Genomic DNA, 230,686 nt, shown 5'->3' with positions numbered 1-230,686 from the left:
CCGGTGTCCGGGTTGTAGAGCACCGTCGCCTGCTGGATGTCCAGGCCGTCCTCGATGCGGTCGATCTGCCAGTTCACCTCGTAGTGCACCGCATCCACCAGGTAGCGGAAGCTGTTGAGGTTCTTGATCTCGCGGCGGGTGCCAAAGGGCTCGCCGGGCTTGCGCACCGAGACGTTGACGTCGCAGCGGAAGGAGCCTTCCTGCATGTTGCCGTCGCAGATGCCCAGCCACATCACCAGCGCATGCAGCGTCTTGGCATATTCCGCGGCTTCTGCGGCCGAGCGGATCTCCGGCTCGGAGACGATCTCCAGCAGCGGCGTGCCGGCGCGGTTCAAGTCGATGCCCGACTGGCCGTGATAGTCCTCATGCAGGCTCTTGCCGGCGTCTTCTTCCAGATGCGCACGGGTGAGGTTGATCACCTTGCGCTCACCGTCCACCATGAATTCGATCTTGCCGCCCTGGACGACCGGGATCTCATACTGGCTGATCTGGTAGCCCTTGGGCAGGTCAGGATAGAAGTAGTTCTTGCGGGCAAAGATGGACAGCGGCGCCACCTTGGCACCGACCGCCAGGCCGAAGCGGATCGCCCGCTCGACCGCGCCGCGGTTGAGCACCGGCAACGTGCCGGGCAGGGCCAGGTCCACCGCGCTGGCCTGCGTGTTGGGCGCAGCACCGAAGGCGGTGGAGGAGCCGCTGAAGATCTTGGAGGCGGTCGAGAGTTGCACGTGGTTTTCCAGGCCGATCACGACCTCGTAACCCCGCACCAGTTTGCTGTTCTTGCTCATAGCGTTCACACCCCCGCCGGCGCCTGGCGATGCCAGTCAGTGGCCTGCTGCAGCGCATGAGCGGCATGCAGCAGCGTTCCTTCCTTGAAATAGTTGCCCAGCAGCTGCAGACCCACCGGCAGACCGCCTTCGCCGGTGCCCACCGGCACGCTCATGCCGGGCAGGCCGGCGAGCGAGCCGGGCAGGGTGAAGATGTCGGCCAGGTAGGCCTTGACCGGATCGTCCGAGCCTTCGCCGCGCTTCCAGGCCACCGTCGGGGCCACCGGGCCGGCGATCAGGTCGCAGTGCTGGAAGGCCTGCTGGAAGTCGTCCGCAATCATGCGGCGCAGCTTCTGGGCCTGCAGGTAATAGGCGTCGTAGTAGCCGTGGGACAGCACATAGCTGCCGATCATGATCCGGCGCTTGACCTCGGCGCCGAAGCCCTGGGCGCGGGTCTTTTTGTACATGTCCAGCAGGTCGTTGTACTGCTCGGCACGGTGGCCGAACTTCACCCCGTCAAAGCGCGACAGGTTGGAGCTGGCCTCGGCTGGGGCAATGATGTAGTAGACCGGGATGGCCAGTTCGGTGCGCGGCAGGCTGACGTCCACCAGCGCGGCGCCGAGCTTTTCCAGCTCCGCCAGACCGGCGCGAACTGCCTGATTCACATCGGCGCTGAGGGCGGCCGGGAAGAACTCGCGCGGCAAACCGATGCGCAGGCCCTTGAGCGGCTGCGCCGCCGTCGCGCCTTCGCGGGCCTGATGCAGCTGGGCGCTGAAGTCCTGGGCCGGCTGCTGGACGCTGGTGGCATCGCGCTCGTCAAAGCCGCTCATGGCCGACAGCAGCAGGGCGCAGTCTTCGGCCGAGCGGGCCATGACGCCGGCCTGGTCCAGGCTGGAGGCGAAGGCGATCATGCCGTAGCGCGAGCACACGCCGTAGGTCGGCTTGATGCCGGTGATGCCGGTGAAGCTGGCCGGCTGGCGGATGGAGCCGCCGGTGTCGGTGCCGGTGGCGGCAGGCACCAGACGCGCCGCCACGGCCGTGGCCGAGCCGCCGGAGGAGCCGCCCGGCACCCGCTGGGTGTCCCAGGGATTCAGCGACGGGCCGTAAGCGCTGTTTTCGTTGGCCGAACCCATGGCGAATTCGTCGCAGTTGAGCTTGCCCAGCGAAACGGTGCCGGCGGCGTTGAGCCGGTCGACCACCGTCGCGTCAAAGGGGCTCATGTAGCCCTTGAGCATGAGCGAGCCGGCGGTGGTCGGCATGTCCTGCGTGACGAAGATGTCCTTGTGCGCCAGCGGCACGCCGATCAGCGCCCCTCCGGGCTGCTCGCCCTCGCCCCGCGCCAGGCGGGCATCCGCCGCGCGAGCCCGTGCCTCGGCGGCGGCCGGGTCCACATGAAGAAATGCGCCCAGATCGTTGGCGGAGGCAACACACGCAAGCAGATGTTGCGTGACTTCCAGGCTGCTGACCTGCTTTTGACGGAGTGCGCGGCTCAGTTCGGCCACGCCCAGGAGATGAAGCGGCGTCGTCATTCGATGACCTTGGGAACCAGGAACAGGCCGTCTTCCACGGCGGGAGCGCTGCGCTGGTTCAGCGTGCGCTGGTCGGTTTCAGTGACGCGGTCTTCCCGCAGCCGCAGGGCGACTTCCTGCACCGCCGACAGGGGGGTGTACAGAGGGGCGACACCGCTGGTGTCCACCGCGCGCATCTGCTCCACGATGGAGAAGAAACCGTTGAGCTGCGGGAGCAGGGCGGCCTGCTCGTCGCCGGAGAGTTCCAGCCGGGCCAGATGGGCGATCCGGCTGACGTCGTCTTGGGTCAGGGCCATGGGATGGGGAAGGCTGCGAGGGAAGGGAGTCCGGTCGGGCCGCCGAAACATTCACCAAACAATCGCCAATCGCTTGTTTGAGGCTTGCCGGCAGGCCAAAACCGGGGGTCGATCAGTTATTATCCCCGCTTATCTCCATAAGTCGGGGCTGCCAAGGCAGCCTCGCTGCTTATGGCAAGGAATACCCGTTCGCGTGGCCCGACTGGGCCACGTGGTGATCGACGAACCGCCCCGAATCGTCCTCCCCCGACATTGCAGCCGCACGGACCGAACACAGACGAAACCGCCTGATGTCCCCCAATGGCCTTTGAAGGCCGCCGATGCATCCGATGAGGTCCCCTTCGGAGCAACGGGCAGCGGGTGCAGGCAGATGAGCCAGAACGGTCCGGCAAGTGCCATCCAATATGTTCGCCTCACTGCGCCGCTACATCTCCACCGACCTCGCCATCGACCTGGGAACTGCCAATACGCTGATTTACGTCCGCGGCAAAGGCGTTGTGCTCGACGAACCTTCCGTCGTTGCCATCCGCCATGAAGGCGGTCCCAACGGCAAGAAAACCATCCAGGCCGTCGGCCACGAAGCCAAGGCCATGCTGGGCAAGGTGCCTGGCAACATCGAGGCCATCCGCCCGATGAAAGACGGCGTGATCGCCGACTTCGTCGTCACCGAGCAGATGATCAAGCAGTTCATCAAGATGGTGCACGACACCAAGCTGCTGCGTCCCTCGCCCCGGATCATCATCTGCGTCCCCTGCGGTTCCACCCAGGTGGAAAAGCGCGCCATCCGCGACGCCGCCCTGGGCGCTGGCGCCTCCGAGGTCTACCTGATCGAAGAACCGATGGCCGCAGCCATCGGCGCGGGCCTGCCTGTGTCCGAAGCCTCCGGCTCGATGGTCATCGACATCGGCGGCGGCACGACCGAAGTCGGCGTGATCTCGCTGGGCGGCATGGTCTACAAGGGCAGCGTGCGCGTGGGCGGCGACAAGTTCGATGAAGCCATCATCAACTACATCCGCCGCAACTACGGCATGCTGATCGGCGAGCCGACCGCTGAATCGATCAAGAAGAACATCGGTTCCGCCTTCCCCGGCTCCGAAGTGAAGGAAATGGAAGTCAAGGGCCGCAACCTGAGCGAAGGCGTGCCCCGCAGCTTCACCATCTCCTCCAACGAAATCCTGGAAGCCCTGACCGATCCGCTGAACCAGATCGTCTCGGCGGTGAAGAATGCCCTGGAACAGACCCCGCCCGAACTGGGGGCCGACATCGCCGAACGCGGCATGATGCTGACCGGCGGCGGCGCCCTGCTGCGCGACCTGGACCGTCTGCTCGCCGAAGAAACCGGCCTGCCGGTGCTGGTGGCGGAGGACCCGCTGACCTGCGTGGTGCGCGGCTGCGGCATGGCGCTGGAGCGCATGGAGCGCCTGGGCTCGATCTTCACCTCGGAGTGACGTCGATGGGCGGACTTCCGGCGGGCGCCACGCAGGTGGGGCCTGACGGTTGCCGCCTGTGCCCTTTTTGTTTCCTGACTCTCCCGCGTTGAGATGGTCATGCCACTCGGCACTCTGGATCGCAATCCACCGCCTCTGTTCCGTGAAGGGCCGTCCGCGCTGACGAAGCTGGCCTTTTGCGCGGCACTGGCGGTGTTTCTCATGGTGGCGGACGCCCGCTTCAACGTCACCGCTCCCGCGCGGGCCGGTCTGGCGCTGGCGCTGCATCCGATGCAGCGGGTGCTGCTGGTGCCGGTGGATGCCTGGGAGCAGGCGGGCGACTATTCCCGCGGTATGGAGCGTGCCACCGAGGCCGAGAACCAGGCGCGTCGGCAACTCGCCGAACAGGCGGTGATCCTCAGCCGCGCCAATCAGCTGCAGTCGGAGAACCAGCGTCTGCGCTCGCTGCTGGGCCTGCGCGAGGCCCTGCCGGTGACCGGCCTGGCCGCCGAGGTGCTGTATGAAGCGCCGGATCCGTTCTCGCGTCGCATCGTCATCGACCGGGGCGGCCACCGCGGGGTGCGCCTGGGCGCGCCGGTGGTCAACGACGCCGGGGTGCTGGGGCAGGTGACGCGGGTCTATCCGCTGTCCGCCGAAGTGACCCTGCTCACCGACCGGGAAGCCACCATTCCCGTGCTCAATGCCCGCACCCAGCAACGCGGCGTCGCTTATGGCGGCGAGCGCGGGGTGATGGAACTGCGCTTCATGGCCGCCAATGCGGACATCAAGGCCGGCGACGATCTGGTGACCTCGGGCCTGGACGGGGTCTACCCGCCGGGGCTGCCGGTGGCCAAGGTCAGCGAGGTCGAGCGACGGGGCGACACCAGCTTCGCCCGGGTGGGCCTGGCACCGGTGGCGCAGCCGGACAGTGCCCGCCATGTGCTGGTACTGGAGCCCTTGGTCGGACAGGAAGAAGCCCGCGCCGAAGCGGAAGCGGAAGCCGCGAGTGCCGCTGCTGCCGCCGAGAGCGGCGGCAAGGGCAAGGGCAAATCGCCCCGCGCCAGCCGGGCCGCGGCGCCGGCGTCGGAGGCTGCTCCGGCTGCGTCGTCCCCGGCGGCTACATCGGCTACAGCGGGCACAGCGGCCACCACACCGACGGCCACGCAGGCGGCTCCTTCTCCCGCGGCGACCCGCAGCAGCGCCGCCCCCCAACACGGCACGCGCGCAGCGTCAGCGGCCCACAAAGGAGCATCGCGATGATCATGCCGCGTGGCACCAGTCAGCTCCTGCTGCCGGCCAACCCCCTGTTCATTGCCTTCAGCCTGATCGTGGCCCTGCTGGTGGACATGGTACCGGTGGGGCGTCAGCCCTGGATGCCGGATGTGCTGGCCCTGACGCTGGTCTTCTGGAACGTGCACCAGCCGCGCCGCATCGGTGTGGGCTGGGCCTTCTTCTTCGGCCTGATGGTGGACGTGCATCACGGCGCCCTGCTGGGGCAGCATGCCCTGGCCTACAGCCTGCTGGCTTTCGGTGCGGTGGCGCTGCACCGCCGCATGCTGTGGTTCTCCCTCTGGGCGCAGGCGCTGCATGTGCTGCCGCTGTTCCTGCTGGCGCAGTTGATCGCCCTGGCGGTGCGGCTGATGGTGGGCGGCATGTGGCCGGGCTGGAGCCTGTTCCTGGCGCCGGTGCTGGAATCGGCGCTGTGGCCGGTGGCCACCGTGCTGCTGCTGGCGCCTCAGCGCCGGGCGCCCGATCCGGACGCCCACCGCCCGTTGTGAACGCAGGGACCGGCCCGTCATGACGGTTCTGAAGAACCTCCACCAGGAGCTGTCGCGCTTCCGGCTGCGGCTGGTGGCGGCCGCGCTGTTCGTGCTGTTCTGCTTCGGCCTGCTGGTGTCACGCCTGCTGTTCCTGCAGGTGGTGCAGCACGACACCTTGCTGGAGCGGGCCGAATCCAACCGCATCTCCGTCGTGCCGATCGTGCCCAACCGAGGACTGATCGTCGACCGCAATGGCGTGGTGCTGGCCAGCAACTACTCGGCCTACACGCTGGAGATCACGCCGTCCAAGGTGCCGGATCTGGAAGACACGATCGATCAGCTGTCCTCGGTGATCGACATCCAGCCGCGCGACCGTCGCCGCTTCAAGCGGCTGATGGAGGAAAGCAAGAACTTCGAATCGCTGCCGATCCGCACCAAGCTGACCGATACCGAGGTGGCCCGCTTCGCCGCCCAGCGTTTCCGCTTCCCCGGCGTGGACATCAAGGCGCGACTCTTCCGCAGCTATCCGATGGGCGAGGTGGGCAGCCACATGCTCGGCTACATCGGCCGCATCAACCAGGCCGAAAAGAAAGCCATGGACGACTGGCCGGAAGAGGACGTCAGCAACTACCGGGGCACTGAATACATCGGCAAGCTGGGCCTGGAGCAGGCCTATGAACGGGAACTGCACGGGCAGACCGGCTTCGAGGAAATGGAAACCAGCGCCGGCGGCCGCGCCATCCGGCGCCTGCGCAACCGGCCCCCGACGCCGGGCAATACGCTGCATCTGTCGATCGACATCAAGCTGCAGGCGCTGGTGGAGAAGCTGTATGGCGACCGCCGCGGCGCGCTGGTGGCCATCGATCCGCGCAATGGCGAGGTGCTGGCCTTTGTCTCCAAGCCGTCGTTTGATCCCAACCTCTTTGTGGATGGCATCGACGCCGACAGCTGGCGTGACCTGAACGAGAACATCGACAAGCCGCTGCTGAACCGGGCCCTGCGCGGCACCTATCCGCCGGGCTCCACCTTCAAGCCCTACATGGCGATGGCGGCGCTCAACACCGGCAAGCGCTCGCCCAGCCTGGTGATCCAGGACAACCTGACCTACAGCTTTGGCGGCCGCACCTTCGGCAGCGCGGAAGGGGACCGCGCCGGACCGAAAGACATGCGGCTGGCCATCGTCACCTCGTCCAACGTCTATTTCTATTCGCTGGCGAATGAAATGGGCGTGGACATGATCCACGACCAGCTCGAACCCTTCGGTTTTGGCCGCAAGACCGAGATCGACCTGCTCGGCGAGGTCACTGGTGACCTGCCGTCCACCGAGTGGAAAAAGAAGAAGTTCCGCCGTCCGGAGCAGCAGAAGTGGTTTGCCGGCGAGACGATTTCGCTGGGCATCGGCCAGGGCTACAACAACTTCACCATGCTGCAGCTCGCCACGGCGATGTCGACCCTCTCCACCGGCGGCCAGCGGTATCGGCCCCGTCTGGTGCGGGAGATCGAGGACGTGGTGCGGCATACCGACCAGCGCACCGCCAGTGATGCACTGGAGCCGCTGGCCCTGCGCCGCAATGATGTGGAGGTGATCCGCAATGCGATGCATGACGTGACGCTGGAGGGCACCTCGCGGGCGGTGTTTGCCGGCGCCCCTTATGCGAGCGGCGGCAAGACCGGGACGGCGCAGGCCATCGGCTTGCGCGCCGGGCAGACCTACAGCAGCATCAAGGCGGATGAGCGCAAGCGCGACCATTCGCTCTACATTGCCTTTGCGCCGTACGATCAGCCGCGGATTGCACTGGCGCTGATCGTCGAAAACGCCGGCTTCGGCTCGACCTCGGCGGCGCCGATTGCGCGTCGCGTGTTCGACTATGTGCTGGAAGGCATCTATCCCAGCGAGGAAGACATCGCCAAGACGCAGCTCGGCCAGACGACCGCACCGATCGGCACGCCGCGCCGGGCGGTGGATGTGCCGTTGCCGGGGCAGATGACGGCGCCTGGCGCCGCGGCGCCGGCAGCTTCGGCGGCCTCTGCCGCCTCAGCCCCTGCCACCCACGCACCGGCCTCCGGGCCCACGGCCGGCGCTTCGGCGCTCCCGGCAGCCGCATCAGGGGTGATCGCCCCCACAGTGCCCGCCGCCGCCCGGAGCTCCGGCGCCGGCACATCCACAGTCGCCACATCCACAGCCGCCACCACGGTCGTGCCGCCGTCGGCGTCCGCGAGCGCCCGCCCGGCCCCGGCGCCTTCGCAACCGGCGGCCCGTTCCCTCCCACCCGCCGCCCCACCGCCCGATTCGCGTGCGGCGGTGCGACCCAGCCCGGGAGCCTCCCGATGAGTGCTGTCTTCAGCAAGCCCAGCTGGCTGCAACGCCTCAAGCCCTGGTTCGCCGGATTCGACGTGCCGCTGCTGCTGGCGCTGTTCTGGATCATGGGCCTGGGCCTGATGTGCATGTATTCCGCCGGCTTCGACCACGGCACCCGGTTTGTGGACCACCTGCGCAACGGCGCGCTGGCCCTGGTGGTGCTGTTCGTGGTGTCCCAGGTGCCCCCGCAGCGGCTGATGCAGGTGGCGGTACCGCTCTACACCGTCGGTGTGGTGCTGCTCGTGGCGGTGGCGCTGTTCGGCATCACCAAAAAGGGCTCCACCCGCTGGATCCGGCTGGGCGTGGAATTCCAGCCCTCTGAGATCCTGAAGATCGCCATGCCGCTGATGCTGGCCTGGTGGTTCCAGAAGCGGGAAGGGCAGTTGCGGCTGCCGGACTTCGTTGCCGCCTTCGTGCTGCTGACGGTGCCGGTGGGGCTGATCGCCAAGCAGCCGGACCTGGGCACCTCGTTGCTGGTGCTGGCCGCCGGGCTCTATGTGATCTTCTTTGCCGGCCTGTCCTGGAAGCTGATCGTGCCGGCCCTGCTGCTGGGGGCGGCGGGCATCACGACGCTGGTGATGAGTGAAGACCACATCTGCCAGCCGGAGGTGAAGTGGGTGGTCCTGAAGGAATACCAGAAGGACCGCGTCTGCACCCTGCTGGACCCGACCAAGGATCCGCTGGGCAAGGGCTTTCACATCATCCAGGGTGAGATTGCGATCGGCTCTGGCGGCGTGACCGGCAAGGGGTTCATGAAGGGCACGCAGACCCACCTGGAGTTCATCCCCGAGCGCACCACCGACTTCATCTTCGCGGCGTACGGCGAGGAGTTCGGCCTGGTGGGCGCGCTGGGACTGCTGCTGGGATTCACGGCGCTGATCCTGCGTGGGCTCGTCATCGCGCATGAGGCGCCGACACTGTTCTCGCGCTTGCTGGCCGGCGCCATCACCCTGAGCTTTTTCACCTACGTGTTCGTCAACATGGGCATGGTGACCGGCATCCTGCCGGTGGTGGGCGTGCCGCTGCCGTTCATCTCCTACGGGGGGACGGCCATGGTGACGCTGGGTCTGGCGCTGGGCATGCTGATGTCGATTGCGCGCAGCCGGGGCGCCACGCAGCGCTGACGCCCTCGCGCGTCAGGCCCGCCGGGGATGCGCCGGGAAGCGGATGGTGAACCGCGCGCCCGGCCCCTGGCCTTCAGCCTCCGCCTGCCGGCGAGGCCGGGTGTCATCGACGCTGATGTCCGCCTCGTGCTGCTGCACGATCTCCCGCACGATGGCCAGGCCCAGGCCGGAGCCGTCCACGTCGGTCCCCAGCGCGCGATAGAAGGGCTGGAACACCTTCTCCCGTTCCGACTCGAGAATGCCCGGGCCCGAGTCCTCCACCTGCAGCACACACACCTGGCCGAACGGATCCTCCACCACCCGGACGGTGATGGTGCCGCCCGCCGGGGTGTAGAGCAGGGCGTTGTCCACCAGGTTGCGGATCAGCTCCCGGATCAGCAGCGGGTGCCCCTGCAGCCGCAGGCCGGCACGGTCCGGCTCCGGGCCTTCGTAGCCGAGATCCAGCCGCTTCTCCATCGCCCGGGGGACGAAGTCCCGCACCGTCTCCATCGCCAGCACCGGCAGGTTGACTTCACTTCGGCGCGAGGCGTGTTCCTGGTCCTCTGCCCGCGCCATGGCCAGCAGCTGGTTCACCATGTGGGCCGCACGCTGGCTGGACAGGGCAATCTGCTGCAGCGAGCGTCTGAGCTCGGCCGGAGAGCTGCGCCCTTCGTCGATCTCCCGCTGCGCCAGCTCCGCCTGGGTGCGCAGGCCGGCGAGCGGCGTCTTGAGCTGGTGCGCGGCATCCGCGAGGAAATGCTTCTGGGCGCGGATGGACTGGTCCAGCCGTTCCAGCAGGTCGTTGATGGCCTGCACCAGCGGGGCCACTTCGTCCGGAATGCGGTGTTCGTCGATGGGGCTGAGGTCGGAGCTGTCCCGCGAGCGGATGCGGCGCTGCAATTCGTTCAGCGGCGCAATGCCACGTGCCAGCGCCAGCCACACCAGCAGCACCGCTAGCGGCAGGATGACGAACTGCGGCAGGATCACGCCCTTGATGATCTCGTTGGTCAGCCGCGAGCGTTTGCCCAGCGTTTCGGCCACCTGCACCAGCATCATCCGGTCGCTGCCGGCCATGCCCTCCGGCACCACCCACAGGAAGGCGACCCGCACCGATTCATTGCTGACTTCGTCGTCGCGGAAGTGCAGTTCCCAGGGGACGACCGGCGGCTCCTTGTCGGGCACGGCGAGATGGCGATCGCCGCTGAGCAGTTCCCCGCGCAGGCCGAGCACCTGGTAGTAGATGGTGTCGGACTCATCGGCCCGCAGCAGCGCAGCCGCTTCAGGTGCCAGCGCATAACGGGAGCGGCCCTTGGGCAGATCGCCCGGGGAGGGCTCGGTGGCGACCTGCAGGCCCAGGGTGCGGGCCATCTCGCCGAGTTCGCGGTCGTAAGGCTTGTTGGCAATGCCCTGCGCCACCAGCCAGGTGAGCGCCACGCTGATCGGCCAGATCACCAGCAGCGGGGCGAGCATCCAGTCGAGGATCTCGCCGAAGAGGGAGCGGTGGCCGCTGGCGGCGCTCAAGGGTGCGCCTCCGCGAGGACCGGCTCAAGGCGTCCGCGACGGACGGCCGCCCCATGAGCGACGGGTGGGGCGGCATTGGCTGGGCCGATCCTCCGATGGGGGCAGGCGTCGGAAGCGGCGCCGAAGGGATCAGCCGGGGATCTTTTCAAGGCAGTAGCCCAGCCCCCGGACCGTGGCGATGCGAATAGGCCCTTGCTCAATCTTTTTGCGCAGGCGGTGGATGTAGACCTCGATGGCGTTGTTGCTGACTTCCTCGCCCCATTCACACAGGCGCTCGACCAGCTGATCCTTGCTCACCAGGCGGCCGGCGCGCTGCAGCAGCACTTCCAGCAGCGACAACTCGCGCGCCGACAGCTCCACCATCTGGTCGTTGATGTAGGCCACGCGGCCGGTGGCATCAAAACTCAGCGGGCCATGCTTGATGACGCTGGACGCCGTGCCTAGACCGCGGCGGGTCAGCGCCCGCACCCGTGCTTCCAGCTCCTGCAGGGAAAAGGGCTTGGCCATGTAGTCGTCCGCGCCCAGGTCCAGGCCTTTGACCCGTTCCTCGATGCTGTCGGCCGCGGTGAGGATCAGCACCGGCACCGAGGAGCCCCGGGCGCGCAGCCGCCGCAGCACCTCCAGCCCGTGCATGCGCGGCAGGCCCAGGTCCAGGATCAGCAGGTCAAACTCATGGGACGCCAGGGCGGCGTCCGCCTCGGTGCCGCTGCCCACCTGGTCCGCCGCGCAGCCGGAGGCCCGCAGCGACCGCAGCAGGCCGTCGGCCAGCACCTGGTCGTCCTCGGCAATCAGGATGCGCATCGGTGTCTCCCGTCATTCTTGAATGCTCTGATTCTAGGGAGCGAGCCTATCGCTGGCTGTAGGCGTTTGCGCGGCCGTCGTGGCTGTTCTGGCCGTGGTGGCGCTGGTGGCCGTTGGGGCAGTCGCGGTGGGTGGGGGCCGACACGACCACCATCGCCCTTGCCGGGGTGACCGTCACAGCTTCTGGAGGGAATCTGTCGGGGTGGCTCACGTCATGAGCGAGTGACGACCTAGGATGGCTTCATTGCAACCGCTGCGGCGTGGCCACAGAACCACTGTACAGATATACAGATTGGGCCATAATCCGGCGCAGCCACTTGGAGATGCTTCACATGGACGCCCCCGTCAAAAACGCCAACCCCGAAAAAGCCAAGGCCCTGCAGGCCGCACTTGCCCAGATCGAAAAGCAGTTCGGCAAGGGCTCGATCATGCGCCTGGGTGAAGGCGAGAAGATTGAAGACATCCAGGTGGTCTCCACCGGCTCCCTGGGCCTGGACATCGCACTGGGCGTGGGTGGTCTGCCGCGCGGCCGTGTGATTGAGATCTACGGTCCGGAATCGTCAGGCAAGACCACGCTGACGCTGCAGGTCATCGCCCAGATGCAGAAGCTGCAAGGCGTGTGCGCCTTCATCGACGCGGAACACGCGCTGGATGTGCAATACGCGCAGAAGCTGGGCGTGAACCTGCAGGAACTGCTGATCAGCCAGCCGGACACCGGTGAACAGGCCCTCGAGATCGTCGACGCCCTGGTGCGCTCCGGCTCGGTCGACCTGATCATCATCGACTCGGTCGCCGCCCTGACGCCCAAGGCCGAACTCGAAGGCGAAATGGGCGATGCCCTGCCCGGCCTGCAGGCCCGCCTGATGAGCCAGGCCCTGCGCAAGCTGACCGCCACCATCAAGAAGACGAACTGCACCGTCATCTTCATCAACCAGATCCGCATGAAGATCGGTGTGATGTTCGGTTCGCCGGAAACCACCACCGGCGGTAATGCGCTGAAGTTCTACGCCTCGGTGCGTCTGGACATCCGCCGCATCGGCTCCATCAAGAAGGGCGAAGAAGTCATCGGTTCCGAAACCAAGGTCAAGGTGGTGAAGAACAAGGTGGCGCCTCCGTTCAAGACGGCGGAATTCGACATCCTGTACGGTGAAGGCATCAGCCGCGAAGGCGAAATCATCGACATGGGCGTGACCGCGAAGATCGTGGACAAGGCCGGTGCCTGGTACGCCTACAGCGGCGAGAAGATCGGCCAGGGCAAGGACAACGCACGGGAATTCCTGCGTGAGAACGCCGACCTGGCCGTCGAGATCGAAAACAAGATCCGCGATTCACTGGGCATCCCGCTGCTGGGCGCTACGCCAGAATCGGCGGAATAAGGCGGGGTCATGGCGCGTCAGCCGCTCTCGCTGAGAGCGCGGGCGGTCACCCTGCTGGCCCAGCGCGATCACAGCGAACTGGAGCTGCGGCGAAAGCTGGGCCGCATTGCGCGGCAGGCGGCTGCTGATGCCACCGGCTTCGCTGCCGATGGGGCGGCTGAGAGCCATGCCGATGCCGTTGGCGCTGAGGCCGATGAGTCGAGAACGCCCGACCTTGGCCAGCAGGTCGAGGAAGTCCTCGTCTGGCTCCGCCAGCAGGGCTACCTCGATGAATCGCGCTTCGTGGAGTCCCGCCTGCACGTCAGGTCCGCCCGGTGGGGCCAGCGACGGATCGAGCAGGAGCTGGCCCAGCACGGCCTCAGCCTGGACGCCGACCAGCGGTCCTCCCTGGCTGAAACCGAGCTCAGCCGCGCCTGCGAGCTGTTGCGACGCAAGTTCAGCGCCGTCGTGGCATGGGACGCCGCGCAGGAAGCCCGCCAGATGCGCTTTCTGCTGGGACGTGGCTTTCAATCTGATGTGGCCCGGCGGGCCATTCGCGCGTTGAAGTCAGCGGACGAATCGGCCTGAGGGCCTCCGCGTTCGGGCCCCTCTGACGGACCACCGCCGTGCAGGCGCCCGCTTCATCGCTTCCGGCCTCCACAGACCGCCCGGCCGCACCACCCTGTGGCAAAAACACCGCCATCCGCCCATCCCGGGGCCTGCGGAGGCTGGTTGCATGCCCCTAATTCAAGCATCGCGGGGCGCGTGTCATTCCCGTGAAAGCCTTGATGCTATGCAGCATGCTACATTGGCGGCTTCGCAAGCTGCCCGCTCGCCATTGGCCGCGGGCCTGTTTTTGCGTGTTTGCATCGGGTCTATGTCTTTCATCGCCTCCTCCGCACGCCACTGGCTGGGTCGTCGCATTGCCGACGGTTCTGTCCATGGGTCCGCCGCGCTCCAGCGGCCAGTGCCCATGGCCATGACCATCGCCGTGACCCTGCAAACCCCACATCCGAGCCAGTGCCACGCTGCCGCGGCCTCGGCTTTCTCTTCCTGATCATTCATCAAGCGAGACCTCCCTATGAAGATTCACGAGTACCAGGGCAAGGAAATCCTGCGCCAGTTTGGCGTGCCGGTGCCGCGCGGTATTCCCGCGTTCACGGTGCAAGAAGCGGTGGAAGCCGCGCAAAAGCTGGGCGGCCCGGTGTGGGTGGTCAAGGCGCAGATCCACGCGGGTGGCCGTGGCAAGGGCGGCGGCGTGAAGCTGGGCAAGACCCTGGACGACGTGAAGGCGCTGTCCGAGCAGATCCTGGGCATGCAGCTGGTCACGCACCAGACCGGCCCGGAAGGCCAGAAGGTCCGCCGCCTGTACATCGAAGAAGGCGCGGACATCAAGAATGAGCTGTACGTGTCCCTGGTGACCGATCGCGGCACCCAGAAGGTGGCCTTCATCGCTTCCAGCGAAGGCGGCATGGACATCGAAGAGGTGGCCCATTCCACCCCCGAGAAGATCATCACCGAGTACATCGACCCGCTGACCGGCATCACCGCCGACCAGTCCCGCAAGATCGCCGCGGCCATCGGCCTGACCGGCGCTTCCGTGGACCAGGCTGTGGACCTGTTCGCCAAGCTGTACAAGTGCTACATGGACACCGACGCGTCGCTGGTGGAAATCAACCCGCTGAACTGCGACTCCAAGGGCAACCTGATCGCCCTGGACGCGAAGTTCAACTTCGACGCCAACGCCCTGTTCCGTCATCCGGAAATCGTCGCCTATCGCGACCTGGACGAAGAAGATCCGGCTGAAGTCGAAGCCTCGAAGTTCGACCTGGCCTACATCTCGCTGGACGGCAACATCGGCTGCCTGGTGAACGGTGCCGGTCTGGCCATGGCCACCATGGACACCATCAAGCTGTTCGGCGGTGAGCCGGCCAACTTCCTGGACGTGGGCGGCGGCGCCACCGCCGAGAAGGTCACCGAAGCCTTCAAGATCATGCTGAAGAACCCCGACGTGAAGGGCATTCTCGTCAACATCTTCGGCGGCATCATGAAGTGCGACACCATCGCCGAAGGCGTCATCACCGCCTGCAAGGCCGTCAACCTGTCTGTGCCGCTGGTCGTGCGCATGAAGGGCACCAACGAAGAGCTGGGCAAGAAGATGCTGGCCGAGTCGGGCCTGCCGATCATCTCCGCAGACACCATGGCCGAAGCCGCGACGAAGATCGTCGCCGCCGTCAAGTAAGCCGAAGACCCAGCCAAGGAATACGACATGAGCATCTACATCAACAAGGACACCAAGGTCATCACCCAGGGCATCACGGGCAAGACCGGTCAGTTCCACACCCTCGGCTGCCAGGCTTATGCCAATGGCAAGAACGCCTTCGTGGCGGGCGTGAACCCGAAGAAGGCCGGCGAGAAGTTCTCCGAGATCCCCATCTACGGGACCGTCAAGGAAGCGGCCGCCCAGACCGGCGCCACCGTGTCCGTGATCTACGTGCCGCCCGCTGGCGCCGCTGCTGCCATCTGGGAAGCGGTGGAAGCCGACCTGGACCTGGCCATCTGCATCACCGAAGGCATCCCCGTGCGGGACATGCTGGAAGTGCGCAACAAGATGCGCGCCAAGGAAGCCGCCGGCGGCAAGAAGACGCTGCTGCTGGGCCCCAACTGCCCCGGCCTGATCACCCCGGAAGAGATCAAGATCGGCATCATGCCCGGTCACATCCACCGCAAGGGCCGCATCGGCGTCGTGTCGCGTTCGGGCACGCTGACCTATGAAGCGGTCGCTCAGCTGACCGACCTGGGCCTGGGCCAGTCCTCGGCTGTCGGTATCGGTGGCGACCCGATCAACGGCCTGAAGCACATCGACGTGATGCAGGCCTTCAACGACGATCCGGACACGGACGCCGTGATCATGATCGGCGAAATCGGGGGTCCGGACGAAGCCGAAGCCGCCCGCTGGTGCAAGGCCAACATGAAGAAGCCGGTGGTCGGCTTCATCGCTGGCGTCACCGCCCCTCCCGGAAAGCGCATGGGCCACGCCGGCGCGCTGATCTCCGGTGGCGCTGACACCGCCGATGCCAAGCTCGCCATCATGGAAGAGTGCGGCTTCAAGGTGACGCGCAATCCGTCGGAAATGGGCAAGCTGCTCAAGAGCCTGCTGTAAGCGACAGGAAAAACCTGTCAAAGCCTCTGATGCGTAATTCCACGCATCAGAAGCCCGGGGGGCCGGCGCCGACAATGCGCCAGCTTCCACCGACGATCCAGGAGGGGCCGCAAGGCCCCTCTTGTCGTTTGGGTCCCCCCAACCGTTCTACACTGGGTGCGCGCCTGACGCGACATCCAGCAGGTCTTCGCATATGGACATGCTTCTCCACGCCCCGTTCTGGCTGGCGGTTCTCCAGATCATCGCGATCGACATCCTGCTCGGCGGCGACAACGCCGTCGTGATTGCGCTGGCCTGCCGCAAGCTGCCGCCCAAGCTCCGTACCCAGGGCATCCTCTGGGGCACCGCGGGCGCCATCATTCTGCGGGTCGTCCTGATCTTCTTTGCGCTGCAACTGCTGGCGCTGCCCTTCCTGAAGCTGGTCGGCGGCCTGCTGCTGTTCTGGATCGGCATCAAGTTGATGCTGCCGGAAGAAGACGATGACCACGCCAACATCCAGGCCAGCGACAAGCTCTGGGCGGCGGTGAAGACGGTGATCGTGGCGGACTTCGTCATGTCGCTGGACAACGTGATCGCCATCGCCGGCGCCGCTGAAGGCGCGGGCCATGGCCACCAGCTGATTCTGGTGATCTTCGGCCTGCTGGTCTCGATTCCGATCATCGTCTGGGGCAGCCAGCTGGTCATCAAGCTCATGGACCGGTATCCCACCGTCATCACCCTGGGCGCGATGCTGCTGGGCTGGATTGCGGGTACCATGCTGGTGACCGACCCGGCCCTGAGTGGCTGGGTTCCCAACCAGCCGGGCAGCAAGCCGGGCACGACGGTGGTGGTGCCCTGGCTGCAGTACGGCGCCGGGGTGATCGGGGCGCTGCTGGTGCTGGGCACCGGCAAGCTGCTGGCCAGCCGCCGGCCGAAGCAGGCCTGAATCCCGTCCGACTCAACCCTGACCCGAGCACCACCCTCCCATGACCGCTGCTGGGTTCTTCAAGCGACTGCTGGGACGATCTCTTCCGCCGCCGGTGGTGGAAGATCTGCCCAGTGCGCTGCAGACCACGCAGCCCATGCCGCGGTGGGCCGGCTCCCGTCTGGATAATTACGAGCTCGGCCACGAAATCGGCCGCGGCGCCATGGCCAAGGTCCATCAGGCGGTGGACCGGCGCAGTGGGGGCCCGGTCGCGATCAAACGGCTCTCGCTGCAGCGTGAGTTCGCGCCGGAGGATCTGCTGGACGTGCGGGAGCGCTTCATTCGTGAAGCCAGCGCCGCCCAGCATCTGGAGCATCCCGACATCCTGCGGGTGCTCGATGCCGGCGAAAGCGGCGGAGACACCTGGATCGCCATGGAGCTGGTGGTCGGGCATGACCTCAGCCACTACACCCGGGACGGCCACCGCCTGCCGCTGCGCGAAGTGCTGCTGCTGGGCGCCCGCCTGGCCCGGGCGCTGCATTACGCCCACAGCCACGGCGTGGTGCACCGCGACATCAAACCCGCCAATGTCATGCTGGACCGGGCCACCGGCAGCGTGAAGATCATGGATTTCGGCATCGCCCGCATGGCGGACGGCAGCCGCACCCGTACCGGGCTCGTCCTGGGCACCCCCTCCTACATGTCCCCGGAACAACTGGCGGGGTTGAAGGTGGATGGCCGCAGCGACCTGTATTCTTTAGGCGTCATGTTGTTTCAGCTTTTGACAGGGCATCTGCCCCATCAATCGGAGTCCATGGCGTCCCTGATGCACCAGATTGCCAACCAACCCCCACCCGACGTCCGGCTGTACCGCGCGGATCTGCCGGAATCGCTGGCGATGGTGGTGGCGTTGTCGCTCGAAAAACGGCCTGAATTGCGATATGCATCCGGTGAGCAACTCGCCCAGGATCTGGAAGCGGTGCTCGCCGATCTGCCGGTCGAGCTGGCCAACAGCAAGGGCGAGGTCGCCGCAACCCCCTCAAGTGGGAGCGACAAGCGCACCGATGAGGGCGATCCTGCGACAACCCCCCCGACAGCGGGGCTGGCTTTCGAGGAAACTTTACGCCTGCAGGGTAGCGCGGCGGTGCACAATCATCCTCCCCCAGACGATCCCACCCGCAACACATGACCCTGGAGTTCTTCAGCGCGACCGACACCGGTCGAGTGCGCGACAACAATGAAGACTCGATCGCCCTGGATCCCGGCGTCGGCCTGGCCGTGCTGGCAGACGGCATGGGCGGTTACAACGCCGGGGAGGTGGCCAGCCAGATGCTGACCTCCTTCATCAAGGCGGAATTGGGTCGCTGGCTGGCGGAAGCGGGTCAGCAGGCCTCGGATGCCGATGTCCGCCGTGCGATGGACATCTGCGTGGACAACGCCAACCGGGCGATCTTCAACGCCGCCAACACCAACCCGCGTTATGCCGGCATGGGCACGACGCTGGTCGTGGCGGTGTTCCGGGAACAGAGCGTGCTGCTGGGCCATGTGGGCGATTCCCGCGCGTATCGCCTGCGGGACGGCCAGCTGGTCCAGATCACGAGAGACCATTCGTTACTGCAAGAGCAGATCGATGCTGGTCTGCTTACGCCTGAAGAAGCGGTGTTTTCCAGCAACAAGAATCTGGTGACACGGGCTGTGGGGGTGGAAGACACCGTCATGCTGGAAATCCACCAGCATGAACTGCAACCCGGCGACGAGATCCTGCTGTGCAGCGACGGGCTGTCTGATATGGTGGATGACGCCTCGGTGGCGCAGATTCTGCAAAGTCACCCGGACCTCCCTGAAGCTGCACAGGCGCTGGTGGATGCCGCCAATGACATGGGCGGCAAGGATAATATTGCGATCGTTCTGGTTCGCGCGGAAAGTCGTACCAAGCCGTGGGCATGGTGGCCCTTCAGTCGTAACCACGGGCGTCGCTGAGCGCGCCATCACAACTAAAGACAGGACACGAGGTCAAAGATGGGCAAGCTGGTGGTTTCGCTCGATGGTGTGGTGATCAAAGAGGTGCAGGTCACCAAGGACAAGACCACACTGGGTCGGCGCCCCTACAACGACATCGTGATCGACAACCTCGCCGTCAGCGGCGAGCACGCCGTCATGCAGATGGTGGGTTCGGACGTCTTCATCGAAGACCTGAACTCCACCAACGGCACTTACATCAATGGCAAGGCCGTGAAGAAGCAGCTGCTCTCGCACGGGGATGTCATTGAAGTCGGCAAGTACAAGATCAAGTATCTGGTCGAAGACAGCGGCGACTACGAAAAGACCATGATCCTGCGCCCGGGCCAGACTGCGCCCAGCAGTGGGTTCGGTCTGCCGTCGTCCTTCGGCGGTCTGGGCGGCGGTGCGCCTGCGGCCACAGCCGCTCCGGCGGCCATCAAGGTGCTCAACGGCCCGGCGGCCGGCCGGGAAGTGGCCCTGTCCAAGGTGGTCACCACTGTCGGCAAGCCTGGGGTACAGGTCGCCTCCATCACCAAGCGCCCCAGTGGCTACGTCTTTGCGCATGTGGAAGGCGCCTCCCGCCCGGTGGTCAACGGCGCGCCGCTGGCCGCCGAATCGGTGCCGCTCAAGAACGGTGACGTGATTGAGCTGGCGGGCACCCAGATGCAGTTCATGCAGGGCTGATGCCGGAATCAGGGTGCGCTGGCGCACGCTGAGCCACCCCTTCCCCGTGTAAGGCGATTGCCTACACGCGTGGAGGTTTTCACGCCAACGCCCTGGGCAGTCGTAACCTGAGGCAAAAACTCGGGGAATGCCCAATTCAGCGCTTAGCAAGCGGCATGGGTGGCCCTACAGTGGGCTCATGAAGATTCGCGTGCTCGGGTGCGCCGGGGCCATGGCGGCCGGCCACAAAACCACTTCTTTCCTGCTGGACGACGATGTGCTCATCGACGCCGGCAGCGGCGTGGGCGAGCTGTCCGCGGACGCCATGGCGCGGGTCAATCACATCTTTCTGACCCATTCCCATCTGGATCACGTGTTGTCCGTGGGCCTGCTGGCCGATACGGTGCAGCGTCAACGCGCCCAGCTGGGGCGGCCGGCGGTGCAGGTGCATGCGCTGCCGGAGACACTCAAGGCTCTGAAGGATCACATCTTCAATGGTGTCATCTGGCCCGACTTCACCCGTCTGCCCTCGGTCGAGCGGCCGGCGCTGAGCTTTCATCCGTTCGCGGTGGGAGACCGGCTGGATCTCGGCGCGGGACGGGACATCGAGGTCCTGAGCGCCGCACATACGGTGCCTGCGGTGGGATTCGCGGTGAATCCGGGTTCCGGCGCGCACTGGGTGTTCACCGGGGATACCGGTCCCAACCCCAAGCTGTGGGAGCGTCTGGCGCAGCTGAAGATGTCCGATCTGGTCATTGAGTGCGCCTTTGCGGATGACGAATGTGAGCTGGCTGGGATCAGTCAGCATCATTGCCCCTGCACGTTGGGGGAGGAGCTGAAGAAGCTCCAGACGCCGATGCGGGTGCACATCACCCATATCAAACCGGGCGAACGGGCCGCCGTAATGGCTGCCGTGGATGCGCTGGAACACAGCCACCGGGTGACGGCGCTGGAGCATTTCCAGGAATTCAGCCTGGCCTGAGGGCAGTCGGCCGGACCGGTTTTGGTCGGGGCTGAACGTGACATTTTTCGTCCCCGAGCGCATGAAAGCGACCATCTGCGCCGATCGGTCCTGACGTAAGTTGTCACTCTCATGACAGCCTCTGGCAAGCCCCAGAGGGGCGCTCCTTGGAAGCCGCCACGCGAGCGCAGTGGCATGACCTCTGCAGTCATGAGGGCGATCTTTTTCAGCCCTCATCCGAACTGCCCCTCATGAAACGCTCTCAGCACGGCTTCACGCTCATCGAACTGGTGATCGTGGTGGCCATCATTGGCATCCTCGCAGCCCTGGCCCTGCCCACCTATCTGGACTACATCAAGAAGACCCGGCTGAGCGAGGTGCTGCTGGCATTGACGCCGCCGAAGGCGCTCATCACGGAACATGTGACAACCACCGCGAGCTTCCCGACAGCGGCTCAATTGAACTGGTCGGGTGCCTCGAGCGCCTATGTGGACAGTGTGACGTACACCAAAGTCAGCGACACCGAAGTGAGCATCGCGGCGCGGGTGCGTCCGGGTTCGATCGCTGCCGACATCGACGGCTTGCAGCTGGTGCTCACGGGCAAACCGGGCGCGGGTGGTTTGTCGGCCGGCGCCGTGGAATGGACCTGTGCGGGCACGATTCCTCAGCAGTATCTGGTGGCGGCCTGCCGCTCGGGCGCCTGAAGTGTCTCGGCGTAACGGCTCGTTTCGGCGCGACTGACAAATTTTGGCTGGTCTGGGTAGACGGACGAACTTTGCGAGCCAGGGAGACAGAAATCGTCACCCGGTTCCCGGCCTGACCCGCTGAATGTGCTTTTTTCCACGGTTTTCAAGGTCGATGGGCCCTGGCACAGCCCCTGCATTCATAAGCAGTGTCTCGACCGAACCTCTCTCCCTTTCACTCAGGAGTTTTTCTATGAAGCGCACTATCCAAAAGGGTTTCACCCTGATCGAACTGATGATCGTTGTGGCGATCATCGGTATTCTGGCTGCCGTGGCTCTGCCGGCTTACTCGGACTACATGAAGAAGTCCAAGGTCAGCGAACTGATCCTCGCTCTGTCGGCCTACAAGCAGCCGCTGCAAGAGTTCAGCACCACGATGAACACGCTGCCCACCACGGCTGAACTGCCGGTCAGCGGCACCAGCAAGTACATGTCCAAGATCGAATACGTCCCGAGCGGCAACACCGCCACTCTGAAGGCAACTGCTACCGGCATCGGCAGCGGTGTGGACGGCAACACGCTGAGCCTGGTCGGTGTCCTGAACACCACGACGATGGCCCTGGCCTGGACCTGCGGTGCCAGCGGCGACATCGAAAACAAGTATCTGTCGGCTTCTTGCAAGCACAGCTGATCGACTGATCGCTGTTACAGCCCAAGAGGGGAGCATCTGCTCCCCTTTTTCTATTGTTGAATCGATCATTCGAATTCACACGGATCGTCCATGACCTTACGCAGACTGCTGCCGGGCCTCCCGCTGTTGCTGTGGGGCATTCCGCTGCTACATCCGGTGCTGCAGACGGCCCACTCGGCCCACGACATTGCGCGGGTCTGCGAGGTCATCCTCCTGGCTGCAGCGGCCATCGCACTGATGGTCCAGACTTATGCGAGGCCGGGCCACGTGTCCCTTCGAGATGGGGTTCGTTGGAGCGCCTTGGTGCTGCTGTTGGCAACGTCCACGCTGCTTTCAGTCCATCCATTCGTCGCGCTGCATGAACTCGTACTCTGGGCTGGACTGCTCGGCTTGGTCCTGCTCATGCGCCTGGGGCTCCAGTCCCCGGATGACATCAACGCACTTTTGCGGCTCACGGTCGTGGGCGTTTTTTCGCATGCCCTGCTGATGCTGCTGCTTCTCGCGGCAGCCCTGGCCAGCGGAGACAACGTCTACCCCTGGGAGACCATCGTCGGCTTTGATAACCCGCGTTTCCTCAACCACGCACAAACCGTCGTACTGCCTCTGGTGGCGGTCGTCGCCACCCGGGATATCCGCGCGTTGTGGCGGCGCTGGGCCGTTGCGACGCTCGTCATGAGCGGCATGGTGCTGTTCATCACGCTGGGACGGGCCACACTGCTGGCCCTGTTTGTGGGTCTGCTGGTGGCGCTGTGGTGGTTTCGCGGCCGCGCGGCCGGGTACGTCTGGCGGTCCACGAGTTTCACCTTGCTGGGCATGGGCCTGATGTGGCTGGTCTACTTGGTCTGGCTGCGGCCTGCAGGCCATTCCATCGATGTGCAGGGGCTGACCAGCAGTCACTTCCGCGACTACCTGGCGGGACTGGCCGTCAAACTGTGGTGGGGTGCTCCGTGGGTCGGCGTCGGCCCGATGCATTTCTCGCACTGGTACAACGGTGAAGCCGCGCACCCCCACAACATCTACACGCAGGTGCTGGCGGAGTATGGGGCCATCGGCGCGGTGCTTATTCTGGTGCCGGCTTTTCAATGGATGGGCCGCACGCTGGGCACGCTGCGAGCTGCGCCTGCAAGCCATGCACCTGTTGCGGTGGGATTGACGGTGGCGCTGGTCGGCGTTGCAGTGGACGGAGCCTTCTCCGGAAACTTCGTCATGCCGGTGTCCCAGTTGTGGATTGCCGTGTTGATCGGGCTTTCTATGGCCGCGCCCAGAGTCTTCGGCACCAACGATGCCGCCCCCGGACCCTCGGAACCTCCCTCGCCGTCTTCTTCGACATCGCCCTGGACCCGCCCTCGCGTTCTTCCGGCGCCCGGGATGTTGGCGCTGAAGCTTGTCCTTGCAATGAGCGTTTCGGCCATGGCGGTGGAAATGCTGCTCACTTGCGCCGTCACCTCGTCGCCACAGTTCGACACGCCCGGACCCGTCAACACTCGCCCGGACGTGGACAATAACAATCCCCGCTTTTGGATTCACGGCTGGTTTTGATCATATGAATTGGCGTGTCAGATTTCGTGCGTTCGGCGTGCACTTGGCGGCATCGGTCATCGTGGCCGCTCTGGCAGCAGCCGTTGTGCTGATCCTGTGGTATCCCTGGCCCTATCGCATCGTGTCGGGCGGACAGGACCTGCTGTTCATCCTGATGGCGGTGGATGTCGTGATCGGCCCCCTGCTCACCCTTGCGGTCTTCAATCTCACCAAGCCTCGCAAGGAGTTGCGGCGGGACCTGCTGATCATTGTGGTGCTGCAGGTGCTGGCGCTGGGGTATGGCCTACGGACAGTCTATCTGGCGCGACCTGCCGTGCTGGCGCTGGAAGTGGATCGCTTCCGCGTGACCACGGCCAACGACGTGCTGGTGTCGGAATTCCCCCAGGCGCTGCCCCAGTACCGCGCCCTGTCGATGACCGGCCCGGAACTGGTCAGCACCGCCAGGCCAACAGACGCGCAGCGCGAGGAAGCCATCATGCTGAGCTTCAGCGGAGCGGATCTAGGCGCGCGTCCCAGCTACTGGCGCCCGTGGGACGCGGCCGCCCGGGCGCAGACCATCAAGACTGGCAAGCCGCTCGATGAGTGGCTCAAGCGCAACCCCGAGCAGGCCACTGTCGTCCGCGAGGCCGCAGCCCGTACCGGACGTCCTGTGGAACAACTGCTGTTCCTGCCGATGCTGGCGCGCCGGACGGACTGGTCCGTTTTGGTGGACCGATCGACGGGTGATCCGGTCGGCTTTGCGCCGATCGACCATTGATCGAAGCCCACGAACATCCAGCGTATGGTTCATCCACGCGCTGAATGCCTTCTGCCCCCGCCCCCATCGCCCACCCATGACTCCTTCTTCTTCCCAGCAGCGTGCCGGCCGATGGTTGATCGCCATCGGCCTTCTGGTCGGCGCCGCGGTGGCTCCGCTCTGTGCTTACAGTGAGCTCCCGTTGCTGTCGCTGTATAACCAGTTGCTTGCATACAGCGGTTTTGGTCTGTGCCTGCTGGGCCTGGCGCTCAAGGGACAAACCGTCGGCCATCTGAGCAAAGACGGCGTCAGTCTGGCGCTGGTCCTGGTGCTGGTGACGGCGCTGATCAGCCCTGTCACCACCGATCTGCCGGTGCCGATCACATTGACGTTGGCCGTGGCAGTCGCTTCGGCACTTCTGCTGGTGCAGGTGGGCGCGAATCTGACGCCACAGGGGCGCCAGGTCGTGTTTGCCTCGCTGTGTGGCGCTCTGGTGGTCGCGGGAATTGCCAGCTTCGTGGTCGTGTGGATTCAGATCTTCCTGCCCTCGTTGGCCGACAACCTGCTTGTGGCCCAGCCGGATCCTGATGGGCGGGCCATCGGCAACATGCGTCAACCCAACAATCTGGCCAGCCTGTTTCTGTGGAGCAGCATCGCGGTCGTCTGGCTGAAGGACAGCGGGACATTGGCCCGATGGCTGCGAGGGACAGGTGCGGCCCGGGTGGCTGTTCTGCTGTTGCCCTCAGCCTTCGCCGTCGGCATTCTGTTCTCCGCTTCGCGCACCGGAATGGTGGGGATGGCGCTGCTCGTCCTTTGGGCCTTGTGGGATGCCTTCGGCCGCGGACGCGGTGCCAACCGCCTGACCCGCGACAGCCGTTTTGGGCTAGGACTGATGCCTCTGGCGTTCGCGGTGGCATGGCCGATGATCGGCTGGTGGATGAAGACCCATGGTCAGATTTTCTTGACCCAGCAAAAGATGGGCGACCAAGCCACCCACTCATTGGAGCGGGTACGGATTCTTCATGACGCCTGGGTGCTGATCACGCAGCATCCCTGGTGGGGCACCGGCTGGGGCAACTTCAACTTTGTCTGGACGGTGACGCCGTTTCCCGAAGGACATCCGCTGCTGGTCGACCACACCCACAACCTGTTTCTGCAGCTGTTTGCGGAGATGGGGCTGCCGCTGGGGCTGCTGACCAGTCTGCTGCTGCTGTGGGGCGCCGCGCAGATCTTGAAGGCTGTAGCCCGGGACGTGTCCCCGACCAGCCTCTGTGGCCTCATGCTGCTGATCACCATTGGCGCGCACTGCATGTCGGAATACCCGTTCTGGTATGCCTACTTCCTGCTGCCTTCGGCGCTGGTGGTCGGCTGCTGTCTGGCCACAGGCCGTGGTTTTGCGGACATCGGAGTGCCAGATGCCGTCACGGGCCAGGGCGCTGATGGCGCGACTGACACTGCCGCGGGAAGGGGCGCCGAGGCCACTCCCGCAAGAGCCAACAGCAAACTGGCGCTCGCCGGATTCGCGATGGTGTGTGGTGCAGTGCTGGCCGCCAAGGAATACGGCGACATCCTTCGCATCTACCAACCCAGCAGCAGTTCCGCTGAACTGATTGATCGGCTGGGACAGGGACAGCGATCCCTGTTCTTCAGCCTGCACGCCGACGGCGCAGCGGCTCAGGTGCTCCCGCCCGGACCGTTGTCGCTGCAGCTTGTGCAGCGTGCGTCGCGACGCTTCATCGATACCCAGGTGCTGATCAACTGGTCCAACGCGCTCCATGCGACGGGGCAGACCGACAAGGCACGCTATCTCGCCAACATCATCCGACCGTCGCAGCAGCCTGCGGCAAAGGAGTTTTTCAAGGACTGCGGCGAGGGCGCGGCAAGTGCGACGCAGCCCTATCAATGTGGTGCGCCGACGCAGTCGTATTCCTGGGATCAGCTTCGATAAACAAGCGCTGCCCACGCCCGCTTCGCGGGGAAACGCCGAGTCAGCCGCCAGGCGGTGTTGCACCTCCCGTATCTCCCCGTGATGGCCATTCAGTCCCGAGCGGCCCCTCCTCGATGCGAGCCGCCTCGGGCGCAGACCTCTGACTGAGGCGCGGTGTGCGCGCTCGCCGTCGTTCATGCGCATGGACTGTCTGGGCTGCTCGCCTGGAGCGTTTAGAGTTCCGCCTTGTCCGCCGCCTTGGATTTCACATGACGATCGACGCGCCCCAGCCTGCTACAGCTCCCGTACCTGCCGACTCCGGCACGCCCACGTCCCATGCGACAGTTGCGAGCAGCTCCTGGCTGATGTCGGTCGGCCTGCTCATCGGCGTCACCCTCGCCCCCCTGTTCGCCTTCAATCAGACGCCGTCCGCGACGCTCTACAACCAGTTGCTGGCCTTTTTCGGCTTTGGCGTGACGCTCATCGGCCTGGCCCTGGGTGGCGTACTCAATCGTGGCTGGCGTCTGGAGCCCGTCACCGGCGCGCTGGGGGTGATGCTGGCGGCGGCGCTCACCGCCCCGCTGCTCAACGGATTACCCTGGTCGATCGCCCTCTCGGGCGCGGCGATGCTCTTCGGCGCGCTGGTCCTCATCCAGGGCGCTCAAGCGGTGCGGGCTGTTCATCACAATCGTCTGGTCACCCTGTTCTGCCTGGCGCTGGTCGGTGCCGGCCTGCTCAGCGCCGTCGTCAGCTTTGTGCAGTTCTTCGTTCCCAGTTGGGCCGATGGGACTTTCATCGCGCGCACGGGTCTGGCCGGCCGCGCCGTGGGCAACATGCGCCAGCCCAACCATCTGGCCAGCCTGCTGCTGTGGAGCTGTGTGGCGGCCGTCTGGCTGGGGCAAGGCGGGTGGCTGGAGCGGCAGCTCGGCAGCGCCCGCCGCGCGACCGTGGCGCTGTGCGGACTGCTCTTCCTGTTGGTCCTGTGTGTGCTGTTCAGCGCCTCCCGCACTGGTTTCATCGGCGTGGGGCTGCTCGCGGTGTGGGGGCTGGGCAGCTGGCTGATGAGCGCTTGGCGACGTTCCGAGGGCGGCTTGCGCGCCGGCCCGCGCCTGGCGTTGTCGCTGACGCCGGTGATGTTCGGTTTGAGCTGGCTGCTCGTGCGGTTCTGGACCCATGCAAGTGGCCACGCCTTCGGCGCCGAAACCCGGCTGAGCGATGAAGGCGCGGGCTCGCCCTCGCGCCTGGCCATCCTGCGCAACACCTGGTCGCTGCTGCAGCAGAACCCGTGGACCGGCACCGGCTGGGGCGATTTCAATTTTGCCTGGACGATGACCCCGTTCCCGGACCGGCCGGTCGCGTTCTTCGACCACTGCCACAACATGGTGCTGCAGTTGCTGGTGGAGCTGGGCTGGCCGGCGGGCCTGCTGGTCGTCGGATTGCTGTTCGTCGGCTTTCTGCTGGCCTGGAGGCGCAGCCTGCAGGATGTCAGCGGCGCCAGCTTCTGCGCCTTCATGGTGGTGCTGATGATTGGCTTGCACAGCATGTCGGAGTACCCGCTCTGGTACGCCTACTTCCTGTTGCCCGCTGCCTTCGCTTACGGCCTGAGCCTGCGGCGGATGCCGGAGGCGTTGGCTGCGGATGCGGATGCGCCAGCCGGCGCGCCTCTCCATGGCGATGGCATCAAGGCGTCCTCGGGGGACGGCAACTCCCCGGGAGTCAGTGCCTCCGGCGGATTCGCCACGGCGCGCGGCGTGACGCGCTGGGATCTGGCCGCCCTGGGCGCCGCTGCCGCGCTGCTGGTGCCAGTGACCGTCTGGGACTATCTGCGCATCGTGCACATCTATGCACCGCCGGCGGACGCCGCGTCACTGGAGGACCGCATGGCCATCGGGCAGCGCTCGCCGCTGTTTGACCTGCAGGCGGATTACGCCATCGCCACGGTGGTGCCACCCAGCGCCGAGGCGCTGGTGGCGGCCCAGAGGACCGGTCATCACCTGATCGACACGCGGCTGATGGTGGCGTGGTCCCGGTCGCTCGCGTCGGTTGGCGAGGTGGACAAGGCTCGTTATCTTGCACAGCGCCTGAAGGAGTTCCGCAATCCGGTCGGGGACGAGTTCTTCGAGGAGTGCAAGGTGGCGGAGGAGACCGGGCTGCAGCCCCGTCCCTACCAGTGCGACCTGCCTTCGCGGGATTACGGTTTCCGCGAGATGCGCTGAGCGCTGAGCGCCGAGGGCTGCCGCTGCGCCCCTCCGCGCTCACACCTTCGCGATCCAATCCCCGGACTTTCCGCCGTGCTTCTCCAGCACGCGGATCTGCTCCATCACCATGCCGCGGTCGGCCGCCTTGCACATGTCGTAGATCGTGAGCAGGCCGACCTGGACTGCGGTCAGCGCTTCCATCTCGACGCCCGTGCGGCCCAGCGTTTCGACCTGCGCGGTGCAGACCACCGCAAAGGCCGCTTCGTCGATCTCAAATTCAATCGCCACCCGCGTGATCGGCAGCGGATGGCACAGCGGGATCAGGTCAGACGTTCGCTTGGCGGCCTGAATCGCCGCGATGCGGGCAACTCCCAAGACATCGCCCTTTTTTGCCTCGCCTTTGACAATCAAGGCCAAGGTCTCTGGCAGCATACGGATACGGCCTGCGGCCCGCGCCACTCGGTGGGTGACTTCTTTGCCGCCGACATCCACCATGTGGGCTTGGCCTTCGGCGTCAAAATGGGTGAGAGGTGAGCTCATGGCAGTGCGGGCCCACGAGGGCAACAATTGGGAAACCAGAATGGCGCCATGATAGATCGTGGTCTTGGAGATGCCTTGAAGCGAATGAATGCTATCGGTCCCACCCCCCGCCACCGTGCAGGGCGTGCCCCCGCACGGCCCTGGCGGCGCGGCCTTGCGGCGCTGCTCAGCGCCACGCTGCTGACGCAATCCGTCTGGGCGCAGGTCAATCTGCCCGCCTTGGGCGACTCGGTATCGGCCGAGGTCAGCATCAGCGCTGAAAAGAAGCTGGGCGACCAGATCATGCGCAGCATCCGGCCCGATCCGGACTATCTGGACGATCCGCTGCTGCTCGAATATGTGCAGGGCACCTTCAGCCCGCTGGTCCAGGCCGCGCGCAAGCTGGGCAATATCAGTGACGACACCACCGATCGGTTCGCCTGGGAAGTGTTCCTGGTGCGTGACAAGTCGGTCAACGCCTTTGCCCTGCCGGGCGGCTACATCGGCGTGCACCTGGGCCTGATCGCCATGACTGGCGCGCGGGACGAGCTCGCGTCGGTGCTGGGCCACGAACTCTCCCACGTCACGCAGCGCCACATCGCCCGCAGCTACATCGGCGAATCACGCAATTCGATGCTGGCGACGGCCGGCATGATCCTGGGCATCCTCGCCGCCGCCCGCAGCCGCAACACCGACGGCGTGCAGGCTGCGGTGATGGGCAGCCAGGCCGCCGCGGCGCAGGCCTCGCTGAACTTTTCGCGGGACATGGAACGCGAAGCGGACCGTGTGGGCTTTCAGGTCATGACGCAGGCGGGCTACGCGCCCGCCGGCATGGCCAGCATGTTCGAGCGAATGGAGCAGTCCTATCACCTGATGGATTCGGGCGCTTATCCCTACCTGCGCAGCCACCCCTTGACCAGTGAACGGATCGGCGAGGCACGGGCACGTCTGGGCACGGCTGGAGAAACCCGGGTGGTGGGCACCACGGAACATGCGCTGATGGCGGCGCGCTCCAAGGTGCTGATGGATCAGCGGGCAGAGGCATGGCGCTACCTGCAGGGCTTGGATGCGGGCTCGCGTCAAGGCACCCAGATGGACCAGCTGGCCGCCCGTTATGCCAGCGCACTGGCGTCCATCAAGCTGCGGGAGTTCTCGCGCGCGGAGACGACCTTGAAAACGGCCGACGCGATTGCCGGCATGCTCGGCGCCGATCCCGGTGCCAAGCGGATGATGGTCTACCTGCATGCAGAGTTCGAGCTGGCGCGTGGGAAGCCGGACGCCGGTTTTGCGGCTCTCGACGCCCTGAAGGACGAACGGTCCCGCCCGATGGTGATGATGAAGGCCGAGCTGGCAAAGGCCGACGGGCGTCCTGAGGTCAAGCGGGCGGCGGCGGATTCCTTGCAGACCTACCTGAGCCTCAACAACAACGACGCGCTGGGCTGGCAGGAGATTGCGCCGCTGTGGCAGCAACTGGACCAGCCCTTGCGCTCGGTGCGGGCACAAGGGGAAGCGCGTGCGGCGATGGGCGACATCGTCGGTGCCATCGATCGTCTTCGCTCCGCCTCCCGGCTGTCCCGCGGCCGCGATTCAGACCAGATTGAAGCATCCGTCATCGATGCGCGCCTGCGCAGCCTGTTGTATGAGCGTCGGCAGATGCTGGCGGAGATGTATCCACGTGGCGTGCCGCCAGGGGCGGAGCCTTGAGGTCGCGGCGCCAGGGAGCCGCGAATGGGTGACCGCCTGACGGAGTGACTGACTGACGCAGTGACGGCGTGAGCACGTGGCCGACGGCAACCTGCTGCGTCCACCTCCCCAGATCACGACCGGGGTCGCGCCAAATCCGTCGAACTGACGTCGGTCCCCAGGGCCTGCCAGCGTCAACGCTGCAGGCCCTGATTTCATTCGCTGTCCGGGAAGAGCCGCTCCATCAGCACATCGATCGCCATGCCGCACAGGCTGTAGATCAGCGAGCCGATCAGCGCCGCCGGGAAGCCGGTGACGGTGAAACCGTCCAGCACCGACGCCGTCGCCCAGAACAGCAGCGCATTGATGACGAAGAGGAACAGCCCCAGCGTCAGCAGTGTGACGGGCAGCGTCAGCAGCACCAGCACCGGCCGTAGCAAGGTGTTGAACAGGCCCAGCACCAGCGCCGCGATCAGCGCCGAGGTGAAGCTCTTCACCTGCACGCCAGGATAAAGATGTGCCACCAGCAGCAAGGCGCCGGCCAGCAGCAACCAACGGATCAAGGTCTTCATGTCGCCAGCATACCGGGAGCCGAGCGTAGAAAAAACCGAATTGAAATCTGACGACCCATCCGCATAATCCGAACTTCCGAAAGGGGAGTAGCCACGCGGTTCTGCCGCGGCAGCGATTCGTCAATACGTTGTCCGCGGACAGCCGGACGCTGCACCTGGAGGGGAACCCTCTGTCCCACCCCAGCCTTGCAAGACCTTTCGGGCGTTGGCGCCGTTCTCCCGACGTGGGGGACAGGCACTGGTATCACTCGGGACGACCCCTCATGATGGGCGTCCTGCTTGCAAGGGGACTGTATGAGCACAATCGTGCCAGACTGGCTGTGGGTGGTGTTCGTCGGCATCGTGGTGCTGGCGCTCATCGTGGACTTCGTCGTGCTGCGCAAGCAGGGCGCTCATGACGTCACGGTCAAGGAGGCGGTGAACTGGTCCATCGTCTGGGTGGCGATGAGCGTCGCCTTCATGGGCCTGCTGTGGTGGGCCGTCCGCGACGGCACCGGCAGCACCGAGGTGGCCAATACCAAGGCCCTGGAGTTCATCACCGGGTATCTCATCGAGAAATCCCTGGCGGTGGACAACATCTTTGTCTTCCTGATGATCTTCACCTACTTCGCGGTGCCCAGCGCCTTCCAGAAGCGGGTGCTGATGATCGGCATCATCGGCGCCATCGTGCTGCGCACGGCGATGATCCTGGTGGGTGGCTGGCTGATCGCGCAGTTCCACTGGGTGCTCTACCTCTTCGGTGCCTTCCTGCTGATCACCGGCATCAAGATGTGGTGGGCGGCGGGTCAGGAGCCGGATCTGGAAAGCAATCCGGCACTGAAGCTGCTGCGCAGAATCATGCCGGTGAGCAAGAGCTTCGACGGTGAAAAGTTCTTCACCGTCGAGAACGGCAAGCGGATCGCGACGCCGATGCTGCTGGTGATTGCCCTGGTCGGCCTGACGGACGTGATCTTTGCGGTGGACTCGATCCCGGCCATCTTTGCGATCACTTCCGATCCGTTCATCGTGCTGAGCTCCAACATCTTTGCGATCCTGGGCCTGCGTGCGATGTATTTCCTGCTGGCGGCGATGGCATCGAAGTTCCATCTGCTGAGCTATGGTCTGGCGGTGGTGCTGGTGTTTATCGGGACGAAGATGCTGCTGATCGATCTGGTCAAGATCCCGGTGCTGATCTCACTGGGCACCGTGATCGGCATCCTCGCGGTGACGATGATCATGAGTGTGCGCACCGCGCCCAAGTTGAAGTCGGGCGAGCAGTCCGGTTCGCTGAGCTGATCGGGCAGGGCGTCGGCACAAGGTTCGCAAGGGCCTGTGCCGCGCGGCTGAAGGCCGCCGCGGGCCGTCCAGCGGTGTCTCGCGGCGTCCGACAGAGCGCTTTTGTGGGCCGGCCCCCAGTCCTAACCCGCACTCCCGCGCGCTCGAAGCGCACCCCACAACGGGCACCTTCGCAGGTGCCCGTTTCCGTTTTGCAGCGTGTTTCCGCCGGATTTCGTCGTGTGCCCACCACGAACGCGCGCCAGCCAGCCAAGAAAGCCTTTGACATACCCAAATGCGAATAATTAGCATCTGCGGCTTCGGTTCCAGAAACGGAACGGACTTGCCGCCAGCCAGTCGTGGACAGGGAGGGGCTTTCGCATCAGGTGCGCAGTAGAGCGCCGGTGCCAGGCCAGCCACACGCAGCCAGCAGAGCCCATCGACACATTCGACAAGACTTCGGAGCTCTTCCTTCATGGCTACGTACATCAAGAGCCGCAAGCATGCGGTGGCACCGCTGGCAGCACTGGCCGCGTCCTTCGCAATGCCCCTGGTGGCCCAGGCCGATCCGGCCCCCGCCCCCGCCGCGGCCGACACGACCCCCTCCAGCAGCAGCAGCACCTTCCTGCCCACCGTCCGGGTGGATGGCACGGCGGCGTCGGACTACAAGGTCGAGAAGAGCGCATCGTCCAAGCTGACCCAGCCGCTGCTGGAAACGCCCAAGACCATCCAGGTGATTCGCAAGGAAGTGCTGCGTGAGCAGGGCGCCGTGTCGCTGATGGATGCGCTGCAGAACACCCCGGGCATCACGATGCAGCTGGGCGAAAACGGCAACACCTCGGCTGGCGACACCTTCCAGATGCGCGGCTTCTCCGCCAGCACTTCCACCTTCGTCGATGGCATCCGAGACCTGGGCGCCGTGACCCGCGACGTCTTCAACCTCGAGCAGATCGAAGTGGTGAAGGGCCCCTCCGGCGCCGACACCGGTCGCGCTGCCAGCGCCGGCTACATCAACCTGATCACCAAGCTGCCGCAGGCGGACTCCTTCATCGAAGGCTCGGCCACCATCGGCACCGCCGACCGCAAGCGCGCCTCGGTGGATGTGAACCAGAAGCTGTCGGAAGGCATGGCGGTTCGCCTGAACGGTGTGTGGGACGACTCCGGCGTGCCGGGTCGCGACATCGTGAAGAAGAAGACCTACGCGCTGGCCCCGTCGCTGGCCTTCGGCCTGGGCACGCCGACCCGCTTCTTCATCTACTCGCAGCACATCCGCCAGAACAACGTGCCGGACGGCGGCATCCCGTCGATCGGCTGGCCGGGCTACACGCTGGCCTCGACGGTGACCGGCGACGCCCGCACCGCCCTGCTGTCCGCCAGGAAGGTGGACACCAGCAACTTCTACGGCAGCGTCAACGACTATGAAGACGTCAAGGCCGACATGGTCACCACCAAGCTGGAGATGGACCTGGGCGGCGGCACCACCGTGCGCAACGTCTCCCGCTACGGCCGCACCTACATGGACCGGATGGTGACCGGCATCATCAACATCACGGCGGTGACGCCGGCCGATCCGACCACCTGGACCATCAGCCGCTCGCGTCAGCACATCAACCAGACGAACGAGATCCTGACCAACCAGACCAGCCTGACCACCAGCTTCGCGACGGCCGGCCTCAAGCATGACCTCGTCACCGGTGTCGAGCTGACTTACGAAAGCCAGGACAACAAGGCGTTCACCTCCACGGCGGCACCGGCGGCCAACCTCTACAACCCCAATCCATATGTGGACCTGGGCGGCTCGGTGCGCAACCCCGCCAGCGACACCTCCGGCAGCACGACCACGCAGGCGATCTATGCCCTGGACACGCTGGCCCTGACCGATGCGCTGAAGCTCACGCTCGGCCTGCGCACCGACCACTACACCAGCAAGTACTCGACCGCCACGGCGGCCTACAGCGCCGGCAAGTGGGTGACCAGCTGGAACACGGCGCTGCTCTACAAGCTGGCGGACAACGGCACCGTCTATGCGGCCGCTGCGAACTCCATCCTGCCCCCGGGCGGCAGCAACTTCACCCTGGCGGCCACCGGCCAGAACGCCACCGCCTCCGACCCGCAGGAAGCCAAGAACTATGAACTTGGCACCAAGTGGGACCTGCTGAACAAGCGCCTGAACCTGACCGCCGCGCTCTATCGCAGCGAGAACGACGGCCAGGTCAGCGTCGACCCGGTCACCAACGTGGCGACCCAGGGCGGCAAGACCCGCGTCGAGGGCATCGAGCTGGCGGCTGTTGGTCAGCTGACCAACTTCTGGCAACTGACCGCCGGTGTGCAGACGATGAACACCAAGCAGATCAACCAGCGCAGCGTCAACACCACCACGGGTGTGCAGACGGTGACGGACGGCGTCCGCTGGTCGCCGAAGTGGTCGGCGACGCTGTGGACTTCGTATCAGTGGGGTGACTTCACCTTCGGCGCCGGCGTCAGCCACACCGCCGTGCAAAAGCGCGTGATCACCGTGGCGGCCGCGGCCAGCACCGGGTTGCCGGAGCTGCCGGCCTATACCGTGGCCAACGCCATGGCGGCCTACCGCGTCAACAAGAACGTCAACCTGCAGCTGAACGTCACCAACCTCTTCGACAGGCAATACATGTCTTCGCTGAACAATGGTGGCGGCCGCCTGACCCTGGGGGCTCCGCGCACCGCAATGCTGACCGCCAACGTCGGCTTCTGACGACGCGCCGCCCCAAGCCCGCACACCGCTGCCTCGGCCGCATGGTGTAGGGTTGCAGGCCCGTTCCGTTCCGCCGATGGGACGGGCGGGCCTGCGGGCCATTCAAGACCGAGATCGACATGCTTCTTCATATTCCCGAAGTGCTCAGCAAACAGGACGTCCGCGAGATGCGCCGCCTGCTGGACGAAGCCGACTGGACCGATGGCCGCGCCACCGTGGGCGAGCAGGGCGCGCGGGTCAAGCAGAACCGGCAGCTGCCGGTGGATCATCCGGTGGCTCGGCAGATCGGCGAGCACATCCAGCAGGTGCTGGCGCGGCATCCGCTGTTTCTGTCGGCCGCCTTGCCGCTGCGCACGCTGGCCCCGCTGTTCAACCGCTACGAGGGCGGCGAGCACTACGGCTTCCACGTGGATGGCGCGATCATGCGGCAGCAGGGCACTGCGCAGCCGCTGCGCAGCGACGTCTCCACCACGCTGTTCCTGTGCGAGCCGGAGGAATACGATGGCGGTGAGCTCGAAGTGGTGGACACCTACGGCACGCATGAGGTGAAACTGCCGGCCGGCGACATGATCGTCTACGCCAGCACCAGCCTGCACCGGGTGATGCCGGTGACCCGCGGCGCGCGGGTCTGCTCCTTCTTCTGGACGCAGAGCATGATCCGCCAGGACTGGCAGCGCCACATGATGTTCGAGCTGGACCAGACCATCCAGCGCCTGCGGGCCACGCTGGGCGACAACGCCGAGACCACCACGCTCACGGCCCACTATCACAACCTGCTGCGCCTCTGGGCCGAGACCTGATGTCGCGCGAGTTGTCTTCTTCCTCCGCGGCCCCGGCGGCCTCCACTCCGGAGGCACAGCAGGGCTCTGCGCCTGCCGCGACCGCCACAGGCGCTTCCACGGCTTCATCGGCGGCCTCCCCGACTACAGGGACATCTGCCACGAACGCATCCGCACGCACAGCAGGCTCCCGCTCCGCCTGGCTGAAGACGCTGCACCAGTGGCACTGGATCAGCTCGGCGCTGTGCCTCATCGGCATGCTGCTGTTTGCGGCGACCGGCATCACGCTCAACCATGCGTCGAGCATCGAGTCGACGCCGACCGTGGTGAATCGCCAGGCGCAACTGCCGCCCGAGTTGCTGGCCACAATGGACCCGGAGTCAGCGACACCGACGCCAGCCCGGACCTCCCCCCAGGGCGGCGCCGCCAGCGGCAGTCTCTCAGCTGCCGCGACGGAAGGCGCAACAGCCACCACAGCGGTCCCCGCCGCCTCACGGTCCCGCGCCGCTCAGGATCACAAATCTGCTTTGCCAGCCCCACTGCGCGAGTGGCTCACCACGACCCTCGGCCGCAAGATCGACGACCGCGACGCCGAATGGTCCCGCGACGAGATCTACCTCTCGATGCCCCGCCCGGGCGGCGACGCCTGGGTGCGCATCGACCGCACGACCGGCGAGGTGGAATTCGAGGACACCGACCGCGGCTGGATCTCCTATCTCAATGACCTGCACAAAGGCCGCCATGCCGGCGCGGCCTGGAGCTGGTTCCTGGACCTCTTCGCTGTCGCCTGCCTGCTGTTCTCGATCACTGGCCTGCTGATCCTGAAGTTCCATGCGGTCAGCCGTGCGACGACCTGGCCGATCGTCGGCCTGGGCTTCCTCATCCCGGCGCTGCTGGCCTTGCTGTTCATGCACTGAGCCACCGCACATTCACCGCACACACACAGCAGCAACACCGATCGTCGACAACTCCAGTCCGCCCAGCCATCGCCAGGCTCCTGCAAGTTCCTCTTGTGAATCAAGCACCACGAACGATGACCATGAACCCCACCACCCGTCACTCTCTCGTCGCGCTGGGCGCCCTCGGCACCCTGGCCACCGGCTCGTCGGCCTGGGCCGCCACCGCCCAGCTCAAGCTCGAACTGCCGCGTCTGAACGTCGCTGAATACCACCGCCCGTATGTGGCGGTGTGGCTGGAAAAGGCCGGCGAATCCGGTCCGGCCGTGGCGCAGCTCGCCGTCTGGTACGACATCAAGAAGTCCAACAACGGCGGCACCAAATGGCTGCGCGACATGCGCCAATGGTGGCGCCAGGGCGGCCGCAACCTGACGGTGCCGGCCGACGGCATCAGCGGCGCCACCCGCGCGCCCGGTGAGCAGGTCATCAGCATGGACAACCATCCGAGCCTGGCCAACCTGCCGGCCGGCAACTACGAGATCGTGGTGGAGTCCAGCCGCGAGGCCGGCGGCCGAGAAGTGCAGCGCCTGCCGCTGACCTGGCCAATCAAGTCGGCACAGAAGGCCACGGCGCAGGGCGAGCATGAACTCGGCGCCCTTGAATTCACCGCGAAGCCCTGAGACGGAGGAGTCCTTCCATGAACGCCATCACCCGATTCGCCGCAGGCCGCCGCGCTGCTCGCCTGTCCCCGCTCGCCCTGGCCGCCGCCTTGCTGCTGCCGCTGTCCGCCAGCGCCCACATGACCTGGCTGCTGCCCAACACCGCCAATGTCACCGGCCGGGACGGTGTGGTGTCGGTGGACGCTGCCGTGTCCGAAGACCTGTTCAATTTCGAACGCGCGCTGAAGCTGGACACCCTGCGCATCACCGGCCCGAACGGCCAGTCGCTGGAAGCGGACAACCGCAGCACCGCCCGCCACCGTGAAAGCTTTGACGTGAAGCTGCCGCAGGACGGCACCTATCGCATCAGCAACGTCAGCCAGGCGCTGATGGGCACCTACAAGCAGGGCAGCGAGACCAAGCGCTTCCGTAGCACCCCGGCGACCCTTGCCAAGGACGTGCCGGCCGATGCCGAAATCACCTCGCTGACGATGATGACCAATCGCCAGCAGACCTTCGTCAGCAAGGAAGAGCCGGGCAAGGTGCAGTTCGCGCCGGAAGGCCAGGGCCTGGAACTGCTGCCGCTGGGTCCGGTGACCGACCTCAGCCACGGCGACAAGACCCGCTTCCGCCTGATGCTGGACGGCAAGCCGGCCGCGGACGTGGCGGTCAAGGTGCTGCGCGACGGCAACCGCTACCGCTACAAGCTGGGCGAGGTGTCGCTGAAGACGGATGCGCAGGGCGAGTTCACCGTGTCGTGGACCGAGCCGGGCCGCTATTGGGTCGGCGCCAGCACCGGTGCGCAGGGGGGGCCGGGCGCTCCGGGTGCTCCGGGTGCTGCAGGCGCTGCGGGGGCTGACCGCGGCACCCGCGAAGCCCCGCTGCAACGGGCTGCCGTCAGCGCGACCTTCGAAGTTCTTCCCAAGTAAGGCCCCGGCGTGAGCGCGGAGGTCCCGTCCCGGCCGTTGGAGCCGCTGCCCGCCTGGTCCCAGGAACATCCCCTGGTGCCGCGGGTCGCTGTGCCCCACGACATCACGGGCGAACCTCCCGCGCTCGGACAGCCGGTGCACCGCTTGTCCGGCATGACGATGGGGACCACCTGGTCAGTCGCGTTGGTGGGGCCGCCGGGGTTGCGGCTGGCTGCCATCGAGGCGGCTGTCCTGCGGGTCTGCAATGACGTCATTGCCGAGATGAGCCAATGGACGCCCGAGTCGATTCTCAGCCGGTTCAACCGTGCGGCGTCCGGCTCGGACCATGCGGTGCCCGAAGGCTTTGCCCGGGTGCTGTCGGCCGCGCTGGACATCGCCGCGCTCAGTGACGGTGCTTACGACCCGACCGCCGGCGAACTCGTCGGCCTGTGGGGATTCGGCCCCAGCGGACTGCCGGCGAGTTCCGACGTCCACATGGATACCGCCGACTCCTTCGACGCCGCCGCCGACACCGACGCCGACCCCGTTGCCGTGCGCACCAGCACCAGCACCAGCACCTGGCTTCGCCACGACGACCCTGAATTCCGCCTGCCCACGCCTGAGCAATGCACACAGGCCCACTGCGGCTGGCAGTCGCTGCGCTGGGACGCGCAACGCCGCGTACTCACCCAGCCGGGTCGCGCCACGCTGGACCTTTCCGCCATTGCCAAAGGCGATGCGGTGGATCGCCTCAGCGATCTGCTCACCGGCCTGGGCCTGCCCCATCATCTGGTGGAAGTCGGCGGGGAGCTGCGCGGCGCCGGTCTCAAGCCAGACGGCCAACCCTGGTGGGTGGATCTCGAACCGCCGCAGCCCGACTCTGCGCTGCCGCCGATGCGGGTGGCGCTGCATGGCCTGTCCGTCGCCACCTCCGGCGATTACCGCAAGACCTACCAGGACGCCCAGGGCCAGCGCATCTCCCACACCGTCGATCCGCGCCAGCGGCGGCCGGTGTCCCATGGCCTGGCGTCGGTCACCGTGCTGCATCCCAGCGCCATGTGGGCGGACGGATGGTCCACCGCCCTGATGGTGCTGGGCACTGACGACGGCATGCGTCTCGCCGAGCAGCAGCAGCTTGCCGCCCGCCTGGTGGTGCGGCGGCCGTCGGGTGGTTTCGATGAGCACCTCTCTTCCGCGCTGCAAGCGCTTCTGATCTGATGGTTCTGATGTGATGGCGTCCCGCCTGGCGCTTGCGCTGCTCCTGGTCCTGCTCTATCTGATCCTGTGCGCGGCCGTCGCATGGCGGCATCGCCGACTGCAGCGCGCGGCTGCGGCGGAGGCGGCTGCGCTGCTGCCGACGGCCGACGCCGGCCCGCCGGTGCTGGTCCTGCACGCCAGCCAGACCGGTCAGGCGGAATCACTGGCCTGGCGCACCGGCAAGTTCCTCCACCTCGCCGGCATGCCGGTGCGGGTCTGCGCGCTGGGGCAGGTGAGTGAGCAGGACCTCCGGGCGTCGCGCCATGCGCTGATCATCGCCAGCACCTACGGCGAAGGCGACCCACCCGACAGCGCGGCCCCGTTTGTCCGCGACGTGATGTCGCAGACGCCGGGCCTGGACCTGCGGCATCTGCAGGTGGGCGTGATGGCGCTGGGGGATCAGACCTACGCCCACTTCTGCGGCTTCGGCCGCGCGGTGCACGCGTGGTTGCTGCAGTGCGGCGCGCAGCCCCTGTTCGACCGCATCGACGTGGACCGGGAAGATCCGGCCGGCTTTGCGCAATGGCAGCAGCGGCTGAGTCATGTGGCGGGCACCGCGGATCTGCCGGAGACCACTGACTGGTCCGGTCCCGCCTTCGAGCCGTGGCAACTGGTCGAGCGGCGCCATCTCAATCCCGGCAGTCTCGGTGGCCCTGTGTTCCACCTCGCCTTGATGCCGCCTGCGGGACAACCCTTGCCGTCGTGGGAAGCGGGGGATCTGGTGCAGGTGCTGCCGGCTTCCGTGATGGCGGAGGACTCCACCGGTGGCGCAGACGTGGCCATCGCGGCCGCCACCAGCGTCGCCGATGCCGATGCCAACGCCAACGCCAACGCCAACGCCAACGACGTCGCCGGCCGCACCCGCCCTCGGGAATACACCATCGCTTCCCTGCCGCAGTGCGGGCGCGTCGAACTACTCGTGCGGCAAACGCGTCGCGAGGATGGCCGACTGGGTCAGGCCTCCGGATTGCTGACCGAGCAATTGCCGCTCAATGGCGAGATCGCTTTGCGGGTGCGTGCCCATCCGAGTTTCCGGATCGGGGATAACCATCAGCGGCCGCTGATCCTGATCGGCAACGGCACCGGACTGGCCGGACTGCGCGCGCACTTGCAGGCACGCGCGGCTGCCGCATCGCCGCCCGCATGGCTGGTGTTCGGAGAACGCCAGTCCGCGCATGACGCCCACTATCGGGACGAGATCGCCGCATGGCAACGCAGCGGTCTGCTGCGCCACACCGACCTTGCGTTTTCACGCGATCAGGCCGAGCGATTGCATGTCCAGCATCTGCTTGCGCAGCAGTCCGAGCGTCTGCGCCAATGGGTGGCGGACGACGCCGCCATCTATGTCTGCGGCAGTCTGCAAGGCATGGCTGGCGCTGTCGATGCGGTGCTGCGCGAGGCCCTCGGCGACGCGCGCGTCGATCAGCTGCTGCAGCAGGGACGCTATCGGCGCGACGTCTATTGAGCTGTCGGCGGCCGCCTCATTCGCCGAGACACCCCATCAAATGATGCGAGGCCGCGACAAACAGGGGGTCCGGCGTTGACTTGAGGGCCGATTTCTCTCCAGTAAAGCCTTCTCAATGAGATAGGGCCGCAGTACCATTGCCCGCGCAGGGTGCTAACGAGTACCGAAGGCGTCAGACCTTCACCAGGGCCCGGCACATCAACAACCCTTGATGGAGAGAATCGAAATGGCAACTGCGAAGAAGGCCGCGCCCGCCAAGAAGGCAGCACCGGCCAAGAAGGCGGCTCCTGCAAAGAAGGCTGCCGCTGCTCCTGCGAAGAAGGCTGCACCTGCCGCTCCTGCAAAGAAGGCAGCAGCAGCCCCCGCCAAGAAGGCGGCTCCTGCCAAGAAGGCCGCACCTGCAAAGAAGGCAGCCGCTCCTGCAAAGAAGCGCACGCCCAATGCGGCCTTCATGAAGGCGCTGACCCCCAGCCCCGCGCTGGGCGCGATCGTCGGCGACAAGCCGCTGCCGCGCACGGACGTGATCAAGAAGGTCTGGGAATACATCAAGAAGAACAAGCTGCAGGACGAAGCGCAAAAGCGCGTCATCAATGCCGATGCCAAGCTGAAGGAAGTCTTCGGCAAGGCCAAGGCCGACATGTTCGAGATGACCAAGCTGATCAACAGCCATCTCAAGGACTGAGGTCCGGCTGGGGGAGGGCCAACAGGTTCCCCCCCGCTTCTGGATGAAGCCCGCATCAAGCGGGCTTTTTTATTGGCGAGCCGATCAACGGTCGCACGCATCCGGCATCGGGCGCGTCAGAGTTTCTCGAGGGCCAGCCGCAATTGACGCACGTCAATGGGCTTGAGCCAGTAGTCCTGGAAACCGGCCGCGCGGGCGCGCTGACGCTGGTCATCCATCACATCGGCCGAGAGCGCCACGCAGCGCAGCTGGGCCAGGCGCGGATCGGCCTTCACCAGATCCATCAACTGCAGGCCGTTCATGTCCGGCAGATTCATGTCCATCAGCACCAGGGTGGGCATCACCTGCGGCAGCATCTCCATCGCCTGGGCGCCGGTTTCTGCGATGTGCAGGACCCAGCCGGGCATCAGGCGGAAGACTTCCTCCATCAACACGATGTTGATGCGGTCGTCCTCGACATACAGGACGTGGCGGGGGGCGGAGGCGTCGGACATGGCGGTGGGGAACATCTGCCACCACGATACCAGCGAAAACCGGCGGCCGTCCGTGTTGCCCCTCACGCAGACTGCGGCACTCGCGCGGCACGTCTCATTGTTTGCTCTGCCGACGCGTCGTGCGAATGTTGTGCCGACCGATGCAAAACCCCCGGTTTGAACACCCCCGGCTGAGGGGTTCGAGGCCAGCAGGTCGAGTGCGCGTCCCTACACTCGGACCACGTGCCGATACAAGTAGATACGGCGCGACACAGCAAGGTCTGACCCTGTGCAGGCCGGCTGAACACACAAGAATCGATGTCGTTGGTTGCTTCCGTCGCCTTGGCCGCGTCCAGCCTGACGCTGCCGCAGTGCTCCTGGGACCGTCCCGGTGTGAACCCGTTCATGGGGGATCTCGTGGCGGCCGTGGATCGCTATCAGGACATTCCGGCTGCCACTCGTGCCAAGCTCAAGGCGCGGATGCAGGCACGCCGGTACGACGAGATCGTCGACATCCGCCGGGACGCCATCCTGGGGTCCTACGACTACGGTCCGCAGATTCGCGACATGCATTTCGGCACCGGCCAGGTGTGCCGGTCGGTTTCCCGTGCGAAGTGGAAGGACACGGCGCTCGAGCGCGGTCTGGTCTATTGCGAGGACGGTCAGTGCCTGCTGGTGCCGACGGTCTGCCGCAACGTCAGCCGCATCACGCGGGGCGCGCTGAAGGCCGCCGGTGCACCGGGTCGGTCGACCGAAGAAGACACCACGCCATTGCTGTTTGACCCACCGGCCGCCGGTGCGCCGCAGGTCGAGGGCGGCGGCGCCGGCAATGGGGATGCGGGCAGCTTCACACAAGCCGCCGGACTTCCCGCCCTGACGCCGACCGCCATGCCGCTGGGCGGTGGCAGCGCGAACGTGCCGCCGCCAGGCTTGGGGCTGGTGCTGTTGCCACCCGGCAGTGCCGCGTCAGGGGTGCCGACGCCCGTGCCGTCGCCGGGTCCCTCTCCCTTCCCCGCGCCCACGCCGTCGCCGGTGCCCGAGCCGCAGAGCTGGATGCTCTTGGCGGCGGGTCTGCTGAGCTTGCTCGGCTTGCGGGACGTGAGGCGTCGGCGGCCGCAGCCGCAGCAGTCGCCGCGGTAGCAGCAGGCCGACCGCACCGGCCGAATCAACCGCGGGCCAGCAACGGTTTCAGATACCGACCGGTATGGCTGGTCTCGCAGGCCGCCACATCCTCCGGCGTGCCGGCCACCAGCAGCTCGCCGCCTCCGGATCCGCCTTCCGGGCCCATGTCGATCAGCCAGTCCGCCGTTTTGATGACGTCCAGGTTGTGTTCGATGATGACGATGGTGTTGCCCGCATCCCGCAACTGGTGAAGCACCTTGAGCAGCAGCGCGATGTCCGCAAAGTGCAGGCCGGTGGTCGGTTCGTCCAGGATGTAGAGGGTGCGCCCGGTGTCGCGCTTGGACAGTTCCAGTGCCAGCTTCACCCGCTGCGCTTCACCGCCGGAGAGGGTGGTGGCGCTCTGGCCGAGCTTCACATAGCCCAGGCCCACATCCATCAGCGTCTGCAGCTTGCGCGCCAGCGTCGGGACCGCGCTGAAGAAGCCCAGCGCATCTTCCACCGTCAGGCCCAGCACTTCGGAGATGCTCTTGCCCTTGTAGAGGACCTCCAGCGTCTCGCGGTTGTAGCGCTTGCCGCCGCAGGTGTCGCAGGGCACGTAGACGTCCGGCAGGAAGTGCATCTCCACCTTCAGCACGCCGTCGCCCTGGCAGGACTCGCATCGGCCGCCCGCGACGTTGAAGCTGAAGCGGCCGGCGCCGTATCCCCGTTCGCGGGCGGTCGGCATCTCGGCGAACAACTCGCGGATCGGCGTGAAGAGGCCGGTGTAGGTGGCGGGATTGGAGCGCGGTGTGCGTCCGATCGGCGACTGGTCGACGTTGATGACCTTGTCAAAGGCCTCCATGCCGTCAATCTCGTCATGCGGCGCCGGTTCCTGATGGCTCTGATAGAGCTTGCGGGACACGGCGGCGTAAAGCGTGTCGTTCACCAGCGTGCTCTTGCCGGAGCCGGACACGCCCGTCACGCAGGTCAGCAGCCCCACCGGAATCTCCACCGAGACCCCCTTGAGGTTGTTGCCGGTGGCATTGACGATCTTGAGGGTGCGGGCCTCCGGCATGTCGGCCAGGCTGTGGCGCTTGCGGGGAACCTCGATGCGATCCAGGCCGCTCAGATACCGCCCGGTCGAAGACCCGGGCGTGGCCGCCACCTCCTCCGGCGTGCCCTGCGCCATGATGCGGCCGCCATGCACGCCGGCGCCCGGCCCCAGGTCCAGCACATGGTCGGCCGCGCGGATGGCGTCCTCATCGTGCTCCACCACCAGCACGCTGTTGCCGAGGTCCCGCAGGCGGCGCAGGGTGGCGATCAGACGGTCGTTGTCCCGCTGGTGCAGACCGATGCTGGGTTCATCCAGCACGTACATCACGCCGGTCAGCCCCGAGCCGATCTGCGAGGCGAGCCGGATGCGCTGCGCCTCACCGCCGGACAAGGTGTCCGCGCTCCGGTCCAGGCTGAGATAGTTCAGGCCGACGTCGTTGAGGAATCGCAACCGGGAGGCGATCTCGCGGATCACCTTGTCCGCGATTTCCGCCTTGGCGCCCTTGAGCCGCAACTGCTCAAAGTAGACCAGCGCCTCGCGCAGCGTGGCGTGCTCCACTTCATAGATGGGCTTGCCCCGCACGCCCTCCGGCGCATCGGCGGGCTGCAGCAGCACATTCCGGGCCTCGCGACGCAGGCGCGAGCCTTCGCAATGCGGGCAGGGCTTGGCGCTCTGATAACGTGCCAGCTCTTCCCGCACCGTGGCCGAATCGGTTTCCTTGAAACGCCGTTGCAGGGTGGGCAGGATGCCTTCGAACGGATGGGACCGCTTCACGCTTCGCTTGCGTCCATTGGCGCCTTCGGCCTGATAGACAAAGCTGATCTCGTCCTCGCCGGAGCCTTGCAGCAGGACCTGCTGCGCCAGCGCGGGCAATTCTTCAAACGGCTTTTCGATGTCGAAATCGTAGTGCTTGGCCACCGACTCCAGCATGGAGAAGGTGTAGGCATTGCGACGGTCCCAGCCCTTGACCGCGCCGCTGGCCATGCTCAGTGACGGGAAGGCCACGACCCGCTCCGGATCAAACACCACCACCTGACCCAGACCCTCACACGACGGGCAGGCCCCCACCGGCGAGTTGAAGGAGAACAGGCGCGGCTCCAGCTCCGGCAATGAATAGCTGCAGATGGGGCAGGCGAACTTGCTGGAATAGATGTGCTCGGCTTCGGTGTCCATGTTGAGCACCAGGGCGCGTCCGTCGGCCAGGCGCAGGGCGGCCTCGAAGCTTTCGGCCAGGCGCTGGCGCAGGCTGTCGGCGCTGTCGTGACGCAGCTTGATGCGATCGACCACCACGTCGATGTCGTGCTTCTCCGCCTTCTTCAGCGCCGGCAGGTCCGGCACCTCGACGGTGCGGCCATCCACCCGGAAGCGCACATAGCCCTGCGCCTGCAGGTCCTGGAACAGTTCAAGGAACTCGCCCTTGCGGTCCCGCACCACCGGGGCCAGCACCATCAGGCGGGATTCGTCCGCCATGGCGAGCACGGCATCCACCATCTGCCCGACGCTCTGCGCCTCCAGCGGCAGATGATGATCCGGGCAGAACGGCGTGCCGGCGCGGGCGTACAGCAGACGCAGGTAGTCGTGGATTTCCGTCACCGTGCCCACGGTGGAGCGCGGGTTGTGGCTGGTGGCCTTCTGCTCGATGGAGATGGCGGGGGACAGGCCCTCGATGACATCCACCTCCGGCTTGTCCATCAGCTGCAGGAACTGACGGGCATAGGCAGACAGGCTTTCCACATACCGGCGCTGCCCTTCCGCATAGAGCGTGTCAAAGGCCAGGCTCGACTTGCCCGATCCGGACAGCCCCGTGATCACCACCAACTGGTTGCGGGGCAGGTCAACGTCGATGTTCTTGAGGTTGTGGGTGCGCGCGCCGCGCACGCGGATCATCGGCACCTCGGAAGGAGCCGGACCGGCCGGCTGCGCGGCGCCGGCCAGGGCCGGCGTGTTGGCCACCGGCCCAGGCAGCGTCGGCCCCCGTTGCTCGAGGGCATCGGCCACATCGGACGTTACGGTGTTGGACGGCGAAACATTGGTGGACATGGGCCTGGACACAGCAAGAGGCGAACTCGCCATGATAGGGCCAGGACCCACTCCGCGGGTGTGACGGGTCACGGCGGCACCTGAAAGCCCCCTGTCGCCGCGGACGGGGTGTCCGCGGACACACCCTCCCCAATCTTCATGAGGCTCCCCCGAATGGTGAACCGAGTTCCCCACTCTGGGGGAGGGCGGGAAGGGGTGCAGCCGACTACGCTGCATCCGTGCGTTCCAGCAGCAGTTCATCGCTGGACGTCCGCAGTTCATCGCGTCGGCGTGGCGGTCACCCTGCCACTCGCGCACAGTTCATCTTGCGCCGTTGCCCCTGGTCGAGTCAGGGAGTCTGCGGCGACCGGAGCGCGTTCTGCAAAGCGCGCCGGACACCGTCAGCATCCATACCGATTTCAGCAGACACAGGGAGAGCCTCATGAGCGACGTCACCAAAACCTTCTTCACCGCACTGGCCGCCGTGGTCAGTGCCGCGGTCATTGCGGTCTGCCTGGCGGACCGCGCCGATGTGGTGCGCCGGTCCGCGCCGGCCCACTGGGCCAGCAGCCAGTCGGTGCCCGGCCCTCAGGCCGAGCAGGCCAGCAAACCTCGCGGCTGAGGGACCTGCCGGCCCTCCCGGTCTGCTGTCTGCACCGCTCGAACCCGCCCTGGTGGCGGGTTTTTTTTCGTCTCGCCGCCTCCCCGGGACGCCCTCTGATGTGTATTGAAGTGCGCCGGGATCGCACGCCATCACGCTCCGACGTTCGTCGTGGCCGGATGCAGTTCACACCACTTTGCCGCGCATTCATCGCGAGCGCCTGGAAAGTCCGCAGGCCGTTGCCGACACTGTGATCACTGACGCAGCAAACCCCAAGGAGAACATCATGAGCAGCACCAGTTTCAAGGCATTCGCTTTCGGTCTCGGCGCCACGGTCGCCCTCACACTGAGCATCACCCACCATCAAGCCCAGCAGGACCGTCTGGCATCCGCCATCCAGCTGGAGACGGTCTACATCACCGGCAAGCGTGCCGATGGCCTGGAAGTGAAGCAGTTGCCCACCGTCTACATCACCGGCAGCCGGTCCAAGCGTGCGAGCGGTGCCGTTGTGGCTGCCGCACAGGTGGCCTGCACCACGCAGCTCTGCTGATCTCAGCGGTACGCTGCTTCAGACGGCGCTTGCGCGCTGGCACCAACGCCTGGCTTCGGCCAGGCGTTTTGCTTTTGGGGCGCCCGGCGTGAGGTTCCGTGCAGGACCTGTCCGCCGATCCGGACACTGTGCGCCTTCGTTTGGGGCCGCACCGACCGAATCGGGCCCTGACGCCACAATCGGCAGATGCCAAGTTCGTTCCTGCCCTCTCTGATGCCCGGCCCGGTGCGCAGGCCCCGCCCTTCGATGCTTCACGCGCTGCTGTCTCCGCTGCTGCACTTGTTGCAGCCCCTGCAGTCGCAACCGCTGCCGCATCTGCTACGCCGCGTGCTGCGCCAGCTGATGCTCTCGCTGCTGCTCGGCGCTGCGGCGCTGGCCGCGGCCCAGCAAGCGCCGGACAGCGCGCCGCCCGACCCCGCCCAGTTGCTGGACGCCGCCCGCAAGGACATGGACACCGTCCGCCGTCTGCAGGACGACACCCTGGACGACGCTGCCACCCTGCAACTGCGCAAGCGCGCCTTGTCGGCCCAGACCCAGGCGCAGGAAGCGGCTGCGGCGCTGGAGCCGGAGCTGCAGGATGTGCAGGCCCGGCTTGCGCAGCTCGGCAAGCCCGCGGATGGCGTCAAGGAATCGAGTGACGTCGCCAAGCAGCGGGCCGATCTGATGGCTTCGGTGTCGCGGCTGGATTCCCAGATCAAGCTCGCGCGGCTGATGGCGGTGGAGGCGGAGCAGGCGGCCGCCACGGCCTTGGAGAACCGTCGTTCCCAGCTGGGCGCGCGGCTGGGAGAAAAGGTCGATGCCCTGGTGGGCGTGCACTTCTGGCGCAAGTTCGCGCGGGACACCGCAGCGGACATGCGCCGCCTGCAGGACTTCGGCGACGAGCTGCGGCTGCGGATGACCGGGGTCACCCCCGGCCAATGGCTGACCCTGGCCGCGACGGTGGCGGTGCTGATGTCGCTGCAGTTCGGCGTGCAGCGCGGGGTGGCGCATCTCACCGCGCACCGGGTGGCGCCGGGGCGGCTGCGACGGTCGCTGTATGCCGGCGGCGTTCTTCTGACGCGTACGCTGATGCCCGGCCTGATCGGTCATGCAGCGGTCCTGGTGCTGAGCCTGGGCGAGAACTCCACCGCTCGTCTGGACCAATGGCTGGCGCACGCCGAAGCGATTGTCTGGTTCGGTGCCTTTGTGTATGGCCTGGCGTCCGCGCTGCTGATGCCGCGCAAGCCCTCCTGGCGGCTGCCGCCGATTCCGGACACGACCGCCTCGCGGCTGGCCTGGTTCCCGGCGACGTTCTCGCTCACCATCGTCGCGGCCTGGATCCTGGCGCGGCTGGCCAGTGCGCTGCAGGCCAGCGATGCGATGCTGTGGACGATCAGTGCAGCTTCCTCGCTGGTTTTCATCCTGTTGCTGGGCGCGGCCTTGCGGCAGGCGCAGCGCAAGGGTGAGGTGCCCGGCGCGCCGCCGGCGGATAGCGAAGGCGGGGGCACTGGCGCCGGCGAGGCGGTCACGCCCGGGACCCCCGCCAGCGGCAAGTCGGACAGCCATGCGCCCTCCGAGCCACCGCCCAGCCTGCCGCTGTGGTTGTCGCTGCTGCGTTCCGCCTTGTGGATGGTGCTGGCGGCCTCTCTGCTGGCGGTGCTGATCGGTTACGTAGGCCTGGGCAGCTTTGTGGTGAACCAGCTGGTCTGGGGGCTGATCGTTCTCAGCGCGGCCTATCTGCTGTCCACGATGGTGGAGGACATCGGGCAATGGCTGCTCAAGCGCAGCCAGCAGGCCGCAGCGGCGCAGGAGGATCACCCAGGCGGATCGGGCAGCTCCGGCGCCGCCAGCAGTGCTGGAGGTCCCGGTCATTCCAGTGGCGGCGGCACGGCCGCTCATCACGCCGCTGCAGCGACCCCCGCCGCCCGCGCCCGGGCTCAGGCCGCCGTGCTGCTGACCGGTGCCGCCCGCGTCATGGTGGCGATGTTCGCCGTTGTGCTGCTGCTCGCTCCTTTTGGGGAAGGCCCACTGGAACTCTTTGCCCGTGCGGGTCGCATCCAGGAAGGGCTGTCGATCGGCGAACTGAGCCTCCGGCCGATGGCCCTGCTGCAGGGCCTGGCGGTGCTGGTGCTCGGCCTCATCGCCGTGCGGCTGCTCAAGCAGTGGCTGGCCACCCACTACATGCCCACCACCCGGATGGATGCGGGCATGCGCATGTCCGCCACCACCCTGTTTGGTTACGTTGGCGTGGTGGCCGTCATCGCAGCGGCAATGTCCGCCGTGGGGGTGGGTCTGGAACGGGTGGCGTGGGTGGCCAGCGCGCTGTCTGTGGGCATCGGCTTCGGCCTGCAGGCGGTGGTGCAGAACTTTGTCTCCGGACTGATTCTGCTGGCCGAGCGGCCGGTGAAGGTCGGGGACTGGGTGGCGCTGTCCGGGGTGGAGGGGGACATCCGCCGCATCAACGTGCGGGCGACCGAAATCCAGATGGGGGATCGCTCCACCGTCATCGTCCCCAATTCGGAGTTCATCACCAAGATCGTTCGCAACGTGACGTATGGGGAGTCCCTGGGCATGGTGCAGTTCAAGCTGCCGATGCCGCTGGCCACCGACATCACTCGGTCACGGGCGATCATTCTGGAGGCCTTCCGCGCCCATCCATCGGTCCTGGGATCTCCGGCGCCCAATGTCCAGCTGGATGGGATCAACGCCGAAGGCACCAATCTGATTTTGAACGCCAGCGGATTTGTGAATTCGCCGCGTGCAGCGTACGGCGTCAAGAGCGATCTGCTCTTTGACGTGCTGGACCGCTTGCGCCGCGCCGGGTTGCTGGCGGGCCAGAAGCCGGTGCCGCTGGAGGAGGGCGACGGCAAAGGGGAGGAAGCAGGCAAAGGCGACGGTGTAGGTCAAGGTCAAGGCGGAGGTAAGCCCCCTCAGGCGCCCGGCGCGTAAGCCCCTTTATCTGCGCTCTTTGCAGTTCACGCCGTCTCCTTGCCACTTCGTCGCGCGCGCCTGGAGAGATTCAGGCGCGTTGATGACACTGCATTCACTGACCCACTGATGCAGCCCCCAGGAGATCGACATGAACACCTTCCGCACCGCTTCCCGCCAGACCGTCGCCACCAGCGTGAAGGCCCTGGCCTTCGGTATCGTCGCCACCGCCGCCCTGGCCGTGGGACTGGCCCAGGCCCAATCTCAGTCCCACGCTCAGCGCGACAACGCCGCCCGCCCGATCAAGCTCGAGACCGTCTACATCACCGGCACCCGCGTGGTGGCCCAGGCGGAAGTGCGCACCCTGCCCACCGTCTACATCACCGGCCGCCGCGCCACCACGCTGGACGGCACCCAGGTGGCCGCTGCCACCCCGGTCAACGCCACCCAGCCGCTGTGATCCTTGCGGCGGCTGTGTCAGTCTGAAAGACCCACGCCCGGACGGACCGGGCGTTGCAAGAAGGACGTGATCGCTGCTCAGCGCGCGTCCAGCACCCGAAGCAGATCCTCTCCATACGCTTCCAGCTTTTTCGCACCGACCCCACTGATGCCGGACAGCTCATCCAGCGTTCGCGGATGTTGCCGTGCCATCTCGGCCAGGGTCACGTTCTGGAAGATCACATAGGCCGGCAGCCCATGCTCCCGCGCCACCTCGGCCCGCCAGGCCTTGAGGGATTCGAAGCGCTGTTGCGCATCGGGCGCCAGATCCGGATCCGCCAGCGCCGTGCGGCGGCTGCCGGTGCCGCTGCGGCTGGTCTTGCCCTTGCGCGCTGGCGCCGTCGGCTGCCGGAGCAGCAATTCCACCTCGCCCTTGAGCACCCCTCGCGCGGATTCGTTCAGTGACAGGGTGCTGAACTCGCCCTCCGTCACCACATGCCCCAGCGCGATCAGCTGACGCAGCACTGCACGCCACTGCTGCTCGCTGAGATGCGCGCCGATGGCCCAGGTGGACAGATGCTGGTGACCATACTGCCGCACCTTCTCCGTGTCCTTGCCCCGCAGCACGTCGATCAGATGCCCGGCACCGAAGCGCTGCCCGCCGTTCTGCCGGAAGCGGTAGATGCAGGAGAGGGCCATGCGGGCCGCCTCGGTGGCATCCCAGGTGGCTGGCGGATTCAGGCAGTTGTCGCAGTTGCCGCAGGGCTCGCTGTCTTCCCCGAAGTACGCCAGCAGCCGCTGCCGCCGGCAGTCCGTCGCTTCGGCCAAGGCCAGCAGCGCATCCAGCTTGCCGCGCTGCACCTGCTTGAACTCCTCGGTGGAGGGGCTCTCGTCGATCATGCGGCGCTGGTTCACCACATCGGCCAGCCCGTAGGCCATCCAGGCTTCGGCAGCTTCCCCGTCGCGACCCGCGCGACCGGTCTCCTGGTAGTAGCCTTCGATGTTCTTGGGCAGGTCCAGGTGGGCGACAAAGCGCACGTCCGGCTTGTCGATGCCCATGCCGAAGGCGACGGTGGCCACCATCACGATGCCGTCCTCCCGCAGGAAGCGGTCCTGGTGGCGCATGCGCACGTCGCTGTCCATGCCGGCGTGATAGGCCAGGGCGGATATACCCTCCGCACGCAGCCACTCAGCGGTTTCTTCCACCTTCTTGCGGCTCTGGCAATACACCACGCCCGCTTCGCCGTCATGGTCGTCCTGGATGAAGCGCAGCAGCTGCTCCCGCGGCTTGTCCTTCTCGACGATCAGATAGCGGATGTTGGGCCGGTCGAAGCTGTCAATGAAAACCCGTGCCTCATGCAGCTGCAGCCGGTCGATGATGTCCGCACGGGTGATGTCGTCCGCGGTGGCCGTCAGGGCGATGCGGGGAACGTCCGGGAAGCGCTCGTGCAGCAGACTCAGCGACAGGTATTCGCTGCGGAAATCATGGCCCCACTGGCTCACGCAGTGGGCCTCGTCAATCGCAAACAGGCTCAGCAGGCCCCGCTCGTGCAGGGAAGTCAGCTGCGCCAGGAACCGGGGCGTGTTCAGGCGCTCAGGCGCGGCGTAGAGCAGGGACAGGCGTCCGGCCAGCATCTCCCGCTCGATGGCTTGCGCTTCTTCCAGCGACTGGGTGGAGTTCAGGAAGGCGGCGTGCACACCGGCTTCTTCCAGCGCGCCGACCTGATCGTGCATCAGGGCGATGAGCGGGCTCACCACCACCGTCACCCCATGGCCCGCCCGTTGCCGGGCAATGGCGGGCACCTGATAACAGAGGCTCTTGCCCCCGCCGGTGGGCATCAGCACCAGGGCATCCCCACCGTCGGTGACGTGCTCGACGATCGCGGCCTGCTGGCCGCGGAACGCGCTGTATCCGAACACCTCTTGCAGGATGTGGATGGGGACGGGATGATGCTTCGGCGGACTCATGGAGCCCGCGATTGTCCAGGAGAAAGCAGGACCGGGTCTGCGCAAGGGCGCGGAATCCGTCCAAAGGACGCCCGCCCCCCTCCACGGAGGGCCCACGGAGACCGTAGTTCATGATTGCTCCCCCGATTCCTCCTGATGAAGATGCCCGCCGCGCCACGCTGCGGGTCCTGCAAATTCTGGACACCGAGCCGGATGAGCGCTTTGACCGCATCACCCGCATGGCCCGGCGGATCTTCCAGTTACCCATCGCACTGGTCAGCCTGGTGGATGCGGACCGGCAATGGTTCAAGTCGGCACAGGGGCTGGACGTGCGGGAAACAACGCGGGATGTGTCGTTCTGCGGCCATGCCATCCTGTCCGACGACATCCTTCTGGTGCCCGACGCCCATCGGGACCCCCGGTTTGCGGACAACCCCCTGGTCACCGGCCCGCCGCAGGTGCGGTTCTACGCCGGTTGCCCGGTCCGTTCGCCATCCGGCCACCGTCTGGGCACCCTGTGCCTGCTCGACCACCAGCCGCGGGGCTTTGATGAGGACGACAAGGCGACGCTGCGGGACCTGGCCTTCCTGGTGGAGCAGCAGTTCGCGGCCCTTTACGCGGCCATGGTGGACGAACTGACCGGATTGGCGAACCGGCGTGGCTTTGAGTCCCAGGCCGGCCATGTGGTGGCGCTGTGCCAGCGCAATGCCTGGCCGGCGACGCTGCTGTTCTTTGATCTGGACGGCTTCAAAGGCGTCAACGACCGGTATGGCCATGCGGAGGGCGACTGGGCGCTGAAGAGTTTCGCCGGACTGCTGCGCTACTGCCTGCGGGCGTCGGACGTGGTGGCCCGTATCGGCGGGGACGAGTTCGTGGCGCTGCTCAGTGGCACGGCGACGGAAGAAAAAGACCGGGCGATGGAGCGGCTCAGAGCCCAGCTCAATGCCCTGAACCTGCGGGCGCAGCGGGGATACGCGCTGGATTTCAGTGTGGGCAGTGCCTCCATGTCCGCCGACGCACCGCTGGAGCTGGAGACGCTCCTGACCCAGGCGGACGCAGCGATGTATGCCCAGAAACAGCAGCGGTCGGCAGCGGCGCTGACCCCGGAAGCGGGGCGTTGAGAGACCGGAACGAGTCAGGAAGGCCGGAATTTCCGCCCACATGAAGGACCGGGGGTAGGCGGCATAATTGGGCCCAGCGCCGCCGCGCGGCCCCTGGAGCAGGTCCGGGGGTGCTCGGCGGCCTCAATTTTTTAACCATACGCAAGCGGACGGCAACCATGGCCTCGGTCAACAAAGTCATCATCCTCGGCAATCTCGGCCGTGACCCTGAACTGCGCTACACCCCCAGCGGCAGCGCGGTGTGCAATGTGAGCATCGCCACAACCCGCAACTGGAAGAGCCGTGAAGGCGGCGAGCGCCAGGAAGAAACCGAATGGCACCGGGTGGTGTTTTACGACCGGCTGGCGGAGATCGCCGGTGAGTATCTGAAGAAGGGCCGTCCGGTCTATGTGGAAGGTCGCCTGAAGACCCGCAAGTGGCAGGACAAGGAAGGCAAGGACAACTACACGACCGAAATCATTGCCGAAACCATGCAGCTGCTGGGCGGCCGTGATGGCGGCGACGAGATGGGCAGCGGCGGTGGCGGTGGCTACAACCGTGAGCGCAGCGCCGGTGGCGGCGGTCGCGAGGGCGGTGGTCGTGAAGGTGGCGGCAGCGGCCGTGACGCAGGCGATTTCGACAGCCCGCGCGCACCGGCTCCGCGCAGCGCGCCGCGCCCGGCGCCGGCTCCGGCGGCCAAGCCGGCGACGGGGTTTGACGACATGGATGACGATATTCCGTTCTAACCAGACACCGACCCTTCGGATGTCCACATCAGGCTCGCAGCCCCATGGCTGCGGGCCTTTTTTGTTTGCCGATGCATGGCGGCGCATGCTGGAATTGCAAAAATGAATAGCATGGAATGGAACGACCTGCGGCTGATGCTGGCGATTCATCGGGCGGGCACCTTGACCGGGGCCGCGCGCCTGACCGGTCTCAGCCAACCCACGTTGAGCCGCCGCCTCAGGTCCATCGAGGCATCCCTGGGCCAGAAGGTGTTCCAGCGGACTGCGAATGGATTCGCGCTCACCGACGAAGGCGTGCAGCTGATGCCACACGCCTTTCGCATCGAGGAAGAGTTCATGGCGATGGAGCGTCAGCGCTTCGGCGCAGGTCTGGAGCTAAAGGGTCAAATCCGGGTCGCGTCGTCGGACTGGTTCGGTGCTCGCGTGCTGTCCCGATGGATCGCGAACTTCACGCGACTCCATCCCGGGGTGGAGGTCGAGTTGCTCACGGATGCGCGGCCCGTCAGCCTGACGCAGCGTGAAGCGGATATCGCCTTCAGAATCACGCCCTTCAATGAAGCGGGGATCGTTCAACGGCTGTTCAGCGAGATGCAGTACCGCCTGTACTGTGCCGACCATCTGCCGGACGACTACCCGCCACCCGATGCAGCCGTCGACCTGATCACCTTGAACGGCGCGTTGGAGCACTCCCCGGATGTCCTCTGGCTGAAGGGTCGTTTTCCCAGCGGGCGAGTGACTTTCACCAGCAACAGCCGTGAGGCCCAGGCCTCGTTCTGCGGACAAGGTGGCGGGCTCGCCGTGCTACCCAAAGTTCTGGCTGCTGGCATGACCGGTCTGCGCGAAGTGCCGCTGGCAGAAGCGCCGCCGAGCCGAAAGTTGTGGCTGGGCTATCACGAAGACCTCCGGCAGGCTCCGCGCATCAAGGCATTCCTGGAACTGGTGTGGGACAAGGTGAAGGAGTTGCGCTAGCGATCCACCCACAGGCCCGAACGAAGTGGGCGCGCGTGGGTATTCATTTCTGCAATCCGATCATGCGGGCCTGTGCATCGACAGATGGGGGGGCGGTTTGCACACTGGGAGCACACCCATTCACGGAGTTCTCCCATGACTGCTGCCTCCTATCCCCTCCCCGCAACGATGCAGGTCGCGATCGCCCCGAGCGCGGGTGCCGACCTGATGATCGTTCAGCGCCCGCTTCCCGAGCTTCAACCCGGCCAGGTGCTGATCCGGGTCATGGCTGCGGGCATCAACCCGCTGGATGGCAAGATCCGGGCGGCTCAAGCCGAGCATGCCAGGCAGCCGCTTCCGGCCACCATCGGCCTGGACATGGCCGGCGTTGTCGTCGCCCTGGCCCCCGACGTCACCGCCTTCGATGTGGGCGATGAAGTCTTTGGCATGGTCGGTGGCGTGGGCGGTCATCCCGGCACACTGAGTGAGTACGTCGCCGCCGATGCACGCCTGCTGGCCGTCAAGCCTCAGGAACTCACCTGGCAGGAAGCTGCGGTTCTGCCCCTGGTATTCATCACCGCCTGGGAAGGCCTGGTGGACCGGGCGAAGGTCAAGGCCGGGGACAAGGTGCTGGTCCACGGCGGTGCCGGTGGCGTCGGACACGTAGCCATTCAGATCGCAAAGTCCTTCGGTGCAGAGGTCTGGGCAACCGGTACGGCTTCCCAGCGCGATCTGATCGAAACGCTGGGGGCGACGCCCATTGATTACGAGACGGAGACGGTTGAGCAGTATGTGGCTCGAGCGACCCACGCGGAAGGCTTCGATGTTGTGTATGACACGGTCGGCGGCAAGACCATCGACGCCTCGTTTGCAGCCGTGCGCACCTATACCGGCCATGTCGTCACGTCACTCGGCTGGGGCACGCATTCCCTGGCACCGCTCTCTTTCCGGGGCGCCACTTACTCCGGCGTCTTCACACTGCTTCCGCTGCTGACCGGCCAAGGCATGACCCATCACGGGGAGATCATGCAGGAGGCTGCCAAGCTGGCCAGAAGCGGCTTGCTGCGCCCCGTCCTGTCTTCCCGGCACTTTGACCTGGCGCAGGCCAACGAAGCTTTCGCGCAGATGGCTGCCCCCAAGAATCTCGGCAAGCTCGCGATCACGATGAATGCGTCGTCCCCGCGTGATGGAAGCCATGACCATCAGCTTTGAGATCACCCACGGCCGGGCATTGGGCACCCCATCGCCAGATACACCGCCAAGGCAGCCTGAGCATCATCCGCGGCGTAGTGCAGCTGCTCCGGCGTCAGTGACCGATGCTTCCAGTTCGATGTGGTCGTCTTCTTCGATTTCCTCAGCCGCTCACCCAGGACGATGGCAACGGCCGCCTTTGCGCCGACCATCTGCCTGTAGCCCAGCGACCGGAAGGCCAGCGCCACATCCACCACGTTCTGCATCTCGACGCCGAACTTTGTGAAGAGCGGGCGGCGATCGGACTGAAGGCCGAATCCCACCTTGATCAGGTGGGGAGACTCCAGGCAATCGAGCAGCAGCGGAGACAGGCCGCCGGGTCCCACCTGGAAGATGAACGCATGCGTCATCGTGGCCAACTGGATGACGTGCGGGCCATCAGACGTCTGATCGGCTTGAAACACCGGCTTGGTCTCCGTATCAAATCCGACGATGCCCGCTTCAGCGATCCTGTCGAGCGCGAATGCCTCGTCAGCTTCGCTTTGCACGACCAGGATCCGGTCCAGCGGCAGTTGCGGGTAGGGCGGAAGTGCCGCAATCACGTCCCGGGTGGGAGGCTCCAACCCGCGTTTCGCTGGCGGCGGCTGCTGCCTGATCGAGGGAGTCGGTAGGGGCGCGTTCATAGGCGGTTCAAGGGGTGCATGGGCTCATCGTCGCGCCATCGTACAAGCGCTCACGCATGTTCCCCCGGTGTCCTCTGCCACGGCCGATGCGAGCCTCTTCGCCTGGACAATCCGACACGTGAAACCTGCACCGCGCAGGTTTTGCAGAGGCCCCTAGACGCCTTCTTCGGCGTTCTCTGCCACCGCAGGCTCATCTGCCTGGGCGTTGCAACTGTCGTAGTAAACCATTCCGATCTTGACCAGTGCGTGCATGAGGCTGATCCCAGCTCCCGTGATCATGAATATCGAGGCCCACTGGGACTCTGTATCGAGCCCGTCTTCTGCGGTCTTCTCGACTGCCACGTACAGCGACATCACGCAGCCAACGGCTTTGACGACCGAGGCGAATATCGAGAGCGATGACTTGAGGTAGGCCCGCCAATGGCGCTTGAAGTTTTGAACGCGGCCCTGTCCTTGGCGCGCCTTTTTGACGATGACGTCAATCTGCGCCAGGACATTGTTGACTTCAGCGATGGCCCAGGCTGCAGTGGAATAAACCCCTGATAGGGTTCCTTCATTAAAGGCGCCGGCCAGATTGAGGATGCCAGCGAGGACACCGGCCGCCCCACTTTGTATGCCTTCAGCGCCGCCAAAAACCATGCTCAGGGCTTCGCGACTCGCAGCGTCCGACCGCGCCGCACGCGCGTATTTGACTCCGTCGTATAACAGTTTCAAACCGTTTGCCAGAACACCAAAACTCCCGATTGCGACGAATGCAGAGGCCGCAGGTACCGGATTTCCATTGTTGTCAGGACTGAAGAAGTTTCCTAGGCTTCCAACGGAGTTCGACAAATCTCCGGCAAGCCTCCCACGCAGAAACTTGTTCTTGATTCGTTGACGGAAACTTTGGCGCCGTTGGCCGCGTCGTCCTTGAGGCGCAGCCAACGCAGGGTTCACCAAGTCGCGCTGTGCCGGCACGTTCACAATGACATCCTCCTCCGCGGGGCCGTCCATCGCGATGGGAGCATCGAGAGCTTCCTGAGGCAACGGCTGCTGTGACGGCTGCTGTAATGGCTGCTGCAATGGCTGCGCCGATGACGATTGCGGCACGACATCTTGTGGGAGGCCGCGATGCGGCAGCGGGCCGGAGTCGGGAATCACCGCACCAGGTGCATCCAGGGGCGGCGGGTCCGCCCGTCCCAGGTCCTGCATCTCAGCATCATCCCGCGCGTCTTCAAGACGTCGCACATGAGGGAGCAGCAGTTCCTCAATCTCTTCAAACCCGTGTTGCTGAGCGGCTGCCAGTAGCGTCAGCATCTCTCCCAGATTGCGGATGTCACGCAAGTCGACGTTGCGCAGTTTCAGCTGAATCAGGCGCTCAGACTTCAGGGTCTGCAGCTGATGTTCGATCCGTTCAGCGAGGTCTTCCCATCCATTCCGGCTTGCTTGAGAGCGCAGTTCCAGAATTTCGTCTAAATGAAGGTCCAGGTCGTCCTGGAGTTCATCCTCGAAGTGATGGATAGCCTCGCGCTCGGTCTTGAACGTTTGGATGAATTGAGCCACGCCCTCCCTGCCAGGACTGCCAAAGATCGCCGCGATCTGTTGACGCTGGGCAAACATGCGTGGCGAGTTTTCGATCGACGCCCATGTCGTCGATCGCAGGCGCAGCGGCTCCGACGGACCGGGTTGGCCATGATCCCGCGATGAAGCCTCCGTGGTCTGCTCAGGCCGATTCGTGCGAGCCTGCATGCTCATATTGCCCTCCGTCGCTGTCTTGCTCCAGCGGCTCGACGAAGTCTGAAAGGCAACCCGGCTTCCTCATATCGGCAGAATGCCGAGTTTGGCCCGCCGGAAGGCGGAACTCATGCTGCTGCCGTCGGCGTCGCGTGCGAAGCTGCGAGATCGGGGGGAATGAACGGCTGATCGCCCACCAGGCTCCGTGCCAATGACGGCGTCTCCTCTCAGCGCGAGGCCCGCACTACCCGGCCGATCGTCATGCCCTGCACGAGGATCGAGAAGATGACCACCGCATAGGTCAGCGACAACACGGTGTCGCGACTCTCGCCGGGAGGCAACGAGAGGGCCAGCGCCACCGAGATGCCGCCCCGCAGGCCGCCCCAGGTCAATACCTTCCAGGCGCCTGGCGGCAACCCGTAGCGCCGACCCGTCACCGCCACAGGCAGGCCGACGCTCAGCAACCGTGCGAGCAGAGTGACGGCGATGGCCACTGCAGCGGCAGCGGCCAACGGACCCGACAAAGAGATCAGAAGGAACTCCATGCCGATCAGGACGAACAGCACGGCGTTGAGGATCTCGTCGAGCAATTCCCAGAACATGTCGACATAGCGCCGTGTGGTGTCACTCATCGCAAGGCGCCGGCCCTGATTGCCGATGATCAACCCGGTCACCACCATGGCCAGCGGCCCCGAGACATGCAGGTGGCTCGCCAGGGCGTAGCCGCCCGTGACCGCGGCGATCGTCAGCAGCACCTCCACATGATAGTCATCGACGCTTTTCAGAAGCCGGTAGGTGCCATAGCCCAGGACCAGCCCGAAGAGAATGCCGCCCCCGGCCTCACGGCCCAGCAGGGCCAGCGCCGAAGCGGTGGTCGGCACGGTGCTGCTGGCGAGCATGCCAAGCAGCAATGCGAACAGCACGACGCCGACACCATCGTTGAAGAGGGATTCGCCCGCGATCACCAGTTCCAGGTTCTTCGGTGCGTGGGCGGACTTCAGAATCCCCATGACCGCAATCGGATCCGTCGGCGAGATAAGGGCACCGAACAGCAGACAGTACAACAGCGGCAACGAGACGCCGACCCACGGCAACACCCACCAGAGGCCGAAGCCGACCATCAGCGTCGAAATCAGCGTGCCGCCGAGTGCCAGCAGACCGACCGGCCAGCGCAGGGCCCGCAGCTCGCTCAGGTCCACATGCAGCGCCCCCGCAAAGAGGAGCAGGGACAACATGCCCTGCATCAGCACATCGGAAAAGTCGATGGAGCGCACCAGCGTTTCTTCATACAGACGCAGGGCATGCGAGACCTGCGTCACGTCCAGAATCACGATCAGGATCGACAACACCAGGGAAATCGCCATCACGCCGATCGTCGTGGGCAGCCTCACGAAGCGGTGATTCACATAAGCCAGAAGTGCGGTAAGAACGAGGCAGACGGCGGCGATGTTCAGCATTGGGAAACGGATCTGGCCATTGGTTGTGACGCGTTATCGCGCGGGCGTGAGCCGTGGACAAAAGGGTCGTCGAGTCTATCAGTGCGCTTTTCGGCGGCCGGCAGGCGGAACTGCGGCACGGCCGGACACGCCTGGGCATGCGGGCGATCCCTCACAGCCGCCCCGCTAAACTTTGCTAGAGTCCGCCGTCCCGATACTGCGGCCTTGTGCCCAGCCTCCTGGGCTGGCAGGGGTCCTGAATTGAATTGAAGAAGTCTCGCCGTTTGCTCCTGGCGTCTGTGGTGTCCCTGGCCGTGTTTGTCGGCGCCACCGTCGTGCTGTTCCTGCTCCGTCCGCATCTGGCCACCATCGGCCAGGTGGTCTCCACCAAGGCCTTCGGCCTGACCGCGCTGCTGGCGCTGTATCTCGCCTTCGCCGTCGGTCGCCACGCCTTCTTCAGGCCCACGCGCCGGATGCCGCATTCCCGCTGAGGGCGCGGACACACCGCGCGCTGACAAAGCCCCCAATCGCACCGGCTGGCGCTGGCTGAGAAGGGCTGCCTTGGCGCCAGGCGTTCCGTTCGTCGCACTCGCTGCAATGACCGCCACCGGCGTGCCCTGAACCCGTCGCACGGTGCGTCCCACCCGGCCGTCCGTGAACTGCTTCACACCGTGCCCTCGGTGTTACGTCCGCTTTCCCCTGCCGGAAAACGCCCGCAGGACACTGCCGGCATGAAAGCCGCCATCCTGGCTGCGTCGCTGAGCGCAGCCGTCCTTCTGACGCCGCCAGCCGCCGCCGCACCCTGCGATGTTGCGCTGGTCACCGACCAGGTGCTCAAGCGCCTGAACGAGATCCGCGCCCAGGGTCGCACCTGCGGCCATCAGGCGATGTCTCCGGCCGTACCGCTGCGTTGGCAACCCGCGCTGCTGGACGCCGCGAGCCGTTACGCCGCCGAACTCTCCGGCCGCCGTCAGCTCACCCACACCAGCCTCTCCGGCGCCACGCTGCCGCAGCGTCTGGAAGCGGTGAGATATTCCCTGCGCCTGGCCGGTGAAAACCTCGCTTCCGGGCCCGATTCGCTGGACGAGGTTCTCCAGCTCTGGCTCGACAGCCCCGGCCATTGCCAGAACCTGATGGGCGCCGATTTCACCGAAGTGGGCCTGGCCTGCGACATGCGCGACAGCGCCAATGCCCAGCCTTACTGGGTGATGGAGCTTGGACGTCCGCAACTGATGCGACCCATGCAGGCCAATGCAACCGTGCGCGGCGTGCCAGAAGGCCTGCTGCCGACCGACGGTCCGGCCGTCCGCTGAACCGGCCATCGGCCATCAGCCACGGTGCACCGGGTCGGCAGCCCGCCGACGTGCGCTGAGCCGATCGCGCGCCGCAGCGCGCCGATCCGGCTGCACCTACCCGCTTAGATCCAACCCAGGTCAATCGCCCGCAAGACCGCCTGCGTCCGATCCCGCACGCCCATCTTGGCGAAGACCGACGAGCAGTGGTTCTTGATGACGCCTTCGCTGTTGCCGAGCAGCGCGGCAATCTCGGTATTGCTGCGACCGCTGGCCACCAGCCGAAGCACCTGAAGCTCCTTGGGGCTCAGCGGCTCCGGCTCCGGTGTGGCATTGAAGGCGCGCTCCACCGGCGCCCGTTCCATCCGCTCGGTGAGCAGCGGACGCAGCGCCGTGCCACCGTCCACCACATCCCGCAGCGCCTGCACCAGCGTGTCCGGGCTGATGGCCTTGAGCAGGAAGCCCCGGGCCCCCGCGCGCACCGCTTCATCGAAGGCCTGCGCATCATCGAAGGTCGTCAGCAGCACCACCGGGATCTTGAGCGCCCGCGCTGCCAGCGCCCGGATCAGCCCGATGCCGTCCAGGCGCGGCATGCGCATGTCTGACAGGATCACATCCGGCTGCTCCCGCGCCAGCAGCTCCAGCGCCTCCGCGCCGTCGGACGCTTCTCCGACGAGGCGGATGTCCTCATGCAGCGCCAGCAGGCCCTTGAGGCCTTCGCGTACCAGCTGCTGGTCTTCTACCAGCAGCAGCTTGATCACTTCGCTCATCTCCGCATCTCCTCAAGGTCCCCGGGGACCGCAGTGCTGGCGCTCATGGATTATGCAAACCGCGGGCATTCCAGCTCGATCAGGAACCCGGGGTGATGGCGCAGCACCCGCATGGCGCCGCCCAACTCGACCATGCGTTCCTGCATGCCCTTCAATCCGTTGCCCTCACGCAGCTTGCGTGTGCCCCGCCCATTGTCGTCAACCTGCACACGCACCTGCATGGCGTCGCCTTCGCCGATCTCGATCAGGGTGACCCGCACCTGTGTCGCACCGGCGTGGCGCACCGCATTGGTCACCGATTCCTGAACGCAGCGCAGCAGCGCGTGGGCACAGCGCGGGGAGAGGTCCTGCGCCACCGGGTCCAGGCACAGCTCGATCTGCGTGCTGGCGATCCCTTCGGCCAGCGTTCGCAGCGCCGCTTCCAGGTTGATCCGCTGGCTCTCGCGCTCCCGCGACACCGCCGCCCGCACTTCCGCCAGCAGGCCGGCAGCGCCCAGACGGGCCTTCTCCACGGCCTGGGCGGCGCCGGTTTCATCGTGGCGCTTGAGCAGCGCATCACTCAGCTGCAGATGGAGATTGAGCGCGGTGAGGTGGTGCCCCATCACGTCATGCAATTCGCGGGCCATGCTCAGGCGCTCGGCATAGCGCAACTGCTCCACCTGCAGGCGCTCGCCGCTGTCCTTCTCCGCCAGCATCGCCTGGAACCAGCGGCGGCGCTCCGCTTCGGTCGCGGCGAGCCGGCCCAGTCCGAAGGCCATGCCGTGCAGGGCCACCATCGAAATCGCCAGCCCCAGGCTGTTCAGCCACCAGGGCAGGCCGGCGGTCAGCTGTTCGTTCCGCTGGGCTTCGCTCGGAAAGGCCCAGTACAGCACCACGTTGATCAGCACCTGCGCCAGCGCAAAACCGAAGGCGCGCCGCACGTTCAGGATCAGCGCGCCCAGTACCGTCACCAGGAAGGGCAGCCCTGGGGTGACCAGCAAGGCCAGTGCGTCCAGCAGCACCACATGCCGCATGGCATGGCGCGGCGGGTGGTCCAGGTGCCGTTGCCGTGCAATGCGCCAGAAGTGCCAGGCGAAGGCCATCACCAGCCCGAGGCAGGTCAGCACGAAGGGGGCGTCGTGGGTGTCGCCGCCCATGCGGCGGTACAGGCTCGCCAGCACGCCGTCATAGGGCTCTGTCGGATGGCCCATCAAGCCCCAGACGGCCGAGGCCAGCTCCAGCAGGCACACCGCCAGGGCGGCGATGCGCAGCACAAAGGCGGGCTGGGCGATGCGGGCGAGCAGTCGGTCCAAGGGAATCCCAGTCAGTCCAAAGGCGGCGTGCTGACGATGACGCCCCCGCCCAGGCAGACCTCGCCGTCATACAGCACGGCGCTCTGGCCCGGCGTGACGGCCCACTGGGCCTGCGGGAAGTCCAGGCGGATTTCACCGTCCCCGGGCGTGAGGGCGCAGGCAGCATCGGCCTGCCGGTAGCGGGTCTTGGCGCCGTACCCGCCAAAGCCTGGTGGCGTGCCGGTCCAGCTCAGATCATTGGCGATCAGGCGGTGGCTCTGCAGCATCGGATGGTCATGGCCCTGCACCACCACCAGCGTGTTGGTCTCCAGGTCCTTGCGGGCGACGAACCATGGTTCATGGTCCCCGCCACCGCGCGGCGCGCCTTTTTCCTTGATGCCGCCGATGCCCAGGCCCTGGCGCTGGCCCAGGGTGTAGAACGACAGGCCGACGTGTTCGCCCAGCTTGCGGCCGCGGTCGTCCTTGATCGGACCCGGCTTGTGCGAGAGGTAGCGGTTGAGGAACTCGCGGAAGGGCCGCTCGCCGATGAAGCAGATGCCGGTGGAGTCCTTCTTCTTGGCGTTGGGCAGGCCTATCTCTTCCGCCAGGCGGCGCACCTCGGTCTTGGGCAGCTCGCCCACCGGGAACACCGTCTTCTGCAGCTGCGCCTGATTCAGGCGGTGCAGGAAGTAGCTCTGGTCCTTCAGCGGATCCAGCCCCTTGAGCAGCTGCACCTCGCCGCCCCGCTCACGCACCCGGGCATAGTGGCCGGTGGCGATCTTCTCGGCGCCCAGACGCATGGCATGGTCCAGGAAGGCCTTGAACTTGATCTCGGCATTGCACAACACGTCCGGATTCGGCGTGCGGCCGGCCTGGTACTCGCGCAGGAATTCGGCAAAGACCCGGTCCTTGTATTCCGCAGCGAAGTTGACGTGTTCAATCTCGATGCCGATCACATCGGCGACCGCCGCCGCGTCCACGAAGTCGATGTTGGACGAGCAGTATTCGCTGTCGTCGTCATCTTCCCAGTTCTTCATGAAGATGCCGACGACCTCGTGCCCCGCCTGCTTCAGCAGCCAGGCGGACACGGCGGAATCAACGCCGCCGGACAGTCCGACGACGATGCGTTGCTTCTTGGAATTCATGCCCGCGATTGTCCGACATGCGGGCCCCCGCGGCTCGGCTGGGGCCTTGAGGGTCGTGCGGCGTGTGTTTTCTCACAACGGGGCGGCCGCCCGGGTCGGCTCATCCTCCTGGCATCCCCCCGAATACCCCCGCCTGTAGGCAATCCCCCGACACCGCTTTGCGCCGCCGCGCACATGCGGCGCAGGCATCGCTGACTGCCGCTGTACGGCGTTGCACCGCACACTGTCTGCCAGGGAGTCGAATCATGAACGTTGTTATCGTCGAGAGTTCCGCCACCATTCGAAGCCAGCTGATTCAACAGCTGGGGCCCGATAAACGGGTGCATGTCGTGGGCGAGGCCGCAGATGAAGCCGCCGCCATCCAGGTGATTGCCCAGACCCAGCCCGATGCGGTGCTGATGGACCTGGCCCTGCAGCCCGGCAGCGGCCTGCGGGTGCTGCGCGCCATCCGGCAGCTCGGTTGCGGCGCGCGGGTGATCGTGCTGAGCAACAGCTATTACGAGGAAATGCGGCGCGCCTGCCTGGAATACCGCATCTCCGGCTTCTTCGACAAAAGCACCCAGGTCACGGAAGCGCTGGCGCTGCTGCGCAGCGGGTTGCCGCCGATCTTTGCCGACGAGCCGCAGCGGGTTGCGGCCGTGGCGCAACTGGAAGCCCGCTCGCTCGCGTTCCCGGCCTTTGATGAACTGGCCGATCTGGCCTGCGACATCAGCGGTAGCGGCATGGCTGCGATCAGCCTGATCAATGCGGACACCCAGCGCTTCATCGGCACCTCCGGACTGGCCTTGGGCACCATGCCGCGGTCCCGCGGCTTCTGCGCGCAGGTGCTGCATCAGGGCCCGGTGGTGGAGGTGCCCGACACCTGGCATGACGCCCGGTTCGCCGACCATCCGCTGGTGCAGGGCGCGCCGTACATCCGCTTTTACGCTGCAGTGCCGCTGGCCCTGGCGGGCGGTGAGCTGGTGGGCACACTGTGCGTGCTGGACCGCCTGCCTCGTCGGCTGCGGGAGCGTCAGCGCGAGGCGCTGGTGACGCTCTCCCGCTGCGCCATCAATGAGCTGGAAGCCAGCCGCCGCCATTCCGAACGTCTGGATCAGGCGGTGAGTGCGGCCATGACGCTGTAATCCCGGGTGCGGCCATCCGCCGCTCCTGCGTGCGCCTCTCTCTCGCTGTTCTGCTGTTCTTCAGGTCCGCCGGTCCGGGGAGGCCGCTGTTTCGCTGTCTGCTCAGCGGTGCTCGGGCGGGTGGTACAGCGAGGGATGGGTGTGCAGCGCCTCCATCGGCAGGCGCCGTCCGGCCGCATGGTCCTCGATGCATTGCAACACCAGCGGGCTGCGATGCCGCTCGCGGCAGGCGCGGATCTCGTCCAGCGTCATCCACAGGGTGCGCTGCACCGGTTCATCGAAGGCCTGCCCAGGGATCTGCTCCCCGACCTCGCCCACAAAGGCGATCCGCACATAGGTCACGTCCTGCCCGCGGCTGGGCCGCAGGAAGCGCGACATGTACACGCCCAGCCAGGCGGTGGGCGTGAAGGGACGCGCGGTTTCCTCCAGCACCTCCCGCGCCACGCCTTCGACAAAGGATTCGCCCTGTTCGAGATGGCCGGCAGGGTTGTTGAGCAGCAGGCCCTCGGAGGTCAGTTCCTCCACCAGCAGATAACGGCCTTCGCGTTCGATCACGGCAGCCACGGTGACGCTGGGCTTGAAGCGTTCGGTCATGGATCTCCTCACCGGCCCCGGGTGGGCGGCTGGCCGGCGGTCAGGGCTGACCGCGACGCGCTCCCCGGGATGGGTTGTTTGTGTGGGCCGTCATTGTGCGTCTTCTTCATGACGGCTCCGGGATCTGGCCTCGCCGGATCCGGGGACGTACCGGGCGACCCGCGGGGTCCGGACCTCACGGATCCGGCCGGCCCAATGACAAACGGCCCCGAAGGGCCGTTGAAAAATACTTGAAAAACGTGGAGAGCAGCGAGGCGCCGGATCAGCGGTGATCGCGATCGGGACCGCGTCGATCGTCGCGGCGGTCATCGCGGCGGTCGTCACGTCGATCATCACGCCAGTCATCCCGGCGGTCATCGCGCCGGTCGTCATACCGGTCCTTGTCATGTCCGCGGCCATGGCCCTTGCCGGGGTGGTCGTCCTTCCAGCCCGGGCCGCCAGGGCCGCCGTGGGGATGGTCCCGGCGGTACTGCGGCGCATACACGTTGGTGTACCAGTTGTCTTGCACGAAATAGACCGGACGGCCGCAGGCCCCGTACTGGCCGCAATACCGGCGCCAGTTCTTCTGATGGCCCGGGGGCACGCGCAGATAGACCGGCGGCGGCGGCGACACCACCCGTTCAATGATCATCGGCTCGGCATAGACGACCTGAGGGCGGGTGTTGCCGATGTCGATCTGACCGTAGAAACCGGGCTGGCCGATGGTCACCGAGACGCCGACGTCCGCGGCGTTCGACACGGCAGGAGCCGCCAGAGCCGTCACAGCCACGGCGGAGGCAAACAGAATGTTCTTGAGCATGGTGGCTCCTTTCTACCTTCTTCCAACGTCCTGGCGCGCTTTCGGTGGACCGGCGCTTGCAACTCGCAACAGGTTTGCGGCTTTGTTGTGAACAGATTGCCCAAGGCGGCCACTTTCTTCCTAGTGAAATCCCTGGCCCCGAGGGGCGTATTTCGCACGAACGCGCCGGTAAGCTTGGCCCATCGAGCCCGAAGTCTGGGCCCTGTCCCCGGATGCAGAGTGGAGGAGTCCAGATGCTGATCGGTGTGCCGCGCGAGACTGCGGCGGGTGAAACACGGGTGGCGGCCACGCCGGAAACGGTGAAGAAGCTGGTCGCGCAGGGTCATCGGGTGGTGGTGGAGACCTCGGCCGGCCAACGGGCGAGTGCCACTGACGAGGCCTACGGCACCGCCGGCGCCGAGGTCGGTTCCGCCGCACAGGCGCTGGGGGCCGAGCTGGTCCTCAAGGTGCGAGCGCCGGATGCGCAGGAGCTGGCGTCCTTCCAGCGCGGGGCGTCGCTGGTGGGCATGCTCAACCCGTTCGACCGGGACGGCCTGCAGCGCCTGGCCGATGCCGGGCTGACCGCCTTCGCGCTGGAAGCGGCGCCGCGCACCACCCGGGCGCAGAGCATGGACGTGCTGTCCAGCCAGGCCAACATCGCCGGCTACAAGGCGGTGATGCTGGCGGCCTCCCACTACCAGCGGCTGTTCCCGATGCTGATGACGGCTGCCGGCACCATCAAGGCGGCGCGGGTGGTGGTGCTAGGCGTCGGCGTGGCCGGCCTGCAGGCCATCGCCACCGCCAAGCGGCTGGGGGCGGTGATCGAGGCCTCGGACGTGCGACCAGCGGTGAAGGAGCAGGTCGAATCCCTCGGCGCCAAGTTCATCGACGTGCCGTATGAGACGCCAGAGGAGCGCGAAGCCGCCGAAGGTGTCGGCGGTTATGCCCGGCCGATGCCCGCCAGCTGGTTGACCCGCCAGCAGCAGGAAGTGGCCAAGCGGGTCGCGCAGGCTGATGTGGTGATCACCACCGCGCTGATCCCCGGACGGGCGGCGCCGGTGCTGGTCACCGAAGACATGGTGCGCTCGATGAAAGCAGGATCGGTCATCGTGGATCTGGCGGCCCCCGCCGGCGGCAACTGCCCGCTGACCGAGCCCGGCCAGACGGTGGTGAAACACGGCGTGACGCTGGTGGGCGAGACCAACCTGCCGGCGCTGGTCGCGGCGGATGCGTCGTCCCTGTATGCGCGCAACGTGCTGGACTTTCTCAAGCTGGTGCTGCCGGGCGCCGGCGGCGTGGTGCTGCCGCCGGACGACGACATCGTCACCGCCTGCCTGGTGGCGCATGAAGGCCGGCTGCTGCGGGCCTGATCGACTCATTCCGGAGGATCCGATGGACGCTGTCTCTCCCACCCTGATCAATCTCACCATCTTCGTGCTGGCCATCTACGTCGGCTACCACGTGGTGTGGACGGTGACCCCCGCGCTGCACACGCCGTTGATGGCGGTAACCAATGCGATCTCGGCCATTGTCATCGTCGGCGCGATGCTCGCTGCAGCGCTCACCGACACGATGCTGGGCCAGGTCATGGGCACGGCGGCGGTCGCGCTCGCAGCGGTCAATGTGTTTGGCGGCTTCCTGGTCACGCGCCGCATGCTGGAGATGTTCAGGAAGAAGGACCGGAAGTAGGCCGCCAAGCAGGCCGCCGTTCAGCCCTTGCCTGTCGGCATTCCCCCTTCGTTTCCTTCGATCCCCGCGATCCGGAGCCCGCGCATGTCCATGAACCTCGTCACGCTGCTGTATCTCCTTGCCAGCGTCTGCTTCATCCAGGCCCTCAAGGGCCTGTCGCATCCCACCACCTCCATCCGCGGCAATCTCTTCGGCATGGCCGGCATGACGATTGCGGTGTTCACCACGGCGGCCCTGATCCTGAAGCTGGCCGGTGGCCATGCGGGCGGATTCGGACTGGTGCTGGCCGGCCTCGTGGTGGGCGGCGGCATCGGCGCGGTGATGGCGCAGCGGGTGGAGATGACCAAGATGCCGGAGCTGGTCGCCTTCATGCACAGCATGATCGGCCTGGCCGCTGTCTGCATCGCCGTGGCGGCGGTGGCCGAGCCGCATGCGCTGGGCATCGCGCAGCCGGGGGAACCGCTGCCCGGGGGCAATCGCATCGAACTGGCGCTGGGCTGCTTCATCGGCGCGGTCACCTTCTCCGGCTCGGTCATTGCCTTCGGCAAGCTCAGCGGCAAGTACCGCTTCCGGCTGTTCCAGGGCGCCCCGGTGGTCTTCGCCGGGCAGCATTTACTGAACCTGGCGCTAGGCGTCGCCGCGATCGCCTGCATCGCCGGCTTCTGGCATTCACAAGGCTGGACCAGCTTCCTGCTGGTGGCCGCGCTCGGATTCGCGCTGGGCGTGCTGCTGATCATCCCGATCGGCGGCGCGGACATGCCGGTGGTGGTGTCGATGCTCAACAGCTACTCCGGCTGGGCGGCGGCGGGCATCGGCTTCTCGCTCAACAACAGCATGCTGATCATCGCCGGCTCGCTGGTGGGCAGCTCGGGCGCCATCCTGAGCTACATCATGTGCAAGGCGATGAACCGCTCCTTCTTCAACGTGATCCTGGGCGGCTTCGGCGCCGAGCCCGGGGCCGCCGCCACCGCCGCGGTGCAGCGCAATGTGCGCAGCGGCAGTGCGGACGATGCAGCCTTCATCCTGGGCAATGCGGAAAGCGTCATCATCGTGCCGGGTTATGGCCTGGCGGTGGCGCGGGCGCAGCATGCGGTCAAGGAACTGGCGCAGAAGCTGACCGCCAAGGGCGTGCAGGTGCGCTACGCCATCCATCCGGTGGCGGGCCGCATGCCCGGCCATATGAACGTGCTGCTGGCCGAGGCGGAAGTGCCCTACGACCAGGTGCATGAGATGGAAGACATCAATCCGGAATTCGGCCAGACCGATGTGGCGATCATCCTGGGCGCCAACGACGTGGTGAATCCCGCCGCCCTGCAGAAGGGATCGGCCATCTACGGCATGCCCATTCTGGAAGCCTACAAGGCGCGGACCGTCATCGTGAACAAGCGGTCGATGGCCGCCGGTTATGCGGGCCTGGACAACGAGCTGTTCTACATGGACAAGACGATGATGGTGTTCGGCGACGCCAAGAAGGTCGTCGAGGACATGGTCAAGGCGGTGGAGTGACGCGGCATGGCGGCCGTGCGCGCGCGCCGGCTGGTGCTGCTGCTGACGCTGCCGGTGGCACTGCTGTGGGTGGTGCATCTGCTGTCTCAGCAGTACGGCACCGCATTGCCCCCGCAGGTGCTGCGGCTCGCGGATGCGCGGCTGCTGCCCGGCAGTGCGGTGGACCCGCGTGCGGTGCCCGGCGCGGTCTCCGGGCCGATTGATGCCGAGGCCGGCAGCCATCACCTGCCGGTGCAGATCCACGAATCCGAAGCGCCCGGACCGCTGTGGTTCGCCATCGACTTCCAGATGCCCAGGGCTGCGGAGCAGCCGCACTGGCTGGTGATCCAGCATCGTCCGGCGGCCAGCATCTATCTGGACGGGCAGTTGCTCGCCCATTCCAGCATGGGCCGCGGCTTCACTGCGGAGGACGAGGACGACTTCGCCCAGCGCGGCCTCTTGTTGGCCGGACGTCGGATGCAGGTGAGCATTCCACCGGCGCTGCTGGGTGCCGGGGATCATCGCCTGAGTGTGCGGCTGGTCCGCCCCGGATTCGAGGGCGCCGGTCTGTCGGCCGCGCTGCTGGGCCCTGCGCCGCAGATGCGCGCCTTGCAGGAAGGTCGCCGCTTCTGGCAGGTGCTGCGGGTCACCACGGCGCTGGGCGGCGTGGCCATCGGCCTCTTCATGGTGCTGGTGTGGCTGGCGCTGCGCCAGGAATGGCTGTACGGGGTGACAGGGCTGTTCTGCATCTGTCTGGCGCTGCTGTTGTCGCCCTACCTGCTCAACGGTGCGCTGCTGCCGGCCCCATGGTGGCGGGTGGTGCTGGACGTGGCGGATGTGCTGTCCAAGGGGCTGCTGCTGTTTCTGGTGGCGCGGCTCAATGGCTATCAGTGGCGGTGGGTGTTGCAGGTCGTGGTCGCCTATCTGGGGCTTGCCGTGGTGATCGACAGCACCGCCGCGGTCCTGGGCTGGAGCTGGACCAACTTCGCCACCTTCTGGCCCTGGTGGGCGCTGGGCAGTCGATGCCTCATCCTGCTGCTGGCCGTCGTCATCGCAGCCAAAGCGGCGCTGGAGAGCCGGGCTGCCGCGCCGCTGGTGGGGGCGCTCGCGGTGACGCTGTCCACCTGGGTCTGGCTGTACGTCAGCTACTTTGCCCTGGTGGCGTCCCAGCAGCTCAGTGTGGTGGACATCAATGTGGTGGGCCACGCCGTATTGATCGCCATGGCCGGGGTGGCGCTGCAGCGGCGCTTCGTCGGCTCGCTGCGCGATCAGGCTCTGGCGCGCGTCGTGCTGGAGCGGGCGCTCGAGGCGCGCACCCGCGAGCTGCAGGCCCGCTGGCAGGAGCTGCAGGACAGTGAACGCCAGCGCACGGCCGCCGAAGAGCGGGAGCGGCTGCTGCAGGAGATGCACGACGGCCTGGGCTCGCAACTGGTCACTGCGCGTCTGAGCGCGGAGCGGGGCGTGCCGTCCGAAACCCTGGTGGAAGTGCTCGACGACTGCATCCGGGAAATGCGCCTGACGGTCGACGCCCTGGCAGTCACTGATGGCGACCTGACGCTGCTGCTGGCCAATCTGCGTCATCGCATGGGGCCCCGTCTGGCGGCGGGCGGCCTGACGCTGGACTGGCAACTGGCCGATGTGCCGCTGGTGCCGGTGCTGCGTGGCACCGGCGGCCGCGAGTTGATCCGCATCGTGCAGGAGGGACTCAGCAACGTCATTCATCATGCCCATGCCACCCGGGTGCGATTTGCCACCCGCGTGGATGACGACGGCGGCGGGGTGACCCTGTTGATCACCGACAACGGCCTGGGACTGTCCGAACAGCGCCGCGAAGGGCATGGACTGCGCGGCATGCGGCGGCGGGCCGAGCGGATCTCCGCGCGCATCGAATGGCGCGCGCCGTCGGACAGCACCGAAGGGCCCGGCACCGAGCTGGCCGTCTGGCTGCCTCTGCGATGACGCGGGCCGGGTCCCGCCCACGCCACCAATGGCCTGCACCAGATGCAGGCGCCGCGCCATGGATTAGTGAACCCACCCTAGGGGGCCGATGACCGCGCTGCACCGCGTATGGTCCGCCTGCAATGACGCCCTTCGGCGCGTCCCTGTGCGCTTTATCGAATCCCCTGATGGGGGGCGCACGGGGATCGGCGAGAATCCGCGCCGTACCCTGGAGACATAACAATGGAGAAAACCTGGCTGAAGCACTATCCGGCTGGCATGCCCGCCGAGATCAATGCGGATGTCTATCCTTCGCTGGTCGAGCTGATGGAAACGGCGTTCAAGCAGTTTCCGGAGCGGCCGGCCTACAAGATGCTGGGCCGCTCGGTCAGCTTTGCGCAGATCGATGAGGCGTCGCGTGCCCTGGCGGCTTATCTCCAGGGCCTGGGTCTGGAAAAGGGCGACCGCGTCGCCATCATGATGCCCAACGTGCCGCAGTATCCGGTGGCCGTGGCCGCCGTGCTGCGCGCCGGCTTTGTGGTGGTGAACGTCAATCCGCTCTACACCCCGCGTGAACTGGAGCATCAGCTCAAGGACGCCGGCGCCAAGGCCATCGTCATCATCGAGAACTTTGCCGCCACGCTGCAGCAGGTGATGGCCCATGTGCCCACCAAGCATGTGGTGCTGGCCTCGATGGGCGACATGCTCGGCTTCGTCAAGGGCGCCGTCGTCAACTACGTGGTCCGCAAGGTCAAGAAGCTGGTGCCGGCCTTCGAGCTGCCCACCGCCGTGCGTTTCAACGATGCCCTGTCCAAGGGGCGTGCTCAGACCTACACGCGTCCGGTCATCGGCCCCAGCGACATCGCCGTGCTGCAATACACCGGCGGCACCACCGGCGTCTCCAAGGGCGCCGTGCTGCTGCATCGCAACCTGGTGGCCAACACGCTGCAGTGCGAGGCCTGGTATCAGCCGGCGCTGCGCAAGATCCCCAAGGACGAGCAGCTGGTCAGCATCTGCGCGCTCCCGCTCTATCACATCTTCGGTTTCACAACCAACCTGATGCTGTCGATGCGGGTGGGCGGCTGCAATGTGCTGATCCCCAATCCGCGTGACCTTCCTGGCGTGTTCAAGGAACTGAGCCAGCACCGCTTCCACAGCCTGCCGGCGGTGAACACCCTGTTCATGGCCATGGCCAACCATCCGTCCTTCGGCACGGTGGACTGGAGCGGTCTGGTGATTTCGGTGGGGGGCGGCATGGCCGTTCAGCAGGCTACCGCCAAGCTGTGGCTGGAAAAGACCGGCTGCCCGATCGTGGAAGGCTACGGCCTGTCCGAGACCTCGCCAGTGGCCTGCTGCAACCCGACCGACAGCACCGCCTACACCGGCTCCATCGGCCTGCCGCTGCCCGGTACCGAAGTGACGCTGCTGGACGACGACGGTCGCGAAGTGCCTGCAGGCACCTCCGGCGAGATCGCCATCCGCGGCCCGCAGGTGATGGCCGGCTACTGGCAGCGTCCCGACGAAACCGCCAAGGTCATGACCGCCGATGGTTATTTCCGCACCGGCGACATCGGCACGGTGGACGAGCGGGGCTACTTCCGCATCGTGGACCGCAAGAAGGACATGATCCTGGTGAGCGGCTTCAACGTCTATCCCAACGAGGTCGAAGACGTGCTGACCCTGATGCCGGGCGTGCTGGAATGCGCCGCGGTCGGCGTGCCGGACGAGAAGGCCGGTGAAGCGGTCAAGGTGGTGATCGTCCGCAAGAATCCGGCGCTGACCGAAGCGGATGTGAAGGCCTACTGCGAGGCCAACCTCACCGGCTACAAGCGGCCGCGCATCATCGAGTTCCGCACGGAACTGCCCAAGACCCCGGTGGGCAAGGTGTTGCGGCGTGAACTGCGCGACAAAAAGTAGCAGTTTCCCTGCCTCCGCAAGGACCGCAACCGCCTAAGCTTCGCGGTCCTGAGGAGGCATGGCCGTGTTGGAAGAACGCTACGAGAAGTCTGAGGCCGGACGGGCAGAGATCAAGACAAGAGCCCTGGTCCAGGGCCGGATCGCACGCAATCTGCTGCTGGTGATCGACCCGTCCAAAACGGGCGGGCAATGGCTGGGCATGGTGCAGGGCGCCACGCCGGCCGATCTGGAACTGCTGCTGCAACACCGGCTGGTGTCGCCGGCTGCGGTGCGGGCGCCAGTGGGCGGGCCCGGGGCGGGGGCATCTGCCGGCTCGGCCGGCGCCACCGCCATCGGTACGCCCATGGGCGTCGCCGGGGATCCGGGCGGCGCCTCCACCGGCCGCGGCGCAGGCGCATTGTCGGCTTCCGGCGCCGCATCGCCCCGGGCCGCATCGTCTGGCAGCGCGCCGTCGACCGGCCCCGCTTCGGTCACCGCCACCGGTGGCCAAGGGGCTGCCTCCCGCCCGATGCCTGGCAGCTCGACGCGGCCCATGGGCGCGCCGGTGTCATCGCTGGACTTCCAGCAGCTCTACACCGCGCTCACCGTTTTTGCGAAGCAGCAGGGGCTGCTCAAGGGCTACCGCATGGCACTGGAAGTGGAGCAATGCGCTGACTTCGAGCAACTGCAGACGCTGGCGCTGGATGTCGTGGATCGTGTGCGGGCGACCAAGGGAGATGCAGCAGCGCATGAGCTGCGTGCGACACTGGGCTTCAATTAAACCCTTCCCAGGAGGTCGTCCATGTCTGAACCCCAAGCGCAACCGTACCGCGTCGCGGTGCTGATCGGCAGCCTGCGCAAAGGCTCCTATAACCGCCAGCTGGCGCTGGCGCTGCAAAAGATCGCACCGGCGTCCCTGCAGCTGGAGATTGTCGAGATCGGCCATCTGAGCTTCTACAACGACGACGAGGCGGATGCGCCGCCGGCCGGCTACGCCGAATTCCGCGCCACGATCAAGGCGGCGGATGCGGTGCTGTTCCTCAGCCCCGAATACAACCGCTCGATTCCCGCGGTGCTGAAGAATGCGCTGGATGTGGGGTCGCGGCCGTATGGGCACAACGCCTTCAACGGCAAGCCCGGCGCCGTCATTACCCTGTCACCGGGAGCGCTGGGCGGCTTTGGCGCCCACCACCATCTGCGTCAGGTGCTGGTCGGCATGAATGTGGCGACCCTGCCCACTCCTGAAATGTATGTGGGCGGTGCCAACACCCTGTTCACTGAAGACCACGGCTTCACCAAGCCGGACACCGAGAAGTTCATGCAGGGCTTCCTGGCCACCTTCTCCGACTGGATCGGCCGTCAGAAGGGGTGAGCTTGGCTGCGCGTCTGTTTGTGGAGCAGCCGCTGGCGGCTGCGTCGGAGGACCTGGATCAGGATTTCGCGCTGCCGCCCGGTGCGGCACGCCATGTCCAGGTGCTGCGGCTTCAGCCGGGCGGTCAGGTGCTGCTGTTTGACGGTAGCGGCGACGAGTGGACCGCGGAGGTCACCGCCATGGGGCGCAGTGAGGTGCGGGTGGTGCTGCGCGAGCGCCACAGCGTCGATCGCGAATTGCATCCATCGGTGACGTTGGCGGTCGTGATGCCGGCCAATGACCGGATGGACGGCATTGTGGAGAAGGCCTGCGAACTGGGCGCCACGGCGATCCAGCCCCTGATGAGCGAGCGTTCGGTGCTTCGCCTGACGGGCGACCGGGCACTGAAGAAGCAGCAGCACTGGCAGGGCGTTGCGGTGGCCGCGGCGGAGCAATGCGGCCGCACGCGGCCGCTGCAGGTGGCGCCGGTGATGACGCTGTCGGCGTGGCTGGCGGGCCTGGCGGCGCGCGGGAATGACGGCGCGGAGCGGCGCTGGTTGCTGAGTCCTGTGGCGGCGCAGCCGCTGTCGGCCCGAAGCCGCGAAGGTCAGGGGCCGATCGTGGTGCTGAGCGGCCCGGAGGGGGGACTCAGCGCCGACGAGGAGCAGTCCGCGCGCGCCCAGGGCTTCCAGGCGGTGCAGCTGGGCCCGCGCATCCTGCGTGCCGACACCGCACCGCTGGCGGTGCTGGGCTGGGTGGCGCTGGGAGGCCTGGAAGGATCTGCAGCGTCATAGCGGCCGGTCCAGGAACGCCGTCACCACGTCTCGGGCGGTGTGCAACACACGGAGCACGTCCACGCGATCATCGTCCGTGATTCGATAGAGGATGCGGTAGCGGCCGTGCACCCGTCTGCGAATGGCCAGATGCTCGAATCCTTGCAGAAGCGGAAAGGCATGCGCCAGGGTGCTCAGGCCCATGACCTTGTCATTCAGCTCCTCAATGAGGCGAGCCGCAGCGGACGCGTTCAGCTCCGCCACGTAGGTGGCAATGCCCTGGATGTCTGCGACCGCCTCCCGGTGGAGGCGGACCTTCATGCAGAGTTGGGGCGATCTGGATCGGGAAACTGCTTTCGCAGGGCCTCAAACGCCTCTTCTGCGGAGACCATGTGCGCATCGTCTGCGGTCGCCAGGCGACGTCGGAGATCTGCATCGAAGCTGGCCAAGGCCTGCTCACGCTGCTGAAGCAGCGCTACAGCCGCCCGCAAGACTTCGCTTTCGGATCCATAACGACCCGCTTTGATCAGTTCCACCACGTACGCCTCCAGAGATTCGCCCAGTTCCGCGCGGATCATGGCAGTCCTCCCATTCAGCCTCTGTGGGCGGCATCTTGCGACATGCCGCCCGCATCAGCTGCTTCAGCCGTATTTAGCGCGAGCCGTCTGACTCTACAGAAGGTTTCCGCGCCGAGCCTGCGATCAGATCAAACTTGAACAGGCGGCACTCGATCGGGCCGTTCCACATCGGCACCCGGCGCGATTCCTTCAGGCGCATCTTGCTGGGCAGCTTCATTTCCGGGCAGAGCAGCCATGCCGTCCAGCCGGCCGGATGCTGGGTATAGGCCCGCTTCCAGTGGGCCGACAGGCGGGGGAAGAAGTCATCCCCCGCATCCCGCTCTTCGGACAACCCGCCCTCGAAGTTCGACCGGTTGCCCGCCTTGCCGCGCACCTCAATCCGTTCCCCATAGGGCGGATTCAACATCAGCGTGCCGGGCAGATCGTCGGGCAGCTTCGGGGCCGGACGCTCCAGCGCATCCCCGCCGTTGAACTGGATGTAGGCCTCCACGCCCGCGCGCTGCGCATTGCGGCGTGCGAAATCCACCATCCGGAAGGCCACGTCGCTGGCGAACAGCGGCACCGCAGGGGCATGCTCCGCCGCACGGGCTTCATCCTTCATCGCCCGCCAGGCCGGCATCAGCGCCTGGAAGGGCTTGAGCTTCTCGAAAGCGAACCGGCGCTGGATGCCGGGCGCGATGCCGCAGGCAATCGTCGCCGCTTCCACCACGATGGTGCCAGAGCCGCAGCAGGGGTCGTGCAGCGCGCCACCGGCCTCCGGCGTACCCTTCCAGCCGGCCGCTGCCAGCATCGCGGCCGCCAGCGTTTCCTTCAGCGGCGCATCGCCCTTGTCTTCCCGCCAGCCGCGCTTGAACAGCGGCTCACCCGAGCTGTCCACATACAGCGTCGCATGCTGCTCGGTCAGGTGGAGTTGCAGCGGCAGGTCGGGCCAGCGGGTGTCCACGCTGGGCCGCTCGCCGGTCACTTCGCGCATCACGTCGCAGACGGCATCCTTCACCCGCAGCGTCGCAAAGTTCAGGCTGTGCAGCGGCGAATGCTGCGCGGTGGTGTCCACCCGCAGCGTCTGCCGCGGCGTGATCCATTCGCTCCAGTCGATGGTGTTGGCCAGCGAATAGATGTCGTCTTCCTGGTAGTACTCCCCGATGGCGACTTCCACCAGCACCCGCTGCGCCAGCCGGCTGTGCAGGTTCAGGCGCATCACCGCCTCCAGCGTGCCCAGCAGGCCGACGCCGCCGCGGAAGGCCTTGGGGCCCTCCAGGCATTCGTCTGCCGACAGGATCTCGCGGACTTCCGCCTCCAGCCAGGATTCAACGCCGGCAGGGCAGGGCAGGAACAGATGGAAGGAGGGCGTGGACATGAGGGCTCTGGACGGATCGGTGTCTGACGCGACGGGGCGCCGTGGAATGGGGACATTGTCCCACTGAGGGCGAACGCGCCGTCAGCGCGCCTTGCGCAGGTTGGCAGGCGCCAGCTTCAGCGCTTCCCGGTATTTGGCGACGGTCCGCCGAGCCACCGTGATGCCCTGCTCGCCCAGCATGGTGGAGAGCTGGCTGTCGGACAGCGGATTGCTGGCGTCCTCCGCCGCAATGAACTGCTTGATCAGCGCCCGCACCGCGGTGGACGACGCATTGCCGCCTGCCTCGGTGGAGAGGCTGGAGCCAAAGAAATACTTCAGCTCAAAGGTGCCCCACGGCGTGGACATGTACTTGGCGGTGGTCACCCGGGAGATGGTGGATTCGTGCAGGCCGAGTTCATCGGCGATCTCCCGCAACACCAGCGGTTTCATCGCCAGCTCACCATGGGTGAAGAAGCCGCGCTGGCGCTCCACGATGGCTTCGCTGACCCGCAGGATGGTGTCGAAGCGCTGCTGGATGTTCTTGATGAACCAGCGCGCTTCCTGCAGCTGGCCCCCCAGCGGCGAATTGCTGACGCCGCCGCGGGTGGCGCGCAGGGCCTGGGCATACAGCTCATTGATGCGCAGCTTGGGCAGTACATCCGGATTGATCATCACCCGGAAGCCCCGGCCGGCCTTCTGCACGATCACGTCCGGCACCACGGGCCGGTTGTCGCTGCGGGCGAAGCGCCGTCCCGGCTTGGGTTCCAGCGTGGCGATCATCGCCTGTGCGCCCCGAAGCAGCTCGTCATCGGCGCCGGTCAGGGACATCAGGCGGCGCCAGTCGCGTTTGGCCAGCAGATCCAGATGGCGCCGGCAGATCACCACCGCCAGCGCCTGTTCCGGCGAGCGCGGATGGGTGCGCAGCTGCAGTTCCAGGCATTCGCCCAGGTCCCGTGCGCCGACCCCCGCCGGCTCCATCGACTGCAGCCACTTGAGGGCGCACTTGAAGGTGTCGAGCAGGAGTTCGCGCTGCTCCGGATCCGCCCCATCGCCTTCATCGCCGAGCAGAGCGGCGACCAGCTCTTCCAGCGGATCTTCCAGATAGCCGTCGTCGTTGAGCGATTCAATCAGCGCCAGCAAGGCTGCACGGTCCACCTCGCCCAGATGCATGCCCGCCATTTGTGCGCGCAGCACGTCCTGGAGCGACGCATCGGGGGCTTCGGTCTCGGGCCGCTCGTCGTCCTCGCCACCACTGCTGGCGCTGCTGGAAGGCTGCTCGCGGATGCCGTCGAAGTCGTCGTGCTCGGTGCCGTTTTCCCAGTCTTCCCGCTCGGTGGTGCCGAAATCCTCGGCACGGATTTCTTCGCCACTGGCGCTATCCGCGCTGCCGTCGCTGTCGGCACTGCGATCCGCAGTGTCGCTGCCGCGATCATCGCGATCCGGCACCCGCTCGTCCGCCACGCGTTCAGCCGGACTGGCGCCGGGCGGACTGGCCGCATCGTGTTCTTCGTCGGGCTCCAGCAGCGGATTGCTGGCCAGCATCTGCTCGACTTCCTGATGAAGTTCGAGTGTGGAGAGTTGCAGCAGACGGATGGACTGCTGCAGCTGAGGCGTCAGCGCAAGATGCTGGGACAGGCGTACCTGTAGCGTCGGCCTCATCGTCGCTCCCGTGCTTACATCCGGAAGTGCTCGCCGAGATAGACCCGGCGGACGTCCTGATGTTCGACGATGTGTTGAGGCGTGCCTTCGGCCAGCACTGCGCCTTCACTGATGATGTAGGCGCGGTCGCAGATGCCCAGGGTTTCACGGACGTTGTGGTCGGTGATCAGGACGCCGATGCCGCGCTGCTTGAGGAAGCGGATGATGCGCTGGATCTCCAGCACGGCGATCGGGTCCACGCCGGCGAAGGGCTCGTCCAGCAGGATGAAACGGGGCTGGGTGGCCAGGGCGCGGGCGATCTCCACGCGGCGCCGCTCGCCGCCGGACAGGGCCGGGGCGGGGGTGTCCCGCAGCTTCTCGATGGAGAGTTCCTGCAGCAGCTTGTCCAGCTCGGCATTGATGCGGGCGGTCGGCCAGGCTTTGCCCTGGTCGTCCCGCTGCAGTTCCAGCACGGCGCGGATGTTCTCTTCCACATTCAGCTTGCGGAAGATGGAGGCTTCCTGCGGCAGGTAGCTCAGACCCAGGCGCGAGCGCTGGTGAATGGGCAGGCGCTGCACCGGCTGGCCGTCGATCTGGATCTCGCCGGCGTCGGCGCGGACCAGGCCCACGATCATGTAGAAGCTGGTGGTCTTGCCGGCGCCGTTGGGGCCCAGCAGGCCGATCACTTCCCCGCTGTGCAGGTCCAGATGGACATCCTTGACCACCTTGCGCACGCCATAGGTCTTCTGCAGCCCCCAGGCCTGCAGGCGGCTCCGGGGGGGGGAGGCTTGAGCGTCACTCATGGGGTCTGGCGCGGCGTCAGGTTGAGGCTGGGGCGCAGACCCAGCGGGGCGCTGGCGGCGGAGGCGGGCTCGGCGGGCACGTTCTTGGGCATCAGCACCACACGGCCGCGCCCACTGGGATGCGGCGAATTGGCGCCGGTTTCCACCAGCAGGCGTTCGGTGCGGTTGTCGTAGTTGAGGGTGGCGCCGGCCATGGTCTGCATCAGCTGGTCGCCGCGCATCACCTTGGCTTCGGCATTGCCGATCAGCCGGATGGTTTCGCTGCGGGTGTCGTATTCGATCTGGTCAGCGCGGCCTTCGATGCGTTCACCGGGGGTGTCGCGGTCCTGGCGGAACTGCACCTGACGGCTGGGCACGCCGTTGGCGTAGGCCAGGTAATAGCCGTCCTTGGTTTCCTGCACATCCATGCGTTCGGCGCGCAGCATCAGGGAGCCTTTGGTCAGGATCACGTTGCCGTTGAATTCGGCGCGCTGCTTGACCTTGTCCACCTCGCCTTCCTTGTCGAACACCAGGTTCAGGGGCTTCTGGCGGTCGTCCTTGGCGGCCTGCACCCAGGGCGCGGCCAACGCCAGGGCGAGTGCTCCGGACAACAGCAGGGGACGGCGAAGGGGCATGGTGGGATCCTGGCGGCACAAAACTTGCAGACCATTCTAGCCCCGCAAAAAACAAAAGGCCTGCAGTCCGCCAACTCCCGAAGGGGCCGCGGCCGGCAGGCCTTCACGGTGGGGGGAGGGTCAGCCCTTCCGTGCCTGTTCAATGAGGAAGTTGGCGACGGCGATGGCGCGCTGGCCGAGTTCTTCCTCGCTGACGCGCAGGCCAAATCCCGCCATGGCCGGCGAGGTGAGGAAGCGTCCACCCACCGCAACGGTCGGCACGCCGTCGATGTTGTAGCTGTCCTGCAACTTCGCGGCCTGCTGGCACTTGGTCTGCACGGTGAACGAGTTGTACAGCTCCTGGAACTTCGCCGAATCCACACCCAGCGGTGCCAGGAAGGTCGCCATCGCCTTCGGATCGGTCAGCGACTGACCGCCCCGGTGGATGGCGTTGAAGATGGCCGGACGCACCTGCGCTTCCTTGCCCATCGCTTCCAGCGTAAAGAACAGGCGCTGGTGGATCTTCACGTTCTCGCGGAAGGCCACATGCACCTTGCGGTAGACCACGTCGGCCGGCAGCTGCTTGGCCCAGGCTTCGATGGTCGGCTCGAACACATAGCAGTGCGGGCAGCCGTACCAGAAGAACTCGATGACCTCGATCTTGCCGGGCGCCGCGCCAGGCACCTTGGTGTTCAGGCGCTGATATTGACGGCCCTCGATCGGACCGCCCTGGGCCAGGGCCGGCTGGACCAGCAGGCCGCCAGCGGTGCCCGCTGCCAGGGCCGAGGCGGCCGACAGCTGGGTGAATTCGCGACGCTTCATGTGTGTGCTTCCTTTGCGGATCACCGGTTCCTCCCGGTGCCGCGATGCTAGGGATACAGACTTAGGCAAGGATTAACGCTGGACCGCCACCAGATTGGCTTCGATCCCGGCGCCTTCCAGCTTCTTTTGCTGGCTTTCGGCTTCGTCCCGGCTGTCAAACGGGCCCATGCGGACCCGATAGACGGTACGCCCCGATTGCTCGCGTTCCATCACCTTGGCCGAAAAACCCTGGATGGCCAGCTTGGCGCGCTGCTGCTCGGCGTCTTCCATCCGGGTGAAGGCGCCCGCCTGGACGAAGTAACCATTGGCGGATCCGGAAGCCTTGTCTGCCGGCTTGTCGGCGGGTTTGTCGGCCGCTTTGTCGCCCGCCGGCCTCGGATCGGCCTTGGCGACCGGACGGCCTTCCACAGCCGGCGGCACGATGGCGCCATTGCTGCCGACGGTGGGAGGCGTCTGCGTTTGGGCCTGGGCCGGGGCTTGGGTGGCCGGTGTCGTCGGTGTGGCCGGCACCACCGCCGGTGCCGGTCCTGGTGTCACCACGCCAGACGCCGCCTTGGCACCCGCACGGCCGGCCAGCGGCGCGTTGGGATCCCAGTTGCGGTTGCGCTCAGCTTCCTGCGCGTCCTGTTCCGCGGTGCGCTGCGGCAGCTTGTTGATGAACGGCACCGGCGCCTTGGTCACATACAACGCCACGCCCAGCGCGATGCCCAGCCCCAGCAACAGGCCCACGATCAGGCCCATGGCGAAGCCGCCGCGCTGTTTCTCCTTGCTCATGCATGCTCCTGGTTATCTCGAGCCATCGCTTCCGGTGCGGACACGCCCAGCACCGTCAGCGCGTTGCGCACGACCTGACGGGTGGCCGTCAGCAGGGCCATGCGCGAACGGGTCAGTGCGGCGTTGTCCTCCACCAGGAAACGTTCGGCGCCATAGTAGCTGTGGAAGGCACCCGCCAGATCACGCAGATAGAACGCCACGTCATGCGGCGCCAGGTCCTGGGCGGCGCTGGTCAGCATGCGGGGATAGTCCGCCAGCTTCTGCATCAGCGCATATTCGGTGGGCGCCGTCAGCAGGCTGAGGTCGGCGTCCTTCAGCGCGGCCATGTCGCCGCCCTGCTCGGCCCAGTGGCGCAGCACCGAGCAGATCCGCGCATGGGCGTACTGGACGTAGAACACCGGGTTCTCGTCATTGGCCTTGAGTGCCAGATCGACGTCGAAGACAAACTCGGTATCGGCCTTGCGGCTGATCAGGAAGAAGCGCACCGCATCGCGGCTGGTCCAGTCGATCAGGTCGCGCAGGGTGACATAAGAGCCGGCCCGCTTGGAGATCTTCACCTCCTCGCCGCCCTTCATCACCGTGACCATTTTGTGCAGCACGTAGTCCGGGAAACCCTGCGGGATGCCGACGCCGGTCGCCTGCAGGCCGCCGCGCACCCGGGCGATGGTGCCGTGGTGGTCGGTGCCCTGGATGTTGATGCACTTGCTGAAGCCGCGCTTGAACTTGTTGACGTGATAGGCCACGTCCGGCACGAAGTAGGTGTAGGTGCCGTCGGACTTGCGCATGACGCGGTCCTTGTCGTCCCCGTATTCAGTGGAGCGCAGCCACAGCGCGCCACCGTCTTCATAGGTCTTGCCGTTGGCGATCATGCGAGAGACGGCATCTTCCACCTGGCCGCCGCTGTAGAGGCTGCTTTCGAGGAAGTAGTTGTCAAAGCGCAGACCAAACGCCTGCAGATCCAGGTCTTGCTCGTGACGCAGATAGGCCACGGCGAATTGACGGATGCTGTCCAGGTCGTTGATGTCACCGGAGGCGGTGAATTCACGGTCGTCGGCCTTGACGGTGGCCTTGCTCAGGAACGCTTCGGCGATGTCCTGGATGTAGTCGCCGTTGTAGGCGGCCTCCGGCCAGCCGGCATCTCCCGGCTTGAGCCCCTTCAGGCGGGCCTGGGTGGACTGCGCCAGGGTGGCGATCTGCACGCCGGCGTCGTTGTAGTAGAACTCGCGGCTGACCGTCCAGCCCTGGGTGCTGAACAGCTGGCAGAGCGAATCGCCCAGTGCCGCCTGGCGGGCATGCCCCACATGCAGCGGGCCAGTGGGATTGGCGGAGACGAATTCCACCAGCACCGAATCCGGATGCGACGGCTGTTCACCGAAATGCTCGGCAGCGGTCAGCACTTCGCCGATGACGGCCTGGCGGGCCGCCGGCGTCAGGCGCAGGTTGATGAAGCCCGGACCGGCGATCTCCAGCGCCTCGACCCAGCGCTGCACGGCCGGCTGCGCCTGCAGCTGGGCGATCAGCGTCTGCGCCAGTTCGCGCGGATTTTTTCGCAAGGCCTTGGACAACTGCATGGCCGCCGTACAGGCGAAGTCGCCATGGCTGGCCTGCTTGGGCGTTTCAAAGGCGGCCACCGGTGCGGCGGCCATGGCGCCGCTGGCGACGGCGTCCTGGCTCAAGGCCTGGAGCACGGTCCCCAGGGCGTCGAGCAATTCCTGCTTGGCTTGGATCATGTGTCGCATTTTAGGGGGCACGCCCTGTAATAGACCGTCAACCCACTTGCCGCTCCTCCACCCGTGCGGCAGGATGCCTGCAACGATGAGCGCCCCTGCAGACATTTCCACCAGCCAGAGCCGTCCGGCGGAAGGCTTGGCCGAGAGCCTGGCCGCCCCGGGCACCGACCTGCCGGAGCAGATCGGCAAATACCGGGTGCTGCGCCGGCTGGGCGAGGGCGCGACCAGCGACGTCTTCCTGGCGGTGGACGACTTCCGCAACCAGGAGGTCGCCATCAAGCGCATGCGCAGCTGGATGGGGCAGGGCGCCGAGGAAGACACCCTGAGCCGCCGTTTTTTTGCCTCCGAAGCGGCGCTCGCCGGCCGGCTGCAGCATCCGAATGTGGTGCAGATCCTGGATGCGGTACAGGATGGCGACGCGCCTTACCTCGTCATGGAATATGTCCACGGCGTGACCCTCAAGCACTTTTGCCGCACCGATCGGTTGCTGCCGCTGGACCAGATCGTCGAACTGGGCTTCAAGTGCGCGATGGCCCTGTCCTACGTCTTCCGGCAGGGGGTGGTGCACCGGGACATCAAACCCGCCAATCTGCTGGCGGTGCTGGACAGCACCGGTCAGGTGACTGATGTGAAGGTCAGCGACTTTGGCAGCGCCCTCAACCTGCATGCCGACATGACGCAGGTGCACCGGGTGGGCTCGCTGGCCTACATGCCGCCGGAGCAGATCGAAGGCGGCGACGTCGGCTGCCAGGCCGACATCTATTCACTGGGCGCCGTGCTCTATCACATGATCTGCGGCCGCCCGCCCTTTGATGCGCCCAATCAGATGGCGCTGATGCATCAGATCTACCACCAGACGCCGCAGCCGATGCAGGGCCAGCGTGGCGGCGTGACCGAGGCGCTGGACGCCGTGATTCTCAAGGCCCTGGCCAAGCATCCCCATGAGCGGCATGCCGACTGGGAGGCCTTCGGGCAGGCGCTGTCCGAGCTGGTGGCGCGGCAGCTGGTGCCGTTGGCCCGCCTCAATGAGGTCAAGGACTCGGAGCGTTTCAACCTGCTGCGCGGCCTCGAATTCTTCGCCAACTTCGGCGATGTGGAGCTGTGGGAAGTGGTGCGCCGGGCGCGCTGGCGCCGTTATCCGCTGGACTATCTGCTCTTCAAGCGCGGTCAGGAAGGCAACACCTTCCACATCATTGCCCAGGGCGAGGTGGAGGTCTGGCGGGACGGGGCACTGGTGGCGACGCTGGGCACCGGCACCTCGGTCGGCGAGATGGCCTATCTGGCGCCGAATCCGGAATTGCGGCGTCACAGCACGGACATCCGGGTGACCGACATGTGCACCACGGTGTCCTTCACGCCGGAGTCCCTGGGACAGCTCAGCCCGGAGTGTCAGCACCGGTTTGACCGGGCTTTCATCCAGGTGCTGGTGCGTCGCCTGCATCTGGCGCATGAGGCACTGGCCCATCCGCGCCGCATCATGTGAGGCAGTGGCGGACATGACGCAGGTCAACCGCACTTGAGCCCGCCCCGTTGCTGTGTTTCACTGCCCTGAGGTCCTTCCCCCAACCCCCGTAGGAGAGCATGAGATGAAAACACTGATGACGCTGAGCGCCGGCCTGTTGTTGTCCCTGACCTTTCTGGCCCCGGCCCACGCGCAGGACGAGAAGAAGAAGGAACTGACGCCCCAGCAGCAACGCATGAGCAGCTGCAACAAGGACGCCAAGGCGCAAGGCAAGACCGGCGACGATCGCAAGGCCTTCATGAAGGCCTGCCTGGCCGGCAAGGCGGAGCCGGAGAAGAAGCTGACGCCTCAGCAGGAGAAGATGGCGGCCTGCAACAAGGACGCCGCTGATCAGAAGAAGACCGGTGATGCGCGCAAGGCCTTCATGAAGGAATGCCTCGCGGCGCACTGATCCTCACGGATCCTGCCCATTCACCCGCGGTCCATTCACCCGCGGGTCCACACCCCGCGGGCCAGCATCACCGCGGCGATTGGAATCAACAGCAGCAGGTGTCCCTGCAGCATGACCAGTCGTCGCGTGGCCTTGATCTCGTCCTCATCCGGCAGGCTGCCGGTGGCCTGCAGCGTTCTGGCCCAGCGGCGGTAGGTCAGGGTCGGCTTGATCGACAGCAGCCCGATCACCACAAACAGCCCCAGCTTGAAGTGCAGCAGGGGCTGATGCCAGTACCAGCCACCGCCCTTCATGCCCCACCAGGTGCGGAACAGCCCGGTGGCCAGCACGACCACCGCGGTGATGCCGTAGATCATGTCCACTCGGGTGAGACGCGTCACCACGGCGGCGTTCATCCATTCCGACCGGCACAGGGCGGCCTGGCTGCTCAGGAACACGACCAGACTGAGGATGGCCAGAATGTGCAGGCCGGCCAGCAGGGCTTCGAGTGTCATGCCTTCTCCATAGAGGATGTTGTTGTGGACGCACCACCCGCACCGTCGCTGCCGCTGCAAAGGTTCGAAGCGTCCAGACCTTCCGACCCTTCCGAACCTTCCGAACCTTGCCAATAGCGGGGCTGGGCGTAATGCTCCTTCAGGAAGTCTATCCACAGCCGCACCCGCAAGGGCAGGTGCTTGCGCTGGGAGACGACCGCGAAGATGCCGTTGGGCGGGGCGGCAAAGTCGTCCAGCACGCTGACCAGCGCTCCGCTGCGGATGTCATCCACCACCTCCCAGGTGCTGCGCCAGGCCAGGCCCAGGCCCCGGCGGCACCAGTCGTGCAGCACCTGACCGTCGCTGCAATCCAGCCGTCCGGTGGGACGCAGATGCTGCAGCTGCCCGTCCACCCGGAAGGCCCATCCTCGGGTCTGGCTGGCGTCGGAGCTCAGTGTCAGGCATTGGTGGCGGGCCAGCTCGGACGGGTGGCGCGGAATGCCGGCCCGCCGCAGGTAGGCCGGTGTGGCCACGCACAGGCGGCGGTTGTCGGCCAGGCGCATGCTGATCAGGCTGGAGTCGCTCAGGTCCCCCACCCGCACTGCGCAGTCGAAGCCTTCATTGACGATGTCCACCACCCGGTCGCTGAGGTTGAGCGACACGCTCACGTCCGGATGCCGCGCCAGGAAGTCCGGCACCAGCGGCGCCACATGGCGGCGGCCGAAGCCGGCCGGGGCGGTGACCCGCAGATGGCCGCTGGCCTTGACGCCGCCCGCGGTGACGCTGGCTTCGGCGTTGTCGAACTCGGTGAGCAGGCGCTGGCAGTCTTCCAGGAAGGCGCTGCCTTCATGCGTCAGGCTCAGGCGGCGGGTGGTGCGCAGCAGCAGCTTCACCCCGAGCCGGGATTCCAGCGCGTCCAGCCGCCGACCCATCACCGCCGGGGCCACCCCTTCCGCCTGCGCGGCGGCGGTGAGGCTGCCCTTGGTGGCCACCAGCACGAAGGACTCCATCTGTTTGAGACGATCCATGAGGGCTGATTGTGGTCTTTGCGCCGTTTGCTGTGGTGAATCCAGCGCTTGGGCGTTGTTATTTGTGCAAAAAAGTCAGGGATCTCCTGCGGCCGTCGTTATCAATGGCGGGCGGGTCCTGTCCTACAGTCCATGACATTCGCCGCAGCGCTGCTCGCTTGAGGGTCGGCCGCTGTGGGCGCGTTGGAATCGCTGCTTTCTGTATTGCCTTCATTGCCCAGCCGGGGAGACACCATGACCGCTCGTGTTCAGCACCACCGCCTTCAGATCGACGCCGAACTGGCTCGGTTCATCGACAGCGAAGCCCTGGCGGGCACCGGCCTCACGCCGGACGCCTTCTGGTCGGGGTTTGATGCGCTGGTGCATGACCTGGCCCCGAAGAATGCGGCGCTGCTCAAGCAGCGGGACCGGCTTCAGGCGGAGCTGGATGCGTGGCATCAGGCCCACCCCGGTCCGATTCAGGACATGGCGGCCTACAAGGACTTCCTCACCCGGATCGGTTACCTGGTCCCGGTGCCTGAACACGGTCAAGCCACGACCGCCAACGTCGATGCTGAACTGGCCGTGCAGGCCGGGCCTCAGCTGGTGGTGCCCATTCTGAATGCGCGGTATGCGCTGAACGCCGCCAATGCCCGCTGGGGTTCGCTGTATGACGCGCTCTACGGCACCGACGCCATTCCGGAAACGGACGGCGCCACCCGCGCCGGCGCCTACAACCCGGTGCGCGGCCACAAGGTCATCGCGTTTGCCCGCGGGGTGCTGGACCAGGCCGCTCCGCTGAAGGGGGCGTCGCATGTCGACGCCACGGGCTATCGCATCGAGCAGGGCGCGCTGGTCGTGACGTTGCAAAGCGGCGGTACCGCCGGTTTGACGGATCCGTCCGCACTGGTGGGCTTCCTCGGCGAGCCGGCGTCGCCCACGGCCGTGCTGCTGCGCCACAACGGGCTGCACATCGAGATCCAGATCGACCGCAGCTCCCCCATCGGGAAGACCGACCTGGCCGGTGTGTCCGACCTGCTGATGGAAGCCGCGCTGTCCACCATCCTGGACCTGGAAGACTCCATCGCCGCGGTGGATGCCGAAGACAAGCTGCTGGCCTACCGCAACTGGCTGGGCATTCTGCGGGGCACCCTGACGGAAGAAGTCAGCAAGGGCGGAAAGACGATCACCCGCCGGCTGAATCCGGACCGTCGCTACCGGTCGCCCCAGGGGGGCGAGGTGGTGCTGCCCGGGCGCTCCCTGCTGTTCGTGCGCAACGTCGGCCACCTGATGACCAACCCGGCCATCCTGATGGACGGCGGCGCCGAGATCCCGGAAGGCATCATGGATGCCGTCATCACCACCCTGATTGCGGTCCACGACCTGAAGCAGCTGTCCGGCTCCGGGCTGCGCAACTCGCGGCAGGGCAGTATCTATATCGTCAAGCCGAAGATGCATGGCCCCGCCGAGGTCGCCTTCGCCAACGAACTGTTTGGCCGCGTCGAGCAACTGCTGGGCCTGCCTGATGCCACGGTGAAGCTGGGCATCATGGATGAGGAGCGGCGCACGAGCGTGAACCTGGCGGCGTGTATTGCCGCCGCGCCGAGCCGGGTCGCTTTCATCAACACCGGTTTCCTCGACCGCACCGGCGACGAGATGCACACCGCCATGCGGGCCGGTCCGATGCTGCGCAAGGGCGACATGAAGGGCGCCCCCTGGATCCAGGCCTATGAGCGCAACAACGTGCTGGTGGGATTGCGAGCCGGCCTGCGCGGGCGCGCCCAGATCGGCAAGGGCATGTGGGCCATGCCGGACCTGATGGCGGCCATGCTGGAACAGAAGATTGCCCATCCCAAGGCCGGCGCCAACACCGCCTGGGTGCCCAGCCCCACCGCCGCCACCCTGCATGCGCTGCACTATCACCAGGTGAGCGTCGCCCAGGTGCAGACCGATCTGGAAGCCGCCGCCAGCCGCGAAGACTTCAATGCCCTGCTCGAACGCATCCTGACTGTGCCGGTCGCGGCGGCACCGAACTGGAGCGACGCCGAGAAGCAGCAGGAGCTCGACAACAACGTCCAGGGCATCCTCGGTTATGTGGTCCGCTGGATCGATCAGGGCGTGGGCTGCTCCAAGGTGCCCGACATCAATGGGGTCGGTCTCATGGAAGACCGTGCAACCTTGCGCATTTCCAGCCAGCACATTGCCAACTGGTTGCTGCACGGCGTCGTCACTGAACAACAGGTGCGGGACACCTTTGCACGGATGTCATCTGTAGTCGATCAACAAAATGCCGGCGACCCGCATTACCGCCCCATGGCGGTGAATCCCGATCGAAGCGTTGCTTTTCAGGCGGCACTGGACCTCGTTTTTCTCGGGAAGGAACAACCCTCGGGCTATACCGAGCCGCTGCTGCATGCATGGCGACAGCGGGCAAAAGCCGGACAATAAGCACCAGATCGGTGCGGATCGACCGTGATAAAAGTCATGAACCTTCGCGCAGGGGAAAGCTAACAGCGTTCAAAGCCCGATGACTTGCCTGCGCAATAAGGGTGAACCTGGGGTGAGCAACCCCGGTGCATGCCCGTAAAGTTTTGTTCACATTCGGTGGGTGCCGTTACTGGACGGTCAAGCCGGGCGTGCATTACAACTTTCGGGATTTTTGAACATGGCGAACAAGCCGCATATCCGCGCCATCAGCGCGGCCGCAGCGATTCTGGCGGTCTCGATGGCCGCCCACGCTCAAGAGCAGACCCAGCAACTCGAGCGCATCGAGATCACCGGCTCCAGCATCAAGCGCTTCGCAAACGAAGGCTCGCTGCCGGTGCAGATCATTTCCCAGGAGGAAATGAAGGCGACCGGCGCCACCAACGTGGCCGACCTGGTGCAGCGCATCCCGGCGATGCAGGGCTTCACCATCGGTGACATCTCCATCGGTTCGAACTCCGGCGGCATCGTCACCGCCTCGCTGCACGGCATCGGCGAAAGCTACACCCTGGTGCTGGTCAACGGTCGCCGTATCGCGCCGACCGGCTCCGGCTCGCGCATCAACCTGAACTCCATCCCGATGGCCGCCATTGAGCGCATCGAGGTGCTGACCGACGGTGCCTCCGCGCTGTATGGTTCCGACGCCATTGCCGGCGTGGTGAACTTCGTGCTCAAGCGCAATCAGAAGGGCGGCTCGGTCAACGTCAACTACAGCAACCCGATTGGCAATGGCGCCACCGCCATGAACGCCAGCCTGACCTACGGTCTGGGCAGCATGGAAGAAAACGGCTTCAGCGTCGTCGCTTCCTATCGCCGTGACGACCAGAAGCGCATGCGCTCGGGCGACCGCGCGTTCTCCAGCACGGCCTATCTGCCGTTCTCGGTCAACGGCAAGAACTACGTTTACGACCGCACCAGCAACTCGGCGGACCCGGCCAACGCCACGGTCACGTTCAAGCGTCTGGCGGGTGAGACCACCACTCTGGGTGCTTACTCGTTCAACCCGTACCTGCAGGCCAACGGCAAGTGCGCACCGAACAACTTCTACAGCCTGGCCAACACCATCCCTGCCGGTTCGCCCAGCAAGTCTGGCACCGCCAACTGCGCGTACGACTACGTCAGCAGCATCGACGTGTACCCGGAGTCCACCCGTGACTCGTTCTTCGTGTCCGGTGAAGCCAAGCTGAATGACAACTTCAAGGTCTTCTCCGACGTGCTGTTCACGCGGACCGACCTGACCGCACGGATTGCCGCCAACCCGATCCCCATCACCATCGCCACGAACTCGGCGCTCTACGGCAAGTATGTCGACCCGTACCTGACGGCCGCCCAGCGCAGCCACGTGGACACGGTCACCGCCAACTACCGCGCCAACGACTTCGGCACGCGTGATTCGCAGACCATCACCGACGGCAAGCACATCTCGGTGGGCACCGAAGGCTCGATCGGTGACTGGGACGTCAACGGTGCACTGACCTGGTCGCAGAACTCGCTGAACGAAAAATACGTCGGCGGCTACTTCAAGACCAATGAGTTCACCAGCCTGATCAACAGCGGCCAGGTCGACCCGTTCGTGCCGTCGGGCAACCAGCCGGCGGCGGTGCAGCAGCTGATCGACGACAGCGTCTACAACGGTTCCATCCGCAAGGCTTCCACCACCCTCAAGGGCGTGAACGTGGGCGCCTCGGGCACGGTGTTCAACCTGCCGGCCGGTGAAGTGAAGCTGGGTACGGGCGCGGACTTCCGCAACTACCACTACAAGCAGACGCCGTCGGCGGATGCGGTCAACGGCGTCATCTACAACTACGCCCCCAGCCCCGCCTACGATCTGGAGCGCAACAACTACGGTGTGTTCGCCGAAATGGTGATCCCGGTCATCAAGGACCTGGAAGCCAACGCCGCCGTCCGTTACGACACCATCACCAAGATCAAGGACGCCCTGAACGCCCGCGATTTCGGTCGGGATGAGTCGGCCACCACCTACAAGCTGTCGGCTCGCTACAAGGTGAACAAGCAGTTGCTGGTGCGCGGCTCGCTCGGTACCGGCTTCAAGGCGCCGGACATGCTGGACATTGCCCAGCCGCTGGTGACCAACGGCGTGACCGCCGCTGGCTACGACTGCCCGTTCCCAGGTGACGGCAGCGGCGCAGCGCCCTGCAAGCCGGGCAAGAGCCAGTACACCCAGCTGGCCGGTGGCAACGAGAACCTGAAGCCCGAGAAGTCTCATCAGCAGACCCTGGGCATCCGTTTCGATCCCACCCGCAACTTCGGTGCGAGCATCGACTACTGGAAGGTCAAGCTGACCGACGCCGTGAGCGCCGTGTCTGCCGATCAGGCGTTCTCCGATCCCGCCAAGTACGCCTCGCTGTTCACCACCTATCAGCTGCCGGCCGAGAACAACAAGTACTACGCCTTCATGGCGCTGTCGACCAACATCGGCCAGTCCATCTACAAGGGTCTGGACTGGCAAGTGGAAGGCCGCCTGCCGGTGGAAGGTCTGGGCAAGCTCACGACGACGATCAATGGCACCTACATGATCAAGTCGGAGTACACCATGCCCGGCACCAGCGACGTCTTCACCAGCAGCCTGGGCAAGTACGGCGTGGACGCTTCGGTCGTGTTCCGCAACATCATGAAGGCCACCTTCTCGCTGGAATCCGGCAAGGTCACCAACATGCTGCGCGTGAACTACCGCTCGGGCTACAAGGACATCTCGCAGACCGTGCGTGACCTGAGCACCGGCAAGAACACGACGGTCCAGCTGGACGTTCCGGAATACATCACCTTCGACTACCAGGGTGTGTATCGCTGGAGCAAGGCGCTGGAACTGCGTCTGGGCGTGAACAACCTGACCAACGAAGCGCCTCCGCTGACGCTGCGTAGCTCGTCGGGCCACCAGGTGGGTTACGACCCGCGTTATGCCAGCCCGCTGGGTCGCACGGTCTACGTGAACGGCAATTACAGCTTCTGATGCGCTGATGTGCTGATGTGGCACCGCAGCCTCGGCTGCGGTCCGCGTTGCCACCAAGGCATCCCACGGATGCCCACAAGCGGCCCCGGTATTCCGGGGCCGCTTTTCTTTTGTCGGTGCTGCTTCGCCGGGAGGCTGCGGCATCGGGCCCTTCGTCCTGTGTCTCTGGGAGCCATTCCGGCGGGACAACCCTGATCGCCAATCGACCATGTGTTACCGCTTCGCAACAACGTCACAGTTTGGTTGCGCTACCGCGTGGTCAAAAGGCAACGGGCACCCGCTCTTGGCGCGGTGCGGGGCCGCTCACCCAGGGGGCGAGCGGAGGCCCTTCCCGGGGACGCCTCCGCAGCGTCGCCTCGCCGCGGCCCTCTCTAAGGATGGCGCTGTCCGACTCTGACAGCGGCGGCTCAACGGGTGTTCGTCGCCCATTTGAAACGGCCACCGAACGCAAACGCTTGCCCTGTCAGTTTCGACACTTGTGTACGTACTTTCTTGTCAAGTGGTGTTGCCGCGAGGCAAAGGAGTTGTAGGTCGTCGCCAAACTCGTGCGGTCTACGGCCCATCTTTACAGGATGAATATGAAAACTTCACCCAAGCTTGCGCTCACGCTGACCGCGTTGGCGGCAAGTCTGTACGGTTCGCAAGTGTTTGCCCAGACGCAGGGCGACACTCAAACTTCCACGTCGGGCACCACCCAGCTCCAACGTGTCGAGGTCACCGGCTCCAACATCAAGCGCATCGATGCCGAAACCGTGTCGCCGGTGACGGTCATTTCCCGCGACCAGATCGAGCGAAGCGGCCAGGCCACCGTGGCCGAAGTGCTGCGCAACCTGCCGTCCAACTCCGGCAGCTTCGGCGAAAGCTTCAGCAACAGCTTCGCACCAGGCGCCGCCGGCATCTCGCTGCGTGGCCTGGGCCAGAAGACCACGCTGGTGCTGCTGAACGGCCGCCGCGTGGCCGGCTACGGCTTTGCCCAGAACCTGCAGGACACCTTCGTGGACCTGAACTCCATCCCCAGCAGCGCGGTGGAGCGGGTCGACATCCTGATGGACGGTGCCTCCGCGATCTATGGCTCGGACGCCATCGCCGGGGTGGTCAACATCATCCTGCGCAAGGACTTCAAGGGCCTGGACCTGACCGCTTCCGGCGGCTGGTTTGAAGGCAAAAACGATTATCGCGTGACCGGCGCCGCCGGTTTCGGCGATCTCGCCGCCGACGGCTACAACGTCTTCGTCACCCTGGACTACTACAAGCGCGACCTGGTGCTGCAGTCGGATTCGGAGTTCACCAAGTCGCGTGACTTCCGCAAATATGCCGGCGGCCGCAACTTCATCTCGCAGACGTCCGGCGGCACCTGGCGCCAGCTGTCGCCCACCGGCGCGCTGACCCAGAACTATCGCGCCATCTCTGACTGCAACGGCACCGTCATGACCGGACCGGAGGCCCTGGCCGCCGGTCTGATCAACACCGCAACCAACAGCGCCGCCGTCGTGGCTGCTCAGTCGGCCGCGACCAACACCTTCTGCACGAAGGATCAGAATTCGCAGCTGACCGCCCTGCCGGGTACCGAACGCTACGGCATGATCTCGCGCGGCACGAAGCAGCTGTCTGGCGACGCCATCGCCTACGCTGAAGTCGGCCTGAGCCGTGTGGACACCAACCAGACCTTCACCAACCCGTTCTTCGCGGGCACGACGGGTCTGGCGCCGGGTGCCAACAACACGGTGACGCCCTACACCTACAACATCACCTTCGCGCCGGGCGTGGCGGGCAACCCCTTCGCCTCCAACGCCCGTTATGTTGGTGCACTGAACGACGTGGGTACCCGCGACACCAGCATCCGCTCCGATGCGGCCCGTCTGCTGGTGGGCGCCAGCTACACCGTCGGCAAGTGGGACTTCGACAGCGCCATGGGCTATTCGAAGACCAAGAGCTCTTCGAACAGCTACAACCTGATGCCGCTGGCTGGCACGGCTGCGACCTTCAACGTGCCCACCACGCCGCAACCGCCGGTGCCGGTGTCCACCTCCACGCAATACAACCTGGACCGTTGGACCACCAACAGCCAGGCCGTGCGTGACGGTCTGCGCATCACCAACCCGCGCAAGTCCACCTCGGACATGAGCTTCATCGACACCAAGGCCAACACGACCTTCGGTCAGCTGCCTGGCGGTGAAATCGGTCTGGCCCTTGGCGCTGAGTACCGCCGTGAAAAGCTGAAGGACGAGCCCACCGCGCTGGCCACTGGCGGCGGCATCCTGGGTCAGGGCGTGACGGCCACCAACGGCAGCCGCAACAACGTATCGGTCTTCTCCGAACTGTCGTTGCCATTGCTGAAGTCGGTGGAAGCCCAGGCCGCTCTGCGGTATGACCACTACAGCGACTACGGCAGCTCCACCACCCCGAAGCTGGGCCTGAAGTACAAGCCGGTTGAAGGCGTGCTGCTGCGCGGCAACTGGGGCAAGGGCTTCCGTGCGCCGACCCTGCCGGAAATCTCCCCGTCCGTGGCGACCTTCTTCACCAGCGTGGAAGACCCGGAAGACGGCGCCGTCCGCAACGTGTCCGGTCTGTTTGCCGGCAACCCGAACCTGAAGGCCGAGAAGTCGACCAGCCGCACCTTTGGTGTCGTGTTCGAGCCCACCAAGAATTTCAACTTGGGCATCGACATGTACTACATCAACTGGCGCAACGTGGTGGCTTCGCGTTCGTTCCAGGACCTGATCGACGAATCGTGCCCGAACGGTGGCCCGAACTGCGCGTCGTCCTCGACCATCATTCGTGACCCCGAAACCAATTTCGTGACCACGATTCTGTCGAACTATCAGAACCTGTCGCAGCGCACCACCAACGGCTGGGACGTGGACGGCACCTGGCGCATCCCCACCAGCTACGGCAAGTTCACCCTGCGCGGCAACGTGAACTACATCGACTCGTTCAAGGAAGATGGCGAGGAGTTCGTGGGCAGCAACGGTGGCAGCAACACCATCCCGCGCATCCGCGGCAATGCGTCGGTGGACTATGACAATGGTCCTCTGTCGCTGACCGCCACGGTGAACTACACGCACCACATCCGCCAACTGGCGGCGGCCGCCAGCTACTTCAATGTGCAGAATCCGGCGTTCCAGAATGGCGTGCTGCCGGAGTTCGTCCGCTCGCACACCACCCTGGACCTGTTCGGTCGCTACAACGTGACCAAGCAGCTGCAAGCCAGCGTCGGCGTGCTGAACGTGTTCGACCGCCTGCCGCCGTATGACCCGGGCTTCAGCAGCACCTCGCTGTATGACTTCAGCCTGTATGACGTGCGTGGCCGCCAGTGGCGCCTGACGCTGCGTTACACGATGGACTGATCGGCGCTTTCTGAGCGCAACGGTCTTCGGACCGGACCCAGGCCCGCGAGTGCGCTCGCGGGCCTTTTTATTTAGGTTTTCGATTTCGAGACCGTGGCGCAATAAAGTGGATGCTGTGTTGCGCCTCCGCGCAACAGGGGCGGTATTTTGTCGGTTTTGATAATCAGCGTCCGGGGTGCCGGAAATATCCGGCGCCACGGTGAATTGAATGAGTCGCCTGCAGTCGATTCTGTGACCGATCCAAGTCCTTGATATTGAAGGCCAAAGCCGCGGTTGTCTGGTATTTATCCAAAGCTTGTGGGCTTTGAAAAATAATTACCGTGAGAATTGATCGGGTAATTCAAAGGTAAAGGATGAAAGTGTCGCGTGGCGGCGACCATTCATCTCAGAGAAAACCCCGGCTTCTGACGTTTTTCGCCCGTCCCTGGTGACATTCCAGCCGCCGAGCCCACCTTTACAGCCGCGCAAAAATAAATCTCTGCAAACTCCGCTCACGCCCCGCCCGATCCGCGGGGCCTTTTTATTTGCGGCGCGCCCGGTACCCCGGGAGGCCGCCTTTCATCAGGAGCGTGTGAGATGCACAAACGGAATGCGGTGAGCCTGGCAGTGGCCACCATCGTGGCGATGTCGAGCCTCCCGGCGATGGCCCAGGACGCTGAACAGACCCTGGAGCGGGTGGTGGTGACCGGCTCGGCCATCAAACGGCTGGATGCCGAAACTTCGGTGCCGGTGACCACCTTCAAGATGACCGAGCTGCGGCAGCAGGGTCTGTCCACGGTGGAACAAATCCTCAGCACCCTGACGGCCAGCCAGTCCAGCCTGGGCACCAGCCAGTCGGTGGGCTCGTCCACCGGGGGCGCCTCCTTCGCCGACCTGCGCGGCATTGGCGCCAACAAGACGCTGGTGCTGCTGAATGGCCGCCGCATTGCCAACAATGCGTTCGACGGCTCGGCCCCCGACCTGAACATGATCCCGATGGCCGCCATCGAGCGCATCGAGGTGCTGCGTGACGGTGCCTCGTCGCTGTATGGCACCGACGCCATCGGCGGGGTGATCAACTTCATCACGAAGAAGGACTTCACCGGAGGCACGGTGAATGTCGGATTCGACGCGCCGCAGAAGTCGGGCGGCAAGTCGGGCAACCTGAATGTCGGTTATGGCTACGGTGACCTGGACAAGGACAATTTCAACGTCTTCGGTTTCGTGGATTACCAGAAGCAGGATTCCATCGGTGGCAGCCAGCGCAGCTATAACACCCGGTATGCCGGCGGCCTGTCCACCAACACCGATCCGGCCAACTACTACCAGGGCAGCGGCCTGACCGTCTACAACCCGGCCGCCCCGGACTGCACCAACGGCACCAACCTGATCAAGGCCGGTACCTACTGCCGCATGACGACTTCTTCGTATGTGGACTATGTGCCCAAGAGCGAGCGCGCCTCCGGCATGCTCAAGGGCACGATCAAGCTGAACAACGACCATCAGCTGGGCCTGGAATACTTCGTCACCCGCAGCGTGGTGCAGACCCAGATTGCGCCGGTGCCCTACGCCAGCCTGAGCATGAGCTCGGACAGCCCGTACTGGCCCGACAACGCCGCGCTCGACAAGAGCCAGCCGATAACCGTCAAATGGCGTGACACCGTCAGCGGCCCGCGGCAAGACAAGAACATCAACCTCCAGCAGCGCTTCCTGGCCTCGCTGGATGGCGCCATCGCCGGCTGGGATTACTCGGCCGGCCTGAGCTACAACCAGAACCGCGTCACCGAGAAGCTCACCCACGGCTATGCCGACGGCAGCAAGATCGCCGCGGGCGTGGCGGACGGCATCATCAATCCGTTCGGGGACCAGAGCGCCGATGCGGTCACCTATATCCAGAATGCGGGCGTTGCCGGCACGCTGATGCAAGGCAAGGGCGAGACCTACAACTTCGATGCCCACGCCAGCCGCGAACTCGGTGACTGGCTGGGCGCCGGCCGTCAGGTGGCCCTGGCCGTGGGCACCGAACTTCGCCATGAGAAGTTCTCCCAAGTCGCCAACACCGACTTCGCCACGCTGGTGCAGGATTCCACCGGCGTGGATCCCAACACGAACAGCGTCGGCAGCCGCAGTGTTTATGCCGTCTACAGCGAGCTGAACCTGCCCATCACCCGGCAGCTCGACATCACCGGCGCCGTCCGCTATGACAAGTACAGCGACTTCGGCAGCACCACCAATCCCAAGCTGAGCTTCCGCCTGCAGCCGACCAAAGAGATTCTGGTGCGCGGGTCGGTCTCCACCGGCTTCCGGGCGCCCTCGCTGTATGAACTGCATGCGGCCAACACCTACACCAACTCCAGCACCGTCAGTGACCCGCTGCTCTGCCCGGGCGGCACGGCCGGCACCCTCAACTGCCAGACGCAGTTCATGGTCCGCAACGGCGGCAATCCGGACCTGCAGCCGGAGAAGAGCAAGAGCCTGACCTTCGGCCTGCAGTTCTCGCCGACGACGGACCTGGCCTTCGGCATCGACTTCTGGTGGATTGGCATCAAGAACCAGATCGGGGTGGTGGGCGATGCCTCGCTCTATGACGAGAGCAACTATGCGCTGTTCAGCCAGTACTTCCACCGCAATGCGGCCGGGGAACTGTCGACCAGCGGCACCGACTGCCCGGGGACCAACTGCGGCTATGTGGACGTGCGCCAGCAGAATCTGGGTGGCACCAACACGGCCGGCTTTGACCTGAACGGCAACTACCGGCTGCGCACCGCCGTCGGCAACTTCACCTTTGGGCTGAACTCCACCTATGTGAGCAAGTACAAGTTCCAGGAGTACCAGGATGGTCCGTGGGTGAATGGCGTGGGCGTGTATGCCGGCTCCGGCCCCGTCTTCCGTTGGCAGCACACGCTCACTACGGTGTGGAGCTACAACACCACCTACTCGGTGGGCCTGACGGGGCACTACAAGTCTTCGTACAAGGATGACCCGTCCACCACCGCGGGCGAGACCCACACGGTTGCGTCCTACACGACCTTCGACCTGTTCGGGAACTGGAAGGCCAACCGGCAGCTGTCGCTCACGGCCGGTGTGCGCAATCTGATGGATCGGGATCCCCCGCTGTCCTATCAGCAGGCGGTGTTCCAGGCGGGCTACGACCCGCGTTACACCGACCCGACCGGTCGCACCTTCTACGTGCGTGGCAGCTACGATTTCTGACGCGAACGTCTTTCCGATTTAGCCGCCAGGGGCCTCAGTTGAGGCCCTTTTTTATTTTGGGCAAACCGCTGAGATATCACCGGAATCATTATTGCTGTTGCAATTCCGGATGTTTTCCATCACGCAAAGAGCGGCGATTTAACGCAATGGAAACCAGATATATCGTGGCTGCGAACATTTCAGCGTACGGCAGCGCCTGAGTGTCGCCCCATTCAAACATCGATAATCCCTACGGACGCCTCTTGTAATTCCTTCGTAAAGGCTCACAAATGTGGTGCTAGAGCGACCTTGAGGTACGTTTTTGGTCAGGGAAAACCCGTCATTTCAGGGGAATTGCGTCGAAACTGAATTAATCCGGGCGGCTTGCGAACGCGGTATGACCGTGATTCGAAAATCTCTGCAAACTTCCTGCACGCCCCGCTGTCAGCGTGGCCGTTATTCCCGGTCTGGAAGCGTCACAAACGCAACCCGACGACCGATTTCTCTGTAGGAGCGTGTAGACATGCACAAACTGAATGCGGTGAGCCTGGCCGTGGCCACCATCGTTGCCGCCGCCACCGTGCCGGCGTTTGCCCAGGAAGCGGACCAGACCCTGGAACGGGTCGTGGTCACCGGATCGGCCATCAAGCGCATCGATGCCGAGACCGCGGTCCCGGTCACCGTCGTGAAGATGGACGACCTGAAGAAGTCGGGCATCACCTCCGTCGAGCAGGTGATGGCCAACCTGACGGCGGTCCAGTCGTCCACCAACACCACCCAGTCGGTGGGCAGCAGCAGCGGCGGCGCCTCCTTCGCCGACATGCGCGGCATCGGCGCTGACAAGACGCTGGTCCTGCTCAACGGGCAGCGCATTGCCAACAATGCGGTGGATGGCTCGGCGCCCGACCTGAACATGATTCCGTTCGCCGCCATTGAGCGCATCGAAGTCCTGCGGGACGGTGCCTCGGCGCTGTACGGCACCGACGCCATCGGCGGCGTGATCAACTTCATCACCAAGAACAGCTACCAGGGCGGCACCATCACCGTCGGTTATGACGACCCGCAACATGCCGGCGGCAAGCAGCGTTCGGTGAACGCCGGCTTCGGTTATGGCGACCTGCAGAAGCAGGGCTGGAACGTCTTCGGCTTTGCTAGCTATCGCAAGCAGGACGCCATCACCGGCACCCAGCGCAACTTCAATCAGCGCATCCCGGGCGGCCTGTCCTACAGCACCGCGCCGGCCAACTACACGCAGGACAACGCCACCTTCTACAACCCGACCGGCTCGGCCTGCAGCGGCACGCAGATGATCCTGTCGGGAGACGCCTGCAAGCTGAACACCAGCTCGTTCGTCGATTTCTCGCCCAAGTCGGAGACGGCGTCGGGCATGCTCAAGGGCAGCCTGCTGGTCAATGACAACCTGACCCTGGGTGCCGAGCTGTTCGTCACCCAGAACAAGGTGACGACCTTTGTGGCGCCGGTGCCTTACGGCGGTTATCTGATCAACCCCGGCACCAAGTACTTCCCGACGAACAGCGCGCTGAATCCGAACTTCAGCGGTGACGAAGTGGGCGCCCCCGCTTTCAATCCCACCTCGCAGTTTGCCAATCCGGTGAATGTGCTGCCGGGTTACGCCTACGTCTACTGGCGCGATTTCGAGAACGGCTCGCGCGGCCAGGAGAACAAGAACACCCAGGGTCGCCTGCTGCTGACCGCGGACGGCAACGCCATGGGCTGGGACTATTCGGTGGCCTACTCGTACAACCGCAACAAGGTGGACCAGTCCCTGGTCAGCGGTTATGCCGACGGCGACATCATCGGCGAAGGCCTGCTCGAGGGGGTGATCAACCCGTTCGGTGCCCAGGACGACGCCGGCAATGCGCTGCTCAAGGCGGCTGCCCTGAACGGTCTGCTGGAGTCGGCCACCGGGACGGTGCACAACCTCAATGCCCATGCCAGCCGTGAACTCGGCGACTGGCTGCAGACCGGCCGCAATGCCGCACTGGCTTTGGGTGTGGAATTCCGCCATGAGAAATTCCATTCGGCCGCCAACACCGACTTCGCCGCGAAGGTCTCAGCCAGCACCGGCGTGGATCCGAACTCGCTGTCGGAAGGTTCGCGCAATGTCACCGCGCTGTACGGCGAGCTGAATGTGCCGGTGCTCAAGTCGCTGGATGTGACCGGCTCGGTCCGCTACGACAAATACAGCGACTTCGGCAGCAGCACCAACCCCAAGGTGTCGTTCCGCTTCCAGCCGATGAAGGAGCTGCTGTTCCGCGGCTCGGCCTCGACCGGTTTCCGGGCGCCTACCCTGTATGAGCTCTATGGCAACCCGGCCTACACCAACACCGCCGGCAACTATGCCAACCCGGTGCTGTGCCCGGACGGCAAGACCGGCAGCCAGTGTGATGCCCAGTTCCAGGTGCTCAATTCCGGCAACAAGGCGCTCAAGCCCGAGAAGTCGCAGACCGCCACGCTGGGTGCGGTGTTCCAGCCGGTGGCCAATGCCAGCATCGGTCTGGACTTCTGGTGGGTGCATCTGAAGGATTCGATTGGCTCGATTCCCCAGTTTGCGCTGTTCAACAACTACAGCAGCTATCCGGAGCTTCAGCAGTACTTCCACTTTGCCCCGGGCAATGTACTGTCCCTCTCCAGCAACTGCCCCGGAACCAGCTGCGGTTATGTGGACCAGACGCTGCAGAACCTTGGCAAGGTGCGCACCAACGGCGTGGACATCAGCGGCCAGTACCGCATCCAGGCGGGCGGCTCGACGGTGGACCTGGGCCTGAACAGCACCTATGTCGCCAAGTATGAGTTCCAGGACTTCAAGAACGGCTACTGGGTCCAGGCGGTGGGCACCTATGGTGAATCCGGTCCGGTGTTCCGCTGGCAGCACAACCTGAGCGCCAACTGGCGTTATGGCGACTTCGGCGCGGGCGGTGTGGTGCACTTCAAGTCGCACTACAAGGATTTCGATCCGACCACCAATGCCAAGGTTGCGAGCTACACCACGGTGGACGTTTTTGGCTCCTGGCAAGCCATGAAGGCCCTCTCGCTGACGCTCGGGGTGCGCAACCTGTTTGACCGCGATCCGCCCTATACCAACCAGGAAGACCTCTTCCAGGGCGGTGGCTGGGACTCGCGCTACACCGATCCCACGGGCCGCGCCTTCTACGCCCGGGCGACTTACTCGTTCTGATCGGCGGCCGTGTCATGACCCGCGGGAGGGGGGACCCTCCCGCTTTTCACCAAGCCTGCATTCGTGAACAACGAACGAATGGGCGCATGGCGATGTAATGTCCGACAAACTTGTCCCGGTAAAGGCTGTGTAAATCTACCGGTCTGTCGCATTGCTGCGACCCTCGTTTCATTCAACGGTCGGTATTTACCCCAACTTTCATGTCAATTTGAGGTCGGACAGTGTCCACCTGCGCGACATCCGCCCCCCGCTCCGAAACTGTTCTCAAAACCCTGCAAACTTCAGACACACCCCGGCGTTCCCGGGGTTTGCTTTTTGGTCCGTGCGCCCGCCCTGTCGAGCCGCCGGCATTGCAATTTTTGGAGTTTGTTAGATGTACAAGCTGAGTGCGGTGAGCCTGGCAGTGGCCACCATTGTTGCGGCTTCGGCCTTCCCGGCCCTGGCCCAGGACGCAGAACAAACCACGCTGGAGCGCGTGGTGGTGACGGGTACCGCCATCAAGCGTCTGGACGCTGAGAGCTCGGTCCCGGTGACCACGTTCAAGATGAACGAAATCCGTGAGGCGGGCCTCACGACCGTTGAACAGATCCTGAGCACCCTGACGGCCAGCCAGGCGTCGCTCGGCACCAGCCAGTCGGTGGGTTCGTCCACCGGTGGCGCGTCCTTCGCGGACATGCGCGGCGTCGGCGCCAACAAGACCCTGGTGCTGCTGAACGGCCGCCGCATTGCCAACAATGCGTTTGACGGCTCGGCACCTGACCTGAACATGATTCCGCTGGCGGCCATCGAGCGCATCGAAGTGCTGCGTGACGGCGCTTCGTCGCTGTACGGCACCGACGCCATCGGCGGCGTGATCAACTTCATCACGAAGAAGGATTACACCGGTGGTTCGCTGAACATCGGCTACGAGTCGCCCCAGCACAAGGGTGGCAAGACCGGCAACTTCAACGTCGGTTACGGCTACGGTGATCTGGACCAGCAAGGCTTCAACGTCTTCGGTTTCATCGACTACCAGCAGCAGGACAACATCGCCGGTGACCAGCGCCCCTACAACACGCGCTATGCCGGAGGCCTGTCCACCAACACCGACCCGGCCAACTACTACCAGGGTGCAGGCGACACCGTGTTCAACCCGGCCGCGCCGGACTGCACCAACGGCACCCACCTGATCAAGGCCGGCACCTTCTGCCGCATGACCACGTCTTCCTACGTGGACTACGTGCCCAAGAGCGAGCGTTCCTCCGGCATGCTCAAGGGCACGCTGAAGCTCAACGCCGACCATCAACTGGGCGCTGAATACTTCATCACCCGCAGCGTGGTGGAAACCCGTCTGGCCCCGACGCCGTATGGCTCGCTGTCGATGCAGCCGGGCAACGTCTTCTTCCCGACCAATTCCGCGCTGGACCCGACCCTGCCGCTGACCGTGAAGTGGCGTGACACCGTGAGTGGCCCCCGTCAGGACAAGAACACCAACCAGCAGCAGCGCTACCTGCTGACGCTGGACGGCGTCGTGGCCGGCTGGGACTACTCGACGGGCTTGAGCTACAACCAGAACCGCGTCTCCGAAAAGCTGACTGGCGGTTACGCCGACGGCTCGAAGATCGCTGCTGGCGTGACCAACGGCATCATCAACCCGTTCGGCGACCAGTCTGAAGCGGCCATCCAGTACGTGCGCGATGCCGCTGCACTGGGCACGCTGATGTCGGGCAAGGGTGAAACCTACAACTTCGACGCGCACGCCAGCCGTGAGCTGGGCGACTGGTTCGGCGCTGGCCGCGGCGCCGGCATCGCCGTCGGCACCGAGTTCCGCAAGGAAAAGTTCAGCCAGGTCGCCAACGAAGAGTACGCCACCCTGGTGTTCGACTCCACCGGTGTGGACCCCGCCACCAAGTCGATCGGCACCCGCAAGGTCTACGCCGTCTACACCGAGCTGAATGTGCCCCTGCACAAGACGCTGGATGTGACCGCTGCCGTCCGCTACGACAACTACAACGACTTCGGCAACACGACCAACCCCAAGGTCAGCTTCCGCTTCCAGCCGAGCAAGGAAGTCCTGGTTCGCGGTTCGCTGTCGACCGGTTTCCGTGCCCCGTCGCTGTATGAGCTGCATGCCGCCAACACCTTCACCAACACCGGCACCGTCAGTGACCCGGTGCTGTGCCCGACCGGTGAAGGCACCAGCATCAACTGCCAGACGCAGTTCACCGCCCAGAACGGCGGCAATGCCGAGCTGAAGCCCGAGAAGAGCAAGAGCGCCACGCTGGGCTTCCAGTTCGCCCCGACGACGGACCTGTCCTTCGGCGTGGACTTCTGGTGGATCCGTGTGAAGAACCTGATCGGCACGATCGGTGAGGCGTCCCTGTACGACCCGGCCAACTACGCGCAGTTCAGCCAGTACTTCCATCGCAACAACGACGGGCTGCTGTCCCAGGCCACCAACCAGTGCCCGGGCGTCAACTGCGGTTACGTGGACGTGCGTCAGCGCAACCTGGGTGGCAACAACACCAACGGTTTCGACCTGACCGGCAGCTACCGCCTGCGCACCGCCGCTGGCAACTTCACCTTCGGTCTGAACAGCACCTATGTGACCAAGTTCGAGTACCAGGAGTTCCAGGACGGCCCGTGGATCCAGAACGTGGGCAAGTACAGCGGCGCCGGCCCGGTGTTCCGTTGGCAGCACAACGTCAACGCCGTGTGGAGCTACGCCAACAAGTACTCCGCCGGCCTGACCGGTCACTACAAGTCGTCCTATCGTGACGACCCGAACGGCAGCGACACCAACGTGGTGGCTTCCTACACCACCTGGGACCTGTACGGCACCTACAAGCCGGTCAAGACCCTGTCGCTGACGGCTGGCGTGCGCAACCTGTTCGACCGCGATCCTCCGCTGTCGTTCCAGCAGGCCGTGTTCCAGGCGGGTTATGACCCCCGCTTCACCGACCCGACCGGCCGCACCTTCTACGTGCGCGGCTCTTACGAGTTCTAAGCCCTCACCGGCCCATCGCTCAGCAGGGACCCCTTCGGGGGTCCTTTTTTTTCGTCCGTGTCGGCGAGAATCAGGGCATGACCGACGCCCGTTCCGAACTCCCTCTCCGCACCCAGGTGCTCATCATCGGTGCCGGCCCGGCCGGCGCCGCCGCTGCCCGCTGGCTGGCCCGCGCCGGCCTGGACGTGGTCATGGCCGACCAGCATCCGCTGGGCCGCGACAAGATCTGTGGCGACGGCCTGATCCCTGATGCCCACAAGGCGCTCGAGCGCCTGGGCCTGCTGGAGCGGGTGATGGCCAAGGCCCAGCGCTCCGGCCATGTGCGCTGCGTCGGACCCAGGGGCGGCAGCATCGACGTGCCCGGCCATCTGGCGGTGCTGCCGCGCAAGCAGCTCGATGAAGTGCTGAACCTGGCCGCCCAGGAAGCCGGCGCCCGGTTCCTGTCCCCCGCCCGGTTTGAAGCACCGCTGGAGGATCCCCAGGGGCGGGTGCGCGGCGCCCGGTTCCTGATCAACGGGCTGACGCACGAGATCGAAGCCGACTGGGTGCTGCTGGCCACCGGTGCGGTGCCCAAGGCGCTGACCGCTGCCGGCATGTGTGAACGTCACACCCCGAGTGGCGTGGCGCTGCGCGGTTATGTGCATGCGCCCTCGCTGGTGGGAGAGATCAAGGCGCTGGAGGTGGTCTGGTGCAAGCCGGTACAGCCGGGTTATGGCTGGATCTTCCCGGCGCCGGACGGCCACTTCAACATCGGCGTCGGGGTGACCGACAGCCACCGGGACCTCGCCGGCAAGGGCCAGAAGAAGGATGTGAACCTTCGCGCCATCTTCGATGCCTTCATCGGCTATCACCCGATGGCCAAACGCCTGATGGCCGAAGGCCAGCTGGTGGGCGACCTCAAGGGCGCGCCGCTGCGCTGCACCCTGAAGGGCGCGCGCTGGACCCGCCCCGGCCTGCTGGTGGTGGGAGAGGCCGCGGGCTCCACCTATTCCTTCACCGGCGAAGGCATCGGCAAGGCGATGGAAACCGGCCTGCTGGCCGCCGAGGCCATCCTGGCTCATCAGCAGGACGATGCCGCAGTGCGCGCCAGCTATGAAGAGGGCCTGCGGTCCCTGCAGCCCAAGTACGACCTCTACGAGCGGGGCAACCGGGTCAATGCCTTCCCCTGGCTGGCCGACCTGCTGATCTGGCGCGCCCGCAAGAGCCCGCGCCTGCTCAACCGCATGAGCGGCGTGCTCAACGAAACCAGCAACCCCGGCAACCTGGTCAGCTTCAAGGGACTCACCCGTCTGTTCCTGGAATAAGCGATCATGCCCATGCCCCGTCCTGATCCAGTCCGGACAGGACCGGGCCCCTGATTTTTCGGAGTTCCGCGATGTGCCAGCTGATGGGCATGAACGCCCGCCGCCCCACCGATGTGATGTTCAGCTTTGCGGGACTGGCCACCCGTGCCGACGAGCACAAGGACGGCTTCGGCATTGCGTTCTTCGAAGGTCGCGGCCTGCGCCACTTCGTGGACCATCACAGCGCGCGTGTCTCGCCGCTGGCCGAGCTGGTGAAGCACTATCCCATCCAGAGCGATGTGGTCATTGCCCACATCCGCAAGGCGACGCAGGGGGTCGTGTCGTTGGAGAACACCCATCCCTTCATGCGGGAGCTGTGGGGCCGCTACTGGGTGTTCGCCCACAACGGCGACCTCAAGTCCTTTCAGCCGCGGCTGCATGCCGCTTTTCGCCCGGTGGGCCAGACCGACAGTGAACGTGCCTTCTGCTGGCTGATGCAGGAGCTGGCCAAGGCGCATGCCGACATGCCGGCCATCGACGAGCTCAACCACACGCTGCGCGAGCTGCTGCCGCAGCTGAACCGGCACGGCACCTTCAACATGCTGCTGTCCAACGGCCAGGCACTGTGGGCCCATGGCTCGACGAAGCTGCACTACCTGCTGCGCCGGCCGCCCTTCGGCCCGGTGACGCTGCAGGATGAAGACCTGAGCATCGACCTGGCGGCCAAGACCACCGACGCCGACCGCATCGCCATCGTGGCCACCGAACCGCTGACGCGGGACGAGCCCTGGTGCGCCATCGAGCCCGGGCAGCTGAAGGTCTTCCAGGGCGGCGAGGCGTTGTGCTGAGGCGGCGCGGCGGGCCATCCAGCGGCGCGCTTCCGCCACTCGTCCCGTCCAGTCGCCATTCGCCGCAGGCCCCACACCGTGGGGCGGCAAGTGCCTAGACTGGGCACCGGTTCGACAACGTTCCAGCATCCGCTGCCGCTCGCCCATCATGCCGACACCGCCCCCTCCGACGGAAAGTCCCCGCATCGACTGGACCCAATGGGTGTTCCCCGGTCCGCGCCGCACCTTCACCGAGGCGGAGCTGGCCCGCGCCGGCCTGCAGCGCTGGTCCCTGGGCATCGACTGCTATGTCTACAGCAACGTCTTTGTCCTGGTGCTGCTGTTCTACAAGTTCCTGCCGCCGATGATTGCTACCGGCGTGCTGGTCACCACCATGATCGCCTCCGCCGGCGCGCTGGCGGTTGCGCGCTGGTTGTGGCGACAGCCCAGCCGCACCCGCTTCAATTTGGCCTCGCTGGGCACCGGCGCGCTGGCGGCACTGGTGCCGATCCTGATGGTGCATGCCGGCCACCGCGCCCTGATGCGGGACACCATGCCGCTGCTCGCAGGGGGCCTCGCCCTGACGCTCTCATCCTGGTGGTTCCTGACCATCTACCGATCCCAGCAGCTGGAGCATCGCCTGCGCGAGCTGGACGAGCAGCAGCAGCGGGTGGCGCTGGCGCAGCGTCTGGCGGCGGCGCAGATCCAGCCGCATTTCCTCTTCAACACGCTGGCCTCGCTGCAGCACTGGGTGGACACGCAGGACGCCCGCGGCGGCCCCCTGCTGCGTTCGCTCACCCGCTACCTGCGGGCCACGCTGCCGATGTTCGAGCACGACCGGCTGCCGGTGGCGCAGGAACTGCAGATCGTGCGGAGCTATCTGGACATCATGCAGGCCCGGCTGGGGCCGCGACTCACCTGGTCGGTCGAGACGGCGGGTGTGCCGGAGGCGGTGCTCGGTGAAGTGGCCCTGCCACCCGGCACCTTGCTCACGCTGGCCGAAAACGCCATCACCCACGGCATCGAGCCGAGCCTGCGCGGCGGGCATGTCGGCGTGGCCCTGCATCTGAGTGAGGACGGTCGGTGGCTGCGGCTGGAAGTGCAGGATACCGGGCCGGGTCTGCAGGCCGGCGCCTGCGACGGCATCGGCCTGAGCAACACCCGCGAGCGGCTGGCCGCGCAGTCGGACGGAGCAGCGCAGATGGGGCTGGAGTCGGCCTCGCCGGGTTGCCTGGCCTGGATCGAATGGCCGCTGTCAGCGGCGCCCTCAAGCCCGATCAGCCCAGATCGTGCCATCACCCCGGACCACCGCACCGGCAGGACCATCAGCACCGGCGCCACCAGCGGCACCAGCGGCAACCCCCTTGACGATCCTACCGACCCAGTGCGAAATCCGGCCGCAGCCCAGGAGCATGTGCAGCCATGAGTCTCTCTGTTCATCCCCCTTGCACCATTCTGATTGCGGATGACGAAGAAGGCCCGCGCGAGCAACTGCGGGCTGCGCTGGCCCGACTGGCGCCAGAGCTGACGGTGGTGGCCCAAAGCGCCAACGGCGTGGATGCCTGGGACGACTGTCTGGCCCTGGAACCGCAGCTGTGTTTTCTGGACATCCGCATGCCGGGCCTTTCCGGGCTGGAAGTGGCGCAGCGGCTGGCACAGCTGGCCGAGCCGCCGCAGGTGGTGTTTGTGACGGCGTATGGCGACCATGCCCTGTCCGCCTTTGAAGCCGGCGCGGTGGACTATCTGCTCAAGCCGGTGGAAGACGCGCGCCTGGAGCAGTGCCTGCAGCGTCTGCGTGCCCGAGCCGCAGGCGCCGCGGGCCCGGCTGGCATGGCAGGCACGGCGGGTACATCAAGCGCAGCGAGTGAGGACGCCTCCACCACGGCTCCCGGTTCCCTCGGCCTTAGCACGCACGACCCGCGTCCCGCCGCCCCCCCGGGGGGCCTGAATGCGGCCACGCTTGAGCTGCTGCGCCAATTGCTGCCGCCGCAGCGTCCGCCCATGCGCCCCATTCAGGCCAGCCAGGGCCGCGAGGTGCAATTGATTGCGCCGGAAGACGTGCTCTTCTTCCAGAGCGACAGCCGCTACACCCGCGTGGTGCATCGCGACGGCGAAGCCTGGATCCGCACCGCGCTGAAGGAACTGCTGGCCGATCTCGACCCGCATCTCTTCTGGCAGGTGCACCGCTCGGTGGTGGTCAACAGCCGCTTTGTGACCAGCGCCATCCGGCTGGACGAGAACACGATGCAGCTGAGCCTCAAAGGCAGTGCGGAGAAGCTGCCGGTCTCGCGCCAGTTCCAGGGCCTGTTCAAGGGACAGTGACCAAGAGGGCAGCAGGCAAGGGACAGTGGCAAGGGACACTGCGGGCGCCTTCCGCACGCCACGTCTGCGAAGCCGTCCGCACGAGGCGTGCTGCAGCGCTTCCCTAGTGTTTAGACCGAGGTCACCGGGCAGGGCAGGTCGGCACAATCCCCGAGTCGTTTTGACGCATCAGGGATGTCCATGACCGCATTGCCCACGCCCCGCTTCGACGAGTTTCCCCGGCACGAAGCGCTGACGGAGCTGCTGATGGCCTACGTGCAGGCCCGCCCCAATCTCGTGTCGGTGAGGTCCATCGGTCGCAGCCATGAGGGGCGGGACATCTGGGCCGTCATCGTCACCAACACCGCCACCGGTGCGGACGTCGACAAACCCGCCTTTTGGCTCGACGGCAACATCCATGCCTCCGAGCTGACGGCCTGCACCTCCTGCCTCTACTACCTGCACCATCTGGTCAGCCACTACGGGCAGGATGCCCAGGTCACCCACCTGCTGGACACCCGCACCGTCTACCTGGTGCCACGCCTGAACCCCGATGGCGCGGAGCTGGCCCTGGCGGACCGTCCGCGCCACATCCGGTCCTCCACCCGGCCGTATCCCTACGACGAGCCGCCGGTGGAAGGCCTGAACATCGAAGACGTGAATGGCGACGGCCGCATTCTCACCATGCGGATCAAGGATCCTCACGGCGGCTACAAGACCCATCCGGAGGACCCGCGCCTGATGGTGCCGCGCGAGCCCGGCGAATTTGGCGGCGAGTACTACCGCCTGATGCCCGAAGGCACGCTCATCAACCACGATGGCCTGACCATCAAGGTCAACAGCGACCTCGAGGGCCTGGACCTGAACCGCAATTTCCCTGCAGGCTGGCGGCAGGAGTTCGAGCAGTCGGGGGCCGGCCCGTATCCGGTCAGTGAGCCTGAAGTGCGGGCGATGGTGGACTTCCTGGTCGGCCATCCCAACATCGGCGCGGCCATCAGCTTTCACACCTTCAGTGGGGTGATCCTGCGCCCCTGCGGGACCCGCTCGGACGACGACATGCCGCCCGAAGACCTCTGGGCCTACCAGCGCTTTTCCGCGCTCGGCGAGAAGCACACTGGTTATCCGGTGGTGAGCATCTGGCACGACTTCAAGTACCACCCCAAGGAAGTGGTCACCGGCACCCAGGACTGGGTCTATGAGCATCTGGGTGCGCTGTTCTGGGTGGTGGAGCTGTGGTCGCCCAACAAGGAGGCGGGCATCTCCGGCTACAAGTGGATCGACTGGTTCCGCGAGCATCCGGTGGAGGACGACCTCAAGCTGCTCAAGTGGAGCGACGACGCCTGCAATGGCCAGGCCCATGTGGACTGGACACCCTTCCTGCATCCACAGCTGGGCGAGGTGGAGATTGGCGGCTGGGACAAGATGAATTACTGGCGCAATCCGCCGCCGCATCTGCGCGAGCGGGAGGCGGCGAAGTTCCCGCCATGGATGACGCAGATCGCGCTGAGCCTGCCCCGGCTGGAGCTGCTGCGCACCGAAGTGCGGGCCCTGGGGCCGGACACCTGGCGGGTGCGGCTGGCGGTGGCCAACAGCGGCTGGCTGCCGGCCTATGTGACCAAGCAGGCCCTGGCCCGCAAGCAGGTGCGCGGCGTGATGTTCGAGATCTTCCTGCCGCAGGATCCCGAGGTGAGCCTGGTCAGCGGCAAGCCGCGCATGGAAGGGCCGCATCTGGAGGGCCATGGGCCCAAGCAGACGCAGCAGGCCTTCCTGCCGGAGCGGGACATCACCGGCGACCGGGCGGTGGGGGAGTGGGTGGTGCGCGCGCCGAAGGGTACCCGCCTGCAGCTGGTGGCCAGCGCGGACCGCGCCGGCACGGTGAGGACGGAAGTGACGCTGGACTGAGCGCATCGGTGCGCGCGCCGCTCAGGCGCGAGCGCGCGCGGGGGCTCAGGTCTGGATGCCAAAAGCGCCGGGCTGGCCTCAGACTCAGTGCCGCGGCTCGGTCTTGTCCTGCTCGGCGGCGGTCAGTACCGCCTCGCGCCACAGACGCGCAGGGATGAAGGTCCGCAACTGCTCCATCGCGCGGTCGATGAGTTGCGGATGCAGCTCATGGCCGACATGCGGCAGCACATCTGCCGTGATGTCCGCGCCCAGCGACACCAGTTCCTGGGCTGCGCTCAGCAGCGGCGGATAGGGCAGCTCGGTGTCGTCCTTGCCATGCAGCAGATGGATGCAGACATCCTGCGGTGCATGCTGCGGCCAATAGGCATAACTGCCCGCAAACGCCAGCACGCGGCCGGCCAGGGCTTCTTCCTGCTGCAGCGCCTCCAGTGCCAGCATCGCGCCCTGCGAGAAGCCGCCCAGCGCGACCCGGTCCCAGGTCAGGTCCAGCTTTTCCGCCCATTGGCGCACCAGCGCGACCAGGGAGGGCACCGCGGCCGACAGCGCCAGCGCACGCAGCGTGTCGTCGCCCCGGTCGGAGAACCACTGGAAGCCAGCGCCGCCGCCGGGAATGCCTTCGAAGGGCTGGAAGCCGTTGGGCATCACCAGTGCAGCACGGGGGTACTGGCGATGCAGCGCTTCGGCCAGCGGGCGCATCTGTTCACCGTCCGCGCCAGCGCCATGCAGCAGCACAAACAGCAGTTCCGGAGGACCATCCTCGGGGAGCAGGACATGGGCAGTCTGAGTCATCACGCGATTGTCGCGCGATCAAGCGCGGGGTGCGGACCGCGTGCGGTGAGCCCCCACCTGCAACGTGGCCCTCGGGGCCGCCTCACCCTGCCGGCCCGTCAATGGCCAGCAGCGCGCGGCGGACCTCGTCCGCGCTGGTGGGACGCACCAGCCGCGCCACCTCCTGGCCGCCCTTCATGAAGATCAGCGTCGGCCACAGCTTCACCTTGAAGGACCGGCCCAGGGCCTGGCCTTTGCCGTCTTCCACCTTGATGTGGCGCACATCCGGATGGCCGCCGTCGAAGGCGGTCTCCAGCAGGCGCTGCGCACTGAGGCAGTGCGGGCACCACGGGGCACCAAACTCCACCAGGACCGGGCCTTGCTGGGAGAGGGTGTCCACGGCCTCACGTAGCGGTTCGGTCAATGCGTAATGAGCGTTCATTGGCATGGCAGTTCCTTCGCGGTTATCGGGCCGTTCCTCGGCGCTATCCGGGCGGCATGTGGGCGGCATGCGAGCTGTACCCGGGCAGCTCCCCGGCAGAGGGGAACCGACGGAGACTACAGCGTCGAAGGCGCGCCCACGGTGCGCAGCCCCAGTTCGAACACCACCCCATCCGGCAGATTCCGCGCCTGCAAGGTCCCATCCATTTTGGACAGATAGGTCTTGGCGACGAACAGCCCCTGGCCGCGCCGCTCGCCACCGGGCTGCGGCTCGGCATCCGACACGCCGTACTCAAAAATCTTGTCGAGCCAGCTGGCGTCGATCTGCGGACCCTGATTGCGGATGCTCAGCACCACGGTGGCATCTTCCCCGGCCGTCAGACTGAGGGCAATGGGGGTGCCGTCCACCCGGTATCGCTGGGCATTGCGCAGGATGTGGGTGACGGCATCTTCCAGCGCATACGCCTCCGCACGCACCCACAGCGGGCCCGGCAGCTGCGATTGGAACTGCACCTGCTCGATGCCGGCGTAATGGGCATTGGCCGCCACCTCGGCGCAGAAGGCGACCAGGTCCAGCGCCTCGGGATGCAGGTCGGCGCTGGCCAGCGCCTCGCTCGGGGATGCAGTGCCATACAGCACCTTCACCGCCTGCTGCATGCGCTGCACATACCGATGGCTCGGATCATCGCTGGCCCCATGCAGCAGCATCAGCGACTGCAGCGGCGACATGATCTCGTGTCCCACCGCATGCCACATGTCGCGCTCCCGTTCGGCGCGCAACTGCTCGCGGCGAAGGCCGTCCTTCACTCGCTGCAGCAGGTCCGACAGGCTGCCCGCCAGAATGCCCAGTTCATCACTGCCGCGCAGATCGGTCACATCCAGCTCGCCGATGCGCTGTTCGGCGCGGGCATCCTGCATGTTGTAGCTGACGGCCGCAGCGCGGCGCGTCAGCACCGCAATCCGGCGGATCAGGCCCAGTTCCACCAGCAGCCAGGCCAGCGCAATGGCGGCCAGCATCGCAGCGGCCAGCCACGCCAATGGACGGGCCTCCAGCGCCAGTTGACGGTCCAGGCTGCGCAGGTCACCGCGCAGGATCAGCTGATAACGGCCGCTGGGGGTCGTGACCTCGTCGCGGGCCTGCAGCCAGCGGCCGGCCTCCGCGTCCATGCCGTCCACCGGCAGGCGGCGGATGAGATGGATGAGCCACGGGACGGCCTGCTCGGGCAGGTCGGGACCGCGGCGCTCGGCGATGGTCAGCGGCAGCTTGAGACGGTTGGTGGGCAGGCGGTCGATGCGCAGGGTCTCGCCGGGCTGCAGACCCGCGCCGAGGCGGTCCAGCGACAGGGCCAGGGACGCGCCGGGGCGGGCGCTGTCGAAGAGAACGGGCGCGGGCAGGGCTTCATCCGTCGAAGGGCCCAGCAGTTCCACCCGCACACGGGTCCGGGCCAGATCGGCGGGCGGCCAGACCGGCGGGCTGCGCTCGAACAATGATTCCCGCCAGGCATCGACCGGCAGACGGAGGGCGTAGAAGGCGCGGCGGGTGCAGTCCGCGCTGGCGGCACTCGGGGCGCTGATCGGGATGATCGCACCGGACGCGCCCGTGACGGCCGTGCCGACCACCCGACTGGCCGCGCCGATGACGGGCCGGTGGCCAGCATCACTGCCAGCACCACTGATGGCGGCGCTGGTGCCGGTGCGCAGCGCATCGGCCATCGCGACCGGCCCCGGCTCGCTCTCCACACAAGCGCCCTCCCGCCACAGCCACCCGCGGAACTCCCGCACCGGGCGCGCCTGCCGCTCCAGCACCGGACCGGTTTCCACAAACCCGGCCAGCCGTCCGCGCTGGCTGCCATTGCTGCTGGCGGCCATCGTCTCGAATGGCGCGATCCATGTCTGCCCCCCACCGGGCACCGTCAAGGTCACCCGGGCCCGGTGCACCTGCCGGATGTCCAGCGCGCCCCGCTCACGGCCGACCAGTGGCGGCAGATCCAGCCCGCCCACCACATACACGAAGCTGCCGGCAAAGGCATTCGAGCCCACGGCCACGCACAGGCTGGCGCCATCGGGCCAGCGCAGGCCGCAGCCGGCCATCTCGACCGCCCGCTGGGCCTTGTTCTGGTCGTCGTAATCGATGGCGGAATAAGGCAGCATCACCGGCGTCTGCCCGGCGGCATCCCCGGCCGTCATCGACGGATTCAGCAGCGCCAGCTGCCCGCTGGGATGCCGCAGCTGCAGCACGATCTCGGACAGCGATTGCCGGAAGCCCTGCGCATACCGCTGATAGCTGCGCTGCTTCTGGTCCTTCAGCACGGTGAGCACCAGCAGCACCGTGGCCACCGCCAGCAGCAGGAATGCCAGGTGCACCACCAGGCGTCGGCGAAAGGCGGCCAGGCCCAGTCGTGGCACGGCCAGTGCCGGCAATTCCACCGGGCCGAGTCTCATCGCGGGCTTGACCAGCGGAAGCCGCGCATCGGCACGTTCTCGATGGCATCGAAGCCGGGGTCCACCTCCCGCAGCGCTTCCCGCAGGGTGGAGACATGCTTGCGCACGTTGTCGCGGGTGCGGCCGCTTTTCACCACGTCATACAGCTCTTCATACGACACCACCTGCGGCGCCCGCTGATGGAGCGTCGCCAGGATGCGTTGAGCCGTTAGCGGCAGGTTGATGCGCTGGCCGCGCCACAGCGGGCTGCGCTGCCACAGCGGGTCCAGCTGCAAGGCGTCCGGAGCGGTGTCGACCGGGGCGGCCCCGGTGCGGGCGCGGGCGGCGCGCAGGATGTCGAGGAAGGTGTCCGTGAACTCGGCTTCGTCGAAGCTGGTCTTCTGCAGATAGTCCCAGGCGTCCAGCGCCTTCATGATGCCGCGGTAGATGGCCGCCGGCATGGCCGACACCACCAGCACCGGCGTGCCGGCATTGAGCTTGTTCAGTGCATTGATCAGCGCCACGCCGGCATGGCGTTCGCGGCCGAGTTCGATGTCCAGCACCACCATGTCGTAGGCCTCGCGGGCGAGGGCGGCTTCGGCGCTGTCGCGGTCGAACCATTGATCGACCTGCAGCTCGGGACGGGCGGCCCGGATCCAGCCGGCCAGTTGCTCGCTGGTGGGGCGGTCGTCCTCGATCACCGCCACCCGGTTCTTGGGTTGTGCCATGGCGCGGATTATCGGCAGGCGCGGCGGCCCCCGGCGTGAAGGTTTCTTCCGGGGTGTGAACACATGTGCCGGCGGCTGCATTGAGCCTTCCGCGCCGTCTGCGGACCATGGAGGACATCAACACAGCCCCACGATCGGGGCCCCCGGAGGACCTCACCATGACCCAGCCTGACCTGCCCGAATCGACGAACCAGCCGTCTTCGACCGGGTCCCCCAACCGTCTGAAGCGCTTCGGCGCGTCGATGGCGGGCGTGTTCCGCAAGGCCGCCAGCGGTGGCTTCGCCCGGGCCGGTCGCCAGGCCGGCGGCGGCGTGCCGTCCGGTGACGGTCTGCGCCGCGCTGGCCAGGGCCTTCGGCGCTGCGCCCCCTGGCTGCTGGGGGTCACCGCCGTGACCGCCGCCATCGGTGTGCTGATGGCCCATCCGCCCGCCCATGAAGTGCCGCGCGGCACGGTGAGCGTGCGTCAGAACCTGTTGACCGGCAGCGTGGTGGAAGCGCGCACCGGCACGCTGCTGGTGGTGCCGGGCCTGCATACGGTGCGGGACCTGCCGCTGCGCGACCGCAGCTTCCATCCCACCCGCTTCGCCCGCGCCGACGGTGAGGCGCCGCTGCAATCGCTGGAAGGCCTCTCCCTGGGCCTGGACCTGACGGTCCGCTGGACGCTGGACACCTCGCGTCTGGCCGCGCTGGCAGCCACCCTGCCCGATGACATCGAAGGTGACGTCATTGCGCCGGCCCTGCAGGGCATCGTCTATCGCCAGATCGCCACCCACACCGTGCGGGAGATTTTCTCCACCCAGCGCGGCCCCATCCAGCAGGCGCTGGAGGCGGAACTGCGCAGCAAGCTGGCCGCGGACGGCATCGTGCTGCGCAGCGTCGAGATCGGCAATGTGGACCTGCCGCAGGAATACCGGACGGGTCTGGAGACGCTGCTGTCGGAAGGCCTGGCCAGCGAAAAGATGCGCTACACGCTGGAGCTGCAGGAGAAGAAGGTGCGCCAGACCGAGCTGGAAGCGGCGGCCGACAAGGTGCGCCGCGAAACCGCCGCCGAGGCGGCCGCCCGCGAACAGGTGATCGCCGCACGCGGTCAGGAGGAAGCGATGAAGCATGTGCTGCCCTTCAAGCAGCGTCAGGTGGAGCAGCGCCAGCTGGAGGCGGAAGCGGACCGGGTGTCCCGCATCCGCATGGCCGAAGGAGCTGCACAGGCCCGCACCATCGAGGCGGACGGTGAAGCCAAGGCCCGCGAAAAGCTGGCGGATGCCGAGGCCTATCGCCAGACCCGCATCGGCAAGGTGGCGGTGGACCAGATGGCGGCCGAAGGTGCGCTGCTGAGCCGTCATCCGCTGCTGATCCAGAAGGCGATGGCGGACAAGCTGTCGGACAAGGTGCAGGTGATCATCGCGCCGCCGCCGTCCGATGGCGGCTTCATCGGCAAGACGCTGCTGGGCAGCCGCGAGGGTGGCGCCGCTGCTGCTGACGGTGCGCCGACCGCGGCCGCCCGTCCCCAACAGGAGCAGGAGTAAGCCATGCGTCCGATGCTGTGGACGGCGGGTGTGGCCGTGATGGGAGCCCTGGTGCTGACCGTGTCGGCGCCGGCCCTGGCCGCCACCGCCCTGGTGGTGCAGGACAACGTGGCACTGCGCGCCGCCGCCAAGGACTCCGCACCGGTGCAGGCGCAGCTGGCGCGCGGCGAAGCGCTGGAAATCCGGGGCGAGCGCCTGGATCACTTCCAGGTCTACGACTACCGCCGGGAGCGTGGCGGTTTCGTGCGCAAGAGCCAGTTGCTGCCGCTGGACGGGCCCACGGGCGAGCCGGCCTCACTGCTGGCTGCGCTGCGCCTGGTGCGGCAGCAGCCAGGGGAGGAGTCACTCGGGCTCGGGCTGGCCGCCGCTTATGTGCAGGCGGCGACGGCGCAGCAGATGAACGGTGAGACCGGTGCCGAAGTGCTGGATGCGATGGGCACGCTGTCGGAGCGTCTGGCGGATCGGGCCTCGCGCAATACGCCGCGGCCGGATGGATCGCCGTCACCGGCGGATGTGCAGGTGGCGGCGCAGCTGGATGTCGCAGCCCGTTATGGCATCCGCTTTCGCACGATCGAGCGCGAGTCGGGCGTGGTGCAGCTCTGTTATGACGGGGAGGCCTTCCGGCGTGTGATGGCCATGCCGGCCGCTTCGCCCGAGCAGCAAGCGCGGGCTGCGCTCTCGCTGACCCGTGCCGATTGCATGGCACCGGCCACGACGCCCGCGCAGCGGGAACCGAAGGAGCAGTGGCGAGCCGAGGTGCTGGACAAAGTGACGCTGCAGGGGCTGCCCGGTCATTGGAAGAATCGGGTGCTGATGCGCCAGGTGGCGGTGTGGAGCAGTCTGGCAGATGCGCGGGCACGTCGGGCGCAGATGGCGACGTCGCCGGCCCTCGCCGTGCCCCTGGTCTCCGCATCGGCATCGGCAGAATCCGCGAAGACCGGTGCGCAGGAAGTGCTGCGGCAGGCACCATCCGAGGCCTCGACCCCGCCGGCTCAGATTGCCCAACAGGCCCAACAGGCCCAACAGGCCCAGCAGGCCGCCGCGAAGGCTTTGTCCGCCTTCGCCCTGATCAATCCTCCGGATCTGGCTGACGATGACCAGGCGGCCTTCAACGAAGCCGTGATGCGGGGCAACGCCACCCGCTGGCTGGCCCTGCCGCCGGCCGCCAGCGAGCAGACGCTGGCCGGTCTGCGCCTGACGGTTCAAGCCGGCCAGCCGGGCGAGACCTGCCTCACGCTCAGCGCGGTGAATGGGCGCGATGCCTTGCTGCGGCACTGCGGCTGGGGCCTGGTGTCTGCGGCCTCGGCGCGGGTCAATCGAGAAGGCACGGCCGTGGCCCTGGCTTCCGTGCCCACCGATGGCTGGCGCGAACTGTGGCTGCTGCGCAAGACACCGCAGGGCTGGCGCCTCACCGTGCTGCCGCCGAGCGCCGCGCAACCCGGTATCGGATATGCGGAACTCGCCGGCTTCGCACCGGGCGGCAAGGAGATGCTGGTGGCGCGGGAGTCCCGCGCGGAAGGGCGGTATCGCCGCAGCTATGAGGTGGTGGACCTGGAGACGTTGGAGACGCGGCGGCAGGCCGGGGAGCCGGGCTTGTTGGGGGCCTTCCAGCGCTGGCAGTCGCCGGACTGGAAAGCGGCCAGTCTCAGCCAGCGCTGACTGCCCTCGCGGAGCGTGAGAGCACCGCCTGGCGGAACCGGTCCGGGCGACCCGTCCGGGCGGTTGCTCAGGGCGACCGCCCCGTCAGACTCACCAGCACCTCGCGCAGCCGCTGGGCATCGATCGGCTTGGTGAGGAACTCGTTCATGCCGGCTGCCAGCGCTTCGTCCCGCTCCTGGGTCAGCGCGGCCGCCGTCAGGGCGATGATCGGCAGCTCCCTCGCATTGAAGTGCTGTCGCAGCTCCCGGGTCGCCTCATGGCCGCTCATCACCGGCATCTGCACATCCATCAGCACCGCATCAAACGGACGGCCCATGCTGGCCGCCGCATGCACCGCTTCGACCGCCTGGCGTCCGTCGTTCGCCTGGGCCACTTCCGCGCCCCACTGCTCCAGCATCGCCACGGCGATCAGCATGTTCACCGGGTTGTCTTCCACCATCAGCACCCGGGCGCCCTGCAGCGCCGGGGCCTGCATCGGCTCGCGCGGTTGCTGGCTCATCGGCGCCGGGGCCGCTGGCAACGGCAGTTCCGCCCAGAACGTGGCACCCTGGCCGGGCTGGCTGATGACGCCCACGCTGCCGCCCATCAGCTCGGCCAGCTCGCGGCAGATGGACAGTCCCAGCCCCGTGCCTCCATAGCGCCGGGTGGTCGACTCATCGGCCTGGGTGAAGGGCTGGAACAGCCGCTGCTGCATCGCTTCGTCGATACCCGGTCCGGTGTCGCTCACTTCGATGCGCAGGCGCTGTCCGTCGAGGCTGCGCACGCGCACGCTGACGCTGCCATGGTCGGTGAACTTCAGCGCATTGCTCAGGTAATTGCCCAGGATCTGCCGCGTCCGAACCGGGTCCCCAAACACCCAGGCCGGCACCGCGTCGTCCACCGCCACGCTGAAGGACAGGCCCCGCGCCTGCGCCAGCGTGAGATAGCCCATGCGCAGCGTGGCGAGCATGTCGCGCAGCGCAAAGGGCACCGTCTCCAGCGTCAGCCGGCCGGCTTCAATCTTGGAAAGATCCAGAATGTCGGACATCAGCCCGGAGAGGCCTTCGGCGCTGTCCAGCATCTGGTTGAGGTAGTGGCTGCGGGTGTCCGGATCCAGATCGGATTGCTGCAGCAACCGGGCCAGGCCCACCAGACCATTGAGCGGCGTGCGGATTTCGTGGCTGATGTTGGCCAGGAAGGCACTCTTGGCCCGGCTGGCGGCCTGCGCCTCATCCTTGGCCTGGGCCAGCGCCGCTTCCACGCGGCGCCGCTCCGTCACGTCTTCCATGATCCAGATGGTGCCGCCGCGGCTGGGGTGGTTGGGGTCCACCGCGCGGGCCAGGATCCGGCAGAGGAAGCGGCTGCCATCGCGCCGCCGCATCAGCCGCTCCACCTCCACCGGGTCCCCGGCCGCCAGACGCGGACCGAATTCCCGCACGAAGCTGCCGCCATCTTCCGCACTGGGCCAGACCACGCTGTCGGGCTGGCCGACCAGGGACGGGGTGGACCAGCCAAACATCTCCTCGGCCAGCCGATTGGCCTGGACAAAGCGCTGGTCCCGCGTGAGCGTGATGCCGATGGAGGCGTTCTCCAGAATCGCGGCATGGACCAGCCGGGTGCGCTCCGATTCGGTCACATCCCGCGAGGTCACCACGTAGTAGGTCACGCCGTCCATCACGAAGGGCGCGGCCGACATCAGCATCGGCACCACCTGTCCGCTGCGGGTGACGAAGCTGGCCGGCACGTCATTCATGCGCCCATGCAGCTTCAGCATCTCCACCAGCCGCACCCGGTCCTGCGGGTTCTGCCAGATGCCGATCTCTTCGGTGCTGCGGCCCAGCACCTCGTCGCTGGTGTAGCCGGTCAAGCGCTCGAAGGTCTTGTTGACCATCACATAGCGGCCGGTCGCGGCCTCGGTGAGCGTCACCACGTCCGGGCTGGTCGCGAACAGGTGGGACAGCAGCGCCTCCGAGCGGCGCAGCGCTTCCTGCGCTCGCGAAGCCTCGGTCTGGTCGATGAAGAAGGAGAGGGTGGCCGGACCGGTGGCCGCTTCCACCCGCACGCTCGTGGCCTGCACCAGTCGCCGGCGGCGCGAGAGGGTGCGCAGGCGGAATTCCATCATCGGCAACATCGCGCCGACCGGCATCGATTCGATCTTGGTGGCCCGCTCGCGGCCTACCTCCTCATCCCCGGGCTCGTAGTGAGAGAACAGGTCCTGGCCGATCATGCTGGAGCGCTGGGTGTAGCCGAACATCGCCATGGCGGCGGGGTTGGCATCCATCACCCGGCCCCAGCGGTGCAGTACCAGCGGCGAGGGCGAGCGGCGGAACAGCTCGCGGTAGCGGGTCTCGGTGGCGAGCATGGCCTGCTCGGTCTGCACCTCGTCGGTGACGTCGCGGCCCACGCCCCAGTAACCGCGGAAGTTGCCCTTGGCATCGAAGCGGGGTTCGCCGCTGACGGACACATGGCGGAGCGTGCCGTCTTCCGCGGTGCGGCGCATCATCAGCGCACGGAAGGGGCGGTGGGATTCCAGATCGGCGCGGTGGGCGTCCATGTCCTCATCGGAGAGGCCGAGGTTCTCGACCTCCCAGGGCGCACGTCCCAGGCGGCTGCCCAGGGACAGGCCGGACGCGCCGGGCTGATGTTCCGCCAGATGAGTGAAACGGTACTGACGGTCCATCTCCCAGTACCAGTCGGCGGCCATCGTCAGCAGATGGCGGAAACGGGCATGGCGATCGCCGACTTCCTGCAGCGTGCGGCGGATGAGCTTCGAGGTGCCCAGGCCCACCACCAGACCGGTCAGCAGCAGGATGCCCTGGGTCAGCAGACGGCTTTCAAGGCTCGCGGCCGGCGGGTGGGCCAGCAACCATCCGCCAAGTTCCGCCGAGGCCAGCCCCCCCAGGATGGCCACGGCCAGGCCGAAGATGGTCAGTCCGGCGCCCAGGCCGATCGTGCCGGTGGCCAGCGCCACCATCAGCCCCATGATGCCCAGCGACTGCGCGCCGACGCCCTGATGCCGCGACACCGCCACCGACAGCGCCAAGGTCAGCGCCAGCGCCAGCATCAGCAGCATGGCGCCCTGCACCCGCAGCGTCGGCAGGCGCCAGAGCAGGGCCAGACCGGTCACGGTGGTGGTGAGGGCCACCAGCGGAGGCACCAGGCCCGACCAGGGCTCCACGGGCTGGATGCTGAAGGCCAGCAGCAGGCCCGCCAGGGCGGACAGCACCACACACGCGGCAATGAACAGCCGCGCCGCGCGCCATTGCAGCGCGGTCGGCAGGCGGTCGCCATGCGGCAGCTCCTGTCCGACCAGACTGCTCAGATCGTCCTGAGAATCCTTGCTCACCCTTGTCGCCCAACGTTGTTGATCCGGACCTGTGACGTCCGGTTACGAAGTCTCGGCGACGCGCGGTGAAACTGGATGAGGGCCGAACCCCGAAAACCACGGTCCGGCGCGCGCGCTGTGGGTTTGTGCCAATTAATTGGCGGCGCGCAGTCACCCCGCCCGCGTCTGGACGCGCCGGGAACGGCCCGAGGGGTCAGCCGGCGGCGGGGGGCGAGGCGGGACGCAGTGAGGCGCGTGTCGCCTGCGCGACGCGGCGGGCCACGGCGGCGAAGTCTTCGCCGGCCGAGGCATACAGCACCGCCCGCGACGAGTTCACGATCACCGTGCCGCCACCTTGCGACACCCGCCAGCCCGCGGCCACGGTGGCCTGCGCATCGCCGCCCTGGGCGCCGACGCCCGGCACCAGCAGTGGCAGGTCCGGCGCCAGCGCGCGCACCCGCTCGATCTCCTGCGGATAGGTGGCGCCCACCACCAGGCCGAGCTGGCCGTTGAGGTTCCAGTCGCCCTGGGCCAGGCGGGCCAGGTGTTCGAACAGACGCGGCTGACCGGGCTGGTCGGCCAGACGCTGCATCTGCCAGTCGTCACCGCCCGGATTGGAAGTGCGGCACAGCAGGAAGGCGCCCTTGTCCGGATAACGCAGGTAGGGCTCGACGCTGTCGCGGCCCATGAAGGGCGAGAGCGTCACCGCATCGGCCTGGTAGCGCTCGAAGGCTTCCCGGGCGTATTGCTCGGCGGTGGCGCCGATGTCACCGCGCTTGGCGTCCAGGATGACGGGCACCTGCGGCGCGGTGCGCTTCATGTGGGCCATCAGCTGTTCCAGCTGGTCCTCGGCGCGATGCGCGGCGAAGTAGGCAATCTGCGGCTTGAAGGCGCTCACCAGGTCTTTGGTGGCGTCCACGATGGCGGCGCAGAAGTCGTAGATGCGGCCCGCGTCGCCCTTCCAGTGGGTGGGAAACTTGGCCGGATCGGGATCCAGGCCGACGCACAGCAGCGAATCGTTCAGGCGCTCGGCCGCGCGCAGTTGGTCCAGGAATTTCATGGGCGATATTGTGCCTGCGAGGCGCCGGAAATTTCAGGGATGATGGGCCCCATCACCGACGTGGGGGAGATGGCATGGAGGTCTTGAGGACAGCCCGGCTGCGGCTGCGCTGGTTTGCGACATCGGATGCACCGCAGATTCTCGAGTTGCTGAACGATCCGGGCTGGATCGCCAACATCTACGACTCGGAAGTGCGCACCGAGGCGCAGGCGGTGGAATGGCTGAAGCTGCGGCTGATGGCCCGCTACTGGCACCTGGGGTATGGCTTCTGGGCGGTGGAGCGGCTGAAAGATGGACAGTTTCTCGGCCTGTGCGGGGTGATCAAGCGCGACGGGCTGGACCATCCGGACATCGGTTACGGCCTCCTGACCCGCCACTGGGGTCAGGGCTACGCCCGGGAGGCGGCGGCCGCCACCTTCGAGTACTGCCGCACCGTGCTGGGCATGCGACAGGTGATGGGCACCACGGGTCCGGAGAATCTCGCTTCGGCCAAGGTGCTGCTAGCCATCGGCCTGCAGGACCAGGGGGTGCATCAGACCCAGGCGCATGAAGGGCTCTCCCGGGTGTTTGAATGGACTGATCCCCGGCCGGCAGATGACATGGCGGATCTGGCCGCCCTGCGCCTGCGCTGGCGTGATGCGCTGACCCGACCGGACCGGGCGTGCACCTTCAGCGCCTGCGTGACGCCGGAGGTGTCGGCGCGCTGGGCGACCGGACGCGAGGACTTCTCCGAATCGGCCTACCGGGCGCTGGTGCGCCAGTACGCCGGGCAGGCCGAGGATCCGGACCTGCAGGCCGTGCCCACCCCGCTGGGCTGGCGCTTTCATCTGCCGTAAGCGCCTTGCGCGAGGGGGGCCTGGTGCGCGTGGTGCGCGTGGGGTGCGTGGGGTGCGTAGGGTAAGTGGGGTAAGTGGGATGCGTGGCGCACGTGGTGCAGGTGGCGCAAGCGGAATGCCCGTCGCACGCACGAAATGGCCAGCTCGCCTATGCTTGCGGCCATGGATGCCGTAGCCCGTATATTGCTGATTGAAGATGATGAACGACTGGCCCAGCTGGTGGCCGATGCCCTCCGGAAGTCCGCCTATGCGGTGACCGTCAGCGGCGACGGTCTGGCCGGCGAAGCACTGGCCCGCCAGGAGCCGTTCGACCTGATCCTGCTCGATGGTCACCTACCCGGCAAGGACGGCTTCGATGTGCTGCGTGACCTGCGCCGGGACTTCACCGGTCGCATCGTCATGCTCACCGCCCGCGATGACGACATCGACCAGGTGCTGGGCCTGGAAGGTGGCGCCGACGACTACATCACCAAACCAGTGGCGCCTCGCGTGCTGCTGGCGCGCATCAAGGCGCTGCTGCGGCGCGATGCCGCGCCAGCCGTCCCGCCCCTGGGCGAGGCGATGCATTTCGGGCCGCTGACGCTGTTGCCGCAATCCCGCGAACTGCGTCTGAATGGGGAGCCGGTGCCGCTCACCACCGCCGAATATGAACTGCTGACCTTCCTGGCGCAGCGCGCCGGTCAGGTGGTGAGCCGCGACGACATCATGCAGAGCCTGCGAGGCCTCGAATTCGACGGGCTGGATCGCGCCATCGATGCGCGCATCTCGCGCCTGCGCAAGAAGATCGGGGACGACGCCCATTCCCCCACACGCATCAAGACGGTCCGCGGGCAGGGTTATCTGTTCGCCATGGACTGATGGCCGGCCTGACGCTGCGCGCTTCGCTGCTGCGCATCGCCCTGGGTCTGGGGCTGGCGGTGCTGGCCCTGGCGCTGCTGGTGGAAGGGCTGGTGCTGATCGGCGCTTCCGAAGTCACCGACAACTATGTGCGCAGCTTCATGCGCGGCACGGTCGATCTGCTGGTGAAAGACCTGGGGCCGCTGGACCCGTCCGCCCGCCGCGAACGGGTGCGGGAACTGGACGCGCAGTTCGACTATCCGGTGCGGCTGATTCCGGCGGTGGACAGCAGGCTCTCCGCTGAGCAGCGACGCAAGCTGGCGCGCGGGGAGGTGATCGTCACCGGCTTCAACCGCCGCATCTACGCTGCGATTCCCGGCGAGCCGGATCAACTGCTGCTGCTCGGTCCGCTGGACTCGCGCCGCGCTGGTGAGCTGCCCAAGGAACTGGCGTCGCAGCTCGCCGTGGCGGTGGTGCTTGCACTGGCCGTGGCGGTGCTGGCGTGGTGGCAGTTGCGTCCGTTGTGGCGGGACCTGCGTGGCCTGCAGCGCGCGGCCGAGCGGCTGGGCGCCGGCCGGCTGGACACCGAGCTGCCGGTGCTGCAAAGCCGGCTGTTCGCGCCGGTGGTGGTGGCGAGCCGCGCCATGCTGGAGCGCCTGGCGACGGCACTGGCGACGCAGCGGGAAATGACCGGCGCCGTGTCGCACGAACTGCGCACGCCGCTGGCGCGGCTGCGCTTTGCGATCGATGCGCTGGTGGACGAAGAAGACCGTGACGCGCGTGAGCAGGCGGTGCAGGCTTGTGAGCGGGACATCGATGAACTCGACGCGCTGATCGACGCCAGCCTCACCGCTGCCCGCATGGACATGGGCGCGATGCAGCCGGAGCTGATTCGCGGCGATCTGGGTGCGTTGCTGACGCAGGAGGCCCGGTCCCTGGAGCCGCTGCTGGACGGCAAGCTGCTGGAGATGGACGTGCGGCTGCCCGAGCAGGTCTCCTTCGATCCGAAGCTGGTGCCTTATGCGCTGCGCAACGGGCTGCGCAATGCGGCGCGTCATGCGCGTACACGCATCCACCTGTCGGCGTGGTCGGAAGCGGGGCAGTTGTGGATGGCGATCGATGACGACGGAGAGGGCGTCGCGCCGGCGCTGCGTGAGGCGGCGTTCGAGCCCTTCAAGCGGCTGGAGAAGAATCCCCGCACAGGCACCCGCGGCTTCGGCCTGGGGCTGTCGATCGTGCGTCATGTGGCGCAGGCGCATGGCGGGCAGGCACGGCTCGGCGAGGCGCCGCGCCTCGGTGGCGCGCGGCTGCTGCTGCACTGGCCGGTGGACGGGCCCTGACGTCCCGCAGCCGCTTCCTTCGTGCTTCCAGCGCCTTCGCCTGCTTGGATGAGCCTGGTGGGCCGCTGGCCATCGCCGGGGCCAGGGCTTGCGTGAAGCTATGCAAAGCCCGTTGCCGTGCGCTGTCAACAACCGTCACAAACCGCCTCAACAGGCGCCACAGACAGGGAGAACCCGGATTCTCAGAATAAGGCCCATGTCGAACGCGAACCCCACCGGATCTCCCGGAGGCGCACACCGACAGGAAACCCAAGCGCTGCGACGCATCACGCGTCAGGCGCTCAGCTCTGAAGGAGAGTCCTCATGAACCGCAAGAACAACAACACCGTCGTGTCCCAAGGCAAGAAGGCTGGCCTGCTGGCGGCTGCCGCCGTGGCGCTGACCCTGGGTTCGGGCCTGGCGATGGCAGCTGACACCCCGTATTACATCGGTGGAGACGTCGGCAAGGCGAGCCAGCGTGTCGACGGCAACGCCCAGAAGCGTTCCAGCGACAGCTACAGCATCTTCGGTGGCTACAAGCTGAATGAAAACTTCGCTGTCGAAGCGGCCTACACCGACCTCGGCAAGGTGGACTTCGGCGGCGTGAGCGCCAAGAACAAGGTCTACTCGCTGGACGGCATTGCCCGCGCCCCGCTGGGCAACAACTTCGGCATCTACGGCAAGGTGGGTGTGGCTTACGCGCAGCGTGACTACTCGGCCGGCCTGGGCGACGAAGACAAGACCGGTCTGAAGCTGGGTGTGGGCGTGGACTACGCGCTGACCAAGAACGTGTCGCTGCGTGCGGAAGCCACCCGCTACAACAACATGCCGGACGCCAATGGCTTCAACAAGAAGGTGGACCGCCTGGGCGTGGGCGTGGCCTACCAGTTCTGATCGGGCCTGACCTGATCTGAACCCTGAGCCGATTCGCGGGACCTGCGGATCGGTTGAAGCCAGAACCGTGTTCTGATGCCTTGACCCGGCATCAGCCCGTCCGGATCGCTCCTGAGCGACGTTCCTCTCCCTCCCCCAAATCCGGACGGTGCTGGGCGGTGCCTTGTCCGAGGCACCGCCCTTTTTTCATGGGGATCCTCCACCCGCAGAATGAAAAAAGCTGCCTCCAGGGCAGCTTTCTTTTTGCCGGCGCGGCGCCGGGCATTGCACACGTGGGATCACGGGCAGCGGGGGCCACCCGCGATCGCGCCGACCTCAAATCCGACGTGCCAGATCTTCCGCCTTGCCGGTGTAGGTGGCCGGGCTCATGGCCAGCAGGCGCTGCTTCTCCGCGTCCGGCAGCTCCAGACCCTGCACGAATTCGCGGATGGCTTCGGCGGTGATCGCCTTGCCGCGCGTCAGCTCCTTCAGCCGCTCATACGGATTGGGCAGCGCATAGCGGCGCATCACCGTCTGGATCGGCTCGGCCAGCACTTCCCAGGCCGCATCCAGATCCGATTCCAGCGCGGACGGGTTCAGCTCCAGCTTGTCCAGACCCTTGCTCAGCGAGTCGTAACCCAGCAATGCATACCCCAGTGCCACACCCATGTTGCGCAGCACCGTGGAGTCGGTCAGGTCCCGCTGCCAGCGGCTGATCGGCAGCTTCTGGCTCAGGTGGGTCAGCACCGCATTGGCCAGTCCGAAGTTGCCTTCCGCATTTTCAAAGTCGATCGGATTGACCTTGTGCGGCATGGTGGACGAGCCGATCTCACCGGCCTTGGTCCGCTGCTTGAAATAGCCCAGCGACACATAGCCCCACACGTCCCGCGACCAGTCGATCAGGATGGTGTTGGCGCGGGTCACCGCATCGAACAGCTCGGCCATGTAGTCGTGCGGTTCGATCTGAATGGTGTAGGGGTTGAAGGTCAGGCCCAGCTGCTGCTCGATGACGCGCTGGCTGAACGTCTCCCAGTCGGTCTCGGGATAGGCCGACAGGTGGGCGTTGTAGTTGCCGACGGCGCCATTCATCTTGGCCAGCAGCTTGACGTCCGCGATGACGGTGCGCGCCCGGCGCAGCCGGGCCACCACGTTGGCGATTTCCTTGCCCACCGTGGTCGGGCTGGCCGTCTGGCCGTGGGTGCGGCTGAGCATCGGCGCCGCCGCCATGGCCTGGGCCATCTCGGTCAGCTTGGTGATGACCTTGTCCAGCGCCGGCAGGATCACCTGCTCGCGGGCCGCCTTCAGCATCAGGCCGTGGCTGGTGTTGTTGATGTCTTCGCTGGTGCAGGCGAAGTGGACGAATTCACCTGCGGCCTGCAGTTCGTCCTTGCCGGCGAACTGCTGCTTGATCCAGTACTCCACCGCCTTCACGTCGTGATTGGTCGTCTTTTCGATGTCCTTGATGGCCTGGGCATCGGTCTCGCTGAACTGGCTCACCAGGCCGCGCAGGAAGGTGCGGGAGGCGTCGGACAGCGGCTTGAATTCGGCCAGGCCCGCATCGCTCAGGGCGATGAACCACTCGATCTCCACCTGGACGCGACGGTGCATCAGACCGAACTCGGACAGCAGCGGACGGAGCGTCCCCATGCGCGAGGCATAGCGGCCGTCCAGGGGCGACAGGGCGGTAAGGGCGGAGAGATTCATGGCAATGCGGCTCAAGGCCTTCGCTGGGGCAAACCCGCAGATTCTACAGAGCCGACCTGTGGCATCCGCACGCCGTGGGCCGGCGTCGCGCCGCCGCCCGCCTGCGCAGCCGTGACAATAGCCCCGCCAGCAGTCCGGCCAATAGCCCGGCAGTCCAGACGTTCTTGCATGAGGGATGGGATGAGGTTGAGGATCAGCTTGAATCAGGCACCCGGTGTGACGCCGGCCAGCGGCGCCATGAGGTCCGCGCACGAACGAACCGCCGCCACCGGCCCCGCGGCCGCCCTGCGCGCCGCGGCTCTGGTCGTGCTGGGCCTGGGCACGGCGGCGCTGATGACGGCCTGCCAGAAGCCGTCGGACACCGCTGCTTCCAGCCCGACGCCCGCGGTGGCCGCCTCCGCCAGCCCGACGGCCAGCGCCACGCTGATCACCCAGTCGGACCAGCTGCTGGCCCGGTATCGCCAGATGATCGTGTTGATGGACGGCGAGGCCGCCCTGAAGGCGTCCGAGCGCGACGCCGTGCGCAGCGTCGGCCTGCTGCTGTTCCACGACATGCAGGACAGCCTGCAGACGCTGGTGGCCACCGCCACGGCGCAGGGACAGGATCCTGCCGGTCTCGCAGCCCTGAGCCAGTTGCTCGACCGCATCGAAACCGAGCCGGGCTGGTTCGACGCCGACCGGCTGGCGTTCAAGGAATTCCTGACGCAGCTCGAACAGAACTTCTCGACCTCGCAGAGCATCTCGGGCCTGAAGCTGGCCAAGCGCGCCCATGAGGACCTGGCGGTGCTGGCGGAAGTGGAGCAGGCGTATGAGCAGGAACTGCGGGACACCTTTGGCCGATTCGCCCAGCGCGGCATCACGCTCAAGCGCGAGAAGTGGACCGACTATGTGGCCAAGCTCAAGACGATCTACACCCGCGAAGGCATCCTGAAGGACTACGCGACCATCCTGCCGGACCTGGCCGCGCGGCCGTCGGACAGCAACAATGCCGGCACGGCCGCGGCAGGCGCCGCGACCGAAGCAGCGGCCGAGAGCGCGCAAGCCGCGGCGTCCGGTGCCGGTCATGGCGCCACCGCCCCCGGCACGCAGACGGCGACCGCAGCCGTCACGCGTGGTCCGAGCAAGGAAGAGCGGGAGCTCTTCGGCCGTGCGCTGCCGCCCAAGACGGTGCTGCTGACCTTCGATGACGGCCCGCATCCCCGCTACACCGACGAGATCCTGGAGATCCTCAAGCGCTACCAGGCCCCGGCCGTGTTCTTCGAACTGGGCCGCAACCTCGGCAGCGTCGACGCGAAGGGCCAGATCAAGCCCGGCCCCGGTGTGCAGGTGGCCAAGCGGGTGCTCGCGGCGGGCCATCCCATTGCCAATCACAGCTTCACCCACGGGGTGATGTCGAAGTTCCAGCTCGATCAGGTCAAGCAGGAAGCCAGCCAGACCGAAGCACTGCTCGACGCCGCTGGCCGTGCCGGCCAGCCGCTGTTTCGATTTCCCTATGGCGCCCGCACCGACAACGCGCTGGGGGTGATCGAAGGCCTGAAGCTGCGGTCGATGATGTGGAACGTCGACTCGCTGGACTGGTCCGACCCGATTCCCAAATCGATTGCGGCCCGGGTGATGAACGAGCTGTCGAAGCAGCAGCGCGGCATCGTGCTGTTCCACGACATCCATGCGCGAACGGTGGAAGCCCTGCCGCTGGTGCTGGACCAGTTGAAGGCCGAGGGCTACCGTTTCGCCACCTGGAAGGATGGGAAGATCGAGCCCGTCGCGGCCACGGCCTCCACCGAAGCGCCCGCGCAAGACCTGACCGGTGCGAATCTCTACCGCGACAGCTACGCGCTGGTGATTGGCATCGACCAGTACCAGCGCTGGCCGCGCCTGCAGCACGCCGTGCGGGACGCGCAAGCCCTGCGTGACACGCTGCAATCGCAATTCGGCTTTCGCGCGGAGAACATCACCACGCTGACCGATGGGGACGCGACCCGCGCCAACATCCTGCGCGCACTCAACGGCCTGGCCCGGGACAAGTCCGGGCAGCCGCGCGTCAAGCGGGACGACCGGGTGTTTGTGTTCTTCGCCGGTCACGGCAGCACGCGCCGGCTGCCCAGTGGCCGGGATGTCGGCTACATCATCCCGGTGGATGCGGGCACCGACGATCTGCAGACCGATGCCATCGCCATGCCGCAGCTGCAGGAGCTGAGCGAGGCCCTGCCCGCCAAGCATGCCTTCTTCATCATCGATGCCTGCTACTCGGGCCTGGGCCTGACCCGTGGCGGCGCGCCGGTGAGCAACAACTTCATCCGCGACAACGCCCGCCGACTCGGCCGTCAGATGATGACGGCCGGCGGTGCGGACCAGCAGGTGGCGGACGACGGTCCAGGCGGTCATTCGGTCTTCACCTGGACCCTGCTGCAGGCGCTGTCCGGCAAGGCCGACCTGAACGGCGACGGACTGATCACCGCCACCGAACTGGCCGCCTACGTGGCGCCGGCTGTGTCCGCGATTGCCCATCAGACGCCTGCGTTCGGCAGCCTGCCGGGATCGGAAGGCGGCGAGTTCATCTTCGAGCTGGCCTCCGCGCCGGAGCAGGCACTGAGCACCACCAGCACCCAGCTGGATGCACAGGCGAGCGCCCTGGCCAAACGTGCGGACGACGCCCGCAATGCCCAGTTGCAGCCGCTGGCCGCCGCGAGTGCGGTGCCGGGCAGCACCACCGGTACGCCGTCCGGCGCCGGTCCCGCCGCCAGTGCAGCGGCGGTGCAGGTGACGGTCAAGGGCCTGGACGGCAAGGACACCGCCATTGCCACCAGTGCCACGGCCGCTCCGGTGAGTGCGCGTGTGGCCGCACAGCGGGCCAACGACCGCGGTCTGCAGCTCTACAAGGAGCGCCGGTACGACGAAGCGGAAGCCGCCTTCACCGAGGCGCTGAAGCTGCAACCCAAGTTCGCGCTGGCCGCCAACAACCTGGGTTTCATCTACTTCAAGCGCAACAAGCCGGTAGAGGCGGCGCGCTGGTATCGCCGCGCCATCGAGATGGACGGCAGCCGCTCGCTGGCCCATCTGAACCTGGGTGATGCGTTGTTGCTGGCCGGTGAGGACAAGGAGGCGCAGGCGGCCTACGCCAGCTTCATCGAGTTGTCGCCGAGCCACCCGCGCGTGCCGGAACTCAAGGCCTGGCTGGCCCAGCCGGATGCGGCGCACCGGCCGCAACCGCCGCGGTGATGTGCGCTGCCCCGCCGCCCTGTGCAGAAGGCACGGCGGTGGGGCGGGGCGCCAGGGTTGTCCCGGATGTGAGGGACGTGGGCTTGCTGCTTAATCCGCTCTTTCCTGTTTCAACCGCTGGTTATCACGTCCGTTTCATGGCCTCCCTGGCTTCCGATGGCGTCGCACCGCGCCTGACACGTGTGCATCAGATCGAGCCCCTCGCGTGGGCACCCTTGCTGGCCGCTGCCGAGGCGGAAGGCTGGCGCATGCTGAGCCGCTTGATGGATGAGTGGCGCAGCGGTGCCAACCGCTACGACCAGCCCGGCGAGTCGCTGTGGGCCTGGCTGGATGCCCGTGGTTTCGTCATTGCCGTCGGCGGCATGAATGTGGAGCCGGCACCGGGCCGTCCGGGGACCGGGCGGATGCGGCGCTTCTTTGTGCATCCCGGCTGGCGCGGGCACGGTCTGGCGCGGCGGCTGGTGGGGGCGGTGCTGGCGAGTGCCCAGGGCCACTTCAGCCGTCTGCATGTCAATTGCGAAAGCAGCCAGTCGGCGGCTTTCTGGTCCCGCTGCGGCTTCACCGAAGTGACCGCCGATGCCGCTTCGGCGTCTGCGAAGGACGGCGTGGCAATGACCCGTCCCGCGCGCTACACCCATGTGCGGCTGTTGCCGCAGATGCAGGCCGCAGTCGGGGCGCCGTCGCCCTGGGCGAGCGCTTGAACCTGGGCTTGAACCTGGGCTTGAGCCTGGGCTGGACCCTGGTCAGGGACTCAGCCTCAGCCTCAGCCCCGGCCTGATCCCGGATGCCTGATCCGGAGGCTCAGCCCCAGTGGCGCGCCAACACCGCGGCCACTTCCGGCAGCGCCTCGATGCGCTTGAGTACCGCCAGGAACTCCGGCCGGTGCTGCTCCAGATAGGCCCGCGAGCCTGACCAGCGGGACACGATCACCGCCATCGCATCCAGTGCGCCCGGCGCCTCGCCGCTCAGCCAGGGGCGGCCGGGGAACTGATCCGCGAACATCGCCCAGTGCAGGTGCAAGCGCTGGGTCGCCCCCTGCTTCACCGCCTCACGCTCGGCCTCGGCTTCACTGGTGGTGAACCGCTCGGGGTAGTCGATGATGGTGATCTGGCTGTAGCAGTTGGCGGCGATGAACACGAGACCGCGCAGGATCTGATCCCGCTGATCGTCGCTGCTGCCAAGCAGCCCGGCCTGCGGACAACGCAGGCCCAGATGCATCAGGATGGCCGCGCTCTCGGTCAGCACCGCGCCGCTAGGTGTGCGCAGCGTCGGAATCTGCATCAGGGGGTTGAGCTTTTTCAGTTCATCCCGCGCCGACTGGTCTTCCCAGGAGGACGCATGCACGACCCGGTAGGGCTGGCGGCACCAGTCCAGGGCGATTTCCGCAATGGCCGAGCCAGAGCGCCGGGTGCCGTAGAGCACGTAGCTGGAGTCGGTGGTGTTCATGGCCCGAGTGTAGGCAGCCCGGTCCGGCGGCGCAGCAGTGTGCGTCCCCCCGGTAAAGGCGACAAGCCACCTGAATGGGTGCATGAGGGTCGTTGTTTCGCGGCCTCAGTCCAGACAAGCGAATCGCTAGAATCAGACCCAGCATCCCGAGGTTGTTGGTCCGGATACGAATGAAACTCATCGGTTCACTCACCAGTCCCTATGTCCGCAAAGTCCGCATCGTCATGGCGGAAAAGAAGCTCGACTATCAGTTGGAGCTGGAGGACGTCTGGGGCAGCGACAGCATCCTCAAGGTCAATCCATTAGGCAAGGTGCCGTGCCTGGTCATGGAAGGCCAGGACTCGATCACCGGCGCCGTGTTCGATTCGCGGGTGATCGTCGAATATGTCGACACCCTGTCGCCGGTGGGCCGGCTCATTCCTGAGCGCGGCCGTGAGCGCTGCGAAGTGCGCACCTGGGAAGCGCTGGCCGATGGCCTGCTGGATGCCTGCGTCGCCGCACGGCTGGAAGAGACCTGGAGCGGCCGCACCGATGCGGAGCGCAGCCCCGCCTGGGTGCAGCGGCAAATGGCCAAGGTGCATGCCTCGCTGCAGGCCATGGGTCACGGGCTGGGCGAGAAGAACTGGTGCTCCGGCAACCACTTCACCCTGGCGGACATCTCGCTGGGCTGTGCCCTCGGCTATCTGGACTTCCGTTTTCCCGCCATCGACTGGCGTGCGAACCATCCCAATCTGGCGCGTCACTTCGAGAAGCTGATGGCCCGCAGCAGCTTCCAGGACACGGTCCCGCCGTCGTCGACCTGACGCGTCTGCATCCTCCCCCACCGCGTGCCCATGACCTGTGGCACGGACTGTTCCCCTGAGGCATTCTGGGGCCACAATCAGCCGGTTGCGCCTTGCGTAAGGCGTGTCATCTCGAGGGAGGATTGAATGGGACTGAAAGCTGTGTTCTCGCCGATCGGGCGCGTCTTCAAGGGCGCCTGGTGGCTGCTGGACGGCACGCGCCGGGTGGTGCTGAATCTGCTGTTCCTGATTCTGCTGATCGCCTTGCTGTGGGCGATCTTCTCCAAGGGCAAGACCCTGCAATCGCAGACCACCCTGGTGCTGGACATCCAGGGCGACGTGGTGGAGCAGTTCTCCGGTTCGGCCCGGGACCAGGCCATGGCCCAGATCCAGGGCGAAAGCCGCGCCCAGACCCGTCTGCGCGACCTGCTGGCCGTGCTGGATGCCGCCGCCAAGGACGACAAGATCGTTCAGGTCTTCATGGACCTGAACCACATGGGCAGTGCCTCGCCCGCCACGCTGCATGAACTGCAGGCCGCGCTGACCCGCTTCAAGGAAAGCAAGAAGCCGGTGGTGGCCTTTGCCAACAGCTATGACCAGCGCAGCTACTACCTCGCCGCGCAGGCCAACGAGGTGTATGTGCACCCGATGGGCACGGTCATGATCGAAGGCTACGGGCGTTATCGCAACTACTACAAGGATGCGCTGGACCGCGTCGGCATTTCGGCCAACGTGATGCGTGTGGGCACCTACAAGAACTTCGCCGAACCCTATTTCGCGAATGCGCCGTCGCAGGCGTCGATGGAGGCCGAAAGTTATCTGTATGACGAGCTGTGGGCCCGTTATCAGATGGATGTCGAACAGGCGCGCAAGCTGGAAAAGGGCGCGATTGCCAAGGCCATCGAAGAACTGCCGCAGCGTCTGGCCGCGGTGAATGGTGACACCGCCAAGCTGGTGCTGCAGGAAAAGCTGGTGGACGGCCTCAAAACCCGTGACCAGGTGGACCAGTTGCTGGAGCAGCGCGGCGCCAAGGACGACAAGCAGCTGCGCGCCATTCCCATGGGTGCTTATGCGGCCCAGCTGTCGCCGAAGCTGCCCAAGCCGGAAGGCCAGATCGGCATCATCGTGGCGGAAGGTGAGATCGTGGATGGCCAGGCGGCACCGGGTCGTATCGGCGGCGACTCGACCTCGGCCCTGATCCGTCAGGCCCGTCAGGACGACAAGATCAAGGCGGTGGTGCTGCGCGTGAACTCGCCGGGCGGCAGCGCGTTTGCCTCGGAACTGGTGCGCCGGGAACTGGAGCTGACCCGCGCGGTCGGCAAGCCGGTGGTGGTGTCCATGGGCGGTGTGGCGGCCTCAGGCGGCTACTGGATCTCGATGTCGTCGGACGAAGTGATTGCGGACCCGTCCACCATCACCGGCTCCATCGGCGTGGTGGGCATGCTGCCGACCGGCGAAAAGCTGATGGACAAGCTGTCGATTCACACCGGCGGCTACACCACGACCTGGCTGGCTGGCGCTTACGATCCGCGTCGTCCGCTGGATCCACGGTTGGCGGCGGTGGTGCAGTCGTCCATCGAACACACCTATGCCGAATTCACCGGCCGTGCTGCGACAGCCCGCAAGAAGAGCGCCGCGCAGATCGACGCCGTGGGCCAGGGTCGCGTGTGGACCGGTTCGCAGGCGCTGGAACGCGGTCTGGTGGACAAGATGGGCCTGATGAAGGATGCCGTGGCCAGTGCCGCCAAGCGGGCCAACCTGGGCGACGATCCGTCGGTGAAGTATGTGGAAGCGGAGCGCAGCACGCTGGAGCGCCTGATCTCCGGCGTGACCGAGACGGCGGCACCGACCGTGCGCGCCGAGATGCTGCGGGCGCTGGGCGGTGTGCCGCAATTGCCGGCACCGCTGAAGGAAGCGCAGACCGACATCACCTGGCTGGCGGAACAGGCGCAGCCGGACACGAAGGCGGGGGGCACCCGCGCGCCGGTGAAGTCGATCGTGCATTGCCTGTGCCTGGCGCCGTGATGAGGCGGGCTGACCGCCGAGTCGGCCTGTCCATCACCGACGTTCTGCCGACGTCTCAGTGACGTCTCTGCGACGTCTCATAGATACCCGCGACGACCTTGAGGTTCTCGCGGGTTTTTTCTGGGCAAGCCTTTCAGTGCAGACCCCTCACCTGGGGAATGACGACACAGCCGGGAAGTCGCCTTCGGACTCCCAAAGGCCTGGTTCCGATCGCGAGGTCACCCGCCAGGCCTTGCCCACCACCTCGTAGCGTGAGTAGGTCGTACGGAAGTCGCCGCCCGAGGGTTGGCTGCGCACCACCAGCAGGGCGTCCGCGGAGGGCCCCTCCACACGCTGCCAAGCCGCCTTCAGGGTCTGGGCCAACTGAATGGGCAATGGCTTGCCCTTGCCCTTGTCCTTGCCCTCGGCCTCGGCGTTCGCCTTGACCGGGTGGGCCATCGCCACCTGCAGCCGGTTGGACACCACCTCCACCGCCGTGGTCACAGGGCCGTTGTAGCTGCCCGCTTCTTGCGTGAAATCGGCCGAGACCAGAAAGGTCGGATGCGGCGCGCCACGCAGCGGGCGGGGATCCAGTTGTGCCAGCGGGGCCGACAGCGGCAACTGAGACAGCACGTGGCCGTCGCATCCCACCAGTTGAAGGGATGCGGGAGGTTCGGTGTGAGGCTCGCCGCTCTGCCAGTCACGCGCCACCACCTGGGCGGTCAGGCCGGGGGCCAGCGCAATCCTCAGCCGCTGGCATCCCAGGCTCGCTTCCTGGGCGGCCTGTGGCGCCGCGGCGGCCAGGGCGCCCTGGGTGTTCGATGCCGCCGGAGCGGCCGAACCCGCCTGAGCCGCCAGCGACCCCATCAGCAGGGCGGTCAACAAGGACAAGCGCATCCACTTCTTCACGGAACCCTCTTCACTTCAATGCCGGGAATCAGGCCTTCATTGGCCTCGACCGCCTTCATCAGGACGTCGATCTGGGATTTGACATCCTTGTCGATGTCCACACCGGCCCTGGTCAATTCCGCCAGATAGTTCTTGGTGTCGTTTTCGTTGGGCGGCGTCAGCTTGTTGATCGCGTCCTTCACCGCCATGTCGCCATATCGGTTCAGGTAGAGGGCGCGCTGGGCGGCGTGGCCGTCTGCCAGGGTGGCAAACACGGCGAACTTGCCGATCGCTCCCGTCACGCTGCTGATCTTGGTGCTGGCGTCGCGCAGGTTGCCAGGGTTGTTGGCCCGCCAGGCCAGCGAACCGCCCACCTTCACGATATCGGCATAGGCCACATAGCGTTTCCAGCGGTCCGGCGTCTTGTCCGCCGCCTTGTTGACCGCGCTGATGGTGCCCGCGGAAAGGGGCCCGCCGGCGGCGATCAGGCCGCTGATCTTCAGCGCCTCGGCCGGTTTGGCGTCCACCCCCAGGGGACCGGGCCGGTTCCAGGCGTCGTTACCACTGTTCAGACCGGTCGGGCCGGCGGACTTGAAGGCGCCCGCACCGCCGCCGCCAGCGGGTGCGTTGGGATGGATGTCGTTGTTGGCCATGACGGGGGGGCAAGCAGTTTCTCCGATGGTCGCAGAAGCCCATCCGCCCTTAGCATCACCAAAGTCACCTGGACGAAAGCCCCCACGTCCGCCGCGGCTTCGCTTAGAGTCTCGCGTCATCGGTGGAGGCCTGATCCTGGCGGGATGCCTGCCCATCGACCCCCGTTCACCACCGATCCACGACTCCTTCCGCGTCCGACCTTGCGACCCACACCAGCCTCCCGCCGCGCCCACGCCGTTGAACTCCTGAAGGAGCGTCTGGTGCGGGACTCCTTCCCGCGGCTGCAGATGATGCTGCTGGTCGCCCTGACGGGCGGATTCGGGCTGCTGGCCTCCTTCACGCTGCTGCACCTGGGCGTCTCGTCGATGGCGCTGCGGTATCCGCTCGCCCTGGCCTGCGCCTATGCCTTCTTCCTGTTTCTGATCTGGCTCTGGCTGCGGACCAACGCCCAGGACTACCTCGACGCCCCGGACCTCACCGACCTGCTGCCGGACGCCACCCCCAGCCTGGCGCAGATGCGCAGCGGCGGGGGCGGTGACTTCGGCGGGGGCGGCGCATCCGCCCGCTTTGACGCGCCGCTGGACCCGCCCGCCGTCAGCAGCGGCGACGGCGGATCCTCTTTGGGTCTCGCCAAGGACGCCGCCGACGCAGTGACCGATGCCGATGAATTCACCATCCCGCTGGTGGTGATCGCCCTGGCGGTCGGCATTGCGGTGGCGTCGCTGTATGTCGTCTACATCGCCCCCGTGCTGTTTTCGGAGGTGCTGCTCGATGGTGCGCTGTCCTATGTGCTGCTGCGCCGCCTGCGCAAGCAGGACCGCCAGCACTGGATTACCAGCGCCTTCCGTCGCACCGTGTGGCCCTTCATCGGTACGGCGCTGTTCCTGATGGTGGTGGGCGCCGCCATGTCGGCCTATGCGCCGGGGGCGCGGTCGCTCGGTCAGGTCATGCACTATTCGGCCACCCACCGCTGAGCGGGCCGCCCCGACCAGCCCTCCCCGATTCCCGGGACACCCGCTATACTTTTGAACGGCGCCGATTTGTCCGGCTTGCGGGCGCCTAAAAAGTTCAGCTAAAGGGGGACAACCGACCAGCGCTCCCAGCGCCCTCAACCCGGTGTTCCGCTTCAAGCAGCGGCGCCGGGTTTTTTGTTGGATGAGGTGTTTTTATGGGTTCCGTCGGTGACGTCACACCGCAGCGACTCCTGTTCGATCAGCCCCTGCCGCTGCGCAGTGGCGCCAGCATCGCTGACTACGAGCTGATGGTCGAAACCTACGGCACGCTGAATCACGACCGCTCCAATGCGGTGCTGGTCTGCCACGCACTCAATGCCAGCCATCACGTCGCGGGCACGCATGCCGGCGTGGAGAAGAGCGAAGGCTGGTGGGACAACCTGGTCGGCCCCGGCAAACCGCTGGACACCGACAAGTTCTTTGTCATCGGCATCAACAACCTCGGGTCCTGCTTCGGCTCGACCGGGCCGATGCATCTGAATCCGGCGACCGGGCGGGTCTATGGCGCGGATTTCCCGGTGGTCACGGTGCATGACTGGGTGGATGCCCAGGCCCGCGTGCTGGACCGCTTCGGCATCGGCCAACTGGCGGCGGTGCTGGGTGGGTCGCTGGGCGGCATGCAGGCGCTGGACTGGTCGCTGAGATATCCCGAGCGCATGCGCCACTGCATCGCGGTGGCCACCGCGCCGAGCCTGTCGGCGCAGAACATCGCCTTCAATGAAGTCGCCCGCCGGGCCATCATCACCGACCCGGAGTTCCACGACGGATTCTTCTACGAACACGGCGTGGTGCCGCGGCGCGGGCTACGGGTGGCCCGCATGATCGGCCACATCACCTACCTCAGCGACGATGTGATGGAGCAGAAATTCGGCCGTCAGATGCGCGCCGCCGAGCTGGGCTACTCCACCCATGACATCGAATTCCAGATCGAGAGCTACCTGCGTTATCAGGGCGACAAGTTCAGCGAATACTTCGATGCCAACACCTATCTGCTGATCACCCGCGCGCTGGACTATTTCGATCCGGCCCGGGCCCACGGCGGAGACCTCAGCCGCACCTTCGCCAGCGCGCTGTGCAAGTACCTGGTGGTCAGTTTCACCACCGACTGGCGGTTCTCGCCGGCCCGCTCGCGTGAGATCGTCAAGGCGCTGCTGGACAACCGCCGCGACGTCTCCTACGCCGAGATCGATGCGCCCCACGGCCATGACGCGTTCCTGCTGGATGACCCGCGCTACCACGCCGTGCTCAAGGCCTACTTCGACCGCATCGCCAACGAGTTCCAGGGAGGCCGGGCATGAGCGACCGCGCCGTGATGCAGATGATCGCCGACCTGGTGCCCGCCGGATCGCGGGTGCTGGACCTGGGCTGCGGCACTGGCGAGCTGCTGGCTCACCTGCAGGCCACCAAGGGCTGCACCGGGTATGGGGTGGAGCTCAACGACAGCAACGTGCTGGCCTGTGCTCAGCGCGGCGTGAACGTGATTCAGCTCAACCTGGAAGAGGGCCTGGCCATCTTCGAGGACCAGAGCTTCGACGTGGTGCTGCAGCTGGAAACCCTGCAGAACCTGCGCAACACCGAAGCCATGCTGCGCGAGACCGCACGGGTGGGGCGCATCGGCATCGTCAGCTTCCCCAACTTCGCCCACTGGCCCAACCGGCTGCAGGTGCTGACCGGCCGCATGCCGGTGACCCGGGTGCTGCCCTACCAATGGTATGACACGCCCAACATCCGCGTCGGCACCTATGCCGACTTCGAGGTGCTGGCCCGCAAGTGCGGCCTGCGGGTGCTGGACAGCTTCGGGGTGCAGGCGGGACGGGCCGTGCGCACCCTGCCCAACCTGCGCGCCAGCATGGCGGTGTTCAAGTTCGATCGGCAGTGAGCGCCGGACCCTGACCCCGACCCCTCAGGCGGGCCCGTCCTCATAGCGGCCCAGCCGCACCATCGTCTGGCCGGCGCGGCCTGGCCGCAGCATCGGCATGATCAGCACGCAGTGGTCGTGCGGGGTCGTCCAGCGCTGCCCCGCATCTTCCGCCAGCAGCGTTCCCGCCTTCGGAATCTCCATCAGGTGATGGACCGGCTGGGTGAAGCGGAAGGCGTTGCTGCGGGCGGTCACCGCCTCGCCCACCCGCACCAGACGCTGGCGATCCGGCGTGGGGCACCGCAGATGCGCGGTGGCCCAGTCGGCGTCCACCAGTCCGGTGTGGCGCAGAAAACGCAGGCTCACATCCAGGGCCAGGTCGGCGGACGCGGTTTCCCAGTGGGCGCCGCACTCCACCAGCACCGCCTGCCGCGGGCTCGCCGGATCGGCAAAACCGCCACGGTCGATCAGGCGCAGACCGGCGGCATGGCCGGTGTCCACCAGCAGCGTCGCCGGCTGGCCCAGGGCGCGAGCCAGCGGTACGCTCTTGTCGCTCATGCCGCAGATGGTCAGGGCCGGGGCGCCCGGTTCCTGCATCGAATGCAGGTCCAGCAGCAGGTCGGCACCGTCGATGAAGGGCCGCAGCGACCGCGCACGCTGCAACTCCGCCGACTGGCGCGGACCGCGCAGCACGGCGTCGTCCCAGACCCGGTTCAGGTCCTCGTCCACATACCGGGAGGCGAAGGGGTCGGCGGGGTCGAAGCGGTCAAAGGCCTGCACGTTGGCAAAGGCCAGCACCAGCCGTCCGCGCAGGGGGCGCACGTCGTGGCGCAGCAGCCAGTCCAGGGCCAGCGCGCCGCACAGCTCGTTGCCGTGGGTCAAGGCCACCAGCATCACCGTGGGGCCGGGGCGGCCGGAGTCGCGCAGGTGCAGATGGTCCACACCGGTGCCGCCGTCCCGCCAGGGGCGCAGGTCGGGCGGACGCAGCTGAACCTCCGGCACGAGGAGGTCTGCCTCAGGGGAAGCGGTCACGGACGGCCCATTCGGCGCATCATTGGGCGAAACAGCGGCAACAGAGCGGTTGGAAGGTGACGGACCCATGGCGAGGGATCCTACACTTCCACCTATGAGAACACTGACCGGCCACGACGGCCTGCCCCTGCATTGGCGGGAGTGGGGCGCTGACCCCGCCCAGCGTCCGCAGGGCACCCTTCTGATCGTTCACGGCCTCGGCGAGCACATTGGCCGCTACACCCACGTCGCCCGGCGTCTGAACGCCTGGGGCTGGCACGTGGTGGGCTACGACCAGCGCGGCCACGGCGCGTCCGCCGGGCCGCGCGGCGACATTCCGGAGTCCGACAGCCTTCAGCGCGACCTCTCCTGCGCCATCGATGCGGTCCGCAGCGACGCCCGCATGAACCAGGGCCCGCTGGTGCTGCTGGGCCACAGCATGGGCGGCGCGGTCGCCGCCAGCTTCGTGGCCGGCGCCCTGGTGCCAACCGAATGGTCCCGGCTGGTGGATGGGCTGGTGCTCAGCTCCCCGGCCCTGGATGTGGGCATGTCCCTGGTGCAGCGCGGCCTGCTGGCCACCACGCTGCCGCTGATGCCGCATGTGGCGGTGGGCAATGGCCTGAATCCGGCCTGGCTGTCCCGCGACCCGGAGGTGGTGGCGGACTACAAGGAAGACCCGCTGGTGCACAACCGCATCACCCCGATGCTGGCCAAGATGCTGGCGGACACCGGTCCGGCGGTGATGACCCATGCCGCCCGCTGGCCGGTGCCCACCCTGCTGATGTGGGCGGGCGCTGACCGCTGCGTGGCCCCGGCCGGCAGCGCGAACTTCGCGGCCGCGGCCCGCAAGAGCGGCGACGGCTCCGGGGTGGAAGCCGAGCTGTTCGAGCCGCTGTTCCACGAAATCTTCAACGAACCCGAGCAGGACCAGGTCTTTGCCCGCTTGAAGTCCTGGTTGGCGGCCCGCTTCTAGAATCCGATCTCTGTACCCAAGGCGGCCGCACCGGCTGCGCAGGAGCCTCTCATGAACGCACGTGATCCGTCGTTGCCGCTGCAACCCGATGAAGTGAGCGCCCTGGGCGCCTACGCCAGCCAGGTCTGGGACGAGGAAATCATCCCCGCCCTGACCGACTACATCGCCATCCCGGCCAAGAGCCCGATGTTCGATGCCGACTGGGCGGCCAATGGCTACATCGACAAGGTCGTGCGGGACGCCGCCAGCTGGGTGGAAAGCAAGAAGGTGCCCGGCCTGAAGCTGGAAGTCATCCGCATGGAGGGCCGCACGCCGGTCATCTTTTTCGAACTGCCGGCCACCAAGACGGGCAGCACCGACACCATCCTGTTGTACGGCCACCTGGACAAGCAGCCCGAATTCAACGGCTGGCGCAATGACCTGGGCCCCTGGACGCCGAAGTACGAAGACGGCAAGCTCTATGGCCGTGGCGGCGCGGACGACGGTTATGCCATCTACGCCTCCCTGACAGCGCTGATGGCGCTGGACAAGCAGGGCGTGCCCCGTCCCCGCTGCGTCGGCCTGATCGAAACCTGCGAGGAATCCGGCTCCTTCGACCTGCCCATCTACGTGGACGCGCTGAAGGATCGCCTGGGCACCGTCTCCCTGGTGGTGTGCCTGGACTCCGGCGCCGGCGACTACGACCGCCTGTGGCTGACCACCTCGCTGCGCGGCATGGTGTCCGGCGTGCTGAAGGTGGAAGTGCTGACCGAAGGCATCCACTCCGGCGATGCCTCCGGCGCGGTGCCGTCCTCCTTCCGCATCCTGCGTCATCTGCTGGACCGGCTGGAAGACTCGGCCACCGGCCGACTGCTGCCGGATAGCTTCCACTGCGAGATTCCCGGCGCCCGCCTGGAACAGGCTCGCGCCGCCGCCGCCATTCTGAAGGATGAGGTGTACAAGCGCATGCCCTGGGCCTGCGGCGGCGACGGCGGCCCGGTGCTGCCGGTCACCACCGATCCGGTGGAAGTGCTGCTGAACCGCACCTGGCGGCCGACGCTGTCGGTGGTGGGGGCCGAAGGCTTCCCCGAACTGAAGAATGCCGGCAATGTGCTGCGCCCCTACACCGCCTTCAAGCTGTCGCTGCGCCTGCCCCCGCTGGTGGACGGCAACGAGGCCGCGCTGCGCCTGAAGGCCCTGCTGGAGGACAACGCCCCCTACAACGCCAAGGTCAGCTTCGTGCCGGACGGCCGTGCCGGCGCTTTCGGAGCCGACGGCTGGAACACCCCGGACCTGTCGCCGTGGCTCAGCCAGGCGCTGGAGCGGGCCAGTCAGGCCCACTTTGATGCGCCGGTCGGCTACATTGGGCAGGGCGGCACGATTCCGCTGATGGGCATGCTGCAAAAGAGCTTCCCCGCCGCACAGATGATGGTGTGTGGCGTGCTGGGCCCCAAGAGCAATGCCCACGGCCCCAATGAATTCCTGCATGTGCCTTACGGCAAGCGCCTGACCGCCGCCGTCGCCCAGGTCATCGCGGCCCATCCGTAAGCCCTGTGGCCGTCCCGGCCCCCGGGACGGCGCGGTGCACTGGTGAGAGGAGCGGCATGGACCAGGTCAGAGCCATGCGGGTGTTCACCCGCGTCATCGACGAAGGCAGTCTCGCCGGCGCCGCCCGCGCCCTCGATCTGGCGCCGGCCGTGGTCACACGGCTGATTGCCGACCTCGAAGAGCATCTGGGCGCGCGCCTGCTCAACCGCACCACCCGGCGGCTCTCGCTCACCGATGTGGGCGAGTCCTATCTCGAGCGCTGCCGGCGCATCCTCACCGACATTGAAGAAGCTGAGGCCTTGGCGTCGGCCGCGGTCAACGATCCGCGCGGCAACCTGCGGGTGCTGATGCCACCGGCCATTGCAGTGCACCAGCTGGCGCGGCACATGGCGGGTTTTCATGCCCGCTATCCGCATGTGACGCTGGAGCTGGCGGTGCCGGGCCCGGTCACGGCGCTCGATGAGAGCTTCGACCTCACCGTGATCACCGCCCGGGTGGAACTGCAAGGGGATTTCATTGCCCGGCGGCTGGCGCGCACGGAAGTCATCCTGTGCGCCTCCCCCGACTACCTGGCCCGGCGCGGGCGGCCGAAGCATCCGTCCGAACTCAAGGATCACGCCCTGATGCTGCCGCCCGTCCATGAGATGTCGCGCGGGGTGACCTTCGAGCGCTGCGGCGGCGACGGCGAGCCGCTGGACAGCTTCTTTGCGATGCCCTCCCGCCCCGTGCTGGCCACCGCCTCCACCGACACCAAATACGCCTGTGCCCTGCATGGCCTGGGCATCTCAGGTCTGCCGTCCTTTGTGGCGGGAGATGCGTTGATGGAGCACGCGCTGGAGCGGGTGTTGCCGGAGTGGCGGCTCTACAGCTACACCCTGTGGGCGGCCATGCCAAGCCGCAAGTTCATGCCGGCACGCACCCGGGTGTTCCTGGACTTCCTGCTGGAGGTGTTCGGCGGAAAGGATGAGGATCCGTGGCTGGCCGCGGCGGGGTGCCCGACCTGGCGGCCAGCGGCCCCGGCGCCGGATGCGCCGGCGGAGGCCTTGCCGAGCGGGGACTGACGGCGTAGCCCGGCGCGCACGGTGCTTGGGGGCGCGTCCGTTCTGCGTGGGCCGGATCCGCTCAGCGCAGGCTGAAACCCGTCTGCAGCAGCTGGGGCTGCAGGTCCTCCATCAGCCGCAGCAGGGGCGACAGCTCCACATAGCGCGTCGCCGTCTTGATCACATAGGCGTAGAAGCGCGGCAGGTCTTGCGCGTACTGCGGCTTGCCATCCCGATGCTTCAGGCGGCAGAAGATGCCCAGGATCTTCAGGTGGCGCTGCAGCACCGTCCATTCCAGCGCGCGCCAGAACACGCCAAAGTCCTGCGCCATCTCATGCGGGTCTTCGCCGCTCGCGTCCAGCCCAAACAGGCCGGCCCGGCGTGCACCTTCCCAATAACGCACCGCCCAATCGATCTCCTCAGCCTCGTCCCAGGAGAGGAAGGCGTCGCGCAGCAGGGAGCCGATGTCGTAGGTGATGGGGCCCAGCACCGCGTCCTGGAAATCGAGGACGCCTGGATTGGGGAGGCGGACGCCGTGGTTGCCATCGCCGCTGCCGTCTGCATGCTTGCCGGGGACGCCTGCCTCATCCTCACGCGGGCAGACCATCAGGTTGCGCGCCATGTAGTCGCGGTGCATCGGCACCATCGGCTGCGCCGAAATGTTGGCGGCCAGCGCGGTGACGGTGCGCTCCCAGTAGTCCTGCTGCTTCGCCGTCCACTGCTTGCCGTGGTGGGCCTGGACACACCAGTCCACAAAGATCTGCAGCTCCCGGCGCACAAACGCCTCGTCAAAGCGGGGCAGGGTGGCGCCGTTTCCGCTGGCCTGCCAGCGCAGCAGTGCCGCGGTCGCGTCCTGCATCAGTCGCCTGGCGGTGGCCAGACCTTCCTCACCGGCCTGCTGCGCCGCCTGCAAGGCCTGCAAATAGCTGGTGCTGCCCAGGTCTTCCAGCAGGGCAAAGCCCAGGGTCTCGTCATGCGCATGCAGCGTGGGCACATGCAGGCCGCAGTCCGCCATCATCTGGCCGACCGCGACAAAGGCCGCCAATTGATTGGGCGTGGCCGGCGCATCCATGAGGATGCGGCTGCCGCCGTCCCGGGTCTGCAGGCGCAGGTAGCGACGGCTGCTCGCATCGCTGCTGGCGGAAACAAGGGTGTCCGGCAGCAGCCCGTGAGCCTCCACCAGCGGGGCCAGCCAGTCCTGGAACTGCCGGGCACGTTGCGGATCGGGCCAGGTCACCGGCGAGACGGAAAGGGTCATGAGCGCTTGAGGGGAGGACGTGCGGGGCGGGCGGCCCGCCTCGTGGATAATGATTCTACAAACCCTGGGCAGCGCCTCGCGTTCGCGCGTGGCTGCCTCGACCTCCGCAAGACGCCGCCCTGCTTGATGCGCTCATCGGTTTTCAGACTCCGCCCCTTGCCCCTGGCAGCCCTGCTGGCTGTGGCCTTGCCCGCTGCGCCCAGTGCGTTCGCGCAGGACTCCGCCGGCGAACCGCTGGCGCTCAAGCCGTCCAAACAGCTGAACCAGAGCCGGCGCAAGGACGTACGCCCCGCCATGGCGCTGCAGGCCGACCGGATCAGCTCCGAAGTCGACCAGCTCTCCACCGCCGAAGGCGATGTGCAGCTGCGTTATGGCGGCCTGCTGCTCAAGAGCCGCAGCCTGCGTTATGACCATGAGCAGGATCTGGCCACCGCCGACGGCAATGTGGAACTGAGCCAGAACGGCGCGGTGCTGCGCGGCCCGTCGCTGAGCCTGTTCGTCGACCGCTTCGAAGGTCAGCTGGAGAGCCCGAACTATTTCTTCTCCACCACCGGCGGCAGCGGCAGCGCCAAGGTCCTGCGGTTTCTCGGTGAACAGAAAATGCAGGCCGATGAGGCCACCTACAGCACCTGCCCGGTGTCGGAAGACGGCGAGCGCAAGCGCGACTGGGTGCTGATCACCCGAAGCCTCAAGCTGGACTTCGAGAAGGGTGAGGGCGTCGCCGAGGGCGCCACGGTGCAGTTCCTGGGCGTGCCCATCCTGGCGGCGCCGTCGCTGAGCTTCCCGCTGGGCGACCAGCCCAAGTCCGGCCTGCTGCCGCCCAACGTCAACATCGACAACCGCAGCGGCTTTGAATTCGGCCAGCCGTATTACTGGAGCATCGCCCCCAACCGGGACGCCACCTTCACGCCTTACGTGATGACCAAGCGCGGCGCAGGCGTGGACAGCGAGTTCCGCTATCTGGAGATGCAGCACCGCGGTGCCCTGAGCTTTGCCTGGCTGCCCAATGACCGGGTGTACGGACGCTCCCGCTGGGACCTGCGGTTGCTCAACCAGGGCGACTTCTCCGACAGCTGGCGCTACGACATCAATGCCGAACGGGTGTCGGATGAAGACTACTGGAAAGACTTCCGCCGCCGCATGAGCACGCAGACGCCGCGTCTGCTGCAGCAGGACTTCCGGACCCAGAAGGATTTCAACTTCAACTGGGGCGACGTCCAGACCTATGCCCGCGTGCAGCACTGGCAGGCGCTGCAGGTGCCCGAGGCGAGCGACCAGTTTGTCTCGCCCTACCAGCGGTCCCCGCAGATCGGCATGCGGCTGCAGACGGGCGCGGATGATTCCGTGCTGGCCGGGTATCTGCCCACCGGCCGCCGGGCACGGCTGGAAGGCGGGGTCGAGGTGGAATACAACCGCTTCGACCTGCCCACCGGCTCGCTCAGCTCCCAGACGCAGACTGGCGAGCGGATGCACATGCTGGGCCATCTGAGCCTGCCCTTCAGCGGCGCGGCCTGGTGGCTGATCCCGAAGGTGTCGCTCAATTCGGCCAGCTATCACACCGATCAGCCGCTGCTCAACGGGCAGCGTTCGATCAGCCGCACCATTCCCACTTTCAGCGTCGATCACGGCTGGATCCTGGAGCGCGACACCACGCTGTTTGGCAAGAACGCCCGCCAGACGCTGGAACCGCGACTGCTCTACGTCAACACGCCGTACCGTGACCAGACCGACGTGCCGAATTTCGATTCGGCGCCGCGGGACTACAACTTCGACTCCGTCTTTGCCGAGAACCAGTTCTCCGGCGTGGACCGGGTCAGCGATGCCCATATGGTGGCCTTCGGCGCCACCACCCGCTGGATCGAAGACGAGCGCGGCGAGGAACAGCTGCGCCTGGGCATGGTGCAGCGCTACCTGCTGCGCGACCAAAAGATCACCCCGGACGGCACGCCGCAGACCCACCGTCTCTCCGACGTGGTGCTGCTGGGCTCCGCCCACCTGAACCAGGCCTGGTGGACCGACAGCACGCTGCAGCTCAATTCCTCCGACGGCAAGGTCGAGCGGACGGTGCTGCGCCTGCGCTACTCGCCCGGCCCGTTCCGCACGCTCAGCGCGTCCTACCGGCTGGCCCGTGGCCAGAGTGAGCAGCTCGAGCTGGCGTGGCAGTGGCCGCTGTTCGGCCCGGACCGCAAGGCCGTCAGCGGCGGACCCGGCTGCAAGGGCGCCTGGTATGGTGCCGGACGCCTGCAGTATTCGATGCGGGACAAGCGCTTCACCGACTCGGTCGTGGGCGCCGAATACGACTCCGGCTGCTGGATTCTGCGCATGGGCGTGGAGCGTGAAGCCACCGGCCGCGCCGAGACCAATACCCGTCTGATCCTGCAACTGGAGCTGGTCGGCCTGTCGCCGCTGGGTTCGAATGCACTGAAGGTGTTGAGAGACAATATCCCCGGTTACCGTTCGCTGAGCTCGGAACGCTCGGCCTTTGGCACTTATGACTGAATTGCGTTCGATGCGAAAACTCCAGCCTTTGGCCGCTGCCACCCTTCTTGTTCTGGCGGCCAGCGCCGGATCCCTCGCCTGGGCGCAAGGGGGCACCTCCGCCGCCGCCAAGGCCGCCGCGCGTCCCGCGTCGGGCCCTGTGGCCGCTTCGGCGCCCGCGCCCGAGGCGTCGGCGGTGGAGGCCGCCCGCACGGCCGTTGCCCGCCCGCCGGTGGAGCAGCGCACCCTCAAGCCCGGTGACTACATCGCGGCGGTGGTGAACTCCGACATCGTGGCCGCTTCCGAGGTCATCCAGCGCCAGGAACGGATGAAGGAAGAAGCACGTCGGCGCAATGAAAATCCGACGAACGAACTGATCCACAAACAAGCGCTGGACAGCCTGATCGACGAGCGGGTGGTCACCACCTACGCACGCGAAAACGGCCCGCGTGTGGACGAGCCGGAACTCGACCGTGTGGTGGCCAACGTCGCCACCCAGAACAAGCTGACGATGGACGAGCTGCGCAAGCGGCTGGCCGCTGAAGGCATCGACTTCAAGCGTTTCCGCGAGAACCTGCGCGACCAGATGCTGAGCGAGCGGGTGCGTGAGCGTGAAGTGCAGGGCCGTATCCGGGTGACGGACGGCGACATCGACAAATACCTGGACGAGCGGCAGGCCGCCCTGCAGGACCGCGCCCAACTGAACATCGCCCAGGTGCTGGTGCCGGTGCCTGAAGGCGCGCCCGCGAGCGTGGTGGAAGAGCGCCGCGCCAAGGCGGAAGCGGCGCTGCAGCGCATCAAGAACGGGGAATCCTTCGCCAAGGTGGCCCAGGAAGTGTCGGAAGACGCGAACAAGTCCAAGGGCGGCGAGATTGGTCTGCGCTCGTCCGACAAGCTGCCCGACGTGTTCGTCGACGCCGTGCGGGACCTGAAGTCCGGCGAACTGCGCCCGACGCTGCTGCGCTCGGCCGCCGGTTTCCACGTGCTCAAGCTGGTGGAGCGCCAGGCGGGCAAGGGCTCGATCAACACGATCGTGCAGACGCATGCGCGGCACATCCTGCTGCGTCCTTCCGAGCAGCTGAGCCCGGACCAGGCAGCACGCCGTCTGGCGGAATTCAAGCGGGCGATCGAATCCGGCCGCGCCACCTTCGAGCAGCTGGCCCGAGCCAACTCGGAAGACGGCAGCGCGCAGGACGGCGGCGACCTGGGCTGGGTCGGCCCTGGCAGCTTCGTGCCTGAGTTCGAGGAAGCGATGAACCAGCTGCCGCTCAACGGTATTTCCAATCCGGTGGCCTCGCGTTTTGGTCTGCACCTGATCCAGGTGCTGGAACGTCGCGATGTGGTGCTGGACAACAAGCAGCTGCGCGACCAGGCCCGCGCGGCGCTGCGTGAACGCAAATATGAAGATGCCTATTCGGACTGGATGAAGGAACTGCGCGCCCGCGCCTTCATCGAGACGCGCGAGTGGCTGGACTGATCGGCTGACACGCCATGGGACATATCGCGCGCAAGCGCTTCGGCCAGCATTTCCTGACCGACCGAGCCGTCATTGACGCCATCATCGACGCCATCGCCCCGGGCGAGGATCAGTCGATGATCGAGATCGGCCCCGGCCTGGGCGCCATGACGCTGCCGCTGCTCAAGCGCCTGCCGCCGAGCAGCCAGCCGCTGACGGTGGTCGAGCTGGACCGGGATCTGGCGGCCAAGCTGCGCAAGCGGGGCGACCTCACCGTCATCGAATCCGACGTGCTGAAGGTGGACTTCGGGGCGCTGGCGCAGGAGCGGGGCGGCAAGATCCGGGTGGTGGGCAACCTGCCCTACAACATCTCCTCCCCCATCCTCTTTCATCTGCTTCAGTTCGTGGACCAGGTGGTGGACCAGACCTTCATGCTGCAGAAGGAAGTGGTGGACCGCATGGCGGCCGGACCGGGCGGCAAGGAGTATGGGCGTCTGAGCGTGATGCTGCAGTGGCGGTACGACGTCGAGGCCCTGTTCGACGTGCCGCCCGAAGCCTTCGACCCGCCGCCGCGTGTCGATTCCGCCATCGTCCGCATGACGCCCTGGGCCACGCCGGCGCTGCTGGACGAAAAGCTCTTCAGCGAGATGGTGGCATCCGCCTTCTCCCAGCGTCGCAAGCTGCTGCGGCACAGCCTGGGTCGCTGGCTGGAAGCGCGCGGGTACGGCGGCGAGTTCGATCTGCACCGCCGTGCAGAAGAAGTGCCGGTCGCCGAATTCGTGGCGCTGGCGCAGTCGCTCTGACCTCACCGGCGTCCGCTGGACGAAAAAAAGGCCTTCCGTTGCCGGAAGGCCTTTTTGTTCCCAGGTCCTGGATGCGTCAGGCGGCGTTGAGCCACATGGACGTATCGAAGGCGCTGCACATCATCGGCATGTTCATGCCGAAGTTGGGATTTGGATTGGTCTTGGTGCTCTTGAGCACCGGCTTCTCTGCGGGGGCCACCTCAGCAGCCCGCTCCCATGACCCGATTTCTTGGGAGCGGGCTACTGAAAAGAATAAAAACACCTGAAGGGTATTTTTCTTTCTCCCCAGAAGTCCGCCGCTTCACGGAAGACGTCGAGCAGTTGTTCGCGGGCTTCGCGGTCGAAGCGGGCGTGGTCGGGCAGTTGATCGAGGACGACCACGAAGCCGGGCTGGCTGCCGGACTTGTGGACGAGGTCGGTCATGCAGTCGTAGAGCGCGTCCAGGTTCTTGCCGAAGTGCGCCGGGAACAGGAAGGCGCTGGCGATCATTTCCAGCACGTCCTGCTTGGTGTCCGCTGCCGCCAGGTTGGCGTACAGGAAATGCTGGCCGGCATCCTGAGCAGCCTGCATCAAGTCCTCTACCCGGTAGGCTCTGATCGCCTGCACGATGTTGGGACGGACTGTCTGCAATTGCATGGTCGCGTTCCTCCTAGATGGTCACAGATTGCGGGTTCCGCCGGGTCACGGCGTGATCTTCGAAAAGCTCACGTAGTGGTCGTCGGTGTAATAACAAGCATCAGGTTTCGTGGGTGGGGTGCCGCCGCACACCAGACGCCGGGCGCCGCGGTTGCGGGCCTTGGGGGTCTTGACGGTGTATTCGCGGTAGTAACCACGTGCCTTGGCCGGCAATTGCCGTTCGCGATTCCCGAACACGACGCCGTCCTTCTCGTAGGGGAAGGGGCCGCCTGACAGCACAAGCTGGTAGGTGGTTTGGGCTTCGGCGGGAAGTGCCTGCAAGGCGACCGTGTCACCCCACCGTTCGCGGGTGGTGCTGGTGTCGCGGTTGTCCCGGGCGAGGGCGGCGCTGGCGCCCAAAAGGGCGCTGGTCAGCGTGGCGGTGGTGGCCAGTGCTGTCCAGAAGGAGTGCCATCCTCGGCGGGGGCCAGCGGCTCCGACGCGCCCTTGATTGTGCGAAAACACGGGTTTACCCTGAATCCTGAAGCCGAAATGGTACAGAAAGGGCCCTCAATGCTCAAGCCGGGGTCTGCCGCAATGCCCTAAAAAGCGGCATTGTTGGCACGCACTCACACTCGGTAATAATGAGGCGGGCTCACGTTGTCACAGCATCTTCAGCATGTGGTGAGCCTCTACAAACTTTTTCTGTCGGGCGATTCCCGACACGCCCAATACCCCTGAAACGGGGCATCTTTTGACTGATCGCAGCCCCGTGCTCCCGCACGAACGCCGCTCACCCAGACGCTGAAACCAGCAATCTCGTCCGACGCGCCCCGTGGCACCCAGCCGCGCCGGACGCGCGCAGCGCCGTCCCAGCGGCGGTGTTCGTACGCGCGAGGGCCGGCGCCGGGCCGCCCCAAGCCGGCCCGCAGCCCCCTTGGGGGGCGGTTTTGCCCGCGCTAGGCGGGCAAAACCGGGGGCACCATCACCGGGCGGCGTTGGCGTCCGCAACGACCATCGCGGTCATGTTCACGATGCGGCGCACGGTGGCACTCGGGGTCAGCACATGCACCGGTTTGGCGGCACCCAGCAGCACCGGGCCGATCGCAATGCCGCCACCGGCTGCGGTCTTCAGCAGGTTGTAGCTGATGTTCGCGGCGTCGATGTTGGGCATTACCAGCAGGTTCGCTTCCCCGCTCAGCGTGCTGCTGGGCATCAGCTGCTGCCGGTAATTCGGATCCAGCGCCGCATCCCCATGCATCTCGCCGTCCACTTCCAGCCACGGCGCGGTCTGCTGAATCAGCGCCAGTGCTTCCCGCATCTTCACCGCCGACGGGCAGTTGCTCGAACCGAAGTTGCTGTGCGAGAGCAGCGCCGCCTTCGGCTTCAGCCCGAAGCGCATCATTTCCTCGGCCGCCATGATGGTGATCTCGGCGATCTGTTCGGCGGTCGGGTCGTAGTTGACATGTGTGTCCACCAGCATCACCTGGCGTCCGGGCAGGATCAGCCCGTTCATGCAGGCGAAGTTCTTCACCCCGGCCCGCTTGCCGATCACCTGGTCGATGTATTGCAGGTGCATCGCCGTGTTGCTCCAGGTGCCACACAGCATGCCGTCCACTTCGCCCTTGTGCAGCAGCATCGAGCCGATCAGCGTGAGGCGGCGGCGCATCTCGATCTTGGCCAGCTGCTGGGTCACGCCCTTGCGCTGGGTCATCTCGAGGTAGGTCTGCCAGTAATCGCGATACCGATGGTCGAACTCGGTGTTCACCACGTCGTAATCGCGACCTTCCTGCAGACGCAGGCCGAAGCGCTCGCAGCGCTGGGCAATCACCTGCGGGCGACCGATCAGCGTCGGGCGGGCGAGGTTCTCGTCCACCACCACCTGCACCGCACGCAGCACCCGTTCTTCTTCGCCTTCGGCGTAGGCCACGCGCTTGTGCATGGCCTTCTTGGCGATCTGGAAGATCGGCTTCATCGTCGTGCCGGAAGCATAAACGAAGCTCTGCAGCTTCTCCAGGTAGGCATTCATGTCCTGGATGGGACGCTGCGCCACACCGGAGGCTTCCGCTGCCTTCGCCACCGCCGGCGCGATCTTCATCATCAGGCGCGGGTCGAACGGCTTGGGAATCAGGTACTCGGGGCCGAAGCTCAGGTTGGCACCGGCATAGGCCGCCGCCACCACTTCGCTCTGCTCCGCCTGGGCCAGCTCGGCAATGGCATACACGGCGGCGATTTCCATCTCGTCATTGATGGTGGTCGCGCCGCTGTCCAGGGCCCCGCGGAAGATGTAGGGGAAGCACAGGACGTTGTTGACCTGGTTCGGATAGTCGGTCCGGCCGGTGGCCATGATGGCGTCATCCCGGACCTGCTTGACTTCCTCCGGCAGGATTTCCGGCGTCGGGTTGGCCAGGGCGAAGATGATCGGGTTGGCGGCCATCGTGGCCACCATGTCCGCCTTCAGCACGCCGCCGGCCGACAGGCCCAGGAAGATGTCCGCGCCCTGGATGACCTCACGCAGGCTGCGAGCATCCGTCGGCTGCGCGTATTCGGCCTTGTCCGGGTCCATCAGTTCCGTGCGGCCTTGATAGACCACGCCGGCCAGGTCGGTCACCCAGATGTTTTCGCGGGGCATGCCCAGCTTCACCAGCAGGTTCAGGCAGGCCAGGGCGGCAGCACCCGCGCCGGAGGTCACCAGCTTGACCTGCTTGATATCCTTGCCCTGCACCTTCAGGCCGTTGATCAGCGCCGCGCCCACCACGATGGCGGTGCCGTGCTGGTCGTCGTGGAACACGGGAATCTTCATCCGCTCGCGCAGCTTGCGCTCGACGTAGAAGCAGTCCGGAGCCTTGATGTCTTCCAGGTTGATGCCGCCGAAGGTGGGCTCCAGCGCGGCGATCACGTCCACCAGCTTGTCCAGGTCGTGCTTCTCGTCGATCTCCAGGTCGAACACGTCGATGCCGGCGAACTTCTTGAACAGCACGCCCTTGCCCTCCATCACCGGCTTGGAGGCCAGCGGGCCGATGTCGCCCAGGCCCAGCACCGCGGTGCCGTTGGAGATGACGGCCACCAGATTGCCGCGGGAGGTGTAGCGGAAGGCATTGGCCGGATCGGCCACGATTTCCTCACACGCCGCCGCCACGCCCGGGGAATAGGCCAGCGCCAGGTCCCGCTGATTGATCAGCTGCTTGGTGGCCGCGATGGCCACTTTGCCGGGGGTCGGGAACTCGTGATATTCGAGGGCTGCCTTGCGCAGTTCGGCGCGTTTTTCTTCGGACGTGGACATGAGGGACTCAGTCGGTTGGGGCCAGGACCTGATGGCCAGGACGTTGACGCCACGTAGACGCCGCTTTGACGCCGGTCTCAACGTCTCGATACGCCCGGCCGCAGCTGTTTCAGCGATGGGTTGGGTGGGGGATTGTAGGAGCCCGTCCGCCAACGATCACTACGTACTATGCGTATCCTGCATGTCGGTGTGCCGGGTTGGGATACGCGAAACCGCGCATCCTTTTGAGGTGTCGGCGGCGCATACTGCCTGCCTCCTGGCAGGCCCCCGAGACGGGCGGTGACCGGGCCCCGCACCGTTCTGCGCCGATCCGGAGGGATCGTGCCACCTTCTGCCGCCTCCTGGACATTTCTCGATCCTCATGCCGTCCACGTTTTCGCCGTCCACCCTGTCGCCGCCGGTGCCCCGGCCCCGCCGTCGGCGCCGCGCCGTGCTGTGGGGCGCGCTGGTCGCCCTGCTGCTGATCGCACAGTCCTTGCTGCTGGCGTTGACCCTGAGCCACGAGGCGTCCCGCGCCCAGGAGGCGGCCGACCTGGCTGCGACCGAAGTGGCTGCACGCGCCAAGCAGCTCATGAGCCGCGACCTGCAAGGTCTGCAGGGGCTGATGTGGGCCCACGACGCCGAATGGCGCGGCAATGCGACCGGCCTGCTGCGACAAAGCCGCATCATTCTGCGCATCGAGTCGCGGGACGAGCAGCGGCGCATCGAGCGGGTGGTCGAGTCGCCCTACCTGCCGCCGCTGTTTGCCAGACTGGGCCGTGAGCAGCTGCAGCTGGAGACCGAGCTGGCCTGTGCCGGGGCGATGCGTCAGGGCACGCCGCTGTTTTCGCGCTCCTACTTCGTGCCGCTGCCAGGCGGCGAGGGGCTGGAGGTGACCGACCTGTGCCTGCCGCGTGTGCGCGCGGGAGAGCCGCCGTCCTTTGTGGTGGCCACGGTCGGCCTGCGGGCGCTGCTGGAAGAGTCGATTTCGCAGGAGCAGGCGCGCCAGTTCGAGATGTCCTTTGTGGAAGGCGATGGCACCCGCCTGGCGCGCACCGGCCTGATCCGCGGCAGCGGCTTTTATCTGGCCGAGCGGCTGCTGGACCTGCAGGGCGTGAGCCTGCAGCTGCGGGTGGACAGCGGCTCCGGCAAACCCAAGCTGATTCCGAATCTGGCCACGGCCCTGGTGCTGGGCCTGTCTCTGGCGCTGCTCGCGCTGGTGCTGGTGCTGGCCCGCGACGGTCGCCGCCGCGCCCAGGCCGAACATGCGCTGGCCGAAGCCCTGGCGTTCCGTCAGGCGATGGAAAACTCGCTGATCACCGGCCTGCGCGCGCGGGACCTGGACGGCAACATCAGCTATGTGAATCCCGCCTTCTGCGCCATGGTCGGTTACGGCGCGGAGGAGCTGGTGGGCACCGGCCGTCCGCCGCAGGCGCCGCCGTACTGGCCGCCGGAGTTCATCGAGGAATACTGGCGCCGTCACCATGACCGCGAAGCGCGCTGGGAAGCCGGCCTGCCGCCGCGCGAGGGTTTCGAAACCGTCTTCGCCCGCAGCACCGGCGAGCGCTTCCCGGTGATGATCTACGAAGCGCCGCTGCTCAATGCGCAGGGACAGCAGACGGGCTGGATGAGCGCGGTGCTGGACCTGAGCGCGCAGCGCAAGGTGGAAGAGCTCTCCCGCCAGCAGCAGGAACGCCTGCAGGCGACAGCGCGTCTGGCGACCGTGGGCGAAATGGCATCGCTGCTCAGCCACGAACTGAACCAGCCGCTGGCCGCCATCGCCAGCTACGCCACCGCCTCCCTCAACCTGATGGTGCGGGAGGCCGACGATCCACAGACACCGGACATGGTGCGCCAGGCCGTCACCCGTATCGCCGAGCAGGCGGAGCGCGCCGGCCGTGTCATCAAGAGCGTGCATGACTTCGTGCGCCGCCGCGAGCAGTCGCGCGAATGGGTGCGCGTCGAGCAGCTGATGGATGCGGTGCTGCCGCTGGTGCGCCTGCAGGCGCGCAAGAGCGGCGCCCGCATCGATCTGGACCTGCCCGAGCCTTTGCCGCGTGTGCGCTGCGACCGGACGATGGTGGAGCAGGTGCTGCTCAACCTCACCCGCAATGCCATCCAGGCCATGGACGGCCCGGTGCCGCTGGCCGAGCGGCTGCTGATCATCCGGGTGCGTCCCCTTCAGCCGCGCTGGCTCAGCATTGCCGTCATCGACCGCGGGCCCGGCATTCCACCGGAAGTGGCGCGCCAGCTGTTCACCCCGTTCTTCACCACCCGCACCGAGGGCATGGGCCTGGGCCTGAGCCTGTGCCGCACGGTGGTGGAGCAGCACGGCGGCGCCATGGACTTCGACAGTCGCGTAGCGCCCGATTCGCCCACCGGCACCGAATTCCGGTTCAGCCTGCCGTGCGAGGATACGGCCGGTGGCGCCCGGTCCACCGTTACTGGAGACACCTCCGCATGAAGCCGCAGTCCCTGCCGATGGTCTATCTCGTGGATGACGAGGATGTGGTGCGCGACGCCCTGTCGTGGCTGCTGCGTTCCCGCCGTCTGCTGTCGGAAGGCTTTGGCAGCGCCGAAGCCTTCGAGTCGATGCTGGACAGCCTGCCCCGTCAGGGCGCCGACTGGCCCAATGCCCCGAGCTGCCTGTTGCTCGACGTGCGCATGCCCGGCATGAGCGGCCTGGCGCTGTTCGAGCGCCTGGTGGAGCGCGGCCTGCTGCACACCCTGCCGGTCATCTTCCTGACCGGCCATGGCGACGTGCCCACCGCGGTGGCGGCGGTGAAGCAGGGCGCCTATGACTTCGTCGAGAAACCCTTCTCGGACAATGCCCTGGTCGATCGCGTCGAGCAGGCGCTGGCCCGCAGCAGCGACGCCATCGAGGCCCGCATTGCGCAGGCGGTGCTGGGCCATCGCGTGGCCGAGCTGACCGAACGCGAACGCGAGGTGATGCAGCTGGTGGTGCAGGGCCTGCCCAACAAGCTGATCGCCGACCAGCTCAACATCAGCGTGCGCACGGTGGAAGTGCATCGCGCCCGGGTGTTCGAGAAGATGGATGTGAAGTCCGCGGTGGAACTCTCCAACCTGCTGCGCGGCGACAATGCCGCCCATGGGTGAATTCGATCTGATCGCGCGCTACTTTGCGCGTCCCGGGCCGACGGCTGGCGCCACCGTGGCGCTGGGCATCGGCGACGACTGCGCGGTGCTGACGCCCGCGCCCGGCCATCAGTGGCTGGTCTCCACCGACATGCTGGTGGAGGGGCGGCATTTCCTGTCCACCGTCTCACCGCGGCGGCTGGGCCACAAGGCGCTGGCGGTGAACCTGAGCGATCTGGCGGCCAGCGGCGGCAGTCCCCGCGTGTGTTTCCTGTCGCTGGCACTGCCGAAGGTGGACGAGGCCTTTCTGGCGGGCTTCTCCGAAGGGCTGTTCGCGCTGGCCGATGCCCATGGCGTGGTGCTGGCCGGCGGCGACACCACGGCCGGTCCGCTGAACATCAACATCACCATCATGGGCGAAGTGCCGCACGGCCAGGCGCTGCTGCGGTCGGGCGCGCGGGTCGATGACGACCTGTGGGTCAGTGGCCTGCTTGGGGATGCGCGCCTGGCGCTGGAAGTGTTCCGCGGCACGGTCTCGCTGCCCGGTGAGGCCTTCGATGCGGTGCGCCAGGCGATGGAGCTGCCGCAGCCGCGCGTCGCCCTGGGCCGCGCGCTGCGGGGGCTGGCGAGCAGCGCCATCGACGTGTCCGACGGCCTCGCCGGTGACCTGGGCCACATCCTGCACCGGTCGCAGGTGGGGGCGCGGCTGCATCTGGCGGACCTGCCTCGCTCTTCTGTGCTGGGCGGGATGCCGGAAGACCTGCAGCGCCTGTGCCTGCTCACCGGCGGCGATGATTACGAGCTGGTGTTCACCGCGGCGGCGCAGGACCGCAGCCGGGTGCTGGAAGCGGCGCGGGAAGCCGCGACTCCCGTCTACCGCATCGGACGCATCGAGCGGGAGCCTGGATTGCGGGTGGTGGATGGCGAAGGCCGTCTGCTCGACCTCACGCTGCAGAGCTTTGATCACTTCAAGTCATGACCCCTTCACCTCTCGATGACACCGATGCTCCGCTGAACGGGCCCGAGAGCCAGCCCGGAAGCCAGTCTGAGAGCCAGCCACCGGAGGACTTGAGCCCTTCCGCCGCGCTTGCCTCGGCTGCCCCGGCTGCTCCGCCCATCCCGGCCGCTCCGCGCCGCCCCAACTTCGGCTTCATGCTCCGCCACCCGGCGCGCTGGATGGCCCTGGGCTTCGGCAGCGGCCTCTCGCCCAAGGCGCCCGGCACTGTCGGCACCCTGTGGGGCTGGGCGGGCTTCCTGCTGCTCTACCCGTTCCTCACTCCGCTGCAATGGGCGGGTGTGCTGGTGGCGGGTTTCCTGATCGGCTGGTGGGCCTGCACCGTCACCGCGCAGCATCTGGGGGTGAGCGACCCGGGCTCGATAGTCTGGGACGAGATCCTCGCCATGTGGCTCATCCTGTGGCTGCTGATGCCGGCCAGCCTGTTGTGGCAGGCAGCGGCCTTCGGCCTGTTCCGTTACTTCGACGCGGTCAAGCCCGGCCCGGTCGGCTGGGCAGACCGGCTGTTCAAGGCGGTGCCGGGCGAACGCATCGGTGCGCGCCAGGGTTTGGGCATCATGTTTGACGATCTGGTCGCCGCTGGATGTACCCTGCTGGTGCTGGCCGTGGCCCGCCAAGTGTTGCACTGAACCAGGAGACTCCCATGGTGCTGCCTGAAGAATCCGAGCTGATCGAACGCATTGCCCTGGCGCTGATCCAGCGGCGGGAACGCATGGGCACCGCCGAGTCCTGCACCGGCGGCCTGATCGCGGCGGCCTGCACCAGCCTGGCGGGCTCCAGCCAGTGGTTCGAGCGCGGCGTGGTGAGCTACAGCAACCAGGCCAAGACCGAGCTGCTGGGAGTGCCTGCCGCCATGATTGACCTGTATGGCGCGGTCAGCGGCGAAGTGGCGGAGCAGATGGCCCGCGGTCTCGTGGCGCACGCGCCGGTGGACTGGTCGCTTGCAGTGACCGGTGTAGCCGGTCCGGGCGGCGGCAGCGAAGCCAAGCCGGTCGGGACCGTCTGGCTCGCGCTGATGCATGGCCGCCAGCCGGTGCGGGTGTGGAAGGAATTGTTCAGCGGTGATCGTCACGCGGTGCGGACGCAGACGGTGCGCGCCGGCCTGCAGGCGCTGTGCGACGCGCTGGAAGATCGGGACAGTTGAAGGGCGCAGAGCACAGGGCGCCGGGCAAAGGGCCCAGCGGCCCGGAGCCAGGCCCAGGGACAGGCCCCTGACGGGCCTCCCGCCCCAGGTCGTCAGAGCCCAGCCAGCACCGTATTGGCCACCGCATCGCCCAGATCCGGCGGCTCCCAGTCGCGCAGCCAGGCGCCGAACTGATCGCTTGGCATCGGCCGCGCCAGGAAGTAGCCCTGCGCCTGATCGCAGCCCAGCATCTCCAGCAGGGTCCAGGCCTTGCCGGTTTCCAGCCCTTCGGCCACCACCCGCAGTCCCAGGTTGTGGGCCAGCTCGATGGTGGAACGCACGATTTTGGCGTCGTCCAGATCCTTCTCCATGCCCATCACGAAGCTGCGGTCGATCTTGAGCTCATCCACCGACAGCTGCTTCAGATAGGCCAGCGACGAATACCCGGTCCCGAAATCGTCGATGGACAGCTTGAAGCCCAATGCATGCAGTTGCTCCAGCGTCTGCAGTGCCCGCTGGGGATCGTCCATGATGGCGCTTTCGGTGATCTCCAGACACAGCGCCGACGGTGGCACCCCACCGGCCAGGTCGGCGATCTTGATCGGCAGGTCCTGGTCCATCAGGTCGCGGGTGGAGAGATTGACGCTGATGGGCAATGCCAGTCCCTGCCGATGCAGCGACAGCCAGGCTTCGGCCGACGCCCGCAGCATCCAGCTGGTGATCTGACGGATGAAACCGGTCTGCTCGGCGAAAGGAATGAAGTCCATCGGCGGCACCAGCCCGCGCACCGGGTGCTGCCAGCGCACCAGCGCCTCCGCGCCGCCGATGCGCTGGGTGGCCAGATCGACCTTGGGCTGCAGATAGAGCCGCAGCTCGTGGTTCTCGATGGCCTGCCGCAGCTCGCTGATCAGCGACAGCGACTCCTGGCTGGCGGCATCCATGCTGGGCGCGTAGATCTGGAAGCCGCTCTGGCTGCGCTTGGCGGCATGCATTGCGAGCTCGGCGCGGCTCATCAGCACGCTCATGTCCCGGCCATGCTGCGGGTACAGCGCAATGCCCAGGCCGGCGGAGAGGTCCACCGTCTGGTCGTCGATCGTCAGGGCCTTTTCGAAATCCCGCTGAATGCGATGGCAGACGGATTCGGCACGGGTGGCACCGGCGCCTTCCACCATCAGCACGAATTCGTCGCCGCTGAGCCGCGCAATCAGGCGAGCCTGATCCTTCAACAGTCGCTGCAGCCGCTCGGCCACGGCCCGCAGCAGGCGGTCGCCGAAGGCCCGGCCCAGCACGTCGTTCACATGCTTGAAGCGGTCCAGGTTGAGCATGACCAGGGCAAAGCGGTCCTCGCTGTCGCTGATGCGGCGGGTCAGGGCCTGGCTGAACTGCTCGCGGTTGGGCAGGTCGGTCAGCGGGTCCCAGAAAGCCAGGCGGTTCACCTGTTCCTCTCGCTCCCGGATGCCCACACGCATGGTCTCGAAGGCCTCGGCGAGGTCGCCGATTTCGTCGCCGGAGGGTCGGGCCACCGGTTGTTCGTAGTCGCCACGGCCGAGTCGCTGCGCCTCATGCGCGAGCCACTTTACCGGCCCGCTGATGCGACGCGCGGTGAGCACCGCCCCCAAGGCAAATGCCGCCACACCCGCCAGGCTCAGGCCGAGCAACGACCATTGCAGTTGCCGGTAGGGCGCCCGCGCTTCGTCCACCGATCGCAGCAGCAGGGAGGCCATGGTCTGGCTGCTGTCGCCGGCATGGTCCAGCCGCTGCAGGCGGGCCTGGTATTGCTCCTCGCCGAGGGTCAGATGCAAGGTCAGCGGATCGTCGCCCAGCCCCCCCGGCAGGGAGGCCATCAGGGCCGCATGGGTGGCCGGATCCATCACGCTCGACAGCACCTGCCAGCGCCCGTCCACCCGGGCCAGCAACACGCCCTGGATGTGCGCGATGCGCTGCAGTTCCTTGAGCTGTTCCTGGCGCAGTTCAAAGCCCATGAACACCCAGCCGCCCAGCCCGGCGGCGCGCAGCTTGGCGACCACCACCTGGTAGGCCTTGCCCTTGAGCAGGACCAGATGGCTTTGGCGCGCGCTGACGTCTTCCAGCGTCAGGCCGGGCAGCAACGGCGCCACCAGCCGGGCCAGCGGATCGGTCGCGGTCACCAGGCGCAGACGTTCGTCCGCATAACCGATGAAGCTCGCTTCCCCGCGTTCGCTCAGATTGGTGAAGACGTCCTGCAGGGTGTTGGTCAGCTCATCGCCGGTGATGCCTTCCGCCAGCGCCCGGCGCAGGCCGAAATCCGCCTGCAGCAGGTTGGCCACCAGGCCGCGCTGTTCGGCGTCCTGGCGCAGGAGTTGGTCGAACACCCGCTCTCCGGAGGCCAGTTCCTCGCGGACCGAGGCGCGGGCATTGCGGTCAATGCCCTGGTTGAGCAGCAGCAGGCTGATGCATTGGACTGCCAGCAACAGGGCCAGGAACAGCGCCACGATGCGCCCTTCCAACCGGCGAAGGTTGAGGAAGTCCGGCCAGCGCATCAGTCCCGCAGCTCCAGCGCCAGGCTGCCCGGCGGGCCCGCAGGCACCGTCAGAGCCTGCTTCCGCGGCGCATCATTGCCCAGCCGGACATGCCAGAGGGCCACCTGGTGCTGACCGGGAGGCAGCTCCAGCTTGGCTTGTCCTTGACTGTCTGTGGTGGCGAAAAGGGGCGTGTCCACCACGATGATGCGGGCGGTCATCTTGTCGTGAATGTTGCATCCGAGCTGGGCAACGCCCGGTTTGTCGAAGACTACCGGCTCTGCGGGCGTCCCGGCATACAGCTTCAGTTCGAATCGCTTGATTGGCGAGAACGAATACACATGGTGCCGGACCGTGTCGAAGTTCGGAAAGCTGACCGCCGTGCCGGTCTGCACCACCAGGGTGCCCGGCTGGAACTGCCGGTCCCGCTGGGCCATCTGGGCGCTGGTGCCGGCCGGCGCCAGGCTGGGCTGGCCCTTGAGTTCCACCGCCACCACCGCACCCGGCAGGGGATTGCCGCCAGCATCCTTGACCTGCAGCGTCCAGGCGGCGGCGTGGGCCGGTCCGACCCCTCCCGCCAGCAGACTCGCGGCAAGCGCGATCAACGACAGGTCAACGGTCGCTAAGCGGTGGAGCATGGTGCAAAGCCTGAAGGGTCATCAGGCTTCAACCATAGCGGGTTTTGGCGGCGGCGGGGGCGGTTGAAGAGGGGGAGGACGGACGCAGCGCCTGTTCAAGCATCATCGCCAGCCGGCCCAGCGCTTCCCACGGGTCGGACGGCCAGTCGGGATGGCGCAGGCCCTTGACGATGCCGTCGCAGATCTGCGCGGCCACCAGCAGGCGGGACAGGGCCGCGCCGCCGAGCTGCGGCACCAGCCGCTCGAAGAGCCGCTCCTTGGGACCCCACACGCGGGCTTCCCGCAGCGCCATCGGCAGCGGCTTGCCGCCGGCCACGGCGTCCCACACCCGCTTGAGGGCGCGGATGTCTTCCGCCATGGTCCAGTGGACCAGCACGGCGGCTTCGCCTTCGGCCTTGAGGCCGTCCAGCATGCGCAGCACCCGGGCAACCCGGCCCGTCAGCAGCGCCTCGCTCAGCTTGAAGACATCAAAGCGTGCCACGTCCAGCACGGCCGCTTCGATCTGTTGCAGGCTCAGTTCACCGGGCGGATGCAGCAGCGCCAGCTTCTGCAATTCCTGATGCGCCGCCAGCAGGTTGCCTTCCACCCGGTCGGCGAAGAATTCCAGCGCCTGCTGTCCTTCCGGTCCGGCTGCCACCGATTGGCCCTGCTGCTGCAGGCGGCGAGCAATCCAGGTGGGCAGCTCGCGCCGCTCGACCGGGTCCACGCGCACGGTGACGCCGGCGGTGTCCAGCGCGGTGAACCAGGCGCTGGAGAGCTGGGTCTTGTCCAGCCGGGGCAGGGTGACGAGCGTCAGCACATCCGGCGGCAGGCCTTCGCAGTAACGCTGCAGCGCCTCCGAGCCGTCCTTGCCGGGCTTGCCGCCCGGAATGCGGATCTCGATCAGCTGACGCTCCGCAAACAGGCTCATCGCCTGCGAGGCTGCAATCACCGGCCCCCAGTCGAAGTAGGCGCCGCTGACGATGAAGACCTGGCGCTCGCCATACCCCTGTCGTCGCGCCTCGGCCCGCAGGGCATCGGCGGCTTCCTGGGCCAGCAGCGGCTCGTCGCCGTGCACCGTGTAGACCGGCTTGAGGCCCTTGGCCAGATGGCCCGCCAGGGCTTCGGCTTTGATCTGCATGTCAGGCAGGCAGGCGCACGGCGGCCAGGCGGCGCAGCAGCAGCCCCACCGCTTCCACCTGCATCGCCTTCTGCAGCGAGGCTTCTTCCTGCTCCTTGGCGAGGGCGGCGCTTTCGCTGTAGTTCATGTCGCGGGTCAGGCGCAGCTCGGTGCGGGGCAGCAGCACTTCACCGCCCGCCGTGCGCAGCGAATAGTCCAGCTGCAGGCGCAGCTGCCATTCGGTGATCTGCCCGGCGGTGGTGGTGGCCACCGAGGTCTTGTCCCGCACTTCGCGTTCGACTTCCAGGATCACGTCGGCCCGGTTGGAGTCTTCCAGCAGCCGCAGGGTGCTGCGCTGCACCTGGCGACGCAGCTCCTGGCTCAGCGGTGAATGCGGAATGAAGCCCCGCAGGGCCAGGGTCTTGAAATGGTATTCGGGCTCCTTGCGGAGCTCGAAACCGCAACCGGCGAGCATCGCTGCAGCACCGCCAGCGGCACCCACAGCACAAGCCTTGAGCAGATGACGGCGCTGCATGCTTCAGACCACCAGGTTGACCAGACGACCCGGCACGATGATGACCTTCTTCGGCGCCTTGCCTTCGGAGAACTTCTCGAAGTCCGGGCTGGCCAGCGCGACCGCTTCGATGGCGGCCTTGTCGGCACCCGCGGCCACCTTGATGGCACCGCGCAGCTTGCCGTTGACCTGCAGCATCAGCTCGATCTGGTCCTGCACCAGGGCACTGTCATCCACCGCCGGCCAGGCGGCGTCGAGCAGGTCGCCCAGCTCGGCCGCAAAGCCCAGGTCCACCCACAGTGCGTGGGTGATGTGCGGGCAGGCCGGATAGATCACCCGCAGCAGCACCGAGAAACCTTCACGGATGACCGCATGGTCGCCTGCCGATGTGCCCTTGAAGCCTTCCAGCGCATTGAGCAGCTTCATCGCGCCGGAGACGACGGTGTTGTACTGCATGCGCTCGTAGTCGTAGCTGACCTGCTTGAGCACCAGATGCACCTCGCGGCGCAGGGCCTTGGCCTCGTCACCCAGTGCGGAGAAGTCCTTGCCCGCCGACTTGATCGCATCGGCCTGTTTGGCGCCAAAGCCCCACACGCGCTTGAGGAACCGGTGCGCGCCTTCAACGGCGGCGTCGTTCCACTCCAGCGTCTGCTCGGGGGGGGCGGCGAACATCACGAACAGGCGGGCGGTGTCCGCGCCGTACTGGTCGATCAGGGCCTGCGGGTCCACGCCGTTGTTCTTCGACTTGGACATGGTCGTCATCTCGTATTCGAGCGGCAGACCATCCGCCTTGAGCGTGCCGCCGATCGGCTGGCCATGCTCATTGCGGGTCACGTCGACTTCGTGTTCCCAGTAGTAGTTCTTGCCGGCTTCCGGCGGCTTGCGGAAGAACGCACCCTTGAGCACCATGCCCTGCGTCAGCAGGTTGGTGAAGGGCTCGTCGAACTTCACCAGGCCCAGGTCGCGCATGACCTTGGTCCAGAAGCGTGCATACAGCAGGTGCAGGATGGCGTGTTCGATGCCGCCGATGTACTGGTCCATCGGCATCCAGTAATCGCTGCCAGCGCCCACCATGGCGCCGTTGTTGCTGGCGTCGCAATAGCGCATGAAGTACCACGAGCTGTCCACGAAGGTGTCCATCGTGTCCGTCTCGCGCTGGGCCGGCTTGCCGCAGCTCGGGCAGCTGCAGTTCAGGAAGTCGGCGCGCTTGTTGAGCGGATTGCCGCTGCCATCGGGGATGCAGTCTTCCGGCAGCACCACCGGCAGGTCCTTTTCGGGGACCGGCACCGGGCCGCAGCTCTCGCAGTGGATGATGGGGATCGGCGTGCCCCAGTAGCGCTGGCGGCTCACGCCCCAGTCGCGCAGGCGCCAGGTGGTTTTCTTCTCCCCCAGGCCCTTGGCGGACAGCAGGCCGGCGACCTTGTCGACGGCGGCCTTGTAGGTCAGGCCGTCCAGCTCGCCGGAGTTGATCGTCACGCCGCGCTGCTTGTCACCGTACCACTCGGCCCAGGCCTCGGTGGAGTAGCTTTCGCCTTCCACTGCGACCACCTGACGAATGGGCAGGCCGTACTTGCGGGCGAAGGCGAAGTCACGCTCGTCGTGGGCGGGCACGCCCATGACGGCGCCGTCGCCATAGCTCATCAGCACATAGTTGCCGATCCAGACCTCGACCTGCGCACCGGTCAGCGGATGGGTGACGAACAGGCCGGTGGGCATGCCCTTCTTGTCCTGCGTGGCCAGTTCCGCTTCGGTGCTGCCGCCCTGCTTGCATTCCTCGATGAAGGCTGCCAGTTCCGGCTTGAGCGACGCGGCATGCGTGGCCAGCGGATGCTCCGGCGCCACGGCGCAGAAGGTGACGCCCATGATGGTGTCGGCACGGGTGGTGAAGACGTACAGGCGCCCGTCCTGGATCAGCGCGCCATCGGCGCCCTTGATCTCATGCGGGAAGGCAAAACGCACACCCTCGCTCTTGCCGATCCAGTTCTCCTGCATCAGACGCACCCGCTCGGGCCAGCCGGCGAGGTAGTTCTTGTCCTGCGGGTCGGCCACAGCGGCCAGCAGTTCTTCGGCGTAGTCGGTGATCTTGAGGTAGTAGCCGGGAATCTCGCGCTTTTCCACCACCGCGCCGGAACGCCAGCCGCGGCCGTCGATCACCTGCTCGTTGGCCAGCACGGTCTGGTCGATCGGGTCCCAGTTCACCACCTGGGTGCGGCGCACCGCGATGCCCTTCTCGAGCATCTTCAGGAACAGCCACTGGTTCCAGCGGTAGTAGTCCGGCTTGCAGGTGGCGATCTCGCGCGACCAGTCGATGGCCAGCCCCATCGCCTGCATCTGCTTCTTCATGTAGGCGATGTTGTCGTAGGTCCAGGCCGCGGGCGGGACCTTGTTCTTCATCGCCGCGTTTTCGGCCGGCAGGCCGAACGCATCCCAGCCCATCGGCATCAGGACGTTGTAGCCCTTCATGCGCAGCTGACGGGTCAGCATGTCGTTGATGGTGTAGTTGCGCACATGGCCCATGTGCAGCTTGCCGCTGGGGTAGGGCAGCATGGAGCAGGCATAGAACTTCGGCTTGCTCGCGTCTTCGGTGACGCGGTAGGCGTCGGCGGCATTCCAGTGATCGCGGGCGGCCTGTTCGACCTCGCTGGGGGCGTATTTCTCGTTCATAGGTGCTCGATGGGCGAATCCGGCCATTGTAAAAGGCCGCGGAGCCGGCGGTCCGCGCCGGGGCGGGGGACAGCCGCGTCAAAGATGCCAGGACGTGATGGGCGTCAGCGCGCGGGCAGGTCCCGCTCGGACACAAAGGCGATGCGGTTGAGATGAGCCGCCTGGGCCCAGTCGATCAGGGCGGCCACCCGGCCATAGGGCACGTCGCGGTCCGCACTCAGGCGAAGTTCGGCGTCGGGGCGCTGGGCGGCCAGGGTCCGCAGGCGGGCCTTGAGGGCGTCCGGCTCCAGGGGCTCGTTGCCCAGCAGGTAACGCCCCTGGGCATCGATGCTGATGGCAATGAACTGCGCGCTGCCGGTGCCCGGGGTGGCGGACGCCGCCTTGGGCAGCTGCAGCTTGAGGGCGCTGGCCATCAGCGGCGCGGCGATGATGAAGATGACCAGCAGCACCAGCATGACGTCGATCAGCGGCGTCATGTTGATGTCGCTCATCGGCTTGGGCGCCTCGCGGCGCTCGAGGCGGCCAAAGCTCATGGCGTGGTCAGCAGTTCCCGCAGGTCATGGGCGAAGCCTTCCAGCTCCGCTTCACAGGCGCCGACCCACTTGCCAAAGAGGTTGTAGGCGAGCACCGCCGGAATGGCCACCGCCAGGCCGGCGGCGGTCATGATCAGCGCTTCACCGACCGGGCCGGCCACCTTGTCCAGGCTGAAGTCACCCGCGGCGGAGATGCTCACCAGCGCGTGATAGATGCCCCAGACGGTGCCAAACAGGCCGATGAAGGGCGCGGTGCTGCCGACGGTGGCCAGCACCACCTGGCCGCGGCCGAGCGCGGACAGCACCTGATGCAGGGCGTCCCGCAGGCGTCGGGTCAGCTGGGCCTGGACGCGGCCGCTGGCCGCCAGGCTGCCGGGCTGGCTGTCCGCCAGGGCGGCATCCACCAGGGGCACCAGCACCCGCTCGCGGTCCATGTGCAGCAGCGCATGGCGTCCGGCGGGCAGTTCGGCCGCGGCCCAGAAGAGCGGCAGTCCGCGCTGCAGGTCGCGTCGGGCGCGGGTGAGGGTCCAGGCGCGCCAGAGGATCAGCACCCAGGTGCTGACCGACATCACCAGCAGCACGAGCGCAACCAGACGGGCCATGCCGTCGGCCGACTGCCAGTGCACGCCCAGAGCCGACATCGACTGCATCGGGGACGTCAGGCCAGGCCCAGCACGGCGTTCATGTCGAACAGGCCGGTGCGGTGGCCCGCCAGGAAGCGCGCAGCGCGCAGGCTGCCCTGGGCGAAGGTGGCGCGGCTGGAGGCCTTGTGGCTGATCTCGATGCGCTCACCGATGCCGGCGAACAGCACGGTGTGGTCGCCGATGATGTCGCCACCGCGCACCGTGGCAAAGCCGATGGTGGACGGGTCGCGCTCGCCGGTCACGCCTTCGCGGCCATAGACGGCGCAGGTCTTGAGATCACGACCGAGGGCCTCGGCGATCACCTCCCCCATCTTCAGCGCGGTGCCGCTGGGGGCGTCCACCTTGTGACGATGGTGGGCTTCGACGATCTCGATGTCATAGCCTTCGGCGAGGGCTTTGGCGGCGCTTTCCAGCAGCTTGAGCACGAGGTTCACGCCCACGCTCATGTTGGGCGCCATCACCACCGCTGCACGTTCGGCAAAGCCGGCGATGCGGGTCTTTTCCTCATCGGTGAAGCCGGTCGTGCCGATGACGGTGCGCACGCCCAGTTCGGCGCATAGGGCCAGATGAGCCAGGGTGCCTTCGGGACGGGTGAAGTCGATCAGCACATCGGACCGGGCCAGGCCCGCACGCACGTCGCTGGTCATGGTCACGCCGGTCTGGCGGCCGAGGAAAGCGCCGGCGTCCTGACCCAGCGACGGGCTGCCGTCACGGTCGAGCGCGGCGGACAGCTGGCAGTCCGGCGCGTTCAGAACTGTCTCAATCAGCATGCGGCCCATGCGGCCAGAAGCGCCGGTGATGGCAATGCGCAAGGGCTGCGCGGCAGCGCTGCTCATCGACGCGCCTCCAGCGGCGGGTAGTCGCGCACCGGGCCCATCGGCTCGGGCGTGGCGGCGGCCTGGCGCACCGGCGGCGGCAGGGCCTTGCGTTCCTCTTCCGTCATCTCCATCTTCGGCGCGTCCTTCTTCACCTTGGTGGTGTCGATGGCGGCGATGAATTCCTTCTCGGAAGGCAGGTCATCCGGCGCTTCGATCTTGGTCAGCTGTTCACCGTCGAAGGTCAGCTGAATGCGGCGGTTCTGCGGGGCAGCGCCCTGGCGGCGGATGGTGAAGACGTAGTCCCAGCGGTTGTCGTGGAACACGTCGGTGAGCAATGGGGAACCGATGGCTTCACGCACCTGGTTGCGCGACATGCCGGTCTTGACCTGCTCCATCTGCTCCTTGGTGACGACGTTGCCCTGGACGATCTCAACGCGGTAGGGCTGAACCAGCCCCAGGACCTTGTCGCCGCTGACGGAGAACACGTCCATCTTCGGCATCTGCGAGCACGCGCCCAGCGCGGCGAGGCCGGCCGCAGCGGCCGTGCATCGCGCGATGAAGGCGATTTGGGAATTCAATGACATGGCGGGGCTTCGCGGAAGTGCTAGGGCTATGATGGCGGGAATTCTAGCGGGAGGCTCTCGTCCTTCCGCAGGCGCAAACCCCATGAACAGGTCAGACGAAATCAAGAACAGCGGGCTCAAGGCCACGCTTCCCCGCATCAAGATCCTCGAGATCTTTCAAAAGGCGCAGCGGCGCCACATGACGGCGGAGGATGTTTACAAAGCTTTGCTCGATGAGCGGGCCGACATCGGCCTGGCCACCGTCTACCGCGTGCTGACGCAATTCGAACAGGCGGGGCTGCTCTCGCGCAATCATTTCGAATCGGGCAAGGCGGTCTTCGAACTGAACGAGGGCCATCACCACGACCATCTGGTGTGCCTGACCTGCGGCCGTGTGGAAGAGTTCTACGACCCGCAGATTGAAGAGCGGCAACGCGCGATTGCGGAAGAGCGCGGCTATGCGCTGCAGGAGCATTCGCTGGCGCTGTATGCGTCTTGCGTGAAGACGGATTGCCCGCACAAGAACAGCCGTTGAGGGCATGAAGCGGGCATGAAGCGGGCATGAAGCCGTAGAGGGCGCCACACAGCGGCGGTCATTCGAGCGTGAAGGATCGGGCCTTCAGCCGCCGTCGATGGGCTCAGCCAGCGGCCGAATCGTTCAGGCCTTCTTCGATCGCGCGCTGGTGGCGCTCGACGAATTCACGATAGGTGTCGATACCGCGCAGCTGCAGGATGGTGTTGCGCACCGCCGCTTCCACCAGCACCGCCAGGTTGCGACCAGCGTCCACCGCGATGACCACCTTGCGCACCGGCATGCCCAGCACGTCCTCATAGAGGGGCTCGTAGGGCAGGCGTTCGAAGTCACGCTCCATCGTTTCCTTGCGGACCAGATGGACGATCAGCTTGAGCCGCATCTTGCGGCGCACGGCGGTCTCGCCAAAGATGGCCTTGATGTCCAGCAGGCCGATGCCGCGCACCTCCAGCAGGTTCATCAAGAGGTCCGGGCAGCGGCCTTCGATGGCGGTCTGGGCGATGCGGAAGAAATCCACCGCATCGTCCGCCACGAGACCATGGCCGCGCGAGATCAGTTCCAGTCCGAGTTCGCTTTTGCCCAGGCCGGATTCGCCGGTCAGCAGCACGCCCAGGCCGAGGATGTCCATGAAGACGCCGTGGCGGGTGGTGCGGTTGGCGCAGACATGCGCGAGATACGCCCGCACGACGTCAATCACATGGCCGGCGGACTCGATGGTGGTGAACAGCGGGATTTCGGCCCGGTCGCACATCGCGATCAGCCGGTCGGGCGGAGTCTGTCCATCGGCCACGATGATGACCGGTGGCTCCAGCGTCACGATGCGGGAGATCCGGCGATCCAGCACATCGCCTGACGCCTGGCTCAGGTAGGCCACTTCACGCGTGCCGACAATCTGCACGCGGTAGGGATGGATGTAGTTGAGGTAGCCGACCAGATCGGCGGCGGACTGGGCATCGAGCAGGGCGGCTTCATCGAAGCGGCGCTCGGGATGCGCATGGCCGGCGATCCATTCCCAGCGCAGGGCCTCGCGATGCTCTTCGAAGAGCCGGTCCGCGCTGATGGAGGTGGGTTTCACGAAGCCGGGTCGCCTCAGGCCACCGACTTCAGCGGTTCCCAGTCGGCGATCAGCCGATGGACCACGCTGGCGTCCGTCTCGGTCTTGAGGCGTTCACGCAGTTCGCGATCGGACAGCATCTCCGCGATTTCGGAGAGGATTTCCAGGTGGCGCTGCGTGGCGGCTTCGGGGACGAGCAGGAAGATGAGCAGGTTGACGGGTTCGTCGTCCGGTGCATCGAAGCCGATGGGCTGCTGCACCCGGAGCACGGCGGCCAGCGGGTTTTTGAGGCCCTTGATGCGACCGTGGGGAATGGCGACACCATGCCCGAGGCCGGTGGAGCCGAGGCGTTCACGGGCGAACAGGTTGTCCGTGACGGCGGCGCGGGCAATGGCGTGGTTGTTCTCGAAGAGCAGCCCGGCCTGTTCGAACACGCGCTTCTTGCTGGATGCGTCCACATCGACCAGCACATTGCTGGCGGGAAGGATGGCGGCGAGACGGTTCATCGGGCAGTGCGCCAGTAGGTTTGCGCCAGTAGGTCAGAGACGGCGGAATTATAGGAACCCTGTTGCCATCGAGGGCGCCGGGTTAACGACGCCCCGATGAAAACAACGGGATTGGTGCTGCATCGCAACATTATGCGGCGAACTCGCAAAAGCAAAGGCGGCCCGTAGGCCGCCTCCCCGGTCTGCGCTAGGTGAAAACCCTCGCAGGCCGTCATTGAATGGATTCTCTTCCCCAGTCACACCCGCGGAACTGGCGCTGCCAGGCCGCTGGGTGGCGCCCCTTGGGGGCAGGGGCGAAGCGACTGGGGGGCTAGTTCTGCGCGGGGATATCCATTCGCTTGGCGGATGCGTGGTGATGATCCTGGACGCGATCCTTGTGGCGGCACACCTGCCGATCCAGCTTGTCCATCAATTCGTCAATGGCCGCGTAAAGATCCTCGTGGGAGTTTTCCACAAAGATTTCGCGGCCCTTCACGTGCAGCGTCACTTCTGCGCGCTGCCGGCGGGCCTTCTCCTTTTGCTTTTCCACAGTGAGCAGGACATTGACGTCCACGACCTGGTCAAAGTGTCGCAGTACCCGGCTGAGCTTGGTCAGCACGTACTCACGCAATGCGGGGGTAACTTCGAGATGGTGGCCGCTGATGGTCAGGTTCATAAAGCCTCCTTTCACAGGGCTGGTCGGAAACTGCGCCCTTAGGCGCCGTGAGAAAGTGGGAACGCTGAGGAAGATGGATGGAATCGCTGGGTCTTGATGCTGGGGGTCAGGGGTGGAGGAAGGCGGGGGCGTGTCCGGGATCTCGCCGGAGCGACATCCTGGGGTGCCGGTAAGGGTCAATCCGGGCGTGCCGGAACTGGGTGTGCGGGACGTCCGTGCCGGGCCGGGAACTGAGTGTGGACCTGGGTCCTGGCCTGGCCGCATGGCTGGCCTGCACAAAAGCGTGAACAGGCTGGATGCGGGACGCTGCGGTCTAGGAGGGCTTGGGAATGTGTCTGCGGTAAGACTCTTCGGGTGGCCTGGACGAGCTCAGTCTGCGCGCGTTCGATGGCGAACACAAGTGATGAAAAGCAAGGTTTGGGGGTGAATCTTTCCGGCTTGCCTATCACCAGGGTCCGTGCTGGAATGCTGGATGTTGTCGGCGAGGCGGGAGCCTTGCTGGCGCCAATCCCGCAGTGTGATAATTGCGCGTCCCCATCACTGGAGTCCCACTTGGACAGCGACCACCCTCGGTGGCCGTCCACTCCAGCGTCAAACCGCCGCAGCTGAAGGTCGCCAGCCGCCAGTGCCCCCGTCACAGGTCGCTTGTTCCTGCTGTGCCGCTTGTCCGGAGTGAGACGGGCCCCCTTGCCCCTCTTGCACCTTCCGGACGGCCCGCGCCCCGCTTCTCCGTCCTCCCCGCGACCCCGCGCCTGACTGCACCGACTCCGTCAACGCGCCACCCTGCTCGAGCGTTCGCCTGGACGCGCGCCGACGCAGACGAAGGACCTGCATGCTGAATGTGTTCACGCTGGACAATGGCCGCCTCAAAGGCGGCATGGTTCAGGAAGAGATTTCCACCGCGGCAGAACTCAACGCGGTCATGACGCACCAGCGGCAGCCGATCTGGGTCGATCTGGAATCCCCCAGCGCCGAGGAAAAGGACTGGATCCGTGAGCGGTTCGGCCTGGTCATTCCGGAAGACATCGTCGATGAAGACCTGGAGGAATCGGCCCGGTTCTACGAGGAAGACAACGGCGAGCTGCACATCCGCTCCGACTTTCTGATTGACGACATGGAGGCCCCGCGCAACGTGCGGGTGGCCTTCATCCTCTTCAACAACGTGCTGTTCTCGGTGCACAACGAGGATCTGCCGGTCTTCCGGCTGCTGCGTCTGCGGGCCCGCCGCATTCCTGCGTTGATTGAGGACGCCAAGGACGTGCTGCTCAAGCTCTACGATGCGGACGCCGAATATTCCGCTGACGTGCTGGAAGGCATCTACGACCATCTGGAAAAAGTCAGCGCGCGCGTGCTCAAGAAGGATGTGAACGACACCGAGGCCGGTGAAGTGCTGGCCGCCATCGCACGAGAGGAAGACTTGAATGGTCGCATTCGGCGCAACGTCATGGACACGCGCCGTGCCCTGAGCTTCATGATGCGCAGCCGCATGCTGACGGCGGAGCAGTTCGAGGAAGCGCGGCAGATCATGCGGGACATCGACTCGCTCGACAGCCACACCGCCTTCCTCTTCGACAAGATCAACTTCCTGATGGATGCGACGGTCGGTTTCATCAACATCAACCAGAACAAGATCATCAAGATCTTTTCGGTGGCCAGCGTGGCCTTGCTACCGCCGACCTTGATTGCCAGTGTCTACGGCATGAATTTCCAGGCCATGCCGGAACTGCAATGGCGCTGGGGCTACCCGTTTGCGCTGGGGCTGATGCTCGCGTCCGTGGTAGCGCCGTTTGTGTACTTCCGGCGCAAGGGATGGCTGGCCTGAGGGCTGCATAAGGGCTGCATGAAGGCTGCACAGGGGCTGCATCACGCAGCCCTTTTCTTTTCGCGCCGCCCAAACAAAAAGGGCTCCCGCCGATGCGGAAGCCCTTAGGAAGAAAAGAAGCCTCAAGACGCCCCGTGGCCAACGAGGGAGGGAGGGAGGAGGAGGAGAAAGGCCTCGGGATTGCAGCTTGCGAACAAGCAGGTCTTGCGGCTGAAAGAGTGAACGGGTGAACTGTACTCCCATCAGCTTTTGGGGCTGGTGGAAACCCTGAAAGCCCTCGTCTGATCTCAGGTGAATGTCTGTCTTCGCAGCGGTCAAAGCGCGCTGCACTGATGCCTATAGTGCAGTGCAATGCGGCTGTTGTCATCCCGATTCCGTGGGAAAAAGTGAGCAACTGTCACCGTTGTACCGGCTAGCCGGGACAGATTTTTCACTTTCAAAACCGGGTCTGCCGTTTGCCCGAGGAGGGGTTTTCCTCAGCGCCCCAGCTCTTGAAAAACCAGCGCTTTACCGCAATCCGTTCAGCTCTTTCCTCAGTTCTGCTTCAGCATCTTTTCAAGCGCCTGGGTGAATTCCGCCCCTTGCGGATCGACCTTCGAGCCGAAGCTCATCACCTGCTGACCGTCCCGCGAGATCAGGTACTTGTGGAAGTTCCACTTGGGCGCCTGACCCGTGCGCTTGGCAAGATCTGCAAAAAGCGGGTTGAGATCGGTCTTGCCGGCGGCTACGCTGGATTTGCTGAACATCGGAAACTTCACATTGAAGGTGTTCTCGCAGAATTCGGCAATTTCCTTGTCGCTGCCGTACTCCTGATTTCCGAAGTCGCCGGACGGGAATCCGAGCACGGCCAGGTCCTTGTACTTGCTGGAAAGCGCCTCCAATGCCTTGTACTGTGGCGTGAAGCCGCAGAAGCTGGCGGTGTTGACCACCAGCACCACCTTGCCGGCGTACTGGCACAGCGGCTGGGGCTTTTCGTCCTGCAGGCGCGGAAACTGCCGTTGCAGCACATCCGGGCAGGCGCCCGCGGCTGCAGCGGTTGTTGCCGGTGCGGCCGCCGCCGGGCCTGCGGCCTGTGCGGACGGGGCTGCCAGCGTCGCGCAGGCGGCGGTCAGCACCAGCGCCAGGCGCGGGAACAAGGTGGAAACGAAAGACTGACTCATGACATTGCTCCTGGTCGGCATGCATCTGTGCCGTGACATGTGACAGCGCGGATTAGGCCAGATCCGAGGCAAATCCAGGGCTTGTCAGGGTTTGTCATCTTCAGACCGATAAAATGAGAATTGCTATTCCCTAGGACCGACCATGCTTTACCCCGAACTCTTCAAGCAACTCGAAGCCGTCCGCTGGAACATGGACACCGACATCCCTTGGGACAAGTTCGATGCGTCCTTGCTCACGGATGATCAGGCGCGCACCATCAAGATGAACGCGATCACCGAATGGTCGGCGCTGCCGGCCACGGAGATGTTCCTGCGTGACAACAAGGATGACAGCGACTTCTCCGCCTTCATGAGCGTGTGGTTCTTCGAAGAACAAAAGCATTCGCTGGTGCTGATGGAATACCTGCGCCGCTTCCGGCCGGACATGGTGCCCACCGAGGCGGAGCTGCACGAAGTGCGTTTCGAATTCGACCCGGCCCCGGCGCTTGAGACGCTGATGCTGCACTTCTGCGGCGAGATCCGGCTGAACCACTGGTATCGCCGCGCGGCTGAGTGGCACACCGAGCCCGTCATCAAGGCCATCTACGAGACCCTGTCGCGTGACGAAGCCCGCCATGGCGGCGCTTACCTGCGCTACATGAAGCGCGCCATGGTCAAGTTCGGTGACGAAGCCAAGGCGGCGTTCGCCAAGGTCGGGGTGCTGATGGCCAGTGCCCGCCGCACAGCCCAGGCGCTGCATCCGACCAACCTGCATGTGAACGCCAAGCTGTTCCCGCGTGACACCATCCAGAGCCGTCTGCCAGACCCGGAATGGCTGGAGAACTGGCTGGACAAGCAGATCCAGTTCGACAGCGTCTGGGAAAACAAGGTGGTGGACCGCATCCTGCACAACATGAGCCTGCTGATGGAGCGCAGCTTCGCCAGCGTCCAGGAGCTGAATCGTTATCGCAAGGAAATCTCCCAGCGCGTGGCCCAGGCGGCCCAGCAGCAGGGCGGTGGCGATCTGGCACCTCGAGGGAGCTGATCCGCTGCACCGGTGAGGCCGGCCGCGCCTCGCCGCAGTGACACCAGCCCGCTTCGGCGGGCTTTTTCTTGCCTGTGCACGAAGCTCGGCTGATTTGACTGAGGACGTGAACCGCCCGGCTGGGACGCCTTGCAAGCCCTGACACGTGCAGCGGCGGACGGTCATTGCCACAATGCATCCATGGGTCACCCATGGGTCCGCCCAGTGGTGTCTGGACGCCTCTGGTGTCTGTACGGCAGGTCGCCGGGCCCGCCGCCTCCTACCATTCCGTCTTTCGAGAACTCCATGAAATATCTCCACACGATGGTCCGCGTGACCGACGTCGAAGCCTCCCTCAAGTTCTACCGCGACGCCCTGGGGCTGCAGGTGGTCCGCCAGTCCGAGCATGAAGCAGGGCGGTTCACGCTGATCTATCTGGCTGCGCCCGGTGACGAAGAAGCACAGATCGAGCTGACCTACAACTGGGATCCGGAGAACTACACCGGCGGCCGTAATTTCGGTCACGTGGCTTATGCCGTCCCTGACATCTACGCTGCCTGCCAGCGCCTGATGGACCACGGTGTGCTGATCAACCGTCCGCCGCGCGACGGCCGCATGGCTTTTGTGCGCTCGCCCGACAACATCTCGGTCGAGCTGCTGCAGGACGGTCCGGCACTGCCGCCGGCAGAGCCCTGGATCTCCATGCCCAACACCGGCGCCTGGTAAGGCGACATTCCACACGGTCAGCGCTTGCGTCCCTCACCGCACGGATGCTGCCCGACCGGGATTCAGGGAAGATGAGGCCATGACACGCAAGGCAGTCACCACAGGTTTGAAATCGTCGGCGGGGTCGGCGGCGGCATGGGCTGCCGTCAGGCGCTGGGCCGTGGTGGCCGTTGTGGGTGGAACCGCTGGCGCTGCGATGGCGCAGACGGGCGGCTTGTGGGTCCCTCTTGCTGGCGGCGCCTCTGCCGCACGAGCGCCGGACGCATCGTCTGCGACCGGAGCCTCCCTGGAGGCCGGTGGCTCGTCGACGCCCGCGGCCGCCGAGGCCCCTGCTGCCCTTTCCCCGGCGCCGGACACCAACGCCTTCAGGGCACCGAAAGGCAAGCTGCTGCTCACCGGCGGCGTCAGCAGCATTGACGGTGCGGCCGGGGGTGGACTGACCCCCTGGGCGCTGACCGGCAGCTACGCCACACAAGGCCAGATCGGCGCCACCGCCTTCTACACCCGGCTACCGACGCAGGACTATGGTCTGAGCGGCTACGGCGCCCTGGTGGCCTTTGGAGAGCGTGCGGAGCTGTCCATCGCCCGCCAGGACTTTTCCGCCGGTGGGACCGGAGTCGCGCTGGGCCTGCCCGGGCTGCATCTGAAGCAGACCATTCTGGGCGGCAAGGTGCGACTCGGTGGCGATGCCGTCCTGGACGCAGACACCTGGATGCCGCAGCTGGCGCTGGGTATCGAATACAAGCACGTGGACGCCGCAGGCCTGAATCCGACGCTATCCGCGCTGGGTGCCACGCGCCGTGGGGTGGATGTTTATTTGAGCGCCACCAAGCTGTTTCTGGCGCAGAGCACGCTGGTCAACCTGACGCTGCGTGCGAGCCGCGCGAATCAGAACGGGCTGCTGGGGTTTGGCGGCGCCGCCAGCCACCGGTACTCACTGCTGCCGGAAGTCTCGGTGGCTTACCTGATCAACAAGCATTGGGCGGTGGGTGCGGAATACCGGATGAAGCCGGACAAGCTGAATCCGTCAGTGCTGGGTGATGCGCTGAAGGAGCAGGACTGGAAGGACATCTTTGTGGCGTGGGCGCCGAGCAAGAACTTCTCGCTCACTGCGGCCTATGTGGACCTGGGCAAGGTGGTGCCCGGCGTGCAGCCGAGGCGTCAGCGGGGGATCTATGGCTCGATTCAGTTGGCGTACTGAAGATTTGCGTACTCAGACCTCGCGTAATGGCAGCGCTTGTGCAGAGATCTCGTGTCTGGAGAACTCTTGTGCCAAGAGTTCAAGTTGGGAAAACTCCCGCAACGGGATCGCTAAAGGGGGCGCGCTGTCTGCCGCGCTGAAGCTTTGTGCCGAGCGCTTTGCCGAGCGTCTGGCCGGATTGGCGCTGGCCTTGCTGGTCTGCCTCGCCATCCCCGCACATGCCGCTGACGACTCGCTCTATCAGGCGCTGGGCGGCGATGAAGGAGTGGCCAGGATCAGCGCTGGCCTGGTCGATCGTGTTTATGCGGACGAGCGCATCAAACACCTGTTCCAGCAGACCAATCCCCGCTTTCTGAGCGAGCAACTGCGCAAGCAGTTTTGTGAGCTGGCGGGCGGGCCCTGCAAGTACGACGGCGAGACGATGAAGAAGTCTCACGCCGGATTGGCGATCAACAAGGCCCACTTCAACGCCCTGGTGGAAGACCTGCAGCTGGCGATGGATGCGCAGGGCGTTCCCTTCGCTACGCAGAACCGGCTGCTCGCCTTGCTGGCGCCGATGCATCGGGATGTGATCACCCGCTGAGTGCAGGTGCGGGGGAGGGCGCAGCGCAGCTTCAGCGCTTGTCTACCTCGAGTCCGCGCGGCAGCAGGATGGCCCAAGGCTTAGGTCCTGAGCGGATCAATCGGAACATGTCACTCGTGTTCGTCAACACGCGATCTCTCAACACTTCCACGTTCCTCGGAGCTTGGGAGCCGAATCCGGTCGCGAAGCCAAACATCTTTCCGTGCTCATCGCGTCCCTGCAGCAGGGTACCTCCTTCGGGAATGGCAAACACGGCCGCCTGATTGGGCCCGAGGCTACGCAGGATGGGCTCGACATGTTGAGCGTAGAAGTTTTCCTTGAAGCGGGCTGGATCGCCTGACGGCGTGGGGTAGAAGTCCATGCATCCTTCAGGCAGCTTGGCATGGCCGCGGCTGTTGACGCTTCTCTCGTTGTCAAAGAATTCGGGCCTCATGCCGATCCTGAGGCTTGCATGGGCGCCACCGTCCTTCAATTGCAGCACCTTCTCGGGCCAGGAGCGCTGTTCCCACAGCTGCGGGCGTCTCGCCAGGCCGTGCAAGGTAGAGGCAGACGTGCTGGCTGGCGCCGTTCCGGACGGTCCAGCCCGTGATGCAGTTGCGCCGCCGGGGATGTTATTCGTCTTCGCAGCGGCTCTCAGCACTGCCATGTAGCCCTCTTCGTTACCTGTGTTCAAGTAGTCGAAGAGGATGGTGAGCGCATCCTGCGCATCGCAGTTCAATGCCTGCATTCCTCTGTAGAGCGTGGCGGCATGCATCAGTTTGGCGTCGCTGATGCGCTGGCTCGGTTGCGAAGCCGATGCGGCCTGCTGGACGGAAGAGGCGTCTGCTGCATCTCCAGCCGTTTGAACGTCCATGGCGGACAGGGGTGAATGGGGCATCACGTGCATCTCGAAGCTCCTCATCGGCACCGCGCCGGTGTGAAGGCTCAGTGGTGGGACGGCTTCGTGATGGTTCTCTCAGACCAAGCACCCCAGTGGGACGCCGACGCAAATCGATGAAACACGATGACTCGATGGTCGGGACAGTTTCGGAATTTAAGAGACGAGGCGTCCACGGCTCAGGAATGTGGCAATATTTCGGAGTTCAAGAAACCGGCGTTGCGAGTAAAGGCGTAAGGCCAAAATCCTGGAAATTCCGAAATGACCTCAGCCCCCTCCGATTTTCAAAGCCTCTTGCGTGTGGCCGAGCCGGGCGATGTGGGGCCGACGATTCGAGCTCGCCGACGCGAACAGTCGCTTCGAATCGACGACGCCGCTTCTTTGAGCGGCGTCTCCGTCGATCTACTTTCTCGCCTCGAGAACGGCAAAGGCTCTGTTCGCCTGGACAAGTTGCTGGCTGTGTTGGACAGCCTTGGACTCGCACTCATGCTTGGCCCCAAGGACCATCCCGCAATGCAAGCTGCCTCGCGTCCCGACGCCGAGCGCCCGGAGAAGTCATGAATTCACCTACCGGCACATGGACAGACGAATCAAGTTCCCACGCACTTGACCTCTGGGCGGATGGACGCAGGGTGGCAACGCTGGGCTACGAGCCGTTGAACGACCGGTGGTCACTGAACTACGACGCGGACTGGGTCGCCGCGCCGAACGCGTTCCCGCTATCGCCCGCGCTTGCGCTTCAACGGGCGACCGAAGGCTATGCCGCTGGGGCAGTGAAACGCTTCGTGGAAAACCTGCTGCCCGAAGGACGAGCCCTCGACATTGCGGCCAGAACGTACCGGGTCTCCAAGTCCAACGTCTACGCGCTCATCAGCGCGCTGGGCACCGAAACCACCGGAGCATTCCGCTTTTGGCCAGCGGGCGAAGTGCCTCCTGTCGTGGCGGCCAAGCCGGCACGTGAAGTGAGTCGTGAGGAGTTGGACCGACGAATCGCTGAGCGTGATGAACTCCCATTGGCCATCTGGGACGGCAAACTTCGGATGTCCATCGCAGGCGTTCAGGACAAGTTGATGGTGTATCTGGACCGCCCGCTGGACGATGGTGGGCGCTTGTTTCTGGTCGAGCCTCCTTTGGCATCGACCCATATCCTCAAGCCTGACCCGGGGCGGCAGCTGACGCCGCATCTGGTCGTCAACGAACACTTCTGCATGTCTCTGGCGCGGCGGATGCAGTTGCCCGTCGCGGAAGTCAGTATCTATCGGACTCCGCGGCCGGTACTCGTCGTGCGTCGCTTCGATCGGATCGTGCAAGGTGGTGGCCCAAGCGGCGCTGAGCCTACTGTCCGGCGGCTGCACATCATCGACGCCTGTCAAGCATCGGACCTGCCCGAGAGCTACAAGTACGAGCGAAATCTGGGAGGCGGAGAGCATGTCCGCCATATCCGGGAGGGCGTGAGCTTCGGCATGCTGTTCGACCGCGTGGAACAGACGGTGAACAAAGCCGTGGCAAGGATGACCTTGGTCAGATGGGCCTTGTTCCAGTTCCTCATCGGCAACAGCGACGCACACGGAAAGAACTTCTCATTCTTTGTGCGGCGGGAGGGGCTCGACCCAGCGCCTTGGTATGACCTGGTCAGTGTGGTCCAGTACCCGGGTATTGACCACGAGCTGGCAATGGCTTGGGGAGATGCATTCTCGCTAAACGAGGTGGGGGCGTTCCAAGTGGCGGAGTTTGCGCAGCGATGCGGCATCGACCGGAAGCTGCTCCAACGTGAGGCCTCGCGGCTGGAGAAGTTGATCGTGCGACACGCGCCAGCACAGGCGCAGGCAGACGACTATGTCGACGACGGAGAGCGGGCCTTTGCAGGGAAACTCCGTGATTTCGTGATGGGACAGGCCACGCGCCTGGCACGTCTCACCAGCGAAGCAGCCAAGATCAAGCCCGAGTTTCTCTGACTTGGAGGCCTTTGCCATGCAATTGTTTGCGGACGATGACGGCAAGTCGCTGGGTCGATTCGCCCTGCGCTCACGCATCACTGGATTGCAGGCTTCGCTTCGGTTAAGTCAACAGCGCAGACGTCTGCGGCAACAGTGCTCGTAAGTGGCAACGCTACGAAATCCGCCTTCTCGCGGAGCCTTGGGTGTTCAATCCAACGTGGCTGGCCGGCGTCGTCCATTAGCGATTCAGCGATCAACACCCACGCCCCCATCGCCGCGCCCTTCTGATGGTGCTGGACCACGATTTCGTCTGGCAGAGCGCCAAAACGGCTAATGCATTCCCCAGTGAAGTTGTTTCTGCCGATCACGTTGTGCCGGTTTGTGAGTAGCACCGGGCCGTTGCGAGACTGAGCCACAAAGCCCGTGCCCCACGCTAAGTGCTGACCGTTGACTCGCATCTCGATCAGCAGCGCCAGGGCAGTCTCTCAATGGATTGCTTTCATGGCGACGCTCTGTAGAAGATGACAAGAATTGTAGAAAAGCCCCGGGTAGACGAACTACGCGGGGCTTTTGCAAGTGCTTCACAGCACTCCTGAATTCTGGTGGCCAAGGGCGGAATCGAACCACCGACACGCGGATTTTCAATCCGCTGCTCTACCAACTGAGCTACTTGGCCTTTGAATTTCAGCTCAAGACTGAACTCCGAAAGAGTCAGCGCTGAACCTTCATCCGTCTTCGCTGCCAGCTGTGCTGAACACCGAAGACCATGACTATAACACTAAATTCCGCCTCCGCGCTTGTTCCGCGAAAGATCGACACCGAGTTGTTTCAACTTGCGATACAGATGGGTGCGTTCCAGCCCCGTCTTCTCCGCCACCCGCGTCATCGAGCCATTCTCTTTGGCCAGATGGAACTCGAAGTAGCTCTTCTCGAACGCGTCCCGCGCTTCCCGCAGCGGACGGTCCAGTTCAAACAGCTGCTCCGACGCCAGTCCCTGATGCTGCACCGGCGGCGGCGAGACCAGGCTCGGCACGCTACCCGGCAGCGTCACACTCGACGGCATCACCGGCAGTGCCTCTGGCCGCACATAACTCGGCAGACCCACCACCGGAGCCGGCGGCGCCGGGCGCGGTGCGGTCTTCACCAGCGCCTGCTCCACCGCTCGCAGCAGCTTCTGCAGCGTGATCGGCTTCTCCAGGAAGGCCATGGCCCCGAACTTGGTGGCTTCCACCGCCGTATCGATCGTGCCGTGGCCACTCATCATGATCACCGGCATCGTCAGCTGTCCGGTGCTGCCCCATTCCTTCAACAACGTCACGCCATCGACGTCCGGCATCCAGATGTCCAGCAACACCAGATCCGGACGCGAACGCTCACGCGCGGCTCGCGCCTGCTGAGCGTTCTCGGCCAGTTCGATGGTGTGCCCCTCGTCCGAGAGGATTTCTGACAGCAGGGCACGAATGCCCAGTTCGTCGTCAACAACAAGAATGGTTGCCATGTATGCCTACTGTTCACGCGGGCCGAGGCGCGTCTGGCGCAGGGCTCGGTGCAGTCGCGAGTTTTGAAAATGATAACGAAACTTGCGCGCCTATCGGTGCCTGATCAGGGTGACCTGCCGACTGAAGATTGACCAATCGGATCCGCGCCCCGTGTTCATCCGCGATTTTCTTCACCACGGCCAGTCCCAGACCGGTGCCCTTGGTCTTGGTCGTGACGTATGGCTCGAACGCGCGGTTCAGCACTTTCTCCGCAAAGCCCGGCCCGTTATCCAGGATGACCAGCCGCAAGGCGCGCAATTCGCCCAGCTCGTTGGTGGCCTTTTGCGTCCGGACCGTCACCCGCCCGTCCGGCCGCTCGCTCACCGCATCCAGCGCGTTCTGGACCAGATTGTGGATGACCTGACGCAGTTGCGGTGCATCCCCCAGGATGAGGGGTGGGTCCTGCGCCAGATCCGCCACCAATCGCCCGGCTTCCTGCGCTTCCGCGTACAGCGTGAGCACTTCCGCCACCAGCGCATTGATGTCCAGCGGCGCGAGTTTGGCCGCCGGCAGCCGCGCGTAATCGCGGAATTCGTTCACCAGCTGCTTCATCGCCTGCACCTGGTTGACGATGGTGCCCACCGAGCGCACCAGCATCGCCTGGTCGTTGCCTTCCAGCTTGGACTCCAGCTTGAACTGCAGCCGCTCGGCCGACAGCTGGATCGGCGTCAGCGGATTCTTGATCTCATGCGCCAGGCGCCGGGCCACTTCGCTCCAGGCCGCCGAGCGCTGGGCGGACACGACTTCGCTGATGTCGTCGAACACCACCAGCCGCGCCTCATGCGGCAAGGCCGCGCCGCGCACCAGCAAGGTGAGGGTGATTTCGTCCGTCAGCCGCAGCTCGAAGGAGTCCTGCCAGTGGTCGCGCTCCCCAGCTTCCGGCGACTGCAGCTCAAAACGCTGCCAGATGGACCGCGCGAACTCCTCCAGCGGCGCCAGTTCTTCCAGCCCCCGGCCCACATACGCGGACAGCGGCAGCCGCAGGATGCGCGTCGCACCCGGGTTGACCGACTCGATGCGTCGGTCCGCACCGAACACCATCACCCCGGCCGTCAGATTGTCGAGGATGGTCTGCAGATGGGTGCGGGCGCTTTCCAGTTGCGTCACGCTCAGGTCCACCTGGGCGCGGGCGTCGGCCAGCTGCTCGGTCATGTCCGCGAACGACCGGGTCAGCCCGCCCAGCTCATCCCGCGAGCGGAACACCGGCTTGGCCTTGAGGTCGCCGGTGGCCACTTCCCGCATGCCCTCGGCCAGCAGCAGCAGCGGCTGCACCAGCTGATTCGATAGCGCCACCGCCAGCAGCAGTGCCGCGAACACGGCCAGGATCAGCACCAGCGTCAGCGTGCCGATGTACATCTGCCGCAGGCCGTCCCGCAGCAGCGAGCGCTGCAGATACTCCTGGCTGGCGGCCTGCACATTCAGGGCATTGCTCACCACCCGGCCGCTGATGGTGCGCACCACCATCAGGTAGCGGTCACTGTTGGTCAGCTGCAGGGCACTGCTGGGCAGCAGCGCCACCGCGCGGATGCGGGCGTCCCCCTGCACCGCGCGCTGCTCATCTTCCAGCCCCTCCAGCCGCGACGACACCCCGTTGGCCCGCGCCTGACTGAGCATGGTGGAGGTGGGGCGCTCGGGAATGCTGTCGCTGTCCGGACCGGCCGTGAGCAGCACCTGCCCATTGCTGCCCAGCAGCGCCACGCTGCGAGCGGACAGCTGATCCCGCAGCCGTTCCAGTGCCAGCGGTGCGAGCGCGCCGTCCTCCCAGCGCTCGGCCGCGCTGCGGGTGCGGGCGGTCAATTCGCTGCGGGCGTTGTCGAGCGTGTCCTGACCGAGCGCCAGGCCGGCTTCCAGTGCGCTCGCCAGCCGCTGGTCAAACAGGCTCTCGATGCTGCGGTTCACGAACTGGTAGGAGACGGTGTAGATCAACACCCCCGGCACCACCCCCACGAAGGCGAAGATGCCGGCGAGCTTGAGCAGCAGCCGGCTGCCGAAGCGCCCACGCTTGACCCGCAGCGCGAGGCGGGTGCCCGCCACGCCGATGACGATGATCAACGCCGTGGCCACGGCCACGTTCACCCAGAACAGCCACACATAGTGGCGCTCCAGGAAGCCGCGCTGGGCCGTGGTGCTGATCGACAGCAGGAAGGCCAGCATGCCGCTGGCGCCCGCGATCGCCGTCACCGAAATGAGCCAGGCCAGGCGTGCCACTTTGGTCACTGAGGGCAGTCCTTCAGAAACAGGTCCTTGGAGACGGTCCGGCCGATGTCGTCAAGGCTGGGGCCGGTTGGGAGGCGGGGTGGCCGGAACGTCCAGGTTCAACTGGAGGTTGCGTTCGATGGACAGGGTCCAGCCCTGGCTGGCGCTCAAGCCGATCTGCATCGGCCGCGGCAGCTGGGTCGTGTCCAGTTTGTAGCTGAACTCGAGGTAATAGCTGCCATCGTCCTCGATGTCTTTGGCATCCGCCACCCGCCAGCCCGACACGCCGCGCAGGGACGCCACCGCATCGTCCAGCGTGTCGAAGCTCTGGTGCAGACCGCCGGTGCTGACCCGGTACTGTCGGGTCAGGGGTTGCCAGGTCAGCCGCCAGGTGCGGGTGGCCTTGGCGATCCGGGCGTCGCGCCAGTACCAGCGGTTGCGCAGCACCTGCACTTCCGCCACGAAATAAATCGCCACGCCTTTGAGCAGCGCTTCTTCCGCCGGCCGGGGCAGCTCGAATCGGCTGCTGAAGCTCAGGGCAAGTCCGTCCTCCGCGCGTTCCGCATGCAGCTGTTGCAGCGTCACGCCCTGGGCCAGGGCCCAGGCGTGCAGGACCAGCAGCGCGCCGACCAGGGTCAGGCGCCGCGACCATGTACGCAGCAGAACGAACGGACTCAACAGGCTCACGCGGACGGCAACTTCTGGAGCAAGGCGTAGAAGAAGCCGTCGGTCACGGCCGCAGTGCCTCGCAGTGGATGTTGCGAAGCATTGTCAGCGAGCGGGAGGAGGTGGCCGGCTCCGCGGGTGAACAGACGCAACCGCGCATCGCCATGGCGTTGCAAAAACGCGTCGATTTGATCCTGCCCTTCCGCCTTGAAGACGGAGCAGGTGGCGTAAAGCAGCCGGCCGCCGGGCTTGAGCACCGGCCACAGGGCGTCCAGCAGTTCGGACTGGATCTGGGCGAGCGCCGGGATGTCGGTCGCACGGCGCAGCCAGCGCACATCCGGATGCCGGCGGACGATGCCGGAGGCGCTGCAGGGGGCATCCAGGAGGATGGCATCCAGCGGCTGGCCGTCCCACCACGACTTGACGTTGCGGGCATCGGCTGCCTTCACCCGGCCGTTCAGCTTCATCCGGTCCAGGTTCTCGCGGACCCGCTCCAGCCGCTTGGCGTCGGTGTCCAGCGCGAGCAGATCGAGCCGGTTGCCCGCCAGTTCCTGCAGATGGGCGGTCTTGCCACCCGGGGCGGCGCAGGCGTCCAGCACCCGGGCGCCGTCGCCCAGGACCGGCCAGATCTCGCCAGGGGCCAAGTCTTGCGGGGTCCGCTGACCCAGCAGCAGCGGCGCGGCCAGTTGCGCCGAGGCGTCCTGGACCGACGCCTCTCCCTCCGCAAAGCCGGGCAAGGCCTGGACCGGTCGGGGCTCGTCCAGCACCAGCGCCTGCGGGAACAGGTCGCCGGCCGGCTCGGCCGCGATGCCAGCCTCGGTCAGGCGCTGCAAGTAGTGCTCGACGGTCCCTGAAGCGGGATTGACCCGCAGCGTCATCGGCGGCCGCTGCTGGTTGGCCGCGAGCAGGGCCTGCCAGTGATCCGGCCAGTCGCGCTGCAACTGCTCCAGCCACCAGCGGGGATGATTCCAGGTGGCGATCGGGTCGTCCTTCAGGGACTCGACCAGTGCCTCGCGCTCCCGCAGGAAGCGCCGCAGCACCGCATTGACGAAGCCGGCCTGCTTGGGCGTGCGGCGACGCGCTGCGTCCACCGCCTGATCCACCAGCGTGTGTTCTGCGTATGAGGTGTCACCAGGCCAGAGCAGCGCCAGGGCGGTGACCAGCAGGGCATCCACCTTGGCCGGTGGCGCCTTGGGTGCCAGGCGGGCGCGCACCGCCTGGACAGCGCCCAAACGGCGCAGCACCGTGAAGCTCAAGGCCTGGGCGCCGGGCCGCAGTTCCGCGGCGCAGCGACCCAGCCAGTCGGTGAGGGAGTGGCCGTCACGCACGGCCTGGACCGCATCGGCACTGGCGCTGAGCAGCCGATGGAGCGGAGGAGAGGAGGAATGGGGGGTAGACACCGGCGAAGTTTAAGGGGTGGCCATCCCGCGCCGACGCTCTTGTACGCCCTACGGATCACAATGACATCATCCCGCAGGGACAATATCCCGGCAGACTCTCGCACGGCGGCGCTTGGCGCCACCTTGTTTCGACCGACCTTTACCTTCGGGACACGCCTCATCGCGCGCCCCCTTCATCCATGACAGGCACCCCCACCCTGAGCGCCGAGGCCTTGGCGGCCCTGCCCGCGTCGGACCGCATCCGCTACCGGCTGGTCCATGCCAAGAAGCGTTATCACGCCAACGACAACATCGCCGACTTCCTGGAGCCGGGGGAACTGGAGCAGCTGCAGGCCGAGGTCCAGGCCAAGATGCAGGACGTGCTGCAGGCGCTGGTGATCGACACCGACAGCGACCACAACACCCAGGAAACCGCCAAGCGGGTGGCGAAGATGTTTGTGCGCGAGGTGTTTGCCGGGCGTTATGCCCAGGCGCCGTCGGTCACCGAGTTCCCGAATGCGGAGCGGCTGAACGAGCTGATGATCGTTGGCCCGATCACCGTGCGCAGCGCCTGCTCGCACCACTTGTGCCCGATCATCGGCAAGGTGTGGATCGGCTTGCTGCCCAATGAGCATTCCAATCTGATCGGCCTGTCCAAGTACGCCCGGTTGACCGACTGGATCATGAGCCGTCCTCAGATCCAGGAAGAAGCGGTCACGATGCTGGCCAATGAACTGCAGGACCGGGTGCGCCCCGACGGTCTGGCCATCGTGATGGATGCCGACCACTTCTGCATGCACTGGCGTGGCGTCAAGGACATGGAATCCACGATGATCAACAGTGTGATGCGCGGCGCCTTCCTGAAGGACCCCAACCTGCGCCGGGAGTTCCTGTCGCTGGTGCGCAAGAGCTAAGACTGAAAGAGGACCCCATGCTTGTTCGTCTTGTTTATGCCAGCCGCGCGCGGCGCGACCTCAGTGCCCACGACCTGCAGGACATCGTGCGCCGCTCCCGCGAGCACAACACGCACGAAGGCATCACCGGCCTGCTCTGCCATACCGACGGGGTGTTCATCCAGGTGCTGGAAGGCTCGCGGGAGGCGGTGAATGTCCGCTACAAACGCATCGTGATGGACGAGCGGCATGACCAGTGCACGCTGATTGCGTACGACGAGATCGGCGAGCGGCGGTATGCGGGCTGGTCGATGGGGCAGGTCAATCTGCACCGGTTGAATCCGGCGCTGCTGCTGAAGTATGGCGAGACCCAGCGGCTGGATCCATTCCGCATGACCGGTCACGGGCTGACGACGCTGTTCGACGAACTGGTGGCCGCTGGCGCGATCGAGTGCCATTGACGCCCTGAGGTGTTGACGCGGCGGGTAGCTGATCGTTGCTCTCCACCCTCGCGCCTACATGGCGGACGGATGGGCGGGCGGCGCCGCGTCTTCCCTTAGCCGACCGGACCCGACCCGAGCCGAGCCGACCCGAGCTCATGTCGGGCCAATGACCCTTGGCCATTGGCCATCGGCCATCAGCGCCTAGCCCAGCATGTCGTGCCAAAGCGTGCGGGCCCAGTGCCAGGCGTAGCGCGATTCCAGTTCGCTGGGTCCTTCCGAGACACCGCCCGAACCCGGCACCACACGGTAAGTTCGTTCCTGCGGCAGGTAGCGATGCACACTCGCCACATGGATCACCTGCGCGCCATCGACATGGCTGTAGCAGGTGTTGGTGAGCATCGGGGACTCGTCCGGCGCCACGCCGGCCAGCTGACTGAGGATCGCCGCGGCGGCCACCTTCGCCTGCGCATTGGCCATGTGGCCGCTTTTGGGCATGGCGGGGGCCACCTGGATGGCATCTCCAATCACATGCACGTTGGGTGCGAGGGTCGATTCAAAGGACCGGTAGTCGACCGGGCACCAGCGTCCCGGCCCTGGGCCGACCAATCCCGCAGCGCGCGCAATCGCCCCCGCGCGCATCGCAGGCAGCACATTCAACACATCCGCGCGCTCGGGTGACTGCAATTCAAACCGCACGGTGCCGCCCGCGCCGGCTGAGCCAATCGCGCCACCGGCACCACCGGCACCACCGGCACCACCGGCACCACTGGCACCACTGGCGCCGTCCGCCTTTGCGCCCGCAGTCTCCACCGCCACCGCCTTGTGCAGCGGTCGATACTCCAGCAGACCCGCATATCGCTCCGCCCACACGCGACGGAACAGCGCCGCCTTGGAGGTGATGTCCGGATTCGCGTCCAGCACCAGCAGCTTGCTGCGGGGTTTCGCTTTTTTCATCCAGGCCGCCACCACGCTGGCGCGTTCATAGGGGCCGGGCGGGCACCGGTAAGGCGCCTCGGGAATCGTCAGTGCAAACACGCCGCCGTCGGGCATCGCCTCCAGCTGTCGGCGCAGGGCCAGTGTTTCCGGGCCGGCTTTCCAGGCTTGCAGGATCAGTCCGCTGGCATGGGCCGATTTAAGGCCTTGAACGCTACCCCAGTCCAGATCGATGCCGGGCGAGACGATGAGGTGGTCGTAGCGCAGCGGGTCGCCGCGGGAGAGCAGCACCAGGCGGCGCTCGGTGTCGATGTGGGTGACGGTGTCCTGCACGCGGCGCACGCCGATGGCGTCGAGGGTGGCCATCGGACGGGTCAGCGCGTCCATCGACGTGAATCCGCCCAGCACCAGATTGGAGAGCGGGCAGGAGACGAAGTCGGACTGCGGATCCACCAGCACGACGTCCAGCGTGTGGCCCGACCACAGCCGCAGATAACGCGCTGCGGTGCTGCCGCCAATGCCACCGCCGACGACCACCACGCGCGCACGGCGCCAACGGCTTTCAGGGCTGGGCTGGGCGTGCGCTTGAGCGTGTTCTCCAGCCTGAGCCTGGGCTTGGGCTTGGGCTTGGGCTTTGGCTTGGGCTTTGGCTTGGGCTTGGCCTTGGCCTTGGCCTTGGCCTTGGCCTTGGCTCTGGCCTTGCCCTTGCCCTTGCCCTTGCCCTTGCCCTTGCGCCAATGGCCCCAGTGCCAGTGCACCGCCAGCCCGCAACCAGTCGCGGCGGCGCATCATCGACGGACTCTCTCAGTGGCGACCGGCTGAGCTGCGAAGTAGCGTGCCAGCAGATCGATCTGGGTATCGTCATAACCCTTGGCCAGTTGCGGCATCACGGTGCCGGGGCGGGCGCCGGACTTGAACGCACGCAGCGCGGCGGCGATCTCTGTCGCGGGGCGGCCGGCCAGGCGGGGCAGGGCATCGTCTGCGGTGCTGCGACCGTCGGTGCCGTGGCAGGCCGCGCAGGTGGCAGCCAGCGAGCGGGCCTTCAAGTCGGCGCTGAGGGTCTCCGTCGATGTTCCCGACGGGGCGCCCTGCGAGGCGCGTGGCGATGGGGCCCGGGCCGAGGGAGTCTGCGCGTCGGCATGTGGCGCAGCCGCCGTGGATGCCGATGCCAACGCCGATACCGACGCAGATGCCAACGCCCACGCCGACTGGGCCCATGCTGTCGGCATGGAGGGGGTCAGCGCGGCGCCAAGCAAAGCCACGCACCAACGCGACTTGCTTGGTGGGCGTCTCAGCCCCGCCGGATGAGGATCATCGCTACACGTCAGCACAGGCATCCATGCTCCCGACTGCGCCTGATACGGCGCACTGTCGATGCAGTGTAGGGAAACCGGCGATGGGCGGCCAGCACCAGCGTGCGGATGAGTGCGGCGCTACTGGGGCGCTGAATGACCGACACGGGCCGATGGCGAGTTCGACGGGGATGCGAGTGCCAGTGCGAGTGCCAGTGCGAGTGCGAGTGCGAGTGCGAGTGCCAGTGCGAGTGCGTGTCTGTGGACTCAGGTGGGTCCAGGGATGCAGTGCGAGCCCCGCAGGCTCGGTTTACAGGCTCCGCGACTCCGAGAACCCGAAGAAGCTCACCAGCACCCGCGTCGGGAACTGCCGCACCGCCTCGTTGTAGGTCTGCACCGCCTGATTGAACACCTGCCGGGCGAATGCGCGCTGCCGGTCCACCAGCTTGAGTTCGTCCACCACTGCATACAGCTCGGCATCGGACACCAGCTCCGAATGATGCTCCACCAGTGAAATCAACCGCGTCAGCGCCGCCCCGTGCACCGCCGAGGTGATCGCCAGTTGCGCAATCGGATCGGCCGCATGGGGCTTGGCCCGCACGGCCTGCGCCGCTGCCAGAGCCTCGGTCTGCGCGGCCGCCAGGGCGTCAATGCTGGCCTGTTCGCTCGGCAGCCGCTCGCGCAGATGGCCCAGCAGCCGCTCCCCCAGCGCAGCGCGGCGCGTCAGCGCATCGTCCAGCTGGGTAAACGCCTTGCCGATCTCATTGCGCAGCAGCATCACCCGGTTGTAGGCGCCGATGCCCCAGAACAGCAGCACCGCACCGATGACCCACAGGGCCCGCTCCCAGAACACCGTCACGCTGGCTCCTCAACGACCGCTGGTGCGGGCCTGGATGAATTCCTGATAGCCGCGGGCCCGCAATTCGCAGGCCGGGCAGTGTCCACAGCCCCAGCCCCAGGCATGACGGGTGTCCCGCTGGCCGAGGTAGCAGGTGTGGGTGTGCTCGATGATCAGCTCGTTCAGCGGCGCGCCGCCCAGTTGCTCCGTCAGGGACCAGGTCTGCGCCTTGGTCAGGAACATCAGCGGCGTGTCCAGCGTCATCGGCGTGTCCAGGCCCAGGCTCAAGGCCACCTGCAGCGCCTTGAGCGTGTTGTCGCGGCAATCGGGGTAGCCGGAGAAGTCGGTCTCGCACATGCCGCCCACCAGCACCGAGGCGCCGCGGCGGTAGGCCAGCGTTGCCGCGAAGGTCAGGAACAGCAGGTTGCGGCCCGGCACGAAGGTGTTGGGCAGGCCGTTGGCCTGGAGCTCGATCGCCCGCTCCTGCGTCAGGGCAGTATCGGAGATCTGGCCGAGCAGGCTCAGATCCAGCAGATGGTCCTCGCCCAGCTTGCTCGCCCAGGCCGGGAACTGCTCGCGAATCTTCTGGCGCACCGTCTGGCGGCAGTCCAGTTCGATGCGGTGACGCTGGCCATAGTCAAATCCCAGCGTTTCCACTTCCGCGAACCGGTCCAGGGCCCAGGCCAGGCAGGCGGTGGAGTCCTGACCGCCGGAGAACAGCACCAGCGCCTTGCGGCTGGACGCAGTCACTGCAGGCGGCAGCGCGGGCGCCGACACCTTGCTCGGTGCGGGCGCAGGCGCAACAGGCGCAACAGGCGCAGAGGGGGAAGCAGGGGTGGACGGCAGATCGGACATGGCAGCACAGGGCGCAAGGCGTCGCAGGCCTTGCCGGTGCGACGGTGCGCCGGGGCCTGCCACGGACCTTGCAAACAAAGGGGGTCCCCGCCGGACGGCGAGGCAGGTTCTCAGTGTACCGGCAGGGCTCTTTGGCCTTGTTACTGGCGGATTTCGCCTTGACCCAGCACCACCCACTTCATCGAGGTCAGCCCTTCCAGGCCCACCGGACCGCGGGCGTGGAACTTGTCGGTCGAGATGCCGATCTCGGCGCCCAGGCCATATTCAAAGCCATCCGCAAACCGTGTGCTGGCATTGACCATCACGCTGGCCGAGTCCACTTCCCGCAGGAAGCGCATGGCGTTCACATGCAGCGTGGTGAGGATCGCGTCCGTGTGATGCGAGCCATGGTGATTGATGTGGGCGATGGCCTCGTCCAGGCTGTCCACCACCTTGATGCTGATGATCGGCGCCAGATATTCGGTGTCCCAGTCGGCCTCGGTGGCCAGGGCCAGTTTGGCATCCGGCACTTCCAGCAGCGCGGCAAAGGCCCGGGTGCAGGCACGCATCTCCACGCCCTTGGCTGCAAAGATGCGGCCGATGCGGGGCAGGAACGCGGCCGCCTGGTCCACATGCACCAGCAGGGACTCGGTGGCATTGCAGGGGCTGTACTTCTGGGTCTTGGCGTTGTCCACCACCACCAGCGCCTGCTCCAGATCGACCTGCGCATCCACATAACAGTGGCAGTTGCCGTCCAGATGCTTGATGACCGGCACCCGGGCGTCGCGGCTGATGCGCTCGATCAAGCCCTTGCCGCCGCGCGGAATGATCACATCCACAAAGGCCGGCATCGCGATCAGCAGGCCGACGGCGGCACGGTCGGTGGTGTTGATCAGTTGCACCGCTTCGGCGGGCAGGCCGGCCTCTTCCAGGCTCTGCGCCACCAGCGCCGCCAATGCCAGATTGCTGTGCAGCGCTTCGGAGCCGCCGCGCAGGATGCAGGCATTGCCGCTCTTGATGGCCAGCGAGGCGGCCTCGATGGTGACGTTGGGCCGGCTCTCGTAGATCATGCCGAAGACCCCCAGCGGCACCCGCATCTGGCCGACGCTGATGCCGGTGGGGCGACGCTTGACGCCGGTGATTTCGCCGATTGGATCGGGCATGGCGGCGATCTGCTCGCAGCCCAGCGCCACCGTGTCCAGCGTTTTGGCATCCAGCCGCAGGCGGTCCACCAGGGGGGCGTCCAGGCCAGCCTCGCGGGCGGCGGCCAGGTCACGTTCGTTGGCGGCGGCCAGGGCCGGGCCGCTGTCACGCAGACGGCGCGCGAGGGCCAGCAGGGCCTGGTTCTTGGCGGAGGTGGGGGCGGCAGCCATCAGCGTCGCGGCGCGACGTGCAGCCTCGCCCACGCCGTTCATGTAGGCAACGAGGTCGGTCATGGTGAGATTCTGAACCATGACGCGACGCCGGGGCCCGCCCAGCAAAAAGCCCCTGGCCCGCATCCATCGAAAGCCGTCAGGAGAGGCTTCGTCAGGAGGAGGGACAAGGGCCGGGTGCGGCGAAGCAGCCCGCCGAGGCATGCCGCTCAGGACGCCGACGCCGACGCCAGCACCACGGCCGGAAGGCGACGCCCCGCTCAGGGCGCCGCCGGCCGTGAGCCGTTCGTCAGGGCTTGGTGGGCGCCGACGCGGGTGCTGCGGGTGCGGCCGGCGCGGCCGGTGCCACGGGCGCGGCCGCCGGCAGCAATGCGCCATTCACATCCCGGATCTCCAGCGGCTGGCGGCCCCAGCTCTGCAGTTGCGGCAGCACCTTGGCCTGGTCACCCACGGCCACCACGATCAGACCCGCCGGGTCCACGTAGGTGCGGGCCGCCTGCAAAGCGCTGGCCGCCGTCACCGCGTTGTACTTGCGCGGCAGGGAGGTGATGCTGTCCAGCGGCTGGCCCAGCGCCCATTCGCTGGCGTAGCTGGATGCCACGACGCGATTGGTGTCGAACAGGCCCGGCAGGGCCAGCAGCTGCGCATTGCGCACCCGGTTCAACTCGGCCGGGCCCATCGGCTTGGCGCGCATGCCCTCGATCTCCTTGAACATGTCGGACAGTGCCGGACCGGTCACATCGGTGCGCACGCTGCCGCGGACGCCGAAGCTGCCGCTGTCCCGGTTCATCGAGAAGCCGGAGTACACGCCGTAGGTGTAGCCCTTGACCTCCCGCAGCTGGGTGTTGATGCGGGACGTGAACAGCCCGCCCATCGCGGCATTCATCACCTTGATGTCGGCGGCCTGCGGCACACCGGCCTTCGGCCCGGGGGCTACAACGGCCAGGGCCGTCTGTGGCGAATTGGGCTTGTCCACCAGCACCACGCGGGCGGCCACCGGCTTGGGCGCCGCAGCAGCCAGGGTCGGCGCGGCCGAAGCCGGCTTCACCCAGCCGCCGAACAGCTTCTCGGCCAGCGGCTTGAGGTCCGCTTCGCTCATGTCGCCGGCCACCACCAGCGCGGCTTCGTCCGGGCGGTAGTGGGTCTGCCAGAACTGGCGCAGCTGGGTGGGATCGGTCGCCTGGATGGCAGCTTCGGTGCCCAGCCCGTTCTCAGCCAGCGGATGCCCGTCGCCGTACACCACGCGATTGCCCACCAGTGCCGCCACGGCCGGTGCCTGTTCCCGTTGCTGCGCCAGCGCAGCCAGGCGCACGCCCTTCAGGCGGGTCACCTCGGTCTCCGCAAAGGCCGGGTTCTGGGTCACATCGGCCAGCAGGGCCAGGCTCTGCGCGAAATTCCGCTTGAGGCTGCTCACTTCCACCCGGGCTTCATCCCGGCTGGAGCTGCTGGCGAGCGTGGCGCCCAGGCTACCGGCCTCGTCAGCGATCTGCTGCGCGCTGCGCGACTGGGTGCCCTGCTCCAGCATGGCGGCGGTGAAGCTGGCCAGGCCCGGCTTGTCCTGCGGATTGGCCGACTGTCCGGCGCGCACCACCAGCGTGGCGCTGGCCAGCGGCAGGCCGGGGTTGCCCACATGGATGACGGTCAGGCCGTTGGAGAGGGTGAAGCGGTGGCCGTCCGGCAGCGTCAGCGGCTTGGCCTTGCTGCCCTTGGGCTGGGTCTTGCGCCAGGCTGCATCGGCATTGAGCGATTCACGCTCGCCCTTCCCAGCCTTGGTGGGCATCGGGGGCGTCGGCACTTCTGCCGCCAGCTTCTGCTCGCCCGGCGTGGCGTAGACCACCACCCGTGCCTGCTTCTTCAGCTGCTGAGCGACCGCGTCCCGCACCTGCGCGCCGGTCATGGCCTGGTAGCGGCCCAGGTCCTTGGCGATGTAGTTCGGATCGCCAGCCTGCTGGTTGTAGTAATTGATCTGGTCGGCCAGTCCCTGCAGCTTCTCCAGACGGGTCAGCAGACCGGTCTCGATGGCGGCGCGGGCGCGGCCCATTTCTTCCGGTGTGGGCGGGTTCTGGGCGAGATCGGCGACCGCATCGTCCACCAGCTTCTCGATCTCTTCCAGTGACTTGCCCGGACGCGCCACCACTTCGATGCCGAAGACCGAGCCCAGCGACAGCGAATACTGCTGCACCGACACCGACTGGGCCAGCTGCTTGTCATACACCAGCGTCTTGTAGAGACGGCTGGACTTGCCACCGCCCAGCACATGCGAGGCCACATCCAGCTCGGCGTCACCCGGCTGGAAGACGGCAGGGGTCTGCCAGGCGATGTTCAGGCGGGACAGCTCGATGCGGTCGGTCACCGCAATGCGCTTTTCTTCGGTGATTTTGGGCTGCGGCACCTGCACCGGCGGCACCGCGTCTCCGGCCTTGAGCGGGCCGAAGTACTTCTCCACCAGCTTGCGGGCCTCAGCCGGATTGAAGTCACCGGCCAGCACCAGGGTGGCGTTGTTGGGGCGGTAGTACTTGCGAGCGAAGGCCTTCACATCGTCCAGGCGAATGGACTGGATGTCGGCATGCGAGCCGATGACCGAGGCGTAGTAGGGATGGTCCTCCGGATACAGCGCATGGAACAGCGCTTCTTCCACGATGCCGTAGGGACGGTTCTCGACCGACTGACGGCGCTCATTGCGCACCACGTCCTGCTGGTTGGCCAGTGCCACCGAATCGACCTCGTCGATCATGTAGCCCAGCATGTCGGACTTCAGCCACAGGCCCAGCTCCAGCTGGTTGGAGGGCAGGGTGAAGAAGTAGTTGGTGCGGTCGAAGTCGGTGGAGCCGTTGGAATCGGTGCCGCCGGCGGCGTCGATGATCTGGTCGGCCTGGCCGCGCGGGATGTGCCGCGTGCCGGCAAACATCAGGTGCTCGAACAGGTGGGCAAAACCGGTCTGGCCCTTGGCCTCATTGCGGGGGCCGGCATGCACCCACAGGTTGAAGGCCACCAGCGGCAGGCGGTGGTCTTCCACCAGGATCACCTCGAAGCCATTGGCCAGCTTGACCTTCTCCAGCTTGACCTGCAACGTGCCCCCGTCGGCGCTGATGGCGCTGCCAGGTTGGGCAGGCGTGGCAGCCCAGGCGGAGGCGGCCCCCAGTCCGCCCACATTCAGGGCGGCCCAGACGGCCAGGGTCAGAGTCTTGATGCGCATGACAGGGATCCCGCAGGACGGGGAAGTGATGTGAAAGGACGCACCCTACACAGGCGCAGCCGCGCCCACAAGTGCGGGAAGCAAGAGGGGCGGCGTGTCGGTACCGGTCCCGCGGATCAGGGACGGGGCGTCGGTGCCAGTGAACGGCACATCCAGAGCTGATGCAGCGGCAATGGCGTGGCACCGAGGTCCCGCAGGCACTGGCCTCCCAGGTCATCCCGCTGCAGTTGCGGCACCCGCAGGCGTCGCTGGGGATAGACCCGGGCCAAGGCCTGGATCAGGGCGGCGGCGTCCCGTGGATCGGGGGCGACAAAGCTGTTCACCATTACGGTTTCGTCGGCCAGGGTGAACACGACCTGAGCGGTTTCAGAGGCATCCGCGGTGCGGATCTGCCAGGTGTGGGCCTCGGCGAGGTGCTGCAGGGACGCCCGGGTCACCTGGAGCGGCAGGTCGGGCCAGCGGTGTTCGGCGGCGTCGAGCCAGTCCAGGGCTGTGGCTAGGTCCACGGACTGCGGAGCTTCCTTCGAGCGGTCGCCTTCGCGAACCTTGTGGATGTCTTGCAAACCGGTCAGGGCTTGCGAGGCGCTGAAGGCCGCAAGCTCGCCCTGCCAGCCGTACAGCGGATGGAGAGTCTCGAAGCCGCGGCTTTCATACAAGCGTCGTGCCCGCTCGTTTTGCGCAAACACTTCCAGCTCCACCGCCTGTTGTCCCTGCGTGGCCGCGCGGAACAGGAAGTCGTCGAGCAGTCGGCCCGCAGCACCCGTGCCACGCGCCTGCGGGCGGGCGCCCATCGTCGCCAGCCGCCAGCGGCGGTGCAGCGGCCGCTCGGCCACCAGCGCAAACGCCAGCGCCTGACCGGCGGCATCGAACGCCACCCGCGACAGCGGCAGCGTCGCACCTTGCCGCGCCAGGAAGGCTGGCCACTGGCTCAGCGGCACTTCAAAGGGACCGATCAGGTAGTCGGCAAAGGCCTCCCGAAACAGCGCATGCAGCACCTCCGCCGGCACCTGGTTCGCCGGACGGAGATCGAGGGTGTTGCCGCTGCTCATCGTCCCAGCCACACCGGAATGGCCAGCCACAGCGGCGCGGTGAAGGCAAACAGCAGCGTAGCCACCACCACAGCGCCGGACGCTTCCTGCTCCAGCGTGCGATAGCGCTGCGAGAACATCATGGCATTGGAGCCCGGCGGCAGCGCGGCCATCATGACGATCACCGCCAGCCCCAGGCCCGACAGTCCGAACACCCAGTGGGCCACCACCAGCACCAGCGCCGGTTGCAGCAGCAGCTTGACGACCAGCAGGCCCATCATGTCCCGCCAGGCGCGCGGCCAGCCGTAATACGACAGCGACATGCCGATCAGCACCAGACACAGCGGTACCACCGCGCTGCCCAGCATCTGCAGCACTTCATCCAGCACCCGCGGCAGGGCCAGCCCGGTCAGGTTCCAGGCAAAGCCGGCCAGCACCGGCAGCACCACCGGATGGATGATGGTGTTGCGCATGGTGATGAACAGCATGGACCACAGGCTGGCGCCGGTCGCATGGTGACGGGCCAGGTCCGACTCCACCAGCACCGTGGCCAGGCTCAGCAGGGTCAGCGCATGCAGGCTGACGATGGTGATGTGCACCGCCAGGCCGTCCTCACCAAACACCCCGGCCACCAGCGGCACGCCGACCTGCAGGGTGTTGCCGAAGCAGGCGGTGATGCTGCGCACGGCGGGCACGGCGGGGTTCTCCGGGCGGCGGGAGCGCTGCCACAGGTAGACGCCCAGCAGTGCCATCACCACCGGGGCAAAAAAGGCGGCAATGGTCAGCCAGGGCAGGGTGTGGAAGTCCACCCGCGCGGTGGTGCGGAACATCAGCGCAGGGACAAACAGATAAAAGGCCAGGTTGGACAGCACACGGGCGGGATCGTTGTCGCCGCCGGCCTTGCCCAGCCAGCGCATGTGTCCGACAAACCAGCCCATGGCCGCGGCGATGAAGATCGCCAGCAGCTTGGAGAACAAGATGCCTGTCATGGCGCCGAGTATGCCGGTGCGCGGCCTGGCACCCGGGGCCGACGCGCGGGACGGTGCGGGCGCCGCACAGGCCGCACAGGCCGTACAGGCCGCACAGCGGCGTCACCCACGCCGGGGCGTGATGGCGTCCGGGTCGGCCGTTGGGCGGTTCGATTCGGAAGGGTCCCGCCGACCCTCAGGACGCCAGGGGCAGCTCCAGCGCAAAGCTGAACCGGCTGCCCTTGGCCGGGGCGGTTTCCACATCGATCATGCCGCCCATCAGCTTCACCAGCTGCTGGCTGATCGCCAGGCCCAGTCCGGTGCCCCCGGCGCGACGCGATTGGTCCGCCACCTGCTCGAACGGCTGGAAAAGACGCTGCACCTGTTGCGGCTCCATGCCGATGCCGGTGTCGGTCACGCTGAAGCGCAGCACGATGCTGCTGGGCCCGCGGGCGACGAGGTCCACCGCCAGGCCGACACGGCCCCGGTCAGTGAACTTGACCGCATTGGAGAGCAGGTTCAGCAGCACCTGACGCAGCCGCTGGCCGTCGGCGCGCACCCGGGCGGGCAGTTCAGGATCGAGGGCCACATCAAAGGCCAGGCCCTTCTCGGCGGCGCGCGGGCGCATCGACTCGCTGCACATCTCCAGCAGGGCGCGCAGGTCCAGCGGGTTGAGCTGCAGGGTGAGTTTGCCAGCCTCGATGCTGGCCACGTCCAGCAGGTCGGTGATCAGCACCAGCAGATGCTCGCCAGACTCCCGCATCAGCCGGATCTTGGACTGCTGGCTGTCGGTCAGCGTCTTGTCCATCTGCAGCAGCTGCGCAAACCCCAGGATGGCATTGAGCGGCGTGCGGAACTCATGGCTCATCGTGGCCAGGAAGCGGCTCTTGGCCTGGTTGGCGGTCTCGGCCCGCTGCTTGGCTTGCGACAGCTCCACCGTGCGCTCGGTCACCAGCTCTTCCAGATGGTCCCGATGCTGGGTCAGTTCCTGCTCGGCCATGCGGCGCTGGGTGATGTCACTCACCAGGCCTTCAACCCGGGAGGCGCCGCCGTCCTGCACCAGATGCAGGCTCAGTTCCATCCAGAGGTCGCGGCCGTCCCGCGTGGTCACCAGCAGCGGCACCTGCTGCAGCAGGCGGTGACGCCCGAGGGCGCGCGCCAGCCGACGGTATTCGTCAGGCTCGATGCGCACCACCCGCCGCAGCGTCAGGTGTTGCGCCTGTTCCGGCTGCTGCAGGCCCAGCATATGGGCCAGAGCCTTGTTGATCCGCAGCAGCCGGCCATGGCCGTCCGCCTGGAAGATGCCTTCGGCGGCGTTCTCGAAGAGGCTGCGATACCGCTGCTCGCTGCTGCGCACGCCTTCGGCGAAGGCCTGCAGCTTGGCGCTCATCGCATTGAGCTGATCGGTCAGGTCGCCGATCTCGTCGGCATGTTCCGGGGTGATCTGCGCGCCCAGTTCGCCGCTGGCGACCCGCTGGGCCAGACCCCGCAGGCGGGAGACCGGACGCTCCACCAGCCGACGCACCAGCACATAGCTGGTCAGGCCGATGGCCAGCAGCACCGTGGCCAGCAGACTGGCGACCAGCCGCCGCGTCTCGCCGACGCGCTGATCGATGTAGGCGCGGGTATAGACAAGGGTGGCGCGACCCAGCGCGCCGGCGGGACCGTTGTCCACCCCGGAGCGGTGGCTGAGCTCGAATTCCATCGTCTCCGGACGCACCGCCGGGGTGGTCCGTTCCCGGCGCAGGGTTTCGAGGCCGGGGGCGGTCAGGGTGATGGCATGGACTTCCGGATCGGCCATGACCGCATCCAGCAGTTCGGACAATGCGGCGCTGTCCAGGTTCCAGACCGGTTCCGCAAAGCCGCGGGCGACCAGCTGGGCCATGCGGCGCTGGCGCTCCTGCAGTTCGGCGTCCAGTTCCCGCTCGTGGCGGTTCACCCAATACAGGCCGATGAGACCCACAAGAATGGTCGCACTCAGGCTGAGCGCGGCCACCAACCGTGTCTGGATGCTCAGCGTCGACCGACCCATGCACTCTCCCTATGCCTCACCGCGCAGTGTCGCAAAAAAATGGGCGTCGACGGACGTTCTCAAGCCCCCCAGGCGATGGACTGTCAGAGGTCGGTACTGTCAGGCGCGGCCCGGTCGGTCCCGAGTTGGCGCCAGGTGCGCTCCAGGTCGGACCGGGGCTGCAGCAAGTCGGCGGTGGACCGGTGGAGCGGCCTCTCCAGCAGCGCGGGCAGGCGCCGGTGGCGAGCGTCGGTCGGCAGGGAGTGGCCCTTGGAGATGGATGCCAGGTCGAGATCGCGTCCCAGGTCGAGCTCACCCGCGGGCGCAAGGGCGGATGGGCCGGTCACGGCTTTTCGAGGGGCCTGCCCCTGGATTGCTGCAGCTTGGTGCGAGGTCTTGTGCCGTTCAAAGGCGGAGAGACACGCCCACAAGGTGTCCAGTGTCTCCTGGCAGGACTCAAACTTGTCGCAACGGTTGAACGCTCCCAGCAATGTCGCCAGGCGTTGGTGGTAATACCGCGTCTCGTCTCCAGGAGGTGCGTTGCAGAGCGCGAGCTTGATGGCGTTGTGAGTGACCTGCCAACGGAGCATGACGCCAGCCAGTCGGGAATGATCGACCTCCTGCAGCAGACGTCCCATCGCCTGCGTGGACTGCAGATGCTGGATCAGCGCTCCCTGCATCAGACGGGGGACGTCGCCCCGGAAGGCCTCGGTGCGGAGCCAGCGCTCGATGCGGCCTTCCAATCGTTCATGCATCCGCAGTCGCTCGGCCACGGTGTCTCGCAAGACCGGGCCAAGCCGTTCGGTCGCCTGCGCGAGGTGCTTCTGCTCGTCCCGCGCCAGTAGGAACAGATTCCGGGCCAGTTCACGGCTGGGCGGCTCTGTCAATCGGTGCATGGCCTCGGACATGGCCTGTGCGGACGCCGCAGGGTGAGGCGAGAGCGCCTCAGGCGACAGCGTTTCCGGCTGCAGCAGGTCCTGCAGGACCTGCGTGGCGTGCACGAGTTGGGCGTGGGATGGGGAAGGGACATCAAATCGCATGGCGGCTGACCGAGAGGTGATGTCCCCTCAGTCAGCGGCGGGTGCGATCTGGATCCGTGCGGTCAGGAGTCGGCCGTCGTCTTCTTGGCAGCGGCCTTGCGGACCACCGTCTTCTTCGCGGGTGCCTTCTTGGCTGCAGCGGTCTTGGTGGCAGCCTTGGATGCGGGCTTGGCTGCCGCAGCCTCCGCCCCCTCGTCACCGCCCCCGGCCCGTGCCGCCGCCGACTTGCGGGCCGGCGGAGCCCCCTTCCCGGCCCGTGGTTCAAACTCGAACACCACCTTGCCTTCCTTGCGGTCGTAAGTCAGGTAGGCCTTGAACTTGCGGCGGGTCTTGTTGGAGACGAAGTTCTCCAGCAGATCGGTCTTGCCGTGCTCCAGCAGCTTGCCCATCTGAGCTGCCTCAATCGGCTGCTGCAGAATGATCTTGCCGCTCTTGAAGTCGCAGGCGATGTGGCTGCCCACTGCATGCTCGCAGACGTAATTGGAGCCGTGGTCGAACACCCGGCCATTGCACTTCGGGCAGTGACCCAGCGGCGTCTGGCCGCTGAAGTCCACCGGCTCGCCGGATTCTTCGGCCTTGCGCGCGTCCTCGCCGAAGTCGAATTCCAGCTTCCAGTTGTCGATCTCGCTGTCGAACACCAGTGCCAGCTCGGCGGTGAAGGGCCAGCCGGCCTTGGAGCGGAAGCCTTCCAGCGGACCGACCTTCTTCTCGCGCAGAAAGGTCTCGACTTCCGGCAGCTCGAAGCTGCGACCGCCCGGAATCTTCGGGATGGAGAAGCCGCACTCGTCGCCGTGACCGGTCTTGCCGACGCAGGTGAAGCGGCGGTAGTTCTCCTTCACCACGCCGCCGCACTTGGGGCAGGGTGTTTTCAGGGTGGCGTAGTCACCGGGGATGGTGTCGCGGTCGTATTCCTTGGCCTTTTGCACCACGCGCTGCGTCATGGCGGCGATCTCGGCCATGAAGGCTTCGCGCTTGAGTCGGCCCTTCTCCATTTCGGAGAGCTGGAATTCCCAGTTGCCGGTCAGCTCGGGCTTGGTCAGTTCCTCCACGCCCAGGCCGCGCAGCAGCGTCATCAGCTGGAAGGCCTTGGCGGTCGGAATCAGCTCACGCCCTTCGCGCAGCATGTACTTCTCGGCCAGCAGGCCTTCGATGATGGCCGCGCGGGTGGCTGGCGTGCCCAGGCCCTTCTCGGCCATGGCTTCGCGCAGTTCGTCGTCGTCCACCAGCTTGCCGGCGCCTTCCATGGCGGACAGCAGCGTCGCTTCCGTGTAGCGGGCCGGCGGCTTGGTCTGCAGGGCCTTCACGTCCGCGCTTTCGGTGCGCACCATTTCGCCGGCGGCCACCGGCACGAGCATCGCGCCGCTGGTGCCCGGCTCGGCGTTTTCGTCGGTGGCTTCCTTGCCATATACCGCCTGCCAGCCCGGCTTGACCAGCACCTTGCCGTTGGTCTGGAAGCTGAAGGACTTGCCGGCAGCCTTCACCGTCGAGATGCGGGTGGTGATCTGGAACTCCGCCGGCGGGAAGAACACCGCCAGGAAGCGCTTGACGACCATGTCGTAGAGCTTGGCTTCCGCCTCGGTCAGGCTGGAGGGCGTCTGCAGGGTCGGGATGATGGCAAAGTGGTCCGACACCTTGCTGTTGTCGAACACCTTTTTGGTGGGCTTGATGTAGCCGTTGTTCAGCGCCGTCCGTGCATGCGGAGCCAGGGCGCGCAGCGGGCCGGGCAGGTCCGCGTCGGCAATCATCTCCGCGGTCTGCCTGGCGACGTTCAGATAGTCTTCCGGCAGGTATCGCGAGTCGGTCCGGGGGTAGGTCAGGACCTTGTGTTTTTCGTACAGTGCCTGCGCCAGCGACAGCGTCGTCTTGGCCGAGAAGCCGAAACGGGAGTTGGCTTCGCGCTGCAACGTGGTCAGGTCATACAGGCCAGGGCTGGCCTGGGTGCTGGGCTTGGACTCTTCCGTCACCGACGCAGGCTGACCGCGCACCGCAGCCGCAATCGCCTCGGCTTCCTGCTGGGTCCAGACGCGGTCGGCGCGCTGCTCGGGGTCCTGCTCGTTCTTCTTCCAGGCGGGGTCGAACCACTTGCCTTCGTACTGGCCCGCCACGGCATCAAAGGTGCCGCGGATTTCCCAGTAGTCGCGATAGACGTGCTTGCGGATCTTCTCTTCCCGCTCCACCATGATGGACAGCGTGGGCGTCTGCACCCGGCCGACCGTGGTCAGGAAGAAGCCGCCGTCGCGCGAATTGAACGCGGTCATGGCGCGGGTGCCGTTGATGCCCACCAGCCAGTCGGCTTCGGAGCGGCAGCGGGCGGCGTCGGCCAGCGGCAGCATCTGCTGGTCGCTGCGCAGCGCGTCAAAGCCATCGCGAATGGCTTGCGGCGTCATCGACTGCAGCCAGAGGCGCGACACCGGTTTCTGGATCGGTGCCTTGGCCGAACCGGCGTATTGCACGATCAGGCGGAAGATCAGCTCCCCTTCGCGGCCCGCGTCACAGGCATTGATGAGCGAGGTGACGTCCTTGCGCTTGATCAGCTTGACCAGCGCGTTGAGCCGGCCTTTGCTCTTGTCGATCGGATTCAGATCGAAATGCGGCGGAATGACCGGCAGATGGGCAAAGCTCCATTTGCCGCGCTTGACGTCGAATTCCTCCGGCGCCTTGATCTCCACCAGGTGGCCCACGGCGGAGCTGACGATGTACTGGTCGTTTTCGAAGTACTCGTCGTGCTTCTCGAATTTGCCCGATTGCGGGGTCAGGGCACGGACGATGTCCTGCGCCACCGAGGGCTTCTCCGCGATCACCAATGCCTTGCTCATGTGCTTTTGCTTCTTTCCTGTCGAAGGCGGCGTCCGAACGGTCGAAACGCCTGCCTACAATCCGGCCTCGCGCGTACACGCGCGCGCACCCATGATTTCAATGTAACGGACTCGCTCCATGCCGCAACAAAGCCCCGACACGCGTCCGCCCCGCTCCACCCTCAAAGCGGGTGAAGCCCCCCGCAAGGGTAACCGCGCCCCGGGCTCGTCGTCCGGCCGGTCCCGAATTCAGGTGCGGGCCTCCGGTGTGCATGGCCGCGGCGTGTATGCCCTGACCGACATCCGGGCCGGTGAGCGCATCATCGAATACAAAGGCGAGCGGATCGACTGGGACGAGGCCCTGCGCCGTCATCCGCACGATCCGGCCCAGCCAGACCACACCTTCTTCTTCCACCTGGAGGAGGGCGGCGTCATCGATGCGGCGGTGGATGGCAACCATGCCCGCTGGATCAATCATGCCTGTTCGCCCAATTGCGAAGCGCGGGAAGAAGAGGGGCGGGTTTTCATCCATGCCCTGACGGATATTTCCCCCGGCGAAGAGCTGTTTTACGACTATGGTCTGATCATTGACGAGCGCTACACCGCCAAAGTGAAAAAGCGGTTCGAGTGTCGTTGCGGCAGCCCGAGCTGTCGTGGCACGATGCTCGCGCCCAAGCGCTGAGGCGCTGCGCAGATCCATCGACACCTTCCATCGACATCCTTCACCACCGGCACCGGGCCGACCTGCCACCGCCGCCTTCCAAGGCCGGCCCCAGGCAGTGAACGGCCCTGGCACCGGGACGATCAAGACTCTTTCTCGAGGCGATGCAAGAACATCAACAGTGGGGCGTTGAAGCCCTGTGGCAAGACCTGGAGCCGCTGCTGCCCGGCCTGAGCATCGAGGTGCTGGCCCGGGTGGAATCGACCAACGCCATGCTGGTGGACCGGGTGCGACGCGAGAATGCCGCACCCGCTTCACAGCCGGGCGATGCTCGCACGGCTGATGCACGGGGAGACGGGCGGCAGGAGGGTCGGGCGGTGGCCGGATCCGAGACCCGCGCCTTCAGCCGCCCCGGAGACAGCCGTCCATACGGCCGCCGCCAGCACGATCTGCATCCCTGCCTGCTGGTGGCCGAGCATCAGACCCATGGCCGAGGCCGCCAGGGCCGCGCCTGGCACAGCACCGCGGGCGCCTCGCTGACGTTTTCCATCTTGCTGCCGCTGGAGGTGTCGGACTGGTCCGGCCTGTCGCTGGTGGTGGGGACGGCCATTGCCGAAGCCCTGGATCCGGACGGACAGCGCCTGCAGCTGAAGTGGCCCAACGACCTGTGGCTGGACCAGCGCAAGCTGGGCGGCATCCTCATTGAAACGGTGCCGGCCGGCAGCTCGCGCATGGCGGTGATCGGCGTGGGCCTGAACGTGTCCGACCGCGCCCGCGTGGCCGACTCGCAACTCAGCACCGGCTTTGCCTGCCTGCAGGAACTGTTGCCCGAGGTCACGCCGCCGCAGGCACTGGCACGTCTGGCGCCGGCGCTGCTCAAGGCTCTGGCCGGCTTCCCGGTGGACGGCTTTGGTGCCTGGCGCGAGCGCTTCGCCCGCCGGGACCTGCTGCTGGGCCAGTCGGTGACGGCCGGAGTGCTGGAAGGCACCGCAATGGGTGTGAGCGAGCGGGGCGAACTGCTGGTGCAGACACCGGCCGGGATGCAGCCGGTGACCGGCGGTGAGGTCAGCGTACGGTTGGGCGGCGGTGCCGCACCGGCCTTGAAGGGATAAACCGCCGATGCTGCGTGCCCTGGTTGTCCTGCTCCTGCTCGTGAACCTGCTGCTGCTGGCGTGGCGCGGCGGGTGGATCAACAGTGGTGCGTCCGCACCCTCCCGGCTGGAGCAGCAGGTCCGGCCCGAACAACTCAAGCTGCTGGGGCAACAGGCGGCCAGCCAGCTCAACAAGCTGGCCTGCGTGGAACTGGGGCCGCTGGAGACGGATGAAGCGCTGCGTCAAACCACGGCGGTCCTCAATCGCGTCGGCCTGACGGCCGCGTCCTGGCAGGCGCAGTCCACCGCCACGGGGGGCACCTGGGCGCTGGCCACCATCAAGATGCCGAGCAAGGAATTCCAGGCGCGCAAGGAAGAGACCTATCGCAATGCGAAGATCGCCTTCGAGCCGCTGCAGGGCTTCCCGGACGAGCAGCCGACGCTGGTGCTGAGCCGTCACGACAGCGAAGCAGCCGCCGAGGCAGCGCTGGACGCGATGAGCAAGCGCAATTACAAGGGCCTGCGGATCCTGCGCCTGCGGGCGCCCAGCCAGCAGACCACGCTGCGGGTGCCGCGCCTGGACGGGCTGCAACTGTCGCGCTTGGATGCGGTCGCGAATCCGCCGTGGGGCGACCACCGCAAGAGCTGCGACGTGGCGCCTGCCGATACGCCAGCCGCTGCAGCGTTGTCGGCTTCCGGGGCCAGTTCGGCAGCTGGGGCCGGCGCTGGGCTGGCCAGCCCTGCTGCCGCGGCCAGCCGTCCGGCGAGGGCCGCGAGCCGCTGAGCCGTCGCGACAGACGAAGCCGAAGGTGACGCTCGCGGCCAGTCGCGCGGGACGCCTGCCGTTCAGGTGGGCATGCGGGAGAGGTCACCTCCCTCACACAACCGCTGTGCGGCGCTTCGCCAGCAGGCGGCAGGCCATCAGGAGCGCCAGCAGCCATCCCGCGGTCATGGCGCCGCCTCCACCACCACCGCCTCCTGAATCGGTGGTTGGCGGCGGACTGGGCGCCGGCGCCGGCGTGCTGCCCGACCGCTGCGCCAACGTCGCCCGCACGGCCGCATTGGCGTCCACCATGCCGGCGCCGCAGGTGCTGGTGGTGCAATAACACTCCAGCTGCGAACTCGTGCCCAGCGAGGCGGGATCCTGGCACACCGGCGCACTGGCCGCCTGCGCCCCGGTCGTCGGGAAGGGGCGTGCGGTGCTCGTGAGCAGGCTGGTGATCTGCGAGGGCGATAGCGTGCTGTCGGTCGCCATCATCAGCGCCGCTGTGGCGCTCACCAGCGGTGTCGCGAAGCTGGTGCCGGTGCCGCCGTAGTTGTAGGCGTTGTCCGCCGCCTTGGGTGTGGTGGTGCCACTGTTGGAGGTGGAGAGGATGGGATAGAGGCAGCCCGTGTCGGTGACGCAGTTGCCGCCCGGCGCGCTCACCGTCACCTCCGGCCCGAGGTTCGAGAAACCCACCTTGGTGCCGGAATGGCGCACCGCCGCCACCGCCACTACATTGCGGCAGTTCGCCGGCGCCCCGACGGCAATGCCGCCGGCGTCATTGCCATTGCCGGCCGCAGCGACCACCAGCACGCCGGCTGACACCACCGCATTGACGGCGGACTGATAGCTGGAGGAGCAGTTGCCATCGCTGCCCAGGCTCAGGTTGATGATCCGTGCCGGGTTGGGATTGGTCGGCAGACCCGGCACCTGCAGCCCAGCCGCCCAGCGCATCCCCGCCTCGATGTCCGACTGCCAGCCGCCACATTTGCCCAACGCCCGCACGGGCAGCACCTTGGCGCCGTAAGCCAGCCCCGCCATGCCCAGGCCATTGTTGGTGGCCGCGGCGATCAGTCCGCTGACGCGTGTGCCATGCCAGCTGCTGGCGCCGATGTCGTCCGAGGTGCACGAGCTGCCCAGGCGGCCGCTGTTGATGTCGGATTGATCGACCCAGTCGCCGGGGTCGCTGGCATCGCTGTCGGCGCCGTCGCCGTCATTGGCGGTGGCGGTGGCGGTGCTGCCGGCGCTGGCATAGCCGATCATGTCGTAACCCGCCAGCAACTGGCCGCTGAGGTCCGGATGGTCGTAGCGCACCCCCGTGTCGATGACCGCCACCACGACGCCGGCGCCGGTGCTCACGTCCCAGGCGGACGGTGCGTTGATCGGGGAGATCAGCGTGCTGTCCGGCGCCTTGAGGTACCACTGGCCCGCGGTGACACCCGCCGAGGCGGCGGTGGCGTAGAGCGGGTCGTTCGGGACGGCGTAGGGGCGCCACCAGCGGTCCGGCTCGACTGCCTCCACTTCGGTGTCGGTAGCCAGGGCGCGGGCCAGGGCGGCGGAACTGAGGCCCGGCGCGGTGAAGACGTGGGTACGGGCATCAAGGCTGCGCCTGGCCGTCAAGACGCGACCCTGGCGCAGGCTCAGCGTGGTCGCACGCACCTGGGCGACGTCTCGCGCCTCGGCCACGGTGGACTGGAGCCGCAGCGGATGCGCACGCAGCGTCGGGGCGTCGGCCCGGAAGCGGACGATGACGCGGGCGTAATCGCGGCGTTGGTCGGGGGCCGCCTGTAGGCGGGCGGGGGTCAGGACGCCCAGCGGGCGCGCGTTCGCGTCGATGGGGCGCGCTGCCGTTGCGGAGGTCGCGGGGGCCGGGCCTGCAGGCGCAGCGGGCGCAGAAAGGGCGGGGCCTGCAAGTGCCAGCCCGATGAGGCAGGCACCCAGGGTGTTCATCCCGCAGACCGTGCCCGGCGCCGCCGGTGTGCTTGACCCATCCGCCATCACCGAGGGGCGTGCAGCGGCACGCGCGTCGGGATGCGCAAGGGCCCTCCAGGGCTTGGATCTCCTGTCAGACATGTCGGCTCCAGAAGCAGGGGCCAGGTGTCCACCCGAAGCGCCGGCCGCGTGCCGCCGGTCTGTCCGGGCCAACGCCCCCGAACTCTGGATTAAACCTCCGGCGCCGGGGAAAAGGAATGCCCATGAAAAAGGCCCCGCAGTGCGGGGCCTTGGAAGCCGGTTCGGTAGACGCCTGACCCCGTCCATGAGATCGGGGTCACGTCTCGCACTGCCGGCAGCGATCCCGGCAGCGCTCCGCAGCTGCGTGCGCCTTACTTGGCGACGACGCGGACCATCTCCAGCACCTTGTTGCTGTAGCCCCATTCGTTGTCGTACCAGGAGATCAGCTTGACGAAGGTGCCGTCCAGCGCGATGCCGGCTTCAGCGTCGAAGATCGAGGTGCGCGGGTCACCGCGGAAGTCGGTGGCCACCACCTTGTCTTCGGTGTAACCCAGCACGCCCTTGAGGGCGCCCTCGCTCTGGGCCTTCATTTCGGCGCAGATCTCGGCGTAGGTGGCGTTGTTGTTCAGCTCCACCGTCAGGTCCACCACCGACACGTCGGAGGTGGGCACACGGAAGGACATGCCGGTCAGCTTCTTGTTCAGCTCGGGAATCACCACGCCCACGGCCTTGGCAGCACCGGTGCTGCTGGGGATGATGTTTTCCAGGATGCCGCGACCACCGCGCCAGTCCTTGTTGGACGGGCCGTCCACCGTCTTCTGCGTGGCGGTGGTGGCGTGCACCGTGGTCATCAGGCCGCGCTTGATGCCCCACTTGTCGTTCAGCACCTTGGCCAGCGGGGCCAGGCAGTTGGTGGTGCAGCTGGCGTTGGAGATGATGGCCTGGCCGTTGTAGGTCTTGTCGTTCACACCGAAGACGAACATCGGGGTGTCGTCCTTGGACGGGGCGGACATGATGACCTTCTTGGCGCCGGCAGCCAGGTGCTTCTCGGCGGTTTCCTTGGTCAGGAACAGGCCCGTGGCTTCGACGACGATGTCGGCGCCGACGTCGCCCCACTTCAGCTCGGCCGGATCCTTCACGGCGGTCAGGCGGATGCGCTTGCCGTTGACGATCAGGGTGGTGCCGTCCACCGAGACGTCGCCTTCAAACTTGCCATGCACGCTGTCGTACTTGAGCATGTAGGCGAGGTAGTCGGGCTCCAGCAGATCGTTGATGCCCACGATCTCGACGTCCTTGAAGTTCGCCACCGCGGCGCGGAACACCATGCGGCCGATACGGCCAAAGCCGTTGATACCGATCTTGATCGTCATGAAAAGTCTCCGTTTGAAGTGAAAAATCCGGAATGCAGAAGGGGTGCCTGCGCACCCCCTCCTTCGTCAATGCTTACTTCAGCCGTGCTTCGCCGATGGCCACCTTGACGGTGTCGGCGACGTTCTCGGCGGTGAAGCCGAAATACTTGAAGAGCACGTTGGCCGGGGCGGATTCACCGTAGGTGTCCAGACCCACGACAGCCGAGACGCCATACTTCCACCAGAAGTCGGTGACACCGGCTTCGACCGCCACGCGGGGCAGGCCGTCCGGCAGGACCGACTTCTTGTACTTGACGTCCTGGCGGTCGAACAGGTTGGTGCAGGGCATCGACACCACCCGCACGGCGATGCCGGCCACGGCCAGCTGCTGCTGGGCCTGCAGGGCCAGCTGCACTTCCGAGCCGGTGGCGATGATGACGCCTTGCGCCTTCTTCTTCAGGCCGACGGCGGCGGGCTCGGACAGCACATAGCCGCCCTTGGTGATGTCGTCCACTGCCTGGCCGGTCTTGGCGGCGTAGGGCAGGTTCTGGCGGCTGAGGGCCAGGACGCTCGGACGGTTGTGGTGGGCGATGGCCATGGTCCAGGCGACGGCCGTCTCCGCCGTGTCGGCCGGACGCCAGACGTCCAGACCCGGGATCAGGCGCAGGCTGGAGACATGCTCGACCGACTGGTGGGTCGGGCCGTCTTCGCCAAGGCCAATCGAGTCGTGGGTGAAGACGTGGATGACCCGTTGCTTCATCAGCGCTGCCATGCGGATGGCGTTGCGGCTGTAGTCGCTGAAGGTCAGGAAGGTGCCGCCGTAGGGGATGAAACCGCCGTGCAGCGCCATGCCGTTCATGATGGCGGCCATGCCGAACTCACGCACGCCGTAGTTGATGTGGCGGCCACCGTTGCTGCTGCCGTCGGCTTCCAGGCGGAAGGCGGGCGTGCTCTTGGTGTTGGTGAGGTTGGAACCGGTCAGGTCGGCGGAGCCGCCGATCAGCTCCGGCAGGGCAGCGGTGAAGGCCTCCAGGGCGATCTGGCTGGCCTTGCGGGTGGCGACGGTTTCTGCCTTGTCGTGCGCGCTGATGGCGGCCTGGGCGGCGACATCGGCAAAATTGGGCGGCAGGACGCCAGCGATGCGGCGGCTGAATTCAGCGGCCAGCTCGGGGAAGGCGGTGGCGTAGGCGTCGAAGCGTTCGTCCCAGGCTTGTTCGGCTGCTTCGCCGGCGGCCTTGGCGTCCCAGGCCTGGTAGACGTCGGCCGGCAGGACGAAGGGCTCGTGGCTCCAGCCCAGGGCTTCGCGGGTCAGCATGATTTCTTCCGCGCCCAGGGGTTCGCCGTGCGCCTTGGCGGTGTTGGCACGGTTGGGGCTGCCCTTGCCGATGTGGGTCTTGGCAATGATCAGGGTGGGCTTGTCGGTGCTGGTCTTGGCCAGGCCAATGGCGGCATCGACAGCGTCGACGTCGTGGCCGTCCACCGGGCCGACGACGCGCCAGCCGTAGGCTTCAAAGCGGCGGGCGGTGTCGTCAGCGAACCAGGGAGCGACCTGGCCGTCGATGGAGATGCCGTTGTCGTCGTAGATGGCGACCAGCTTGTTCAGCTTCCACGCGCCCGCCAGGGAGCAGGCTTCGTGGCTGATGCCTTCCATGAGGCAGCCGTCGCCCAGGAAGACGTAGGTGTGGTGGTCGACAATGGTGTGACCGTCACGGTTGAATTCCTTGGCCAGCAGCTTTTCTGCCAGGGCCAGGCCGACGGCATTGGTGACGCCTTGGCCGAGCGGGCCCGTGGTGGTCTCCACCCCAGGGGTGATGCCGACTTCCGGGTGGCCCGGGGTCTTGCTGTGCAGCTGGCGGAAGGCCTTGAGCTGTTCGATCGGGAGGTCGTAACCGGTCAGGTGCAGCAGCGCATAGATGAGCATGGAGCCGTGGCCGTTCGACAGGACGAAACGGTCGCGGTCCGCCCACAGCGGGTTGGCCGGGTTGTGACGCAGGTGACGGTTCCACAGCGCCACAGCGATGTCCGCCATGCCCATGGGTGCCCCCGGGTGACCAGAATTGGCCTGCTGGACAGCGTCCATGGCCAGTGCACGGATGGCATTGGCCATCAGCGTGGAGGTGGAGGGGGCGGCAACAGCGCTGGTGGACTCAGCCATGGCAAAAATGGGTTGGGGTGGGGAAAGGGCGAATTCTAAAGCCGGGTTGGGAAAGGCGGGTTTTGGGGGGCTGCGTTCTTTGACTGCGATCGGCATGCGCTGGCCGGGCACCTTTCCCTCCATGCCACGGCCAGAGGCCGTGGCCTTCGCCAGGCACAAACAGTCCACAGGACTGTTTGTGTCCGGGCTCAGTCCCCCGCCTGCTTCGCAGGCTCCTCCTTGACTTCCGGGAAAGGCACCCGGCCAGCGCATGCCTCCGGTCTTTGTTTGCGGACGTCCGCATTCTTTGACTTGGCCCGGACGTGGCATGCCTTCGGGCCTTGTGTGTGCGGCAAGGGACGGTTAATCCGCGTCAGCGTTCAGGGCCTCGAGCTGGGCAGGCGTGCCCACATTGGCCCAGGGGCCGGTGTAGAGCTCGGCGGTGACGGCATGGGCGCCGATGGCGCGGTCGAGGCTGGCGCGGATGCGCTGGTGCTGGCCGCGTGGAACGCCGTCAAAAAAAGCGCGGCGGTAGAGGCCGATGTTGCTGTAAACCTGCAGGTCGCCGTCCAGCGTGGCAAAGCCGTCGGCATCGATGCCGAAGTCGCCCTTGGGATGCAGCGGCTGCACAGGGACGAACCAGAGGTGAGCCAGGTGCGGGCTCGCGGCGAAGGCCGCCGCCTGTGCCGGGTCGTAGCGGAAGTCGGGGATGTGGATGTCGGCGGACACGGCCCAGAAGCTGTCGTCGCCGTCAGCACAGAGCAGGTCCAGCGCCGTGGCGATGCCGCCGCCCGTTTCCAGCGCGCCACCAAACTGCTGCCCCTCGTGGCTGTAATGCAGGCGGATGCCCCAGCGGCTGCCATCCCCAAGCACCCCCGGAAACTGCTCTTCCAGCCACGCCGTGTTGATGACGATGTCCCGGACGCCCGCCGCCACAAACGCCTCGATGTGCCACTCGATCAGCGGCTTGCCCCCCACCTTCAGCAAAGGCTTGGGCGTGTGGTCAGTCAACGGCCGCATGCGCTCGCCGCGCCCAGCCGCAAGAATCATCGCTCGCATCAGGTCAGTCCAGATCAGAAAGGTCCGCGCGGAAGTGTAGAGGCCCGGCACTCACACCGCGTCGGCGCACCCTTCCATCGGTCCGCGAGGCTTCATCGGGCCGATGGAGCGGCCACCGCAGCGCACTTATGGCGTCGCGGCCCGACCCGCCCACCGCTCACATTGCTGTCGCACCAGCTCGTTGAGCAACTGCTCGCGCTCCACCACACCGCGCGCCCAGGTGGCATCGTTGCCTTGCCAGCGCATCTCCTCGCGGATGTAGCGCAGTGCCGGCTCGGCACGCAGGGCCGCAGCATGGGGCTCGAGCGCATGCAGCGTGACGTTCAGGTCTTCCCGCAGGCTGCGGTGCTCCCCGGTCTTGGGATCGACGAAGGTGCCGTCCAGACCAAAGCGGCAGGCCTGGAAGCGGTTGAAGGTGTAGGGCAGGTAATCGTCCTCGGCCAGCGCAAAGGGCTGGTCATGACTGATCCATCGCGCCAGACTCTGAATGAGCGCCGCCAGGGCCGAAGCCTTCTCGATGGTCAGCGGCGTGTCCAGCACCCGCACTTCAATCGTCCCGAACTCCGGCTTGGGCCGGATGTCCCAATAGAAGTCCTTCATGCTCTTGACCACGCCGGTGCGGGTCATCTTTTCGAAGAAGACGAGGAAGTCGTCCCAGGTCAGCACAAAGGGCGCCCGTCCACTGAGCGGGAAGGCAAAGACGGAATTCAGTCGCGCCGAATGGAAGCCGGTGTCATTGCCCTGTACATAGGGCGAGGACGCCGACAAGGCAATCAGGTGCGGAATGAATCTCGAGAGGCCATGCAGCAACCGCAGCGCCTGATCCGGCCCTTCACACCCGATGTGGACATGCTGACCGAAGATGGTGAACTGCTTGCTGAGGTAGCCGTACAGCCCCGAAATCTCCTGGAAGCGCGGCTTGTCAAAGATGCGCTGCTTGCTCCAGTGCTGATAGGGATGCGTGCCGCCGCCCGACAGACCGAGGTTCAGCTTGTCGGCGCTGCGCACCAGCGCATCGCGCGTCACGGTGAGCTGCTCCAGCACCTGCTCATAACTGTCGCAGACGCCGGTGCACAGCTCGATCATGCTGTCGGTGATCTCCGGCGTGACATCGCCCGGCAAGGCCACCCCCTTCATCACCCGCAGCAGATCCTTCGAGCCCGGCGTCAGGTCGTAGTCATGGCGGTTGACGATCTGCAGTTCCAGCTCCACCCCCATCGTCAACGGACGGGAGGTGGCAAAAGCTTCCAGACTCATCGCTTGGGCTCCGAATGCGTCGTGTGGGGTTGATGCTCACCGGCCAGACGCAAGGCCCACTGCACCGCAATCGGACCGACCAGCTCCATCAGCGCAATCGTCGACAGAATCACCGGCGCCAGCACCGCCGCAATGTCGGGATGGCGCATCTGCACTTCGCTGTACAGCACCAGCGTCGTGCCCGACAGCGGGCTCAGGCACACCGCCAGCGCAATGCCCTGACGCGCATCAATGCCGCTGACCCGCGCCAGACCCACCAGCGCCAGCGTCTTGCCCAGCAGACGCAGCAGCAGCAAGGCCAGGGCCAGCACCGCACCCGTCGCCAGCGCCTGCAGCGTCCAGGCCGAGCCCACCACCACAAAGAACATCAGCACCAGCACTCCGCCCGCCGTCCCGAAGTGGCGCGGCCAGACCCAGGGACGTTCGGTGGTGTTGCGCAGCACCATGCCCGCCAGCAGAGGCACGAGCAAGGTGGACAGGTTGAAGACCCGCGCCACGCTCAGCGCCACCAGCACCAGACCCAGCAGCATCAGCACCGAGTTTTCGTTGCGCAGGTCCAGGCGGCGCATCAGCCACGCCGTCAGCCGCGCCAGGATGATGGCCACGATGATCGAGCCGATGAAGGCATACAGCGGCTGTGCAATGGCTTCCAGCCAGTCGCCCCGCTGGTCCAGCTGCAGCCAGCCCATCATCAGCTTGTGCGCGAGCACGCCGTAGATGGTGTTGAGCGCCGCCAGGGCGGCCATGCGCTCGCTGACCTGGCCCGCCGCCTTCAGCTCCGAACCGACGCGGCCAATGACGGCCGCCGATGAGGCCATGGTCAGCACCGCACAGCTCAGCGCCATCAGCGGCGGCACGTTCAGCAGGATCAGCCCATAGCCGACCACCCCGAAGGACACAAACGCCTCCGCGGCACTCGACCAGAGCAAGGCCTTGTTGTTGCGCAGCCAGCGCAGATGGACACGGGAGCCCATCTCGAACAGCAGCAGCGCCAGCGCGAGGTCCACGACCAGACGCAGCCGCGGATCCATTGCGCCCTTGGCAAAAATGCCGTGACCCAGCGCCGCGAGCAGCATGCCCACGACGCTGTAGCCCACCACACGCGGCAGGCCCAGTCGGCGGTTGACGAGTTCACCCAGCAGCCCGGCGGCCACCATGGTCAGCGAGGCCCAGAACAACCAGTCCAGGCGCGGGGGCCAGGTGGTGAACTGGAGAAAATTCGCGAGGTCGTTCATCAAAACGAAGGTACTCCTCGGTTGGTGAGCGGCCGGCCATTCTAGGCGTCGATCAGCACAGATTTATCGGGCGCGTCGGGTCAAAAAAGTGCGGCGGCGCACGCACCTCAGCGGGCGAGCCGTCCACACTGAATGTGCGGCGCCACGCATTGCGGCACGGAGGCGCGTAGGGGCAACTGGCATGCCTGGCTGGAGCCCGCACGACCCTGTGCGACCCGTCAGCGCCCGTCAGCTTGGTAGTGAATCGTCACGTCCGCAGGCATGACCTCACCGAGGCGCACACATGCCACGCGCCCACGTGCCAGGCGTCTCAGAGACCTCGGACGCCGCAAAGGCCCTTCATGTCGCCCAACCGCTCAGTCAATCCGCCAGCGGCTTCGTGATGTCGTCGATGCGTTGCAGCACCTCCGGCGTGAGCTTCGATGTCACGGCCAGAGCGCCCAGGTTGTCCTGCAATTGCGACAGGCGGCTGGCCCCAAGGATGACCGTTGACACCCGCGGATTGCGGTTGATCCAGGCGATGGCCAGTTGCGCCAGCGAGCAGCCCAATTCCTTCGCGATCGCCTCCAGCTTCGTGACGGCCTCGTTCTTGGCCTTGTCCTGCAGTTGCTCCCGCATCCAGCTCATGTTGTCCAGCGTTGCACGGCTCCCTTCCGGAATGCCGTTGCGGTATTTGCCGGTGAGCAGGCCCGAGGCCAGCGGACTCCAGGTGGTCAGGCCCAGTCCCATGTCTTCATACAGCCGCGCATATTCCTGCTCGACGCGCTGGCGGTGGAACAGGTGGTATTGCGGCTGCTCCATGACCGGCTTGTGCAAATGGTGATGCTCGGCAATTTCGTAGGCGGCGCGGATGTCCGCCGCGCTCCACTCGCTGGTGCCCCAGTACAGCGCCTTGCCCTGCGTGATCATGTCGCTCATGGCGCGCACGGTTTCTTCGATCGGCGTGTGCGGGTCGGGGCGGTGGCAATAGACAAGGTCGATGAAATCCAGCTGCATCCGCTTGAGCGAGCCGTCAATGGCCTGCATCAGGTATTTGCGGTTGAGCGTGTTCTGGAAGTTGACCGTCACGCCTTCACGCGCCAGGCCCCAATAGAACTTGGTCGAGACGATGTAGGTGTGGCGGGCCCAGCCGAGTTGCCGAAAGACCTGACCCATGATTTCTTCGCTCTTGCCCAGCGCATAGACCTCGGCGTTGTCGAAGAAGTTGATGCCCGCGTCACGGGCCGCGGCCATCATTTCGACGGCGGCGCCGGTGTCCACCTGGTTGTGATACGTCACCCAGGAGCCCAGGGACAGTTCAGAGACTTGCAGGCCGCTGCGGCCCAGACGACGGTATTGCATGGTGGGATCCTTGTTGATCAGTCCTTGTGGCTGGCATGAAGCGCTTTTGTTGCGGTCCGCGGCAAGGCTGCGGCCTGCGCCATCCGAAGGCAAGCGTATCGGACTTGACTCGAACTTGCTTCACCGCAGGAAACCCATTGGGCGGAGGGCGACATCCGCGCCATTGCAGCGCCCGCCCAGGGCCCCGGCGCTATAGTGACCGCAACCGTGCCGCCGCTGCCTTGCGGCACCTGCCGTTCGGTACCCCCGCCATGCCAGAGTCCACTGCCAGCCAACCGTTTGATCGATCGTCCGAGCCCAGCCGCATGGACGGACCGCCACCTGCTTACGGCTCTGCGTCCTCGTCGTTGAGGCTGGCCGTCGTGGGCGCGGGGCCGGCCGGACTGGCGCTGGCCCTGCTCGCCGCCCGCTACCTGCCGCTGGCACAGATCAGCCTGTTTGATGCCCGCCCGCCCGAGCGCGATGTGTCCGGCGATCCGCGCACGCTCGCTTTGTCGCTTGGCAGCGTTCAGTTGCTGCAGCGGCTGAAGGTGTGGCCCGCTGCCCAGGCGCAGGCCATCCGTGAAGTCAATGTGAGTCAGGCACCGCCGACCTTGACCAGTCCCTGGTTCGGTCCGGGCGGAGAACCCGCCGTCCATATCTCCGCGCAGGAGCAGGGGGTGGAGCAGCTTGGCGCCGTGCTGAGTTACGGTCAACTGGTGGCACCGCTGCAGGCCGCCTGGCTGGCCGCCGCAGCGCTGGAACCGGCGCGGCTGTTCACCCGTTTCGGTCAGCCCGTGGCTGCGATCAAGCAGGACCGGGCCGGCGAGGTCGAAGTGGATGCCGGCATCGTCGAGCGCTTCGATCTGGCGGTGGTCGCGGAAGGCGGCGTGTTCTCCGAGCAGGCCCGCAAGGCCTTGAGCCGGGACTATCACCAGAACGCCTGGGTCGGCACGGTGACGCTGTCGCCCGGCAGTCCGGTGGGTGTTGCTTATGAACGATTCACCCGGCGCGGACCGCTGGCCTTGCTGCCGTTGCCCGATCAGCAGGGCCGACCCCGCGCCGCACTGGTGTGGTGTCAGCCGCAGGCCGAAGATGATGTGGCTTCGCTCAGCGATGCCCAGCGCCTGATGGTCATCCAGCAGCAGCTGCCTGCCTCGGTGGGTCCTCTGCTGGAGATCAGTGCGCTGAAGTGTTTCCCGCTGGGGCTGAATGCGGAACGGACGCTGGTCGATGGCCGCTGCGTGCGCATTGGCAACGCGGCGCAGACTTTGCATCCAGTGGCGGGGCAGGGCCTGAACCTGGGCCTGCGGGATGCGTTTTCGCTGGTGGAGTCGCTGCGCCGGCAGCCGTCGGTGGATGCGGCCTTGCGGCGGGTGGAATTCCAGCGGGCGCCGGACCGCTGGGCCACCATCGTGACCACGGATGCCCTGGCGCGCACCTTTGTGTGGCGCTGGCCCGGTTTGCCGGCGGCTCGCGGCCTGGGTCTCGCGGCCTTGCAGGCGCTGCCGCCGATCAAGCGCGCCTTTGCCCAGCAGATGATGTTTGGCCGCCGGTGACCGCAGCCCCCAGTGACTGGGCCCAGCCCGGCACCGCGGCGTATCGCCGCATCACCTTCGCGCTGTTCCTGGCGGGGTTCACCACCTTCTCGCTGCTCTACAGCGTGCAGCCGCTGCTGCCGCTGTTTGCGCAGGAATTCCAGGTGGGGGCGGCGGCAAGTGCGCTGTCGTTGTCGCTGGCGACGGGCTGCCTGGCCTTTGCCATCCTGTGCGCGGGTGCGTTGTCGGAGACGATGGACCGGCGGCGCTTGATGTTCGGCTCAATGACACTGGCTGCCTTGCTGAACCTGCTGGCGTCGGTGTTGCCGAGCTGGCACGGCCTGCTGGTTGCGCGGGCGGTGGAAGGGCTGGTCCTGGGCGGTGTGCCGGCGGTGGCCATGGCCTATCTGGCGGAAGAGATCCACCCGGGTGGCCTGGGACGGGCGATGGGCCAGTATGTGGGCGGCACGGCCTTTGGCGGCATGATGGGCCGGGTGGGCGTGAGCGTGCTCAGCGATGCGTTGGGCTGGCGGCCCGCGCTGTTGATTGTGAGCGTCATCGGATTGATGGCGGCTGTCGGCTTCTGGTGGCTGCTTCCGCCGTCCAGGCATTTCGTGCGGCGGCAGGGCGTCAAGCTGTCGGACCATGTGTCGGCGTGGCGCGCCCATCTGGCGCATCCGGCGCTGCCTCTGCTGTTCGCGATGGGCTTTCTGATGATGGGCACCTTCGTGGCTTTCTACAACTACGCGGGCTTCCGGCTGCTGCGAGCGCCGTTCTCGCTGAGTCAAAGTGCGATCGGGTTGATCTTCTGTGCCTACCTGTTTGGCATCGTGGCTTCGACGACCGCGGGCAGCTTGTCGGACCGACTGGGACGCGCACCGGCTTTGCTCACCGGGATTGGACTGGCGGTGGCCGGGGTCTTGCTGAGCCTGTCGACCTGGTTGCCGGTAGTGATCCTGGGGATCGTGCTGCTGACGATTGGATTCTTCGTGGCGCACTCGGTGAGCAGTGCGTGGGTGGGCGCGCTGGGCGGGCGCAGCAAGGGGCATGCCGCCTCGCTGTACCTGCTCGCTTACTACATCGGCTCCAGCACGCTGGGCGCCTTCGGCGGCTGGTTCTGGGACCACAAGGGCTGGCCGGCCCTGGTGGGATATGTGATGACGCTGCTGGTGGCCGCGGTGGGCGCGGCGCTGGTGCTGCGGCGACGGGCTTAGCGTGCACCCGGTCCCCGGCCCGACGGCATCTTGAGGGGGCGCCCGTCATTGGCCCTGCGCGACCTGTCGCGAAGCTTCGCTAGACTCGTCGCGGTCAGGGAGAAAAAACATGACATCCATTGCTTGCAGACTCGCAGCCGCCGGGCTGGCGATCAGCGCCAGCCTGTGCGCCACACCGGCATGGACAGCCGCCATCGGCACCACCTTCGGCCGACCCCACATCTTAGGCACCGTCGCCTCCGGCGAATTCGAAGAGGCGAAAACCGACCTCACCGGCCACTTCGACCAACCGCTCTCGCTCAAGATCGACCCGCGCAGCCATCCTCACGAGGTGATGCGCATCGGGCTGTGGCTGCGGGAGCAGCGGCCCACGCTGAAGCTCAAGGGCAGCTGCACTGGCGCCTGCGCCTGGTTCATGCTGGATAGCGGGCACCTCCTGTCGATCGACAGAGGCACGGTGATCGCATTCAGCGTCTTCCCGGAAACATGGGCGCAGGTGCGCATGCAATTGGATCGGGGCGACATCAGCATCGACGATGAACGCTCCCGCGCGTCGCGAGACGATTTCATCGCCCGGATCCCTGCGTCGGTCTGGGATCATTCCCAGGCGCTGCGCGCCGCCCGCGTGCAACAGGCCCGTGCGCCCGCCTGGGTCCAGCAGTTCGTCGAAGCCGTCACGCAGCCGGTCCTCCGCGACCTCGTCCATGACGAAACCGATTTCAAGGTCGGCCTGAAACTGTCGCCGCAGAATTGCCTGTGGTGGGTGCCGGACGCGGAGGGGCTGCGCCAGCTCGGTGTGTCCGCCCCGGCAAGCTATCAGCCGGTCACCGCCGCCGAAGCCGGCAAGGTGCTCGACATCGACCCCCGGATGATCTACGTCGGCCCCGCCTTGCGTGAGTCCCCTGAGAAGCCGCTGTGCGACCCGGCCCCCGGCGTGCGAATCAAGCTGCCCTTCATGCGCTGAACCCAGATGGCGGCCCGCATAGCCGCCCCTCCCTGACACCAAGCTGAATCTTCCGCTTGGGGTTTCCGAGTACGTATTCATGTGTGTGCATTTCGCCGGGATTGATTCATCATCGTCCAGGATGGCCGGCTTGCCACGCCGCGCGCGTTCGTTCGGAGTGCAACGTCGCGACGCCCGGCTTTCAGTGCCCTCATGTTCACGAGACCAAAGACGGAGACAAAACATGAAGTTCAGCGCGCGTTGGATGGGTGTATCCCTGCTGGCCATTCCCCTGGCCCTGACCAGTTTTGGTGCACAGGCCGCCGACCCCATCAAGATCGGGGTGGCCGGTCCCTTCACCGGAGGTTCGTCCTCCATGGGCGTGAGCATGCGGGATGGCGTCCGGTTGGCCGCCCAGGAAATCAATGCCAGCGGCGGCGTGCTGGGGCGCCAGATCCAGCTCGTGGAACGCGACGACGAAGCCAAGAATGAACGCGGTGTCCAGATCGCCCAGGAGCTGATCAACCGCGAGAAGGTCGCCGCCACCGTCGGCTTCATCAACACCGGCGTGGCCCTGGCCGCCCAGCGCTTCTACCAGGAAGCCAAGATCCCGGTGATGAACAACGTGGCCACCGGCTCCGTCATCACGCAGCAATTTGCCAACCAGCCCGACAACTACATCTTCCGCAACGCCGCTCACGACAGCATCCAGGCGCCGATGATCGTGGAAGAGGCGGTGGGCCGCCGCGGCTTCAAGAAGGTGGCCATCCTCGCCGACTCCACCAACTACGGTCAGCTGGGCCGTCAGGATCTGGAGAAGGCGCTGGAGCTCAAGGGCATCAAGCCCGTCGCGGTGGAAAAGTTCAACATCAAGGATGTGGACATGACTGCGCAGCTGCTCAAGGCCAAGGAAGCCGGCGCTGAGGCGGTGCTCACCTACGGCATCGGCCCCGAGCTGGCGCAGATCGCCAACGGCATGACCAAGCTGGGCTGGAAGGTGCCGATGATTGGCAGCTGGACCCTGTCGATGGCCAACTACATCGACAACGCCGGCCCCGGCGGCGAAGGTGCGCGCATGCCGCAGACCTTCATCCAGGAGCCGACGACACCCAAGCGCCAGTCCTTCATCGTGGCCTATCTGAAGACGTTCAATCCGAAGAACAGCCGCATCGACTCGCCGGTGTCCGCCGCCCAGGGCTACGACTCCATCTACCTGCTGGCCGCCGCCATCAAGCAGGCCGGCAGCACCGACGGCCCCAAGATCAAGGCCGCCCTGGAAGATCTGAAGACGCCGGTGGAAGGGGTGGTGACCACCTACAACAAGCCCTTCTCCAAGACCGACCACGAAGCCATCACCGCCAACATCCCGGTGTTCGGCGAGGTGAAGGGCCAGCGGGTCGTCTACGCCTACGAGACCGACTTCAAGAAGGCCTCCGAGGTGCGCGTCAAGGACGTCAACGCCAAGGGCGCCCTCAGCCAGAAGAAGTGATCCCCGCCACGGCCGCCCTCAGCGGCCGTTTTGTTGTTCACTCGTGACGTCGGCCTCAGCCGCCCTGCGGTGGCCGCCGTCGCGTCAGCAGTCCCGGACCCGGTATGCAGATCCTGACTCAACTGGTGTTCAGCGGCATCGCGCTCGGCATGATCTATGCGGTCATCGCCTTCGGCTACCAGCTGACCTTTTCCACCTCCGACACGCTGAACTTCGGCCAGGGTGAAGCCCTGATGCTGGGCGCGCTGGTCGGCCTGACCCTCGTCACCCGCTTCGGCGTCAACTACTGGCTGATGATTCCGCTGGTGTGCCTCTTCGGCGCGCTGCAGGGCGCGGTGGTCGAGCGCATCGGCGTGCGGCCCGCCATCAAGATCAAAAGCGAGTTCGGCTGGATCATGTCCACCATCGCGCTGGGCATCATCTTCAAGAACGTTGCAGAAAACGTCTGGGGCCGGGATGACCTGCGCTTCCCGTCGCCGCTGCCGGAAGCCCCGCTGAAGTTCCTCGGTGCCAATGTGCTGCCAATGGAAATCCTGGTGGTGGTGGGCGCGGTGCTGATGATGCTGGCGGTGGAAGTGTTCAACCGCCGTTCCATCTACGGCCGGGCCGTGGTGGCCACCTTCAACGACCGCGACGCGGCCAAGCTGATGGGCATCAACACCGGGCTGGTAATCACCTTCTCATATGCGCTCTCGTCGCTGACCGCCGCCTTTGCCGGCGTGCTGATTGCGCCGCTGACGCTGACGGGCGCGACCATGGGCGCGGTGCTGGGCCTCAAGGCCTTTGCCGTGGCCATCATTGGCGGGCTGACCTCGGGCATGGGCATCATCGTGGGCGGCATCATCCTCGGCATCGCGGAAACGACCACGGGCTTTTACCTCTCCACCGGCTACAAGGACGTGCCGGGCCTGGTGCTGCTGCTCATCGTGCTGGCTGTGAAGCCGGCGGGTCTCTTTGGCAAGACTGCGATCAAGAAAGTATGAACGCCAAGAAACTTGTCGCCGGCCTGGTGGCCGTGGTTCTGCTGTTCGGCTTCCCGCTGGTGTCGGGCAATCCGTATTACATCCACCTGGTCGAGACCATCATGATCTATGCGATCGTGCTGTTTGGTCTGGACATCGTGGTGGGCTATACGGGACAGGTGTCGCTGGGCCATGCCGGGCTCTTTGGCATTGGCGCCTACACCGCCGGGGTGCTGATCATGAAGATGGATGCGCCGGTGCTGATGACGCTGCCCATCGCGGTGATCGTCACCGCCATCTTCGGCGCGCTGCTGGCTCTGCCGGCCCTGCGGGTGACCGGGCCGTATCTGGCGATGGTGACGCTGGCCTTCGGCACCATCGTGCAGATCCTGATCAACGAGATGGACTTCCTCACCAACGGTCCGATGGGCATCACGCTGACCAAGCCCTCGTTCTTCGGCCATCCGATGGATGAGACGGAGTACTACTGGCTCGTGGCGGTGTTGCTGATCGCCTCGCTGATCTTTGTGCACCGTGTGCTGAGATCGCATCTGGGCCGCGCCTTCGAGGCCCTGCGCGGCAGTCCCGTGGCCTCGGACTGCATGGGCGTTTCGGTCTATCGCTACAAGGTCTATGCCTTCGTGATCAGCGCGGGGCTGGCCGGCCTGGCTGGTGCGCTGTATGCCTACTCCGAGCAATACATCTCGCCCAACACCTACAACTTCGAGCTGACGGTGCTCTTCCTGCTGGCCATCATCATGGGCGGCCGCAAGACCCGCACCGGCGCGCTGCTCGGCGCGACCATCATCGTGCTGCTGCCGAAGCTGCTCGACGACCTGTCGCTGTTCCGCTGGGTGTCGGTGCTGTTTGCCGTGATCGTGGCGGTGGCCACAGGCGTGGCGCTCAAGCGCGAGAAGGTGACGCCGGCGCAGGCGGTGATTCCGGTGGTGGGCAGCATCGCGCTGGCAGGGTTGTCATTCGTGCTGGAGACGATGACCGACTGGCGTCTCTCCGTCTTTGGCCTGATCACGCTGTTCGTCGTCTATTACTTGCAGGACGGCATCGTCGGCTTTGTGCGGCAGGCCCTGCGGATCAAGGCCAAGCCGATCGGCGATTCGGCGCCGGTGGCCGCCAGCGGCTCGGACGCCATCTCCCAGGCCGCTGCCGGTCATGGCGAGGTGCTGCTGGATGCCAAGGGCGTGCTGATGCAGTTCGGTGGGCTCAAGGCCCTGAACCAGGTCGATCTGCAGGTGCGACGCGGCAGCATCCACGGGCTGATCGGACCCAACGGCTCCGGCAAAAGCACCATGATGAATGTGCTCACCGGCATCTATGTGCCCACGGCCGGCAGCCTGCAGTTCTCGGGCGGTTCGCTGGTGGGGCGCACCTCCTCCCACATCGCCCTGTCCGGCATTGCCCGCACCTTCCAGAACGTGCAGCTCTTCGGTGAGATGAGCGCTCTGCACAACGTGATGGTGGGCCTGCATCACAGCTTCCGCAGCCACCTGCTGAACGTGGCGCTGCACATGCCGAAGTACCTGCATGAGGACAAGGCTGCGCAGGCCCGCGCCCAAGGCCTGCTGGACTTCGTGGGCCTGGGCAGCCTCGCCAGCGAGGAAGCCCGCAACCTGCCCTACGGCAAGCAACGTCTGCTGGAAATCGCCCGCGCGCTGGCGCTGGATCCGCAACTGCTGCTGCTGGACGAACCCGCCGCCGGTCTGACGGCACCGGACATCAAGGAGCTGATGCGCATCATCGGCAAGATCCGCGACCACGGCATCACCGTGATCCTGATCGAGCACCACATGGACGTGGTCATGGGCATCTGCGACACGGTGTCGGTGCTGGACTTCGGACAGAAGATCGCAGAAGGCCGGCCGGCCGACGTGCAGGCCGATCCCAAGGTCATCGAGGCCTACCTCGGCGGCCAGGCAGCCTGACAGCGAGGACCCCACAGCCATGTTGAAGATTGATCAATTGCATGCGGGCTACGGCAAGGTGGAGGTGCTGCACGGCATTTCCATCGAGGTGCCCAAGGGTCGGGTGGTGACGCTGATCGGCAGCAACGGTGCCGGCAAGACCACCACCATGCGGGCGGTGTCCGGGATGATCGCGCCCAGTGCGGGCCAGATCACCCTCAATGGCCGCCGCATCGACGGCCTCGAGTCGTATCACATCGCCCGTCTGGGCCTGGCCCATTCACCGGAAGGACGGCGGGTGTTTGCCACCATGACGGTGACGGACAACCTGCGGCTGGGCGCATTTCCGCGCTACACCGGGGCGCGCCCGCGCGGCGATGTGGAGGCGGACCTAGAGCGGGCGATGGAGCTGTTCCCGCGGCTGAAAGAGCGGCGTCAGCAGCTGGCGGGCACCTTGTCCGGCGGTGAGCAGCAGATGCTGGCGATGGCGCGGGCGACGATGCTGAATCCGGAGGTGGTGCTGCTGGACGAGCCGTCGATGGGCCTGGCGCCCATCCTGGTGGAGGAAGTGTTCCGCATCATCGAGCGGCTCAAGGCCCAGGGCGTGACGATGCTGCTGGTGGAGCAGTTTGCCGCCGCCGCACTGGCCGTGGCCGACTACGGTTATGTGCTGGAGAACGGCCGCATCTCCCTGCACGGACCGGCCGAAAAGCTTCGGACCGATCCTGCCGTGAAGGCGGCCTATCTCGGCGGCGGTCACTGAGCGCCTACGCTGCATGCGCCCCTGCCACCGCCCGTCCCGGAAAGTGGAGCGGGCGGCGGCAGCGCGCGATGCTTACAGGAACATGCCGCCGCTGGCCTCGATGCGCTGACCTGAAATCCAGTGGCTGTCCTGCGACAGCAGCGAGGCCACGACCGGTCCGATGTCGTCAGGAAGGCCGGCGCGACCCAGCGCCGTCACGCCGGACACAAAGCGGTTCAGCTCCACGTTGCTGCGCAGGGCGCCGCCGTTGAAGTCCGTTTCCACGGCGCCAGGCGCCATGGAATTGACGCGGATGCCGCGAGGACCCAGTTCCTTGGCCAGATAACGCGACAGCACCTCCAGCCCGCCCTTCATCGTGGCGTAGGCACCGTAACCCGGCACCGAGAAGCGGGTCAGACCGGACGAAATGTTCAGGATGCTGCCGCCGTCCCGGATCACCGGCAGCAGGGCCTGCGTCAGGAAGAACGGGCCCTTGAGGTGGGTGTTCATCAACTCGTCGAACTGGGCTTCGGTCGTGTCGGCCACCGGCAGGTGCAGGCCGGTGCCGCCGTTGTTGACCAGATGGTCGATGGTGTCGCGTTGCCAGTGGCGGGCGAGCAGCTCGCGCAGCGATTGCACGAAGGCCGGGAAGCCGGCTGTCTGGCTGACGTCCAGGGCCAGCGCCGCAGCGCGTCCGCCCTGGGCTTCGATCTGCTTGACCACGGACTGGGCCTCGTCCTGACGGCTGCGGTAGGTCACGATCACGTCAATGCCCCTGGCCGGCAGATGCAGGGCGGCGCTGCGGCCCAGACCGCGGCTGCTGCCGGTAATCAGGGCAATGGGGCGGGGAGTGGAAGCGTTGCTCATATCGGTCTCCAGAGAGGCGGGTGGAAGGGATGCCCTGAACTCTATTGATCGATGCGAGTCAGATAAATCGCCGCCGATTGATTTGACTGTTCATCCATAATGAACAAATGAATGCCCTTCCTTCACTGGATACCTTGCAGGTTTTCGTCAAGGTGGCGGAGCTTTCCAGCTTCACCCAGGCGGCGCTCAGCCTGGGCGTGCCCAAGGCCAGTGTTTCCACGGCGGTGCAGCGGCTGGAGGCGTCGCTGGGTACGCGTCTGTTTCACCGGACGACGCGGCGGGTGCAATTGACCCAGGATGGCCAGGCCTGCCTCGAGCGGTGCCTGGACCTGCTTTCGGACCTGGGGGACCTGCAGACGATGTTCCAGCCCACCGCGACGGCGCTGACCGGGCGGCTGCGGGTGGACATCCCCCTGCGATTGGCGCGGGACCTGCTGACGCCCGCCTTGCCCGCCTTCTTCGAGGCGCATCCGGGTATCGAGCTGGAACTCAGCAGCACCGACCGCCGGGTGGATGTGGTGCGCGAGGGCTTTGACTGCGTGCTCCGGGTGGGACCACTGAACGATTCCAGCCTCGTCGCCCGACCGCTGGGGGCGCTGGAGATGGTCAACCTGGCCAGCGCCGACTATCTGGCGCGGCACGGCGAGCCCCACTCGCTGGACGATCTGGCCAGTCATCAACTCATTCATTACGCGCCGCTGCTGGGTCAGCGTCCTGCCGGTTTTGAATGGCAGGACGAGCAGGGAGGGGTGCACGTCGTGCCCATGGCCGGCAGCCTGACGGTCAACAATTCAGAGGCCTACATCGGT

190 protein-coding genes and 1 tRNA gene (2 of these 191 only partly in view) are annotated in these 230,686 nt (G+C 66.3%); 108 read left to right on the top strand and 83 right to left on the bottom strand.

The features are described from left to right. The 3 genes in view from gatB to gatC are tightly spaced (at most 5 nt apart) and all read right to left on the bottom strand, a layout consistent with a single transcriptional unit that may run on beyond the window. On the bottom strand, window positions 1-785 hold the 5' portion of the coding sequence (gene gatB, locus FHS28_RS17710; RefSeq protein WP_088453238.1) for an Asp-tRNA(Asn)/Glu-tRNA(Gln) amidotransferase subunit GatB. Its footprint begins 670 nt before the window's first position; the window shows 785 of its 1,455 coding nt (coding positions 1-785); its start codon is at window positions 783-785; its stop codon lies off the left edge, out of view. 5 nt (window positions 786-790) lie between these two features. Beyond that, window positions 791-2,293: an Asp-tRNA(Asn)/Glu-tRNA(Gln) amidotransferase subunit GatA gene (gene gatA, locus FHS28_RS17705; RefSeq protein ID WP_088453240.1), complete on the bottom strand. Its 1,503-nt coding sequence runs from the start codon at window positions 2,291-2,293 to the stop codon at window positions 791-793. Continuing rightward, window positions 2,290-2,589: an Asp-tRNA(Asn)/Glu-tRNA(Gln) amidotransferase subunit GatC gene (gene gatC / locus FHS28_RS17700; RefSeq protein ID WP_088453242.1), complete on the bottom strand. Its 300-nt coding sequence runs from the start codon at window positions 2,587-2,589 to the stop codon at window positions 2,290-2,292. Before gatC ends, gatA begins: the two co-directional genes overlap by 4 nt. 404 nt (window positions 2,590-2,993) lie before the next feature. Here gatC and FHS28_RS17695 point away from each other — a divergent pair, with 404 nt between their 5' ends. The 5 genes from FHS28_RS17695 (at window position 2,994) to rodA (ending at window position 9,259) form a co-directional block, all read left to right on the top strand. After that, window positions 2,994-4,037, top strand: coding sequence for a rod shape-determining protein (locus FHS28_RS17695; RefSeq protein ID WP_058936976.1), 1,044 nt, complete (start codon window positions 2,994-2,996; stop codon window positions 4,035-4,037). Between the two features lie 99 nt (window positions 4,038-4,136). Continuing rightward, complete coding sequence (gene mreC / locus FHS28_RS17690; RefSeq protein WP_088453244.1) at window positions 4,137-5,276, top strand: rod shape-determining protein MreC; 1,140 nt, start codon at window positions 4,137-4,139, stop codon at window positions 5,274-5,276. Next, window positions 5,273-5,794 carry a rod shape-determining protein MreD gene (gene mreD, locus FHS28_RS17685; RefSeq protein WP_088453246.1) on the top strand — a complete coding sequence of 174 codons (522 nt, stop codon included), beginning with the start codon at window positions 5,273-5,275 and terminating at the stop codon, window positions 5,792-5,794. The genes mreC and mreD overlap by 4 nt, the downstream gene beginning before the upstream one ends. 19 nt (window positions 5,795-5,813) lie before the next feature. Continuing rightward, the gene (gene mrdA, locus FHS28_RS17680) at window positions 5,814-8,108 is read left to right on the top strand and encodes a penicillin-binding protein 2 (RefSeq protein ID WP_088453248.1); all 2,295 of its coding nucleotides are present in this window, start codon (window positions 5,814-5,816) and stop codon (window positions 8,106-8,108) included. Then, entirely contained in the window at window positions 8,105-9,259 is a 1,155-nt protein-coding gene (gene rodA / locus FHS28_RS17675; RefSeq protein WP_088453250.1) for a rod shape-determining protein RodA, read from the top strand. Before mrdA ends, rodA begins: the two co-directional genes overlap by 4 nt. Before the next feature lie 12 nt (window positions 9,260-9,271). Here the strand turns inward: rodA and FHS28_RS17670 are convergent, their stop codons facing one another. Both FHS28_RS17670 and FHS28_RS17665 read right to left on the bottom strand, forming a co-directional pair. Then, the gene (locus tag FHS28_RS17670) at window positions 9,272-10,708 is read right to left on the bottom strand and encodes a sensor histidine kinase (protein ID WP_088453467.1); all 1,437 of its coding nucleotides are present in this window, start codon (window positions 10,706-10,708) and stop codon (window positions 9,272-9,274) included. Between the two features lie 180 nt (window positions 10,709-10,888). Continuing rightward, the gene (locus tag FHS28_RS17665; RefSeq protein ID WP_088453252.1) at window positions 10,889-11,560 is read right to left on the bottom strand and encodes a response regulator; all 672 of its coding nucleotides are present in this window, start codon (window positions 11,558-11,560) and stop codon (window positions 10,889-10,891) included. 332 nt (window positions 11,561-11,892) lie between these two features. Between FHS28_RS17665 and recA the strand changes: the two genes are divergently transcribed. The 15 genes from recA (at window position 11,893) to FHS28_RS17590 (ending at window position 28,399) form a co-directional block, all read left to right on the top strand. Continuing rightward, on the top strand, window positions 11,893-12,936 hold the full coding sequence (gene recA, locus FHS28_RS17660; RefSeq protein ID WP_088453254.1) for a recombinase RecA: 1,044 nt from the start codon (window positions 11,893-11,895) through the stop codon (window positions 12,934-12,936). A 9-nt stretch (window positions 12,937-12,945) separates the two neighbouring features. After that, window positions 12,946-13,503 carry a regulatory protein RecX gene (locus FHS28_RS17655; protein WP_088453256.1) on the top strand — a complete coding sequence of 186 codons (558 nt, stop codon included), beginning with the start codon at window positions 12,946-12,948 and terminating at the stop codon, window positions 13,501-13,503. Between the two features lie 493 nt (window positions 13,504-13,996). Then, window positions 13,997-15,157: an ADP-forming succinate--CoA ligase subunit beta gene (gene sucC, locus FHS28_RS17650; RefSeq protein ID WP_088453258.1), complete on the top strand. Its 1,161-nt coding sequence runs from the start codon at window positions 13,997-13,999 to the stop codon at window positions 15,155-15,157. 27 nt (window positions 15,158-15,184) lie between these two features. Then, the gene (gene sucD / locus FHS28_RS17645) at window positions 15,185-16,078 is read left to right on the top strand and encodes a succinate--CoA ligase subunit alpha (RefSeq protein WP_088453260.1); all 894 of its coding nucleotides are present in this window, start codon (window positions 15,185-15,187) and stop codon (window positions 16,076-16,078) included. 193 nt (window positions 16,079-16,271) lie between these two features. Continuing rightward, window positions 16,272-17,003, top strand: a complete 732-nt coding sequence (locus tag FHS28_RS17640) for a TerC family protein (protein WP_088453262.1) — start codon at window positions 16,272-16,274, stop codon at window positions 17,001-17,003. A 40-nt stretch (window positions 17,004-17,043) separates the two neighbouring features. Then, on the top strand, window positions 17,044-18,171 hold the full coding sequence (locus tag FHS28_RS17635) for a serine/threonine-protein kinase (protein ID WP_088453265.1): 1,128 nt from the start codon (window positions 17,044-17,046) through the stop codon (window positions 18,169-18,171). After that, entirely contained in the window at window positions 18,168-18,962 is a 795-nt protein-coding gene (locus tag FHS28_RS17630) for a Stp1/IreP family PP2C-type Ser/Thr phosphatase (protein ID WP_088453267.1), read from the top strand. The genes FHS28_RS17635 and FHS28_RS17630 overlap by 4 nt, the downstream gene beginning before the upstream one ends. A gap of 39 nt (window positions 18,963-19,001) precedes the next feature. Beyond that, entirely contained in the window at window positions 19,002-19,667 is a 666-nt protein-coding gene (locus FHS28_RS17625) for an FHA domain-containing protein (protein ID WP_088453269.1), read from the top strand. Window positions 19,668-19,845: 178 nt separating this feature from the next. Next, window positions 19,846-20,628, top strand: a complete 783-nt coding sequence (locus tag FHS28_RS17620) for an MBL fold metallo-hydrolase (RefSeq protein WP_088453271.1) — start codon at window positions 19,846-19,848, stop codon at window positions 20,626-20,628. Window positions 20,629-20,858: 230 nt separating this feature from the next. Then, the gene (locus FHS28_RS17615; RefSeq protein WP_088453468.1) at window positions 20,859-21,311 is read left to right on the top strand and encodes a pilin; all 453 of its coding nucleotides are present in this window, start codon (window positions 20,859-20,861) and stop codon (window positions 21,309-21,311) included. Window positions 21,312-21,543: 232 nt separating this feature from the next. Further along, the gene (locus tag FHS28_RS17610) at window positions 21,544-21,981 is read left to right on the top strand and encodes a pilin (protein ID WP_088453273.1); all 438 of its coding nucleotides are present in this window, start codon (window positions 21,544-21,546) and stop codon (window positions 21,979-21,981) included. Between the two features lie 90 nt (window positions 21,982-22,071). After that, window positions 22,072-23,520: an O-antigen ligase family protein gene (locus FHS28_RS17605; RefSeq protein WP_088453275.1), complete on the top strand. Its 1,449-nt coding sequence runs from the start codon at window positions 22,072-22,074 to the stop codon at window positions 23,518-23,520. A 4-nt stretch (window positions 23,521-23,524) separates the two neighbouring features. After that, window positions 23,525-24,277, top strand: a complete 753-nt coding sequence (gene tfpZ, locus FHS28_RS17600; RefSeq protein ID WP_310736806.1) for a TfpX/TfpZ family type IV pilin accessory protein — start codon at window positions 23,525-23,527, stop codon at window positions 24,275-24,277. Between the two features lie 115 nt (window positions 24,278-24,392). Continuing rightward, window positions 24,393-26,204 (top strand): PglL family O-oligosaccharyltransferase, encoded by a 1,812-nt coding sequence (locus FHS28_RS17595; protein WP_184295117.1) that lies wholly within the window; start codon window positions 24,393-24,395, stop codon window positions 26,202-26,204. 248 nt (window positions 26,205-26,452) lie between these two features. Next, window positions 26,453-28,399 (top strand): PglL family O-oligosaccharyltransferase, encoded by a 1,947-nt coding sequence (locus tag FHS28_RS17590; protein WP_088453279.1) that lies wholly within the window; start codon window positions 26,453-26,455, stop codon window positions 28,397-28,399. A gap of 39 nt (window positions 28,400-28,438) precedes the next feature. Here FHS28_RS17590 and moaC read toward each other — a convergent pair whose 3' ends face one another. Further along, complete coding sequence (gene moaC, locus FHS28_RS17585) at window positions 28,439-28,921, bottom strand: cyclic pyranopterin monophosphate synthase MoaC (RefSeq protein WP_088453469.1); 483 nt, start codon at window positions 28,919-28,921, stop codon at window positions 28,439-28,441. Window positions 28,922-29,005: 84 nt separating this feature from the next. Between moaC and FHS28_RS17580 the strand changes: the two genes are divergently transcribed. Beyond that, window positions 29,006-30,604 (top strand): M48 family metalloprotease, encoded by a 1,599-nt coding sequence (locus tag FHS28_RS17580; protein ID WP_184295114.1) that lies wholly within the window; start codon window positions 29,006-29,008, stop codon window positions 30,602-30,604. Between the two features lie 194 nt (window positions 30,605-30,798). Here the strand turns inward: FHS28_RS17580 and FHS28_RS17575 are convergent, their stop codons facing one another. Continuing rightward, complete coding sequence (locus FHS28_RS17575; RefSeq protein WP_088453282.1) at window positions 30,799-31,155, bottom strand: phage holin family protein; 357 nt, start codon at window positions 31,153-31,155, stop codon at window positions 30,799-30,801. A 294-nt stretch (window positions 31,156-31,449) separates the two neighbouring features. Here FHS28_RS17575 and FHS28_RS17570 point away from each other — a divergent pair, with 294 nt between their 5' ends. From FHS28_RS17570 to FHS28_RS17530, 9 genes are all read left to right on the top strand, one after another. Continuing rightward, window positions 31,450-32,430 (top strand): TerC family protein, encoded by a 981-nt coding sequence (locus tag FHS28_RS17570; RefSeq protein ID WP_088453283.1) that lies wholly within the window; start codon window positions 31,450-31,452, stop codon window positions 32,428-32,430. 454 nt (window positions 32,431-32,884) lie between these two features. Continuing rightward, a complete protein-coding gene (locus FHS28_RS17565) occupies window positions 32,885-35,140 on the top strand; it encodes a TonB-dependent siderophore receptor (RefSeq protein ID WP_088453284.1) in 2,256 nt (751 codons plus the stop codon). Window positions 35,141-35,259: 119 nt separating this feature from the next. Next, window positions 35,260-35,940, top strand: coding sequence for a Fe2+-dependent dioxygenase (locus FHS28_RS17560; RefSeq protein WP_088453285.1), 681 nt, complete (start codon window positions 35,260-35,262; stop codon window positions 35,938-35,940). Between the two features lie 182 nt (window positions 35,941-36,122). Beyond that, window positions 36,123-36,836, top strand: coding sequence for a PepSY-associated TM helix domain-containing protein (locus FHS28_RS17555; protein WP_246410329.1), 714 nt, complete (start codon window positions 36,123-36,125; stop codon window positions 36,834-36,836). A gap of 122 nt (window positions 36,837-36,958) precedes the next feature. Continuing rightward, window positions 36,959-37,495: a DUF2271 domain-containing protein gene (locus FHS28_RS17550; RefSeq protein WP_088453470.1), complete on the top strand. Its 537-nt coding sequence runs from the start codon at window positions 36,959-36,961 to the stop codon at window positions 37,493-37,495. Window positions 37,496-37,512: 17 nt separating this feature from the next. Then, window positions 37,513-38,403: a DUF4198 domain-containing protein gene (locus tag FHS28_RS17545; RefSeq protein WP_088453287.1), complete on the top strand. Its 891-nt coding sequence runs from the start codon at window positions 37,513-37,515 to the stop codon at window positions 38,401-38,403. Window positions 38,404-38,412: 9 nt separating this feature from the next. Further along, window positions 38,413-39,600, top strand: coding sequence for an FAD:protein FMN transferase (locus tag FHS28_RS17540; RefSeq protein WP_184295111.1), 1,188 nt, complete (start codon window positions 38,413-38,415; stop codon window positions 39,598-39,600). Between the two features lie 13 nt (window positions 39,601-39,613). Next, entirely contained in the window at window positions 39,614-41,104 is a 1,491-nt protein-coding gene (locus tag FHS28_RS17535; RefSeq protein WP_088453288.1) for a sulfite reductase subunit alpha, read from the top strand. Between the two features lie 226 nt (window positions 41,105-41,330). Then, window positions 41,331-41,786 (top strand): SWIB/MDM2 domain-containing protein, encoded by a 456-nt coding sequence (locus tag FHS28_RS17530; RefSeq protein WP_088453289.1) that lies wholly within the window; start codon window positions 41,331-41,333, stop codon window positions 41,784-41,786. Between the two features lie 116 nt (window positions 41,787-41,902). Here FHS28_RS17530 and FHS28_RS17525 read toward each other — a convergent pair whose 3' ends face one another. Next, entirely contained in the window at window positions 41,903-42,280 is a 378-nt protein-coding gene (locus tag FHS28_RS17525; protein ID WP_184295108.1) for a response regulator, read from the bottom strand. Between the two features lie 297 nt (window positions 42,281-42,577). Between FHS28_RS17525 and FHS28_RS17520 the strand changes: the two genes are divergently transcribed. Beyond that, complete coding sequence (locus tag FHS28_RS17520; protein ID WP_088453291.1) at window positions 42,578-43,399, top strand: MHFG family PEP-CTERM protein; 822 nt, start codon at window positions 42,578-42,580, stop codon at window positions 43,397-43,399. Between the two features lie 25 nt (window positions 43,400-43,424). Here the strand turns inward: FHS28_RS17520 and uvrA are convergent, their stop codons facing one another. Beyond that, entirely contained in the window at window positions 43,425-46,301 is a 2,877-nt protein-coding gene (uvrA, locus tag FHS28_RS17515; protein ID WP_184295135.1) for an excinuclease ABC subunit UvrA, read from the bottom strand. A 574-nt stretch (window positions 46,302-46,875) separates the two neighbouring features. On the opposite strand from uvrA, the gene FHS28_RS17510 reads away from it, so the two are divergent. From FHS28_RS17510 to FHS28_RS17495, 4 genes are all read left to right on the top strand, one after another. Continuing rightward, window positions 46,876-47,055, top strand: a complete 180-nt coding sequence (locus tag FHS28_RS17510) for a hypothetical protein (RefSeq protein ID WP_088453292.1) — start codon at window positions 46,876-46,878, stop codon at window positions 47,053-47,055. Window positions 47,056-47,320: 265 nt separating this feature from the next. Continuing rightward, a complete protein-coding gene (locus FHS28_RS17505) occupies window positions 47,321-47,584 on the top strand; it encodes a hypothetical protein (RefSeq protein ID WP_184295104.1) in 264 nt (87 codons plus the stop codon). Window positions 47,585-47,770: 186 nt separating this feature from the next. Then, window positions 47,771-50,512, top strand: coding sequence for a DUF3772 domain-containing protein (locus FHS28_RS17500; protein WP_088453294.1), 2,742 nt, complete (start codon window positions 47,771-47,773; stop codon window positions 50,510-50,512). Between the two features lie 130 nt (window positions 50,513-50,642). Next, window positions 50,643-50,951, top strand: coding sequence for a hypothetical protein (locus FHS28_RS17495; RefSeq protein WP_088453295.1), 309 nt, complete (start codon window positions 50,643-50,645; stop codon window positions 50,949-50,951). 77 nt (window positions 50,952-51,028) lie between these two features. On the opposite strand, the gene recQ is transcribed toward FHS28_RS17495, so the two are convergent. Further along, on the bottom strand, window positions 51,029-52,897 hold the full coding sequence (gene recQ / locus FHS28_RS17490) for a DNA helicase RecQ (RefSeq protein WP_088453296.1): 1,869 nt from the start codon (window positions 52,895-52,897) through the stop codon (window positions 51,029-51,031). A gap of 110 nt (window positions 52,898-53,007) precedes the next feature. Between recQ and FHS28_RS17485 the strand changes: the two genes are divergently transcribed. The 4 genes from FHS28_RS17485 to FHS28_RS17470 all read left to right on the top strand — a co-directional run bounded on the left by FHS28_RS17485 (window position 53,008) and on the right by FHS28_RS17470 (window position 56,882). Further along, the gene (locus FHS28_RS17485; RefSeq protein WP_088453297.1) at window positions 53,008-53,997 is read left to right on the top strand and encodes a sensor domain-containing diguanylate cyclase; all 990 of its coding nucleotides are present in this window, start codon (window positions 53,008-53,010) and stop codon (window positions 53,995-53,997) included. A gap of 158 nt (window positions 53,998-54,155) precedes the next feature. Beyond that, window positions 54,156-54,722, top strand: coding sequence for a single-stranded DNA-binding protein (gene ssb, locus FHS28_RS17480; RefSeq protein WP_088453298.1), 567 nt, complete (start codon window positions 54,156-54,158; stop codon window positions 54,720-54,722). 111 nt (window positions 54,723-54,833) lie between these two features. Next, window positions 54,834-55,691, top strand: a complete 858-nt coding sequence (locus FHS28_RS17475; RefSeq protein ID WP_088453299.1) for a LysR family transcriptional regulator — start codon at window positions 54,834-54,836, stop codon at window positions 55,689-55,691. Window positions 55,692-55,826: 135 nt separating this feature from the next. Continuing rightward, the gene (locus FHS28_RS17470) at window positions 55,827-56,882 is read left to right on the top strand and encodes a zinc-binding dehydrogenase (RefSeq protein WP_088453300.1); all 1,056 of its coding nucleotides are present in this window, start codon (window positions 55,827-55,829) and stop codon (window positions 56,880-56,882) included. A gap of 2 nt (window positions 56,883-56,884) precedes the next feature. Here FHS28_RS17470 and FHS28_RS17465 read toward each other — a convergent pair whose 3' ends face one another. From FHS28_RS17465 to FHS28_RS17455, 3 genes are all read right to left on the bottom strand, one after another. Beyond that, window positions 56,885-57,463 carry a 3'-5' exonuclease gene (locus tag FHS28_RS17465; protein WP_184295100.1) on the bottom strand — a complete coding sequence of 193 codons (579 nt, stop codon included), beginning with the start codon at window positions 57,461-57,463 and terminating at the stop codon, window positions 56,885-56,887. 234 nt (window positions 57,464-57,697) lie between these two features. Next, a complete protein-coding gene (locus FHS28_RS17460; RefSeq protein ID WP_184295097.1) occupies window positions 57,698-59,143 on the bottom strand; it encodes a hypothetical protein in 1,446 nt (481 codons plus the stop codon). 341 nt (window positions 59,144-59,484) lie between these two features. After that, window positions 59,485-60,714, bottom strand: a complete 1,230-nt coding sequence (locus tag FHS28_RS17455; protein ID WP_088453303.1) for a cation:proton antiporter — start codon at window positions 60,712-60,714, stop codon at window positions 59,485-59,487. A 263-nt stretch (window positions 60,715-60,977) separates the two neighbouring features. Here FHS28_RS17455 and FHS28_RS17450 point away from each other — a divergent pair, with 263 nt between their 5' ends. Then, the gene (locus FHS28_RS17450; protein WP_088453304.1) at window positions 60,978-61,184 is read left to right on the top strand and encodes a hypothetical protein; all 207 of its coding nucleotides are present in this window, start codon (window positions 60,978-60,980) and stop codon (window positions 61,182-61,184) included. A 240-nt stretch (window positions 61,185-61,424) separates the two neighbouring features. Then, a complete protein-coding gene (locus tag FHS28_RS17445; RefSeq protein ID WP_088453305.1) occupies window positions 61,425-62,006 on the top strand; it encodes a CAP domain-containing protein in 582 nt (193 codons plus the stop codon). A 104-nt stretch (window positions 62,007-62,110) separates the two neighbouring features. Here the strand turns inward: FHS28_RS17445 and FHS28_RS17440 are convergent, their stop codons facing one another. Genes FHS28_RS17440 through mnmA form a run of 3 tightly spaced genes read right to left on the bottom strand, consistent with a single transcriptional unit; the run spans window position 62,111 to window position 65,171 of the window. Then, window positions 62,111-62,755 (bottom strand): response regulator, encoded by a 645-nt coding sequence (locus tag FHS28_RS17440; protein ID WP_088453306.1) that lies wholly within the window; start codon window positions 62,753-62,755, stop codon window positions 62,111-62,113. A gap of 50 nt (window positions 62,756-62,805) precedes the next feature. Then, a complete protein-coding gene (locus tag FHS28_RS17435; RefSeq protein ID WP_088453307.1) occupies window positions 62,806-64,047 on the bottom strand; it encodes a sensor histidine kinase in 1,242 nt (413 codons plus the stop codon). 11 nt (window positions 64,048-64,058) lie between these two features. After that, complete coding sequence (gene mnmA, locus FHS28_RS17430) at window positions 64,059-65,171, bottom strand: tRNA 2-thiouridine(34) synthase MnmA (RefSeq protein ID WP_088453308.1); 1,113 nt, start codon at window positions 65,169-65,171, stop codon at window positions 64,059-64,061. Between the two features lie 245 nt (window positions 65,172-65,416). On the opposite strand from mnmA, the gene FHS28_RS17425 reads away from it, so the two are divergent. Next, window positions 65,417-66,295 carry a response regulator gene (locus FHS28_RS17425; protein ID WP_088453309.1) on the top strand — a complete coding sequence of 293 codons (879 nt, stop codon included), beginning with the start codon at window positions 65,417-65,419 and terminating at the stop codon, window positions 66,293-66,295. Between the two features lie 102 nt (window positions 66,296-66,397). Here the strand turns inward: FHS28_RS17425 and FHS28_RS17420 are convergent, their stop codons facing one another. Continuing rightward, entirely contained in the window at window positions 66,398-66,889 is a 492-nt protein-coding gene (locus tag FHS28_RS17420; protein ID WP_088453310.1) for an NUDIX hydrolase, read from the bottom strand. A gap of 262 nt (window positions 66,890-67,151) precedes the next feature. Continuing rightward, window positions 67,152-67,688, bottom strand: a complete 537-nt coding sequence (locus FHS28_RS17415) for a hypothetical protein (RefSeq protein WP_088453311.1) — start codon at window positions 67,686-67,688, stop codon at window positions 67,152-67,154. A gap of 233 nt (window positions 67,689-67,921) precedes the next feature. On the opposite strand from FHS28_RS17415, the gene FHS28_RS17410 reads away from it, so the two are divergent. The 8 genes from FHS28_RS17410 to FHS28_RS17375 all read left to right on the top strand — a co-directional run bounded on the left by FHS28_RS17410 (window position 67,922) and on the right by FHS28_RS17375 (window position 76,820). Continuing rightward, window positions 67,922-69,037: a Re/Si-specific NAD(P)(+) transhydrogenase subunit alpha gene (locus tag FHS28_RS17410; RefSeq protein ID WP_088453312.1), complete on the top strand. Its 1,116-nt coding sequence runs from the start codon at window positions 67,922-67,924 to the stop codon at window positions 69,035-69,037. Between the two features lie 22 nt (window positions 69,038-69,059). Continuing rightward, window positions 69,060-69,356 (top strand): NAD(P) transhydrogenase subunit alpha part 2, encoded by a 297-nt coding sequence (locus tag FHS28_RS17405; protein WP_088453313.1) that lies wholly within the window; start codon window positions 69,060-69,062, stop codon window positions 69,354-69,356. 84 nt (window positions 69,357-69,440) lie between these two features. Further along, on the top strand, window positions 69,441-70,862 hold the full coding sequence (locus FHS28_RS17400; RefSeq protein ID WP_088453314.1) for an NAD(P)(+) transhydrogenase (Re/Si-specific) subunit beta: 1,422 nt from the start codon (window positions 69,441-69,443) through the stop codon (window positions 70,860-70,862). A 6-nt stretch (window positions 70,863-70,868) separates the two neighbouring features. Continuing rightward, window positions 70,869-72,800 carry a sensor histidine kinase gene (locus FHS28_RS17395; RefSeq protein ID WP_088453315.1) on the top strand — a complete coding sequence of 644 codons (1,932 nt, stop codon included), beginning with the start codon at window positions 70,869-70,871 and terminating at the stop codon, window positions 72,798-72,800. A 222-nt stretch (window positions 72,801-73,022) separates the two neighbouring features. Continuing rightward, a complete protein-coding gene (locus FHS28_RS17390) occupies window positions 73,023-74,696 on the top strand; it encodes a long-chain-fatty-acid--CoA ligase (RefSeq protein ID WP_088453316.1) in 1,674 nt (557 codons plus the stop codon). Window positions 74,697-74,754: 58 nt separating this feature from the next. After that, on the top strand, window positions 74,755-75,456 hold the full coding sequence (locus FHS28_RS17385) for a hypothetical protein (protein WP_088453317.1): 702 nt from the start codon (window positions 74,755-74,757) through the stop codon (window positions 75,454-75,456). Between the two features lie 21 nt (window positions 75,457-75,477). Then, window positions 75,478-76,047, top strand: a complete 570-nt coding sequence (locus FHS28_RS17380; RefSeq protein ID WP_088453318.1) for an NADPH-dependent FMN reductase — start codon at window positions 75,478-75,480, stop codon at window positions 76,045-76,047. 2 nt (window positions 76,048-76,049) lie between these two features. Beyond that, a complete protein-coding gene (locus FHS28_RS17375; RefSeq protein WP_088453319.1) occupies window positions 76,050-76,820 on the top strand; it encodes a 16S rRNA (uracil(1498)-N(3))-methyltransferase in 771 nt (256 codons plus the stop codon). Here the strand turns inward: FHS28_RS17375 and FHS28_RS17370 are convergent. The 9 genes from FHS28_RS17370 to argS all read right to left on the bottom strand — a co-directional run bounded on the left by FHS28_RS17370 (window position 76,815) and on the right by argS (window position 85,073). Continuing rightward, entirely contained in the window at window positions 76,815-77,120 is a 306-nt protein-coding gene (locus tag FHS28_RS17370) for a type II toxin-antitoxin system RelE/ParE family toxin (protein ID WP_088453320.1), read from the bottom strand. The genes FHS28_RS17375 and FHS28_RS17370 overlap by 6 nt on opposite strands. Next, window positions 77,117-77,377, bottom strand: coding sequence for a type II toxin-antitoxin system ParD family antitoxin (locus tag FHS28_RS17365; protein WP_088453321.1), 261 nt, complete (start codon window positions 77,375-77,377; stop codon window positions 77,117-77,119). The genes FHS28_RS17370 and FHS28_RS17365 overlap by 4 nt, the downstream gene beginning before the upstream one ends. Window positions 77,378-77,450: 73 nt before the next feature. Then, window positions 77,451-78,734 (bottom strand): THUMP domain-containing class I SAM-dependent RNA methyltransferase, encoded by a 1,284-nt coding sequence (locus FHS28_RS17360; protein ID WP_088453322.1) that lies wholly within the window; start codon window positions 78,732-78,734, stop codon window positions 77,451-77,453. Window positions 78,735-78,815: 81 nt separating this feature from the next. After that, window positions 78,816-80,372: an RNA polymerase factor sigma-54 gene (locus tag FHS28_RS17355; RefSeq protein WP_088453323.1), complete on the bottom strand. Its 1,557-nt coding sequence runs from the start codon at window positions 80,370-80,372 to the stop codon at window positions 78,816-78,818. Window positions 80,373-80,386: 14 nt separating this feature from the next. Beyond that, on the bottom strand, window positions 80,387-81,154 hold the full coding sequence (gene lptB, locus FHS28_RS17350) for an LPS export ABC transporter ATP-binding protein (protein WP_088453324.1): 768 nt from the start codon (window positions 81,152-81,154) through the stop codon (window positions 80,387-80,389). Beyond that, window positions 81,151-81,768, bottom strand: a complete 618-nt coding sequence (lptA, locus tag FHS28_RS17345; protein ID WP_088453325.1) for a lipopolysaccharide transport periplasmic protein LptA — start codon at window positions 81,766-81,768, stop codon at window positions 81,151-81,153. Before lptA ends, lptB begins: the two co-directional genes overlap by 4 nt. Window positions 81,769-81,888: 120 nt before the next feature. Beyond that, window positions 81,889-82,569, bottom strand: coding sequence for a thiol:disulfide interchange protein DsbA/DsbL (locus tag FHS28_RS17340; protein WP_088453326.1), 681 nt, complete (start codon window positions 82,567-82,569; stop codon window positions 81,889-81,891). Between the two features lie 72 nt (window positions 82,570-82,641). Beyond that, window positions 82,642-83,343 (bottom strand): SPOR domain-containing protein, encoded by a 702-nt coding sequence (locus tag FHS28_RS17335; protein ID WP_088453327.1) that lies wholly within the window; start codon window positions 83,341-83,343, stop codon window positions 82,642-82,644. Then, complete coding sequence (gene argS / locus FHS28_RS17330) at window positions 83,340-85,073, bottom strand: arginine--tRNA ligase (protein WP_088453473.1); 1,734 nt, start codon at window positions 85,071-85,073, stop codon at window positions 83,340-83,342. Before argS ends, FHS28_RS17335 begins: the two co-directional genes overlap by 4 nt. An 85-nt stretch (window positions 85,074-85,158) precedes the next feature. Between argS and FHS28_RS17325 the strand changes: the two genes are divergently transcribed. Then, the gene (locus tag FHS28_RS17325; RefSeq protein WP_088453328.1) at window positions 85,159-86,556 is read left to right on the top strand and encodes a serine/threonine-protein kinase; all 1,398 of its coding nucleotides are present in this window, start codon (window positions 85,159-85,161) and stop codon (window positions 86,554-86,556) included. A gap of 103 nt (window positions 86,557-86,659) precedes the next feature. Then, window positions 86,660-86,986: a PsiF family protein gene (locus tag FHS28_RS17320; RefSeq protein ID WP_088453329.1), complete on the top strand. Its 327-nt coding sequence runs from the start codon at window positions 86,660-86,662 to the stop codon at window positions 86,984-86,986. A gap of 35 nt (window positions 86,987-87,021) precedes the next feature. On the opposite strand, the gene FHS28_RS17315 is transcribed toward FHS28_RS17320, so the two are convergent. Both FHS28_RS17315 and FHS28_RS17310 read right to left on the bottom strand, forming a co-directional pair. Further along, complete coding sequence (locus FHS28_RS17315; RefSeq protein WP_088453330.1) at window positions 87,022-87,480, bottom strand: DUF2214 family protein; 459 nt, start codon at window positions 87,478-87,480, stop codon at window positions 87,022-87,024. Continuing rightward, on the bottom strand, window positions 87,477-88,487 hold the full coding sequence (locus tag FHS28_RS17310) for a LysR family transcriptional regulator (RefSeq protein ID WP_088453331.1): 1,011 nt from the start codon (window positions 88,485-88,487) through the stop codon (window positions 87,477-87,479). Before FHS28_RS17310 ends, FHS28_RS17315 begins: the two co-directional genes overlap by 4 nt. Before the next feature lie 234 nt (window positions 88,488-88,721). Here FHS28_RS17310 and FHS28_RS17305 point away from each other — a divergent pair, with 234 nt between their 5' ends. The 11 genes from FHS28_RS17305 (at window position 88,722) to FHS28_RS17255 (ending at window position 112,937) form a co-directional block, all read left to right on the top strand. After that, window positions 88,722-90,914 (top strand): malate synthase G, encoded by a 2,193-nt coding sequence (locus FHS28_RS17305; protein WP_088453332.1) that lies wholly within the window; start codon window positions 88,722-88,724, stop codon window positions 90,912-90,914. A gap of 217 nt (window positions 90,915-91,131) precedes the next feature. Further along, window positions 91,132-93,921, top strand: coding sequence for a TonB-dependent receptor (locus FHS28_RS17300; protein ID WP_088453333.1), 2,790 nt, complete (start codon window positions 91,132-91,134; stop codon window positions 93,919-93,921). 578 nt (window positions 93,922-94,499) lie between these two features. Beyond that, on the top strand, window positions 94,500-97,268 hold the full coding sequence (locus FHS28_RS17295; protein ID WP_184295093.1) for a TonB-dependent receptor: 2,769 nt from the start codon (window positions 94,500-94,502) through the stop codon (window positions 97,266-97,268). Window positions 97,269-97,844: 576 nt separating this feature from the next. Continuing rightward, complete coding sequence (locus tag FHS28_RS17290) at window positions 97,845-100,460, top strand: TonB-dependent receptor (RefSeq protein WP_088453335.1); 2,616 nt, start codon at window positions 97,845-97,847, stop codon at window positions 100,458-100,460. A 502-nt stretch (window positions 100,461-100,962) separates the two neighbouring features. Then, window positions 100,963-103,638, top strand: coding sequence for a TonB-dependent receptor plug domain-containing protein (locus FHS28_RS17285; protein ID WP_088453336.1), 2,676 nt, complete (start codon window positions 100,963-100,965; stop codon window positions 103,636-103,638). Between the two features lie 373 nt (window positions 103,639-104,011). Beyond that, entirely contained in the window at window positions 104,012-106,624 is a 2,613-nt protein-coding gene (locus tag FHS28_RS17280; RefSeq protein ID WP_088453337.1) for a TonB-dependent receptor plug domain-containing protein, read from the top strand. A 77-nt stretch (window positions 106,625-106,701) separates the two neighbouring features. Next, window positions 106,702-107,928 carry an NAD(P)/FAD-dependent oxidoreductase gene (locus tag FHS28_RS17275; RefSeq protein WP_088453338.1) on the top strand — a complete coding sequence of 409 codons (1,227 nt, stop codon included), beginning with the start codon at window positions 106,702-106,704 and terminating at the stop codon, window positions 107,926-107,928. 71 nt (window positions 107,929-107,999) lie between these two features. Next, on the top strand, window positions 108,000-108,755 hold the full coding sequence (locus FHS28_RS17270) for a class II glutamine amidotransferase (protein WP_088453339.1): 756 nt from the start codon (window positions 108,000-108,002) through the stop codon (window positions 108,753-108,755). A 148-nt stretch (window positions 108,756-108,903) separates the two neighbouring features. Then, complete coding sequence (locus FHS28_RS17265) at window positions 108,904-110,160, top strand: sensor histidine kinase (RefSeq protein ID WP_088453340.1); 1,257 nt, start codon at window positions 108,904-108,906, stop codon at window positions 110,158-110,160. After that, window positions 110,157-111,056 (top strand): LytR/AlgR family response regulator transcription factor, encoded by a 900-nt coding sequence (locus FHS28_RS17260; protein ID WP_088453341.1) that lies wholly within the window; start codon window positions 110,157-110,159, stop codon window positions 111,054-111,056. Before FHS28_RS17265 ends, FHS28_RS17260 begins: the two co-directional genes overlap by 4 nt. Before the next feature lie 180 nt (window positions 111,057-111,236). Continuing rightward, complete coding sequence (locus FHS28_RS17255) at window positions 111,237-112,937, top strand: M14 family metallopeptidase (protein WP_088453474.1); 1,701 nt, start codon at window positions 111,237-111,239, stop codon at window positions 112,935-112,937. A gap of 84 nt (window positions 112,938-113,021) precedes the next feature. On the opposite strand, the gene ypfH is transcribed toward FHS28_RS17255, so the two are convergent. The 4 genes from ypfH to FHS28_RS17235 all read right to left on the bottom strand — a co-directional run bounded on the left by ypfH (window position 113,022) and on the right by FHS28_RS17235 (window position 117,295). Next, entirely contained in the window at window positions 113,022-113,726 is a 705-nt protein-coding gene (gene ypfH / locus FHS28_RS17250; protein ID WP_088453342.1) for an esterase, read from the bottom strand. 82 nt (window positions 113,727-113,808) lie between these two features. Continuing rightward, window positions 113,809-114,153 carry a thioredoxin family protein gene (locus tag FHS28_RS17245; protein WP_088453343.1) on the bottom strand — a complete coding sequence of 115 codons (345 nt, stop codon included), beginning with the start codon at window positions 114,151-114,153 and terminating at the stop codon, window positions 113,809-113,811. Between the two features lie 110 nt (window positions 114,154-114,263). After that, the gene (locus tag FHS28_RS17240) at window positions 114,264-116,588 is read right to left on the bottom strand and encodes a sensor histidine kinase (RefSeq protein WP_221194044.1); all 2,325 of its coding nucleotides are present in this window, start codon (window positions 116,586-116,588) and stop codon (window positions 114,264-114,266) included. Then, window positions 116,585-117,295 (bottom strand): response regulator transcription factor, encoded by a 711-nt coding sequence (locus FHS28_RS17235; RefSeq protein WP_088453344.1) that lies wholly within the window; start codon window positions 117,293-117,295, stop codon window positions 116,585-116,587. The genes FHS28_RS17240 and FHS28_RS17235 overlap by 4 nt, the downstream gene beginning before the upstream one ends. A 158-nt stretch (window positions 117,296-117,453) precedes the next feature. On the opposite strand from FHS28_RS17235, the gene FHS28_RS17230 reads away from it, so the two are divergent. Both FHS28_RS17230 and FHS28_RS17225 read left to right on the top strand, forming a co-directional pair. After that, window positions 117,454-118,818: an SPFH domain-containing protein gene (locus tag FHS28_RS17230; RefSeq protein ID WP_246410288.1), complete on the top strand. Its 1,365-nt coding sequence runs from the start codon at window positions 117,454-117,456 to the stop codon at window positions 118,816-118,818. 3 nt (window positions 118,819-118,821) lie between these two features. After that, complete coding sequence (locus tag FHS28_RS17225; protein WP_088453345.1) at window positions 118,822-120,477, top strand: SH3 domain-containing protein; 1,656 nt, start codon at window positions 118,822-118,824, stop codon at window positions 120,475-120,477. 67 nt (window positions 120,478-120,544) lie between these two features. Here FHS28_RS17225 and FHS28_RS17220 read toward each other — a convergent pair whose 3' ends face one another. Together FHS28_RS17220 and pyrF are read right to left on the bottom strand one after the other, a co-directional pair. After that, window positions 120,545-123,802 carry a PAS domain-containing hybrid sensor histidine kinase/response regulator gene (locus tag FHS28_RS17220; RefSeq protein ID WP_088453346.1) on the bottom strand — a complete coding sequence of 1,086 codons (3,258 nt, stop codon included), beginning with the start codon at window positions 123,800-123,802 and terminating at the stop codon, window positions 120,545-120,547. A 193-nt stretch (window positions 123,803-123,995) separates the two neighbouring features. Continuing rightward, window positions 123,996-124,841: an orotidine-5'-phosphate decarboxylase gene (pyrF, locus tag FHS28_RS17215; RefSeq protein ID WP_088453347.1), complete on the bottom strand. Its 846-nt coding sequence runs from the start codon at window positions 124,839-124,841 to the stop codon at window positions 123,996-123,998. A 74-nt stretch (window positions 124,842-124,915) separates the two neighbouring features. Here pyrF and FHS28_RS17210 point away from each other — a divergent pair, with 74 nt between their 5' ends. The 4 genes from FHS28_RS17210 to FHS28_RS17195 all read left to right on the top strand — a co-directional run bounded on the left by FHS28_RS17210 (window position 124,916) and on the right by FHS28_RS17195 (window position 128,727). Then, window positions 124,916-125,677: a GNAT family N-acetyltransferase gene (locus FHS28_RS17210; protein WP_088453348.1), complete on the top strand. Its 762-nt coding sequence runs from the start codon at window positions 124,916-124,918 to the stop codon at window positions 125,675-125,677. A 162-nt stretch (window positions 125,678-125,839) separates the two neighbouring features. Further along, a complete protein-coding gene (locus FHS28_RS17205) occupies window positions 125,840-126,535 on the top strand; it encodes a winged helix-turn-helix domain-containing protein (protein ID WP_088453477.1) in 696 nt (231 codons plus the stop codon). Then, a complete protein-coding gene (locus FHS28_RS17200; protein ID WP_088453349.1) occupies window positions 126,535-127,854 on the top strand; it encodes an ATP-binding protein in 1,320 nt (439 codons plus the stop codon). The genes FHS28_RS17205 and FHS28_RS17200 overlap by 1 nt, the downstream gene beginning before the upstream one ends. Before the next feature lie 303 nt (window positions 127,855-128,157). After that, window positions 128,158-128,727: an outer membrane beta-barrel protein gene (locus tag FHS28_RS17195; protein WP_088453350.1), complete on the top strand. Its 570-nt coding sequence runs from the start codon at window positions 128,158-128,160 to the stop codon at window positions 128,725-128,727. A 315-nt stretch (window positions 128,728-129,042) separates the two neighbouring features. Here the strand turns inward: FHS28_RS17195 and purB are convergent, their stop codons facing one another. Then, on the bottom strand, window positions 129,043-130,410 hold the full coding sequence (purB, locus tag FHS28_RS17190) for an adenylosuccinate lyase (RefSeq protein ID WP_088453351.1): 1,368 nt from the start codon (window positions 130,408-130,410) through the stop codon (window positions 129,043-129,045). 198 nt (window positions 130,411-130,608) lie between these two features. On the opposite strand from purB, the gene FHS28_RS17185 reads away from it, so the two are divergent. Then, entirely contained in the window at window positions 130,609-133,629 is a 3,021-nt protein-coding gene (locus FHS28_RS17185) for a polysaccharide deacetylase family protein (protein WP_246410285.1), read from the top strand. Window positions 133,630-133,766: 137 nt separating this feature from the next. Further along, a complete protein-coding gene (locus FHS28_RS17180; protein WP_184295090.1) occupies window positions 133,767-134,330 on the top strand; it encodes a GNAT family N-acetyltransferase in 564 nt (187 codons plus the stop codon). A 100-nt stretch (window positions 134,331-134,430) separates the two neighbouring features. On the opposite strand, the gene FHS28_RS17175 is transcribed toward FHS28_RS17180, so the two are convergent. After that, the gene (locus tag FHS28_RS17175) at window positions 134,431-135,075 is read right to left on the bottom strand and encodes a glutathione S-transferase family protein (RefSeq protein WP_088453353.1); all 645 of its coding nucleotides are present in this window, start codon (window positions 135,073-135,075) and stop codon (window positions 134,431-134,433) included. Window positions 135,076-135,245: 170 nt separating this feature from the next. Between FHS28_RS17175 and FHS28_RS17170 the strand changes: the two genes are divergently transcribed. Both FHS28_RS17170 and sppA read left to right on the top strand, forming a co-directional pair. Beyond that, the gene (locus FHS28_RS17170) at window positions 135,246-135,878 is read left to right on the top strand and encodes a glutathione S-transferase family protein (RefSeq protein WP_088453354.1); all 633 of its coding nucleotides are present in this window, start codon (window positions 135,246-135,248) and stop codon (window positions 135,876-135,878) included. Between the two features lie 126 nt (window positions 135,879-136,004). Further along, window positions 136,005-137,882, top strand: coding sequence for a signal peptide peptidase SppA (sppA, locus tag FHS28_RS17165; protein ID WP_088453355.1), 1,878 nt, complete (start codon window positions 136,005-136,007; stop codon window positions 137,880-137,882). A 147-nt stretch (window positions 137,883-138,029) separates the two neighbouring features. Here the strand turns inward: sppA and FHS28_RS17160 are convergent, their stop codons facing one another. Next, window positions 138,030-138,752 (bottom strand): hypothetical protein, encoded by a 723-nt coding sequence (locus tag FHS28_RS17160; protein ID WP_184295087.1) that lies wholly within the window; start codon window positions 138,750-138,752, stop codon window positions 138,030-138,032. A 14-nt stretch (window positions 138,753-138,766) separates the two neighbouring features. Next, complete coding sequence (locus FHS28_RS17155; protein WP_088453357.1) at window positions 138,767-139,402, bottom strand: hypothetical protein; 636 nt, start codon at window positions 139,400-139,402, stop codon at window positions 138,767-138,769. 144 nt (window positions 139,403-139,546) lie between these two features. On the opposite strand from FHS28_RS17155, the gene FHS28_RS17150 reads away from it, so the two are divergent. The 3 genes from FHS28_RS17150 to metW all read left to right on the top strand — a co-directional run bounded on the left by FHS28_RS17150 (window position 139,547) and on the right by metW (window position 142,295). Next, window positions 139,547-140,377 carry a hypothetical protein gene (locus tag FHS28_RS17150; protein WP_221194042.1) on the top strand — a complete coding sequence of 277 codons (831 nt, stop codon included), beginning with the start codon at window positions 139,547-139,549 and terminating at the stop codon, window positions 140,375-140,377. 194 nt (window positions 140,378-140,571) lie between these two features. Further along, window positions 140,572-141,714 carry a homoserine O-succinyltransferase MetX gene (gene metX, locus FHS28_RS17145; RefSeq protein WP_088453358.1) on the top strand — a complete coding sequence of 381 codons (1,143 nt, stop codon included), beginning with the start codon at window positions 140,572-140,574 and terminating at the stop codon, window positions 141,712-141,714. Continuing rightward, window positions 141,711-142,295 carry a methionine biosynthesis protein MetW gene (metW, locus tag FHS28_RS17140; protein WP_058936876.1) on the top strand — a complete coding sequence of 195 codons (585 nt, stop codon included), beginning with the start codon at window positions 141,711-141,713 and terminating at the stop codon, window positions 142,293-142,295. The genes metX and metW overlap by 4 nt, the downstream gene beginning before the upstream one ends. Before the next feature lie 24 nt (window positions 142,296-142,319). On the opposite strand, the gene FHS28_RS17135 is transcribed toward metW, so the two are convergent. Beyond that, entirely contained in the window at window positions 142,320-143,306 is a 987-nt protein-coding gene (locus tag FHS28_RS17135) for a M14 family metallopeptidase (protein WP_310736804.1), read from the bottom strand. A gap of 94 nt (window positions 143,307-143,400) precedes the next feature. Between FHS28_RS17135 and FHS28_RS17130 the strand changes: the two genes are divergently transcribed. Genes FHS28_RS17130 through FHS28_RS17120 form a run of 3 tightly spaced genes read left to right on the top strand, consistent with a single transcriptional unit; the run spans window position 143,401 to window position 146,846 of the window. Then, the gene (locus FHS28_RS17130) at window positions 143,401-144,258 is read left to right on the top strand and encodes an alpha/beta hydrolase (RefSeq protein ID WP_246410282.1); all 858 of its coding nucleotides are present in this window, start codon (window positions 143,401-143,403) and stop codon (window positions 144,256-144,258) included. 51 nt (window positions 144,259-144,309) lie between these two features. Beyond that, a complete protein-coding gene (locus FHS28_RS17125) occupies window positions 144,310-145,785 on the top strand; it encodes a M20 family metallopeptidase (RefSeq protein WP_088453361.1) in 1,476 nt (491 codons plus the stop codon). Window positions 145,786-145,841: 56 nt separating this feature from the next. Then, window positions 145,842-146,846, top strand: coding sequence for a LysR family transcriptional regulator (locus tag FHS28_RS17120; RefSeq protein WP_088453362.1), 1,005 nt, complete (start codon window positions 145,842-145,844; stop codon window positions 146,844-146,846). Window positions 146,847-146,907: 61 nt separating this feature from the next. Here FHS28_RS17120 and FHS28_RS17115 read toward each other — a convergent pair whose 3' ends face one another. Then, window positions 146,908-148,083: an aminoglycoside phosphotransferase family protein gene (locus tag FHS28_RS17115; RefSeq protein ID WP_088453363.1), complete on the bottom strand. Its 1,176-nt coding sequence runs from the start codon at window positions 148,081-148,083 to the stop codon at window positions 146,908-146,910. A 156-nt stretch (window positions 148,084-148,239) separates the two neighbouring features. Between FHS28_RS17115 and FHS28_RS17110 the strand changes: the two genes are divergently transcribed. The 3 genes from FHS28_RS17110 to rsmA are packed head-to-tail and all read left to right on the top strand — an operon-like array spanning window position 148,240 to window position 152,820. Then, entirely contained in the window at window positions 148,240-150,582 is a 2,343-nt protein-coding gene (locus tag FHS28_RS17110) for an LPS-assembly protein LptD (protein ID WP_246410279.1), read from the top strand. Between the two features lie 10 nt (window positions 150,583-150,592). After that, window positions 150,593-152,038 (top strand): peptidylprolyl isomerase, encoded by a 1,446-nt coding sequence (locus FHS28_RS17105; RefSeq protein ID WP_184295084.1) that lies wholly within the window; start codon window positions 150,593-150,595, stop codon window positions 152,036-152,038. Window positions 152,039-152,052: 14 nt separating this feature from the next. Further along, on the top strand, window positions 152,053-152,820 hold the full coding sequence (gene rsmA, locus FHS28_RS17100; RefSeq protein WP_088453366.1) for a 16S rRNA (adenine(1518)-N(6)/adenine(1519)-N(6))-dimethyltransferase RsmA: 768 nt from the start codon (window positions 152,053-152,055) through the stop codon (window positions 152,818-152,820). Between the two features lie 76 nt (window positions 152,821-152,896). Here rsmA and FHS28_RS24480 read toward each other — a convergent pair whose 3' ends face one another. The 4 genes from FHS28_RS24480 to FHS28_RS17085 all read right to left on the bottom strand — a co-directional run bounded on the left by FHS28_RS24480 (window position 152,897) and on the right by FHS28_RS17085 (window position 156,751). Then, a complete protein-coding gene (locus tag FHS28_RS24480) occupies window positions 152,897-153,019 on the bottom strand; it encodes a hypothetical protein (protein ID WP_257720725.1) in 123 nt (40 codons plus the stop codon). A gap of 41 nt (window positions 153,020-153,060) precedes the next feature. Continuing rightward, window positions 153,061-153,456, bottom strand: a complete 396-nt coding sequence (locus tag FHS28_RS17095; RefSeq protein ID WP_058936869.1) for a barstar family protein — start codon at window positions 153,454-153,456, stop codon at window positions 153,061-153,063. A gap of 45 nt (window positions 153,457-153,501) precedes the next feature. Then, the gene (locus FHS28_RS17090; protein WP_375140772.1) at window positions 153,502-153,960 is read right to left on the bottom strand and encodes a guanyl-specific ribonuclease; all 459 of its coding nucleotides are present in this window, start codon (window positions 153,958-153,960) and stop codon (window positions 153,502-153,504) included. A gap of 460 nt (window positions 153,961-154,420) precedes the next feature. Then, complete coding sequence (locus tag FHS28_RS17085) at window positions 154,421-156,751, bottom strand: NADP-dependent malic enzyme (RefSeq protein ID WP_310736810.1); 2,331 nt, start codon at window positions 156,749-156,751, stop codon at window positions 154,421-154,423. Between the two features lie 328 nt (window positions 156,752-157,079). Between FHS28_RS17085 and FHS28_RS17080 the strand changes: the two genes are divergently transcribed. The 5 genes from FHS28_RS17080 to FHS28_RS17060 all read left to right on the top strand — a co-directional run bounded on the left by FHS28_RS17080 (window position 157,080) and on the right by FHS28_RS17060 (window position 161,952). After that, window positions 157,080-159,161, top strand: a complete 2,082-nt coding sequence (locus tag FHS28_RS17080; RefSeq protein ID WP_088453368.1) for a PAS domain-containing sensor histidine kinase — start codon at window positions 157,080-157,082, stop codon at window positions 159,159-159,161. Further along, a complete protein-coding gene (locus FHS28_RS17075) occupies window positions 159,158-159,814 on the top strand; it encodes a response regulator transcription factor (RefSeq protein ID WP_088453369.1) in 657 nt (218 codons plus the stop codon). Before FHS28_RS17080 ends, FHS28_RS17075 begins: the two co-directional genes overlap by 4 nt. After that, entirely contained in the window at window positions 159,807-160,772 is a 966-nt protein-coding gene (gene thiL, locus FHS28_RS17070; RefSeq protein WP_088453481.1) for a thiamine-phosphate kinase, read from the top strand. Before FHS28_RS17075 ends, thiL begins: the two co-directional genes overlap by 8 nt. 173 nt (window positions 160,773-160,945) lie before the next feature. Continuing rightward, window positions 160,946-161,437, top strand: coding sequence for a phosphatidylglycerophosphatase A family protein (locus tag FHS28_RS17065; RefSeq protein WP_246410317.1), 492 nt, complete (start codon window positions 160,946-160,948; stop codon window positions 161,435-161,437). 14 nt (window positions 161,438-161,451) lie between these two features. After that, window positions 161,452-161,952 carry a CinA family protein gene (locus FHS28_RS17060; RefSeq protein ID WP_088453371.1) on the top strand — a complete coding sequence of 167 codons (501 nt, stop codon included), beginning with the start codon at window positions 161,452-161,454 and terminating at the stop codon, window positions 161,950-161,952. Between the two features lie 92 nt (window positions 161,953-162,044). On the opposite strand, the gene FHS28_RS17055 is transcribed toward FHS28_RS17060, so the two are convergent. The 9 genes from FHS28_RS17055 to FHS28_RS17015 form a co-directional block, all read right to left on the bottom strand. Continuing rightward, window positions 162,045-164,450, bottom strand: a complete 2,406-nt coding sequence (locus FHS28_RS17055; protein ID WP_088453372.1) for a putative bifunctional diguanylate cyclase/phosphodiesterase — start codon at window positions 164,448-164,450, stop codon at window positions 162,045-162,047. After that, window positions 164,450-165,067 (bottom strand): methylamine utilization protein, encoded by a 618-nt coding sequence (locus tag FHS28_RS17050; protein ID WP_246410276.1) that lies wholly within the window; start codon window positions 165,065-165,067, stop codon window positions 164,450-164,452. The genes FHS28_RS17055 and FHS28_RS17050 overlap by 1 nt, the downstream gene beginning before the upstream one ends. A gap of 28 nt (window positions 165,068-165,095) precedes the next feature. Beyond that, window positions 165,096-166,187 (bottom strand): DNA polymerase III subunit delta, encoded by a 1,092-nt coding sequence (gene holA, locus FHS28_RS17045; protein WP_088453373.1) that lies wholly within the window; start codon window positions 166,185-166,187, stop codon window positions 165,096-165,098. Between the two features lies 1 nt (window position 166,188). After that, on the bottom strand, window positions 166,189-166,701 hold the full coding sequence (locus FHS28_RS17040) for an LPS-assembly lipoprotein LptE (protein ID WP_088453374.1): 513 nt from the start codon (window positions 166,699-166,701) through the stop codon (window positions 166,189-166,191). A 3-nt stretch (window positions 166,702-166,704) separates the two neighbouring features. After that, window positions 166,705-169,344: a leucine--tRNA ligase gene (gene leuS, locus FHS28_RS17035; RefSeq protein WP_088453375.1), complete on the bottom strand. Its 2,640-nt coding sequence runs from the start codon at window positions 169,342-169,344 to the stop codon at window positions 166,705-166,707. A gap of 104 nt (window positions 169,345-169,448) precedes the next feature. Beyond that, window positions 169,449-169,877, bottom strand: coding sequence for an ExbD/TolR family protein (locus tag FHS28_RS17030; protein WP_088453376.1), 429 nt, complete (start codon window positions 169,875-169,877; stop codon window positions 169,449-169,451). Continuing rightward, a complete protein-coding gene (locus tag FHS28_RS17025) occupies window positions 169,874-170,518 on the bottom strand; it encodes a MotA/TolQ/ExbB proton channel family protein (RefSeq protein WP_088453483.1) in 645 nt (214 codons plus the stop codon). The genes FHS28_RS17030 and FHS28_RS17025 overlap by 4 nt, the downstream gene beginning before the upstream one ends. A gap of 17 nt (window positions 170,519-170,535) precedes the next feature. Continuing rightward, the gene (dapB, locus tag FHS28_RS17020) at window positions 170,536-171,357 is read right to left on the bottom strand and encodes a 4-hydroxy-tetrahydrodipicolinate reductase (protein WP_088453377.1); all 822 of its coding nucleotides are present in this window, start codon (window positions 171,355-171,357) and stop codon (window positions 170,536-170,538) included. Beyond that, the gene (locus FHS28_RS17015; protein WP_184295081.1) at window positions 171,354-171,923 is read right to left on the bottom strand and encodes an outer membrane protein assembly factor BamE; all 570 of its coding nucleotides are present in this window, start codon (window positions 171,921-171,923) and stop codon (window positions 171,354-171,356) included. The genes dapB and FHS28_RS17015 overlap by 4 nt, the downstream gene beginning before the upstream one ends. Before the next feature lie 82 nt (window positions 171,924-172,005). Here FHS28_RS17015 and fur point away from each other — a divergent pair, with 82 nt between their 5' ends. Then, window positions 172,006-172,437, top strand: a complete 432-nt coding sequence (gene fur, locus FHS28_RS17010; protein WP_088453379.1) for a ferric iron uptake transcriptional regulator — start codon at window positions 172,006-172,008, stop codon at window positions 172,435-172,437. A gap of 103 nt (window positions 172,438-172,540) precedes the next feature. Here the strand turns inward: fur and hprK are convergent, their stop codons facing one another. From hprK to hpf, 3 genes are all read right to left on the bottom strand, one after another. Further along, window positions 172,541-173,509 (bottom strand): HPr(Ser) kinase/phosphatase, encoded by a 969-nt coding sequence (gene hprK / locus FHS28_RS17005; protein WP_088453380.1) that lies wholly within the window; start codon window positions 173,507-173,509, stop codon window positions 172,541-172,543. Between the two features lie 14 nt (window positions 173,510-173,523). Next, the gene (ptsN, locus tag FHS28_RS17000) at window positions 173,524-173,994 is read right to left on the bottom strand and encodes a PTS IIA-like nitrogen regulatory protein PtsN (RefSeq protein WP_088453381.1); all 471 of its coding nucleotides are present in this window, start codon (window positions 173,992-173,994) and stop codon (window positions 173,524-173,526) included. A 310-nt stretch (window positions 173,995-174,304) separates the two neighbouring features. Continuing rightward, window positions 174,305-174,649, bottom strand: coding sequence for a ribosome hibernation-promoting factor, HPF/YfiA family (gene hpf, locus FHS28_RS16995; RefSeq protein WP_088453382.1), 345 nt, complete (start codon window positions 174,647-174,649; stop codon window positions 174,305-174,307). An 832-nt stretch (window positions 174,650-175,481) separates the two neighbouring features. Here hpf and corA point away from each other — a divergent pair. Then, complete coding sequence (corA, locus tag FHS28_RS16990; protein WP_088453383.1) at window positions 175,482-176,471, top strand: magnesium/cobalt transporter CorA; 990 nt, start codon at window positions 175,482-175,484, stop codon at window positions 176,469-176,471. A 533-nt stretch (window positions 176,472-177,004) separates the two neighbouring features. Here the strand turns inward: corA and FHS28_RS16985 are convergent. After that, window positions 177,005-177,631 (bottom strand): glutathione peroxidase, encoded by a 627-nt coding sequence (locus FHS28_RS16985; RefSeq protein ID WP_088453384.1) that lies wholly within the window; start codon window positions 177,629-177,631, stop codon window positions 177,005-177,007. 142 nt (window positions 177,632-177,773) lie between these two features. Here FHS28_RS16985 and FHS28_RS16980 point away from each other — a divergent pair, with 142 nt between their 5' ends. The 4 genes from FHS28_RS16980 to FHS28_RS16965 all read left to right on the top strand — a co-directional run bounded on the left by FHS28_RS16980 (window position 177,774) and on the right by FHS28_RS16965 (window position 181,144). After that, window positions 177,774-178,655, top strand: coding sequence for a ferritin family protein (locus FHS28_RS16980; RefSeq protein ID WP_088453385.1), 882 nt, complete (start codon window positions 177,774-177,776; stop codon window positions 178,653-178,655). 285 nt (window positions 178,656-178,940) lie between these two features. Further along, window positions 178,941-179,360: a VOC family protein gene (locus tag FHS28_RS16975; protein ID WP_088453386.1), complete on the top strand. Its 420-nt coding sequence runs from the start codon at window positions 178,941-178,943 to the stop codon at window positions 179,358-179,360. Window positions 179,361-179,439: 79 nt separating this feature from the next. After that, the gene (locus FHS28_RS16970) at window positions 179,440-180,561 is read left to right on the top strand and encodes a DUF3034 family protein (RefSeq protein ID WP_246410274.1); all 1,122 of its coding nucleotides are present in this window, start codon (window positions 179,440-179,442) and stop codon (window positions 180,559-180,561) included. Beyond that, the gene (locus tag FHS28_RS16965) at window positions 180,536-181,144 is read left to right on the top strand and encodes a group I truncated hemoglobin (protein ID WP_088453388.1); all 609 of its coding nucleotides are present in this window, start codon (window positions 180,536-180,538) and stop codon (window positions 181,142-181,144) included. The genes FHS28_RS16970 and FHS28_RS16965 overlap by 26 nt, the downstream gene beginning before the upstream one ends. Window positions 181,145-181,175: 31 nt before the next feature. Here FHS28_RS16965 and FHS28_RS16960 read toward each other — a convergent pair whose 3' ends face one another. Beyond that, a complete protein-coding gene (locus tag FHS28_RS16960; RefSeq protein WP_184295078.1) occupies window positions 181,176-182,030 on the bottom strand; it encodes a hypothetical protein in 855 nt (284 codons plus the stop codon). 252 nt (window positions 182,031-182,282) lie between these two features. Here FHS28_RS16960 and FHS28_RS16955 point away from each other — a divergent pair, with 252 nt between their 5' ends. Both FHS28_RS16955 and FHS28_RS16950 read left to right on the top strand, forming a co-directional pair. Then, window positions 182,283-182,582, top strand: a complete 300-nt coding sequence (locus FHS28_RS16955) for a helix-turn-helix domain-containing protein (protein WP_088453390.1) — start codon at window positions 182,283-182,285, stop codon at window positions 182,580-182,582. After that, window positions 182,579-183,976, top strand: coding sequence for a HipA domain-containing protein (locus FHS28_RS16950; RefSeq protein WP_088453391.1), 1,398 nt, complete (start codon window positions 182,579-182,581; stop codon window positions 183,974-183,976). Before FHS28_RS16955 ends, FHS28_RS16950 begins: the two co-directional genes overlap by 4 nt. 582 nt (window positions 183,977-184,558) lie before the next feature. On the opposite strand, the gene FHS28_RS16945 is transcribed toward FHS28_RS16950, so the two are convergent. The 5 genes from FHS28_RS16945 to rsmB form a co-directional block, all read right to left on the bottom strand. Then, window positions 184,559-184,634, bottom strand: a tRNA-Phe gene (locus FHS28_RS16945). A gap of 102 nt (window positions 184,635-184,736) precedes the next feature. Then, complete coding sequence (locus FHS28_RS16940) at window positions 184,737-185,456, bottom strand: response regulator (protein WP_088453393.1); 720 nt, start codon at window positions 185,454-185,456, stop codon at window positions 184,737-184,739. A 13-nt stretch (window positions 185,457-185,469) separates the two neighbouring features. Then, complete coding sequence (locus tag FHS28_RS16935) at window positions 185,470-187,713, bottom strand: sensor histidine kinase (RefSeq protein WP_088453394.1); 2,244 nt, start codon at window positions 187,711-187,713, stop codon at window positions 185,470-185,472. Between the two features lie 51 nt (window positions 187,714-187,764). After that, window positions 187,765-188,379 carry a DUF4390 domain-containing protein gene (locus FHS28_RS16930; RefSeq protein ID WP_088453395.1) on the bottom strand — a complete coding sequence of 205 codons (615 nt, stop codon included), beginning with the start codon at window positions 188,377-188,379 and terminating at the stop codon, window positions 187,765-187,767. Further along, window positions 188,376-189,758: a 16S rRNA (cytosine(967)-C(5))-methyltransferase RsmB gene (rsmB, locus tag FHS28_RS16925; protein ID WP_088453396.1), complete on the bottom strand. Its 1,383-nt coding sequence runs from the start codon at window positions 189,756-189,758 to the stop codon at window positions 188,376-188,378. Before rsmB ends, FHS28_RS16930 begins: the two co-directional genes overlap by 4 nt. Before the next feature lie 179 nt (window positions 189,759-189,937). Here rsmB and folE point away from each other — a divergent pair, with 179 nt between their 5' ends. Then, complete coding sequence (gene folE, locus FHS28_RS16920) at window positions 189,938-190,651, top strand: GTP cyclohydrolase I (protein ID WP_088453397.1); 714 nt, start codon at window positions 189,938-189,940, stop codon at window positions 190,649-190,651. A gap of 17 nt (window positions 190,652-190,668) precedes the next feature. Continuing rightward, entirely contained in the window at window positions 190,669-191,091 is a 423-nt protein-coding gene (locus tag FHS28_RS16915; protein WP_088453398.1) for a BLUF domain-containing protein, read from the top strand. Window positions 191,092-191,274: 183 nt separating this feature from the next. On the opposite strand, the gene FHS28_RS16910 is transcribed toward FHS28_RS16915, so the two are convergent. From FHS28_RS16910 to FHS28_RS16860, 11 genes are all read right to left on the bottom strand, one after another. Beyond that, on the bottom strand, window positions 191,275-192,546 hold the full coding sequence (locus FHS28_RS16910; protein ID WP_310736803.1) for an FCSD flavin-binding domain-containing protein: 1,272 nt from the start codon (window positions 192,544-192,546) through the stop codon (window positions 191,275-191,277). A gap of 248 nt (window positions 192,547-192,794) precedes the next feature. Further along, complete coding sequence (locus FHS28_RS16905) at window positions 192,795-193,235, bottom strand: c-type cytochrome (protein WP_184295075.1); 441 nt, start codon at window positions 193,233-193,235, stop codon at window positions 192,795-192,797. A 373-nt stretch (window positions 193,236-193,608) separates the two neighbouring features. Beyond that, window positions 193,609-194,157, bottom strand: a complete 549-nt coding sequence (locus FHS28_RS16900) for a LemA family protein (protein WP_088453400.1) — start codon at window positions 194,155-194,157, stop codon at window positions 193,609-193,611. A gap of 9 nt (window positions 194,158-194,166) precedes the next feature. Further along, the gene (gene queC / locus FHS28_RS16895; RefSeq protein WP_088453401.1) at window positions 194,167-194,991 is read right to left on the bottom strand and encodes a 7-cyano-7-deazaguanine synthase QueC; all 825 of its coding nucleotides are present in this window, start codon (window positions 194,989-194,991) and stop codon (window positions 194,167-194,169) included. Window positions 194,992-195,131: 140 nt separating this feature from the next. After that, window positions 195,132-196,406 carry a glutamate-5-semialdehyde dehydrogenase gene (locus FHS28_RS16890; protein WP_246410271.1) on the bottom strand — a complete coding sequence of 425 codons (1,275 nt, stop codon included), beginning with the start codon at window positions 196,404-196,406 and terminating at the stop codon, window positions 195,132-195,134. A 226-nt stretch (window positions 196,407-196,632) separates the two neighbouring features. Beyond that, window positions 196,633-199,539: a M16 family metallopeptidase gene (locus FHS28_RS16885; protein ID WP_088453403.1), complete on the bottom strand. Its 2,907-nt coding sequence runs from the start codon at window positions 199,537-199,539 to the stop codon at window positions 196,633-196,635. A gap of 116 nt (window positions 199,540-199,655) precedes the next feature. Then, a complete protein-coding gene (locus tag FHS28_RS16880; RefSeq protein ID WP_088453404.1) occupies window positions 199,656-200,588 on the bottom strand; it encodes a GNAT family N-acetyltransferase in 933 nt (310 codons plus the stop codon). After that, window positions 200,585-201,556, bottom strand: coding sequence for an AEC family transporter (locus FHS28_RS16875; protein WP_088453405.1), 972 nt, complete (start codon window positions 201,554-201,556; stop codon window positions 200,585-200,587). The genes FHS28_RS16880 and FHS28_RS16875 overlap by 4 nt, the downstream gene beginning before the upstream one ends. 175 nt (window positions 201,557-201,731) lie before the next feature. Then, a complete protein-coding gene (locus FHS28_RS16870) occupies window positions 201,732-203,567 on the bottom strand; it encodes an ATP-binding protein (RefSeq protein WP_088453406.1) in 1,836 nt (611 codons plus the stop codon). 83 nt (window positions 203,568-203,650) lie between these two features. Beyond that, window positions 203,651-204,586 (bottom strand): hypothetical protein, encoded by a 936-nt coding sequence (locus tag FHS28_RS16865; RefSeq protein ID WP_184295072.1) that lies wholly within the window; start codon window positions 204,584-204,586, stop codon window positions 203,651-203,653. Window positions 204,587-204,648: 62 nt separating this feature from the next. Then, the gene (locus FHS28_RS16860) at window positions 204,649-207,402 is read right to left on the bottom strand and encodes a DNA topoisomerase III (protein ID WP_088453408.1); all 2,754 of its coding nucleotides are present in this window, start codon (window positions 207,400-207,402) and stop codon (window positions 204,649-204,651) included. Window positions 207,403-207,520: 118 nt separating this feature from the next. Here FHS28_RS16860 and FHS28_RS16855 point away from each other — a divergent pair, with 118 nt between their 5' ends. The 3 genes from FHS28_RS16855 (at window position 207,521) to FHS28_RS16845 (ending at window position 209,917) form a co-directional block, all read left to right on the top strand. Then, a complete protein-coding gene (locus tag FHS28_RS16855) occupies window positions 207,521-208,063 on the top strand; it encodes an SET domain-containing protein (RefSeq protein WP_088453409.1) in 543 nt (180 codons plus the stop codon). Window positions 208,064-208,206: 143 nt separating this feature from the next. Then, window positions 208,207-209,154, top strand: a complete 948-nt coding sequence (locus FHS28_RS16850; RefSeq protein ID WP_088453410.1) for a biotin--[acetyl-CoA-carboxylase] ligase — start codon at window positions 208,207-208,209, stop codon at window positions 209,152-209,154. Window positions 209,155-209,161: 7 nt separating this feature from the next. Beyond that, window positions 209,162-209,917: a hypothetical protein gene (locus FHS28_RS16845; protein ID WP_088453411.1), complete on the top strand. Its 756-nt coding sequence runs from the start codon at window positions 209,162-209,164 to the stop codon at window positions 209,915-209,917. Between the two features lie 93 nt (window positions 209,918-210,010). On the opposite strand, the gene FHS28_RS24475 is transcribed toward FHS28_RS16845, so the two are convergent. The 7 genes from FHS28_RS24475 to FHS28_RS16810 all read right to left on the bottom strand — a co-directional run bounded on the left by FHS28_RS24475 (window position 210,011) and on the right by FHS28_RS16810 (window position 220,224). Beyond that, window positions 210,011-211,969, bottom strand: a complete 1,959-nt coding sequence (locus FHS28_RS24475) for a S8 family peptidase (protein WP_310736802.1) — start codon at window positions 211,967-211,969, stop codon at window positions 210,011-210,013. Window positions 211,970-212,220: 251 nt separating this feature from the next. After that, window positions 212,221-213,219, bottom strand: a complete 999-nt coding sequence (gene gap, locus FHS28_RS16835; RefSeq protein ID WP_088453413.1) for a type I glyceraldehyde-3-phosphate dehydrogenase — start codon at window positions 213,217-213,219, stop codon at window positions 212,221-212,223. 73 nt (window positions 213,220-213,292) lie between these two features. Next, on the bottom strand, window positions 213,293-215,353 hold the full coding sequence (gene tkt / locus FHS28_RS16830) for a transketolase (RefSeq protein WP_088453414.1): 2,061 nt from the start codon (window positions 215,351-215,353) through the stop codon (window positions 213,293-213,295). A 342-nt stretch (window positions 215,354-215,695) separates the two neighbouring features. Continuing rightward, a complete protein-coding gene (locus FHS28_RS16825; protein WP_310736807.1) occupies window positions 215,696-216,382 on the bottom strand; it encodes a nucleotidyltransferase family protein in 687 nt (228 codons plus the stop codon). Between the two features lie 135 nt (window positions 216,383-216,517). After that, window positions 216,518-217,648, bottom strand: coding sequence for a YbdK family carboxylate-amine ligase (locus FHS28_RS16820; protein ID WP_088453415.1), 1,131 nt, complete (start codon window positions 217,646-217,648; stop codon window positions 216,518-216,520). Further along, a complete protein-coding gene (locus tag FHS28_RS16815; RefSeq protein ID WP_246410266.1) occupies window positions 217,645-218,883 on the bottom strand; it encodes a cation:proton antiporter in 1,239 nt (412 codons plus the stop codon). Before FHS28_RS16815 ends, FHS28_RS16820 begins: the two co-directional genes overlap by 4 nt. A 360-nt stretch (window positions 218,884-219,243) precedes the next feature. Then, window positions 219,244-220,224, bottom strand: a complete 981-nt coding sequence (locus FHS28_RS16810) for a potassium channel beta subunit family protein (RefSeq protein WP_088453486.1) — start codon at window positions 220,222-220,224, stop codon at window positions 219,244-219,246. Between the two features lie 251 nt (window positions 220,225-220,475). Here FHS28_RS16810 and FHS28_RS16805 point away from each other — a divergent pair, with 251 nt between their 5' ends. The 7 genes from FHS28_RS16805 to FHS28_RS16775 all read left to right on the top strand — a co-directional run bounded on the left by FHS28_RS16805 (window position 220,476) and on the right by FHS28_RS16775 (window position 229,031). After that, on the top strand, window positions 220,476-221,762 hold the full coding sequence (locus tag FHS28_RS16805) for an FAD-dependent monooxygenase (RefSeq protein ID WP_088453417.1): 1,287 nt from the start codon (window positions 220,476-220,478) through the stop codon (window positions 221,760-221,762). Next, window positions 221,759-222,955 (top strand): MFS transporter, encoded by a 1,197-nt coding sequence (locus tag FHS28_RS16800; protein ID WP_088453418.1) that lies wholly within the window; start codon window positions 221,759-221,761, stop codon window positions 222,953-222,955. The genes FHS28_RS16805 and FHS28_RS16800 overlap by 4 nt, the downstream gene beginning before the upstream one ends. A gap of 109 nt (window positions 222,956-223,064) precedes the next feature. Continuing rightward, on the top strand, window positions 223,065-223,919 hold the full coding sequence (locus FHS28_RS16795) for a hypothetical protein (protein ID WP_088453419.1): 855 nt from the start codon (window positions 223,065-223,067) through the stop codon (window positions 223,917-223,919). 244 nt (window positions 223,920-224,163) lie between these two features. Beyond that, window positions 224,164-225,387 carry an ABC transporter substrate-binding protein gene (locus FHS28_RS16790; RefSeq protein WP_088453487.1) on the top strand — a complete coding sequence of 408 codons (1,224 nt, stop codon included), beginning with the start codon at window positions 224,164-224,166 and terminating at the stop codon, window positions 225,385-225,387. A gap of 104 nt (window positions 225,388-225,491) precedes the next feature. Then, window positions 225,492-226,370: a branched-chain amino acid ABC transporter permease gene (locus FHS28_RS16785; protein ID WP_088453420.1), complete on the top strand. Its 879-nt coding sequence runs from the start codon at window positions 225,492-225,494 to the stop codon at window positions 226,368-226,370. Next, on the top strand, window positions 226,367-228,289 hold the full coding sequence (locus tag FHS28_RS16780) for a branched-chain amino acid ABC transporter ATP-binding protein/permease (RefSeq protein ID WP_088453421.1): 1,923 nt from the start codon (window positions 226,367-226,369) through the stop codon (window positions 228,287-228,289). Before FHS28_RS16785 ends, FHS28_RS16780 begins: the two co-directional genes overlap by 4 nt. 19 nt (window positions 228,290-228,308) lie before the next feature. Beyond that, window positions 228,309-229,031 carry an ABC transporter ATP-binding protein gene (locus FHS28_RS16775; RefSeq protein WP_088453422.1) on the top strand — a complete coding sequence of 241 codons (723 nt, stop codon included), beginning with the start codon at window positions 228,309-228,311 and terminating at the stop codon, window positions 229,029-229,031. Window positions 229,032-229,103: 72 nt separating this feature from the next. On the opposite strand, the gene FHS28_RS16770 is transcribed toward FHS28_RS16775, so the two are convergent. Further along, on the bottom strand, window positions 229,104-229,877 hold the full coding sequence (locus tag FHS28_RS16770) for an SDR family NAD(P)-dependent oxidoreductase (protein ID WP_088453423.1): 774 nt from the start codon (window positions 229,875-229,877) through the stop codon (window positions 229,104-229,106). A 107-nt stretch (window positions 229,878-229,984) separates the two neighbouring features. On the opposite strand from FHS28_RS16770, the gene FHS28_RS16765 reads away from it, so the two are divergent. Beyond that, a protein-coding gene (locus FHS28_RS16765) for a LysR family transcriptional regulator (RefSeq protein WP_088453424.1) crosses the window boundary here: on the top strand, window positions 229,985-230,686 show its 5' portion. It continues 264 nt past the right edge of the window; 702 of the gene's 966 nt are visible here — the first part of the coding sequence; it begins with the start codon at window positions 229,985-229,987; its stop codon lies beyond the right edge, outside the window.

The organism is Roseateles terrae (assembly GCF_014192155.1).
GTDB lineage: Bacteria > Pseudomonadota > Gammaproteobacteria > Burkholderiales > Burkholderiaceae_C > Roseateles > Roseateles terrae.
This window is presented reverse-complemented; position numbering and strand designations above follow the sequence as displayed.

Bases quoted from the DNA above. Each gene is read 5' to 3' on its own strand.
- gatA (WP_088453240.1), bottom strand. From the start codon at position 2,293: ATGACGACGCCGCTTCATCTCCTGGGCGTGGCCGAACTGAGCCGCGCA.
- gatC (WP_088453242.1), bottom strand. From the start codon at position 2,589: ATGGCCCTGACCCAAGACGACGTCAGCCGGATCGCCCATCTGGCCCGG.
- FHS28_RS17695 (WP_058936976.1), top strand. From the start codon at position 2,994: ATGTTCGCCTCACTGCGCCGCTACATCTCCACCGACCTCGCCATCGAC.
- mreC (WP_088453244.1), top strand. From the start codon at position 4,137: ATGCCACTCGGCACTCTGGATCGCAATCCACCGCCTCTGTTCCGTGAA.
- mreD (WP_088453246.1), top strand. From the start codon at position 5,273: ATGATCATGCCGCGTGGCACCAGTCAGCTCCTGCTGCCGGCCAACCCC.
- mrdA (WP_088453248.1), top strand. From the start codon at position 5,814: ATGACGGTTCTGAAGAACCTCCACCAGGAGCTGTCGCGCTTCCGGCTG.
- rodA (WP_088453250.1), top strand. From the start codon at position 8,105: ATGAGTGCTGTCTTCAGCAAGCCCAGCTGGCTGCAACGCCTCAAGCCC.
- FHS28_RS17670 (WP_088453467.1), bottom strand. From the start codon at position 10,708: ATGCTCGCCCCGCTGCTGGTGATCTGGCCGATCAGCGTGGCGCTCACC.
- FHS28_RS17665 (WP_088453252.1), bottom strand. From the start codon at position 11,560: ATGCGCATCCTGATTGCCGAGGACGACCAGGTGCTGGCCGACGGCCTG.
- recA (WP_088453254.1), top strand. From the start codon at position 11,893: ATGGACGCCCCCGTCAAAAACGCCAACCCCGAAAAAGCCAAGGCCCTG.
- FHS28_RS17655 (WP_088453256.1), top strand. From the start codon at position 12,946: ATGGCGCGTCAGCCGCTCTCGCTGAGAGCGCGGGCGGTCACCCTGCTG.
- sucC (WP_088453258.1), top strand. From the start codon at position 13,997: ATGAAGATTCACGAGTACCAGGGCAAGGAAATCCTGCGCCAGTTTGGC.
- sucD (WP_088453260.1), top strand. From the start codon at position 15,185: ATGAGCATCTACATCAACAAGGACACCAAGGTCATCACCCAGGGCATC.
- FHS28_RS17640 (WP_088453262.1), top strand. From the start codon at position 16,272: ATGGACATGCTTCTCCACGCCCCGTTCTGGCTGGCGGTTCTCCAGATC.
- FHS28_RS17635 (WP_088453265.1), top strand. From the start codon at position 17,044: ATGACCGCTGCTGGGTTCTTCAAGCGACTGCTGGGACGATCTCTTCCG.
- FHS28_RS17630 (WP_088453267.1), top strand. From the start codon at position 18,168: ATGACCCTGGAGTTCTTCAGCGCGACCGACACCGGTCGAGTGCGCGAC.
- FHS28_RS17625 (WP_088453269.1), top strand. From the start codon at position 19,002: ATGGGCAAGCTGGTGGTTTCGCTCGATGGTGTGGTGATCAAAGAGGTG.
- FHS28_RS17620 (WP_088453271.1), top strand. From the start codon at position 19,846: ATGAAGATTCGCGTGCTCGGGTGCGCCGGGGCCATGGCGGCCGGCCAC.
- FHS28_RS17615 (WP_088453468.1), top strand. From the start codon at position 20,859: ATGAAACGCTCTCAGCACGGCTTCACGCTCATCGAACTGGTGATCGTG.
- FHS28_RS17610 (WP_088453273.1), top strand. From the start codon at position 21,544: ATGAAGCGCACTATCCAAAAGGGTTTCACCCTGATCGAACTGATGATC.
- FHS28_RS17605 (WP_088453275.1), top strand. From the start codon at position 22,072: ATGACCTTACGCAGACTGCTGCCGGGCCTCCCGCTGTTGCTGTGGGGC.
- tfpZ (WP_310736806.1), top strand. From the start codon at position 23,525: ATGAATTGGCGTGTCAGATTTCGTGCGTTCGGCGTGCACTTGGCGGCA.
- FHS28_RS17590 (WP_088453279.1), top strand. From the start codon at position 26,453: ATGACGATCGACGCGCCCCAGCCTGCTACAGCTCCCGTACCTGCCGAC.
- moaC (WP_088453469.1), bottom strand. From the start codon at position 28,921: ATGAGCTCACCTCTCACCCATTTTGACGCCGAAGGCCAAGCCCACATG.
- FHS28_RS17580 (WP_184295114.1), top strand. From the start codon at position 29,006: ATGAATGCTATCGGTCCCACCCCCCGCCACCGTGCAGGGCGTGCCCCC.
- FHS28_RS17575 (WP_088453282.1), bottom strand. From the start codon at position 31,155: ATGAAGACCTTGATCCGTTGGTTGCTGCTGGCCGGCGCCTTGCTGCTG.
- FHS28_RS17570 (WP_088453283.1), top strand. From the start codon at position 31,450: ATGAGCACAATCGTGCCAGACTGGCTGTGGGTGGTGTTCGTCGGCATC.
- FHS28_RS17565 (WP_088453284.1), top strand. From the start codon at position 32,885: ATGGCTACGTACATCAAGAGCCGCAAGCATGCGGTGGCACCGCTGGCA.
- FHS28_RS17560 (WP_088453285.1), top strand. From the start codon at position 35,260: ATGCTTCTTCATATTCCCGAAGTGCTCAGCAAACAGGACGTCCGCGAG.
- FHS28_RS17550 (WP_088453470.1), top strand. From the start codon at position 36,959: ATGAACCCCACCACCCGTCACTCTCTCGTCGCGCTGGGCGCCCTCGGC.
- FHS28_RS17545 (WP_088453287.1), top strand. From the start codon at position 37,513: ATGAACGCCATCACCCGATTCGCCGCAGGCCGCCGCGCTGCTCGCCTG.
- FHS28_RS17535 (WP_088453288.1), top strand. From the start codon at position 39,614: ATGGCGTCCCGCCTGGCGCTTGCGCTGCTCCTGGTCCTGCTCTATCTG.
- FHS28_RS17530 (WP_088453289.1), top strand. From the start codon at position 41,331: ATGGCAACTGCGAAGAAGGCCGCGCCCGCCAAGAAGGCAGCACCGGCC.
- FHS28_RS17525 (WP_184295108.1), bottom strand. From the start codon at position 42,280: ATGTCCGACGCCTCCGCCCCCCGCCACGTCCTGTATGTCGAGGACGAC.
- FHS28_RS17520 (WP_088453291.1), top strand. From the start codon at position 42,578: ATGTCGTTGGTTGCTTCCGTCGCCTTGGCCGCGTCCAGCCTGACGCTG.
- uvrA (WP_184295135.1), bottom strand. From the start codon at position 46,301: ATGATCCGCGTGCGCGGCGCGCGCACCCACAACCTCAAGAACATCGAC.
- FHS28_RS17510 (WP_088453292.1), top strand. From the start codon at position 46,876: ATGAGCGACGTCACCAAAACCTTCTTCACCGCACTGGCCGCCGTGGTC.
- FHS28_RS17505 (WP_184295104.1), top strand. From the start codon at position 47,321: ATGAGCAGCACCAGTTTCAAGGCATTCGCTTTCGGTCTCGGCGCCACG.
- FHS28_RS17500 (WP_088453294.1), top strand. From the start codon at position 47,771: ATGCCAAGTTCGTTCCTGCCCTCTCTGATGCCCGGCCCGGTGCGCAGG.
- FHS28_RS17495 (WP_088453295.1), top strand. From the start codon at position 50,643: ATGAACACCTTCCGCACCGCTTCCCGCCAGACCGTCGCCACCAGCGTG.
- recQ (WP_088453296.1), bottom strand. From the start codon at position 52,897: ATGAGTCCGCCGAAGCATCATCCCGTCCCCATCCACATCCTGCAAGAG.
- FHS28_RS17485 (WP_088453297.1), top strand. From the start codon at position 53,008: ATGATTGCTCCCCCGATTCCTCCTGATGAAGATGCCCGCCGCGCCACG.
- ssb (WP_088453298.1), top strand. From the start codon at position 54,156: ATGGCCTCGGTCAACAAAGTCATCATCCTCGGCAATCTCGGCCGTGAC.
- FHS28_RS17475 (WP_088453299.1), top strand. From the start codon at position 54,834: ATGGAATGGAACGACCTGCGGCTGATGCTGGCGATTCATCGGGCGGGC.
- FHS28_RS17470 (WP_088453300.1), top strand. From the start codon at position 55,827: ATGACTGCTGCCTCCTATCCCCTCCCCGCAACGATGCAGGTCGCGATC.
- FHS28_RS17460 (WP_184295097.1), bottom strand. From the start codon at position 59,143: ATGTTTGCCCAGCGTCAACAGATCGCGGCGATCTTTGGCAGTCCTGGC.
- FHS28_RS17455 (WP_088453303.1), bottom strand. From the start codon at position 60,714: ATGCTGAACATCGCCGCCGTCTGCCTCGTTCTTACCGCACTTCTGGCT.
- FHS28_RS17445 (WP_088453305.1), top strand. From the start codon at position 61,425: ATGAAAGCCGCCATCCTGGCTGCGTCGCTGAGCGCAGCCGTCCTTCTG.
- FHS28_RS17440 (WP_088453306.1), bottom strand. From the start codon at position 62,755: ATGAGCGAAGTGATCAAGCTGCTGCTGGTAGAAGACCAGCAGCTGGTA.
- mnmA (WP_088453308.1), bottom strand. From the start codon at position 65,171: ATGAATTCCAAGAAGCAACGCATCGTCGTCGGACTGTCCGGCGGCGTT.
- FHS28_RS17425 (WP_088453309.1), top strand. From the start codon at position 65,417: ATGAACGTTGTTATCGTCGAGAGTTCCGCCACCATTCGAAGCCAGCTG.
- FHS28_RS17420 (WP_088453310.1), bottom strand. From the start codon at position 66,889: ATGACCGAACGCTTCAAGCCCAGCGTCACCGTGGCTGCCGTGATCGAA.
- FHS28_RS17415 (WP_088453311.1), bottom strand. From the start codon at position 67,688: ATGCTCAAGAACATTCTGTTTGCCTCCGCCGTGGCTGTGACGGCTCTG.
- FHS28_RS17410 (WP_088453312.1), top strand. From the start codon at position 67,922: ATGCTGATCGGTGTGCCGCGCGAGACTGCGGCGGGTGAAACACGGGTG.
- FHS28_RS17405 (WP_088453313.1), top strand. From the start codon at position 69,060: ATGGACGCTGTCTCTCCCACCCTGATCAATCTCACCATCTTCGTGCTG.
- FHS28_RS17400 (WP_088453314.1), top strand. From the start codon at position 69,441: ATGTCCATGAACCTCGTCACGCTGCTGTATCTCCTTGCCAGCGTCTGC.
- FHS28_RS17395 (WP_088453315.1), top strand. From the start codon at position 70,869: ATGGCGGCCGTGCGCGCGCGCCGGCTGGTGCTGCTGCTGACGCTGCCG.
- FHS28_RS17390 (WP_088453316.1), top strand. From the start codon at position 73,023: ATGGAGAAAACCTGGCTGAAGCACTATCCGGCTGGCATGCCCGCCGAG.
- FHS28_RS17385 (WP_088453317.1), top strand. From the start codon at position 74,755: ATGGCCGTGTTGGAAGAACGCTACGAGAAGTCTGAGGCCGGACGGGCA.
- FHS28_RS17380 (WP_088453318.1), top strand. From the start codon at position 75,478: ATGTCTGAACCCCAAGCGCAACCGTACCGCGTCGCGGTGCTGATCGGC.
- FHS28_RS17370 (WP_088453320.1), bottom strand. From the start codon at position 77,120: ATGAAGGTCCGCCTCCACCGGGAGGCGGTCGCAGACATCCAGGGCATT.
- FHS28_RS17365 (WP_088453321.1), bottom strand. From the start codon at position 77,377: ATGATCCGCGCGGAACTGGGCGAATCTCTGGAGGCGTACGTGGTGGAA.
- FHS28_RS17360 (WP_088453322.1), bottom strand. From the start codon at position 78,734: ATGTCCACGCCCTCCTTCCATCTGTTCCTGCCCTGCCCTGCCGGCGTT.
- FHS28_RS17355 (WP_088453323.1), bottom strand. From the start codon at position 80,372: ATGAGGCCGACGCTACAGGTACGCCTGTCCCAGCATCTTGCGCTGACG.
- lptB (WP_088453324.1), bottom strand. From the start codon at position 81,154: ATGAGTGACGCTCAAGCCTCCCCCCCCCGGAGCCGCCTGCAGGCCTGG.
- lptA (WP_088453325.1), bottom strand. From the start codon at position 81,768: ATGCCCCTTCGCCGTCCCCTGCTGTTGTCCGGAGCACTCGCCCTGGCG.
- FHS28_RS17340 (WP_088453326.1), bottom strand. From the start codon at position 82,569: ATGAAGCGTCGCGAATTCACCCAGCTGTCGGCCGCCTCGGCCCTGGCA.
- FHS28_RS17335 (WP_088453327.1), bottom strand. From the start codon at position 83,343: ATGAGCAAGGAGAAACAGCGCGGCGGCTTCGCCATGGGCCTGATCGTG.
- argS (WP_088453473.1), bottom strand. From the start codon at position 85,073: ATGATCCAAGCCAAGCAGGAATTGCTCGACGCCCTGGGGACCGTGCTC.
- FHS28_RS17325 (WP_088453328.1), top strand. From the start codon at position 85,159: ATGAGCGCCCCTGCAGACATTTCCACCAGCCAGAGCCGTCCGGCGGAA.
- FHS28_RS17320 (WP_088453329.1), top strand. From the start codon at position 86,660: ATGAAAACACTGATGACGCTGAGCGCCGGCCTGTTGTTGTCCCTGACC.
- FHS28_RS17315 (WP_088453330.1), bottom strand. From the start codon at position 87,480: ATGACACTCGAAGCCCTGCTGGCCGGCCTGCACATTCTGGCCATCCTC.
- FHS28_RS17310 (WP_088453331.1), bottom strand. From the start codon at position 88,487: ATGGATCGTCTCAAACAGATGGAGTCCTTCGTGCTGGTGGCCACCAAG.
- FHS28_RS17305 (WP_088453332.1), top strand. From the start codon at position 88,722: ATGACCGCTCGTGTTCAGCACCACCGCCTTCAGATCGACGCCGAACTG.
- FHS28_RS17300 (WP_088453333.1), top strand. From the start codon at position 91,132: ATGGCGAACAAGCCGCATATCCGCGCCATCAGCGCGGCCGCAGCGATT.
- FHS28_RS17295 (WP_184295093.1), top strand. From the start codon at position 94,500: ATGAAAACTTCACCCAAGCTTGCGCTCACGCTGACCGCGTTGGCGGCA.
- FHS28_RS17290 (WP_088453335.1), top strand. From the start codon at position 97,845: ATGCACAAACGGAATGCGGTGAGCCTGGCAGTGGCCACCATCGTGGCG.
- FHS28_RS17285 (WP_088453336.1), top strand. From the start codon at position 100,963: ATGCACAAACTGAATGCGGTGAGCCTGGCCGTGGCCACCATCGTTGCC.
- FHS28_RS17280 (WP_088453337.1), top strand. From the start codon at position 104,012: ATGTACAAGCTGAGTGCGGTGAGCCTGGCAGTGGCCACCATTGTTGCG.
- FHS28_RS17275 (WP_088453338.1), top strand. From the start codon at position 106,702: ATGACCGACGCCCGTTCCGAACTCCCTCTCCGCACCCAGGTGCTCATC.
- FHS28_RS17270 (WP_088453339.1), top strand. From the start codon at position 108,000: ATGTGCCAGCTGATGGGCATGAACGCCCGCCGCCCCACCGATGTGATG.
- FHS28_RS17265 (WP_088453340.1), top strand. From the start codon at position 108,904: ATGCCGACACCGCCCCCTCCGACGGAAAGTCCCCGCATCGACTGGACC.
- FHS28_RS17260 (WP_088453341.1), top strand. From the start codon at position 110,157: ATGAGTCTCTCTGTTCATCCCCCTTGCACCATTCTGATTGCGGATGAC.
- FHS28_RS17255 (WP_088453474.1), top strand. From the start codon at position 111,237: ATGACCGCATTGCCCACGCCCCGCTTCGACGAGTTTCCCCGGCACGAA.
- ypfH (WP_088453342.1), bottom strand. From the start codon at position 113,726: ATGACTCAGACTGCCCATGTCCTGCTCCCCGAGGATGGTCCTCCGGAA.
- FHS28_RS17245 (WP_088453343.1), bottom strand. From the start codon at position 114,153: ATGCCAATGAACGCTCATTACGCATTGACCGAACCGCTACGTGAGGCC.
- FHS28_RS17240 (WP_221194044.1), bottom strand. From the start codon at position 116,588: ATGAGACTCGGCCCGGTGGAATTGCCGGCACTGGCCGTGCCACGACTG.
- FHS28_RS17235 (WP_088453344.1), bottom strand. From the start codon at position 117,295: ATGGCACAACCCAAGAACCGGGTGGCGGTGATCGAGGACGACCGCCCC.
- FHS28_RS17230 (WP_246410288.1), top strand. From the start codon at position 117,454: ATGACCCAGCCTGACCTGCCCGAATCGACGAACCAGCCGTCTTCGACC.
- FHS28_RS17225 (WP_088453345.1), top strand. From the start codon at position 118,822: ATGCGTCCGATGCTGTGGACGGCGGGTGTGGCCGTGATGGGAGCCCTG.
- pyrF (WP_088453347.1), bottom strand. From the start codon at position 124,841: ATGAAATTCCTGGACCAACTGCGCGCGGCCGAGCGCCTGAACGATTCG.
- FHS28_RS17210 (WP_088453348.1), top strand. From the start codon at position 124,916: ATGGAGGTCTTGAGGACAGCCCGGCTGCGGCTGCGCTGGTTTGCGACA.
- FHS28_RS17205 (WP_088453477.1), top strand. From the start codon at position 125,840: ATGGATGCCGTAGCCCGTATATTGCTGATTGAAGATGATGAACGACTG.
- FHS28_RS17200 (WP_088453349.1), top strand. From the start codon at position 126,535: ATGGCCGGCCTGACGCTGCGCGCTTCGCTGCTGCGCATCGCCCTGGGT.
- FHS28_RS17195 (WP_088453350.1), top strand. From the start codon at position 128,158: ATGAACCGCAAGAACAACAACACCGTCGTGTCCCAAGGCAAGAAGGCT.
- purB (WP_088453351.1), bottom strand. From the start codon at position 130,410: ATGAATCTCTCCGCCCTTACCGCCCTGTCGCCCCTGGACGGCCGCTAT.
- FHS28_RS17180 (WP_184295090.1), top strand. From the start codon at position 133,767: ATGGCCTCCCTGGCTTCCGATGGCGTCGCACCGCGCCTGACACGTGTG.
- FHS28_RS17175 (WP_088453353.1), bottom strand. From the start codon at position 135,075: ATGAACACCACCGACTCCAGCTACGTGCTCTACGGCACCCGGCGCTCT.
- FHS28_RS17170 (WP_088453354.1), top strand. From the start codon at position 135,246: ATGAAACTCATCGGTTCACTCACCAGTCCCTATGTCCGCAAAGTCCGC.
- sppA (WP_088453355.1), top strand. From the start codon at position 136,005: ATGGGACTGAAAGCTGTGTTCTCGCCGATCGGGCGCGTCTTCAAGGGC.
- FHS28_RS17155 (WP_088453357.1), bottom strand. From the start codon at position 139,402: ATGGCCAACAACGACATCCATCCCAACGCACCCGCTGGCGGCGGCGGT.
- FHS28_RS17150 (WP_221194042.1), top strand. From the start codon at position 139,547: ATGCCTGCCCATCGACCCCCGTTCACCACCGATCCACGACTCCTTCCG.
- metX (WP_088453358.1), top strand. From the start codon at position 140,572: ATGGGTTCCGTCGGTGACGTCACACCGCAGCGACTCCTGTTCGATCAG.
- metW (WP_058936876.1), top strand. From the start codon at position 141,711: ATGAGCGACCGCGCCGTGATGCAGATGATCGCCGACCTGGTGCCCGCC.
- FHS28_RS17130 (WP_246410282.1), top strand. From the start codon at position 143,401: ATGAGAACACTGACCGGCCACGACGGCCTGCCCCTGCATTGGCGGGAG.
- FHS28_RS17125 (WP_088453361.1), top strand. From the start codon at position 144,310: ATGAACGCACGTGATCCGTCGTTGCCGCTGCAACCCGATGAAGTGAGC.
- FHS28_RS17120 (WP_088453362.1), top strand. From the start codon at position 145,842: ATGGACCAGGTCAGAGCCATGCGGGTGTTCACCCGCGTCATCGACGAA.
- FHS28_RS17115 (WP_088453363.1), bottom strand. From the start codon at position 148,083: ATGACCCTTTCCGTCTCGCCGGTGACCTGGCCCGATCCGCAACGTGCC.
- FHS28_RS17105 (WP_184295084.1), top strand. From the start codon at position 150,593: ATGCGAAAACTCCAGCCTTTGGCCGCTGCCACCCTTCTTGTTCTGGCG.
- rsmA (WP_088453366.1), top strand. From the start codon at position 152,053: ATGGGACATATCGCGCGCAAGCGCTTCGGCCAGCATTTCCTGACCGAC.
- FHS28_RS17095 (WP_058936869.1), bottom strand. From the start codon at position 153,456: ATGCAATTGCAGACAGTCCGTCCCAACATCGTGCAGGCGATCAGAGCC.
- FHS28_RS17080 (WP_088453368.1), top strand. From the start codon at position 157,080: ATGCCGTCCACGTTTTCGCCGTCCACCCTGTCGCCGCCGGTGCCCCGG.
- FHS28_RS17075 (WP_088453369.1), top strand. From the start codon at position 159,158: ATGAAGCCGCAGTCCCTGCCGATGGTCTATCTCGTGGATGACGAGGAT.
- thiL (WP_088453481.1), top strand. From the start codon at position 159,807: ATGGGTGAATTCGATCTGATCGCGCGCTACTTTGCGCGTCCCGGGCCG.
- FHS28_RS17065 (WP_246410317.1), top strand. From the start codon at position 160,946: ATGCTCCGCCACCCGGCGCGCTGGATGGCCCTGGGCTTCGGCAGCGGC.
- FHS28_RS17060 (WP_088453371.1), top strand. From the start codon at position 161,452: ATGGTGCTGCCTGAAGAATCCGAGCTGATCGAACGCATTGCCCTGGCG.
- FHS28_RS17055 (WP_088453372.1), bottom strand. From the start codon at position 164,450: ATGCGCTGGCCGGACTTCCTCAACCTTCGCCGGTTGGAAGGGCGCATC.
- FHS28_RS17050 (WP_246410276.1), bottom strand. From the start codon at position 165,067: ATGCTCCACCGCTTAGCGACCGTTGACCTGTCGTTGATCGCGCTTGCC.
- holA (WP_088453373.1), bottom strand. From the start codon at position 166,187: ATGCAGATCAAAGCCGAAGCCCTGGCGGGCCATCTGGCCAAGGGCCTC.
- FHS28_RS17040 (WP_088453374.1), bottom strand. From the start codon at position 166,701: ATGCAGCGCCGTCATCTGCTCAAGGCTTGTGCTGTGGGTGCCGCTGGC.
- leuS (WP_088453375.1), bottom strand. From the start codon at position 169,344: ATGAACGAGAAATACGCCCCCAGCGAGGTCGAACAGGCCGCCCGCGAT.
- FHS28_RS17030 (WP_088453376.1), bottom strand. From the start codon at position 169,877: ATGAGCTTTGGCCGCCTCGAGCGCCGCGAGGCGCCCAAGCCGATGAGC.
- FHS28_RS17025 (WP_088453483.1), bottom strand. From the start codon at position 170,518: ATGTCGGCTCTGGGCGTGCACTGGCAGTCGGCCGACGGCATGGCCCGT.
- dapB (WP_088453377.1), bottom strand. From the start codon at position 171,357: ATGAGCAGCGCTGCCGCGCAGCCCTTGCGCATTGCCATCACCGGCGCT.
- FHS28_RS17015 (WP_184295081.1), bottom strand. From the start codon at position 171,923: ATGTCATTGAATTCCCAAATCGCCTTCATCGCGCGATGCACGGCCGCT.
- fur (WP_088453379.1), top strand. From the start codon at position 172,006: ATGAACAGGTCAGACGAAATCAAGAACAGCGGGCTCAAGGCCACGCTT.
- ptsN (WP_088453381.1), bottom strand. From the start codon at position 173,994: ATGAACCGTCTCGCCGCCATCCTTCCCGCCAGCAATGTGCTGGTCGAT.
- hpf (WP_088453382.1), bottom strand. From the start codon at position 174,649: ATGAACCTGACCATCAGCGGCCACCATCTCGAAGTTACCCCCGCATTG.
- corA (WP_088453383.1), top strand. From the start codon at position 175,482: ATGCTGAATGTGTTCACGCTGGACAATGGCCGCCTCAAAGGCGGCATG.
- FHS28_RS16985 (WP_088453384.1), bottom strand. From the start codon at position 177,631: ATGAGTCAGTCTTTCGTTTCCACCTTGTTCCCGCGCCTGGCGCTGGTG.
- FHS28_RS16980 (WP_088453385.1), top strand. From the start codon at position 177,774: ATGCTTTACCCCGAACTCTTCAAGCAACTCGAAGCCGTCCGCTGGAAC.
- FHS28_RS16975 (WP_088453386.1), top strand. From the start codon at position 178,941: ATGAAATATCTCCACACGATGGTCCGCGTGACCGACGTCGAAGCCTCC.
- FHS28_RS16970 (WP_246410274.1), top strand. From the start codon at position 179,440: ATGACACGCAAGGCAGTCACCACAGGTTTGAAATCGTCGGCGGGGTCG.
- FHS28_RS16965 (WP_088453388.1), top strand. From the start codon at position 180,536: ATGGCTCGATTCAGTTGGCGTACTGAAGATTTGCGTACTCAGACCTCG.
- FHS28_RS16960 (WP_184295078.1), bottom strand. From the start codon at position 182,030: ATGCACGTGATGCCCCATTCACCCCTGTCCGCCATGGACGTTCAAACG.
- FHS28_RS16955 (WP_088453390.1), top strand. From the start codon at position 182,283: ATGACCTCAGCCCCCTCCGATTTTCAAAGCCTCTTGCGTGTGGCCGAG.
- FHS28_RS16950 (WP_088453391.1), top strand. From the start codon at position 182,579: ATGAATTCACCTACCGGCACATGGACAGACGAATCAAGTTCCCACGCA.
- FHS28_RS16940 (WP_088453393.1), bottom strand. From the start codon at position 185,456: ATGGCAACCATTCTTGTTGTTGACGACGAACTGGGCATTCGTGCCCTG.
- folE (WP_088453397.1), top strand. From the start codon at position 189,938: ATGACAGGCACCCCCACCCTGAGCGCCGAGGCCTTGGCGGCCCTGCCC.
- FHS28_RS16915 (WP_088453398.1), top strand. From the start codon at position 190,669: ATGCTTGTTCGTCTTGTTTATGCCAGCCGCGCGCGGCGCGACCTCAGT.
- FHS28_RS16905 (WP_184295075.1), bottom strand. From the start codon at position 193,235: ATGCCGACAGCATGGGCCCAGTCGGCGTGGGCGTTGGCATCTGCGTCG.
- queC (WP_088453401.1), bottom strand. From the start codon at position 194,991: ATGTCCGATCTGCCGTCCACCCCTGCTTCCCCCTCTGCGCCTGTTGCG.
- FHS28_RS16890 (WP_246410271.1), bottom strand. From the start codon at position 196,406: ATGACCGACCTCGTTGCCTACATGAACGGCGTGGGCGAGGCTGCACGT.
- FHS28_RS16885 (WP_088453403.1), bottom strand. From the start codon at position 199,539: ATGCGCATCAAGACTCTGACCCTGGCCGTCTGGGCCGCCCTGAATGTG.
- FHS28_RS16880 (WP_088453404.1), bottom strand. From the start codon at position 200,588: ATGAGCAGCGGCAACACCCTCGATCTCCGTCCGGCGAACCAGGTGCCG.
- FHS28_RS16875 (WP_088453405.1), bottom strand. From the start codon at position 201,556: ATGACAGGCATCTTGTTCTCCAAGCTGCTGGCGATCTTCATCGCCGCG.
- FHS28_RS16870 (WP_088453406.1), bottom strand. From the start codon at position 203,567: ATGGGTCGGTCGACGCTGAGCATCCAGACACGGTTGGTGGCCGCGCTC.
- FHS28_RS16865 (WP_184295072.1), bottom strand. From the start codon at position 204,586: ATGCGATTTGATGTCCCTTCCCCATCCCACGCCCAACTCGTGCACGCC.
- FHS28_RS16860 (WP_088453408.1), bottom strand. From the start codon at position 207,402: ATGAGCAAGGCATTGGTGATCGCGGAGAAGCCCTCGGTGGCGCAGGAC.
- FHS28_RS16855 (WP_088453409.1), top strand. From the start codon at position 207,521: ATGCCGCAACAAAGCCCCGACACGCGTCCGCCCCGCTCCACCCTCAAA.
- FHS28_RS16850 (WP_088453410.1), top strand. From the start codon at position 208,207: ATGCAAGAACATCAACAGTGGGGCGTTGAAGCCCTGTGGCAAGACCTG.
- FHS28_RS16845 (WP_088453411.1), top strand. From the start codon at position 209,162: ATGCTGCGTGCCCTGGTTGTCCTGCTCCTGCTCGTGAACCTGCTGCTG.
- FHS28_RS24475 (WP_310736802.1), bottom strand. From the start codon at position 211,969: ATGTCTGACAGGAGATCCAAGCCCTGGAGGGCCCTTGCGCATCCCGAC.
- gap (WP_088453413.1), bottom strand. From the start codon at position 213,219: ATGACGATCAAGATCGGTATCAACGGCTTTGGCCGTATCGGCCGCATG.
- tkt (WP_088453414.1), bottom strand. From the start codon at position 215,353: ATGGCTGAGTCCACCAGCGCTGTTGCCGCCCCCTCCACCTCCACGCTG.
- FHS28_RS16825 (WP_310736807.1), bottom strand. From the start codon at position 216,382: ATGATTCTTGCGGCTGGGCGCGGCGAGCGCATGCGGCCGTTGACTGAC.
- FHS28_RS16820 (WP_088453415.1), bottom strand. From the start codon at position 217,648: ATGAGTCTGGAAGCTTTTGCCACCTCCCGTCCGTTGACGATGGGGGTG.
- FHS28_RS16815 (WP_246410266.1), bottom strand. From the start codon at position 218,883: ATGAACGACCTCGCGAATTTTCTCCAGTTCACCACCTGGCCCCCGCGC.
- FHS28_RS16810 (WP_088453486.1), bottom strand. From the start codon at position 220,224: ATGCAATACCGTCGTCTGGGCCGCAGCGGCCTGCAAGTCTCTGAACTG.
- FHS28_RS16805 (WP_088453417.1), top strand. From the start codon at position 220,476: ATGCCAGAGTCCACTGCCAGCCAACCGTTTGATCGATCGTCCGAGCCC.
- FHS28_RS16795 (WP_088453419.1), top strand. From the start codon at position 223,065: ATGACATCCATTGCTTGCAGACTCGCAGCCGCCGGGCTGGCGATCAGC.
- FHS28_RS16790 (WP_088453487.1), top strand. From the start codon at position 224,164: ATGGGTGTATCCCTGCTGGCCATTCCCCTGGCCCTGACCAGTTTTGGT.
- FHS28_RS16785 (WP_088453420.1), top strand. From the start codon at position 225,492: ATGCAGATCCTGACTCAACTGGTGTTCAGCGGCATCGCGCTCGGCATG.
- FHS28_RS16780 (WP_088453421.1), top strand. From the start codon at position 226,367: ATGAACGCCAAGAAACTTGTCGCCGGCCTGGTGGCCGTGGTTCTGCTG.
- FHS28_RS16775 (WP_088453422.1), top strand. From the start codon at position 228,309: ATGTTGAAGATTGATCAATTGCATGCGGGCTACGGCAAGGTGGAGGTG.
- FHS28_RS16770 (WP_088453423.1), bottom strand. From the start codon at position 229,877: ATGAGCAACGCTTCCACTCCCCGCCCCATTGCCCTGATTACCGGCAGC.